At 67.2% G+C, this 225,587-nt stretch carries 215 protein-coding genes, 4 tRNA genes and 3 pseudogenes (1 of these 222 only partly in view); 124 read left to right on the forward strand and 98 right to left on the reverse strand.

Annotation, left to right across the window (positions count from 1 at the left end):
* A protein-coding gene (locus ACFTSF_RS01355) for a DUF5926 family protein (protein WP_380151929.1) crosses the window boundary here: on the forward strand, window positions 1-461 show its 3' end. 502 nt of this gene lie to the left of the window's left edge; 461 of the gene's 963 nt are visible here — the last part of the coding sequence; the start codon falls outside the window, past its left edge; it ends in the stop codon at window positions 459-461.
* Window positions 462-2,070: 1,609 nt separating this feature from the next.
* Here the strand turns inward: ACFTSF_RS01355 and ACFTSF_RS01360 are convergent.
* On the reverse strand, window positions 2,071-3,261 hold the full coding sequence (locus ACFTSF_RS01360) for an arginine deiminase (RefSeq protein ID WP_380151930.1): 1,191 nt from the start codon (window positions 3,259-3,261) through the stop codon (window positions 2,071-2,073).
* 212 nt (window positions 3,262-3,473) lie between these two features.
* Here ACFTSF_RS01360 and ACFTSF_RS01365 point away from each other — a divergent pair, with 212 nt between their 5' ends.
* From ACFTSF_RS01365 to ACFTSF_RS01375, 3 genes are read left to right on the forward strand one after another with little or no spacing between them, the layout of a single operon-like run.
* Window positions 3,474-4,262 (forward strand): glycosyltransferase, encoded by a 789-nt coding sequence (locus ACFTSF_RS01365; protein WP_344161304.1) that lies wholly within the window; start codon window positions 3,474-3,476, stop codon window positions 4,260-4,262.
* A complete protein-coding gene (locus ACFTSF_RS01370; RefSeq protein ID WP_380151931.1) occupies window positions 4,259-5,815 on the forward strand; it encodes a DUF2029 domain-containing protein in 1,557 nt (518 codons plus the stop codon). The genes ACFTSF_RS01365 and ACFTSF_RS01370 overlap by 4 nt, the downstream gene beginning before the upstream one ends.
* A gap of 9 nt (window positions 5,816-5,824) precedes the next feature.
* Window positions 5,825-6,142 (forward strand): cupin domain-containing protein, encoded by a 318-nt coding sequence (locus ACFTSF_RS01375; protein WP_380151932.1) that lies wholly within the window; start codon window positions 5,825-5,827, stop codon window positions 6,140-6,142.
* On the opposite strand, the gene larC is transcribed toward ACFTSF_RS01375, so the two are convergent.
* Together larC and larB are read right to left on the reverse strand one after the other, a co-directional pair.
* A complete protein-coding gene (gene larC, locus ACFTSF_RS01380; RefSeq protein ID WP_380151933.1) occupies window positions 6,139-7,434 on the reverse strand; it encodes a nickel pincer cofactor biosynthesis protein LarC in 1,296 nt (431 codons plus the stop codon). The two genes, ACFTSF_RS01375 and larC, sit on opposite strands and share 4 nt — an antisense overlap.
* A complete protein-coding gene (gene larB / locus ACFTSF_RS01385) occupies window positions 7,431-8,150 on the reverse strand; it encodes a nickel pincer cofactor biosynthesis protein LarB (protein ID WP_344161315.1) in 720 nt (239 codons plus the stop codon). The genes larC and larB overlap by 4 nt, the downstream gene beginning before the upstream one ends.
* Before the next feature lie 109 nt (window positions 8,151-8,259).
* On the opposite strand from larB, the gene ACFTSF_RS01390 reads away from it, so the two are divergent.
* On the forward strand, window positions 8,260-8,742 hold the full coding sequence (locus ACFTSF_RS01390; RefSeq protein ID WP_380151934.1) for a DUF4446 family protein: 483 nt from the start codon (window positions 8,260-8,262) through the stop codon (window positions 8,740-8,742).
* Here ACFTSF_RS01390 and ACFTSF_RS01395 read toward each other — a convergent pair.
* Window positions 8,739-10,331: a diacylglycerol kinase family protein gene (locus ACFTSF_RS01395; protein WP_380151935.1), complete on the reverse strand. Its 1,593-nt coding sequence runs from the start codon at window positions 10,329-10,331 to the stop codon at window positions 8,739-8,741. The two genes, ACFTSF_RS01390 and ACFTSF_RS01395, sit on opposite strands and share 4 nt — an antisense overlap.
* A gap of 94 nt (window positions 10,332-10,425) precedes the next feature.
* Between ACFTSF_RS01395 and serS the strand changes: the two genes are divergently transcribed.
* Both serS and ACFTSF_RS01405 read left to right on the forward strand, forming a co-directional pair.
* Window positions 10,426-11,697, forward strand: a complete 1,272-nt coding sequence (serS, locus tag ACFTSF_RS01400) for a serine--tRNA ligase (RefSeq protein WP_344161324.1) — start codon at window positions 10,426-10,428, stop codon at window positions 11,695-11,697.
* The gene (locus tag ACFTSF_RS01405) at window positions 11,694-12,500 is read left to right on the forward strand and encodes an HAD family hydrolase (protein ID WP_380151936.1); all 807 of its coding nucleotides are present in this window, start codon (window positions 11,694-11,696) and stop codon (window positions 12,498-12,500) included. The genes serS and ACFTSF_RS01405 overlap by 4 nt, the downstream gene beginning before the upstream one ends.
* Window positions 12,501-12,679: 179 nt before the next feature.
* On the opposite strand, the gene ACFTSF_RS01410 is transcribed toward ACFTSF_RS01405, so the two are convergent.
* The gene (locus ACFTSF_RS01410) at window positions 12,680-13,234 is read right to left on the reverse strand and encodes a WhiB family transcriptional regulator (RefSeq protein ID WP_380151937.1); all 555 of its coding nucleotides are present in this window, start codon (window positions 13,232-13,234) and stop codon (window positions 12,680-12,682) included.
* A gap of 554 nt (window positions 13,235-13,788) precedes the next feature.
* Here ACFTSF_RS01410 and ACFTSF_RS01415 point away from each other — a divergent pair.
* Window positions 13,789-14,601: an HAD family hydrolase gene (locus ACFTSF_RS01415; protein ID WP_344161333.1), complete on the forward strand. Its 813-nt coding sequence runs from the start codon at window positions 13,789-13,791 to the stop codon at window positions 14,599-14,601.
* 3 nt (window positions 14,602-14,604) lie between these two features.
* Here the strand turns inward: ACFTSF_RS01415 and ACFTSF_RS01420 are convergent, their stop codons facing one another.
* Window positions 14,605-15,210 carry a bacterial proteasome activator family protein gene (locus tag ACFTSF_RS01420; protein WP_344161336.1) on the reverse strand — a complete coding sequence of 202 codons (606 nt, stop codon included), beginning with the start codon at window positions 15,208-15,210 and terminating at the stop codon, window positions 14,605-14,607.
* A gap of 31 nt (window positions 15,211-15,241) precedes the next feature.
* Window positions 15,242-15,772, reverse strand: coding sequence for a CGNR zinc finger domain-containing protein (locus ACFTSF_RS01425; protein WP_344161339.1), 531 nt, complete (start codon window positions 15,770-15,772; stop codon window positions 15,242-15,244).
* 25 nt (window positions 15,773-15,797) lie between these two features.
* Between ACFTSF_RS01425 and ACFTSF_RS01430 the strand changes: the two genes are divergently transcribed.
* Entirely contained in the window at window positions 15,798-15,965 is a 168-nt protein-coding gene (locus ACFTSF_RS01430) for a hypothetical protein (protein WP_344161343.1), read from the forward strand.
* On the opposite strand, the gene ACFTSF_RS01435 is transcribed toward ACFTSF_RS01430, so the two are convergent.
* From ACFTSF_RS01435 to ACFTSF_RS01450, 4 genes are read right to left on the reverse strand one after another with little or no spacing between them, the layout of a single operon-like run.
* A complete protein-coding gene (locus ACFTSF_RS01435; RefSeq protein ID WP_380151939.1) occupies window positions 15,962-18,562 on the reverse strand; it encodes an FtsX-like permease family protein in 2,601 nt (866 codons plus the stop codon). The genes ACFTSF_RS01430 and ACFTSF_RS01435 overlap by 4 nt on opposite strands.
* Window positions 18,562-19,284, reverse strand: a complete 723-nt coding sequence (locus ACFTSF_RS01440) for an ABC transporter ATP-binding protein (RefSeq protein WP_380151940.1) — start codon at window positions 19,282-19,284, stop codon at window positions 18,562-18,564. The genes ACFTSF_RS01435 and ACFTSF_RS01440 overlap by 1 nt, the downstream gene beginning before the upstream one ends.
* Window positions 19,281-19,853, reverse strand: a complete 573-nt coding sequence (locus ACFTSF_RS01445; RefSeq protein WP_380151941.1) for a PadR family transcriptional regulator — start codon at window positions 19,851-19,853, stop codon at window positions 19,281-19,283. Before ACFTSF_RS01445 ends, ACFTSF_RS01440 begins: the two co-directional genes overlap by 4 nt.
* A 33-nt stretch (window positions 19,854-19,886) precedes the next feature.
* Window positions 19,887-20,453: a TetR/AcrR family transcriptional regulator gene (locus tag ACFTSF_RS01450; RefSeq protein ID WP_380151942.1), complete on the reverse strand. Its 567-nt coding sequence runs from the start codon at window positions 20,451-20,453 to the stop codon at window positions 19,887-19,889.
* Between the two features lie 73 nt (window positions 20,454-20,526).
* Here ACFTSF_RS01450 and ACFTSF_RS01455 point away from each other — a divergent pair, with 73 nt between their 5' ends.
* Window positions 20,527-20,940: a VOC family protein gene (locus ACFTSF_RS01455; RefSeq protein ID WP_380151943.1), complete on the forward strand. Its 414-nt coding sequence runs from the start codon at window positions 20,527-20,529 to the stop codon at window positions 20,938-20,940.
* Here the strand turns inward: ACFTSF_RS01455 and ACFTSF_RS01460 are convergent.
* Genes ACFTSF_RS01460 through ACFTSF_RS01475 form a run of 4 tightly spaced genes read right to left on the reverse strand, consistent with a single transcriptional unit; the run spans window position 20,937 to window position 23,945 of the window.
* Entirely contained in the window at window positions 20,937-21,914 is a 978-nt protein-coding gene (locus ACFTSF_RS01460; protein ID WP_380151944.1) for an NAD(P)H-quinone oxidoreductase, read from the reverse strand. The two genes, ACFTSF_RS01455 and ACFTSF_RS01460, sit on opposite strands and share 4 nt — an antisense overlap.
* A gap of 3 nt (window positions 21,915-21,917) precedes the next feature.
* Window positions 21,918-22,772 (reverse strand): phosphotransferase family protein, encoded by an 855-nt coding sequence (locus ACFTSF_RS01465; RefSeq protein WP_380151945.1) that lies wholly within the window; start codon window positions 22,770-22,772, stop codon window positions 21,918-21,920.
* A 33-nt stretch (window positions 22,773-22,805) separates the two neighbouring features.
* Window positions 22,806-23,345 carry a molybdenum cofactor guanylyltransferase gene (locus ACFTSF_RS01470; RefSeq protein WP_380151946.1) on the reverse strand — a complete coding sequence of 180 codons (540 nt, stop codon included), beginning with the start codon at window positions 23,343-23,345 and terminating at the stop codon, window positions 22,806-22,808.
* Window positions 23,346-23,357: 12 nt separating this feature from the next.
* A complete protein-coding gene (locus tag ACFTSF_RS01475) occupies window positions 23,358-23,945 on the reverse strand; it encodes a MerR family transcriptional regulator (RefSeq protein ID WP_380151947.1) in 588 nt (195 codons plus the stop codon).
* Window positions 23,946-24,009: 64 nt separating this feature from the next.
* Here ACFTSF_RS01475 and ACFTSF_RS01480 point away from each other — a divergent pair, with 64 nt between their 5' ends.
* From ACFTSF_RS01480 to ACFTSF_RS01505, 6 genes and pseudogenes are all read left to right on the forward strand, one after another.
* A complete protein-coding gene (locus ACFTSF_RS01480; protein ID WP_380151948.1) occupies window positions 24,010-24,798 on the forward strand; it encodes a carbon-nitrogen hydrolase family protein in 789 nt (262 codons plus the stop codon).
* A gap of 20 nt (window positions 24,799-24,818) precedes the next feature.
* Complete coding sequence (gene cobC / locus ACFTSF_RS01485; RefSeq protein WP_380151949.1) at window positions 24,819-25,844, forward strand: Rv2231c family pyridoxal phosphate-dependent protein CobC; 1,026 nt, start codon at window positions 24,819-24,821, stop codon at window positions 25,842-25,844.
* 71 nt (window positions 25,845-25,915) lie between these two features.
* Window positions 25,916-26,389, forward strand: coding sequence for a BatC protein (locus ACFTSF_RS01490; RefSeq protein ID WP_380151950.1), 474 nt, complete (start codon window positions 25,916-25,918; stop codon window positions 26,387-26,389).
* On the forward strand, window positions 26,386-27,648 hold the full coding sequence (locus ACFTSF_RS01495) for a cupin domain-containing protein (RefSeq protein WP_380151951.1): 1,263 nt from the start codon (window positions 26,386-26,388) through the stop codon (window positions 27,646-27,648). The genes ACFTSF_RS01490 and ACFTSF_RS01495 overlap by 4 nt, the downstream gene beginning before the upstream one ends.
* Window positions 27,649-27,770: 122 nt before the next feature.
* Window positions 27,771-28,283: pseudogene (locus ACFTSF_RS01500) on the forward strand (sucrase ferredoxin); the annotation flags it as partial.
* Window positions 28,284-28,629: 346 nt separating this feature from the next.
* Window positions 28,630-29,517, forward strand: a complete 888-nt coding sequence (locus ACFTSF_RS01505; protein WP_380151952.1) for an aminoglycoside phosphotransferase family protein — start codon at window positions 28,630-28,632, stop codon at window positions 29,515-29,517.
* Between the two features lie 9 nt (window positions 29,518-29,526).
* Here ACFTSF_RS01505 and ACFTSF_RS01510 read toward each other — a convergent pair whose 3' ends face one another.
* The 4 genes from ACFTSF_RS01510 to ACFTSF_RS01525 all read right to left on the reverse strand — a co-directional run bounded on the left by ACFTSF_RS01510 (window position 29,527) and on the right by ACFTSF_RS01525 (window position 33,503).
* Window positions 29,527-30,105, reverse strand: a complete 579-nt coding sequence (locus tag ACFTSF_RS01510; RefSeq protein ID WP_380151954.1) for a GNAT family N-acetyltransferase — start codon at window positions 30,103-30,105, stop codon at window positions 29,527-29,529.
* A gap of 69 nt (window positions 30,106-30,174) precedes the next feature.
* Window positions 30,175-30,798 carry a gamma carbonic anhydrase family protein gene (locus tag ACFTSF_RS01515; RefSeq protein WP_380151956.1) on the reverse strand — a complete coding sequence of 208 codons (624 nt, stop codon included), beginning with the start codon at window positions 30,796-30,798 and terminating at the stop codon, window positions 30,175-30,177.
* A gap of 207 nt (window positions 30,799-31,005) precedes the next feature.
* Window positions 31,006-32,223 (reverse strand): MFS transporter, encoded by a 1,218-nt coding sequence (locus ACFTSF_RS01520; RefSeq protein WP_380151957.1) that lies wholly within the window; start codon window positions 32,221-32,223, stop codon window positions 31,006-31,008.
* 41 nt (window positions 32,224-32,264) lie between these two features.
* Window positions 32,265-33,503 carry an MFS transporter gene (locus ACFTSF_RS01525; RefSeq protein ID WP_380151958.1) on the reverse strand — a complete coding sequence of 413 codons (1,239 nt, stop codon included), beginning with the start codon at window positions 33,501-33,503 and terminating at the stop codon, window positions 32,265-32,267.
* Between the two features lie 88 nt (window positions 33,504-33,591).
* On the opposite strand from ACFTSF_RS01525, the gene ACFTSF_RS01530 reads away from it, so the two are divergent.
* Window positions 33,592-33,680: transfer RNA gene (locus ACFTSF_RS01530), tRNA-Ser, on the forward strand.
* Between the two features lie 10 nt (window positions 33,681-33,690).
* On the opposite strand, the gene ACFTSF_RS01535 is transcribed toward ACFTSF_RS01530, so the two are convergent.
* Window positions 33,691-34,299 carry an aminoglycoside phosphotransferase family protein gene (locus tag ACFTSF_RS01535; RefSeq protein ID WP_380153066.1) on the reverse strand — a complete coding sequence of 203 codons (609 nt, stop codon included), beginning with the start codon at window positions 34,297-34,299 and terminating at the stop codon, window positions 33,691-33,693.
* A gap of 443 nt (window positions 34,300-34,742) precedes the next feature.
* Between ACFTSF_RS01535 and ACFTSF_RS01540 the strand changes: the two genes are divergently transcribed.
* The gene (locus ACFTSF_RS01540) at window positions 34,743-35,306 is read left to right on the forward strand and encodes a dihydrofolate reductase family protein (RefSeq protein ID WP_380151959.1); all 564 of its coding nucleotides are present in this window, start codon (window positions 34,743-34,745) and stop codon (window positions 35,304-35,306) included.
* A gap of 3 nt (window positions 35,307-35,309) precedes the next feature.
* Here ACFTSF_RS01540 and ACFTSF_RS01545 read toward each other — a convergent pair whose 3' ends face one another.
* Entirely contained in the window at window positions 35,310-36,074 is a 765-nt protein-coding gene (locus ACFTSF_RS01545; protein ID WP_380151960.1) for a VOC family protein, read from the reverse strand.
* A 668-nt stretch (window positions 36,075-36,742) separates the two neighbouring features.
* On the opposite strand from ACFTSF_RS01545, the gene ACFTSF_RS01550 reads away from it, so the two are divergent.
* Both ACFTSF_RS01550 and ACFTSF_RS01555 read left to right on the forward strand, forming a co-directional pair.
* A complete protein-coding gene (locus ACFTSF_RS01550) occupies window positions 36,743-37,165 on the forward strand; it encodes a DinB family protein (RefSeq protein WP_380151961.1) in 423 nt (140 codons plus the stop codon).
* A gap of 44 nt (window positions 37,166-37,209) precedes the next feature.
* A complete protein-coding gene (locus tag ACFTSF_RS01555; RefSeq protein WP_380151962.1) occupies window positions 37,210-38,124 on the forward strand; it encodes an aminoglycoside adenylyltransferase domain-containing protein in 915 nt (304 codons plus the stop codon).
* Between the two features lie 27 nt (window positions 38,125-38,151).
* On the opposite strand, the pseudogene ACFTSF_RS01560 reads toward ACFTSF_RS01555, so the two are convergent.
* From ACFTSF_RS01560 to ACFTSF_RS01580, 5 genes and pseudogenes are all read right to left on the reverse strand, one after another.
* Window positions 38,152-38,505 (reverse strand): annotated as a pseudogene (locus ACFTSF_RS01560) (GNAT family N-acetyltransferase); the annotation flags it as partial.
* A 9-nt stretch (window positions 38,506-38,514) separates the two neighbouring features.
* Window positions 38,515-38,916, reverse strand: a complete 402-nt coding sequence (locus ACFTSF_RS01565) for a YybH family protein (RefSeq protein WP_380151963.1) — start codon at window positions 38,914-38,916, stop codon at window positions 38,515-38,517.
* A 29-nt stretch (window positions 38,917-38,945) separates the two neighbouring features.
* Window positions 38,946-39,848, reverse strand: a complete 903-nt coding sequence (locus ACFTSF_RS01570; RefSeq protein WP_380151964.1) for a sigma-70 family RNA polymerase sigma factor — start codon at window positions 39,846-39,848, stop codon at window positions 38,946-38,948.
* A complete protein-coding gene (gene trpD, locus ACFTSF_RS01575) occupies window positions 39,848-40,888 on the reverse strand; it encodes an anthranilate phosphoribosyltransferase (protein WP_380151965.1) in 1,041 nt (346 codons plus the stop codon). Before trpD ends, ACFTSF_RS01570 begins: the two co-directional genes overlap by 1 nt.
* 145 nt (window positions 40,889-41,033) lie before the next feature.
* On the reverse strand, window positions 41,034-41,780 hold the full coding sequence (locus ACFTSF_RS01580; RefSeq protein WP_380151966.1) for a glycoside hydrolase family 16 protein: 747 nt from the start codon (window positions 41,778-41,780) through the stop codon (window positions 41,034-41,036).
* 88 nt (window positions 41,781-41,868) lie between these two features.
* Here ACFTSF_RS01580 and sigJ point away from each other — a divergent pair, with 88 nt between their 5' ends.
* Window positions 41,869-42,738, forward strand: coding sequence for an RNA polymerase sigma factor SigJ (sigJ, locus tag ACFTSF_RS01585; protein ID WP_344161435.1), 870 nt, complete (start codon window positions 41,869-41,871; stop codon window positions 42,736-42,738).
* Here sigJ and ACFTSF_RS01590 read toward each other — a convergent pair.
* A complete protein-coding gene (locus ACFTSF_RS01590) occupies window positions 42,722-43,453 on the reverse strand; it encodes a phosphotransferase family protein (protein WP_380151967.1) in 732 nt (243 codons plus the stop codon). The two genes, sigJ and ACFTSF_RS01590, sit on opposite strands and share 17 nt — an antisense overlap.
* Window positions 43,454-43,534: 81 nt before the next feature.
* Here ACFTSF_RS01590 and ACFTSF_RS01595 point away from each other — a divergent pair, with 81 nt between their 5' ends.
* The gene (locus ACFTSF_RS01595; RefSeq protein ID WP_380151968.1) at window positions 43,535-44,812 is read left to right on the forward strand and encodes an FAD-binding oxidoreductase; all 1,278 of its coding nucleotides are present in this window, start codon (window positions 43,535-43,537) and stop codon (window positions 44,810-44,812) included.
* 57 nt (window positions 44,813-44,869) lie between these two features.
* Here the strand turns inward: ACFTSF_RS01595 and ACFTSF_RS01600 are convergent, their stop codons facing one another.
* On the reverse strand, window positions 44,870-45,817 hold the full coding sequence (locus ACFTSF_RS01600) for an SH3 domain-containing protein (RefSeq protein WP_344161444.1): 948 nt from the start codon (window positions 45,815-45,817) through the stop codon (window positions 44,870-44,872).
* A 225-nt stretch (window positions 45,818-46,042) separates the two neighbouring features.
* Between ACFTSF_RS01600 and ACFTSF_RS01605 the strand changes: the two genes are divergently transcribed.
* Entirely contained in the window at window positions 46,043-46,825 is a 783-nt protein-coding gene (locus ACFTSF_RS01605; protein WP_380151969.1) for an enoyl-CoA hydratase/isomerase family protein, read from the forward strand.
* On the opposite strand, the gene ACFTSF_RS01610 is transcribed toward ACFTSF_RS01605, so the two are convergent.
* On the reverse strand, window positions 46,817-47,119 hold the full coding sequence (locus ACFTSF_RS01610) for a YciI family protein (RefSeq protein ID WP_380151970.1): 303 nt from the start codon (window positions 47,117-47,119) through the stop codon (window positions 46,817-46,819). The two genes, ACFTSF_RS01605 and ACFTSF_RS01610, sit on opposite strands and share 9 nt — an antisense overlap.
* Before the next feature lie 77 nt (window positions 47,120-47,196).
* Complete coding sequence (locus ACFTSF_RS01615) at window positions 47,197-47,352, reverse strand: DUF6131 family protein (RefSeq protein ID WP_344161454.1); 156 nt, start codon at window positions 47,350-47,352, stop codon at window positions 47,197-47,199.
* A gap of 167 nt (window positions 47,353-47,519) precedes the next feature.
* Between ACFTSF_RS01615 and ACFTSF_RS01620 the strand changes: the two genes are divergently transcribed.
* Genes ACFTSF_RS01620 through ACFTSF_RS01635 form a run of 4 tightly spaced genes read left to right on the forward strand, consistent with a single transcriptional unit; the run spans window position 47,520 to window position 50,245 of the window.
* Complete coding sequence (locus tag ACFTSF_RS01620) at window positions 47,520-47,873, forward strand: YciI family protein (RefSeq protein ID WP_380153067.1); 354 nt, start codon at window positions 47,520-47,522, stop codon at window positions 47,871-47,873.
* Window positions 47,870-49,102, forward strand: a complete 1,233-nt coding sequence (locus ACFTSF_RS01625; RefSeq protein WP_380151971.1) for an RNA polymerase sigma factor — start codon at window positions 47,870-47,872, stop codon at window positions 49,100-49,102. Before ACFTSF_RS01620 ends, ACFTSF_RS01625 begins: the two co-directional genes overlap by 4 nt.
* Window positions 49,103-49,131: 29 nt before the next feature.
* On the forward strand, window positions 49,132-49,818 hold the full coding sequence (locus ACFTSF_RS01630) for a hypothetical protein (protein WP_380151972.1): 687 nt from the start codon (window positions 49,132-49,134) through the stop codon (window positions 49,816-49,818).
* Between the two features lie 40 nt (window positions 49,819-49,858).
* The gene (locus ACFTSF_RS01635) at window positions 49,859-50,245 is read left to right on the forward strand and encodes a RidA family protein (protein WP_380151973.1); all 387 of its coding nucleotides are present in this window, start codon (window positions 49,859-49,861) and stop codon (window positions 50,243-50,245) included.
* Here the strand turns inward: ACFTSF_RS01635 and ACFTSF_RS01640 are convergent.
* The gene (locus ACFTSF_RS01640) at window positions 50,242-50,793 is read right to left on the reverse strand and encodes a DUF4240 domain-containing protein (RefSeq protein ID WP_344161466.1); all 552 of its coding nucleotides are present in this window, start codon (window positions 50,791-50,793) and stop codon (window positions 50,242-50,244) included. The genes ACFTSF_RS01635 and ACFTSF_RS01640 overlap by 4 nt on opposite strands.
* Before the next feature lie 40 nt (window positions 50,794-50,833).
* Window positions 50,834-51,631 (reverse strand): alpha/beta fold hydrolase, encoded by a 798-nt coding sequence (locus ACFTSF_RS01645; RefSeq protein ID WP_380151974.1) that lies wholly within the window; start codon window positions 51,629-51,631, stop codon window positions 50,834-50,836.
* An 81-nt stretch (window positions 51,632-51,712) separates the two neighbouring features.
* Here ACFTSF_RS01645 and ACFTSF_RS01650 point away from each other — a divergent pair, with 81 nt between their 5' ends.
* Window positions 51,713-52,363, forward strand: a complete 651-nt coding sequence (locus tag ACFTSF_RS01650) for a TetR/AcrR family transcriptional regulator (RefSeq protein ID WP_380151975.1) — start codon at window positions 51,713-51,715, stop codon at window positions 52,361-52,363.
* Here ACFTSF_RS01650 and ACFTSF_RS01655 read toward each other — a convergent pair.
* Window positions 52,343-53,383, reverse strand: coding sequence for a LacI family DNA-binding transcriptional regulator (locus tag ACFTSF_RS01655; protein ID WP_380151976.1), 1,041 nt, complete (start codon window positions 53,381-53,383; stop codon window positions 52,343-52,345). The two genes, ACFTSF_RS01650 and ACFTSF_RS01655, sit on opposite strands and share 21 nt — an antisense overlap.
* A 161-nt stretch (window positions 53,384-53,544) precedes the next feature.
* Between ACFTSF_RS01655 and ACFTSF_RS01660 the strand changes: the two genes are divergently transcribed.
* From ACFTSF_RS01660 to ACFTSF_RS01715, 12 genes are all read left to right on the forward strand, one after another.
* Window positions 53,545-55,041, forward strand: coding sequence for a sugar ABC transporter ATP-binding protein (locus ACFTSF_RS01660; RefSeq protein ID WP_380151977.1), 1,497 nt, complete (start codon window positions 53,545-53,547; stop codon window positions 55,039-55,041).
* Window positions 55,038-56,057 (forward strand): ABC transporter permease, encoded by a 1,020-nt coding sequence (locus ACFTSF_RS01665; protein ID WP_380151979.1) that lies wholly within the window; start codon window positions 55,038-55,040, stop codon window positions 56,055-56,057. The genes ACFTSF_RS01660 and ACFTSF_RS01665 overlap by 4 nt, the downstream gene beginning before the upstream one ends.
* Window positions 56,047-57,012 (forward strand): ABC transporter permease, encoded by a 966-nt coding sequence (locus ACFTSF_RS01670; RefSeq protein ID WP_344161484.1) that lies wholly within the window; start codon window positions 56,047-56,049, stop codon window positions 57,010-57,012. Before ACFTSF_RS01665 ends, ACFTSF_RS01670 begins: the two co-directional genes overlap by 11 nt.
* Before the next feature lie 11 nt (window positions 57,013-57,023).
* A complete protein-coding gene (rhaS, locus tag ACFTSF_RS01675) occupies window positions 57,024-58,082 on the forward strand; it encodes a rhamnose ABC transporter substrate-binding protein (protein WP_344161486.1) in 1,059 nt (352 codons plus the stop codon).
* Window positions 58,082-58,399 carry an L-rhamnose mutarotase gene (locus tag ACFTSF_RS01680; protein WP_380151980.1) on the forward strand — a complete coding sequence of 106 codons (318 nt, stop codon included), beginning with the start codon at window positions 58,082-58,084 and terminating at the stop codon, window positions 58,397-58,399. Before rhaS ends, ACFTSF_RS01680 begins: the two co-directional genes overlap by 1 nt.
* Before the next feature lie 3 nt (window positions 58,400-58,402).
* Window positions 58,403-59,560, forward strand: coding sequence for an L-rhamnose isomerase (gene rhaI, locus ACFTSF_RS01685; protein ID WP_380151981.1), 1,158 nt, complete (start codon window positions 58,403-58,405; stop codon window positions 59,558-59,560).
* The gene (locus tag ACFTSF_RS01690) at window positions 59,560-61,578 is read left to right on the forward strand and encodes a bifunctional aldolase/short-chain dehydrogenase (RefSeq protein ID WP_380151982.1); all 2,019 of its coding nucleotides are present in this window, start codon (window positions 59,560-59,562) and stop codon (window positions 61,576-61,578) included. The genes rhaI and ACFTSF_RS01690 overlap by 1 nt, the downstream gene beginning before the upstream one ends.
* 10 nt (window positions 61,579-61,588) lie before the next feature.
* Entirely contained in the window at window positions 61,589-63,025 is a 1,437-nt protein-coding gene (locus tag ACFTSF_RS01695) for an arabinose isomerase (RefSeq protein ID WP_380151983.1), read from the forward strand.
* On the forward strand, window positions 63,022-64,377 hold the full coding sequence (locus tag ACFTSF_RS01700; RefSeq protein WP_380151984.1) for a rhamnulokinase family protein: 1,356 nt from the start codon (window positions 63,022-63,024) through the stop codon (window positions 64,375-64,377). Before ACFTSF_RS01695 ends, ACFTSF_RS01700 begins: the two co-directional genes overlap by 4 nt.
* A 6-nt stretch (window positions 64,378-64,383) precedes the next feature.
* Window positions 64,384-64,620, forward strand: a complete 237-nt coding sequence (locus tag ACFTSF_RS01705; RefSeq protein WP_344161503.1) for a helix-turn-helix domain-containing protein — start codon at window positions 64,384-64,386, stop codon at window positions 64,618-64,620.
* A 129-nt stretch (window positions 64,621-64,749) separates the two neighbouring features.
* Window positions 64,750-67,734, forward strand: a complete 2,985-nt coding sequence (locus ACFTSF_RS01710; RefSeq protein WP_380151985.1) for a family 78 glycoside hydrolase catalytic domain — start codon at window positions 64,750-64,752, stop codon at window positions 67,732-67,734.
* A 50-nt stretch (window positions 67,735-67,784) separates the two neighbouring features.
* Window positions 67,785-68,270 (forward strand): hypothetical protein, encoded by a 486-nt coding sequence (locus ACFTSF_RS01715; protein ID WP_380151986.1) that lies wholly within the window; start codon window positions 67,785-67,787, stop codon window positions 68,268-68,270.
* Here ACFTSF_RS01715 and ilvA read toward each other — a convergent pair whose 3' ends face one another.
* Window positions 68,271-69,575 carry a threonine ammonia-lyase IlvA gene (gene ilvA / locus ACFTSF_RS01720; protein ID WP_380151987.1) on the reverse strand — a complete coding sequence of 435 codons (1,305 nt, stop codon included), beginning with the start codon at window positions 69,573-69,575 and terminating at the stop codon, window positions 68,271-68,273.
* A gap of 230 nt (window positions 69,576-69,805) precedes the next feature.
* On the opposite strand from ilvA, the gene ACFTSF_RS01725 reads away from it, so the two are divergent.
* Both ACFTSF_RS01725 and ACFTSF_RS01730 read left to right on the forward strand, forming a co-directional pair.
* On the forward strand, window positions 69,806-70,672 hold the full coding sequence (locus ACFTSF_RS01725; protein ID WP_344161513.1) for an HIRAN domain-containing protein: 867 nt from the start codon (window positions 69,806-69,808) through the stop codon (window positions 70,670-70,672).
* A 73-nt stretch (window positions 70,673-70,745) separates the two neighbouring features.
* Window positions 70,746-71,426 (forward strand): SGNH/GDSL hydrolase family protein, encoded by a 681-nt coding sequence (locus ACFTSF_RS01730; RefSeq protein ID WP_380151989.1) that lies wholly within the window; start codon window positions 70,746-70,748, stop codon window positions 71,424-71,426.
* Here ACFTSF_RS01730 and ACFTSF_RS01735 read toward each other — a convergent pair.
* Window positions 71,412-72,167, reverse strand: a complete 756-nt coding sequence (locus ACFTSF_RS01735) for a nucleotidyltransferase domain-containing protein (RefSeq protein ID WP_380151990.1) — start codon at window positions 72,165-72,167, stop codon at window positions 71,412-71,414. The two genes, ACFTSF_RS01730 and ACFTSF_RS01735, sit on opposite strands and share 15 nt — an antisense overlap.
* A 34-nt stretch (window positions 72,168-72,201) precedes the next feature.
* Between ACFTSF_RS01735 and ACFTSF_RS01740 the strand changes: the two genes are divergently transcribed.
* Window positions 72,202-72,438, forward strand: a complete 237-nt coding sequence (locus tag ACFTSF_RS01740; protein ID WP_344161520.1) for a hypothetical protein — start codon at window positions 72,202-72,204, stop codon at window positions 72,436-72,438.
* Here the strand turns inward: ACFTSF_RS01740 and ACFTSF_RS01745 are convergent, their stop codons facing one another.
* Window positions 72,439-73,317: an RNA polymerase sigma-70 factor gene (locus ACFTSF_RS01745; RefSeq protein WP_380153068.1), complete on the reverse strand. Its 879-nt coding sequence runs from the start codon at window positions 73,315-73,317 to the stop codon at window positions 72,439-72,441. It lies immediately after the preceding gene.
* Window positions 73,318-73,467: 150 nt separating this feature from the next.
* On the opposite strand from ACFTSF_RS01745, the gene ACFTSF_RS01750 reads away from it, so the two are divergent.
* The gene (locus ACFTSF_RS01750; protein WP_344161523.1) at window positions 73,468-73,950 is read left to right on the forward strand and encodes a carboxymuconolactone decarboxylase family protein; all 483 of its coding nucleotides are present in this window, start codon (window positions 73,468-73,470) and stop codon (window positions 73,948-73,950) included.
* Here ACFTSF_RS01750 and ACFTSF_RS01755 read toward each other — a convergent pair.
* Together ACFTSF_RS01755 and ACFTSF_RS01760 are read right to left on the reverse strand one after the other, a co-directional pair.
* On the reverse strand, window positions 73,940-74,929 hold the full coding sequence (locus tag ACFTSF_RS01755; RefSeq protein WP_380151991.1) for an alpha/beta fold hydrolase: 990 nt from the start codon (window positions 74,927-74,929) through the stop codon (window positions 73,940-73,942). The two genes, ACFTSF_RS01750 and ACFTSF_RS01755, sit on opposite strands and share 11 nt — an antisense overlap.
* A 231-nt stretch (window positions 74,930-75,160) precedes the next feature.
* Window positions 75,161-76,045 (reverse strand): aldo/keto reductase, encoded by an 885-nt coding sequence (locus ACFTSF_RS01760; RefSeq protein WP_380151992.1) that lies wholly within the window; start codon window positions 76,043-76,045, stop codon window positions 75,161-75,163.
* Between the two features lie 53 nt (window positions 76,046-76,098).
* Here ACFTSF_RS01760 and ACFTSF_RS01765 point away from each other — a divergent pair, with 53 nt between their 5' ends.
* A complete protein-coding gene (locus tag ACFTSF_RS01765) occupies window positions 76,099-76,446 on the forward strand; it encodes a MerR family transcriptional regulator (protein ID WP_380151993.1) in 348 nt (115 codons plus the stop codon).
* On the opposite strand, the gene ACFTSF_RS01770 is transcribed toward ACFTSF_RS01765, so the two are convergent.
* Window positions 76,443-77,015, reverse strand: coding sequence for a DinB family protein (locus tag ACFTSF_RS01770; RefSeq protein ID WP_380151994.1), 573 nt, complete (start codon window positions 77,013-77,015; stop codon window positions 76,443-76,445). The genes ACFTSF_RS01765 and ACFTSF_RS01770 overlap by 4 nt on opposite strands.
* Window positions 77,016-77,108: 93 nt before the next feature.
* Here ACFTSF_RS01770 and ACFTSF_RS01775 point away from each other — a divergent pair, with 93 nt between their 5' ends.
* Window positions 77,109-78,242 (forward strand): erythromycin esterase family protein, encoded by a 1,134-nt coding sequence (locus ACFTSF_RS01775; RefSeq protein WP_380151995.1) that lies wholly within the window; start codon window positions 77,109-77,111, stop codon window positions 78,240-78,242.
* Window positions 78,243-78,334: 92 nt separating this feature from the next.
* Entirely contained in the window at window positions 78,335-81,541 is a 3,207-nt protein-coding gene (locus tag ACFTSF_RS01780; protein ID WP_380151996.1) for a S8 family serine peptidase, read from the forward strand.
* Window positions 81,542-81,560: 19 nt separating this feature from the next.
* On the opposite strand, the gene ACFTSF_RS01785 is transcribed toward ACFTSF_RS01780, so the two are convergent.
* Window positions 81,561-82,082 carry a hypothetical protein gene (locus tag ACFTSF_RS01785; protein ID WP_380151997.1) on the reverse strand — a complete coding sequence of 174 codons (522 nt, stop codon included), beginning with the start codon at window positions 82,080-82,082 and terminating at the stop codon, window positions 81,561-81,563.
* 171 nt (window positions 82,083-82,253) lie between these two features.
* Between ACFTSF_RS01785 and ACFTSF_RS01790 the strand changes: the two genes are divergently transcribed.
* On the forward strand, window positions 82,254-82,442 hold the full coding sequence (locus tag ACFTSF_RS01790; RefSeq protein ID WP_380151998.1) for a hypothetical protein: 189 nt from the start codon (window positions 82,254-82,256) through the stop codon (window positions 82,440-82,442).
* Between the two features lie 51 nt (window positions 82,443-82,493).
* Here the strand turns inward: ACFTSF_RS01790 and ACFTSF_RS01795 are convergent, their stop codons facing one another.
* Together ACFTSF_RS01795 and ACFTSF_RS01800 are read right to left on the reverse strand one after the other, a co-directional pair.
* On the reverse strand, window positions 82,494-83,249 hold the full coding sequence (locus tag ACFTSF_RS01795; protein WP_380152000.1) for a phosphotransferase enzyme family protein: 756 nt from the start codon (window positions 83,247-83,249) through the stop codon (window positions 82,494-82,496).
* A gap of 44 nt (window positions 83,250-83,293) precedes the next feature.
* Window positions 83,294-84,664, reverse strand: a complete 1,371-nt coding sequence (locus ACFTSF_RS01800) for a hypothetical protein (RefSeq protein ID WP_380152001.1) — start codon at window positions 84,662-84,664, stop codon at window positions 83,294-83,296.
* A 236-nt stretch (window positions 84,665-84,900) separates the two neighbouring features.
* Between ACFTSF_RS01800 and ACFTSF_RS01805 the strand changes: the two genes are divergently transcribed.
* The gene (locus ACFTSF_RS01805) at window positions 84,901-85,224 is read left to right on the forward strand and encodes a nucleoside triphosphate pyrophosphohydrolase family protein (protein WP_380153069.1); all 324 of its coding nucleotides are present in this window, start codon (window positions 84,901-84,903) and stop codon (window positions 85,222-85,224) included.
* 7 nt (window positions 85,225-85,231) lie between these two features.
* On the opposite strand, the gene ACFTSF_RS01810 is transcribed toward ACFTSF_RS01805, so the two are convergent.
* Window positions 85,232-85,990, reverse strand: a complete 759-nt coding sequence (locus ACFTSF_RS01810) for an SAM-dependent methyltransferase (protein ID WP_380152003.1) — start codon at window positions 85,988-85,990, stop codon at window positions 85,232-85,234.
* Window positions 85,991-86,066: 76 nt separating this feature from the next.
* Between ACFTSF_RS01810 and ACFTSF_RS01815 the strand changes: the two genes are divergently transcribed.
* From ACFTSF_RS01815 to ACFTSF_RS01835, 5 genes are all read left to right on the forward strand, one after another.
* Window positions 86,067-86,633: a hypothetical protein gene (locus ACFTSF_RS01815; RefSeq protein WP_380152004.1), complete on the forward strand. Its 567-nt coding sequence runs from the start codon at window positions 86,067-86,069 to the stop codon at window positions 86,631-86,633.
* Between the two features lie 76 nt (window positions 86,634-86,709).
* Window positions 86,710-87,291, forward strand: a complete 582-nt coding sequence (locus tag ACFTSF_RS01820; protein ID WP_380152005.1) for a helix-turn-helix domain-containing protein — start codon at window positions 86,710-86,712, stop codon at window positions 87,289-87,291.
* Window positions 87,288-87,950 (forward strand): DUF6036 family nucleotidyltransferase, encoded by a 663-nt coding sequence (locus tag ACFTSF_RS01825; protein WP_380152006.1) that lies wholly within the window; start codon window positions 87,288-87,290, stop codon window positions 87,948-87,950. Before ACFTSF_RS01820 ends, ACFTSF_RS01825 begins: the two co-directional genes overlap by 4 nt.
* A gap of 13 nt (window positions 87,951-87,963) precedes the next feature.
* Window positions 87,964-88,968: a prolyl aminopeptidase gene (pip, locus tag ACFTSF_RS01830; protein ID WP_380152007.1), complete on the forward strand. Its 1,005-nt coding sequence runs from the start codon at window positions 87,964-87,966 to the stop codon at window positions 88,966-88,968.
* Between the two features lie 24 nt (window positions 88,969-88,992).
* Window positions 88,993-89,349 carry a hypothetical protein gene (locus tag ACFTSF_RS01835; RefSeq protein WP_380152008.1) on the forward strand — a complete coding sequence of 119 codons (357 nt, stop codon included), beginning with the start codon at window positions 88,993-88,995 and terminating at the stop codon, window positions 89,347-89,349.
* On the opposite strand, the gene ACFTSF_RS01840 is transcribed toward ACFTSF_RS01835, so the two are convergent.
* On the reverse strand, window positions 89,325-89,774 hold the full coding sequence (locus tag ACFTSF_RS01840) for an SRPBCC family protein (protein WP_380152010.1): 450 nt from the start codon (window positions 89,772-89,774) through the stop codon (window positions 89,325-89,327). The two genes, ACFTSF_RS01835 and ACFTSF_RS01840, sit on opposite strands and share 25 nt — an antisense overlap.
* Window positions 89,775-89,884: 110 nt before the next feature.
* Here ACFTSF_RS01840 and ACFTSF_RS01845 point away from each other — a divergent pair.
* The 3 genes and pseudogenes from ACFTSF_RS01845 to ACFTSF_RS01855 all read left to right on the forward strand — a co-directional run.
* Window positions 89,885-90,016, forward strand: a pseudogene (locus ACFTSF_RS01845) (ClpX C4-type zinc finger protein); the annotation flags it as partial.
* On the forward strand, window positions 89,980-90,468 hold the full coding sequence (locus tag ACFTSF_RS01850; protein ID WP_380152011.1) for a MafI family immunity protein: 489 nt from the start codon (window positions 89,980-89,982) through the stop codon (window positions 90,466-90,468). The pseudogene ACFTSF_RS01845 and the gene ACFTSF_RS01850, both read left to right, overlap by 37 nt.
* 62 nt (window positions 90,469-90,530) lie before the next feature.
* Window positions 90,531-91,160: a glyoxalase superfamily protein gene (locus ACFTSF_RS01855; protein WP_380152012.1), complete on the forward strand. Its 630-nt coding sequence runs from the start codon at window positions 90,531-90,533 to the stop codon at window positions 91,158-91,160.
* A 239-nt stretch (window positions 91,161-91,399) separates the two neighbouring features.
* Here ACFTSF_RS01855 and ACFTSF_RS01860 read toward each other — a convergent pair whose 3' ends face one another.
* Window positions 91,400-91,903, reverse strand: coding sequence for a DinB family protein (locus ACFTSF_RS01860; RefSeq protein WP_380152013.1), 504 nt, complete (start codon window positions 91,901-91,903; stop codon window positions 91,400-91,402).
* Window positions 91,904-92,291: 388 nt separating this feature from the next.
* On the opposite strand from ACFTSF_RS01860, the gene ACFTSF_RS01865 reads away from it, so the two are divergent.
* Complete coding sequence (locus ACFTSF_RS01865; protein WP_380152014.1) at window positions 92,292-92,843, forward strand: AbiV family abortive infection protein; 552 nt, start codon at window positions 92,292-92,294, stop codon at window positions 92,841-92,843.
* Between the two features lie 14 nt (window positions 92,844-92,857).
* Window positions 92,858-93,241 carry a hypothetical protein gene (locus tag ACFTSF_RS01870; protein WP_380152015.1) on the forward strand — a complete coding sequence of 128 codons (384 nt, stop codon included), beginning with the start codon at window positions 92,858-92,860 and terminating at the stop codon, window positions 93,239-93,241.
* Window positions 93,242-93,624: 383 nt separating this feature from the next.
* Here ACFTSF_RS01870 and ACFTSF_RS01875 read toward each other — a convergent pair whose 3' ends face one another.
* Both ACFTSF_RS01875 and ACFTSF_RS01880 read right to left on the reverse strand, forming a co-directional pair.
* Window positions 93,625-94,167, reverse strand: coding sequence for a hypothetical protein (locus ACFTSF_RS01875; RefSeq protein ID WP_380152016.1), 543 nt, complete (start codon window positions 94,165-94,167; stop codon window positions 93,625-93,627).
* Window positions 94,168-94,177: 10 nt separating this feature from the next.
* Entirely contained in the window at window positions 94,178-95,425 is a 1,248-nt protein-coding gene (locus ACFTSF_RS01880) for a helix-turn-helix domain-containing protein (RefSeq protein ID WP_380152017.1), read from the reverse strand.
* 137 nt (window positions 95,426-95,562) lie between these two features.
* On the opposite strand from ACFTSF_RS01880, the gene ACFTSF_RS01885 reads away from it, so the two are divergent.
* The 3 genes from ACFTSF_RS01885 to ACFTSF_RS01895 are packed head-to-tail and all read left to right on the forward strand — an operon-like array spanning window position 95,563 to window position 97,752.
* A complete protein-coding gene (locus tag ACFTSF_RS01885) occupies window positions 95,563-95,853 on the forward strand; it encodes a multiubiquitin domain-containing protein (protein ID WP_380152018.1) in 291 nt (96 codons plus the stop codon).
* A complete protein-coding gene (locus tag ACFTSF_RS01890; RefSeq protein ID WP_380152019.1) occupies window positions 95,840-96,256 on the forward strand; it encodes a hypothetical protein in 417 nt (138 codons plus the stop codon). The genes ACFTSF_RS01885 and ACFTSF_RS01890 overlap by 14 nt, the downstream gene beginning before the upstream one ends.
* Window positions 96,253-97,752 carry a HesA/MoeB/ThiF family protein gene (locus ACFTSF_RS01895; protein WP_380152020.1) on the forward strand — a complete coding sequence of 500 codons (1,500 nt, stop codon included), beginning with the start codon at window positions 96,253-96,255 and terminating at the stop codon, window positions 97,750-97,752. Before ACFTSF_RS01890 ends, ACFTSF_RS01895 begins: the two co-directional genes overlap by 4 nt.
* Here the strand turns inward: ACFTSF_RS01895 and ACFTSF_RS01900 are convergent.
* Window positions 97,730-98,260: a hypothetical protein gene (locus ACFTSF_RS01900; protein WP_380152021.1), complete on the reverse strand. Its 531-nt coding sequence runs from the start codon at window positions 98,258-98,260 to the stop codon at window positions 97,730-97,732. The two genes, ACFTSF_RS01895 and ACFTSF_RS01900, sit on opposite strands and share 23 nt — an antisense overlap.
* Window positions 98,261-98,320: 60 nt before the next feature.
* On the opposite strand from ACFTSF_RS01900, the gene ACFTSF_RS01905 reads away from it, so the two are divergent.
* Window positions 98,321-98,482 (forward strand): hypothetical protein, encoded by a 162-nt coding sequence (locus ACFTSF_RS01905; protein ID WP_380152022.1) that lies wholly within the window; start codon window positions 98,321-98,323, stop codon window positions 98,480-98,482.
* Window positions 98,483-98,574: 92 nt separating this feature from the next.
* Here the strand turns inward: ACFTSF_RS01905 and ACFTSF_RS01910 are convergent.
* Window positions 98,575-98,647, reverse strand: a tRNA-Arg gene (locus tag ACFTSF_RS01910).
* 80 nt (window positions 98,648-98,727) lie between these two features.
* Here ACFTSF_RS01910 and ACFTSF_RS01915 point away from each other — a divergent pair.
* The 5 genes from ACFTSF_RS01915 to ACFTSF_RS01935 all read left to right on the forward strand — a co-directional run bounded on the left by ACFTSF_RS01915 (window position 98,728) and on the right by ACFTSF_RS01935 (window position 104,412).
* Complete coding sequence (locus ACFTSF_RS01915; RefSeq protein ID WP_344161629.1) at window positions 98,728-99,282, forward strand: hypothetical protein; 555 nt, start codon at window positions 98,728-98,730, stop codon at window positions 99,280-99,282.
* 35 nt (window positions 99,283-99,317) lie between these two features.
* Window positions 99,318-99,899: a hypothetical protein gene (locus ACFTSF_RS01920; RefSeq protein WP_380152023.1), complete on the forward strand. Its 582-nt coding sequence runs from the start codon at window positions 99,318-99,320 to the stop codon at window positions 99,897-99,899.
* Window positions 99,896-101,065, forward strand: a complete 1,170-nt coding sequence (locus ACFTSF_RS01925) for a hypothetical protein (RefSeq protein ID WP_380152024.1) — start codon at window positions 99,896-99,898, stop codon at window positions 101,063-101,065. Before ACFTSF_RS01920 ends, ACFTSF_RS01925 begins: the two co-directional genes overlap by 4 nt.
* Before the next feature lie 327 nt (window positions 101,066-101,392).
* Window positions 101,393-103,270: a phosphoenolpyruvate carboxykinase (GTP) gene (locus tag ACFTSF_RS01930; protein ID WP_380152025.1), complete on the forward strand. Its 1,878-nt coding sequence runs from the start codon at window positions 101,393-101,395 to the stop codon at window positions 103,268-103,270.
* Window positions 103,271-103,530: 260 nt separating this feature from the next.
* Complete coding sequence (locus ACFTSF_RS01935; RefSeq protein ID WP_380152026.1) at window positions 103,531-104,412, forward strand: LLM class flavin-dependent oxidoreductase; 882 nt, start codon at window positions 103,531-103,533, stop codon at window positions 104,410-104,412.
* Between the two features lie 303 nt (window positions 104,413-104,715).
* Here ACFTSF_RS01935 and ACFTSF_RS01940 read toward each other — a convergent pair.
* Window positions 104,716-104,805, reverse strand: a tRNA-Ser gene (locus ACFTSF_RS01940).
* A 250-nt stretch (window positions 104,806-105,055) separates the two neighbouring features.
* Here ACFTSF_RS01940 and ACFTSF_RS01945 point away from each other — a divergent pair.
* The 4 genes from ACFTSF_RS01945 (at window position 105,056) to ACFTSF_RS01960 (ending at window position 109,153) form a co-directional block, all read left to right on the forward strand.
* Window positions 105,056-106,630, forward strand: coding sequence for an LCP family protein (locus ACFTSF_RS01945; RefSeq protein ID WP_380152027.1), 1,575 nt, complete (start codon window positions 105,056-105,058; stop codon window positions 106,628-106,630).
* 76 nt (window positions 106,631-106,706) lie between these two features.
* The gene (locus ACFTSF_RS01950; RefSeq protein WP_380152028.1) at window positions 106,707-107,684 is read left to right on the forward strand and encodes a hypothetical protein; all 978 of its coding nucleotides are present in this window, start codon (window positions 106,707-106,709) and stop codon (window positions 107,682-107,684) included.
* A 20-nt stretch (window positions 107,685-107,704) separates the two neighbouring features.
* Window positions 107,705-108,163: a hypothetical protein gene (locus ACFTSF_RS01955; protein WP_380152029.1), complete on the forward strand. Its 459-nt coding sequence runs from the start codon at window positions 107,705-107,707 to the stop codon at window positions 108,161-108,163.
* Between the two features lie 27 nt (window positions 108,164-108,190).
* The gene (locus ACFTSF_RS01960; protein WP_380152030.1) at window positions 108,191-109,153 is read left to right on the forward strand and encodes an acetylxylan esterase; all 963 of its coding nucleotides are present in this window, start codon (window positions 108,191-108,193) and stop codon (window positions 109,151-109,153) included.
* A 1-nt stretch (window position 109,154) separates the two neighbouring features.
* Here ACFTSF_RS01960 and ACFTSF_RS01965 read toward each other — a convergent pair whose 3' ends face one another.
* Together ACFTSF_RS01965 and ACFTSF_RS01970 are read right to left on the reverse strand one after the other, a co-directional pair.
* Window positions 109,155-109,529 carry a hypothetical protein gene (locus tag ACFTSF_RS01965; protein WP_344161656.1) on the reverse strand — a complete coding sequence of 125 codons (375 nt, stop codon included), beginning with the start codon at window positions 109,527-109,529 and terminating at the stop codon, window positions 109,155-109,157.
* Window positions 109,530-109,533: 4 nt separating this feature from the next.
* The gene (locus ACFTSF_RS01970) at window positions 109,534-110,427 is read right to left on the reverse strand and encodes a hypothetical protein (protein WP_380152031.1); all 894 of its coding nucleotides are present in this window, start codon (window positions 110,425-110,427) and stop codon (window positions 109,534-109,536) included.
* 20 nt (window positions 110,428-110,447) lie between these two features.
* Between ACFTSF_RS01970 and ACFTSF_RS01975 the strand changes: the two genes are divergently transcribed.
* Window positions 110,448-111,311, forward strand: coding sequence for a DUF72 domain-containing protein (locus ACFTSF_RS01975; protein WP_380152032.1), 864 nt, complete (start codon window positions 110,448-110,450; stop codon window positions 111,309-111,311).
* Here the strand turns inward: ACFTSF_RS01975 and ACFTSF_RS01980 are convergent.
* Together ACFTSF_RS01980 and ACFTSF_RS01985 are read right to left on the reverse strand one after the other, a co-directional pair.
* A complete protein-coding gene (locus ACFTSF_RS01980) occupies window positions 111,308-111,778 on the reverse strand; it encodes a methylated-DNA--[protein]-cysteine S-methyltransferase (RefSeq protein WP_380152033.1) in 471 nt (156 codons plus the stop codon). The genes ACFTSF_RS01975 and ACFTSF_RS01980 overlap by 4 nt on opposite strands.
* 48 nt (window positions 111,779-111,826) lie before the next feature.
* The gene (locus ACFTSF_RS01985) at window positions 111,827-112,660 is read right to left on the reverse strand and encodes a carbon-nitrogen hydrolase family protein (RefSeq protein WP_380152034.1); all 834 of its coding nucleotides are present in this window, start codon (window positions 112,658-112,660) and stop codon (window positions 111,827-111,829) included.
* Between the two features lie 381 nt (window positions 112,661-113,041).
* On the opposite strand from ACFTSF_RS01985, the gene fgd reads away from it, so the two are divergent.
* On the forward strand, window positions 113,042-114,049 hold the full coding sequence (gene fgd / locus ACFTSF_RS01990; RefSeq protein ID WP_380152035.1) for a glucose-6-phosphate dehydrogenase (coenzyme-F420): 1,008 nt from the start codon (window positions 113,042-113,044) through the stop codon (window positions 114,047-114,049).
* A 31-nt stretch (window positions 114,050-114,080) separates the two neighbouring features.
* Entirely contained in the window at window positions 114,081-114,656 is a 576-nt protein-coding gene (locus tag ACFTSF_RS01995) for a hypothetical protein (protein ID WP_380152036.1), read from the forward strand.
* Here the strand turns inward: ACFTSF_RS01995 and ACFTSF_RS02000 are convergent.
* A complete protein-coding gene (locus ACFTSF_RS02000; RefSeq protein ID WP_380152038.1) occupies window positions 114,653-115,192 on the reverse strand; it encodes a GNAT family N-acetyltransferase in 540 nt (179 codons plus the stop codon). The two genes, ACFTSF_RS01995 and ACFTSF_RS02000, sit on opposite strands and share 4 nt — an antisense overlap.
* Window positions 115,193-115,265: 73 nt before the next feature.
* Between ACFTSF_RS02000 and ACFTSF_RS02005 the strand changes: the two genes are divergently transcribed.
* Complete coding sequence (locus ACFTSF_RS02005; protein WP_380152039.1) at window positions 115,266-116,033, forward strand: SDR family NAD(P)-dependent oxidoreductase; 768 nt, start codon at window positions 115,266-115,268, stop codon at window positions 116,031-116,033.
* Between the two features lie 23 nt (window positions 116,034-116,056).
* On the opposite strand, the gene ACFTSF_RS02010 is transcribed toward ACFTSF_RS02005, so the two are convergent.
* Window positions 116,057-116,851, reverse strand: a complete 795-nt coding sequence (locus ACFTSF_RS02010) for an ABC transporter permease (RefSeq protein ID WP_380152040.1) — start codon at window positions 116,849-116,851, stop codon at window positions 116,057-116,059.
* Entirely contained in the window at window positions 116,848-117,795 is a 948-nt protein-coding gene (locus ACFTSF_RS02015) for an ATP-binding cassette domain-containing protein (protein ID WP_380152041.1), read from the reverse strand. The genes ACFTSF_RS02010 and ACFTSF_RS02015 overlap by 4 nt, the downstream gene beginning before the upstream one ends.
* A 96-nt stretch (window positions 117,796-117,891) precedes the next feature.
* On the opposite strand from ACFTSF_RS02015, the gene ACFTSF_RS02020 reads away from it, so the two are divergent.
* A complete protein-coding gene (locus ACFTSF_RS02020; protein WP_380152042.1) occupies window positions 117,892-118,689 on the forward strand; it encodes a TetR/AcrR family transcriptional regulator in 798 nt (265 codons plus the stop codon).
* 173 nt (window positions 118,690-118,862) lie between these two features.
* Here the strand turns inward: ACFTSF_RS02020 and ACFTSF_RS02025 are convergent, their stop codons facing one another.
* From ACFTSF_RS02025 to ACFTSF_RS02035, 3 genes are read right to left on the reverse strand one after another with little or no spacing between them, the layout of a single operon-like run.
* On the reverse strand, window positions 118,863-119,363 hold the full coding sequence (locus ACFTSF_RS02025; protein WP_380152043.1) for a hypothetical protein: 501 nt from the start codon (window positions 119,361-119,363) through the stop codon (window positions 118,863-118,865).
* A 10-nt stretch (window positions 119,364-119,373) separates the two neighbouring features.
* On the reverse strand, window positions 119,374-119,976 hold the full coding sequence (locus ACFTSF_RS02030; protein WP_344165401.1) for an FMN reductase: 603 nt from the start codon (window positions 119,974-119,976) through the stop codon (window positions 119,374-119,376).
* On the reverse strand, window positions 119,973-121,070 hold the full coding sequence (locus tag ACFTSF_RS02035) for an LLM class flavin-dependent oxidoreductase (RefSeq protein WP_380152044.1): 1,098 nt from the start codon (window positions 121,068-121,070) through the stop codon (window positions 119,973-119,975). Before ACFTSF_RS02035 ends, ACFTSF_RS02030 begins: the two co-directional genes overlap by 4 nt.
* Window positions 121,071-121,233: 163 nt before the next feature.
* On the opposite strand from ACFTSF_RS02035, the gene ACFTSF_RS02040 reads away from it, so the two are divergent.
* Entirely contained in the window at window positions 121,234-122,904 is a 1,671-nt protein-coding gene (locus tag ACFTSF_RS02040; protein ID WP_380152045.1) for a glycosyl hydrolase family 28-related protein, read from the forward strand.
* A 148-nt stretch (window positions 122,905-123,052) separates the two neighbouring features.
* On the opposite strand, the gene ACFTSF_RS02045 is transcribed toward ACFTSF_RS02040, so the two are convergent.
* From ACFTSF_RS02045 to ACFTSF_RS02090, 10 genes are all read right to left on the reverse strand, one after another.
* On the reverse strand, window positions 123,053-123,571 hold the full coding sequence (locus ACFTSF_RS02045; protein WP_380152046.1) for a hypothetical protein: 519 nt from the start codon (window positions 123,569-123,571) through the stop codon (window positions 123,053-123,055).
* A 25-nt stretch (window positions 123,572-123,596) separates the two neighbouring features.
* Window positions 123,597-124,259 carry a hypothetical protein gene (locus ACFTSF_RS02050; RefSeq protein ID WP_380152047.1) on the reverse strand — a complete coding sequence of 221 codons (663 nt, stop codon included), beginning with the start codon at window positions 124,257-124,259 and terminating at the stop codon, window positions 123,597-123,599.
* Window positions 124,259-125,215, reverse strand: coding sequence for a hypothetical protein (locus ACFTSF_RS02055; protein ID WP_380152048.1), 957 nt, complete (start codon window positions 125,213-125,215; stop codon window positions 124,259-124,261). Before ACFTSF_RS02055 ends, ACFTSF_RS02050 begins: the two co-directional genes overlap by 1 nt.
* On the reverse strand, window positions 125,215-125,598 hold the full coding sequence (locus ACFTSF_RS02060) for a hypothetical protein (protein WP_380152049.1): 384 nt from the start codon (window positions 125,596-125,598) through the stop codon (window positions 125,215-125,217). Before ACFTSF_RS02060 ends, ACFTSF_RS02055 begins: the two co-directional genes overlap by 1 nt.
* Window positions 125,599-125,600: 2 nt before the next feature.
* On the reverse strand, window positions 125,601-127,952 hold the full coding sequence (locus tag ACFTSF_RS02065; RefSeq protein ID WP_380152050.1) for a hypothetical protein: 2,352 nt from the start codon (window positions 127,950-127,952) through the stop codon (window positions 125,601-125,603).
* Entirely contained in the window at window positions 127,949-128,431 is a 483-nt protein-coding gene (locus tag ACFTSF_RS02070) for a hypothetical protein (protein ID WP_380152051.1), read from the reverse strand. The genes ACFTSF_RS02065 and ACFTSF_RS02070 overlap by 4 nt, the downstream gene beginning before the upstream one ends.
* Window positions 128,428-129,840: a type IV secretory system conjugative DNA transfer family protein gene (locus tag ACFTSF_RS02075; protein WP_380152053.1), complete on the reverse strand. Its 1,413-nt coding sequence runs from the start codon at window positions 129,838-129,840 to the stop codon at window positions 128,428-128,430. Before ACFTSF_RS02075 ends, ACFTSF_RS02070 begins: the two co-directional genes overlap by 4 nt.
* Window positions 129,840-130,943 carry a M48 family metalloprotease gene (locus ACFTSF_RS02080; RefSeq protein WP_380153070.1) on the reverse strand — a complete coding sequence of 368 codons (1,104 nt, stop codon included), beginning with the start codon at window positions 130,941-130,943 and terminating at the stop codon, window positions 129,840-129,842. The genes ACFTSF_RS02075 and ACFTSF_RS02080 overlap by 1 nt, the downstream gene beginning before the upstream one ends.
* A 393-nt stretch (window positions 130,944-131,336) precedes the next feature.
* Window positions 131,337-132,203: an aldo/keto reductase gene (locus ACFTSF_RS02085; RefSeq protein ID WP_380152054.1), complete on the reverse strand. Its 867-nt coding sequence runs from the start codon at window positions 132,201-132,203 to the stop codon at window positions 131,337-131,339.
* 76 nt (window positions 132,204-132,279) lie between these two features.
* Window positions 132,280-133,860 (reverse strand): alkaline phosphatase D family protein, encoded by a 1,581-nt coding sequence (locus tag ACFTSF_RS02090; protein WP_380152055.1) that lies wholly within the window; start codon window positions 133,858-133,860, stop codon window positions 132,280-132,282.
* A gap of 138 nt (window positions 133,861-133,998) precedes the next feature.
* Between ACFTSF_RS02090 and ACFTSF_RS02095 the strand changes: the two genes are divergently transcribed.
* The gene (locus ACFTSF_RS02095) at window positions 133,999-134,469 is read left to right on the forward strand and encodes a GNAT family N-acetyltransferase (protein ID WP_380152056.1); all 471 of its coding nucleotides are present in this window, start codon (window positions 133,999-134,001) and stop codon (window positions 134,467-134,469) included.
* A 1-nt stretch (window position 134,470) separates the two neighbouring features.
* On the opposite strand, the gene ACFTSF_RS02100 is transcribed toward ACFTSF_RS02095, so the two are convergent.
* Genes ACFTSF_RS02100 through ACFTSF_RS02125 form a run of 6 tightly spaced genes read right to left on the reverse strand, consistent with a single transcriptional unit; the run spans window position 134,471 to window position 140,934 of the window.
* Window positions 134,471-135,469, reverse strand: a complete 999-nt coding sequence (locus tag ACFTSF_RS02100) for a hypothetical protein (protein ID WP_380152057.1) — start codon at window positions 135,467-135,469, stop codon at window positions 134,471-134,473.
* Between the two features lie 60 nt (window positions 135,470-135,529).
* Window positions 135,530-136,969 (reverse strand): diguanylate cyclase domain-containing protein, encoded by a 1,440-nt coding sequence (locus tag ACFTSF_RS02105; RefSeq protein ID WP_380152059.1) that lies wholly within the window; start codon window positions 136,967-136,969, stop codon window positions 135,530-135,532.
* 56 nt (window positions 136,970-137,025) lie between these two features.
* A complete protein-coding gene (locus ACFTSF_RS02110) occupies window positions 137,026-137,766 on the reverse strand; it encodes a sugar phosphate isomerase/epimerase family protein (protein WP_380152060.1) in 741 nt (246 codons plus the stop codon).
* A 17-nt stretch (window positions 137,767-137,783) separates the two neighbouring features.
* A complete protein-coding gene (locus tag ACFTSF_RS02115; RefSeq protein WP_380152061.1) occupies window positions 137,784-138,599 on the reverse strand; it encodes a sugar phosphate isomerase/epimerase family protein in 816 nt (271 codons plus the stop codon).
* The gene (locus ACFTSF_RS02120; protein WP_380152062.1) at window positions 138,596-139,774 is read right to left on the reverse strand and encodes a dihydrodipicolinate synthase family protein; all 1,179 of its coding nucleotides are present in this window, start codon (window positions 139,772-139,774) and stop codon (window positions 138,596-138,598) included. The genes ACFTSF_RS02115 and ACFTSF_RS02120 overlap by 4 nt, the downstream gene beginning before the upstream one ends.
* Entirely contained in the window at window positions 139,774-140,934 is a 1,161-nt protein-coding gene (locus tag ACFTSF_RS02125; RefSeq protein WP_344165455.1) for a Gfo/Idh/MocA family oxidoreductase, read from the reverse strand. Before ACFTSF_RS02125 ends, ACFTSF_RS02120 begins: the two co-directional genes overlap by 1 nt.
* A gap of 1,099 nt (window positions 140,935-142,033) precedes the next feature.
* On the opposite strand from ACFTSF_RS02125, the gene ACFTSF_RS02130 reads away from it, so the two are divergent.
* Genes ACFTSF_RS02130 through ACFTSF_RS02140 form a run of 3 tightly spaced genes read left to right on the forward strand, consistent with a single transcriptional unit; the run spans window position 142,034 to window position 145,460 of the window.
* Window positions 142,034-142,762, forward strand: a complete 729-nt coding sequence (locus ACFTSF_RS02130) for a phosphotransferase (RefSeq protein ID WP_380152063.1) — start codon at window positions 142,034-142,036, stop codon at window positions 142,760-142,762.
* A gap of 12 nt (window positions 142,763-142,774) precedes the next feature.
* Window positions 142,775-144,133: a threonine/serine exporter family protein gene (locus ACFTSF_RS02135; RefSeq protein ID WP_344147868.1), complete on the forward strand. Its 1,359-nt coding sequence runs from the start codon at window positions 142,775-142,777 to the stop codon at window positions 144,131-144,133.
* 25 nt (window positions 144,134-144,158) lie between these two features.
* Window positions 144,159-145,460, forward strand: coding sequence for a winged helix DNA-binding domain-containing protein (locus tag ACFTSF_RS02140; RefSeq protein ID WP_380152064.1), 1,302 nt, complete (start codon window positions 144,159-144,161; stop codon window positions 145,458-145,460).
* On the opposite strand, the gene ACFTSF_RS02145 is transcribed toward ACFTSF_RS02140, so the two are convergent.
* Together ACFTSF_RS02145 and ACFTSF_RS02150 are read right to left on the reverse strand one after the other, a co-directional pair.
* Window positions 145,446-146,963, reverse strand: coding sequence for a DUF4185 domain-containing protein (locus tag ACFTSF_RS02145; RefSeq protein WP_380152065.1), 1,518 nt, complete (start codon window positions 146,961-146,963; stop codon window positions 145,446-145,448). The genes ACFTSF_RS02140 and ACFTSF_RS02145 overlap by 15 nt on opposite strands.
* Window positions 146,964-147,028: 65 nt before the next feature.
* Window positions 147,029-150,331, reverse strand: a complete 3,303-nt coding sequence (locus tag ACFTSF_RS02150) for a glycoside hydrolase domain-containing protein (RefSeq protein ID WP_380152066.1) — start codon at window positions 150,329-150,331, stop codon at window positions 147,029-147,031.
* A 181-nt stretch (window positions 150,332-150,512) separates the two neighbouring features.
* Here ACFTSF_RS02150 and ACFTSF_RS02155 point away from each other — a divergent pair, with 181 nt between their 5' ends.
* The 3 genes from ACFTSF_RS02155 to ACFTSF_RS02165 are packed head-to-tail and all read left to right on the forward strand — an operon-like array spanning window position 150,513 to window position 152,623.
* Entirely contained in the window at window positions 150,513-150,911 is a 399-nt protein-coding gene (locus tag ACFTSF_RS02155; protein WP_344147879.1) for a cyclic nucleotide-binding domain-containing protein, read from the forward strand.
* A complete protein-coding gene (locus ACFTSF_RS02160; protein WP_380152067.1) occupies window positions 150,901-151,902 on the forward strand; it encodes an adenylate/guanylate cyclase domain-containing protein in 1,002 nt (333 codons plus the stop codon). Before ACFTSF_RS02155 ends, ACFTSF_RS02160 begins: the two co-directional genes overlap by 11 nt.
* Before the next feature lie 4 nt (window positions 151,903-151,906).
* Window positions 151,907-152,623 (forward strand): GNAT family N-acetyltransferase, encoded by a 717-nt coding sequence (locus ACFTSF_RS02165; RefSeq protein ID WP_380152068.1) that lies wholly within the window; start codon window positions 151,907-151,909, stop codon window positions 152,621-152,623.
* Here ACFTSF_RS02165 and ACFTSF_RS02170 read toward each other — a convergent pair whose 3' ends face one another.
* The 3 genes from ACFTSF_RS02170 to ACFTSF_RS02180 all read right to left on the reverse strand — a co-directional run bounded on the left by ACFTSF_RS02170 (window position 152,624) and on the right by ACFTSF_RS02180 (window position 156,915).
* Window positions 152,624-153,880 carry a DUF1700 domain-containing protein gene (locus ACFTSF_RS02170; RefSeq protein ID WP_380152069.1) on the reverse strand — a complete coding sequence of 419 codons (1,257 nt, stop codon included), beginning with the start codon at window positions 153,878-153,880 and terminating at the stop codon, window positions 152,624-152,626. It lies immediately after the preceding gene.
* Entirely contained in the window at window positions 153,877-154,206 is a 330-nt protein-coding gene (locus tag ACFTSF_RS02175; protein ID WP_132175444.1) for a PadR family transcriptional regulator, read from the reverse strand. Before ACFTSF_RS02175 ends, ACFTSF_RS02170 begins: the two co-directional genes overlap by 4 nt.
* Window positions 154,207-154,980: 774 nt before the next feature.
* The gene (locus ACFTSF_RS02180; RefSeq protein WP_380152071.1) at window positions 154,981-156,915 is read right to left on the reverse strand and encodes a Xaa-Pro dipeptidyl-peptidase; all 1,935 of its coding nucleotides are present in this window, start codon (window positions 156,913-156,915) and stop codon (window positions 154,981-154,983) included.
* A 158-nt stretch (window positions 156,916-157,073) separates the two neighbouring features.
* Here ACFTSF_RS02180 and ACFTSF_RS02185 point away from each other — a divergent pair, with 158 nt between their 5' ends.
* Both ACFTSF_RS02185 and ACFTSF_RS02190 read left to right on the forward strand, forming a co-directional pair.
* A complete protein-coding gene (locus tag ACFTSF_RS02185) occupies window positions 157,074-158,087 on the forward strand; it encodes a LacI family DNA-binding transcriptional regulator (protein WP_380152072.1) in 1,014 nt (337 codons plus the stop codon).
* A gap of 15 nt (window positions 158,088-158,102) precedes the next feature.
* Window positions 158,103-159,005, forward strand: coding sequence for a 1,4-dihydroxy-2-naphthoyl-CoA synthase (locus tag ACFTSF_RS02190; protein ID WP_344147898.1), 903 nt, complete (start codon window positions 158,103-158,105; stop codon window positions 159,003-159,005).
* Here ACFTSF_RS02190 and ACFTSF_RS02195 read toward each other — a convergent pair.
* Window positions 159,002-159,934, reverse strand: coding sequence for a ricin-type beta-trefoil lectin domain protein (locus tag ACFTSF_RS02195; RefSeq protein WP_380152073.1), 933 nt, complete (start codon window positions 159,932-159,934; stop codon window positions 159,002-159,004). The two genes, ACFTSF_RS02190 and ACFTSF_RS02195, sit on opposite strands and share 4 nt — an antisense overlap.
* Window positions 159,935-160,287: 353 nt before the next feature.
* On the opposite strand from ACFTSF_RS02195, the gene ACFTSF_RS02200 reads away from it, so the two are divergent.
* From ACFTSF_RS02200 to ACFTSF_RS02210, 3 genes are read left to right on the forward strand one after another with little or no spacing between them, the layout of a single operon-like run.
* Entirely contained in the window at window positions 160,288-160,755 is a 468-nt protein-coding gene (locus ACFTSF_RS02200; protein WP_380153071.1) for a sigma-70 family RNA polymerase sigma factor, read from the forward strand.
* Entirely contained in the window at window positions 160,752-161,798 is a 1,047-nt protein-coding gene (locus ACFTSF_RS02205) for a hypothetical protein (protein WP_380152075.1), read from the forward strand. The genes ACFTSF_RS02200 and ACFTSF_RS02205 overlap by 4 nt, the downstream gene beginning before the upstream one ends.
* Complete coding sequence (locus ACFTSF_RS02210) at window positions 161,789-166,285, forward strand: FtsK/SpoIIIE domain-containing protein (protein ID WP_380152076.1); 4,497 nt, start codon at window positions 161,789-161,791, stop codon at window positions 166,283-166,285. Before ACFTSF_RS02205 ends, ACFTSF_RS02210 begins: the two co-directional genes overlap by 10 nt.
* Window positions 166,286-167,084: 799 nt before the next feature.
* Here ACFTSF_RS02210 and ACFTSF_RS02215 read toward each other — a convergent pair.
* Both ACFTSF_RS02215 and ACFTSF_RS02220 read right to left on the reverse strand, forming a co-directional pair.
* Window positions 167,085-167,393: a hypothetical protein gene (locus ACFTSF_RS02215; RefSeq protein ID WP_132409322.1), complete on the reverse strand. Its 309-nt coding sequence runs from the start codon at window positions 167,391-167,393 to the stop codon at window positions 167,085-167,087.
* Window positions 167,394-167,422: 29 nt separating this feature from the next.
* Entirely contained in the window at window positions 167,423-168,319 is an 897-nt protein-coding gene (locus ACFTSF_RS02220; protein ID WP_380152077.1) for a hypothetical protein, read from the reverse strand.
* A 136-nt stretch (window positions 168,320-168,455) separates the two neighbouring features.
* On the opposite strand from ACFTSF_RS02220, the gene ACFTSF_RS02225 reads away from it, so the two are divergent.
* From ACFTSF_RS02225 to ACFTSF_RS02235, 3 genes are read left to right on the forward strand one after another with little or no spacing between them, the layout of a single operon-like run.
* The gene (locus ACFTSF_RS02225) at window positions 168,456-181,223 is read left to right on the forward strand and encodes a hypothetical protein (protein WP_380152078.1); all 12,768 of its coding nucleotides are present in this window, start codon (window positions 168,456-168,458) and stop codon (window positions 181,221-181,223) included.
* Window positions 181,220-183,736 carry a right-handed parallel beta-helix repeat-containing protein gene (locus ACFTSF_RS02230; RefSeq protein WP_380152079.1) on the forward strand — a complete coding sequence of 839 codons (2,517 nt, stop codon included), beginning with the start codon at window positions 181,220-181,222 and terminating at the stop codon, window positions 183,734-183,736. The genes ACFTSF_RS02225 and ACFTSF_RS02230 overlap by 4 nt, the downstream gene beginning before the upstream one ends.
* A gap of 39 nt (window positions 183,737-183,775) precedes the next feature.
* The gene (locus ACFTSF_RS02235; RefSeq protein ID WP_380152080.1) at window positions 183,776-184,738 is read left to right on the forward strand and encodes a hypothetical protein; all 963 of its coding nucleotides are present in this window, start codon (window positions 183,776-183,778) and stop codon (window positions 184,736-184,738) included.
* Window positions 184,739-184,741: 3 nt separating this feature from the next.
* Here ACFTSF_RS02235 and upp read toward each other — a convergent pair whose 3' ends face one another.
* A complete protein-coding gene (gene upp / locus ACFTSF_RS02240) occupies window positions 184,742-185,383 on the reverse strand; it encodes a uracil phosphoribosyltransferase (protein WP_344147930.1) in 642 nt (213 codons plus the stop codon).
* Window positions 185,384-185,483: 100 nt separating this feature from the next.
* Here upp and ACFTSF_RS02245 point away from each other — a divergent pair, with 100 nt between their 5' ends.
* The 7 genes from ACFTSF_RS02245 to ACFTSF_RS02275 all read left to right on the forward strand — a co-directional run bounded on the left by ACFTSF_RS02245 (window position 185,484) and on the right by ACFTSF_RS02275 (window position 189,279).
* Window positions 185,484-185,684 (forward strand): hypothetical protein, encoded by a 201-nt coding sequence (locus tag ACFTSF_RS02245; protein WP_380152081.1) that lies wholly within the window; start codon window positions 185,484-185,486, stop codon window positions 185,682-185,684.
* A gap of 86 nt (window positions 185,685-185,770) precedes the next feature.
* Window positions 185,771-186,241, forward strand: coding sequence for a tRNA adenosine deaminase-associated protein (locus ACFTSF_RS02250; RefSeq protein ID WP_344147936.1), 471 nt, complete (start codon window positions 185,771-185,773; stop codon window positions 186,239-186,241).
* 31 nt (window positions 186,242-186,272) lie between these two features.
* Window positions 186,273-186,701: a nucleoside deaminase gene (locus tag ACFTSF_RS02255; protein WP_344148307.1), complete on the forward strand. Its 429-nt coding sequence runs from the start codon at window positions 186,273-186,275 to the stop codon at window positions 186,699-186,701.
* 13 nt (window positions 186,702-186,714) lie between these two features.
* Window positions 186,715-186,805, forward strand: a tRNA-Ser gene (locus ACFTSF_RS02260).
* A gap of 102 nt (window positions 186,806-186,907) precedes the next feature.
* Complete coding sequence (locus ACFTSF_RS02265; protein ID WP_380152082.1) at window positions 186,908-188,419, forward strand: potassium/proton antiporter; 1,512 nt, start codon at window positions 186,908-186,910, stop codon at window positions 188,417-188,419.
* A 36-nt stretch (window positions 188,420-188,455) separates the two neighbouring features.
* Window positions 188,456-188,938, forward strand: a complete 483-nt coding sequence (locus ACFTSF_RS02270; RefSeq protein WP_344147942.1) for a hypothetical protein — start codon at window positions 188,456-188,458, stop codon at window positions 188,936-188,938.
* A complete protein-coding gene (locus ACFTSF_RS02275) occupies window positions 188,935-189,279 on the forward strand; it encodes a hypothetical protein (protein WP_344147945.1) in 345 nt (114 codons plus the stop codon). Before ACFTSF_RS02270 ends, ACFTSF_RS02275 begins: the two co-directional genes overlap by 4 nt.
* On the opposite strand, the gene ACFTSF_RS02280 is transcribed toward ACFTSF_RS02275, so the two are convergent.
* On the reverse strand, window positions 189,280-189,843 hold the full coding sequence (locus tag ACFTSF_RS02280; protein WP_344147948.1) for a LytR C-terminal domain-containing protein: 564 nt from the start codon (window positions 189,841-189,843) through the stop codon (window positions 189,280-189,282). It abuts the gene before it with no gap.
* Window positions 189,844-189,848: 5 nt separating this feature from the next.
* On the reverse strand, window positions 189,849-190,142 hold the full coding sequence (locus ACFTSF_RS02285) for a type II toxin-antitoxin system VapB family antitoxin (protein WP_344147951.1): 294 nt from the start codon (window positions 190,140-190,142) through the stop codon (window positions 189,849-189,851).
* 138 nt (window positions 190,143-190,280) lie between these two features.
* On the opposite strand from ACFTSF_RS02285, the gene ACFTSF_RS02290 reads away from it, so the two are divergent.
* From ACFTSF_RS02290 to ACFTSF_RS02310, 5 genes are all read left to right on the forward strand, one after another.
* Complete coding sequence (locus tag ACFTSF_RS02290; protein ID WP_344147954.1) at window positions 190,281-191,831, forward strand: helicase HerA-like domain-containing protein; 1,551 nt, start codon at window positions 190,281-190,283, stop codon at window positions 191,829-191,831.
* Window positions 191,832-192,080: 249 nt separating this feature from the next.
* Window positions 192,081-193,412, forward strand: coding sequence for a diguanylate cyclase (locus ACFTSF_RS02295; protein WP_380152083.1), 1,332 nt, complete (start codon window positions 192,081-192,083; stop codon window positions 193,410-193,412).
* 294 nt (window positions 193,413-193,706) lie between these two features.
* Window positions 193,707-194,219, forward strand: coding sequence for a SigE family RNA polymerase sigma factor (locus ACFTSF_RS02300; protein ID WP_380152084.1), 513 nt, complete (start codon window positions 193,707-193,709; stop codon window positions 194,217-194,219).
* Window positions 194,216-194,653, forward strand: a complete 438-nt coding sequence (locus ACFTSF_RS02305; RefSeq protein WP_380152085.1) for a hypothetical protein — start codon at window positions 194,216-194,218, stop codon at window positions 194,651-194,653. Before ACFTSF_RS02300 ends, ACFTSF_RS02305 begins: the two co-directional genes overlap by 4 nt.
* Window positions 194,654-194,725: 72 nt before the next feature.
* Window positions 194,726-195,184 (forward strand): hypothetical protein, encoded by a 459-nt coding sequence (locus ACFTSF_RS02310; RefSeq protein ID WP_380152086.1) that lies wholly within the window; start codon window positions 194,726-194,728, stop codon window positions 195,182-195,184.
* A 58-nt stretch (window positions 195,185-195,242) separates the two neighbouring features.
* Here the strand turns inward: ACFTSF_RS02310 and ACFTSF_RS02315 are convergent, their stop codons facing one another.
* A complete protein-coding gene (locus tag ACFTSF_RS02315; RefSeq protein ID WP_380152087.1) occupies window positions 195,243-196,418 on the reverse strand; it encodes a hypothetical protein in 1,176 nt (391 codons plus the stop codon).
* 173 nt (window positions 196,419-196,591) lie between these two features.
* On the opposite strand from ACFTSF_RS02315, the gene ACFTSF_RS02320 reads away from it, so the two are divergent.
* Window positions 196,592-197,107: a SigE family RNA polymerase sigma factor gene (locus ACFTSF_RS02320; protein WP_344147968.1), complete on the forward strand. Its 516-nt coding sequence runs from the start codon at window positions 196,592-196,594 to the stop codon at window positions 197,105-197,107.
* Window positions 197,107-198,102 (forward strand): hypothetical protein, encoded by a 996-nt coding sequence (locus ACFTSF_RS02325; RefSeq protein WP_380152089.1) that lies wholly within the window; start codon window positions 197,107-197,109, stop codon window positions 198,100-198,102. Before ACFTSF_RS02320 ends, ACFTSF_RS02325 begins: the two co-directional genes overlap by 1 nt.
* A gap of 145 nt (window positions 198,103-198,247) precedes the next feature.
* Here ACFTSF_RS02325 and ACFTSF_RS02330 read toward each other — a convergent pair whose 3' ends face one another.
* Window positions 198,248-199,030 (reverse strand): helix-turn-helix domain-containing protein, encoded by a 783-nt coding sequence (locus tag ACFTSF_RS02330; RefSeq protein WP_380152090.1) that lies wholly within the window; start codon window positions 199,028-199,030, stop codon window positions 198,248-198,250.
* Window positions 199,031-199,140: 110 nt separating this feature from the next.
* Here ACFTSF_RS02330 and ACFTSF_RS02335 point away from each other — a divergent pair, with 110 nt between their 5' ends.
* Window positions 199,141-199,503 (forward strand): nuclear transport factor 2 family protein, encoded by a 363-nt coding sequence (locus tag ACFTSF_RS02335; RefSeq protein ID WP_380152091.1) that lies wholly within the window; start codon window positions 199,141-199,143, stop codon window positions 199,501-199,503.
* A gap of 25 nt (window positions 199,504-199,528) precedes the next feature.
* On the forward strand, window positions 199,529-200,947 hold the full coding sequence (locus ACFTSF_RS02340; protein WP_380152093.1) for an alpha/beta hydrolase: 1,419 nt from the start codon (window positions 199,529-199,531) through the stop codon (window positions 200,945-200,947).
* Here the strand turns inward: ACFTSF_RS02340 and ACFTSF_RS02345 are convergent, their stop codons facing one another.
* Window positions 200,948-201,805: an aminoglycoside phosphotransferase family protein gene (locus tag ACFTSF_RS02345; RefSeq protein ID WP_380152094.1), complete on the reverse strand. Its 858-nt coding sequence runs from the start codon at window positions 201,803-201,805 to the stop codon at window positions 200,948-200,950. It lies immediately after the preceding gene.
* Window positions 201,806-201,840: 35 nt separating this feature from the next.
* Here ACFTSF_RS02345 and ACFTSF_RS02350 point away from each other — a divergent pair, with 35 nt between their 5' ends.
* Window positions 201,841-202,623: a methyltransferase domain-containing protein gene (locus ACFTSF_RS02350; RefSeq protein ID WP_344147986.1), complete on the forward strand. Its 783-nt coding sequence runs from the start codon at window positions 201,841-201,843 to the stop codon at window positions 202,621-202,623.
* 367 nt (window positions 202,624-202,990) lie between these two features.
* Window positions 202,991-203,707: a hypothetical protein gene (locus ACFTSF_RS02355; protein WP_380152095.1), complete on the forward strand. Its 717-nt coding sequence runs from the start codon at window positions 202,991-202,993 to the stop codon at window positions 203,705-203,707.
* Window positions 203,708-203,867: 160 nt separating this feature from the next.
* Here ACFTSF_RS02355 and ACFTSF_RS02360 read toward each other — a convergent pair whose 3' ends face one another.
* From ACFTSF_RS02360 to ACFTSF_RS02370, 3 genes are all read right to left on the reverse strand, one after another.
* Window positions 203,868-204,185, reverse strand: coding sequence for a hypothetical protein (locus tag ACFTSF_RS02360; protein WP_380152096.1), 318 nt, complete (start codon window positions 204,183-204,185; stop codon window positions 203,868-203,870).
* Window positions 204,182-204,376: a hypothetical protein gene (locus ACFTSF_RS02365; RefSeq protein ID WP_344147995.1), complete on the reverse strand. Its 195-nt coding sequence runs from the start codon at window positions 204,374-204,376 to the stop codon at window positions 204,182-204,184. Before ACFTSF_RS02365 ends, ACFTSF_RS02360 begins: the two co-directional genes overlap by 4 nt.
* Window positions 204,377-204,657: 281 nt before the next feature.
* The gene (locus ACFTSF_RS02370; RefSeq protein ID WP_380152097.1) at window positions 204,658-206,034 is read right to left on the reverse strand and encodes an MFS transporter; all 1,377 of its coding nucleotides are present in this window, start codon (window positions 206,032-206,034) and stop codon (window positions 204,658-204,660) included.
* A gap of 67 nt (window positions 206,035-206,101) precedes the next feature.
* Here ACFTSF_RS02370 and ACFTSF_RS02375 point away from each other — a divergent pair, with 67 nt between their 5' ends.
* Window positions 206,102-206,524 (forward strand): winged helix-turn-helix transcriptional regulator, encoded by a 423-nt coding sequence (locus tag ACFTSF_RS02375; protein WP_380152098.1) that lies wholly within the window; start codon window positions 206,102-206,104, stop codon window positions 206,522-206,524.
* Here the strand turns inward: ACFTSF_RS02375 and ACFTSF_RS02380 are convergent.
* Window positions 206,475-207,674, reverse strand: coding sequence for an MFS transporter (locus ACFTSF_RS02380; RefSeq protein WP_380152099.1), 1,200 nt, complete (start codon window positions 207,672-207,674; stop codon window positions 206,475-206,477). The two genes, ACFTSF_RS02375 and ACFTSF_RS02380, sit on opposite strands and share 50 nt — an antisense overlap.
* Before the next feature lie 66 nt (window positions 207,675-207,740).
* Here ACFTSF_RS02380 and ACFTSF_RS02385 point away from each other — a divergent pair, with 66 nt between their 5' ends.
* The 6 genes from ACFTSF_RS02385 to ACFTSF_RS02410 all read left to right on the forward strand — a co-directional run bounded on the left by ACFTSF_RS02385 (window position 207,741) and on the right by ACFTSF_RS02410 (window position 212,876).
* Window positions 207,741-208,181 (forward strand): helix-turn-helix domain-containing protein, encoded by a 441-nt coding sequence (locus ACFTSF_RS02385; protein ID WP_380152100.1) that lies wholly within the window; start codon window positions 207,741-207,743, stop codon window positions 208,179-208,181.
* 10 nt (window positions 208,182-208,191) lie between these two features.
* Window positions 208,192-208,968, forward strand: a complete 777-nt coding sequence (locus ACFTSF_RS02390; protein WP_380152101.1) for a GNAT family N-acetyltransferase — start codon at window positions 208,192-208,194, stop codon at window positions 208,966-208,968.
* 61 nt (window positions 208,969-209,029) lie between these two features.
* A complete protein-coding gene (locus ACFTSF_RS02395) occupies window positions 209,030-209,542 on the forward strand; it encodes a SigE family RNA polymerase sigma factor (RefSeq protein WP_380152102.1) in 513 nt (170 codons plus the stop codon).
* Between the two features lie 11 nt (window positions 209,543-209,553).
* Window positions 209,554-210,573: a hypothetical protein gene (locus ACFTSF_RS02400; protein WP_380152103.1), complete on the forward strand. Its 1,020-nt coding sequence runs from the start codon at window positions 209,554-209,556 to the stop codon at window positions 210,571-210,573.
* A gap of 16 nt (window positions 210,574-210,589) precedes the next feature.
* Window positions 210,590-211,963 carry a purine-cytosine permease family protein gene (locus tag ACFTSF_RS02405; RefSeq protein ID WP_380152104.1) on the forward strand — a complete coding sequence of 458 codons (1,374 nt, stop codon included), beginning with the start codon at window positions 210,590-210,592 and terminating at the stop codon, window positions 211,961-211,963.
* Between the two features lie 196 nt (window positions 211,964-212,159).
* Complete coding sequence (locus ACFTSF_RS02410) at window positions 212,160-212,876, forward strand: phosphotransferase (RefSeq protein WP_380152105.1); 717 nt, start codon at window positions 212,160-212,162, stop codon at window positions 212,874-212,876.
* On the opposite strand, the gene ACFTSF_RS02415 is transcribed toward ACFTSF_RS02410, so the two are convergent.
* The 4 genes from ACFTSF_RS02415 to ACFTSF_RS02430 all read right to left on the reverse strand — a co-directional run bounded on the left by ACFTSF_RS02415 (window position 212,859) and on the right by ACFTSF_RS02430 (window position 219,450).
* On the reverse strand, window positions 212,859-213,374 hold the full coding sequence (locus tag ACFTSF_RS02415) for a carboxymuconolactone decarboxylase family protein (RefSeq protein WP_380152106.1): 516 nt from the start codon (window positions 213,372-213,374) through the stop codon (window positions 212,859-212,861). The two genes, ACFTSF_RS02410 and ACFTSF_RS02415, sit on opposite strands and share 18 nt — an antisense overlap.
* Before the next feature lie 1,383 nt (window positions 213,375-214,757).
* Entirely contained in the window at window positions 214,758-217,163 is a 2,406-nt protein-coding gene (locus ACFTSF_RS02420; protein WP_380152107.1) for a Tex family protein, read from the reverse strand.
* A gap of 161 nt (window positions 217,164-217,324) precedes the next feature.
* The gene (locus ACFTSF_RS02425; protein WP_380152108.1) at window positions 217,325-218,755 is read right to left on the reverse strand and encodes an MFS transporter; all 1,431 of its coding nucleotides are present in this window, start codon (window positions 218,753-218,755) and stop codon (window positions 217,325-217,327) included.
* 59 nt (window positions 218,756-218,814) lie between these two features.
* On the reverse strand, window positions 218,815-219,450 hold the full coding sequence (locus ACFTSF_RS02430; RefSeq protein ID WP_380152109.1) for a DUF624 domain-containing protein: 636 nt from the start codon (window positions 219,448-219,450) through the stop codon (window positions 218,815-218,817).
* A gap of 109 nt (window positions 219,451-219,559) precedes the next feature.
* On the opposite strand from ACFTSF_RS02430, the gene ACFTSF_RS02435 reads away from it, so the two are divergent.
* The 6 genes from ACFTSF_RS02435 to ACFTSF_RS02460 all read left to right on the forward strand — a co-directional run bounded on the left by ACFTSF_RS02435 (window position 219,560) and on the right by ACFTSF_RS02460 (window position 225,392).
* On the forward strand, window positions 219,560-220,648 hold the full coding sequence (locus tag ACFTSF_RS02435; RefSeq protein WP_380152110.1) for a substrate-binding domain-containing protein: 1,089 nt from the start codon (window positions 219,560-219,562) through the stop codon (window positions 220,646-220,648).
* Window positions 220,623-221,045, forward strand: a complete 423-nt coding sequence (locus tag ACFTSF_RS02440) for a hypothetical protein (protein ID WP_380152111.1) — start codon at window positions 220,623-220,625, stop codon at window positions 221,043-221,045. The genes ACFTSF_RS02435 and ACFTSF_RS02440 overlap by 26 nt, the downstream gene beginning before the upstream one ends.
* Window positions 221,042-222,142, forward strand: coding sequence for a hypothetical protein (locus tag ACFTSF_RS02445; protein WP_380152112.1), 1,101 nt, complete (start codon window positions 221,042-221,044; stop codon window positions 222,140-222,142). Before ACFTSF_RS02440 ends, ACFTSF_RS02445 begins: the two co-directional genes overlap by 4 nt.
* A gap of 133 nt (window positions 222,143-222,275) precedes the next feature.
* Window positions 222,276-223,556, forward strand: a complete 1,281-nt coding sequence (locus tag ACFTSF_RS02450) for an extracellular solute-binding protein (RefSeq protein WP_380152113.1) — start codon at window positions 222,276-222,278, stop codon at window positions 223,554-223,556.
* Window positions 223,553-224,491, forward strand: a complete 939-nt coding sequence (locus tag ACFTSF_RS02455) for a carbohydrate ABC transporter permease (protein WP_380152114.1) — start codon at window positions 223,553-223,555, stop codon at window positions 224,489-224,491. The genes ACFTSF_RS02450 and ACFTSF_RS02455 overlap by 4 nt, the downstream gene beginning before the upstream one ends.
* Window positions 224,484-225,392, forward strand: coding sequence for a carbohydrate ABC transporter permease (locus tag ACFTSF_RS02460; RefSeq protein ID WP_344148051.1), 909 nt, complete (start codon window positions 224,484-224,486; stop codon window positions 225,390-225,392). Before ACFTSF_RS02455 ends, ACFTSF_RS02460 begins: the two co-directional genes overlap by 8 nt.
* Window positions 225,393-225,587 lie beyond the last annotated feature (195 nt).

A 225,587-nucleotide genomic window follows, 5' to 3' on the forward strand; every position in this document is an offset into this window, starting at 1 on the left:
TCAAGGTCCACGAAGGCTTCGACTTCTGGGTCAGCGAAAACGTCGAAGACCCCACCGGCGAAGTAGCAGCCGGCCTCGAACGCGCCAACGCCGCCGCCGCCCCGACAGTCCGCCTCGAGTCCGTAGACGCGGCGTACTGGACCCAGATCGGCGACCGCATCTACCTGCGCTGGGTCCTCCCCCACACCGAAGACACCGTCCTGGACGCCCTCGCCCGCCTACACGCCGCCGGCCAGTCCCAGCTCGTAGCTGACAGCCGCCTGATCGGCTCCTTCCGCGCCCTGGGCGTCCTGGCCCCCGTCTGGGAACTCCCCACCGGCACCGAAGCCGCCGACGTAGAAAAACCAGCCGCCGACTTCGCCGCAGCCCTAGACAAGGCCCTAGCCACCACCACCCCCCTAACCACCGAAGAACGAGCCGCCCGAGCCGGCCTAGCCAGCCGCCAACTAACCATCCGCTAACCCCCACCCGTCGCCCCGCCAAAGGACACCGCCTCCGGCGGCGACACCCTTTCGACGCCTACGGCGCGACCGCCCCACCCGGTCGCGCCGTCACCATGCCCGGCAACGAACTGCGGTTGTCGGGCATGAGAGCGCCGCGTCCGCGACACCCGGCGCAGGTCGTCGCCGGGGCGGGCAGCCATGGACGGGATCCGCGGCCCGCAGACCCCAGGGCCATCACAACTGACGCAACCCGCCGCGCCCCCCGCGTGGCCATCGGCTGACAACCCATTTGTGATGGCTCTGCGGTCCGCCACCACCCAATAACCCACTCGGATGGCGGTCCGAGCGTGGCGCCGGACGCGTGGTGCGGGTTAGTGGGTGACTGAGATCCGGGTGGATCGCCGCCGAAAGGACACCGCCTTCGGCGGCGACAGTTCCTTTGGCGCCTTCGGCGCGCCTCACGCGGTCGCGCAACCACCAGGTTCGGCGACGAACTGTGGTGTTGGGATGACGAGCGAGCGGGTCGCCGGTCCCGCGCCTGTCCCGGACGAAGCGGATGGGACGGCGTGGAAGGCCGGGGTGTCACCAACTCGATTCGACAGCCCGCGGACCCCAGGCCCATCACAACTGACGCAAACCGCCGCGCCCCCGCGTGACCATCGCCTGACAACCCATTTGTGATGGCTCTGCGGTCCGCCACCACCCAATAACCCGCCCGGACGGCGGTCCGAGCATGGTGATCACGCGTGGCGCGGGTTAGTGGGTGACTGAGGTCGCCCGCGAAAGGACACCGCCTTCGGCGGCGACAGCTCCTTTGGCGCCTCCGGCGCGCCCTCACGCGGTCGCGCAACCACCAGGTTCGGCGACGGACTGTGGTGTTGGGATGACGAGCGCGGGAAGCCGGTCCCTCGTGTGTCCCGGAGATGAGGCGGTTGTGATGGCGTGGAAGGCGTCGTGTCGCGCCTCCACGGTCCAGCGACGAACCGTGGTTGTCGGGGCGGCATCGACCTTGAGCGCCCATCAACCATGCAGCCGGCGCGCCTACGGTTGATCGGTGCTCAAGGCGACGTCCGGAACCGACCTTGAGCGCCCATCAACCATGCAGCCGGCGCGCCAACGGTTGATCGGTGCTCAAGGCGATGGCCGACGCCGACCTTGAGCGCCTGTCGACCACGGGGAGTCCGCGGGAATGGGTGAGGGGTGCTCAAGGTGGTGAGCCACGACCTTGGGAGCCAATCATGTGGAGCCCGTGGACGCGGTCGAGGGGGCGTGCGACGTGGGGCCTGTGGGGGTAGTTCGTGGTCGTGGAGCGCGGCGTATGTTCCGCAGGGCCGGCCTAGAACGCGAGAGAAGGCCCGAAGTACTCGGGACGGCGGAGCCCTGGATTCGCACCTCTGCGTGATCACGCGGGCGCCAGAGAGGGCTGTCGCCCGCCGGGAGCGGTGTCCGATAAACGAGAAAGCCCCGGCGTATACCGGGGCTCTCGTACGTGGACGGCCCAAGTCCTGCTGACGGGGGAGCAACAGGGCCTGGGCCTAGGCATGAAGAGTACTCAGGTGCGGGTCACTGCACAAGCCCCGATTTCACTGCGCGTGTCGTCGGCCTTACTTGTGTCGTCAAGTAAGGGTCAGGCGGGGTCGCGGAGGATGGGGCAGGACATGCAGCGGGGGCCGCCGCGGCCGGAGCCTAGTTCGGAGCCGGAGATGCGGATGACGTCGACGCCGGATTCCTCGAGGCGCTGGTTCGTTTCGACCGTGCGCTCGTACGCGATGCAGACGCGGGGGGCGAGGGCGAGGGTGTTGTTGCCGTCGTCCCATTGTTCGCGTTCGGCGGTGACGGGGTCGAGGCCGGTGTCGATGCGGCGCAGGGTGTCGATGCCTAGGGCCTTGGCGGCGGCGACGAGGAAGGGCTCGGGTTCGGCGACGTGCAGCTGGTCGCCGTCGGTGGTGACGGCGAGTGCGCGCATCTCTTCGGCCATGTTCGGATACATCAGTACGGCGTCGACGTCGACCATCGTGCACACCGTGTCGAGGTGCATGGTGGCGCGCTGCTGTGCGATCGGTACGGCGAGGACCGTGTGCGCGAGGTCCTTCGCGAACACCCGCCGAGCCAGCCGCTCCACACCAGCCGGCGTGGTCCGTTCACCCACGCCAACCGCGAGCACCCCGGGCCCGAGCGCGAGCACATCCCCACCCTCGACGTGCTCCAAAGAGTGGTCGTACACCTTGCCCGCCCCCGCGAACCGCGGGTGGAACCCATAAATCAGCTCAGTCAGCTGCGTCTCCCGAACCCGCGCCGGCATCGCCAGCGAGGTCACAGCGACCGAGTTCCGGATCCACACACTCGAGTCCCGCGTGAAGAGCAGATTCGGCAGCGGGTCGATCAGGAAGTCCTCGTGCGCGAGCAGTGACGTGACCAGCCCACCCGCCCGGACCTCGTCGTTCCGCACGCCGGCCATCAACGCCTCAGCCAGCCCACCCGGGTCGAGAGCCGTCAGCGAAGCCGCCAGGTAGTCGCGCAGCGTGTCCCCGAGCCGCAGATCCGCAATCGCGCCCTCGACTGCCTGGGCCCGAGCCGTCGGGTCGCCCAGCGCCTCGATCAGCAGCTCGTGCAGATACAGCACCTCGACACTGCGATCCCGCAGCACCTGCGCGAACGCGTCGTGCTCGTCCTGGGCGCGGCCGACCCACGGGATGCCGTCGAAGAGGAGTTTGTCGTTGTTGCGCGGTGTCAGCCGGCGGAGCTCGTTCCCCGGCCGGTGCAGCATCACAGTCCGCAACGTGCCGACCTCGCTGTCGACGCCGTACCTCTCGGTCATCCGCCTGCCCTCTCGTCCGGTCGTGCCCACCACGCTACGGCAGTCACGCCGCCTCCGGTCTTGTGTCCGATTGTCCGACAATATCCTAGGAAGAGCCTGGCGGCCACGTGGCTGTCGTCACCCTCCCGCCCGGTCCTTCGAAAGAACGAATGTGTCCTGGCGGTACCCGCTGAGGCGGATGATCGGCTGGGAAGGAACTAGGCTGCGGTGCTGTGTCCGGTGCTGATTCATCCCCTGAGCCGTTCGAGCGTGCCGTCGCCTGTGTGATCCCGGCGAAGGACGAGGCGGCGCGGATCGCGGCGACGGTCGACGCGGTGCACAAGATCATCGGCGTCGATCTGGTGGTGGTCGTCGACGACGGCTCCTCCGACGGTACGGCGGAGGTCGCGCGACGCGCAGGCGCAGTCGTGGTCAGCCACGACCGGAACCGGGGCAAGGCCGCCGCGATGGAGACCGGCGCGGCTGCGGTCGCCGAGCGCGATGGCGCCCGGCCGCGGCACCTGCTCTTCCTCGACGCCGACCTCACCGACTCCGCCGCCGCTGCGGCGCCCCTGCTCGAGCCGGTCCAGGCCGGCCGCGCGGACATGACAATCGGTACGTTGCCGGCCCAGGTTCGGGCCGACGGTTCGAAGGCCGGCGGGCACGGGTTCGTGGTCAAGCTGGCTCGCGCCGGCATCCACGAGGCGACCGGTTGGTCGCCCGAGCAACCGCTCTCCGGCCAGCGCTGCCTAACTAGGGTCGCGTTCGAGGCCGCCGTACCGCTGGCGTCCGGGTTCGGTGTCGAGACCGCGCTGAGCATCGACCTCGGCCGCAAGGGTTTCCGCATCCTCGAGGTGCCGATCGACGTCCGGCACCGGGCTACCGGGACCGATCTGCGCGGGCAGCTGCACCGCGGCAAGCAGTACCTGCATGTACGGCGCGCGCTCGCGGCGCGGAGCGCGTTGCCGGCCGACGGTGGACCGTCGCTGCGCAGCCTGTTCCCGCGGAAGACCACGCCATGAACGCCGAGGTGACAACCGACCCGCGCCTGGCGGAGCGGTACGGCCGACGTGCCGTCGCGCTCTACCTCGCCTGTACGGTGTTGATCGTGGCGGTCGGCCTGCTCGGCCCGTCGGTGGTCGTGCTGACGCTGACGAACCGGCACCCCTGGCTCCCGTCGTACTGGTTCGATGCGAAGCCGAATGACTGGCTCGTGTCGGTGATGATCTACGTCGCGATCGCCCTCGGCGGGTACGGCGTTTGGATGGCCGTCAAGGCGCTCAAGCACGGCTGGGCTCCGCGAATCAAACGATTGGTTGCCCTAGGCATCGGTACGACGGCCGCCGTGACGCTGGTACCGCCGATGGCGTCCGGCGACGTACTGATCTACGCGGCGTACGGGCGGATCATGACGCTCGGCGGCAACCCGTACACGACGGCGCCGGCCGACACCATCCGGCTCGGCTACGACCCGGTCATCGCCGCGACCGAGCGGCCGTGGCAGGGCGCGCGCAGTGTCTACGGCCCGATCGCGACCTGGATCCAGTGGCTCTCGTCGCTGGTCGGTGGCGACTCGATGCAGCTGACGGTGTGGATGCTGCAGTTGTCGGTCGGGATCAGCCTGATCCTGACCAGCCTGCTGCTGCTCAAGCTCGTCGGCCCGAACCTCCCGAGCCGCCGCCGCGTGCTGATGCTCGGCATGGCGAATCCGCTGCTGCTGTGGTCGGTTCTGGCTGGTGGGCACAACGACTCGATCGCCGTGATGTTCGCCGTGGTCGCGCTGGTCGCGCTACGACGGCATGTGTTCCTGGCCGGGATCCTGATTGGGATGGCCGGCGCGACCAAGCTGTCGATCGGCCTGGTCGGGATCGCGATGTTGTGGTCGCTGCGCGGCGATCGGCGCAAGATGCTCTACCTCTGCGGCGGTGGCGCGCTCGCGATGGGCGGTCTGTACGGCGTCTTCGGGCTGCAGGCGTTCCAGCAGGCGCGGTCGCAGACGTCGTTCATCTCGACCGGTACGCCGCACAAGGTGCTGCTCAGTCTGTTCGACCTGTTCCTACCCGGCGGGCTGGTCCGGACCGTGCTCGCGATCCTGGCGTGGGGCGGGCTGGTCGTGGTCGCGATCCTGCTCTCGCAGGTGATGCCGAAGTCGCTCGTCCCGCAGACCTATCCGGACGACCCGGTGCCGACCGCGGTCCGCTCCACCGCGATCCTGGCGATCGCGTGGGTGCTGACGGCGATGTATTCACTGCCCTGGTACGACGTGATCGCCTGGCTGCCGTTGGCGGCCGTGGCCGCGTCGAAGGTCGACAAGTTCATGGTGATCCGTACGACGATGCTCGCGATCGCGTATGTGCCCGGGCGCGACCCGAACGCACGTCAGGTCGCGGCGACCCTGTCCGACTCGCTCGAGTTCTTCAGCGCGCGGCTGCGGGACACCATCTGCCCGGCGGTCGAGCTCGCCGTACTGGTCGGGTTGATTGTGTGGTCCCGCAAGAACGGGGCGCAGTGGTGGCCGTACGACTGGCCGCGCCGCAAGCAGAAGGCCGTTCCGGAGAAGGCCGCTGCGCGTTAACCTCGCCGGATGAAGAAGCTGGTGGGGGCGGGTGTCTTCGTACACCGCGAGCCGAACGACTACGTCGAACAACTGCGGACCGGGTCGATGTCCGTCGGGACCTACTCGATCCCGGCCGGCGGGGTGGACGACCAGGCGCCGCATCACGAGGAAGAGATCTACGTGGTGACGGGCGGGCGGGCCACGTTCGTCACGCCGTCCGGCGCGGAGGCGGTCGGGGCGGGCGATGTCCTCTTCGTTGAAGCCGAAGAGGAGCATCGCTTCGTCGACATACTTGAAGACCTGTCGCTGTTGGTCTTCTTTGCGCCGGCGTACTCCGGGCGTTAGTTCCAGAAGTCCGCGGCCGCTGCTACGGCTCGGGCCATGATGGCTTTCACCGGTTGCTTGAGCTCGGCGGCCGCGGCGACGACGTCCTCGTACTCCGGTTGCACGTTGACCACTTGGCCGTCGTACCGGGCGATCTTGATGCTGATGGATTGGCCGTCGACGTCGATTGAGGTGAACTCGCGATCGGCGGCGTGCTTGCGGATGTCGTACTCGCGGAGGCCGATCGCGGTGGTCTCGGTGAGGACCACGCGGCGTACGGCGGCTGCATTCGTGCTGCTGACCAGGACCGACAGGGTGTGTGCCGGTCGCCCCTTCTTCATCAAGATCGGGGTCAGCCACGCGTCGGACGCGCCCGCGTCGAGGAGCCGCTGCAGAACCGGCGGCCACAACCGCGGATCCAGGTCATCGATGTTGGTCTCGTAGACGAGCTGCGTGGCTTGCCGCTCGGTCGTCTCGCCGACGATCACGCGCAAGATGTTCGGCACCTCCACCGGGTCCCGCCCACCCGCACCCACGCCCGTCCGCCCGACCCGCATCGGCGGCATCATCCCGAACTCGTCGGCGAGCGTCGCCAGCAACGCAGCCCCAGTCGGCGTCGTCATCTCGTACGGCGCGGTGCCCCCAATCACCGGCGCCTCAGCCTCAGCCACCAAATGCAACACCGCAGGCCCCGGAATCGGAATCCCCCCGTGCTGCCCCTTCACCTGCCGACCGCCACCCAGCGCGATCGTCGAAACCACCACCCGCTCAATCCCGAGCGAAACGGACGCCGCCGCCACTCCCACGATGTCCGCAATCGCATCCAACGCCCCAACCTCGTGGAAGTGCACACCCTCCACATCCACCCCGTGAGCATTAGCCTCAGCCCGAGCCAGCCGCCCGAACGTATCCAACGCCCGCCCCCGCACAACCTCAGGCAGCTCAGCCTCCTCCAAAATCCGCCGAACCTCACTCCAAGGCCGAGTACCCCCATGACTGTGGTGAGTGGAGTCGTGCCCATGCCCATGCCCGTGTCCATGCCCAGCGCTCGCGGGAGCTGGCTCTTCGGCCGCGGGGCCCTCGACCAACTCCCCCGGAACGGTCTCCGGGTGGGGCGTGCCATCTACCTCGACTGTTGCCTTGAGGGCGGCTATTTGGTGGCGGGCGGTGCGGCTGACCTGGACTGAGAGGGTGGGGTCTACGGCGGCTACTGCTGCGTTGACGTAGGCGAGGTCGGCGCCGGCGTCCAACAAAGCTCCTAGGAGCATGTCGCCGGAGGCGCCGGCTGAGCAGTCGATCCAGGCGATCTTCACGACTCGTCCTTTGACTCTCGGGGGGCTGCTCGGCGGGCTACTCGGGCGGCGAAGACGCCGGCGCCGAAGCCGTTGTCGATGTTGACCACGGTTACGCCGGGGGCGCAGGAGTTGAGCATGCCTAGGAGGGCGGCCACTCCGCCGAAGGAGGCGCCGTACCCGACTGACGTGGGCACAGCGACCAGGGGGACGCCGACTAGGCCGCCGACGACGCTGGGGAGGGCACCCTCCATTCCGGCGACGACGATGAGGCAGTCTGCCGCGTCTAGGCGCTCACGGACGCCGAGGATGCGGTGCAGCCCGGCCACGCCTACATCGGTGATCATTTCGACCTGTGCGCCGAAGACGCGTGCAGTGGTCGCCGCCTCCAGTGCGACCGGCGCATCCGACGTACCGGCGGCCACTACGGCCACGGTCCCCCGCAAGACGGGCAGCTCGCCGAGGACCGCCGTACGGCCGACTGGGTCGACCACAGCGGCCGGTAGCGCCTCAGAAACGGCGGACTGGGCCTCCGGCGTCAGGCGGGTCGCCAGTACGGCGGTGTGCGGGTGGGTGGCGTGCAGGGTGCGCAGGAGTTCCACCACCTGCGACGGGGTCTTGCCGGCGCCGTACACCACCTCGGCGTCGCCGGTGCGCTCGAGGCGGTCGGTGTCGAGGCGGGCGTAGCCGAGGTCGTGAACCCCCGGCTGTGGTCCTTGGTCAGGCAAATGTGTCACGTCGTGAATCTACGTGCCTACCGACCCGGACACCTCTTCCGGCTGTCGTTCTGCACGCTCCGCAACCACCTGAGTACTCAGTAGACCCCGATGCCTTAGGCTCTCGTGCGTGTCTTCGACGTTAGCCGGTGCATTCGGGATCGCTGCCTTGTTCGTGGCGGTGCTCGCCCTCGTGTTCGCCATCCAGGCGGTCCGGGCCCAGACCGGTACGACGGCCGCCGCCGTACCGCCGCCTGCTCCGGAGCCCGAGCCGGAACCGCAGCCCGAGGCCAAGCCGGGCACCGTCAAGGCGGAACTGCGCAAACTCGGCAAGGACATCGAGGTGACCCGCGCCGAGCTGCGAGACACCGTGCAGCACCTGGCCATCGTCCGGTACGACGCGTTCGGCGACACCGGCGGCAAGTTGTCCTGGTCGCTGGCCCTGCTGGACGACAACGGCCACGGTGTCGTCCTGACCTCGATCAACAGCCGCGCCGACGCCCGCACCTACGCGAAGGAGATCCGCTCCTTCACCAGCGAGTCCAAACTCTCCCCGGAGGAAGAGGAAGCCCTCGAAACCCTCCGCAAAGACGCCGGCCCCACCGTCGCCTAGCGGCGGCGGGGGACTCGGGCGATGAGGGCGCCGGGTTCGATTTCGGCGGTCAGGGAGCGGCCGGGGCCGATGGGGTCGCCGTCGAGTTGGCGCTGGACGTCGACCGCGGCGTGGATCTCGACTTTGCGGCCGGTGAAGCGTTCGAGGTACATGTCGGCGCGGTTCGTGCGCGTCATCAGGCGCCAGACGACGATCGGCCACTGGGTGACCCGCCGCGGCGCGATCACCACCACGTCGAGCAGCCCGTCGTCCGGCCGCGCATCGGGTAGCAGCGGGATGTTGGCCTGCAGCATCCCGACATTGCCGACCACGACAGTCCGGACCCGGCGCTCGATCGTGAGCTCGTCGTCGAAGGTGATCTGCACCCGCACCGACGGGTGGTTGATGTTCCGAGCAGTCGACACCAGGTACGCCGGCCATCCGATCTGCGCCTTGAGCACCGGCGGCGCACCGGAGATGATCGCCGCGTCCAGCCCCAGCCCGGCCATCACCGCGAACCGGTCCGTGTCCAGCTCATCGCCGTACACGGACACCATGTCGATCCGCCGGTCGCGCCCCTCCAGGATCCGCTCCAGCGCGTCATCCAGGTCAAGCGGGATGTGCAGGTTCCGGGCCAGCAGGTTCCCCGTGCCAGCCGGGATCACCCCCACCGGGATCCCCGTGTGTGCCAGCGCCGCGCAGACCACCCGGACCGTCCCGTCGCCGCCGGCCACCAGCACCAGGTCCGACTCGTACTCGATCGCGCGCTTGGCCATCGCATTCCCGGAGTCGTCAGCACGCGTCTCCAGCCAGAGCGGGTCGTCGAATCCACGCAGTTCCAGCGACCGGGTCACCTTCCGCCGGAACGCCACGCCGTCCCCGACCTTGATCGGGTTCACGATCACCGCCGCCCGGGGCGGCCTGGCGGTCTCTAAAGGCGATGGCGGCGTACGGCGGCGCCTCCGGCGCAGTCCGGGGCGCAGGCCGAAGCCGATCGACGTCGCGGTCAGGATGGCCAGCCCGAGCGCCCAGCCGCCGAGCACATCGGACACGTAGTGCACGTTCAGCGCGAGGCGGTCCACGGACGCGATCCACACCACCACGATCACCGGCAGCAGCACCAGCAGCCGGAACCGCCGCCGCCAGCCGCGCACCGACGGCAGCACGACACCGAGCGCCCCGGCCATCACGAACGCCGCAGTGGCGTGGCCGGACACGTACGACCAGCCGTCAGCCTCAACCAGTTGCTGAGCGGGCCGGGAGCGCGTGAAGATGTACTGCGCCGCCTGGACCAGCCCCAGCTCCGCACCGGCCGACACCAGCAGCCAGACGGTCAGGAGCCGGGCCCGCCGGTGCCAGAGGTAGACGGCGACGATCACGATGACCGCCCGCGACGTCCACGGCAGCACGACCGCCCCGACCACCTGCCAGAAGTCGACCACGTTCGGGTGAGTGGCGCCGTACGTCGAGGCTCGGGCCGCTACCGAGGTGTCCCACTGCTGCAGCGGCGGCCAGCCTCCGAAGACCAGCAGGGTGATCACGGTGAACGGCACCGCACCCAGGACAACGGTGAGCGCACGGCCGACCGGACTGGGTGGATGATGGTTCATCGCCCGCTCAAATCCCCCTCTGTGAGCACTTCACTCCACCCCATCATCCCGAATTGACTTCGCCGGTTCTGACACGCCCCGATACCCTCAGGGTGTGATTGACGCGAAACTGCTCCGTGAGAACCCTGACGTCGTACGTGCCGCCCTGACCAAGCGCGGCGAGAGTACTGACCTGGTCGACCAGATTCTGGTCGCCGACAGTGAGCGTCGATCGTCCATTTCCGCCTTCGAGGCGCTCCGGGCCGAGCAGAAGACGCTCGGCAAGCAGGTCGCCCAGGCCAAGGGCGACGAGCGCGCCGCGCTGCTGGAGCGGACCAAGACGCTGGCCGCCGAGGTGAAGGCGAACGAGGCGAAGGCCAACGAGGCCGGCCGCCGGTACGACGAGTTGTCCGGCGCACTGCCGAACCTGGTCTCGGACGAGGCTCCGGTCGGCGGCGAGGCGGACTTCCGCGTGGTCGAGGAGATCGGCAAGCCGCGCGACTTCACCGCCGAGGGCTTCGAGCCGCGCGACCACCTCGAGCTGGGCGAGCTGCTCGGCGCGATCGACATGGAGCGCGGCGCCAAGGTCTCGGGTGCCCGGTTCTACTTCCTCAAGGGCGCCGGCATGCTGCTGCAGCTCGGCATGCTGCAGTTGGCCGTCCAGCAGGCGCTCGAGAACGGGTTCACCCCGATGATCACGCCGACCCTGGTCAAGCCCGAGGTGATGGGCGGCACCGGCTACCTGTCGGCGCACGACGACGTCTACCGCCTCGACGACCCGGAGCTGTACCTGACCGGTACGTCGGAGGTCGCGCTGGCCGGGTACCACATGGACGAGATCCTGGATCTGAGCAACGGCCCGATCCGGTACGCCGGCTGGTCGTCGTGTTACCGCAAGGAAGCCGGCTCGCACGGCAAGGACACCCGCGGGATCATTCGTGTCCACCAGTTCGACAAGGTCGAGATGTTCTCCTACTGCAGCCTCGAGGACGCTGCCGCGGAGCACCTGCGGCTGCTGGACTGGGAGAAGCAGATGCTCGACAAGATGGAGCTGAGCTACCGGGTGATCGACACCGCGACCGGTGATCTCGGCCAGTCGGCGTACCGGAAGTTCGACTGCGAGGCCTGGGTCCCGACCCAGGGCGCGTACCGCGAGCTCACCTCGACGTCGAACTGCACCGACTTCCAGGCCCGCCGGCTGAACATCCGGCACCGCGACGCCGACGGCAAGACGCAGCCGGTGGCGACGCTGAACGGGACCCTCGCCACCACGCGCTGGATCGTGGCGATCCTGGAGACGCACCAGTTGGCGGACGGATCGGTCCGGGTACCGACGGCCCTGCAGCCGTATGTCGGTGGCCGCGAAGTCCTCGAGCCGATCAAGTGACAGAACCGCAGGCGGCTCCCTTCCGACCGACAGCTGTTGCCCTCGACATCGATGGCACGCTGATCGACCACGACGAGATGTTGTCGCCTGCGGTCGTCGACGCCGTACGGCGGGCGGCCGCGCAGGTACCGGTGTTCCTGGCGACCGGCCGAGCCTGGTCGACCACCAAGCCGGTGGCCGACCGGTTCGGTCTGCCCGACGGCGGAATAGTTGTCGTGAGCAACGGTGCGCGCACGATGCGCTACCCGACCGGCGAGGTGCTGGACGAGCGCACGTTCGATCCGCGCACGGTGATCGCCTCTGTCCGCGAGCATGCGCCGAACGCCCGGATGGCGGTCGAGGAGTACGACGGCACCTACCTGGTGACCGCGCCGTTCCCGGACGGCGACCTGGGCAAGAACGCGAAGATCCGGGTGGTCGGCGACGACGAGCTCGCGCCGGAACCCGTGACCAGGTTGATCATTCGGGACCCGGAGCAGTCCGAGGCGGACTTCGTCCGGCTGGCCGAGCGGCTCGGTCTGCACGGGGTCGGGTACTTCGTCGGGTGGACGGCCTGGCTCGACATCGCGCCCGAGGGTGTGGACAAGTCGACAGGACTGAAGGTCGCACTGGCGCAGTACGACGTGGAAGCGTCGGGACTGCTCGCGATCGGGGACGGACGCAACGACATCGAGATGCTGACGTTCGCCGGCCACGGGGTCGCGATGGGCTCGGCACCCGACGAGGTGAAGTCGGCTGCCGATGAGGTGACCAAGTCGGTCACCGACGACGGTGTTGCCGCCGTTCTGAATCGCTACTTCTGAGACCGGACCATTCTGGATCCTGGCCGGCGGTCGGTGCCAACCTTTCGACCAGAACAAAATAGGTTGACAACCGAAGAGATTGCTGCAGGCAACCAAAAGGCCCGGAACCCCTGTCTACACAGGGATTCCGGGCCGATGCGTTGAGTGACCGACAGTCCGCTGGCGGGCCGAGTGTCGGGTCAGGCGACGCGGCTACCGCCCCGGCGGGGCTGGCACGGCTGGACGTCCACGACGGTCTCGAAGGCGTCCAGGACCGCGTTCACCTCGGGCCGCGGGCGCGGCGTCTTGGTGGCCGGGCTCTGGCCGCGGCGGGCCCGGCGCAGGTGCCTCTTGACAGTCGACAAGGAGCATCCGAGCCGCATAGCAAGGGATTCCAGGCTGTCGGAGGGGTACTGACTCCGCAGCCGCAGCACCTCTTCGTGGCTCACCGGGCGCCGCGTACCGCGGGCGCCGGCCAACTGGTCGAAGTCATCGGCCTGCACTTCGACGTCGAGCAGATTGCGCATCGAACGGCGTTGTGCGGCGGTGGTTCCGGCGACGAAGCCGCTCACATCGTGCTCGGCGACGGCGCTGTACAGGCAGTCGGTGAACAGCGGACACGAGGCACACAAGGCTTTTGCCTCCCGTACCAGCTGTTCGTACCGCTCCCTGGTCCGGCGGGTGGCCGAAGCGGGCGGCGGCTCTTCCATCAGGCGGTGCTGGAAAATATCCGACCGGGCGATACATCCGGTCATGGCCCCATCTGTGCCGGAAGATGTGTCGACAGCTCGATCGTGTCCCATGAGATTGGCGCTGCTGACGGTCATCAAAGCTCCCCAAGTATCCGGACTCATGTGAACGAACGGTGAACGTCGCCCGGTCACACAGATCCCTAGCCGATGGAACGGCGAACTGTTGCCGACCCACCACGTCGTCGTCCCGGTCTCGGGACATACCGATCCATAACTGTTGACGTCGCTGCTGAGGATTTGGTTGCAGCCAAATCCGCATCAATTTCGCGGACGTTACGTCTGCTGGTTCGCTGGCGGGCTGTCTCAGTCGTGCTGATCCAGAACAGGCATACGACGCGGTCGAATCGCTCCGGGTTCCCTGCCAGACCACCGCATGAAATCACGCGCTCTCCCTGCTGCGCAGGGGAACTAGCTGCCTTTGCAGCATGTTGCCGTAACGGTCTGGTGACGTTGTCAAAAGCTCAATCAGATTGATCAGAATCATCTGAAACCGATGTCCGATAACTTGCGCAGACAGCCGTTCCGGCGGTAGAGAGCAGGCCGGATACGGTGAGCCTGTGAAGGCCTCCGCACCGCATCGCCCACCCCGCCTGATTGCCACCGATCTCGACGGAACGCTGGTCCGCAGCGATCGATCGGTCTCCGATCGAACGCGCGCCGCGGTGGCTGCGGTGCAACGCGCGGGAAGTGTTTTCGTGATGGTCACCGCCCGTCCACCTCGGTGGTTGCACGAACTGGCAGATCTGGTCGGCGATCACGGAATCGCAATAGTTGCCAACGGCGCCATTCTGTACGACGTCGGCCGGCAGTCCGCGATTCGGACGCGGCTGATCGATCCGGCCGTTCTGCACGAAGTGGCAACGGCGATCCGGTCGGAGATTCCCGAAGTGGAGTTCGCGATTGAGCGATCGAACCGCTACGGACAGGAACCGCGGTACGTGAACCGCTGGCCGCAACCCGAGGACACGTTGATCGCCGAGCTCGAGGTCCTGCTGGCCGAGCCGGCCGCCAAACTGCTGGTCCGGCATCCCAGTTGGCACTCAGACGACTTGTTGGCGCGAGTCAGTGCGTTGGTGGGTGAGCGAGTGTCCGCAAGCCACAGTGGCGGCACAAGCCTCGTGGAGATCGGTGCGACCGGTGTCTCCAAAGCCGCGATGCTCGCGGACTTCGCAGCAGAGCTGGACATTCCGGCCGCCGACACGATCGCCTTCGGTGACTCGCTGAACGATCTGCCCATGCTGGCTTGGGCCGGTACGTCGTACGCGGTCGCGAATGCGCACACCGACGTACTCGCCGTTGTGGACAAGGTCTGTCCGTCAAACGACGAGGACGGCGTCGCCGCCGTCCTCGAAGAGTTATTTCAGCTCTAAGTTTTAGAGATACATCCCACCGCTGCCCGGGCCATCAGTAGCTTGTGGTGCACCGGGGAAGCCGGGTCCTTCTTCGCCCGCGGGCTGTTGACCGCCAGGCAATGCGCGCCGCATTCCCTCCAGTTGCTGGCGTGCGGCCATCTGCTGAGCGAACAAGGCGGTCTGAATGCCGTGGAACAAGCCCTCTAGCCAACCGACGAGCTGAGCCTGTGCAATCCGCAGCTCGGCCTCGGTCGGCGTGCTGTCCTCGGTGAAGTCGAGGCTGAGTCGCTCCAGCTCCTCAACGAGCTCGGGCGCGAGGCCGCTCTCCAGCTCCTTGATCGATGCTTCGTGGATCGACCGCAGTCGCTGCCGCGACGCCTCGTCGAGCGGTGCCGACTTCACCTCTTCGAGCAGCTGGCGAATCATGTTCGCCACCCGCATCACCTTGGCGGGCTGTTCGACGAGTTCGGTCACCGACCGTGGCTCATCGTGATCGTCATCGTCGTCCGAGCGCGGCGGTCCTTCGACAGCCATGCCGTCGGGGCCGACGATCAGCACTTTGCCGTCCTCGGTCCGTGCCCCGGCCATCGGCATCTCCTGGCCCTCGCCGCTGCTGCTCTCGCTCATCTGCCCATCCTAGGACCCGGGCGCCGCAGTACTAGGGGGTGCGGGCCCGATGCCGCCGTACGGCGTCCCGATTCGCGCAAGCGGGGCTGCAGTAGCGCTGGCGCCCGGTCCGCGACAGATCGGCGTACACGTTGTCGCAGCCCTCGGTGGCACAGCGCCCGAGCCGGCTGATGCCACGGCCGGCCAGGTGCAACGCCGTACCGGTGCTGATCAGTGTCGCGACCAGCCTGCCAACCGGCACGTGGTCAGGCCGGTAGTGCATGTGCCAGCCGTCGCCGGCGTGGTTGGTGAGCCGCGGATGCTCGGTGTACTTGGCGAGCATGGCGTTCATCAGATCGACGCGGCTCTGCTCGTCCTCGGCGTCAACGACTTCCAGCCACTCATCCAGAGCAACCTGTACGGCGGCCAGGTCCGCGCGGGTCACCTTCCGGTCGCGCACGAGGCGGCTCTCGACGCCGCTCTCCTCGCAGCGCTCGGCCAGTTCGTCGGGGGTCGAGGCCGGTCGCGTGACCAGGTTCACGGCCAGCAGCACCGCGTCGGCACCGTAAGGGTTGAGATGCATAATGCCATTACAGCACGATGGAGGTATGACAGCCCACACCGAGACTCATCGGCACCGCTGGAGCGTGGTGTCCGCCCATCAGGTCAGCGAAGGACTCGTCGTGTACCAGCGGTGTGCCTGTGGCGACTGGCGCGTCACAAGCACACCGCCGTACCCGGTGGCCTATCCCGAGGTGGCGCACATCGCGAGTTAGTTGATGCGGGCAACCATCGGCAACCGCGATCGTGTGAGGACCCACGCGACCAGCCCGGCGAAGAGCGGGACCACGACGACGATCGAGGCCAGCCCGGCCCACGGCACCGCGAAGTACGGTGAGCCGAAGGCGGCGTGTGACGTGTAGCCGTAGAGCGCGCCGACCCCCACACCCAGCACGCACCCCAACTGCCCGATCACCCACGCCTGTGCCGCCGCGAGACTGCGCCGCCGACGCGGCGGAGCGCCGATCGCGGCCAGCGTCGCCAGATCCGCCCGGCCCTCCGCCGCCGACAGTGACACGGAGATCGCCACGCCCAGCAACGTCACCACGGCCGCAGCGCCGATGACCCAGAGCAGGATGCGCCGGGACGGATCCTGAAAGCCTTGCTCGACGACCAGTATCCCGTCATGACCGAGGAGGCGGTCGACCGCGGCGATCTCGTCGTCGGTCGGCAGCCGCTTCAGGTCGTACTCGACGGCGAACGTGCCGGCTTTACCGAGCTTCGCCGCCGCCGCAGAACTGATCATGAGCTGGTCCCGCAGCAGTTCGAGCTTGGGGAAGTCGCCCGCGTACGTCGCCTTGAGCGTCGTGGTGGTCGCACCCTGGAGCTGAACTGTGCCCGTCTTGGTGAACTCGGCATGGGGCACCAGAACTTCCCCGGCCCGGAGGCGATCTGCGAGCTTCCGCCCTTCGGCGCCGATGGCATCCAGGTACGCCGGATCCACGACGACCAGAGCGCCGACGAACCCGTACTCCCGTCCGCTCTCGCCGCTGGTAGCCGTCATCCAGAGCGGGCCGGCACCAGGCGGGCTGTCGGGGTCCTGAATCATCCCGAAGCGGTAGACGCGTTCGGTCGGCAGCTGACCGGCGATGTGTTGCTCGATTGCGGTCGAGTAGGGCACCGATCCGGAGTCGTCGCCGAATCGCACCATCGCATTGCCCAACTGGGCTTGCGGGACGTACGACACCGCGTCCGCGGCGGTCGAGTTGGCCCCGGCGAAGGCCGCTGCGGCCGTGGCCGCGACCGCCATCATGATTGCGGCGGTGGCCGGTCCGGTGCGATGCCGGTGCCTGGCCGCATCCCGCAGCGCCAGCCGGCCGCTGAGCGGCAGATGCCGAGCTGGTCCGCCCAGCTTGCCCAGGAGACTCGGCAGGATCCAGACCACACCGATGAGAACAGCTGTGATCCCGACCAGGACCAGCACGACCGGACCCAGAGGCGTGGCGCTCGCCCGAGGCGCTCCGGCGACGCTCTGGGCAGTGCGGGCCGCAGCGAGAGCGGCCGCGAGCATCCCGGAACCGGCCACCACCAGGACAACGCCGGCGATGATCATCACAACCGCCGGTTTGCGGATCCTCGTCCGGGCGACCGTTGCCGCGAAGCGCCCGGACAACGCGGCCAACGGAGCCTGCCGGCTTGCGCTGATCGCCGGCACGGTGGCGGCCGCAACCCCGGCGGCCAGTCCGAGTGCCGCGATCAGGGCAATGCCGCCCCACGGGACCTGCCAGGCGATGAACAGCGAGCCGCTCACCTGCTCCCACAGTGGCCGGCCGGCCAGCAGGGTAATTGCCGCGAGCACCAATCCGCTCGTCACGCCGACCACTCCGGCGAACAGGCCTTGCAGGAGCACGATGCGCCGGACGTCGCGTGGAGTTCCGCCGGCGGACAGCACCAGCCCGAGTTCACGGGTCTGCCGTCGAGCGCCGACAGCGAACGCCGTACCGGCGAGCAGGACGATCTCGAGGATGCCGAAACCGACCACCAGCGTCATCGCGACGTACGGGGCGATGGCGTCACCGTTGAAGTCGACGGGCGGATCCACAATGTTTGCTCGCGGCAACAAATAGAATCCCTTGCCGGACAGGGCTGTCGCGAGCGCGAGCGGGTCGGCCGTCGGCGGCAGGTCGACCAGCCAGGAGATGTCGGTGCTCTCGGCAGGGGTCATCAGTCGGGTGCCGGGAGCGGCGAAGACCCACCAGTCGGTCGGCTGGGCGGTCGGACGCGCCAGGCCGACGACCTGGTACGACGTCCCCTTCGCGTCCTGCATGGTGCCGGCGACGGTGACTCCGAGATGCTTTGCGAACGACGGAGAGAGCGCCACCTCGGTCGGGGCTACGGGAAAGCGGCCCTGGTCCAGGTGACTGAGATCCTTCGCCAGCGGATTCTGCGGCTCGCCGACGATGAGTGCCACCCCGTTGGTGGTGGACGGGCCCTTGATGTCGACGCTGCCCATCTCGCTCGGTGCGCGGACAACAGTGCTGCCCGCCGGGAGCATTGGCCGGGGATCGAAGTTCGCCGGGACTCGCACCGGCGTCTCGTGGCCCTCGGCCGGCCCCGGCATTCCGTACAGGTTCGGCCCGGTTTCCACCGGCTGGAGCTTGCCGTACGGCGTCACCGAGAGCCGTGCATCCGCCTGACCGATGGTGATCCGGGCCAGCGTCTCACCGCTCGGGTCGCTGGTGCGACCGCTGACGCCGAGCACAGTGCCTGCAAAGACCGGCAACCCGATCAGTGCGGCGACCAGGAGGGTACGGCCGAAGTGTCTGCGGGTGGTTCGGCGCGCGATCCGCAGGGGTGGTCCCCAGCTGCCCATCAGTGGCTTCCCTGGAGGAGTTGGTCGGGGTCGGACAGCGGGCCGGCCTGGCCTACCAGGACACCATCGCGCAGGTAGACCACCCGATCGGCCCAGGCTGCGTGCCGGGCTTCGTGGGTGACGAGGACGCCAGCGATCCCGTGCTGGTCGCAGCGGTCGCGGAGGAGTTGGAGGACGGCTTCGCCGGTCTCGGAGTCGAGAGCTCCGGTGGGTTCGTCGGCGAGCAGCAGTCGTCGGTCGCCGACGATGGCGCGGGCGATGGCCACCCGCTGGCGCTGGCCTCCGGACATGTCGTCGGGGAAACGGTCGACGAGTTCACCGATACCTACCTCCTGCAGAGCTGCTTCGGCGTACTTGCGGGCGGTGCGGCTCCGGGTGCCGTCGAGCTCGAGCGGGAGTGCGACGTTCTCGGCTGCGGTGAGTGCGGGGATCAGGTTGAAGTCCTGGAAGACATAGCCGATCCGGCGGCGCCGCAGCGCGGCCACGCCGGCCGGGGCGAGGGTGGCCAGGTCGTTGCCGTCGACAAGTACTTCGCCACTGGTCGGGCGGTCGAGACCGCCGGCGCAGGTCAGCAGAGTGGACTTGCCCGAACCGGATGGGCCCATCACGGCCACGAGTTCGCCGGGTGCCACGCTCAGGTCGACGCCGCGCAATGCGTGCACGGCCTGCTCGCCCTGGCCGTGCGTCCTGGTCAGGCCGCGGATGTCGAGGATCGCGCTCATCGGGTCACCTCTGTGGTGTCGTCGGCCTCATGGATCTGCGGGGCTTTCGCCGGCCGGCCGCGATGCCTTAACAGGATGGACTCGCAGTGGTCGAGCCAGCGGATCTCGGCCTCGGCGGCGAAGATCATCGACTCCAGCACGAGCCGCCAGGAGATCTCGTCGTCCCGGTCGCCGCGCTTCAGCCGGGTCAGCTCCTGCAGCGACTGCATCGTCGCCGCGCGCTGCCGCTGGACGACGGCGCTGACGTCGACACCCGGAACCGCCAGCGCCAACGCGAGTTTGATCGCGAGCTCGTCCCGCGGCCGCGACTCCCGGGTCACCGGCGTCTGGAACCAGTTGTCCAGCTCGGTCCGGCCGGCCTCGGTGATCTCGTACGTCGATCGGCCGTCGGCCTCGGTCGACACGGCCATGACCAGGCCGTCACGCTCCAGGCGGGTCAGGGTCGTGTAGACCTGCCCGATGTTCAGCGGCCAGGTCGCGCCGGTGGCCGCCTCGAACTCTCCGCGCAGCTGATATCCGTACTTCGGCTCCTCGCGGAGCAACGCCAGTAGTCCGTGCTTGATCGACATAGATACTGAGTATGCATACCCGGTATGGCGCGGTCAACCCACCAGTCGCCGTACCAGGCGTTCGGTGCTGGCGGCGACGTCGTACGGATGGCCTGTTCCGGGCGTGAGTTGGTCGAGGACGAGGCCGTCGATCGCGAAGTGGAAGAGGCGGATCTCCTCGGCGCCGCCGGGCAGGCCGGCGTTCGCATTGAAGGAGACGTCGGCGTCGAAGCCCTGGCGGATCGTGCGTGAGAGGGTCTCGTGCAGCTCGGGACGGCGGGCCGCTTCGAGGCGGAGCTCCATCAGAGCGAGGGAGAGCTCGGGGCGGCCGAGGAGTCGCTCGACGATGTAGTGGACGTAGTCGACGACCAGGTCGAGGTCCGGTGTGCGGTGGGAGAGCGGTTCGAGGACGGCTGGATCCGGGGCGAGTCGCTCGAAGATCCGCTCGCCGAGAGCGCCGAGCAACGCATCCCGGGTCCGGAAGTAGTTGGACGCCGTACCGGCCGGGAGTCCGGCGGCGGCGTCGACCGCGCGGTGGGTCAGGCCGCGGGCGCCGGCTTCGGCGAGGACGGCGAGACCGGCGTCGGCGAGCTGGGTACGGCGTTCGGGGTTCCGGGGCATGTTGACAACTGTAGCAGTCATCAACTACAACTGTCGTGGTCAACAACAACACCTGTAGTAGTCAGGAGTGCGTATGCAACCCGCAGCCTTCGGCGCCACCGTGGTCACCGACCGTCCGGCGGAGGTCGCCGCCTTCTATCAGGAGCACTTCGATCTCCAGGTCACCGTCGATCTCGGCTGGTTCATCTGCGTCCGGCGCGGCGACGCCGATTGGGAGCTCGCGATCGTCGAGCGCGGGCACGAGTCGGTGCCGGCCGCGGTGAATGCGCTCCCGGACAGCACCAACGTGTTCGGTTTCATCGTCGACGACGCCGACAAGACCGCAGCCGCGCTGGTCGAGGGCGGTGTTCAGCTCGAGGGCGAGGTCGTCACCGAGGTGTGGGGTCAGCGGCACTTCTTCGTGCGTGACCCCGAGGGCAGCTGGATCGACGTGATCCAGCTGGTCGCCCCGGATCCTTCGTGGCTGGCCGAGAACATGCCCAGCTAGAGCGTGAGCAGGACCTTCCCGATCTGGCTGGACTCCTCGAGGTCGCGGTGTGCCTCGGCGACCTGGGCGAGCGGGTAGGTGGCGTGGACGATCGGGCGGACCTTCTTCGCGGTGACCAACGGCCAGACGTGGCCGACCACCTCGGCGATGATCCGTCCCTTGTCCACGACCGACCGGGCCCGCAGACCGGCCGCGGTCACCGACGCGCGCCGGCTGAGCAGGCGGCCGAGGTCCAGCTCGCCCTTCGCCCCGCCCTGCATGCCGATCACGACCAGGCGGCCGTCGTACGCGAGGGACTTCACGTTGTCGGTCAGGTACTTCGCACCGATGATGTCGAGGATGACGTCGGCCCCGGCGCCACCGGTCGCCTCCTGGACCACCGAGGCCCACTCGGCTTCCTTGTAGTTGATCGCGACATCGGCGCCGAGCCGGCTCGCGAACTCCATCTTGTCCTTGCTGCCGACGGTAGTCAGCACTCGCGCGCCATGCGCGACACCGAGCTGGATCGCCATCGTGCCGATCCCCGAAGCCCCGCCGTGCACCAGGAAGGTCTCGCCGGCCTTGAGGTGCGCGCCCATGAAGATGTTCGACCAGACGGTCGCGACGACCTCGGGCAACGCGGCCGCGCTGACCAGGTCGATCCCCTCGGGGATCGGCATCACCTGCGGCGCCGGTACGACGACCTTCTCGGCGTACCCGCCACCGGCGAGCAGCGCGCAGCACTCGTCGCCGACTGCCCAGTCCGTGACCTCGGCGCCGACCGCGGCGATCCGGCCGGAGACCTCGAGGCCGATCGTGCCGGGTGCGCCCGGGGGCGGTGGGTAGAACCCCTGCCGCTGGAGGAGGTCGGCCCGGTTCACGCCTGCCGCGACGACGTCGATGACGACCTCGTCCACGGCCGGGGTCGGATCCGGGATCTCTCCGACGGTCAGTACGTCGAGTCCGCCTGCACCCTCACACACCACAGCTCGCATGTCTCACACCGTACCGGCGATGTCCGCGGCAATCCCCTCCAGGTGAACGTCTTCGCCTATCGACTTGAACCAGTCCCATAGCTCGAGCGAGTGGTAGACCCGGTACAGCTCAATCCTTTGTGGGTCCACGACGCCGTACCCCTCCTCAAGGCCCTTGAGTTTGTCGGTGTTGTCGCGGATCGAGTACGAGATGGTCTTCGCGACGTCCATCAAGGGGTCGGCACCGATCGCGTTCTCCACGTCGATGAACCCGGTGACCCGCCAGGTCTGCGGATCGACCAGCACATTGCCTTCGTGGAAGTCGTTGTGGCACAGGACGGCGTGGTCGTTGGCCAGGTCGGTGTGGCGTGCGACGTACTCGGTGATCCGCTGGTGCAGTGCGGGGTCACCGCCGAGCTGCTCGAACTCGTTCAGCTTCTTGGCGAACTGCCGCCGGACGTACTGCTCGTTATCCGGCAACGGGTCGAGGATCTGATCGACCAGATACCCGTACGCCGGTTGTGGGATCCGGTGCATGCGTTTCAGCAACGCACCGAGCTGCTGGTAGATCGCGCGCCAGTCCGGTGGTTCGAGCTCGGACAACGGAACGCCGTCGAGTTTGGTCAGGACCGTGAACTCGTCCTGCTCGACGTACAGGACCCTCGGGATTTCGGTCGTGAACTCGGCGGCGAGCAGTCCGTAGACGTGGACCTCTTTGGCCTGCTTCCACGCCCACTCCGGCTTGTAGACCTTCACGATGAGTGGGCCCTCGTCAGTGCTCGCTTCGAAGACACTGCTGAGCTGTCCGCCGGTCCGCTCGGTGATGTTCGTGACTGTGACGCCGGGACGGGCTTTAGCGACCATGGCATTGACGTCCATGCCTTGGACCCTAGATGCGCTGTCGAACGGTTTTCAGCCGTCTAGGTCTGCCCAGGTGTCCACGTCGTCACCATTCTTGGTTGGCTCTGACCAAACCAGGTCGAGCTCGGCCATCAGCCGCCGTACCGACTTGTCCCGCGGATCGCCGAGTCGCTCCAGCGCCTGCTCGAGCGAGCTGCGCTTGTACGCCGCCGCGAGCCACTGGTCACGTCCGTCACTGTCCCGCAGCCCACTACCGTCGTGGCCTCCGAGGCTGTCGACCAGCCGGGTGACGTCAGCTGCCGTCACCCAGGGCAAGTCGCAACTCAGCACGACCACAACCGGCTGGTGGCCACCGGCCAGCCCTGCGGCCAACCCAGCTACCGGACCACTCCCCGGTGGCTCCTCCTGGGTCCACTCCACGTCCCGGTAGGTCTCCCGCACCGGTCCGACCACCACAGTCCGCGCGGCACCCTCAACCGCCCGCAGTACCCGATCGAGAAACGTCACCCCGTCGAGCACCACCAGCGCTTTGTCCACTCCGCCAAGCCGAGTAGACCCGCCCCCTGCGACGATCACCGCATCGAACTCCACCCCCTCAGTCTGCTACTCCTCAGGCATCAGTGCGGCACGGGCGCTGGTCATCTCCTCCAGTTGTTCCGGCGTCAGGTCGGCTGCCGCCTTTTGGCGGCGCTCGGTCATTGCCGCCAGCTCCTCGGGCGACAGCTGGGCTGCCGCGGTCTTCCTGCTCTCTGCGAGCGCTTCGAACTCCTGTCGTGTCAATGCACGGGTCATGGCAGTCATCACCTCAATCAACTCGATCAATGTCTGGGCCGACGGTTGCTCCGCCTGCTCCAGTCCGGTCAGCACACCGACCAGCTTCCGCTGCACCTTGGTCGCTGCAGCGACCTGCTCCTCGACGACTTCGAGCTGCGTGCGGATCAGCTCCCGCACGTCGCTTACGTCGCCGTCGAGCACCTGCGCCACCTCGGCGAGCGGTAGGCCGAATGCGCGCAGCGCGAGCACCCGGTGCAATCGCCGTACGTCGGCGGCGTCGTACTGCCGGTGTCCCGAAGCGGTCCGTCCGCGCGGGGCCAGCAGGCCGATCTCGTCGTAGTGGTGCAGTGTGCGGACGCTGAGGCCGGTGGCTTGTGCCAGCTCGCCGACCCGCCAGGTCCTGTCGTCGGTGTCCATGTCTTGACCGTAAGACCTGACGTCACGGGAGGTTCAAGTCCGATTTGTGCGGCACCATGGGGACATGAGGATTGCCGTGGTGCAGACCGCCAGTAGCTCCGACAAGGCGGCCAATCGCGACCTGGTCACCAGGCTGGTGGCCGAGGCGGCGCAGGACCGGCCTGACCTGGTCGTGCTGCCGGAGGCGATCATGGCCGATTTCAACCTCGACGGCGTGGCAGACGTCGCGGAGCCGCTGGACGGCGAGTTCGTGTCGACCCTGCGCAAGAGTGCGGTGGAGCACGGGGTGGCGATCGTCGCCGGCATGTTCGAACGCAGCTGCGACCAGGACCGCCCGTACAACACGCTGCTGGCGGTCGGCGCTGATGGTGCCCTGCTCGGCGCGTACCGCAAGATCCACCTGTACGACGCGTTCGGCTACAAGGAGTCCGACCAGCTGACCCCGGGTGACGTCGCACCGGTCGTGGTGAAGATCGCCGGCCGGACACTGGGCCTGATGACCTGCTACGACCTGCGGTTCCCCGAGCTGTCGCGCGCTCTGGTCGACAAGGGTGCCGACGTCCTCGTCGTACCGGCCGCTTGGGTGCGTGGCCCGCTCAAGCACCACCACTGGACCACTCTGCTCACGGCGCGCGCCATCGAGAACACCTGTTACGTGGCGGCCGCAGCACAGAACGGGAAGAAGTACTCCGGCCTCAGCCAGGTCATCGACCCGCAGGGCGTCGCAGTCGCTGCGGTCGGTGACGCAGACGGCTACGCGGTGGCCGAGCTGACCGATGAGACCCTCACCGACGTGCGCCACCGCAACCCCTCGCTGGCCAACCGCCGCTTCACTGTCACTCCCCGTTCCTAGTCTCGGGTTAGCCTCCTGGGGTGGCAGACGGCTTTGACTTATGGCACCACGGCGATCTCGAGGTCGGTGACGGCCTGGTAGACCTTGCCGTCAACGTGCGGACCGGTACGCCGCCACCCTGGCTGGTCGACGCGATCACCGCGAGCCTGCCGGACCTGGCGGCGTACCCGCGTCAGGAGGCTGCCGTGCGGGCGGTTGCTGCGCGGCACCGGATGGACCCGGAGCGTGTGCTTCTGACCGCCGGTGCGGCCGAGGCGTTCGTGTTGATCGCCCGTGCGTTCCGGCCACGACATGCGGTCGTCGTACACCCGCAGTTCACCGAACCCGAGGCAGCGCTGCGGTCCGCGGGTCACATGGTCGACCGGGTCATCCTGCGACCGGAGGACGGGTTCGTTCTCGATCCGGCGGCGATACCGGCGGACGCGGACCTCGTGGTGATCGGCAACCCCACCAACCCGACCTCGGTCCTGCACCGCGCCGACGACCTGCGCGAACTCGCCCGGCCCGACCGTATCCTCGTGGTCGACGAGGCATTCATGGACGCCGTACCGGGGGAGCCGGAGTCGCTGGCCGGTGCGTCGATTCCGGGGCTGGTGGTGATTCGCAGTCTCACGAAGACGTGGGGGCTGGCTGGGTTGCGGGTCGGGTATGTGCTCGCCGCTGCCGGGTTGATCGAGCAGTTGGCCGCAGTACAGCCGCACTGGCCGGTGTCCACGCCTGCACTGGCCGCAGCGATTGCTTGCAGCAACGAGCATGCAGTGGCTGAGGCGGCTGCGGCTGCGCTCGACACCGAGCGCCAGCGGTCCTATCTGCTCGACAACTTGGTTGCTGGGCGCACATACGGCGTACCGCGTGGGCCGTTCGTCCTGGTACAGGTCGCAGGGGGCGCCGTACTGCGAGAAGCCTTGCGTGCCAAGGGCTATGCGGTACGGCGCGGAGACACGTTCCCTGGTCTCGGACCGGATTGGTTGCGCATCGCAGTCCGGCCGGAGGACGTTGTTGACGGCTTCGTGAAGGTGTGGCGCGACACTGCCGTCGACCTGTAACCGGCGCGACGTTTAGGCAGCCCTCCCTTTGCGCACAGGATGGTCCCACCATCAGTGAAGGGAGCAGCATCATGGGTCTGAACGATGACGACATGAACACTTCGTCCGACAGCGGTGAGTACGGCGGTTCGACTGAGGGCAACGACACCCAGGCCGGTGGCAACACGCCATCTGGCTACGGGAGCTCGGAGGGTCCGGCTGACGGTGGCGCAGTAGGCGGCGGCACCGACGGTGGTGCCGACGGCGGCGCGGGCGGCGACTCTGGCGGGGACTCGGGCGGCTTCGGCGGCGGGGGATCCGAAGAGGGGCCTGCTGACGGCGGTGCGGTCGGAGGAGGCACCGACGGCGGTGCTGATGGCGGTGCCGACGGTGGCGGCGGCGATGGGTACGGCACTGGTTCCGGCTCCGGCTCCAGCGACTCGGATTCCGACTCTGACTCGGGTTCTGGCTCTGGTGGCGAGGGGCCGGCCGATGGTGGGGCCGATGCGAATGCGACCGACGGCGGTGCCGATGGAGGCGCGAGCGGCAACTCCGGAAGCTGGTGACGACAGTGCCGGGAGCCGGACCGCAACCAGATCCTGCCGAGACGGTTGACCGTCCGGCTCTTCGGCGCTGCGTGGCAGGCGACCTCGACGAGTTCGGCAGCACCTACTGGGGATCACGTGCGCTGTTGTCGCACGCCCCGGACCTGCCCGCGCCGTACGACGACCTCTTCACCCTGACCGCTGCCGACGAACTGCTGTCCCGCCGCGGTCTCCGCACACCGTTCCTGCGCATCGCCAAGAACGGATCGGTCGTCGGCGACAGTCAGTTCACCGGCTCGGGAGGTGTCGGCGCTGACATCTCCGACCAGGTCCGCGACGACAAGGTCGCAGCGCTGTTCGCCAGCGGCCACACCGTCGTACTGCAAGCCCTGCATCGCACCTGGCCCGCGCTGGTCGACTTCGCTACCCAGCTGTCGACGGATGCCGGGCACCCGGTGCAGATCAACGCCTACATCACCCCGCCCGAATCACAGGGGTTTTCGGCGCACTACGACGTACACGACGTCTTCGTACTTCAGGTGGCCGGGGAGAAGCACTGGACTGTCCACGAACCAGTTCACGTGGACCCGCTCCGCAATCAGCCGTGGACCGACCACTCCGCCGCGGTAGCCGCAGCGGCCCGCGACACGTCGCCGGTAGTCGACGAGGTGCTGCGGCCGGGTGACGCGCTGTATGTCCCCCGCGGTTTCCTCCACTCGGCCAAGGCTCTGGGCGGAGTCAGCGCCCACCTGACCGTGGGACTTCACACGCTGACCCGTTACCTGCTCGTCCAAGAGTTGGCCGCCCTGGCCGCTCGGGAGCCAGCCCTTCGAACCGCGCTACCGATCGGCTTCGACCCAGGTGACCCGGCTCAACTGGCCGAGGTCCTTCCGGAGGTGACCGAGCTGTTGGTCGCCCAGCTTCGCTCCACCTCGGTGGACGACCTGGCGCCACGCCTCCGTCGCCGTACCTGGTCCGCCAACCGCCCCGAACCCATCCCGCCCCTGGCCCACGCCGCCGCGCTCACCACTCTCGCGCCGGGGACCACGGTTCGCCTCCGCGCCGGACTCCGGCATCGGCTGGTTTTGGGCTCAGACCCGGTGACGCTTCAGCTCCCCGACCGAACCATCACGTTCCCTGCGGCGGTTGGCCAGGCTCTCAGTCAGCTGCTCGACGGTCAGGAACACAAGGTGGGCACACTGCCCGGGCTCCCGGTCGAAGACCAGTTGGTACTCGTCCGCCGCCTGCTAAGGGAAGCTGTGCTGGTCCCCACGTCATAAGCTGCGTTTTAGTGACAACTCCCCTGGATCCCACCTCTGCGGCGCCCTCGGCTCCGGCCGACCGCCGCTACCGGCCCGAGACTGGTTGTGCGGCGATGGCACTCCAGCGCGGCGATTCGCTCATGGCCACCGCTCCGCCCGCCGACCGGTGGCTCCTGATCGAGTCCCGCACGCCGTGGCCGCCTCAGGCCCTCACCGCCCTTCCAGACGTCGGCCCCGAAGTAGCCCGCCGCTGCGCCGACCTCGGCTACCGCCCAGTCCTCATCCGACGCCACGGTCGCGCGGACAGCGCCGTCGTACGACGTTATGCCTTGGTGGACTGCCGTCCCGGACACGAGTCCATCCGCTGGGGCGAATTCGAAGCCGACGCCGACCTGATCACCGTCCTGAAGGCAGTTGCCACCGGCAACCTCACCGACCTCCAACCGCCAACCCAGGAACCGATCTACCTCGTCTGCACCCACGGCCGCCACGACGCCTGCTGCGCAGTCCGCGGCCGCCCAGTAGCAGCCGCCCTCACCGCCGCCTACCCCGATCGAACCTGGGAATGCAGCCACATCGGCGGCGACCGCTTCGCCGGGAATGTGGTCGTCCTCCCCCAAGCCCTCTTCTATGGCCAAGTCACCCCCGACCGCGCACTAGAGGTCGCCAAACACCACGCCGAAGGCCGAGTAGTCCCCGACCTCCTCCGAGGCGCCGGCACCTTCCCCCCCACCAGTCCAAGCCGCCCAACACTACGCCCGCCAAGCCGGCCACTCCCTGAACTTCAATGCCCTCCACCCCACCCAAATCCACCCCCTCCCCAACCACCACTACAAAGTCACCCTCACCCACGTAGTCGTCGAACTATCAATCCACTTCGACACCCTCGACGCCCGCCTAACCTGCGCCGGCAAGTCCCCCACCCAAGTACGCCGCTTCGAACTACACAGCATCGAATCAGTCGATGGGTAGTTATGGCTGGACTTCTAGGCTGGCCGGGTGAGTCTTCACATTCCGGACCAAGTCCGCAGAACCGTGATAGCCAGCGGGAACGAGTCCTGGCTGGACGAGGTACCAGCCGTTGTCGACTCGCTGGCGCGGGAGTGGTCTCTGGTGATCGGGCCCAGCTTCTCGGGTGGTCTCGCTGCTCTGGTCGTCGAGGCGACGCTGGTTGACGGAACTGCGGCGGTTCTCAAGATCGGCGTACCAGGTCGGGATCTCGAGCCGGAGGCCATCGCGTTGCGCCTGGCGGACGGTGCGGGATGCGCCAGGCTGTTGCGTGAAGACGTGGGTCGACAAGCGCTTCTGCTGGAGCGCCTGGGAGCTCCAATGGCGGACGTCGTGTCCGACCCTGCAACCCAACACGACCTGCTGTGCGAAGCAGCAGTTCGCCTGTGGCGGCCGATCGGTCCCGACGTTGACCTACCAACGGGCGCGGACTTGGCTGAGCGGAACGCCGATTGGCTTCCACAACTCTGGGAGCAAGCGGGTCGACCGTGCTCGCCTGCCACCGTGGCGGACGCACTGGACTGCATGCACCGTCGCCGCCTCGCCCACGACGATCGCACCGCGGTTCTCGTTCATGGTGATATCCACGAGATGAACGCGCTGCAGGCGAAAGACGGCAGCTACAAGTTCATCGACCCCGCCGGACTACGCGCCGAACCGGCATGTGACCTCGGCACCATCGTGCGGTGCACCCCGGACCTCGGCGACGACCTCCGAGCGCGGACCGAGCACCTGGCTTCTCGCACCGGCGTGGATGCCAACGCCATCTGGGATTGGGGAACCATCCACCGAGTCGTCAGCGGTGTCTACTCGTGCAGCATCGGCTTCCAGCCCTTCGGCAACCTCCTCCTGGCCGAAGCGGATCGCCTCACCGCGTAGGCACAGTCGTCAGACTTCCGCGCGCATCACCCACCGCCACTTGGCGATCTGACGGTCCCGCACAAAGCCGAACTGCTCGTAGAGCTCCTCCGGCCCAGTGTGGAAGTACGCACCGCGCTGCGGCTTGCGGTCGACGGTCTGCTCCGGATACGCCTCCACCACTCCACCGCCGGCAGCCTGGATCGCGTCCAGAGCACCCCTGACAGCCGCACGGGCAACCCCACGGCCGCGATGGCGGCTTCCGGTGAAGATGCACCCGATCCGCCACGCAGGAAGCGCAGCACCGCCGGCCGCATACTTGGCCGGGTTCTTGATATTCGGCAGCTCCGCCGGGGTCCCGTACTGGCACCACCCCACACAAGTACCGTCCGAGTCGTAGACCAGGATCTGATGCACCGTGCCCTCATCCACATGAGCACGCTTCGCGGCGCGGTTGCGTTCAGCGCTATGAGGTGCCTCGCCGAACCCTTCGACATGAAAGCCCATGCACCAGCAGCCACCCCACACCCCGTTGTTGGCTTCCACCAACGCGGCGAAGTCGTCCCAGGTCTCCGGCGACAACGGCCGAGTCGTATAGGCGTCCGTCACCAGCGCACTCCCTTCCAAGCTCGTGCCCAGCCCGGTGTCACCACAGCGATTCGAGTAAACAGGATCGAATCAGTCGGCGGGTAGCTCCCGGTCCTCGTGATGGGCGCCGAAGAACGCGGATTGGCGCGCCATGATGTCGCGCATACCGGTTCCGCGCGGGACGCCGTACACAGTGCCGGGGAAGTCCAGCTCGCGTTGGACCTGCCAGAGCTCTTCGTGCCGGTCGGGCGAGAAGAGTTGAGCCGGGTCTCCGACTGCGATCCAGCCGATCGGGAGGACCGCGCCGGGTTCCAGGCGCGAGTTGACGTGCAGCACGCTGTTGATCCGGAGCTCCGCGCCCGCGCCGACGACAGAACCGGGGAACAACGCAGCGCCCGTGGCGATGAAGACTTCGTCCTCGACCGTGGCGCCGTTCACGTGTGCATGGGGACCTACCAGGACCGCGTCGCCGAGCACTGCGGGATGTTTCGCCCGGCCGCGGACCAGGGCGTTCTCCATCACCACACTGTTCGTGCCGAGCCGGACCTCACCGTTCTCCGCCGTCAGGACCGCACCATGCAGGACCCTGCTGCCTTCGCCAAGAACGACAGCGCCGCAGAGCACGGCCGATGGTGCGACATAAGCGGATTCGGGCACGACCGGTCGCCGGCCGCGATGTTCGAGCAGCATCGAGCTCATCCCTCCGTCGGGCATCACCTTTCCTTCAGTCGTACACGAATGTCTGTGGTTCATGGGCGGTTCTCCGTCGCCCGGGACCTCACACCCCGGGCGGCGGGTCCGTCTGCGGCCGTCCACATCGAAGGTGGGAGACTCGGCCGCCCGGACGTCCAGGTGGAGAAACCTCGAACTAGGGGCAACATTAGAACAGATGTTCGATCAAGCGCAACGAATCCTGACGCGTCAATCGACCGGATTCGCCCGCGCTCCGAGGGCCGGTGTGACGGCGGCGATGATGCCGGCCGCGATGAGCCCGATCACGGCTGTCACCAGCCATGGCAGCTCGTGTCGTACCTCGAAGAGCTGCGCGAAGAACGCGGGCGCGAGCACGCTGGCGAAGGTGAAGCTGTACTGCCAGTACGACAGGTACTTCCCGCGCCCGACGAGCGGTGCGACGCCGGCCGCCAGCGCGTTGTTCGTGGCCGAATGCACCAGGCTGGCAAACGCGTAGACGACGGTGGCGAGCACCAGAGCAACCGTCACCAACGCGGTCGGTAGCTGCGTGAGCGACGCCATCAGCAACGCCCAGACCGCCCACACCACTCCGGTGACGACCAGCGCCGTCGTACGGCGTCGCTTCTCGGTGCGGCGCACCACGACCGTCTGCAGCGTCGCCAGTACGACGGACACGCCGGCGAGGAGTGGGCCAAGCAGCCACTCCGGTGTCGGCAGCGCGTCGGCGATGTAGACCGGAAGGCCGACGCCGAGCATCATCATGCACAGCGCGAGCAGCGTGTTGGCAGCGATCAGGATCAGGAACGGCCTGTCCTTGCGGAGCAGCGGCGCGGGCCCGGAGTCCTCAGTCGACCGCAGGTGGTGCGACGGGTGTAGCCGCAGCAGGAGCAGGCCGGCCAGACAGAACGTCACCGCGTTCACCGCCATCGCCACTAGGAACGGTGTCGTCCCACCGATCGCCAGCAGCGCTCCGGCCGCCAGACCGCCGAGTGCGAACCCACCGGCCTGCATCATCCCGCCCAGTCCGAACCACCGGTCCCGGTCACCGTCGTCCGCCACATCTGCCAGCAGACTGAAGATCGAGGACCAGAACACCCGCTGGCCCATCGTCGTGACCAGCGCGGACAGGAACAGCAGCCAGATCGATCGGCCGAAGAAGAAGCCGACGAAGGCGAGCGCCTGCGCGAACTGCGCGCCCACCACGAGGCTGCGCGGCCCGATCCGGTCGATCACCACGCCGACCGCGGCCGGAGCCGCGATGGAGAACAGGGTGGCGACGGTCAGCAGCACACCCGCCGTACCGAGCGGGATGTCGGCGACACGAACGAAGTACAGGAGCAGCAGCGGCCCGGCGCAGCCGCCACCGAACGAGTCGATCGCCAGACCGATCAGCAGTGGTAACCGCCCGCGGACGTTGGGTAGGCCGAGGGAGGTCGCTGAGGGCATGCTCCATCCTTACCAGTCCCAGGCTGCGGTGCGACCCGATTTCAGTCCGGTACGGCGGCCGCCCGCCGTACCGAGACGTGTCGCAGCGGCCGCCACGCCACCGCAGTCATCAGCACCATGGCCGCGAAAGCCGCAGTGAACGGTGCAGTCAGACCGAACCGCTGCGCCAGCAGGCCGCCCAGCGCAGAACCGATCGCCGCACCGCCAACCGACGCCAGCAGGTAGACGCTGTTGACCCGACCCATCAGTGCATCAGGTGTCGCCAGTTGACGCGCTGTGGTCGACACAATGCCCCACACCACCGCGTGTACGCCGAACACCGCCATAGTCGCGCCGGCGACCCAGGGGCTCCGAGTCAGCGCCAGAACCAGGTGGACCACCGTCTCGATGACCAGACCGGCCCGCAACAGCGTCAGCGAGCCCACCCGCGGCTCGAGCAGGTGGTACACCGGCATCCCGACCACACCGCCAACAGCGCCGACCGCGATAAGCAGTCCGAACTGGGTGTCGCTCAGCCCGAGACGCTCCCGCGCATAGAGCACCCAGGTCGCAAAGGCCGCGCAGAACGTGATGTTCATGACCAGGATCGAGCAGGCCAACGTCCGGACACCCACGTGCCCCCACAGCCAGCTGACACCTGCGCGCACCTCGGTCCAGAGCGCCGTACCAGCGGACTCGACAGGTGCCGGCCGGACGGTCACTCGTGCGATGAGCACCGCAGCCGCCGCGAACGTGACCGCGTCGAACACCAGCGGCACACCCGCACCAACCGCGAACAGCAACGCCCCCAACGGCGGACCGCCGAGCTGCTGCACCAGGGTCCCCGTGGCGTAGAGCCGAGCATTCGCCTTACCCAGCTGGTCTTTCGGTACGGCGTTCACCAGCAGCGCGCCGGATGCGCTGTCAGCCAACGTCTCCGCCGTACCGAGAAGGAACAGCGCGACGTAGATCGCCCACAGTGGCGACGTACCGATCAGCACCGCAACACCCAGCGCAGCAAGGACAACCGCACGAAAGAGGTCAGCGGCAACAATCATCGTCCGCCGGTCGAGCCGATCGGCCAACGCGCCACTGAACAACGCAAACAACAACCAAGGCAACTGCTGCACAAAAGCCGCAGCCCCGACCGCAGCCGGCTCACTAGTGATCGAAGCCACCAGCAACGGCCCCGCCGCCAGCAACGCCCCGTCACCCAGATTCGAAATGATCGCCGCCGGCCAGATCCGCCGAAAGTCGGCCCCAAGCGCAGCCGGCAGCACGGTCTCACGAAGAGAAGGCATCAAGAAACTCCAGAGGGCCACTCTGCCATGCACCTCGCACCCTATAACCGCCTCTGCGCTATCCTCAACGCTCGGCGGCAAGCCGCCAGGAGGGCTCGCATAGTGGCCGAGTGCGCTGGTCTTGAAAACCGGTATGGCGGGTGACCGTCATCGTGGGTTCGAATCCCACGCCCTCCGCTCAAGGGTCTTATCCGAGGCGCCGGAGCGCGGTCTCGACGGCGACCTCGACCCGGGCGGTCATGCCGGGTACGTCGACGGGGCGGCGTCCGGCGACCTGATCGAGGATCCACTTCGACCCGCTGTCGTCATAGTGCAGCAGGGCGTACAGGTCCCACCACGGATCGAGAGTGACCCCGGCGGCCGACTCGTAGAGCGTCCGGAGCTGTTCCGCCCACTCGGGTGCGTAGAGCGCCGCCAGGTATCGGCGGCAGTGCCCGATGTCGATCGCGCGCGAGCCCCGATGGATGCCGTTCCAGTCGGTCAGTCCGGTGATCCTGCCGCGGGACCACAGGAGGTTGACGGGTAGGAGGTCGCAGTGCAGAAAGACAGCGGTGTCCTTTGGAGGCGGCGCGGCCATGGCACTGAAGGCTGCCTTCCACACGGCTGGCTTTTGGGCGCCGGCTGGGACCTGGAATCCGTCTAGCGGAGCGATCCAGGAGTCTGTCCAGGGTCGAAGCGTCTTGGCGGGGAGATCGAGGGAGTGCAGCATGACTGCCAGCTCTGCGATTCTCGTCAGCCACGACTGTGGCTCCGTCGGGTTGAGGTGAACGTGCCCGGGCAACCGTGTCATCAGCAGCGATGGCGAGCCACCGGTCGGTTGCCAGGATGGTCGGAACCGGGAGTCCGCTTCCGGCGACCACGCCTAGGTTGGCGATCTCCTGCTCCAAGGGTTCCTGCAGGCCGAGTCCGCTCGGGTACTGGCGCAGTACGACGTACGTCCGCACGCCACGTCGCTCGACGGTCAGCCGGTTCACGGCGGAGCAGACGCCACCGGTCATTCGGCGGTAGCCAACGACGCGACTGCCCCGACCCAGCGACGCCGCAACCCAGTCGAGAGACTCGTCGGAGGGCCGACGCTGCCGGAACCCGCCATCTCTCCAGTCGCCGTCGGTCACGACCGCGAGCCTATTCGCCAGGGCAGGTTTGCGTTGAGAATTTAATGCCACTGACCTGTCGGAACCGGGGTGAGGCGTTCGTTGCAGGGGTGACAGTCACCGGACTGAAGAAAGGCATGGCGCCATGCGGAAACTGATCTACGGCATGAACCGGTCCCTCGACGGCTACATCGCCGCGCCTGGCGACGACATCAGCTGGGGCGTGCCGAGCGACGAGCTGTTCCAGTTCTGGCTCGACGAGGAGCTGGCGATCGGGCTGCTGATGTACGGGCGCAAGTTGTGGGAGACGATGAGCTCCCACTGGCCAACCGGCGACCAACAGCCCGACGCGACCCCGGCGCAGATCGAATTCGCACGCAACTGGCGGGATACCCCGAAGGTGGTGTTCTCCTCCACCATCGACAAGGTCGACTGGAACACCCGCCTGTTCACGGGCGACGCCGTACCGGAGATCACCCGCCTCAAAGCCGAAGACGGCGCTCCCATGCGAGTCGGCGGCGCCACACTAGCCGCAGCAGCCATGCGAGCCGACCTGATCGACGAGTACGAGATCGTCACCCACCCCGTGCTGGTGGGCGCCGGTACGCCGTTCTTCACCGCACTCGACAGCTGGGTGAACCTGAACCTGATCGAGACGCGGACATTCTCCGGCGGCATCACCCTGGCCAGGTACGAGACGAGACGCTGAACCTCAGAAGCAGAACGGGTGCCCGGCCGGGTCGGCGTAGACCGCGTTCCGGAGGTGGATCGCGCCTAGCTCTTCCGCACGTGCCATGGCGGCCTTGGCTGCTGGGGTGAGGTAGTGGGGAGTCTCGTAGTCCACTGTGAACCGGTAGTCGACGTGGAGCTGCGCCGGGTAGGCGGGATCGGGCCACCGGGGAGCGGGGAACTCTGCGTGCTGGAACGCCGGGTTGGGCAGATCGTCGTCGCCGAGGTCGAGCACGACGCGTTCAGGTGAGTCTTCGAGTCGCTCCGGCGCACCGAGGAAGCCCTCGTAGAACCGCGCCAGCGAGCGCGGGCTGAAGCAGTCGTACACCAGCCGGGCGACAGTCGGAGCTGTCACCGCCTCGGAGGGGTAGAGGCAGATCGGGTGTCCGGTGGGATCGGCATAGACCCGGTGGTCGGCGTCGTCCCGCAGCAGCACCCCGCCGGCGGCGGTGACGCGGGTGCCGGCGGCGTCCAGATCCGGTACGGCGATGTCGAAGTGCAGCTGTTGTGGGTACTCCGGGTCGGGCCAGCGCGGTGGCCGCTGCTCCGACCAGCCGTCACCGTCGAACCCGATCCGGAACTTGGGGCTTCGCGACAGGAAGAACGTGCCGTATGCGTCGTACCGAGGCCAACCGAGCACCGCGAGGTAGAAGTCGGACAGCACCGTCCCGCCATCCTCACCACCGAGCAAACGAGGGCATCCGATGTAGACGGTCATCCCAGCGTCGTCCGCCAGAAGATGTGCCACAGCTACCTCCGCACGCTTCGAGGTCGAATCACCCACCATATGGGACTCTCCTGACTGATCCGTGGGGTAGCTCGGCGCATCTGTCGGACCGGCGGGTGCCGCGTGATCGCAGGTTTCGGCTGGTGTGGTCGGCGAGTGTGGGGAGTGGGTCGTCGACTGGGAGCACTGTGCTGCCGGATATCGATTTCTGGCAGCAGTCTCCTTCCACTCGACGGGCCGGCCGCTGCTACGGCACGGCGACCGAAGCCACCGTGCCCCGAGTAGAGGTGATGCGGGGCGGGGCGGACCGCCGGCTTTGTCCAACACGGTGCAGCTCGGGCTGCTCACGCTCAGCATGACCTGCGTGAGTGGCTGTACGGGAGGACAGTGGCACAGGGTCCGCCGTCGGAGTCCATAGGACGGATCCCGGGGGTGCGCACGCGGTGCGGGGGCCTTGAACAAGTTATGTCTTGTTCAAGGCCCCCATTTCCTGTTCACACCCGCGACAACTGCACGCCGTGCGACCCACGGATAGGTCAGAAGAGCCATATGGCGCGCGGTCGGTCGCGGGTGTTGCTAGTACGGCGAAAATTCTTGTTTTGGTGACAGGTGCTCAGCATGGTGGGCGGGTGACGAAGAAGAGTGATTTGGGGCCGCCGGGGACTGGTGGCAGTGAGAAGGAGACTCTGGTGGGGTTTCTTGACTACCTGCGGGAGGGGGTGGCTCGGAAGGCTGAGGGGGCGCCGGAGCCGGGGGTGCGGACGGCGGGGGTGTCGTCGGGGACGAGTGTGTTGGGGCTGGTTAAGCATCTGACTGCTGTGGAGCGGTACTACTTCCTGGGGGCGGATGTGCGGAGCTGGCCGGCCACGATGCGGCCGGGTGCGAAGGACACTGTGGCGTCGGTGGTGGCGGGCTACCGGGAGGCGGTCCGGGAGGCTAATGAGGTGATCGCGGGGTACGACGACCTGACGGCTGCTGCGCCTGCGATTGCGCGTAAGAGGAGTACGTCGAGCATGCGGTGGTTGCTGGTGCACATGATTGAGGAGACTGGGCGGCACGCCGGGCACGCGGACATCTTGCGGGAGCAGATCGACGGGGCTGTCGGGCGCTGAAAATCGCGGTGCAGCAGTGATGGGTGCGGGCTAGGGTCTCGGGCATGCACGTGAGTGGGCGGGCGCAGTCTTGGGCGGACTGTGACGAGGATGTTCGCGAGTATGTGTTGCGGGCGGCTGGTCTGGTGGATGGATGGGCCTACGTGCACGGGTCGTTGGCCATGGGGTGTTTCTACCGAGCCAAGAGTGACGTGGACCTGCTGGTGGTAGTGCCCGCGCCGCTGAGTGCGGCGGAGCGGGAGCGGATAGCCAGAGGGTTCGCCGGTACGGCGGCAGCGCGGCCGGTGCTCGGTGATCTTGAGATGTCGGTGCTCACGGTTGAGCAGGCCGCGACTCATGAGCACCCGCGCCCCTACGAGGTCCATTACTCCGCAGCCTGGACTGACGCGATTCTCGGCAACCAGGTGGACTACACAGGCTCAGGTGCTGATCCCGACTTGGCTGCGCACATCACTGTCACCAGGAAGCGTGGCGTGGCGCTGAGCGGTCCGCCGCCAGACGAGGTGTTCGCACCGGTCCCGTACGACGACTACCTGTCCGCCGTGCTCATGGACCTGCAGGACGTGATGGCAGGTGATGCGTTGCTCAAGTCGCCGTACTACGGCGTGCTGAACGCATGCCGTGTTCTGGCGACTCTGGAGCTGGGACCTGGGACTGTGCTCAGCAAGGAAGAGGGTGCGGTGTGGGCGCGTGAGCACTTGCCGCAAGCGCACCACGCGGTCGTGGAGCAGGCGCTGAGTTGCTACCGGAGCGCCACGCCGGTCTCCGCTGCGGAGCGAGAGACCGACGGGCACGACTGGGACGGTACGGCGCTACTTTCCTTCAGGGACTGGGTTCTGAAGCAGGTACGACTCGCGACTGATGCGGAAGCACCGAGTGGGCGTGGGAACGCCCAGGTAGGTGTCAACGCCGCGGGCGTCGGTCTCGGTCATCCCCAACCGCTGGAGAATGCGCACTGAGGCCTGGTTGGTCTCGGCCGCCTCAGCGTCGACCCAGTCGAGACTCAGCACGCTGAAGCCGTGCTCCAGACCCAGTCGGGCGATGGTCGTCCCCAGCCCCTCACCCCAGCGGGTCGAGGGGCCGACAACGTAACCGAGCTCCCGGTGATCCGAGTCGGTCCCGGCAAGGTCGACGTACCCGATCACCTCGTCGCCACGGACTGCCGCCAGGCGCAGCAGCTCGCCCTTCTCGAGCGTGCGCTGCCAATGAGCCTCGTGCGCCGGCCGCGGCAGATCGACAGTCCAACCCGCGTGTTCGCACAGGCGGCGGTCTGCACCCCAGTCCGCGTACGTCGCGATGTCAGCAAGCTCCAGCGGACGCAGGAACACCGAGGACTCCACCCCACCACCCTACGAGAGCTGCTGCAGCGGGAACGAGTGGTGCTCGTGAGTGACGGTCCACCGTCCGTTCTGACGGTGCAGGCCAATGGTCAGGCGGAGCCGGAGGTCAGGGTTGGTCTTGAACTCGTCTGGCGTGCCACATCGCAGGAGAGCGAAGGCGAACGCGACATCGGCGCCGGCTGTCACGTCGAGCGACTCCAGTTCGAAGCACGCTCCGGACTGCTGCCACTCGAAGAAGCCGGGCCACGTCTCCCGGTAGGCCTCTAGCCCGCGCACACCCTCGTACGGCGGCGGTACGTCGTACATGACGATGTCGGGGGCGTGGTCGGCGAGGACTGTGGCCAGGTCGCCGGTGTCGACTGCGGTGACCCAGCGCTCGATCAGGGTGCGGACTTGCTGTTCGTCTGTCATGCCCATAGAACCCGGCGACCGCCGGAAACTCATCGCGGCAGTTCGGTCGGCAATCCGAACGGAGCGAACTCCGCCTCCAGGAACGACACGACCTCTGCGATTTCACCGCCGCGAAGGACCAGCAGATCGAGTCCTGCGGGCACGTAGCGATCGCCCTCCAGGATGTACGTGCCCACTGCGAGCTGGCCGTTCGCACTGGCCGGCAGGAGGCGCCACTGGCTCTGCAGCGGCCCTTCCTCCAGGAACGTCCGGATCGCTGCCCGCCCGGCGAACCACTGCGGCAGCGGCGGCATCGAGTACTTCGCGTCGTCCGCCAGCATCGCCACGATCTCGTCGACGTCACCGGCTTCCCACGCGGCCATGTACCGCCGTACCAGGTGTCGCTGCGCAGGTTCGCCCAGTGCGCGCAGAGTGGTCTGCTGTGTCGGAACTGACCCGACTACCGCCCGCGCGCGTTGCAGTGCGCTGTTGACCGCAGCCACTGACGTATCGAGCAGCTCAGCGACCTCGCGCGCAGCAAACGCCAGTACGTCGCGCAGCAGCAGTACCGCGCGTTGCAGAGCCGACAGGTGTTGCAGGGTGGCGACAAATGCCAGTTCCACCGACTCCAGCGTCGCCACTCGAGTCTCGGGGGTGGTCCAGTCGAGGCGGTTGGTCGGATACGGCTCTAGCCACAGAGCAGCCTCCTCTGCATCGACCGGCAGCTCACGCCGACCGCGGCGCTCGATCAGCGTGAGGCAGCGGTTGGTGGCGATCTTGTAGAGCCAGGGCCGAATCGAGCCGCGGTCCTCGTACTCGTCCAGGCTCTTCCATGCCCGCAGCAACGTCTCCTGGACCGCATCCTCCGCGTCGGCGAACGAGCCGAGCATGCGGTAGCAGTGCGCGTGCAGTTCACCGCGCCACGGCTCGACGAGCTGCTCGAACGTGTCCATCACGCTGAGCGTACTGTCCAGCGCTCGAGTAGCGCAGCGGTCCGGCCACTGTCCAGTGCGGCCCGGCACACGTCGAGACATGCCGCCAGTTGGTCGAGGAAATTGTCGGGCTGCAAGTCCAGTGTGGTCAGGGCGGCCGCAGCATTGAGCAGTACGACGTCCCGGACCGGGCCGGGCGCGGAGCCGTTGACCAAGGCACGCAGTGTGCCGGCGTTCGTCGCCGCATCGCCACCGCGCAGGGCTGGCAACGTGGTCGGCCGCAGACCGACGCTACGCGGATCGAAGACCGTCTCGCGCGCACTGCCGTCAGCAACGAGCCATAGCCGGGAGAACGTGGTCGTCGTGAGCTTGTCCAACCCGTCATCGCCACGAGCGACCAGTGCCGTTTTCCCTTGTTGACAAAGGGTTTGAGCGATCACTGGCAGCAGCTGCGGATTCGCCACCCCGACCAGCTGGTGCTGTGGATCAGCCGGGTGCAGTAGTGGCGCCAGCACGTTGAACGCAGTCGGTACGCCGAGCTCCCGCCGTACGACGGCCACGTGGCGCAGCGCGGTGTTGAACCGCGGTGCGAACAGATAGGCGAGCCCAACGTCAGCGGCCGACTTGGCAGCCTCAGACGCAGACAGATCGAGCGGGACGCCCAACTGCTCGACCAAATCGGCAGAGCCACCTGCAGATGAGGAGGCGGCTCGGCCGCCGTGTTTGACCACGGTCACTCCGGTTGAGGCTGCTACGACCGCAGCCATGGTGGAGATGTTGACCGCACCGGTCCGATCGCCGCCAGTCCCGACGATGTCGACGAAGGGGCCGTCGATCCGCACAGGCGTCGCGTGCGATCGGAGCGCAGTGGCCATGCCGAGTAGCTCATCGGCTGTCTCGCGCTTGGCGCGTAGTGCGATCAGGAAGCCGGAGATCTGCGCCGGGGAGACATCGCCCAGCACCACCTGGTCCATGGCCCAGCTGGTGTCCGCCGAGGTCAGGTCGGAGCCGTTGAGCAGAGCGGAGATGAGGCCGGACCAGGTCCGGAGTGCGGTTGCCATGAGCAAGTCCTCGGAACAGGACCGCTCTCACGAGGAGACATGACAACGGCCGCCTCGGAAGAGACGGCCGGAGTGGTTACACGCGGAAGCAGCCGTCTAGTCGACGGCCCACCACATCCCCGCGCGCATGAACATGGCTGTGATCCTACGCAACGATGTGGTCGACGGTAAACGTCGGCACCAGGTGCTCGTCGTCACCGACGGACCGGTCCGGGAAGTCGAACACCGCCAGCATCAACTGCAGCGGGTACGTCGGCGCACCCGTGCACCGGCGGATCGGCGTACCGTCCACGCTGAACTCCGCCACGCCGTCGGACCACTCCACCGAGTAGGTGTGGAACTCGCGGATGTCGATCGGCAGCCGGACCGCCTCGAAGTCTTCGGCGGCCGACGGGTCACGGAAGCTGTGGAGTCCCATGCCGACCGCAGCGGACTCACCGGGCACCACAGCGTCGCCGAAGACCTCCATGATGCAGATCTCGGCGCACCGCTCGGGCTGATCCTCCAGTCCGACCATCCAGAGCGCAGCCATCGACCGGGGACTCAGATCGGCGCGAGCGCGCAGTTCGACGCGTCCACCAGAGGGAGTCCAGCCCCAGAACGGCGGCTGCTCCTCCTGAACGAGCAGTCCGTCGCGGTACGGCTGCTGACCGACAATGCTGCCGACAGGACCCGAGTAGCTACCGGACTGCAGGGCTGAGACGCGCAGGTCCGGCTTGTGGTCCCCAGCGCACCACAGTCCCTGGTCGGTGGGGATGCTGAGCGTCAGACAGGAATCACTCAGCGCATAGGTGGCCTCTGTCGCGGAGCGCGAGCTCCACTGCGGCAGGTAGTGCGGCGACCAGACGGACAGGTCGAGTGCTGGGCCGTCGAAGTCGTCAGAGAAGGTCATGTCTCAAGATCTTCGCACCGTGTCACATGATGTGGTCGCGATACGTCAAGGAAATGACCGGACGGGCAACAGGAGGGGAGCACGAGCAGTGGACGAGCTGGCGCGGAGTTTCGAGGAGCAGCGGGACCACCTGCGCGGGGTGGCGTACCGGATGCTCGGTTCGCGCAGCGAGGCCGAGGACGCCGTACAGGAGGCTTGGCTGCGGCTCAGTCGCTCTGACGTGAGTGAAGTGGCCAATCTGGCCGGCTGGCTGACCACTGTGGTGTCCCGGGTCTGCCTGGACATGCTGCGGAGCCGGAAGTCGCGGCGTGAGGATTCACTCGACACCTTCGTACCCGACCCGGTCTCGTTGAAGGCGGACACCAGGGCGCCCGAGGACGAGGCGGTTCAGGCAGATGCGGTGGGGCTCGCACTCCTCGTCGTACTGGAGACTCTGGCGCCGGCTGAGCGGTTGGCGTTCGTGCTGCACGACATGTTCGGGCTGAGCTTCGATGAGGTGGCGGAGGTCGTCGGGAAGTCGCCGGCCGCCGCACGCCAGCTCGCCAGCCGGGCTCGGCGGCGCGTCCAGGGCGCACCGGCCAACGACGGTGACCCCAGTCGTCAGCGCGCCATCGTGGACGCCTTCCTGGCCGCATCGCGTGATGGTGACTTCGAGGGGTTGCTGGTGCTGCTCGACCCGGACGTCGTACTGCGGGCCGATGCAGGCGATGGCGACAGCGGACCGGCGGTTTCGAAGGTCGTCCGCGGTGCGCTGGCGGTCGTGGAGCAGGCGCTGATGTTCACCCGCCTGGCGCCGTACACCGAGCTCGCGCTGATCAACGGCGTCCCTGGCAGTGTGACCGTCGTCAACGGTCGCATCCAGTCGGTCATGGCCTTCACCATCACCGACGGCAAGATCACAGAACTCAACATCCTCGCCGACCCCGACCGGCTCGCCGAACTCACTGTGGAGCGATGAGGTCCAGCAGCCGCTGAGCCTGGGCCTCTGCCGTACCGGGTGGGTTTCGTGAAGCGCTGGGGCCGCCGGGACCGATCAGCCCGAGCCAGAACGCGGCCCACAGCGTGCGGGCGGTCTGGAGACGTGCCGGGTCGACGGGCCAGCGGCTGAGCAGTGGGGTCCAGTCGGTACGGCGGCCGGCCAGGTGCTCGAGGAGGTTGGCGAGCTCCATGGTGCGGTCGCCGAGCCCTGCGTCCTCGAAATCGACGATGCGTAAGCACGTTCCGTCCCAGAGGTAGTTCGCCAGGTTCGGGTCGCCGTGCGCGACGACCGGGTCGTGGATCACCAACAGGCCGGACCAGTCGAGCCCGGCACTCGCAACGGCGGCCCGGCCGATGACGTCAGTGCGCTCGCGCAGCGGGACGAGCGCCGTGAGAGTTCTGTCGATCAGGGCGGTGTAGTCGAGCGGGGCGAGCACAGGCGCTGAGCGGCCGAGCGCGGGTATGCCGACTGACCAGAGCCGCTCCAGCGCGACGCTCACGGCTTCAACCTGCTGAGGTGTCGCTGGGTCGGTGAGGGGCTTGCCTGGGACGCGCGACATGGTCACCCACAGGGGTCCGCGGGACAGCGGTGTGGGCACCAGGTCTGGTACGGCGGCCGCCAGCAGGGTGAGGGCGGCCCACTCGCGGTCTGGTTCGCCGCGCGGCGCGGACGCGAACTGCTTGGTGAAGGTCATCGAGAAAAGTTTGCGCCGGGTGTCAATCTGGGCGGTTCTGCTTCGACGTGTGGGTGAGAGCAAACGGCGAAGGGGAACGAGATGTCTACGCAGGTTGTGGTGGCGACAGGGCGGGATCTGGTGGCCGGGCTGCTTGGGTCGGGGTTCAACGGCAAGGTGCGGTTGCCGGGTGAGGCCGAGTACGACGTGCAGCGGCGGGCGATCGTGCCTTCGGTGGACTCGCGGCCGGTGCTGGTGGCTGAGGCGTTCAGCCGGAGTGACGTGCAGGCGGTGGTTCGGGTCGGGCGCGAGTACGGCGTACCGGTGGCTGTGCAGGCGACCGGGCACGGGACGAAGCTGCCGGCCGATGGCGGCATCCTGCTGAAGACGACGCCGATGACGGCGGTCTTCGTGGATCCCGAGCGGCGGATCGCCAAGGTCGCGCCGGGTGCGCGGTGGGGTGCGGTGATCGATGCGGCGCGGCAGTTCGGGTTGGCGCCGTTGTCGGGATCGTCGCGGGACGTCGGTGTCACCGGGTACACGCTCGGTGGTGGGGTCGGTTGGCTGGCGCGGAAGTACGGGTTTGCGGCCGACAGCGTGATCCGGGCCGAGGTTGTGACCGCGGACGGCCGGGTGGTGACGGCGACCGCTGAGCAGCACCCGGACCTGTTCTGGGCGATCCGCGGCGGTACCGGCAACCTCGGCATCGTCACGTCGCTGGAGTTTCGCCTGTACCCGGTCCGTCAGGTGCACGCCGGCATCGTCTACTACGGCATCGATCGCGCCGCCGAGATCCTGCGCCGCTACCGCGACTGGACCGCCACGATCCCGAACGAGCTGAGCACCGCGGTCGTCCTGACTCGCGTCCCCGGTACCGAACAGCGCGCGGTCGCGATCAAGGTCCTGTACGCCGGAACGCGCGAGCTGGCCGATCACCTGCTGAAGCCGTTGTTCGCGGTGGCCGGTCCGCGGCTCGCCGGTGAGCTGACCACGATCGAGTACGCCGACGCCGCGATGGGCGGGACGCCGGCTCGCCACCTGGACTTCCTCGACGAACTTACCGACGACGTGATCGACGCACTGACCGGCATCGAGGATGAGCCGACCATCGAGGTCCGGCACTGGAGTGGCGCGATGGCTCACCCCGGTCCGGGCGCCGGCCCGGTCGGCCACCGCCAGGCGCAGTTCTCGCTGATCATCGACCGCGAACTGCCGGCCGGTCTGCTCCCGGACTCGGGCCGCACGTTCGTGAACTTCCTCGGCGACCACGGTCGCGCCGAGACGTCGTACAGCCCGGCCGATCTGCAGCGGCTGCGGGCGGTCAAGCGGGCCTACGACCCCACGAACTTCTTCCACCTGAACGCCAACATCAAGCCCTGAAACGGCACAGCAGCCCGGTCCTTAGGAGGGTAGGACCGGGCTGCTGCGGGGTGGAACTCAGACGGTGCCGGAGTTGCCGTAGACACTCACGTGCACGTGGTCGTAGTGGTTGGCCGTGGCGCCGCCACGGTCCTCCATCGCGCGCCAGCCTTCGCTGCTGCGCTGGACCGTCCAGATGTGCTGCTGCCAGATCAGCTGGCTGATGCCGAGCTTCTTGTAGTTCGCGCGCAGGTAGTCCGCGACCTCTTGGCCCGTGGCGCCGCTGACCATGATGTCCAGCGCGCGGCCCGAGGAGTGCTCGGAACCGCTGTCGCCCGAGCGGAGGCCGCCGTACGACGAGATACTCGGGAAGAGGTTGCAGATCGCGCGGTGGACCCGGACCACGTCCTGCGTGACACCGGACTCGACCGACGAACCCGACTTGCAGGCGGCCTGCGAAACGCTGCCGGCGACCTTCTCGACCGGCTTGGTGGCCGACAGGTACTGCGCCTTGACCCAGCGGGACTTGCCGTTGCTGACGATCTCGGCATACGAGCCGTCGACCTTGCCGGTCACGGAGACCTTGGTACCGCGCTTCAGGACGTCCAGCAGGACGCCGGTCAGCGGGATGGTCCACACGTTCAGATCGGTGGTGGTGAACTTCGAGCCGACGATCTTCGGCGGCAGGCTGGCCGCGGCGCGCGTCTTGGTCGCGCTCGCCTTCGGGATCGGCGCCTGCTTCTTCAGGTGCTTCGGCGTGGGCGCCGCGGAAGGCTTCGCTGAGTTGAGGTTCAGCGGGGGACGCAGTGCATCCCGGCTGGTGGCCGCATCGCGCGCGAGCTGCAGGGACGAGCTCGCGATCGGGGTGTCCACCTTGACGTCGTGCTGGCCAGGAAGTGCGGCGGCGGAACCGGTGGCCACCAGGGCCACTGCCGCTCCGGGAATCGCCACCTTCACGATGCCGGGGCTGATCAGCTTCGGGCGCGGTTGACGGTGCCGCGCCTGTCTATGCCGTCCTGCAGTCATTACGTTGAACCCAATCTGCCGAGACCAAAACGTTATCGACCGGAGGAGTCAAGCACAGATCCGCCAAAGGTTCGCAATCGACCGGCGTTTTTAACGCATTGCGAACATGCCGAAGGGGTGTTGAGCGTGATCTGCCCGCTATTCGGATGTAACCGATCCGAGATCAAACGCTTGGTGTGATCCAGCAGGCGGCGCGGCTACGGTCTGTGCTGGTTCACTGCGGGTATGGATGAGCTCGGGTTTCAGATCCAGGTCGGCGTGGTCGCTCGGCTGGTGATTGATCGGGTGGAGAAGCGCAACGCGTTGACGCGGGCGATGTGGGAGGCGCTGCCGGGTCTGCTGGCTGAGTTGGCCGCGAACGACGAGGTGAAGGTGCTCGTGGTGACCGGGGCCGGGCCGAGCTTCTCCGCCGGTGCGGATATCGGTGAACTGATCTCCGGTGCTGACCCGGTTGACCCGATGGCCGAGCTGCGGGCCTTCAACCTGCGGGCGCAGAAGGCGCTGCGCGAGTTCCCGAAGCCGACGATCGCGATGGTCCGCGGTCACTGCATCGGCGGTGGGCTGGAGATCGCGGTGAACTGCGACTTCCGGTTCGCGGCGCACGGTTCGACGTACGGCGTGACTCCGGCTCGGATCGGGGTCGTGTACCCGCCGGCGGCGATCAAGGTCTTGCTCGATCTGGTCGGTCCGGCGACGACGAAGTACTTGCTGTTCAGTGGTGAGCTGCTGACCGCGGAACAGGCCGAGCTCAAGGGCTTGGTCGATCGGGTGGTCGGCGAGCTCGATCTGGAGTCGGAGGTCGATGAGTTCGCGGCGACGTTGGTGTCGCGGTCGCAGCTGACGATTCGGTCGGCGAAGGAGACCGTGAACGCGCTGCTGGCCGAGACGGATGCGGACGCGGCCGCGTTGGCTCGCTACCAGGAGACGATCGCGAGCGGCGAGCTGGCGGAGGGGATCAAGGCCTTCGGGGAGCGCCGCTCGCCGCGCTTCCCCTGGCACTCACGCTGAGATCAACGTGCCTCGCAGCTCGACCCGATCGCCGACCGCTGTCGAAACCTGCGCGGCCACTGCCTGCGCCCGGGCCTCATCCGGTACGTCGATCAGCAGAAACCCGGCGAGTGACTTCTCGATGAGCGGCCCGGCCGTGACCACCTGAGTCCCGTTGCGGATCTGAACGATCCGGCCGTCGGTCGGTGGCATCAGCCCTTCGGACGCGACCAGCTCACCACTCGCCGTCAGCTCGGCCCGCACCGCATCCAGAGCGGGGGTGGTGGACGAGAAGATCATCACGACGTACCTCATGGCGACCACGGTAACCATCGGCTCCGACAGAAACCCCGCGGACCGGATCGGCCCGCGGGGTTGTGTTCTGCTGCGGCTTAGTACCAGTGTCGGCGTCCGCCGACCGCACGGCCGGTCGACCCGAGCAGGAACAACACCGCTCCGACCACGAGCAGCACGATGCCGATCGTCCACAGGATCGAGATCTTCAGCAAGAACCCGAGCAACAACAGAATCAAACCGAGGATGAGCATGGAGCCTCCTTACGAGAGCCGCCCGGCGGAATGAACGGCGGCCGCTCCTCCAGTGCCCACCGGATCGAACGGCAATCTCCAACGATCGTTTGTCGAAGTCGCTGCCGCGGTCTCGACGTACCTGGTGAGAGGCTCGGACGAGTTAGAGGATGGTGGCCGTGAAATACATGCTGATGATCTACAGCAGTCCGGAGAGCTGGGCCGGGCTGTCTGCCGAGCAACGCGACGGTCTGACGCGTGCGCACAGCGAGCTGACGCAAGAGTTGATTGACCACGGCCTACTGGTCAGTGCGGCCGGTCTGGCCGACCCCATCACCAGTCGGACGGTCTCGGTGCGTGATGACGCGACCACGACCACAGACGGACCTTATGCGGAGGCGAAGGAGCACCTGGCCGGGTTCTACGTGGTCGAGTGCGAGGACATCGACCAGGCGATCGGCTACGCCGCGCGGATGCCGGACGCGGAGTATCTCGCAGTGGAGGTGCGTCCTGTGATGGATCCGTCCGGGCTGGAGATGTGAAGGACTTCGAACTGCTCCTGCGTGAGCAGACACCACAGGTGCTGAGTGCTCTGGTTCGGCACTACGGTCACTTCGATCTGGCCGAGGAGGCTGTGCAGGAAGCGCTGTTGGCTGCTGCACAGCAGTGGCCGGACGAGGGAGTGCCTGACAACCCACGTGGATGGCTGATCCGCGTCGGGTCGCGTCGGCTGATGGATCTGCTGCGCGGCGAGTCGGCCCGGCGCAAGCGTGAGGAGAACGCCGCGCAGCTTGCCACTCCGGAAGAGTTCGTTGCCTCAGGCCCTGAAATCGACGATGCGGGCGGGCAGGACGACACACTGACGTTGCTGTTCCTGTGCTGTCATCCTGCACTCTCGCCGGCTTCGCAGATCGCGCTCACTCTGCGCGCTGTCGGCGGTCTGACCACCACACAGATCGCTGCGGCGTTTCTGGTGCCGGAGTCGACGATGGCGCAACGCATCAGCCGGGCGAAGCGTGGCATCAAGCAGGCAGGTAGCACGTTCGAGCTGCCGCCCGAGGCAGAGCGGTCCGAGCGGATGAGCGCCGTACTGCATGTCCTCTACCTGATCTTCAACGAGGGCTACACAGCCTCATCCGGTACGGCGTTGCACAGCACTGAGCTGACTGGTGAGGCGATCCGGCTGGTGCGCGCGGTGCGGAAGCTGCTGCCGGATGACGGTGAGGTGGCTGGGTTGCTGGCGCTGATGCTGCTCACCGACGCACGGCGGGCGGCTCGGACAACCACTGATGGTGCACTGGTCCCGCTGGGCGAGCAGGACCGGTCGCTGTGGAACAAGGAGGCGATCGTCGAGGGTGAAGCGCTCGTCTCCGATGCGCTCACTCACACGCAGATCGGGCCGTACCAGGTGCAGGCGGCGATCGCTGCGGTTCATGACACCGCCGAGCGCGCCGAGGACACGGACTGGCGGCAGATCGTCGCTCTGTACGACGTACTCGAGCAGCTCGTCGACAACCCGATGGTGAAGCTCAACCACGCAGTGGCAGTCGGTATGGCGGTCGGCCCGAAGGAGGGTCTCGCCGTACTCGAGCCGTTGGAGTCCGACGGCCGCGTGACCGAACACCACCGTTTGGAGGCTGTCCGCGCGCACCTGCTCGAGATGGCCGGTGATGCGGCGGCTGCGCGAGAGAGCTACCTACTGGCAGCCCGCCGTACGACGAGTGTGCCGGAGCGGGACTACTTGCAGTCCAAGGCGGACCGCTTGAGCTGAAGTCGCGTTAGCCCCGCAGGTGTGATCAAGTGGGAGCTGTGGACCTGACGAGGGCGTCGCTCCTGCGGGAGATGCTGACCGGGACCGAGCTGGGCACACAGACTCGGGATTTCGGCCACTCACTGCGGCGGTACACGACGCGCACCGGCGGGCTGATGCTGTTCGGCCCGGTCGACGAGGAGCCGTGGCACCTGACCGCGCACCTGGACGACGAACTGCACCGGGCCGGCGTTGAGAACATCCGCCCGTCCCTGGTCCGCTGGGCGCCACCACCGGACGCACCACCGCACCTCGCGATCGGACTGGATCGCCTGCGCGACGCAGGTCGTGGCGAGTCACTCCTGGTCGTGGCTGAGGAGGACCCCGCGGACACCCTGCTGGAGCGCATCAGCGACGTACGGCGTCGTGGTACGACGATCTTCAGCATCGGCAACGGTGACAAGGAGCTGTCGTCACTCAGCCATGAGGTGCTCACGCCGGAGCTGCTGGTACCGGACGGGTTCGGTTGGGCCAGCCGACCGATCAGCTTCGACCATGACGAGCCGGAGTACGAGCCACAGCCCGCAGTGACCGACCTGGACTCACAGGTCGCCGAGGGCTTCGAGATGGCGCAGCACCTGGTCAGCCTCGCCGCAGCCGACGAAGAAGCCGGCCAACCAGCCTGGCGCCGCCGCCTGCGCACCGCCATCGAACGCCTCGGTGGTGAACCCGGCTAACTGATACAACTCCCCCAAGAGGTTAGGGAGGAGTCTGATCATGGAGATCACCCAGCTGGATCCGCCGCTGTTGCCCGCGGCGACCGGGCAGTACACGCACGGCGTCCTGGTGACCGGCGGCGAGCGCACGGTCTACGTCAGCGGTCAGGTCCCCTGGGGTGACGAGGACGGCCGCGTCCCGGAGTCGTTCGACGACCAGTGCCGGATGGTCTGGCGCAACGTGCTCGCTGTCCTCGCCGAAACCGGCATGGGCGTCCAGAACATCGTCAAGGTGAACACATACCTGTCGGACCGCCAGTACCGCGCCGCGAACTCCGAGATCCGCCAAGAGGTCCTCGAGGGCCACGCGCCGGCGCTGACCATCATCATCTGCGACATCTACGCCGAGGAGTGGCTCCTCGAGATCGACGTCATCGCAGTCGGCTAAGCCTCGAGGTACAGCGTCGCCAGCCGCGGCAGGTGGTCGTGGAGGTCGTCCTCGTCGTCGAAGTCGATCTCCTCGCCCGCCGGCAGGTCCGGAGTGTCCGGGACCTGCGCCTCAACAGCCTTCCAGTACGCCGACTCGTCGCCGGTCACGTTCTTGTACGCGTGACTCCCGACGTGCAGCATCCCTTCGCCGTCGAACCCCTCGAACCCGTCCGGCCGGTCCTCGTCGACCACGTCGGCCAGCGAGTCCGGGTCGACCAGCGCGGCCTCCCAGGTCTCCCGCCCCTGCGCGACCAACCAGCCCCGGAACGAGTCGAACCCGTCCTCCGAAGCCCCCGAGTTGATCAGGTACGCGGCAGCCCACAGATCCCACCGGTACGACTCGACCTGCAGCAGCGCGAGTTCGATCCCGAACTCCGCAATCTCCTCGGCCGTCAGCCCACCCAGGTCCCGCGTCAGCGCGTCCGCAACCCCATCCGGATCCGCGACGGTGTCGTCCACCGTTTCGCGCGCACCCTCCACCGCTTTCCAGAACCCGTCCCTGTCCACCCTCAAAGCGTCTCAAAACCCCAGCTCATTGGGGAGGGGTTCATCCGGCGAATTCGCGCAGGGTGTTCGCCAGTACGTCGGGGGTGGTGCTGTGCTCGGCGCCGGGGACGGATTTGAGGGTGGCGGTGGGGACGTGGGCGGCGACTGCTTTGGCGCCGGGGATGAGGGTGGGCCAGGTCTGGTCGCCGTACAGGACGAGGACGGGGACGTCGAGGGTGGTCCAGCGGTCGGCGGGGAGGGGGTTGCCGGACATGGTGGTGCCCATGATGCGGCCGTCGTAGGAGATGGTGTGGGCTACGTCGACGACGGGCTGGAAGTACGGCGACTGGCGCATGCCGGCGACCATTTCGGGCGGGAGGCCGACGGCGGCGGTCATGAAGAGTTCGGCGGCCAGGTCGGGGTGGCCGGCGGCGATGTGGGCTTCGAGCTGCTCGACGTAGTCGGTGGGCAGCGGCGGGCGGCAGTCGTCGACGACGACCGGGGGCTCGAAGGCGACCACCTGGGAGATCGGGAGACCGGCGGCTGCGGCATCGAGCGCGAGGAGTGAACCGGAGGACCAGCCGAAGACGATCGCGGGCTGGCCGGCGTCCTCGATCAGGGCGGCGATGTCCTCGATCTCGCGCTGGATCGCGTACGGCGCGGTGTCGGTGCTCTGGCCGCGGCCGCGGCGGTCGTAGACATAGGTGCGGAACTGGTCGCTCAGCAGCTTGGCGGTCTCGGCGTTCAGCGGGTTCACCGCGCTGTGGGCGGTGGCGCCGTCGACGATGATCAGCGGCTGACCTTCGCCGTACACGTCGTAGCTGATGGTGGTGCCGTCGGCGGACTTCACGGTGCTCATGGTCTTCTCCTCAGCGGGTCGTTCGGAACTAGACCGTACAGTACTCGACGGAAAACTAGACTGTCTAGTATGATTTCGGGTATGGAGCTGAACCCGGAAGGCCGCACTGCCACCAAACGCCGCGCGATCCGCGGGGCGGCCACCGAGGTGTTCCTCCAGCACGGCTATCTCGGCGCGAGTATGGACGAGGTCGCGGCCAAGGCCGGTGTCTCCAAACAGACCGTCTACAAGCAGTTCGAGAACAAGGAACGCCTCTTCGCCGAGATCGTCCTCGGCACGAACGACGAGCTCGCGGTCAACCTCGCCAAGGCGTACGCCGAAACTCTCGACGGCGCGACCGATGCCCGCGAAGCCCTGCGTGCACTGGCGTTCCGGCTCCTCGAGAGCCTGACCGCCGACCACGTCCTGCAGCTCCGGCGCCTTGTCATCGCCGAGGCCGACCGCTTCCCCGAGGTCTGCGGCGCCTGGTTCACCAGCGGCTTCGAAAAGTCCCTGGAAACCCTCGGTCAAGCATTAACCGGTCTGACCGATCGCGGTCTCCTCCGTAAACTCGACGACCCCACCCTCGTCGCCTACCAGTTCGCCGGCCTCGTCATGTACAAACCCATGAACCGAGCCATGTTCGCCGGCACCCGAGAACGCCCCAAACCAGGCGAACTCACCACCCTCGCCGACCGAGCGGTGGACGTCTTCCTGGCCTCGTACGGCGTTTCAGGCGGTGCCGCGGGTTGAGGTTCGTACGACGAGTTCTGGGGTGAAGGTGACTCGTTGGTGTTCGTGGTCGGGGTTGGAGGACTCGTCGAGCAGCAACTCGGCGGCGGTTCGGCCGAGGAGTTGGCGGGGCTGGCGGACCGAGGTGAGGGGTACGGCGGCCGCCTCGGCGAACTCGATGTCGTCGTAGCCGACGATGGCGAGGTCTTCGGGGACGCGGAGGCCGAGGCTCACGCATTGCTGGAGTAATCCCAGTGCCAGTAGGTCGTTCGCGCAGAAGGCGGCGGTCGGGCGGCGGGAGGCGGGGAGGCCGGCAAGTCGTTGCCCTGCGCCCCTACCTTCGGCGACGGTGAGGGCGCCGGTGGTGATCTCGATCAGGTCGTCCTCGGACCGGCCGGCCTTGCGGAGGGCGGTGCGGCCGCCGTCGCGGCGGTCGACGACCTGGCCGATCGTGAGCGGGCCGCCGACGTACGCGATCCGCTCGTGGCCGAGCTCGAGCAGGTGGGCGATCGCGAGCTCACCGCCGAGGATGTCGTTCACCGCGACCGAGCAGTGTTCGCCGTCGTCGATCGCGCGGTCGACCACCACAACCGGCGTACCGCGCGCTGGCAGTGTGCGCAGCCGCGACGAGTGCTGGTCGATGGGGGTGATGAGCACGCCCTGAACGCGTTGCTGTTCGAGCAGGTCGAGGTAGTCGGCCTCGCGCTCGACGTCCTCGTTGCTGTTGCAGAGGAAGACCGACAGGCCGGCCGCGCGAGCCGCCTCCTCGACACCCTTCGCGACATCGGTGAAGAACGGGTTGCCGGCGTCGAGCATCAGGTACGCGAGGATCCGGCTGCTGCCCGCGCGGAGTTGCCGGGCGGACTCGTTGCGGACGAAGCCGAGGGACGCCATCGCGGCCTCGACCTTGGCCCGGGTCAGCGGGCTGACCATCTCCGGCCGGTTCAGCACGTTCGAGACCGTGCCGAGCGAGACGCCGGCCGCGGCGGCGACCGCCTTCACGCCGGCGGTGTGCCCGCGGCGCCGGGTGTCGTCGACCACGCAACCTCCCCGCCTCAGGTCAAACGTTGAAACGTCTTAGGTGCCGAAGCGTACCGCGAGATCTGCGCAATCCGCACTCCACCCCTTGACGCCCGCAAGCCGTCACCCGTACTTTCCTCCCAAGACTTTGAAACCTTTCAGAGGCGACCGGGAGGTGACCGATGGCGGCACTGCTGCGGGTCCGTGGCGTGTCGAAGTCGTTCGGCGCGGTCGCCGCGGTCCGGGACGTCTCCTTCGACCTGTACGGCGGGGAGGCGCACGCCCTGGTCGGCGAGAACGGCGCCGGGAAGTCCACGATCGTGAAGATGCTGGCCGGCGTCCACCGCCCGGACGCAGGCACGCTCGAGCTCGACGGTACGGCGCTCGCCCTGACCGGACCCGCGGATGCGAAGGCGGCCGGGATCGCGGTCATCTACCAGGAACCGACCCTGTTCCCGGACCTGTCGGTGGCCGAGAACATCGCGATGGGCCGTCAGCCACTGGGTCGTTTCAACACCATCGACCGGGCCGCGATGGTCGCCCAAGCGGCGCGCCTTTTCACGCGACTGGGCGTGAGCATCGACCCGAGTCGACCCGCCCGCGGTCTGTCGATCGCCGACCAGCAACTCGTCGAGATCGCGAAGGCACTCTCGGTCGACGCCCGCGTCGTCGTCATGGACGAGCCGACCGCCGCCCTCACCGGCGTCGAGGTCGAGCGGCTGTTCGCGGTCGCCCGCTCACTCCGCGACGACGGCGCCGCGCTGCTGTTCATCTCGCACCGGTTCGAGGAGATCACCGCACTCTGCGAGCGCGTCACGATCATGCGCGACGGCAAGCATGTGTCGACCGATCTCCTTGAAGACACCAGCGTCGACGAGATGGTTCGCCGGATGGTCGGCCGCGACCTCGACGCACTCTTCCCCAAGCAGGACGTCGAACCGGGCGCGACCGTCCTGCGCATACAAGGTTTGACCCGCGACCCGGTCTTCAAGGACATCTCGTTCGAAGTGAAAGCCGGTGAGATCGTCGCGCTCGCAGGTCTGGTCGGCTCCGGTCGCTCCGAGGTCGTGCAGTCGATCTTCGGCGTCGACCCGCGCGACGCCGGCACGGTCGAGGTGCTCGGCAAGACCCTCAAACCGAAGAACCCCAAGCAGGCCATGGCCGCTGGAGTCGCGCTCGTCCCGGAGGACCGCCGCCAGCAAGGCCTCGTGATGGAGCTGTCGATCGAGCGCAACGTGACGCTGCCGCGGTCCCGATCGCTGTCCCAGCTCGGCTTCCTCACCGGCAGCAGCGAACGCCGCTCGGCCAAGGAATGGACCGAGCGTCTCAAGACGAAGTACGGGCGACTCTCCGACGAGGTCGGCACGTTGTCGGGTGGCAACCAGCAGAAGGTCGTGCTCGCCAAATGGCTCGCGACCGGACCGCGGGTGCTGATCGTCGACGAGCCGACCCGCGGGATCGACGTCGGTACCAAGGCCGAGGTGCACCGGCTGATGTCCAGCCTCGCCGCGGAAGGAGTCGCCGTACTGATGGTGTCGTCGGAGTTGCCCGAGGTGCTCGGAATGGCCGATCGCGTGCTGGTGATGCGCGAGGGCCGCCTGGTCGCCGAGCTGACCCGCGCCGAGGCGACCGAGGAGTCGGTCATGTTCGCCGCGACCGGTCAGGAGGCGACGGCATGACGGCTGTGGAACTGCCAGCGCCGCGTCGCAACACCTTGGGCGTCGTACTGCGGGCTCGTGAGCTGGGCATCGTCATCGCGCTCGGACTGCTCGTCGCGGTCACCGCGATCTCCAACCCACGCTTCCTGTCCGGGCAGAGCATCCGCGACATCCTGCTCAACACCGCGATCCTGGCCGTTCTGGCGGTCGGCCAGGCGGTGGTGGTGATCACCCGCAACATCGATCTGTCGGTCGGCTCGGTCCTCGGCCTGAGCGCCTTCACTGTCGGCACGCTGCTCCAGAACAACCCCGGTACGCCGGTAGTTCTCGCGCTGCTCGTCGGTGCCGCGGTCGGCGGGGTGTGCGGTGTGCTCAACGGCGTCCTGGTCCGGTACGGCAGGATTCCCGCGCTGGTCGTGACGCTAGGGACGCTGTACGTCGTCCGCGGGGTCACGTACTTCTGGGCCGGCGGCAGTCAGATCAACGCGGACGAGCTCCCGCCGGGATTCCTGGACTTCGGCAACGCGACACTGCTCGGGGTTCCATACCTGGTGCTGATCGCACTCCTCGTCCTCGTCGTCACAGCCGTTGTCCTGCGCAACTACCGGACCGGGCGGGAGTTGTATGCGATGGGCTCCAGCCCGCAGGCCGCGCAACTCGCCGGCATTCCGGTTGGTCGCCGTACCGTCGGGGCCTTCCTGGTGAGCGGCGCGTTGGCCGGAGTGGCAGGAGTGTTGTTCGCCGCCCGGTTCGGCACGATCGATGCCGCAGCTGGCACCGGCCTCGAGTTGAACGTCGTCGCGGCAGTCGTAGTCGGCGGGGTCGCGGTGTTCGGCGGCAGCGGGACCGTCTGGGGCGCAGCGCTCGGCGCGTTGCTGCTGACCACGATCGGCAGCGCGCTCGCCGTCCTCGAGATCAACCAGTTCTGGCAGCAGGCGATTGTCGGCGGCCTGATCCTGCTCGCGATCGGCGCCGACCGGCTGGTCGCCGTACGGGTCGCGACCGGTCTGAAGAAGCGAGGCTCCCATGTCAGCTGAGCTCACCGAAACCACGAGGGCCGGCCGCCTGGCCAACTGGAACGTGGCGATCATCGCGATCACGGTGATCGTCCTGATCATCGCGGCCGCGAGTGTCGACAGCTTCGGGACCGGCCAGAACTTCGGCTTCCTGGTCCTAGACCTGCTGCCGATCGCCCTGGTCGCACTCCCGATGACCCTCGTCATCGTCACCGGCGAGATCGATCTGTCCGTCGCCAGCACCCTGGGCCTGTCCAGCGCGGTCATGGGCTACCTCTGGAACGCGAACCAGCCGATCGAGACGATCATCCCGATCTGTCTGCTCCTCGGCGCGGTGCTCGGTGCAGTCAACGGCTTCTTCGTCACCGTCCTCGGCCTACCGTCCCTCGCCGTCACCATCGGCACCCTCGCGCTCTACCGCGGTCTCGCCTTCGTCGTCCTCGGCGACGGCGCAGTCGCCGACTTCCCGGCCGTCTACACCGACTGGGTGACCGGAACCATCGGCAGTACGCCGATCCCGAACGTCCTGATCGTGATCGTCGTACTGGCCGCTGTCTTCGGTGTCGTCCTGCACGCCACCCCGATCGGCCGAGCGGTGTTCGCGGTCGGTGCCGGTGAGCAGGCGGCCCGGTTCGCCGGGATCCGGCCCGGTCGGCTGAAGTTCTGGCTGTACGTCGCCAGTGGCGTGATCGCGGGTCTTGCCGGGGTGCTGTGGACGCTGCGCTACTCCAGCGCGCGCGCCGACAACGGCGCCGGCCTCGAACTCGCGGTGGTCGCCGCCGTACTGCTCGGTGGTGTCTCGATCTTCGGTGGCAAGGGCGCCTTGCCCGGAGTCATCGCAGGTGTCGTCCTGCTCGGCTCGTTGCAGAACGCACTCCGCCTCTCCGATGTGTCCAACGAGGCGCTGAACGTCGTCACCGGCGTCCTGCTGATCGCCTCGGTGCTCGGTCCCAACCTGCTCAAACGTCGTACCTGAAAGGACGAACCATGCGTAAGCCTCTCACCGTTGCGGTAGCGCTCCTGGCGCTGACTGCCTGCGGCGGTACGACGAAGTCGAGTACCGAGGGTCAGCAAAGCAAGGCCCCGGAGAACACGGCAGGCAAGGCCGATCCGAACGCGCCGCTCAAGGAGGGGCTGAAGATCGCCTACCTCCCCAAGCAGCTGAACAACCCGTACACCGACGTCGAGGTCGGTGGCGGCAAGGTCGCGGTCGAGGAAATCAAGGGCACCTACAAGCTGGTCGGTCCAAACGACGCCAGCGCGTCCTCGCAGGTCAGCTACATCAACACGCTGATCCAGCAGCAGCAGAACGTGATCGTGGTCGCGGCCAACGACCCGAACGCCGTCTGCCCGTCCCTGAACCAGGCGCGCAAGGCCGGGATCAAGGTCGTCACCTTCGACTCCGACGCCTCCAAGACCTGCCGGGACGCCTTTATCAACCAGGCGACCACGCAGGGCATCGGCGAGAGCCTGGTCAAGATGGCGAGTGAGCTGGCCGGCGGTTCTGGTGAGATCGCCGTCCTGTCCGCGACGCCGAACGCGACGAACCAGAACTCCTGGATCGAGGTGATGAAGACCGAGCTGGCCAAGCCGGAGAACGCCAAGCTCAAGCTGGTCAAGATTGCCTACGGCAACGACGACGACCAGAAGTCGTTCACCGAGGCCCAGGGTCTGTTGCAGACCTACCCGAACCTGAAGGTGATCGTCTCCCCGACCACGGTCGGGATCGCGGCCGCCTCGCGGTACGTGAGCTCCTCCAGCTACAAGGGCAAGGTCGCGATCACCGGTCTCGGGCTGCCGAACCAGATGCGCCAGTACGTCAAGGACGGCACGGTGAAGAAGTTCGCGCTCTGGAACCCGGCCGACATCGGCTACCTGGCGGCGTACGCCGGTGCGGCGATGAGCTCGGGACAGATCACCGGAGCCGAGGGCGAGAAGTTCAAGGCCGGCAAGCTCGGTGAGTACACGGTCGGCGCGGACGGCGAGATCGTCCTCGGCCCGCCGACCGAATTCACCGCCGAGAACATCGACAAATTCGACTTCTGATGAATCGCTACTGCTTCTGTCTCCAGGTCCGGCCGGACCGATTGGACGAGTACGTCGACCGGCACCGCGACGTGTGGCCCGAGATGCAGGCGGCGTTGCGGGAGGCGGGCTGGCACAACTACTCGCTCTTCCTCCGCGCCGACGGACTGCTGATCGGGTACGTCGAGTCGCCGGACCTGGAGGCGGCCCAGCGGGCGATGGCGGCCACCGAGGTCAACGCGCGGTGGCAGGCCGAGATGACGGAGTTCTTCACCGCCGGGCAGCCGGACGAGACCTTCCAGCTGCTGCCGGAGATCTTCCACCTACCAGAGGACTGACTTATGACCAGCGTGCAGGACGCCCTCAAGCGCCAGGAGATCGAGCTGCCCTCGTGGGCGTTCGGAAACTCCGGCACTCGCTTCAAGGTGTTCGCCCAGCCCGGAGTACCGCGGTCGCCGGAGGAGAAGATCGCCGACGCGGCCGTCGTACACCGGTTCACCGGGGTGGCTCCGAGCGTCGCGCTGCACATCCCCTGGGACAAGGTGGACGACTACGCGGAACTGTCGGCGTACGCGAAGGAGCAGGGTGTCCGGCTCGGGGCGATCAACAGCAACGTCTTCCAGGACGACGACTACAAGCTCGGCAGCGTCACCAACCCTGATCCGCGAGTACGGCGGAAGGCCACCGACCACCTGCTCGAATGTGTCGACATCATGGATGCGACCGGATCTCGCGATCTGAAGCTGTGGTTCTCCGACGGCACGAACTACCCGGGCCAGGACGACATCCAGGACCGGCAGGATCGGCTCGCGACCGCGCTTCGTGAGGTGTACGACCGGCTCGGCGACGACCAGCGGATGCTGCTGGAATACAAGCTGTTCGAGCCGGCCTTCTACACGACCGACGTGCCGGACTGGGGAACATCGTACGCGCACTGTCTCGAACTGGGGCCCAAGGCAACGGTGTGTATCGACACCGGACACCACGCGCCGGGGACCAATATCGAGTTCATCGTGGCGTTCCTGCTGCGGGTGAAGAAGCTCGGTGCGTTCGACTTCAACAGCCGGTTCTACGCCGATGACGATCTGATGGTCGGGTCGGCCGATCCGTTCCAGCTGTTCCGGATCATGTCCGAGATCGTTCGCGGGGACGCGCTGGATCCGGACCGCGGGATCGCGTTCATGCTCGACCAGTGCCACAACATCGAGGTGAAGATCCCGGCGATCATCCGCTCGGTGATGAACGTCCAGGAGGCCACCGCGAAGGCGTTGCTGGTCGACCGGTCCGCCCTGAGGACGGCTCAGCTGGAAGGTGACGTGCTGGAGGCGAACGCCGTACTGATGGATGCCTACAACACCGATGTGCGGCCGCTGCTGGCCGAGTTGCGCGAGTCGCAGGGACTCGACGCTGATCCGATCGCGGCGTACAAGCGCAGCGGGTACTTCGAGCAGATCGTCAAGGACCGGGCCGACGGCCAGCAGGCCGGATGGGGAGCGTGATGGAACTCGTTGCCAGGAGCAACCGTCTGGGTGCGGATCCGCGGAACACCAACTACGCCGGCGGAAACACGTCGGCGAAGGGTTCTGCGGTCGATCCGGTGACTCAGCAGTCCGTTGATCTCTTGTGGGTGAAGGGTTCCGGAGGCGACCTCGGCACATTGACCGAGGCTGGCCTCGCCGTACTGCGTCTCGACCGGCTGAACGCACTCGTCGACTCCTACCCGGGTGTCGAGCGCGAGGACGAGATGGTGGCCGCGTTCGACTACTGCCTGCACGGCAAGGGCGGTGCGGCGCCGTCGATCGACACTGCGATGCACGGGCTGGTCGACGCCCCTCATGTCGACCACCTGCACCCGGATTCCGGGATCGCGCTGGCGACGGCGGCCGATGGTGAGAAGCTGACCGCCGAGTGTTTCGGGGATCGGGTGGTCTGGGTGCCGTGGCGGCGGCCCGGGTTCCAGCTCGGGCTCGACATCGCTGCGGTACATCGCGAGAACCCGCAGGCGATCGGATGCATCCTCGGCGGGCACGGCATCACCGCCTGGGGCGCCACCTCGGACGAATGCGAGGCTAACTCCCTCGAGATCATCCGTACGGCGGAACGTTTCCTCGCTGACCGCGGTATCGCGGAACCCTTCGGTGCCGTGGTCGCCGGATACGAACCGCTGCCCGTCGACGAGCGCCGGGCGCGCGCTGCCGCGTTGGCTCCGGTGATCCGCGGGCTCGCCTCGACCGACAAACCGCAGGTCGGGCACTACAACGACTCGGACGTCGTACTGGAGTTCACTGCGCGTGAGCGGTTGGCCGAGCTGGCTGCGTTGGGCACGTCCTGCCCGGACCACTTCCTCCGGACCAAGGTGCGGCCGCTCGTGCTCGACCTGCCGCCGAGTGCGCCGCTGGAGGACGCAATCGCCCGGCTGCGCGAGTTGCACGCGTCGTACCGGGATGAGTATTCGGCCTACTACCACCGGCACGCGGATGCGGACAGTCCGGCGATGCGGGGTGCGGATCCGGCGATCGTGCTGGTGCCAGGCGTCGGGATGTTCAGCTTCGGCAAGGACAAGCAGACCGCTCGAGTGGCCGGCGAGTTCTACGTGAACGCGATCAACGTGATGCGTGGTGCGGAGGCGGTGTCGTCGTACGCGCCGATCGACGAGCGGGAGAAGTTCCGCATCGAGTACTGGGCGCTGGAGGAGGCGAAGCTGCAGCGGATGCCGCGACCGAAGCCGCTTGCCACCCGGGTCGCGTTGGTGACCGGTGCTGGTTCCGGGATCGGCAAGGCGATCGCCCAGCGCCTCGCGGCCGAGGGCGCGTGTGTCGTGGTGGCCGACCTCGATCTGGCCGCGGCCGAAGCGGTCGCGAAGGAGATCGGCTCCACTGACGTCGCTGTCGCAGTGGGGGCTGATGTCTCTGATGCCGCGGCGGTCGCGCAGGCGCTCGATGAGGCCGTGCTCGCCTTCGGGGGTGTCGACCTGATCGTCAACAACGCCGGGTTGTCGATCTCGAAGTCGTTGCTGGAGACAACTGAACGCGACTGGGATCTGCAGCACGACGTGATGGCCAAGGGTTCGTTCCTGGTGTCGCGGGCGGCCGCGAAGGTGCTGATCGACCAGGGGATCGGCGGCGACATCGTCTACATCTCCAGCAAGAACGCCGTCTTCGCCGGACCGAACAACGTCGCGTACGGCGCGGCCAAGGCCGACCAGGCCCACCAGGTTCGGCTGCTCGCGGCCGAGCTCGGGGAGTACGGCGTCCGCGTCAACGGCGTGAACCCGGATGGCGTCGTACGGGGGTCGGGGATCTTCGCGAAGGGCTGGGGCGCGAAGCGCGCGGCCGTGTACGGCGTCCCTGAGTCGGAGCTGGGCGCGTACTACGCGCAGCGCACGCTGTTGAAGCGAGAGGTGTTGCCGGAGAACGTTGCGGCGGCGGTCTTCGCGTTGGTGGGTGGGGATCTTTCGCATACCACCGGTCTGCACGTGCCTGTCGACGCCGGCGTGGCTGCCGCGTTCCTGCGTTGAGGGGCTGATGATGCGATCGGACGACACAGCCGGCGACCTCCCGCGGGCAGTAGGGCGCCGGACGCGAATCGGTCTCGTCGCGGGCGGGCTCGGTGCTTACTGGCCGCAGTTCCCCTCCTTGCTACCGCAGTTGCAGGCGTCTGCTCGGCGGGTGTCCGAGCGGTTCGCTTCGATGGACTGCGAGGTGGTGGACGTCGGGTTCATCTCCGACGCGCAGGAGGGTGCTGCGGCTGCGGAGAAGCTGCGGGTGGCGGACTGCGATCTGATCGTGGGGTTTCTGACGACGTACATGACGGCGTCGATGCTGGTGCCGGTGGCGCAGCGGAGTGGTTCGCCGGTGCTGCTGCTGAACCTGCAGCCGACGGAGTCGATGGATCACGCGACGTTCGACACCGGTGCTTGGCTCGCGTACTGCGGTGCCTGTCCGCTGCCCGAGATGGCGAATGCGTTCGAGCGCTGCGGGATCGAGTTCCGGTCGGTTTCGGGGTACCTCGAGGACGAGCGGGCGTGGGCGCGAATCGGCCGGTGGATCCGGGCGGCCGGCGTACGGGCTGCTTTTCGGCATGGACGGCACGGTCTGCTCGGGCATCTGTACCCGGGCATGATGGACGTCGTCACCGACCCGACGCTGGTGTCCGCGCAGCTCGGTGGGCATGTGGAGATCCTGGAGATCGACGACCTGCGGGTCCGGGTCGAGAAGGTCACTCCCGCGGAGACCTCTGGGCGCATGGAGTTGGCACGGGAGGTGTTTGTCCTCGATGACTCGGTGGTCGAGGACGACTTCCGGTGGGGCGCGACGGTGTCCGTTGCGCTGGATCGGTTGGTGGAGGACTTCGACCTGACCACGCTTGCGTACTACCACCGTGGGTTGGACGGGGAGGCGCATGAGCGGGTCGCGGCGGGGATGATCCTCGGCGCATCGTTGCTCACGGCAAGGGGTATTCCGGCTGCGGGTGAGTACGAACTGCGGACGTCGCTGGCGATGCTGGTGATGGACAAACTCGGTGCGAGTGGTTCGTTCACCGAGCTGCAGGCGCTGAACTTCCACGACAACGTGGTGGAGATGGGGCACGACGGTCCGGCGCATCTCGCGATCAGCTCGGCCAAGCCGTTGCTGCGTGGATTAGGTGCTTATCACGGCAAGCGTGGGTGGGGTGTCTCTGTCGAGTTCGACGTTCGGCAGGGTCCGGTCACCTTGTGTGGGCTTGGCCAGCGGCGAGATGGCACGTTCCACCTGATCGCTTCGGAGGGAACCGTCGTACCAGGGCCGCTGCTGCAGATCGGGAACACGACGTCCCGGGTGGACTTCGGTCGGGACCCGGGTGAGTGGACCGATGACTGGTCCGCGTCGGGCGTCGCGCACCACTGGGCGCTCGGTACTGGGCACCGGGTGAAGGACCTGGAGGCTGTCGCCGGTCTCCTCCACCTCGACCTCACCGTCGTATGAAGCGCGTCGCGGCGGTCGACCTAGGAGCGTCCAGCGGTCGCGTCATGCTCGGCGAGGTCGGTCCCGACCTGCTGAACCTGACCGAGGTCAACCGCTTCTGGAACGGCCCGGTCGACCTCCGCGGCAGCCTGCACTGGGACATCCTCCACCTCTACCGCTCCATGCTCGACGGCCTCCACACCGCCGGTGCTGTCGACGCCCTCGGTATCGACTCCTGGGCCGTCGACTACGGCCTCCTGTCTGGTGGGCAGCTGCTGGGCAACCCGTTCCATTACCGCGACTCCCGTACCAACACCGCAGTACAAGGTGTGACATCTGAGGAGCTGTACCAAGTCACGGGTTTGCAGCAGCTGCCCATCAACACCCTGTACCAGCTGCTTGCCGAACGTCTGCTGGAGCAAGCCGACACCCTCCTCCTCATCCCCGACCTGCTTGCTTACTGGCTCACCGGCTCTGTCGGGGCGGAGCGCACCAACGCGTCCACCACGCAGCTGTACGACGTGCGGCGGCGTGAATGGGCTACCGGGCTGGCGGAGCGGGTCGGCGTACCGGCTCGGGTGCTGCCTCGGTTGGTTGATCCGGGGGATGTGATTGGCGACTACCGGGGGACTCCGGTGATTGCGGTGGGGTCTCATGACACGGCGTCGGCTGTGGTGAGTGTGCCGACGGAGACCGAGCGGTTCGCGTACATCTCGTCGGGGACGTGGTCCCTGGTGGGACTCGAGCTGGACGCACCTGTGCTCACCGAGGAGGCACGTCTCGCCAACTTCAGCAACGAAGGGGGAGTGGATGGGCGGATCCGCTTCCTGCGTAACGTCATGGGCCTCTGGATCCTCCAGGAGTGCCAACGCGTCTGGCAGGACGACGACCTGCCGCGACTGCTCAGCGAAGCAGCTGCTGCGACACCCTTCGACTTACTGATCGATCCAGATGCACCGGAGTTCCTAGCGCCGGGTGACATGCCGGCTCGGATCGGGAACGCATCGAAAGGTGCGATCGTGCGGTGTGTGTTGGAGAGTCTGGCGCTCGCCTACCGGCGGACGCTGCGGTCGGCGCAGGAGCTCGCGGACCGGCCGGTCGACGTACTGCATGTCATCGGAGGCGGCTCCCAGAACGAACTGCTCTGTCAGCTCACCGCAGATGCCTGCGGCCTGCCGGTACTCGCCGGTCCGGTCGAAGCGTCCGCACTGGGCAACGTCCTCGTCCAAGCTCGCGCACTGGGCGAGCCCCTGCCGGACCTGGCCGCCATGCGCGCCCTGGTCCGGTCCACCCATCGCCTGCGGCGCTACACCCCGCAGGGCAAACCGGCCGACTGGGACGCCGCCGAGTCCCGGGTGTTCGGAACCAGGTGATCCGTAATGACCGTCCTCCCCCAGGAACTGCGCCCGCAGCGGGTACCGCCGCGGGAGATCAGCCATGACGATCTGCAGCTGCTCCGCCTCCTCGCCACCGGCTTGCCGATGGATGCGGTGGCGCGCAGGTTGCAGTTGTCCGAACGGACTGTCCGCCGCCGGACCCGCTTGATCTGCGACCGGCTCGGCTTCAGTACCGCGATCGAAGCCATCGTCTGGGCCGCCCGCCGCGGCTTGGTCTAACTCCCTGCAGTACCGCCCCACTGACTGAGGAGTCTTGCTATGCCCCGACACCTTCGAGGGCTCTGCCTTGCCCTGGCAGCCCTCCTGGCCATGCCGATATCCACGGCCTCCGCCACACCAGCACCTCAGGTGCACAAGCTGAAGACCAACGCTCTCACCGAACCACTCGGCATCGCCGCCGGCACACCTCGCCTGAGCTGGCAGCTCGACAGCAGCAGTCGTGGGGTGACTCAGAGCCGCTACCAGGTCAGGGTCGCAACCAGTCCGTCGCGGCTGGCCCGTCCGGACGCGTGGGACAGCGGTGTGGTCCGCTCCGACCGTTCGGTCGACGTCGAGTACGCCGGTGCTGCGTTGAAGCCGTACACGCAGTACTTCTGGTCTGTGCGGGTCTGGGACGGCAACGGCCGCGCCACGCGCTGGTCCGACCCGGCGACGTTTGAGACCGCCCAGCTGAAGCCCTCGGACTGGAGTGGTCAGTGGATCGGCGCTGAGAGCCAGCCGGGTGCCGAGTGGACCGACTACACGGTCGACGCCGATGTCACGGTCGTCAAGGAAGCACTCGGTGTCTTCTTCCGGGGTCGCGCCGGTATCGGATACATGTGGCAGCTCAACTCCTTGGGCGGCGGTGCAAAGCTGCGGCCGCACGTCCGCCAGCCAGGCGGTGGGTACGTCGTACTCGCCGAGATCCCGCTCGGTGTCGACCTGAGCCAGCAGCACCACCTGCGCATCACCGTCGCCGGTCAGACCATCACCACCTGGATCGACGGCACCCAGGTCGACCAGCGCGAGCGGTCCGATCACAACGCGGCCGGGATCGTGGGTTTCCGCACCAACGGGGCCGAGAGCGGTGTCGTGCACAACCTGGTGGTGACCAATGCCGCCGGGAAGAAGCTGGTCGACACTGCGTTCGCAGCCGGTGACCAGACGTTTCCGGATGGGACGGTGCTCCCGGGCGGCGGCCTGCAGGTCAAGGGCAACACCGACCTGTGGCTCCCGGGTCCGCCGCTGCCAGTGTTCCGGCGTACCGTCACCATCCCGGCGGGGAAGAAGGTTGTCCGGGCACGGGTCTACGCGGCCGCGCAGGGTGTCTACGAGCTGAGCTTGAACGGGCGCAAGGTCGGCGATCAGGAGCTGGCACCGGGCTGGACGGACTACCGGCTGCGGATCCAGTCGCAGACGTACGACGTCACGCGGCAACTACGGCCGGGTCAGAACGTGCTGGGCGCCGAGCTCTCCACCGGCTGGTACGCCGGGAACCTGGCGATGTTCGGTTCGCAGAAGTACGGCAGTGAAACCGCTCTGACCGCGCAACTGCGCGTCACGTACTCAGATGGCTCCACCGACGTGATCGGTACCGATCAGAACTGGCAGACCGCGCCAGGCGCCGTACGGGTCGCTGATCTGCTCAACGGCGAGAGCTATGACGCACGTCGTAAGCCGACTGAGTGGTCACCAGCGTTGTTGCGGCCGAGTGCGACGGCTCAGCTGGTGCCGCAGAGCGACCAGCCTGTCCGGGTGACGCAGCACCTGGCCGCTAAGGCGATTCCGTCACCCACAGCTGGCAAGTACCTCTACGACCTCGGGCAGAACATGGTGGGTGTTGGCCGGTTCAAGCTGACCGGACAGCCGGGGCAAACCGTGACGATCCGGTACGGCGAGGTGCTGAACCCGGACGGGACGCTGTACACCGACAACCTGCGCGGTGCGAAGGCTACTGACCACTACACGTTCGCCACCGACCAGCCGGAGACCTACCAGCCGCGTTTCACCTTCCATGGCTTCCGGTACGTCGAACTGAGCGCGCCGGCCGATGTGGTCACCGGCGTGGTGATGGGCACAGATGGCGCTCAGACGACCAGCTTCCGCACCAACTCCGCACTGGTAAACCAGCTGCACAGCAACATCGTCTGGGGCCAGCGTGGCAACTTCTTGTCGATTCCGACCGACACTCCGGCCCGTGACGAGCGGATGGGCTGGACCGGCGATATCAACGTGTTCGCGCGGACTGCGGTCTACAACCTGGACTCACAGGCCTTCCTGACCAAGTGGTTGCAGGACCTGCGTGACAGCCAGGCGGCCGACGGCTCGTACCCGAGTGTCGCGCCGACTGTGCCCAACTCGTTCGACGGTGGACTCGGGAACGCTGGCTGGGCAGATGCCGGTGTCAACGTGCCGTGGACGCTCTGGCAGGCCTACGGCGACACCAACGTGATCCGCACGCACTACGCCTCCATGGCGCGGTACGTCGACTACCTGGCATCCCACTCGCCCGGTCTGATCCGTGGCGGCGGTGACTACGGCGACTGGCTGAACCTGGACGACCCGACACCCGGTGACCTGATCGGTACGGCGTTCATGGCCAAGGGTGCCCGCCAGCTCAGCCAGATGGCTGCGGCGATCGGGAACAGTGCGGACGAAACGAAGTACCGGAAGCTGTACGACGACGTACGGGCAGCGTGGATCGCGCGGTTCGTGGCAGCCGACGGGAAGGTCGGGTCGGACAGTCAGACGGGGTACATCCTCGGGTTCACCAACGACCTGATCCCCGATGTCACCAAGTCCGGCGAGCACTTCGTGAACACCATCCTGCGCCGGGACACGCACTTGTCCACCGGCTTCCTCGGGGTGGACGGGCTGCTGCCGGTGCTGACCAAGGTGGGTCGCTCGGATCTCGCCTACAAGCTGCTGCAGAACACGTCGTACCCGTCGTGGGGCTACGAGATCGGCAAGGGCGCGACCACGGTCTGGGAGCGCTGGAACTCGATCAACCCGGACGGCACCTTCAACGACGTCGGCATGAACTCCTTCAACCACTACGCGTACGGCGCGGTCGGCGAGTGGATGTACCGGACGCTGGCGGGCGTCTCGGCGGCCGAACCGGGGTACCGGCGGGTGCTGATCGCGCCGACGCCGGGTGCCGGGATCACCAAGGCCGACTTCGCGTTGGAGACGCCGTACGGCGAGGTGGTCAGTAACTGGAAGATCACTGCTCGTGGTTTCGAGCTGGAGGTGACGGTCCCGGCCAACACGACGGCAATCATTCGTTTGCCTGGTTCGGCGGAGGTCAAGAATGTTGCCTCGGGCACCTATCGGTTCGTGGCGCCGGCAGGTTAGCCGGGGAGGGCGGCGGGTACCGGAGCGGGAACCCCGACAGAGGAGGAACCATGGACGGAATGACCGTCCTCTGGATCGTCGTCGCCCTCGCAGTCCTGGTCATCCTGGTTGCGTTGATCGCCGGCGCATCCAAGACATCGTCGAAACGCCGCGCGGAACACGAGCGGCAGCAGGCCGAGCACGACCGGCAGGAGGCGTACGAGAAGGAGCAGGAGTCGCGGATCGCCGCGGCCCACGCCGAACGTCAGCACGCCACGGCCGATGAGGTCGACGCCCGCGCCAAGCGCGCCCAGGCCGAGTCCGAGGAGAAGGCTGCCGAGGCCCGCCGGCTCGCCGCCGGCGCCACCGAGCGTCGCGAGGCCGCCAAAACCGCCGACCGCGAGGCCGACGAGCACCGCACCGAGGCTGCCGACCTGTACCCGGACGCCGAGAAGCACGCCGACAACACCACAATGCCGCGCGCGAATGCCGACGAGCACTGGGCGGACGGGAATCACCCGCACGACCCGCGACATTCCAAACACACCGAGCACTGATCAGATCAAGTAGCGGAACTCGGGGGAGTTCGGGTTGATGCGTTCGATGTCGAGCGGCGCCGCGTCCATCCGCGCCAGCAGGCCCTCCAGGTCCGCGGCCCGCCCGATCTCGATCCCGACCAGCGCGACCCCGGTTTCCCGGTTGTTGCGCTTCACGTACTCGAACAGCGCGATGTCGTCGTCCGGGCCGAGCACCCCGTCCAGGAACTGGCGCAGTGCGCCCGGCTCCTGCGGGAACGTCACCAGGAAATAGTGCTTGAGGCCTTCGTAGACCAGCGATCGCTCGAGGATCTCGCTGTACCGGCTGACATCGTTGTTCCCGCCCGACAGCAGGCAGACCACCGTCTCACCCGGCTGCACGACCAGACCGTTGCCCAGGGCACTTGTCGACAAAGCGCCCGCGGGCTCGGCGATCAGACCGTCGACCTGGTACAGCTCGAGCATCTCGCTGCACACCAGTCCTTCCGGCACCGACATCAGCTCGACACCGGCGCTCGCCACCAATGGCAGCGTGACGTCGCCAACCCGCCGTACCGCTGCGCCGTCGACGAAGCTGTCCAGGTGCGGCAACGTAACCGGTTCACCGGCAGCAAGTGCAGCCGCCATACTCGCGGCACCGGCCGGCTCCACACCGACGATCCGCACGCCGGGATGCCGGGCCGACATCCAGCTCACGACACCGGCGATCAGCCCCCCACCGCCCACCGGAACCACCAGTACGTCGGGCGCATGGCCGAGCTGCTGGACGATCTCGACGGCGACCGTGCCTTGGCCGGCCACGGTGCGCGGGTCGTCGAAGGCAGGGACCATCGTCGCGCCGGTCGCTTCCGCATCAGCGAGCGCTGCGGCGGCCGCGTCGTCGTACGTGTCGCCGGTGACGATCACCTGGATCTGCTTGCCACCGAGAGCCGCGATCCGGTCCCGCTTCTGGCGCGGTGTGGTCCGCGGAACGAAAACTTTTCCGTGAACTCCGAGTGCGTGGCACGAATATGCCAACCCCTGCCCGTGGTTGCCCGCACTGGCACACACCACCCCGGCCGACTTGCTCTCGTCGTCGAGCTGGGCGATCAGGTTGTAGGCCCCGCGCAGCTTGTAGGAACGGCCGATCTGCAGGTCCTCGCGCTTCAGCAGAATCTGCGCCCCGGTGCGCTCGGACAGGCGCAGATTGCGCTCCAGCGGGGTCCGGACGACGACTCCGTCGAGCCGCGAGACGGCGGCCTCGACAGCGGCCGCGGCGGCCGTTTCTGAGACGATCGCTGAACCGGTTCTGCTCGTCGATCGAGCGACTGAACTCTTGCCCTGCATGACGTTCCTTCCCGTGCATCTGCACGATCTTCGCCGTTTCGCTCGCTACCCAAGACGATCTCCGTCCATAGTGCGGACAGACGGCTACCGTTGCACAACGGAGCCTGATTCCATGCGTGAAACGGCCCTTCCCGGGGCAGTCTAGTTTTCATACGCTCACTCGGTGTAACGGCCAGGGCTCTGGACGGGAAGAGCCGAGTCAACCGGTCAGCGGGGACTGGAGGGCACATATGGAACTGATTCCGTTCAGTCTGTGGGGCGACGCACTGTGGTGCGGTCAGGAGGTCGTGCGGGAGGCTCCGCACGAGCAGGCGATTCGCAGCCTGTTCCCTGATCCCATCCCGGCGCGTGGCGCAGATCTGGACACCGAGGCGGACCTCGTCCCGGAACCGCACAACAGATTCGACCCCCGATCGATCGCAGTCCGCGTTCAGGGGAAGGTTGTCGGCTACTTGCCGAGGGACGACGCACATCGCTACCACCCGGTGCTGTCGGAGCTGGTGGCCCAAGGACTGCAGCCCCAGGTGCCGTGCCACCTGTGGGTGAGTGAATGGGAGCCGGCCGACTGGGTCGGCAAGGCTGATGACGGCACGGAGTTCCACGCCAGTGTCGCGGTGGCCCTGGGCCAGCCGCACATGCTCGTCCCGGTGAACCTGCCACCGCCGGGGAGCTTCCACCTGCTGCCGCCCGGCAGCGGCATCGTCGTACCGGGCAGCGAGGTGCATCCAGAGGTCCTGACACCGTTCTTCCGGGCGGAGGGCGAGTGCTGGGCCTACGCCACCATGCATGCGATCGAGGAGGAGGACAGCATCCAGGACCGGCCGCGGAACGTGATCGAGATCCGTCTCGACGACGAACCGGTCGGACGGCTCAGCCCACGGCTGAGTGCGGAGTTCCTGCCTGCTGTGCACTACCTGGCCGACATGCGTGCCGAGACCGCCGCACGCGTCGCAGTCCGCGGGGACCGCAGCGCATCGGAGGTGACCTTGTACGCGGCACGGAGTCATGACCTGCCGGCCACGTGGCCGGACGGCCTGACCCGTTCCCCAGTCGCGTCCCCACAATGGCACTACTGGGCGACGAAAGAAGCCAACTAGGCGGCTGCGCTGTACTCACCCCGCCCACTGGGTGGGTACAGCGGAGCTACTTCCTTACCGCTACGTTTTCCAGGTGAAGCCTCGTCTGTTGCTCGCCGTGCCGCTGGTCGTCGCGGCGGTCCTACTGGTGGGACCGGCGGCTCCAGCTGTCCGTGGGGTGCCGCTGATGCCACTGGGCGACTCCATCACCTACGGCAACCCGGAGACCGGCGTCAGCTACCGCACGTCTCTGTGGCAACACCTCCAGAGCGACCCCGGACCCCGGCTGGACTTCGTGGGTTCAGTCCGCTGGGGCAACCTCCCGGACCGCGACAACGAGGGTCACCCGGGGATGCGGATCGACGAACTGCGTTCCTGGATCGACTACTGGCTTCTCCTGAACCGGCCGCGGTACGTGCTCCTCCACATCGGCACGAACGACGTCGTACAGGCTCATGATCTGGCCAACGCCCCGGCGCGCTTGCAGGACCTGGTGGAGCGCATCACGTCGCGGGTGCCCGGTGTGACGGTTCTGGTCGCGTCGATCGTGCCTTCGTCCGATCCTGGGCTGAACGAGCGCATCAACACCTACAACGCCGCTGTGCCCGGTGTAGTCGCATCGGTGCGCGCCACCGGTGCCGACGTCCGTTTCGTTGACCTGAACGCGCGGATGTCGTTGTCTGACATCTCGTCGGACAAGCTGCACCCCAGTGACGCGGGCTTCTTGAAGATGGGCGACATCTGGTACGACGCAGTGGCGTCAGTCGTGCCGTAGAGCGTCGTACTGTTCGGCGGACCAGTCGTCGAAGGTCTCCTGCACCAGTGGGAGTTCGGACCGCTGTACTCGTCGCAGGCTCTGTCTGATCGCCTCGGGGTTGCCGGCGAGGTACTGCTCGATCGTCTCCAGCAGTACGGCGGTCGGCCAACTGGCGAGGGGGTGATGGTGCAGCGACCAGGTGAGGTACTTGCTGTACGGCCGGACCTGTCCGTCCAGTGCGAACACCACATCCAGGAACGGGCTCATCGCCTCCACGGCGTCCATCCGTGCTGCGAGGGAGTTGCCGTCCCGGGCTGACTTCAGTGAGCGGTAGGCCAGGTTGATCCATGCGTCCAGCCGGTGCTGCAGGAGACTTAGCGACTCTTCGGGGCTCAGTCTGGTCTGCCGTTCTACCGCCTGCTGGATGCGGCCGCCGGTCTTGTCCAGGAGCGTCGGTGCCCACGCGTAGGACCAGCGGTAGCCCCATTGGTCGTCTCCGAAGGTGGAGAGCTTCTCCAGGTGCTGGAGCGTGACCGGGAGCAGTTCCAGTTCGGTGTTGCGCGTTAGCGGCTTGTCGACCAGCTCTGGTGACACCACGACCAGTACGTCGAGGTCGGAGCGCTCCGTCTCCAGGCCGCGTCCGGCTGAGCCTGACAGCACCATTCCGAGGAAGCCCTCGCCGTACTGGGTCTGCAGTTGGGCTGCCGCGGTCTCGATCAGTTCGCGGCGCTCGGGCGACAGCGTCTCGGGGAACTCCATGCTGTGACCGTAGTGGGCGACGTACTCTGGCCGCATGGGAGTTTCTGCGGCTCCAGCGTGCCCGGTCTGTGGTCAGGCGGGTGTGCCAATCCTCTACGGCCTTCCGACGCCTGCTGCGATGCGTGCGGCGTCCGCCGGGCGAGTGAGGCTGGCCGGGTGCGTGATCACCCCCGACCACGATCAGTGGGCCTGCCCGGCGAACCACGAGTGGCGCACTGGCGACGACGCTCAGCTGAGCGCCGCCATCAGCGCGGCCATCGCATCCGACTAGTTATCGGAGCAGGGTCGTCTCCTGCTCGAGGCGCTCGAGCTTCTCCGGGTTGCGGACGACGTACATGCCGGTGATGAGGCCCTCGTGCATGTGGAAGGCCATGACCTGTTCGATCTCACCGTCGAGGCGGAGCAGCAGTCCGGGTGCACCGTTGAGCTGGATGGGCTCGGCGGTGACGACACCGGTGAGGCGCGGGATACCGGCGCCCAGGATGCGTCCGACGCGGTCCGCGCCGACGATCGGGTTCAGGACTGCCTGCCTGATGCCACCGCCGTCGCCGATCAGCACCACGTCCGGAGCGAGCATGTCCAGGAAGCCCTGGATATCACCTGTCTCGACAGCTCGGCGGAACGCGTTCAGTGCGCCCTGCGCCTCGGTCGACGAGACCACGCCGCGCGGTCGGCGCGCTGCCACGTGGGACCGCGCCCGATGGGCGATCTGCCGAACCGCCTCAGGTGACTTGTCGACAGCCTGCGCGATCTCGTCGTACTCGAGCGCGAAGACATCACGCAGTACGAACACTGCGCGCTCTGTCGGTTTGAGCGTCTCCATGACCAGGAGCATCGCCATCGACACGCTGTCAGCCAGCTCGACGTCCTCAGCCACGTCGGGCGTGGTCAACAGCGGTTCGGGCAGCCACTGACCGACGTACGACTCGCGCTGTCTGCCGACCGTCCGCAGCCGGTTGAGGGCCTGGCGGCTGGTGATGCGGATCAGGTACGCGCGCGGTTCACGCACGGTGTCCAGGTCGACACCTACCCACCGCAACCACGTCTCCTGCAGCACGTCCTCGGCGTCAGCCGCCGAGCCGAGCAGCTCGTACGCGATCGTGAACAACAGGTTGCGATGGGCAACGAATGCCTCGGTCGCGGGATCCATGGCTTCCTCCGTCACAGTGGTCAAGTCTTCCACCAGACACCGGTCAGCACGATCTCGTGACAGTGGCCCTGATCACATTCGCAACCTGTCACGGATCCGGCCCGGCGCGCATCTTGTGGGCACAACCGACCACGAGATTGGACAAGCACTATGCGTATCAACCTGATGGAGACCGAGCTCGGCGGCAAGTTCGGCAAGCGGTTCGCCGGCCTCGCGATGGTGATCGACCAGTCGCCGCTGTCCGGCACGATCAAGGAACTGGTCAACATCCGCGCCAGCCAGATCAACGGCTGCGGCTTCTGCCTGGACATGCACACCAAGGACGCCACCGCCGCCGGCGAGGACCCCCAGCGCCTGCACCTGGTAGCGGCCTGGCGCGAAGCCACCGTCTTCACCCCCGCGGAACGGGCCGCCCTGGCCCTGACCGAGGAAGCCACTCGCCTCGCCGACCTGCACAAGGGTGTCTCCGACGCCACCTGGGCGGCCGCCCGCGAACACTTCGACGACGAGCAGATCACCGCGCTCATCATCCTGGTGGCCATGATCAACGCCGCCAACCGGATGAACGTGATCAGCCAGACCCCCGCCGGCTCCTACCAGCCCGGCATGTTCGACGCCCTCGTCAAGAACTGAGGAACTCGATCAGCAGTCCCAGATCCATCTCGTGCCGGAGGCCCGCGCTGACGTGCAACGCCACCTCATCGCGGGCACCGGCCGCGGCATAGATCGCCTGCAGTTCCGCAAATGCCTCCGGTGCTGCTGACCCAGCCGTATCCAGAGCCCCGTAATGCACAGCAAGCCGCCGCGGCGCATTCAACCCGGCGATATCCGCCCGGTCGAACCACTCCAGCACCCCAGGCACACAGTGCGCCGGCGCATTCCCGGCCTCGGCGAACACCGCCTCGAACGACCCCAGAGTCCCACTGGCGAAGATCGACCGCACGCGGTTGCTGAACACCGGATACGCGCACGCGAGATCCCCGCCCCACGAGATCCCGACGACATCGCACTCCACACCCAGCCAGTCCTCCCACCGCAACAGGTCTTCGATCGTGTCGCCCATCAACGTCCGCCCGCGCTGGAACGTGTCCGTGAGCAGGGTGTAGACCATGTGCTCACCCCACCGCCAATAGCTCAAACTCTCGCCATCTCGCTGCGCCGCAAGATCACTGAGCGCCCCGAACCCCCGCAACTCCGGCAGCAGAACCGTGTGCCCGGCCTTCGCGAGCTCAATCGCAAAGTTGTGGTGGTAGTCCTCATGCACCCCGCGGATCCGCAGGCACTCGTCCACCTGCCCATGCCCGTGCAACGCCATCACCACGCGCTCCCCGCCCGGATTCAGCAAATACGCCGGCACCGACAGCCCCTCCCCGACCGCCATCACCAACGCAACAACCTCGACCCCCTCGGTCGCCGTACGCCGAACCTCCGTCACCGCACCGGCCACAACCCCCGCATCAACCGCCAGCACCTCCCCAAGCCTGGCCGTCGCCACCTCCCGCCACTCCGCCCAAGGCAGCCCCGCGCGCCCAAACCCCAACCGCCTCGCGGGCTGCAGTCCCCGATACCGCAACTCCAACTCCTCCGCCTTCACCAGAAAGTCGTAATCCATCCCCCCACCCAACCTCCCCACCCCACTCCCCGCCTCCCCTTTTCCCCCGAGCGACAGGACGTATACCCCTACCGACCCCCGCCGCCCCGCTCACCGTTGCCGGCGCGCGACCACAACCGGCGTATACGTCCTGTTCTTCGGAAGATGCGTCGGGAAGGACACGTAGTAGTCGCCTCGCGGGACATGCCTGACGCCTGCGCGAGAGCGGTCGGCGCGGGTGAGTGGCCACCTCTACGTGTCCTTACCGACGTCGAGGCGGGCCAGCTGGTCGGGGGATAGGGAGAGGTTGGCGGCGGCGAGGTTCTCGGTGAGGTGGTTGAGGGAGGTTGTGCCGGGGATGGGCAGGACGTGCGGGGCTCGGTGGAGGAGCCAGGCGAGGGCGACCTGTGCTGGGGTTGCGCCTGTCTGGCGGGCCACGTCGGCCAGGGCTCCGGCCTGTTTGGTGTGCTCGCCGGCGCCGACGGGGAAGAAGGGGACAAAGGCGATGCCTTCAGCCCCGGTGTAGTCCAGGACGGGGTCGTGATCGCGGGTGCTGAAGTTGTAGAGGTTCTGTACGGCGGCGATCGGTGCGACCTGTTGCGCCTGCCGGATCTCGTCGACGCTGACCTCGGACAGTCCGATGTGACGGACCTTTCCCTCCTGCTGCAGTTGCGCGAGCGCGCCGACCTGGTCGGCCAGCGGAACAGCGGGGTCGACCCGGTGCAGATAGAGCAGATCCAACCGCTCGACACGCAGGCGTCGCAGACTCAGCTCGGCCTGTTGACGCAGGTACGCCGGGTGCCCGACCGGTACCCACTCGTCGGGGCCGGGCCGCGTGTTGCCGATCTTGGTGGCGATCACGAAATCATCGGCGTACGGGTGCAGGGCCTGCGCGATGAGCTCCTCGTTTGCTCCGAGGGCGTAGGAGTCGGCGGTGTCAATGTGCTGGACGCCGAGCTCGATCGCACGCCTCAGTACCGCAACGGCGGCCGCTGGGTCGTCGGGACCGCGCCAGATCCCGTCTCCGTCGGCGTTCGTCAACCGCATCGCGCCGAAGCCGAGCCGTCGTACCGGAAGGTCGCCTCCGATCCGGAAGGAACCGGCCGTGGGCAGTGTTTCGATCTCTGTCTGCGTCATGAATCCGACGCTAGGCCGTGACATCAGTGTCAGATTCAAGAGGAGATTTCATCGTGTTGCGGATCGGCGAACTCTCGGAAGCCACCGGCGTCAGCGTCCGGCTGCTGCGCTACTACGAACAGCAGCAGCTCCTGTCCGCCGACCGAACCACCAGCGGCCACCGCCGCTACACCCCGGACTCGGCCGACTCGGTTCGCCGTATCCGCCTCCTCCTCGACGCCGGCCTCCCGACAAGCACCATCCGCAAGGTCATCCCCTGCTTCGAAGGCTCAAGCCTGAACGCCTGCGTAGCCACCTACCTCGACGACCACCTAGTCGAACTGACCGACCGCCTCCAAACCCTGCAAACCAAACGCGAAGCCCTCACTGACCTCCTCGCCACCCTCACCCCCGCGCTCTAGAGCCCATCGCTTGCCGCTTGCGCGGCTTGTTCGACCTTGGTGTGGTGCGCGGACCAGTCGGTGGTGGTTGGAGTGGGATTGGAGCCGAGGGCGCCGTCCAGTTCTTCGCGGATGATGTCGGCGTGGCCGAGGTGGCGGTTGGTTTCGTTGAGGAGATGGACCAGGACGTTGAAGAGTTTGACGTCGGGGCTCGGCCACCACGGGACGTGGCCGGGGGCGTCGATCGGGAGGGTGGTGATGGTGTCGTCGGCGTACTGGCAAGCGCGGGTGTAGGCGTTGAGGATGTCGGCGCGGGATTGGTCGGGGCGGACCCAGAGGTAGTCGGTGCTGTCGAAGGTTGGGTCGGCGAAGCTGGGGACGGGGTCCGGGTACGGGCGGTCGAAGATCTCGCCGAAGTAGCGGGCCTCCGAGAGGGTGAGGTGCTTGACCAGGCCGAGCAGGTTGGTTCCGGTCAGCGTGCGGGGGCGGCGAACGTCGTACTCGGACAGGCCCTCGAGCTTTTGGATCAGGTCGGCGCGGGCCCAGCGGAGTGCGTCGTGCAGGTAGGCCTTGGCGAACTCGTCGATCATCTGGATCCCGTCGGTTGAAGGTTTAGGCAGGCCTGTAAGCCTGGCGGTTGTTCTCAAGGTTCAACGACGATGTTCAACGATAAAGTTGAAGATATGGACCTGCTGGGAATGCTTGCGAACAAGCCGCGACTGCTTGCGTTGGGTGAGCCGACGCATCTGGAGAACGACCTGCTCCGCCTGCGCAACAAGGTGTTTCGGCAGCTCGTCGAGGACGAGGGATATCGGACGATCACGCTGGAGTCCGACTGTCTGATGGGGCTGGTGGTGGACGACTACGTGACGTCGGGGATCGGGGATCTCGACGAGGTGATGGCGACCGGGATCAGCCATGAGTGGGGTGGGCTTGCGGGGAACCGTGAGTTGGTGCAGTGGATGCGGGAGTTCAACGAAGGGCGGGTGGACCCCGTGCGGTTCGCCGGGTTCGACGGTCCGCTGGAGACCGCGGGCCCGGCCAGTCCGCGACCGGTGCTCACCACACTCCACACGTACCTCGCCAACTGGCTCGACGCTGACCTGCTCCCTTGTACGTCGGACGCTCTCGACGACCTGCTTGGTTCGGACGAGCGCTGGATCAACCCGGCCACGATGATGGATCCAACCCAATCGATCGGGCAGACCGCCAACGCCGAACGCCTCCAACAGCTCGCGGGCGAACTCGCGGTCCTGGTCGACACTGAAACGCCGTACCTGATCGAAGCCTCCTCTCGCGAGGACTGGCAGCGCGCCCGCCTCTACGCGCGAACCGCCACCGGCCTCCTGCGCTACCACTACTGGATGGCCGATCAGTCCGACCGCCGCATCGCGCGCCTGCTCGCTCAGCGGGACTCGATGATGGCGGCCAACCTGCTCGACCTCGTCGACCGCGGCCCGACGCTGGTGTTCGCGCACAACTCCCATCTGCAGCGGGAGAAGAGCAGCATGAACATGGCCGGCGCCAACCACGAGTGGTGGAGTGCCGGTGCACTGGTCAACGCACACCTCGGTGAGCAGTACGCCTTCTTCGCAACCGCTCTCGGCACGATGCGGCACCGCGAAGTGGACACTCCGCCTGCAGGCACCATCGAAGGCGTCCTCTACGCACAGGACCGGCAACTGATCGACCCCCGCACCCTCACCGCGCCTCTGCAGCCCAGAGTCTCCCCCTGGTTCGGGTACGCCGCCCTGGACCCGGCACACCTGCCCAGCATCGACGGGATCGTGTTCGTCAAGGACATCAAACCTGCCTGAGTAGGCCGAATTCGCCCTTGCCTGTCAACTTTTCGCACCTCCCGGACATAACCCCTATGTCCACCCATCTGTGAGGACTCAGTGGAGGTGCTATGAGGAAGGGACGTAGTCGTCCCGCCGTGGCTGCCCTGGCGGTACTGATCGCCGGCAGCAGCATGTTCGGCGGTACGGCGGCAGCGGGCGAAACGCGGAGCGACAAGCCAACGGCGCAGCAGCGTGGTCCGCTTGGCGACATCACGTTGATCACCGGCGACCGGGTCACGCTGCTCGGCGACCAGCCGGCGAAGATACGGCCGGGCAAGGGCCGGGAGAACGTCAAGTTCATCCAGCGCAAGGAGGTCAACGGCGACCTCATCGTCATACCGCTGGACGCCCAGGCGGCGATCCGGTCCGGTGAGTTGGACGCGCGGCTGTTCAACGTCACGCGGCTGATCAAGCATGGGTACGGCGACAAGTCGCGATCCGATATCCCGTTGATCGTCAGCGGTCCGGTGGCACTGCGGTCCGGTGCGAGCAGCGCCCGCAGCCTGCCGAGCGTCGGCGGTACGGCGGTTCGGGTCGGCAAGGCAACGCCGTACTGGACTGGTGCCCGGACGGCGTTGCGTGCCAAGGGCAAGCAGTGGATCCGCCTGGACGGGCCGGTGCGGGCGTTCCTGGACAAGAGCGTGCCGCAGATCGGTGCGCCCGAGGCGTGGAAGGGCGGACTCACCGGCAAGGGCACCGAGGTCGCCGTACTGGACACCGGAATCGACACCACGCATGACGATCTGAAGGACGCGGTCGTTGCGGCCAAGGACTTCACCGAGAGTGCGACCGGTACGGCGGACAAGTTCGGCCATGGCACGCATGTCGCGTCGATCGTGACCGGGGAGGACGACATCTACCGCGGTGTCGCGCCGGACGCCAAGCTGCTCAACGGCAAGGTCCTCGACGACGATGGCGGCGGGTACGACTCGGGCATCATCGCCGGGATGGAGTGGGCCGCGCAGTCCGGTGCCGAAGTGATCAACCTGAGCCTCGGTTCCGATTGGCCGAGTGACGGCAGCGATGTCCTCTCACAGGCCGTGAACCGGATCACCGCCGAGAGTGGGGCGCTGTTCGTCATCTCCGCGGGAAACAGCGGCGGTACGCCGGGCGCTCCGGCCGCTGCCGATGCGGCGCTGACGGTCGGCGCGGTCGACCACAACGACAACCTGGCCGAGTTCTCCAGCCGCGGTCCGCGCTGGCTGGACGATGCGATCAAGCCGGACATCACGGCGCCTGGTGTCGACATCGTCGCGGCGAAAGCCAAGGACAGCTTGCTCGCGGACTACTACCCGAACATCGGTCCGGATCACCTGCAGCTGTCCGGTACGTCGATGGCCGCACCGCACACCGCTGGAGCCGCAGCGATCCTCGCTCAGCAGCACCCGGACTGGAAGGCCGGCGAGCTCAAGGCCGCACTCATGGGTACGGCGAAGGCGAACCCGAAGCTGAATGTCTTCGAGCAAGGGGCCGGCCGGGTCGACGTCGCCGCGGTGGTGAAGTCGACTGTCCGCGCTTCGGTCGGCAGCATCAGCAACGGCGTCGTCCGCTGGCCGCACAACGACGACAAGCCGATCGGTCGCGAGGTCACCTACTTCAACACCGGCGTGGCTCCGGTCACGCTGGATCTCACTGCAGCTGTGACAGGTCCGGACGGCAAGGCGGCTCCGGCCGGCATGTTCACCGTGTCGCCGGCATCGCTGACCATCCCGGCCGGCGGCAAGGCGACCGCGACGGTCACCACCAACACCGCCGTACCGGGGGCTGACGGTGTGTACAGCGGCGTGCTCTCGGCCGGTCCGGTGCGGACGCCGATCGCGGTCACCCGCGAGGTGGAGAGCTACGACATCAAGCTCAACTACGTCGATTTCGACGGTAAGCCGACGACGAACTACTTCTTCCGGTTCGTCGGCCTCGTGGACCCGACAGTCGCCGTACCGAAGGAGAGCGACGGCAGCACCGTGATCGCCCGAGTGGTCAAGGGCCAGCACTACTTCGAGACCTACGTCGCGAACGAGGACGGCGCCAAGTCGACCAACCTCGCCGAACCGACGTTCACGGTCGACGGGCCGAAGGAGATCACCATCGACGCGCGGTCCGGCGTACCGGTCGGCTTCCAGGTGGACAAGCCGGACGCGGTGTCCACGACCGCGGCGTACGGGTTCTATCGAGACACCGTCTGGGGCGGCGACGAGGCGACCGGCCTCACGGCGGTCGGGACCACGTTCGACGACATGTACGTGGTGCCGAGCCGGACTTCCGCCGCAGCGGCCGAGTTCCGCTACATGACGCTCGAGGTCAAGTCGGCACCGAAGAACTCGAGCTACATCTATCAGTTGGAGCGCAACGACCTCGGCAAGATTCCGAGCAAGCTGGTGCACCGGGTGCACGACAGGTCGCTGGCTCGCGTGCGGTCGGAGCACACCGGCAGCAAGCCTGGCACGTTCGGTATTCGCGACTACAGCGTCACCCGGCCGCTGCCGTTCACGCTGGACGAGCTCTACTCACCGGGGACCGAGTGGTACCCGTCGTTCATCGAGACCACGGATCCTGAGGACGATCGAGGCTTCGCTAACCAGTTCGTTAGTGCACCGAAGAAGTACGGGACCGGCCGGACGGCGACCGAGCGGTGGGGTCTCCCCGTGTTCGGCCCGGGTCTCCCGTCGTACCGGGACAGCAACGATGCCGCAGGACGCCTGGGCGACCGGATGGAGCTCAGCATCCCGCTGTACTCCGACCAGAACCCCGGCAACTTCGGCTACTCGATGGCCGAAGGCACCACCGTGCTGACGAAGGACGGCAAGGAGGTCGCGACGAGCGACTTCCCGGGGTACCTCGAGGAATCCACGGTTCCGTCCGGGCCGGCGACGTACCAGCTCCATACGGAGGGCACGCGGGACAACCCGCTGTCGTCGCGGATCGTTGCTGACTGGACGTTCCACTCCGACACCGTCGCGGGTAAAGAGGCGGCTGCGCTGCCGCTTGTGGCCGTCCGGTTCGCCCCACCGGCGAACGCCTCGGCCAAGGTGCCGACTCTGGTCCCGATCACGGTCGACAACAACGCCGGCCACCGGAGTCGCCTCGATTCCCTGTCCGTCTCCCACGACGGCGGCGCGACTTGGAAACCCGCCAAGTTCTACACCGCCGCCGGTAAGACCTTCGCCCTCATCAAGCATCCCGCTGGTGCGAAGGCCGTCTCCCTGAAAGCCACGGCATCCGATGCCCAAGGCAACAAGGTGGACCAGACCATCACCAACGCGTTCCTGCTGAAGTAGCAGTCGCTGGGGTACCGCCTTACCGCGGTACCCCAGCCGCTTGGAGCTTGTTGGGCCAGGGGAACGGAAGCGGGTCGCCGCTGGCCTGCCACTGGTTGCTCAGGTCGCGCAGCGTCTCGGTTGCCAGCGCAATGGCGGCGTCGTCGTACGGACAGGGCGCGGCCTCGGTGACGCCCCACATCTCCCGGACCCTGGCGTACGGCGTCGCCCAGTCGTGCTCGACCGCTTCGTGGATCGCGCTCGAGATCGACTCGCTGATGCCGATGCTGTTCCGCGCTTTCAAGATGCGAGTACTCCGAACCTTCGCATCGTGCCGTCGCTTCCCCGCCGTCTGCTCCATGCTGTCGAACACGACACCGGCCGCGATACAGCCGAAGATCCCATCGGGCATCCCGAGTTCGCGCTCGGTGACGGCATGCGCGAGATCGTGCGGCACCCGGTGCTTTCGCGAGTACGACCGCAAGGTGAACTCGACCCCATCCACCCGCCGGATCAACGTGAAGCACTCCCCGCGCGGATCATGAACGAATGTCAGCTCCATCGTCCCAGCGTGATCCCGCGGCACGCTCGGCGCCACCGGTTTTCCCAGCCGGTGGGCATCGTTGCTCCAGGCCCGGAAAATTCCTGGAACCGGCTTCTGAGAACGCGCGTCGTAGGCACATCAACCGCGAGGCCGAGCACGGCCTCACCTGGAATCGCATGGGAGCTGACGATGGGCAAGGCCGAGCGGGAAGCACGCCGGGACGAGCGGGCGGGAGACAAGGCGATCAGCCTCATGCAGGTGCACAACAAGGTCGTCCAGCGGCTCGAGAAGAACGGGCAGAACGCGGCTGCGGAGAACATCAAGGCGCACGGCGGCCGGTGGGACTCGCAGGACCTCCGGGCCGAACGCGATCGCTGACACCTTCTCGAAGGCCCAGGTAGCCACGGGGCTGCCTGGGCTTTCGGTTGCCTAGAGCAACGCTTCGATCCAGGTGTCGTGGTTCTGCTCGATGTAGGTGGCGGTCGGTCCCCAGTAGTTGCCGTGGCCTTCGGCATAGAGGCGGGACCACGGTTGCTCGCCGGTTTCGTGGCCGTGGACCAGCAGGTCGTACATCGCGCGGGTGTGTTGGGCGATCTGGGCAGGGAAGGCACGCCGCTGCTCGGCATCGAGTCCGTAGCCGTCCACCAGCGCGCGGAGTCGCGGTCCGTCGACCTGCGGGTCGCCATCTGGGGCGAACGGTAGGAAGCCGGTTGCGGCGTACCCGAGGTCCCACAGCCGTGTCGCCGGGCCGATGTTGTCCCAATCGATGAAGACCCAGCGGTCGCCGTCGCGAACCAGGTTCCACGGGGCCAGGTCACCGTGGCAGATCAGATCGCCGCCTGCCGGGTCGGTGATCACCGGCCGCCAATCCGCATCTGCCGGCGGCTCGAATGTGTCCATCGTGTCGTGCAGTTCGCGGATCAGTCGGCCGAGTCGCCGTAACTCCTCGTTGGAGAAGCGCGGCAAGGTGTCGGCCAGGGCGCCTGGGATGTATTCGAGGATGTGTCGCCCGCGGTCGTCGATCCCTAGCGTTCGCGGCGCGCTCTCGAAGCCCTTGTCTGCAAGGTGATTCAGGGCAGCCTCGACGCCTGCGGTCTGCGGCAGTGCGGGTTTGCGCACGGTCTCGCCGATCCGGATGACCTCCGCGGCGACGTTCCCTCCGGTCAGCACCTCTTCGAACTCCACCCCTAGATCATGCCTCGCCTCGGGCCTGGCCGTCGCTCCAATAATCAGCGGTGGGTGCTGGTCAGGATGTGAGCCGGGAGGTCGAGCCACCAGGTCGCTGCGGCCTGGGAGTCGTACGGCGTCCGCGGGTCTGCTCGTAGTTGTTCGAGCGCTGCCCGTTGGCCGGTGATGCCCGCGCTGTAGGCGAGCCCGCGGAAGATCTCGACATCCGTCGGCCTCGCGAGTCGCTGGGCGATGGTGGACCGCCACCAGTCAGGCGAGGTATCACGGCCGAGGTGGGCGAGGGCGAAGGCGGCGACGCGGACTGTCTCGTTTGGTACCCCGGCCGCAGTCACGATCCGTTCGGCGAGCCGTAGCTCCGGCTCGCCGCCGAGCGCCCGGAGCGCGGCGAGTACGGTCGTGCTCCACCCCGCCGGCCCCGCCAGGGACGCCCCGAGCTCCTGCCTCAGCGCCGCCGCGAGAGGCCGCCGGTACGGCGTCGCGGCGAGCGTGAACGAAGCCCCGAGCTGACTATCAGGTTCCCGGTGGAACAACAGACAATGCACCAGCTCGCCGAGTACGTCGTACTCGGCCGGATCCGGACCGTCGACCTGAGCGATCGCGCGACTCGTTACCCGGTCGACGACGTTCCGGCGCGCATCGTCCGGCGGCACCGGCTCCCGTCGTACCGGAGAGATCGCCGTCAACCGCTGCACGAGGTCGCTCGACGAGGCGTCGAACGTGTCGCCGGAACCAGCCAACGGCTGGAGCACAGCCAGCACCTGCCCGCGCTGCGCCGGTTTGAGCCGACCGCGCCAGACCGTCTCGGCCAGTCCGGCAACAGCCCCGGCCAGAGCGCGGTCGTTGGTGGGGTTGTGCACCTGCGACACCAGCGCCGCAATCGAGTCGCTGTGATCGCTCGCCCCGAGCGCAGCGACCGTGGAGGTCATCGCCTGATGATGCCGGAGCCCCGCAGCGGACGCGCACGCGTCGATGGCCGCCGTGCCACCCGTGGGGTGATTGAACAGCCGAGCGAGCGCCTCGTAACGCTGAGCCCACGCCGTCCCGTCAGCCACCAGCATCTCCGTCAACAGCCGCTGCGCCATCGACTCCCACATCCGCGGCGGCAGGAACGCCGCCGGCCACTGCGCGAGCAGTCCGGTCAGCTCATCCCACTGCGGCCCAGTCACGATCGCCGACGAGCACACCTGATCCAGCAGCACGCCGACCCTGCTGCCATGTGCTGTCAGTTGCTGGAGATCGCCTCCGGTCGCGGTCGCCAGGGGGCGCGAGTGGCGGGTCAGACCGGGCAGGAGGTCGAATACCGCAGTCAGGCGGCCGGTCGGCAGGTGCAGCAGTTCTTCGTAGCGTTTGATTGCATCGCGAGGTACGACGACCAGTCCGGCTTCCCAGCGTTGGATAGTGGAGACATGCACGGCCTGCACCCGCTCACCGTCCGGCCAAGCGCGCGCGAAGACAGACCGATTCCGGAAGCTCGTGTCGGTACCCAGAGTCCGGCAAGCACGCAGCATCCACCCCAGCCACTGTCGGACCCGCACGGCACCCCCACCCCCTCTCCACCAGCACAGCAGTCGTTCTGACCCCCGGCAACACCAATGGGCATGTTCCGAGTCCCTCCAACGCACCTGACCCCTAGAGTTGCCGTGTGGACATGGACGCGTACCAGCAAGCCGCGCTGCGCACCGCCGCCCCCAGGGACAAGAAGAACGAGCTGTTCCATCTCCTGCTCGGGCTCGTCGGCGAGACCGGGGAGATCGCCGAGAAGGCGAAGAAGATCGTCCGCGACCACGACAGCGACTTCGCGCAGTGGGATATCGAGGATCTGACGAAGGAACTCGGCGACGTCCTGTGGTACATCGCAGTGATAGCGGACCACTTCGACGTACCACTCGAAGATGTTGCCCAGCGCAACATCGCCAAACTAGCCGACCGGCAGCAGCGGGCCGTGCTCGGCGGCAGCGGTGACAACCGCTAGTTGCCGCTCAGTCTTTCCGACGCGCCACGACTCGTGTCAGACCAAGCGTTTGTCCGCCATCGGCCCGAAGCATCTGAGCCTCCTCCTGTGCCGGCAAACCGTTGTCCTGATCGCACGCCTCATTCCACTGCAACCAGTCCCGCCACCCCTCCGGCACCCGATCCGCGACCTCGACGGTGACCAACCCAGTCTTCTCCCAATGCCGCCGCCACCAATCGGCGCTATGCCAAGCGCAGAAGTCCCACTTCCAGTACGGCGCCAAATGCGGCGGCGGTAGCGCTTCGTACTCCTCCGCCAACCCAGGCTGCACAATCCCGATCTGCCCACCGGGCTTCACGAACCGTGAGTAATAGCCGAGATAAAGATCATCGGTCCCGAAGTAGTGATAGGCCCCGATACTCACGAGCGCATCAAAGAACCCCTCACCAAACGGCAACCCATGCGCCTCCGCATAAACCGGATGCACCAACTGTTCCACCCCGGCCTCACGCACCCGACGCAAATTCTCATCCGGCTTGACCCAAAGATCCGTCGCCCACACCTCAACCCCGAATTCCCTGGCCAGGAAGATCGAACTGAGCGCCGTACCGCACCCCATATCAAGCACCCGCATCCCAGCCCCAAGCGACATCACCTCACTCAAAGCCTCCGCCTGCCACACCGGATTCGGCCCCATCCCCCCATCAATCATCCACCGACCCGAATACCCCGCAGCCCGCGGATACCGCCCATTCCTCAACAGCTCCGCCAGCGCCGCGTCATCCATGCGCTCAACTCTCCCCACCCCAAGCAACCGATTATTCATCGCACACTCAGGGGTAGCGGGAACTATCCTGCTCGGCATGAGTGATTTCGTCCCGGTAGCTCGGCCTACGACCGTCTTCCTTTCCGGGTCTGCCGGCTCGGGCAAGACAACCGTTCTCCGGTTGAGCCACGACCTGAAACTCAGCACCTGGGGCCGGACCGCCGCGATCGACACCGACCAACTGTTTCTGATGGTCGACCCGCACTGGGATCTCCCGTACGACGATGCCCGCACCGCACTCGCACTGCGCCAAGCCGCGCAGCTCACGCAATCGTTCTTCAGCGCTGACTACGAGAACGTCCTTATCGCCGGCAACGCCATCCACGACGCCATCGACCTGAATCCGGTCATTCCAGACCTCCTGCAACTAGGCCGGGTCTTCCACCTCACCTTGGATCCCTCCGAAGAAGCAATTCTCCAGCGCACTGCCGCAGACGCGGACCGCTCACCGGCCCACCTCATCAGCGACCTCCAGCACCAACGAGTCAAGCGCTGCCCATGGTCCGCGCCCATTGACAACTCGACCCTCACACCGCTCGAAACGCTCCAGAAGATCGCCCACCTGGTCCAAGCGGGCGAGGGGGAGATCCACGGACTCGTCTAGGCGCTGAGCGGAATGGTTGGCTCGGCGGCGGAGCTAGACTATTATCTGATTAGATAACGCATCGGGAGAGCTTGAGATGGACAAGGACAGCCAGGCGGTCACTGAGTTGCTGAACCGCGCCCTCGCCGAGAGCGGGTTGTCTCAAGCTGCCTTTGCCACTGCTCTCGGCACCTCTGCCTCCCGCTTCTCCACCTATCGCTCCGGCAGGACCAAACCCACGGCGCAGTTCTTCTTGAGAGCCGGCCGGATTGCACGCGCTTTGCAGGCAGCGCATGAGTACCGGATCATGACCTCGATCGACACGGCGACAGCCATTCGCGAGGCAAGGGATGAGGACTGGGCCTGGCGAATGCTCCTGCAAGGCCGTGATCACCTGCGCTTGCTGCTGGGCCGTCGCGATGGCTCCGAAGCCGCGTGGGAGGCAGCGCCCACCACGACCGGTCGGGCCGGATTCGACACCTTGCTCGCCGTACTGACTGCCCGCGAGTTCCAGGCAGCCGGCGAAGATTCACCCCAATGGACCAAAGTCGAGGGTCTCGCCGATCCATGGGTCCCCGCGCATCCCTTCCTGGAGTACGACGAGATCATCGAGCAAACGCCGGACTACCTGGCAGATGCCAACATCTTCGTCCCTGCCCGTGACCTGGTGACCGCATGAGCAACACCCGCCACGAGTTCGCGGCCGCCGAGATCATCGACCTACTCGCGGACCTCGACAAGCGACTGAAATCGCGCGACATTGCAGCAGCCGTATTCGTGGTCGGCGGTGCCGCGATCGCCGTGACCTCGGACGGCAACCCCCGTCGTACTGAGGATATCGATGCCATCACACGCGACGATGCCGTCGTCGAGGAGGCGCTTGCGATGGCCATCCAGCGCAAGCTGCCCGAAGACTGGCTGAACACCCGGGCCAGCGCGTGGATGCCGCCGCTGCCGGAGGGCGCACTCCAGCACGCCGATGCACCCGGTCTGCACATCACCTACGCCACCGACGAGTTCCTGCTGGCGACCAAGCTGATTGCCCAACGCCGCAAGGACGCCGCCGACATAGTCACCCTCACGAAACGTCTGCACATGGAGAACGCGTCGGCAGCAGATCTCGAGCAGCTGATCTCCCGCTACTACACCGACAAGGATTCGCTCGAGTTCATTCTCGACGGCACGGACATCGATCGCGAGATACACCTCCTGGCAGTCAGAGCCGAGCGCCTGCTGGCAAATCAGCCACCCAGTTCGACGCCGACGATGCGACCTGACGGCGCCAAACCTCCCGTCGTACGTCGCCCTGATCGCGGCGCCTCCCCGGAGCACAGCTAGCCAGGCTGCATCCGTGCCATATCTCGTGGCAACCGGGCAGCGGCTCGGACAAGATGCCGGTATGGATCTCTACCCGCCGATCGAGCCCACCGAGTCCCGACATCTCGACGTCGGCGACGGGCACTCCGTCTACTGGGAGACGGTCGGTTCGCCCGACGGGACCCCGCTCGTGTGGCTGCACGGCGGGCCGGGAGCGCCAGCATCTGCCGGGACGCGCCGGTACTTCGACCCTGCGCAGTACAGGGCGGTCATCCTCGACCAACGCGGCTGCGGCCGCAGCCGACCGCTGGCGAGCGACCACCGGGCTGACCTGACGACCAACACCACCGACCACCTGATCCGCGACCTCGAGCAGTTGCGCGTCCACCTCGGCATCGACCGATGGGTCGTGGCCGGCGTCTCGTGGGGTGTGACCCTTGGCCTCGTCTACGCCGAGCGATATCCCGAACGAGTCCTCGGCCTGGTCCTCGCCGCCGTGACATCTGGCCGCCTACGCGAAACCCAGTGGATCACCCGCGACATGGGGCGAGTATTTCCCCGCGAATGGGATCGCTTCGTCGACCTGGTCCCCGAAGCCGACCGCGGCGGTGACCTGAGCGCGGCGTACGCCCGACTCCTAGCCAGCCCAGATGCGGACGTCCGCGACGAAGCAGCCCGACGCTGGTGCGAGTGGGAGGACACCCACGTCTCCCTAGCCCCCGATCACACCCCGCAACTCGTGCACGAAAGCCCAACCTGGCAACAAGTCTTCGCCCGCCTGGTAACCCACTACTTCGCCCACGGCTGCTTCCTCGCCGACAACGAGGTGCTAGCCAACCTCCACCGAATCGCCCATCTCCCCGCCACCCTCATCCACGGCCGCCACGACGTCTCCGGCCCCCTGGACACAGCCTGGCAACTCCACAAAGCCTGGCCCACCAGCCACCTAATAGTCGTAAACGACGCCGGCCACTTCACCGGCACCATGCTCGAAGAACTCCTCAAAGCCCTCAACGCCATAAAAGGCTGCGCGACCTGAGGCTCAACCGACGATGATGGTGCGATGCCTGAAAAACACTCACGCCGTGTATCTGGTGGCAGAGCCTTCTATCTGACCGAGCGTCTCTGGGAGTTGTCGGCGGACCTCCCCGTTGAGGCAGTACCGATCGACGCCATCGAAGCGTTCGACGAGGACTGCTGGTTCGGAGGCGCGCCGGTCACCTGCCGAATGGTCGCTCGCCACGCCGGCCTCATCCAGAATGCCGACCTCAGCTACCCAGTCATCCTGTCGGCCGACGGCCGCCTGATGGACGGCGGGCACAGAATCTCCAAGGCCTGGCTCAACGGCATGACGACGATCAACGCCGTACGGTTCACGGTTGACCCGGACCCCGACTACTTCGAGTGGGATTCCGCGTAACGGTTCAACGCGCTCGCCCAGAGGCGTGAGATCACATGGTTCATCGGGCCGTGGTGAAGCAGGAACAACATGATCTTGTCTCGGGTACGGCGGGGATCGTTGGAACTCCACTCGACCTCAAGCCGACTGCCGCCACCATCGCCCGGCGCGATCCGAACCGAACCCGACCCGTGGCCCCCGTAACTGCTCTCTTCCTCCGTCCACCGAACGACGGTGGGGTCGGACCAGTCGTACCGAGCGACAACCCAGAACGGCGAACCAGGCGTGCTCTCCCGAGCCACCGCCCACGAGTCACCGAGCCCGCGCACCTCGAACGTCTTCGGGTCGAGCGTCCGGCTCCAGATCTGAACCCGACGATCCGAGAAGTCGGTCAAAGCACGGAGTACCTGCTCAGGTGACGCCCGAGTGATCACGTTGAATCGCACCCGATCAGTTGAGCACTCCCGCCCGGTCGCGTCCAGCGGTTGACATCCCAATCGTGTCAGGCTTAGCCTGACAAATGCGTCAGGGAAACCCTGACAGAACTGGGGGCATCATGCCGGACGCAATCATGCGTTGCTCGTTCTGCGGAAAGGACAAGACCGAGGTGGAACGGCTCATAGCCGGCCCTGCGGTCTTCATCTGCGACGAATGCGTCGGCCTCTGCGAACAAATCCTGAAAGACCAGCCCACACAGCCGTTCCCCCCACTGGACGGCAAGACCGACGAGGAACTACTGGCCGACGTAGCGCGACTCCACCTGTCTCGCGGCCAACTAGAGAACGCCGTACAGGAACGAGTCCAGCACCTCCGCTCCCGCTCGGTGACCTGGGCCAGGATCGGCGAAACCCTAGGCATGAGCCGCCAATCCGCCTGGGAACGCTTCTCCGGCGAGGAGTGAACCTCCGGCTGGACGACCGACTGCCACGCCAGGACCAGGTCTGGATCACCGAGTTCATCGATGCAAACGAACTGGGCCTCGCGCTCGAACAGATGGCGGATGCCCTGTCCGAGGATGACTGCCCCATTTCGCCGGAAGAGCGCGCCGACATGCGGCCGAGCGTGTCAATTGAACCGCCACGAGCACAATTCGCTGTGGTAATCTCGATGTCGCAGGCGCGGGTTCAACCCCGGTCGTAGGGCGCAACGGCAGCAGCCGAAAGGGCAAGGCCCACCTACTTCAAGACCGAAGAGGGAGCGCCATGCCCAAGCTCGAAACCTACAAGAAGCAAGCGAAACTACTCGTTCGCTGGCACCGCGACCAGAACTTCTCAATCGGCGGCCGCATCCGACAGCTCGAGCGCTATCGCACGTTGTCCGACCGCGAAGCACTCGCGCTGAAGTTTCCCCTGACCGAAGCCCAAGAGATCATCGCCCTCGAAGCCGGCTGCGCCAGCTGGGCCGAACTCAAGGCAAGCACCGAAGCGGCCCCACCCACCAGCGAGCAGCCGGAGACTCCGGACGCGGCAGTCGCGAGCGCCAAACCGGTCCTGTACGTCGCCGACGTCAATGCCGCGGCCACGTTCTACCGGGACCAGCTCGGCTTCCGCATCGACTTCGTGCACGGCAATCCGCCGTTCTACGGATCGGTATCGCGCGACGGCGCAACCCTGCACCTGAAGCTCGTATATGAGCCGGTGTTCGCGGCCGGTGCCGCGAAACGACAAGAGCTCATCATGGCATTCATCGATACGCCGAACGTACGCGAGCTGTACGCGGAATACCTAGCCGCCGACGCCGAGATCGTCCAGAAACTGACCAAACAAGCGTGGGGCGGCACAGACTTCATCGTGCGCGACCCAGACGGCAACGCAATCGCCTTCGTCGGCTGAGGCCTGACCGGTTGCGGTCAACCACGACCTGAAGAACCCAACCGGTCAGAAACCAACGACACGCCTGACAGTTCGATACCACAGTTGCCCCGTCCCCCTGATAGCCGCCAGGTCAGCGCGGTAGGTGGCCTGCCGATCGAGCGGCCAGGGGGACGGAGCCAAGTCGTCGGGTGATGCGCGGCAGTCATCTGCCAGGTGATCTGCGCCAGCCAAAGGGTCGGATCGTGGCATGAGTTTCGTCAGGTCGTCGGCTCGTCGAGGACGAGGTGCTGTCCGCCGTCGACCAGCTCACGACAGATGTCAAGGTGTCCGGCATGAGTGGCCGTCTCGACGATCACGTGCAACAAGACCTCTCGCAGGGAGGAGTACGGCGGGTCGCCGCTGCCCTCGAACCACCAGACCGGCTCCGCGTTCAGCGGCAACTCGGCAACAGCCGCCGTGGCCAGCCTGCACTCGTCGGCGTACTGCTCGAGAAGCTCCTCGTCGCTTTGGAGGTCGGGCGCGGTCCAGCCGTCGTACCCCTGAGGAAGATCTACCTGCTCACCAGCCATGACTGCTCGAAACCACACACGCTCGACGTCCAGGGTCAGGTGCCTGATGACCCCTCGGGGTGTCCAGCCCGAGGGCACCTGAGAGCGGCGGCGAGCCTCGGCCGGCATCGCCATGACCTGTTCCACAACATGCGCCCGCTGCCCATCGAGCCACTCAAGCAGCTCGCGCTTCGTGGTCTGCTCTCTATTCATGTCCACGCCTACAGTCAACCTGCCGGACGAGGAGGCGACCGCACCTGCCTTGTGCCGAGTTAGCAAGAGCGTTAGCAAAGTCCGGCTCCGGACATGCAAAACCCAGGTCATCAAGTTCCTGATCTGGGGTTTCTTGCGCGCTCGGAGGGATTCGACCCCCAACCTCCTGGTCCGTAGGAGCCTGCATCATCTAGAAGCAAGCACACCACCCGGCGGGGCAATGAGCCCCCCGGAGCGCAGGCGGTCAGACTTTGAATGGTCGTTGGGGTACGAGTGGGGGACGAGCCTTTGCCTTGGACATCCCTCTGCGGTCGTCGCATACTCGTCGAGGGTTCGCCCGCTCGTCGTGGCACTCCATCGAGCTGGCTCAAAACCTTAGACTCCAGCCGTGTCCAGTCTTCCGGATAATCGCGTCCTCACTGAGATCATCGAGGCGTCGCTACGCAATGCCACACGCCTGTCTGACGATGCTGAGAAACTCCTCACGGCCGGCTCCGCCCCCACGGCTCACGCACTCGCTGTGCTCTCACTGGAGGAGACGGGCAAGGCGCTGCTCTGCCGGACGGTCTTGCAAGATCCGACCGCAGCGTCTGCCGAGAGCTTTGGCAAGCAGTTCGTGAGCCATCAAGCAAAGCTGGGCTACGTCCTGTCCGCCCTTGCCCTCCTCGCGACCTTCGCGGACCTCGTGAGTTCCACCCTCGCGGGGCGGCCGGGCCGCGAACCTCTGGGTGACGCTGAGTGGAAGGCATTCATCCGGGGCCAAGTCACCAGCCGTCACGCTCGGAAGATGACCGGACTGTATGTAGACACCGACCCGACCGCAGGGGTCGTTGAGCCAACCGTCGTCACGGAAGAGGAAGCAACCGAAGCGATCCAGGCCGCGGCGATGTCCCAGGCTCTTGTCGCCCTGTTGCCTCTGCCGTCTCCCACGACCAGCTGAGCACGGAGGACCCGATGACGTTCATGGACAAGACACGCTGTAGGGCTGTAGCCAATGTGTCGAGTGCGCTCGTCCCCTGGGCTCGCGCCCGACATGAGAAGTGGGGAAAGCAGGATGTGGTCGTCTTCGACTTCCTACCGGGCGTGCAGGTGGTGCTGATGCCCGTTCAGGGCGGCGCCTGGTTGCTAGGAGGTGCGACTGAGGCGGCAGATGTGATTGGAGAATGGCTTCCGGCGAGTCTCGGAGTGACGGCCCCGGATGGCGGACAGATCGTTGCAGGCACGGCATTGGCGAGCCTCATGGATCGATATCACGATATTGCGGTGGACGAGACGAACTCTGTGGAACTTCATGTGGAGGCGGCTGAGCGATTTACTGCGCTCCGAGCGATCGGTTGAAGTCACCGATGCTTGCCTCGTCCTCCTGATAGCTGCCCGGACAATCGAGCGACCAGGGGACGGGGCCGAGCCGCCAGCCTAATGCGGATGCTCGGGCCTGGATGGTCGGGTGAGCACTTCGGGATCGGGTGAACGCAGATGGTGCGCGTTGATCCTTAAGAGGTCAATCCGGCGGTACAGGGGCCGGAGGTTCGCTGAATAGCACGAGCCTGTCGGCGTGGGGGGGCGAGGACTGCTACCGCGCCAGCTCGCGGGGCAGAACCACCGCGGTCACTCAGCGGGCTGCGGCTCCGGCACCAGTCGGGACAATCGGCTGGGGGCCATCGCCCTGTAGAGCTAGGACTCAAGCCCTTCCATGGACGGGCAGCCTCACCAGCCGCGGATCATTCGAAGTAGCTACTGAGCAACGTCATCGGATGTATGCGCCGCAGATGTCGACCGGTGTTGCGAATGCCGTCGGCAACTTGCTTGGCCTCTGAGGCGTCGATTCGGCCTGCTCGGACGGAGGCCCGCAGTACATCAATCGTGTCCTGAGCCCTCTCCGGACCGAGCCGCCTACTGACAAGGTCGTAGGCAGCGTTGTCGTCAGTGATGACGCCGCAGTGCTCAACGTCGGCGAGCACGATGCACTCAGCCTCTCCCAAATGATCCAGCCCCGATACGCCACCGCCGCCAAGTGCGATCTGTGTTTGGAACACGGCAACAAGGTGTTCGGGTGGGATGTCGGCGGGGCTGGCTAGTGTCGAGCTGGCGAGGATGTCGCGGCATGCTTCGTTGCTTTCGTAGCCGGCGAGTACCTCGCTGTGCACGGCTCGGGTCCAATAGGGCGGATCGAAGGTGATCAAATAGTTGACTAGGACGCTCAGGCGGCCGGCGTGTGCGAAATGCTGAAGGGTGACTGTGTCGGCATACCAACGTTCCGCCACCGATGACACCTCAGAAGGGGATGCCCGAGAAGCGCTCCTCGGGGTCCTCGGCGTCGGCGTCGGCGGCTGGCGCGTAGTCGGCATCGATGATCTCGCGCGCCGCGACCAGATCGGGGTCGTCTTGCAGCTGCGCCAGCAGTTGCTGAGTGAGCAGTGGCTGAGTGTCGCGTCCGAGGAGGTCCGCAAGCGCCGGGGCCCCGATGGCGCCCTTCCGATAGCCGTTGGTTGCGCGCTGGATCAGCATCGCGGGGGGATTCGTGGGCGGCGGAGTCACCCACCTCGCTTGGAACCTTGCCGCCTCGTTCTTCTTCAGTCCGCCGAACCCGCTGGGCTCAGATATGGCGAGCACAATGCCTCGCCAATTGACGCGCTTTAGCTTGTCGCGGCCTCGGGCGTCGATCACGCCAAGGTTGTGGAGGCGGTAGATGAGTGACTCGAAACTCACGCCGAGGCGGTAGGCGAGCTGCACCAGGGTCGGGTACTGGCGGCCTTGTTGCTCGATCGTCTGCCTGACGATGGCTTCGGGCATGAGGAAGTCCGCGGCGAATGCGTTCGCCATCCTCTCGTCGTCCGTGCTGCCTGACAATTCGCGGTCGAGGGTGATCGTGGACCCGTTGTGACCGGCCAGGACGTGTCCGAGTTCGTGCGCGAGCGTGAAAAGCGATCGAGGCAAGGGGTGTGCCGCGTTGACGAATAGGAGGGGGAATGACTGATCGGTAATGGCTGCGCCAGTCAGTGGGTCACCGTCGAATGCCTCGACGACGACATCCAGTCCCAAGGTGGTCTCGATAGTCTCGACCAGGGCCGCGAACCGATCGTCTCCATCCGGTAAGGCCTGTAGGTTCTCCCGGGCCCACGCAGAGAGAGTCTCGGCTGCGTCGAGCCAGTACATGCCATCCACGGAGGGCACGGATGGCAGGTGCGGGGAGCTCGGGAAACCGTTGTCGGCGAGCACGACGTGAAGTTCTGAGAGCGACTCCAATCTCTCATAGGCAGCGCCCATAGCGATGGTCGAGCCGGCTTGCCTTGCGGCGACTGGAAGGCGCCCGATGAGTGAGTCGGGTTGGAGCAGGGCAAGCGGCGAGACACGCAGCGCGTGCGCGATCCGCGCCAACTCCACGGACTTGACGGCTCGCCGCCCATTCTCGATCTTCGAGAGCGCCGTGGGGTCCAGATCAACGCGTGTCGCGAGGTCGCTTGCGCGCAGCCCTAGTGCCTCTCGCAGGGTCTTGATCCGCGTACCGAGCTCTGCTTCCACAGCCGCAGATTACGCAGGTAAGGCAAGGCTGCCTAGCACCCAGTTGCGAAACAAGCAAGATTGTCACTTGCGATTTCCGCAACTATCTGCCATCGTAGGACTTGCGATAACCGCAACTACACCCACGAGGTGCCCCCATGAACACAGCATCGACGACCGCAGCGAACGATGACCCTCACGGTCACGGGTCGGAGTCTGAGCATGTCAGGATCACGGTAAACGCGCAGTACGTCGTCATGCCCGACAAGCACGCCACGGGGGCTGAGATCAAGCAAGCCGCCATCAGCGCCGGCGTGCCGATCCAGCCTGACTTCGTCCTGTCCGAGGTGCGTCCGAACGGCGAGCAGAAGATCGTCCCGGATGAGAAGAAGCTGAGCCTGAAGGACGGCGACGAGTTCTGGGCCATCCCTGGCGATGACAACTCCTGACACCGCCGCCAAAACAGCGGTATTGCGCGCCCTTCAGATCATCCAGACCGCCTTCCCTGACTGGACCGCCAACACATGTCCAGACGGGCAGGGCGGTCTATGGGTAGAGCTGACCGGCGTCCCTCTCGGCCTGCCGTACGCTCAAGACGACACCTTTTTGGTCTTCTTGCTTCCCTTCACCTTGCCGAGCAGCGACATCTACCCGATGTTCCTCCGCGCGGATCTGAGTCGGCTGGACGGCGCCTCGCTCGGAGAAGGGTTCGCGGTCACCCAGTTGTCGTGGCCTGCTGAGCAGGCACCCAGGCCGGTGGTGCAGGTCTCGCGGCGGACCAGAGGATCCTTCGCCTATCAAACGGCTGCTCAAAAGGTCAGCAAGGTCCTCGATTGGGTGATGACCAGATGACCGCTCACGACCTTCCCTCCGGTGCGACACCGGCCCATGTTCAACTTCGCTTCCGCTCACCCGATTGGGAGCGCCTCCAGCGGCACTTGTTTCCGGGCGACGGCGGCGAGCATGGTGCGGCTCTATTATGCGGTCAGGTCGTTGTTGAAGGGATGCTTCGCCTTCTCGTTCGAGAGGTAATCCCTGCGGCCGAGGGTGTCGACTATGTTCCCGGGATACGTGGCCACAGACACCTTGACGGCCGCTTCGTGACCCGCCACTTGCGTCGCGCCAAGGACGCCGGACTGGTCTATCTCGCCGTCCACAACCATGGTGGACGAGGAAAGGTCGCCTTCTCCAGACCGGACCTAGACTCCCACGAGCGGGCTTACCCGACGCTGCTGTCGGTGAGCGGGTCGCCGGTCGGTGGCCTCGTACTGGCAGACGGTGCGCTCGCTGGTGATGTCTGGATGCCAAACGGTTCTAGGGTACCCGTGCATGCGACCGTTGTTGTCGGAGAGAGTCTCGAAGCACTCGATGACGGACACGCACCCAGCGGCGATGGCACGAGAGCTCTCTCCGCGCCGCGGTACGCACGACAAGCTCTCGTCTTCGGAGACGCGGGCCAGGAACGGCTAGCCCAAATGCGGGTGGCAGTTGTGGGTGCTGGCGGAGTGGGCATGCTCATCGTCCAGGCTCTAGCGCGACTGGGTGTTGGTCAGTTTGTCGTCGTTGATCCGGATCGAGTCAGCGCATCGAACCTGTCCCGGCTTCCCGAGGCTTGCCCCAAGGACGCCACCGGTCGCATCGGCGACGGTCGCTTGGGCCAGCTCCTTCGGCGACTCGGTCGCAATCGCCCAACTACGAAGGTCGACCTAGCGGCGCGGATCATCCGAGGTGCGAACCCGCTGGCCCAGATCTCCGCCATCGCAGGTGACGTAGCGGACGACGCCGTCGCTCGTGAGTTGATCGGGTGTGACTTCGTCTTCTTAGCCGCGGACACGATGTTGGCGCGAGACGTGGTCAACCAGATCGCATACCAATATTTGATCCCGACCCTCCAAGTCGGCTCCAAGGTCGTGGTTGAACCGCGCAGTGGCAACGTGCAGGACGCCTACGGCGTCATTCGCTCGCTTGGTGTAGAGCCCGGATGCCTGAGATGCAACGAACTAGTCAACCTAACCAGACTCGCTGAGGAGGCTGTCGCGACTGCCGAGCAGCGACATAACCAGCGCTATGTCGATGAGCCTGGTATCGAGGCGCCGAGCGTCATCACCCTGAACTCAATGGCGGTTGGATGGGCAGTCAATGACTTCATGCACTTTGCGGCCGGTCTGGGTCGGCCTGCTGTCGGCTTCCGCATCCTAAGGAGTCGCCCGGTAGGCCCAAGGCACCCTCAACTGGTCGTCCAAGAGCCGCATGTCGACCCGGACTGCCATGTGTGCGGGCTCAGACCCTACTCGGTCCTAGCACTCGGAGACGGTTCAGACCTGCCTACGCGTATTGGAGGCGGCTGATGTGATGCGACCCCGGCTGTGAGGAGGTCAACTGTCGGTCGCGGACGTTCCGCTGCTTAGTCATCGAGCCACTCCGCGCCGGTGTTGACTCGCCACACCGCCCAGGTAAAAGTAGTTCGGGTCGGTCGATTCGGAGCCAATGGAGGCCGAGTCGCTGGGCTCGGTGGCATGCCCAGTCCATGACTGCGGCGCCTAGGCCTGCGTGCTTGCGGCGGATGATCAGGCGGTGCATGTACATGGCCGGGGCGGCCTGCTCTTCGGGGGTCCAGAGCTGGGGGTCGGAGGAGGTGTCGAGGGCGACGGTGCCCATGGTGGCTTCGTTTTGGTCGCGGATCATCCAGGTTTCGCCGGCCGCGATGCTGGTGAGGATTCGGTGGTTCTGTTCTTCGGGGTTGGGCCATGCGACTGCCCATTGGTTGATGCCTCGTTGGGCTAGCCAGTCGCTGGCTTCGGTGCGGAGGGCGAGGATGACGCCCAGGTCGTCGGCGTCGGCGCGTTCGATGATCATGCGTCGGCGTCCAACTGAGCTAGGTGCGCCTGCATGTCGTCCAGATCGTAGGTGATGCGGGTGATGGTCACGAGCGCCGGTCACGCCGGCCGCGAGACCGCGGTCGGTCTGCGGATCCACGCCGGGGTCGGGCGGGCGGTAGCCCGCTGGTTCGCGGCGGTAGCCGCGGGGTGGGAAGCGGCGGTAGCCGCGTCGGAGGGTGGGTGGGGCAGTCAGGCGTAGCACGCGACGTAGGAGCGCGCGTAGCGGGCTGCGGGGGTGTACTGGGCAGACAAAAGCCCAGGTCAGCGGGCTGATCCTGGGCTTTCACGAAGCGCGCTCGGAGGGATTCGAACCCCCAACCTTCTGATCCGTAGTCAGATGCTCTATCCGTTGAGCTACGAGCGCCGGGCAACGTCGAGTAACGATACAGGGAGAGGGTGTGTGGATGCTAATCGGGGTCGGGGGTGGGGATCTAGCATCCGGGGATGGGCATTGAAGAGCTGTTGGGTGGGCGGGATCTGGGGGATGTGAAGAAGGCGGTCGGGTTCGTGATGGAGAACTCGGACGACTTCCAGAAGGTGCTGGAGTTGGTGCGGGGGCTGCCGGATGGGGCGGTGGGGTTTATCGGGAAGTTGCCTGAGTTGCTGAAGACGATCGGGTCTGGGCTGGCTGAGGCGGGGGAGCAGGCTGGGAAGGCGGCGGGGGCCTTGGTGGGGGATGACGGGGAGGGCGGGGCTCGGCGGGCGCTCAGTGGGAGTGCTACGACGATGAACACGGCCAAGGACCGGTTGCATGATGCGGCGGGGATGTTGGCGGGGCTGGCGGGGGAGCTGGACAAGATTCCGGGGATCGGGGATGCGGCGGCGAAGAAGTTGAACGACGGGAGTGGGCAGATCGGCGGGGTGGCGACCGAGATCGAGAGCCTGGCGGGGAACCTGCAGGATCTGTCGGGGATTCTGGCGGATGTAGGTACGGCGCTGAAGGGGCTGGGGACGAAGTTGAGTGAGTCGGGCGGGTCGGTGCAGAAGCTGCTCGACTGACGGGTTGCGGCCCTGGGACTGACTAAGGTCGCGGTATGGCTAGTCGGGTGGTTCGGGGTACGGCGATCGCGGCCGGAGTGGCTGCGGTTGTGGGTGGTGGTGTGGGGTTTGCGCTGGGGAAGCCGGTGCAGGAAGACGATGTGGTGCCGGCGCGGAAGCTCGCCGCGGACTTGTGTGCGCGGATCGGGGACGTGTCGGCGCTGTTGCCTAAGGCATCGAGTGGGCGGTTGTTGCAGTCGGGGACGGGTGCGGTGACCTGTACGGCGGTCGCTGGGCGGCAGGCCGCGACCACGTTCTCGACGGCTTCGGTGAAGGTGACGATCACGCCGTACGGCGGGAAGCTCGCCGGGGCCGGTGAGGTGCCGTACACGCCGGAGGCGATGGCGAAGAAGGCGTTTGATCGGTCGCCGTTCGATTCGGTGCCGGATCGGCCTTATCCGACGAAGAGTGATCAGACGGCGGTCGGGTTGGCGGGTGAGTCGTTCACGACGCGAGTGCTCGTGCAGCGGGCGGATGTCGTCGTACTGGTGGAGTACACGGCCAATCCGGTGTTGGCGGAGACCGCGCGGCAGGCGGCGACTGTAGTGGCGGACCGGGCGATCTGGGAGACGAAGTGAACGCGCCGGAGATTGCTGGGTACCAGTTCGAGCAGTTGCTGCTGGAGCATCCGCTGGCGGAGGTGTGGCGCGGACGGGCCTTCACGGGCATGGAGGTTGTCGCGCTGGTGCTGACTGCGGAGGACCAGGTGGTGCAGGAGCGGCTGGTGCAGGCGGCACGGGAGGCGGCGCTTGAGCCGGGGCGGGCGGAGACGCCGTTGTGGGCGGCGAACTTCAGTGCCGCACGGCCGTATGCGATCACGCAGCTCGTGCCTGGGCAGTCGGGTGCGGAGCGGCTGATTGATCCGCTCGACGGAGTCATGGGGAACGACGACGCGTCGCTGCAGGCAGTGCGCTCGCTACTCAGCCAGTACGGCGGAGTCGCGCCGGCCGCCGTACCAGGAGTCGCTGGAGTGCACGGCGTACCGGGTGTCCCGGCAGACGAGGGTGCACCAGCTGGAGCGGAAGAGCGGGGCGCGCTCGGTGGAGTGGTTGCTCGGCTGGGTGGGTGGGTTTATGCGGTGGCCGTGCTCGTCGTACTGGTCGTCTTTACCGTGGTGTATTCGGCGGGGGCGACGGTGGGTAGTGCGGTGAAGGAAGTGCCTGACGCGGCTCCGCCGCCGGCGGCGGTTAGTCCGGGGGCGCTTCCGTCGACTGTGTTGTTGCCAGGGCTGCCGAAGATTACGACGGCGGCGTACAAGCGGCCGGACGGCAAGGCCGGGCTGATGGGGGCGACTTATCCGGCGGGGGCCGACCTGCAGGTGGTCACGAAGGCGGAGTTGCCGTTTGCGATCGGGTGGCCGCGGCCGCCGGCGGTGTCGTTGCTGGGTGAGTCGTCGACGATTGCGTATCGGCGGATCCAGACCGACGAGCAGTCGACCGGCCGGAAGGTGCCGCCGGACCTGCAGATCGCGCTCAGCGCCTGCGCGAACCTGGCGGACTGCGTCAAGGATCGGGCGGCGTTCGACCAGGCGTGGACGAAGAGCTTCCGGGTGCCGGTGCCGACGGTCGCGAAGGATGAGCGGACCTGGTTGGCGACTCAGGACAAGCCGTACGCGCTGATGATGACGCGGGCGTTCCAGAGTGGTGGTCAGTGGTGGCTGGTCGGGATGGCGGTGACCGGCCGGGAGGGTGAGGAGCCCGACGTCCAGCGGGTCCTGAACGACATCTGGCGGCAGACCAGCTGATTCGCCGAAAAATCTTCACCGAACGGCCCGCGTCTCGACGCGGGCCGTTCTCATTTTCACAAGGTCGACCGGAAAGCGGTTGTCGCCAAAACTTTGTGACCGGGTTCACGTTCGACGGGTTCACAGCACCTGCCCGCGTCGCGTACCGTTAGTACCACTTGCACACTGGTATGCGTCCACTGCAATCACTGGTATGCGACAGATCACACCGCCAGTCCGCTGGATCGAACCGCTGGAGACCCCGGCGGCCGGTGCCGTACCCGTCTCCTCAGCGTCGAGGGGCCGGAGCAGCAGCCGGGACGACAGCTGAGAGGGAATGAGCCGCCGATGACGACCACCGCCAGCCCGACCCACACCCCCGATCTCACCGAGACCCCGTCCGCCGCCGCGACCAGCGCGGCGTACGACCTGTCCGGCGCACCGACGAAGCACGCGGGCCTGCTGGCATGGGTGGCCGAGGTCGCCGAGCTGACGCAGCCGGACGCGATCCACTGGGTCACCGGCTCCGACGAGGAGTACGGCGTACTGACCCAGGGGCTGATCGACGCCGGCACGATGGTCCGCCTCAACGAGGCGAAGAAGCCGAACTCGTTCTGGGTGCGCACCGACCCCAGTGACGTCGCCCGCGTCGAGCAGCGCACGTTCATCTGCTCCGTGGACGAGAAGGACGCCGGTCCGACCAACAACTGGATGGACCCGGCCGAGATGAAGGTCCTGATGACGGACCTGTACCGCGGCTCGATGCGCGGCCGGACCATGTACGTCGTGCCGTTCTGCATGGGCCCGTTGACCGCCGAGAGCCCGATGTTCGGCGTCGAGATCACCGACTCGGCGTACGTCGTCGGCTCGATGCGGATCATGGCCCGCACCGGTTCCGAAGTACTGGCGAAGATGGGCACCGACGCGAAGTACGTGCCCTGTCTGCACTCCGTCGGCGCGCCGCTCGAGGCCGGCCAGAAGGACGTGCCGTGGCCGTGCAACGACGAGAAGTACATCGTGCAGTTCCCCGAAGAGCGGACGATCTGGTCCTACGGCTCCGGGTACGGCGGCAACTCGCTGCTCGGCAAGAAGTGCTACTCGCTGCGGATCGCCAGCGCGATGGCGCGTGACGAGGGCTGGCTGGCCGAGCACATGCTGATCCTGAAGCTGATCTCGCCGGAGAAGAAGGTCCACTACATCGCGGCTGCGTTCCCGAGTGCGTGCGGCAAGACGAACCTGGCGATGCTCGACCCGACGCTCGAGGGCTGGGAGGTCGAGACGCTCGGCGACGACATCGCCTGGATGCGGTTCGGCAAGGACGGCCGCCTGTACGCCGTCAACCCGGAGTTCGGTCTGTTCGGTGTGGCGCCCGGGACCGGGTGGAAGACGAACCCGAACGCGATGCGCACCATCGAGAAGGGCAACTCGGTCTTCACGAACGTCGCCCTTACCGACGACGGCGACGTCTGGTGGGAGGGCTACTCGCCGACCCCGCCGGACCACCTGACCGACTGGAAGGGCCGCGAGTGGACGCCGGCCTCGGGCGAGCTGTCCAGCCACCCGAACAGCCGGTTCTGCACCCCGATCGAGCAGTGCCCGATCCTCGCCGACGAGTACGACGACCCGAACGGCGTACCGATCTCGGCCATCATCTTCGGTGGTCGCCGGGCGACCACGGTTCCGCTGGTGACCGAGTCGCGCGACTGGGCGCACGGGGTGTTCATGGGCGCGACGCTGTCGTCCGAGACGACCGCGGCCGCGGTTGGGCAGGTGGGCGTCGTACGGCGTGACCCGATGGCGATGCTGCCGTTCCTCGGGTACGACGCGGGCCAGTACTTCGACCACTGGCTGACCGTCGGCAAGGAGAACGACGCGAGCAAGCTGCCGAAGATCTTCTACGTGAACTGGTTCCGCAAGGACGAGAAGGGCAAGTTCGTCTGGCCGGGATTCGGTGAGAACGGCCGCGTGCTCAAGTGGATGATCGAGCGGATCGAAGGCCAGGCGGCCGCGGTCGAGACGCCGGTCGGGTACGTGCCGACGGCTGATGGGCTGGATGTCAGTGGGCTGGAGCTGAGCGACGAGGAGCTGCGGATCGCGCTGACCGTCGACGCTGAAGAGTGGAAGGCCGAGATCCCCCTGATCGAGGAGTGGTTCGCCAAGCTTGGTGACACCGTTCCGGCGGAACTGAAGGTCGAGCTCGACCACCTGAAGGCCCGGCTGGGCTGAGACTCCGCCGCCGAGTCGGAAGCCGGCGGCGGGAAGCACGCGGCGCCCTGGTCCCACCATGACCAGGGCGCCGCGCTGTGTTGCGGGTGTCGTGGTTGTCGGTGTCGTTGTCGGGAAGGACACGTAGAGGTAGGTCGCTCGCCGGGTCGGCAGGCGTGGGATGGGGCGCCGAGGGTGGTCTGTGGGGACTACTACGTGTTCTTCGCTACGCAGAAGTTAAGTGGTCGCGGGTGGTACGGCGGGGTGCGTAGGTTGGCGATATGAAGATCGGGTTGATGTTGCCAGTGGGTGGGTCCGACGGACCGACCGGTGGGATGCCGCGGTGGGACGACGTGCGCGCGATGGCGGTGGCGGCGGAGAGCAGCGGGCTGGACTCGGTGTGGCTCGCGGACCATTTCGAGTACCACGCTCCGGACGGGGCTGTGCATGGGATGCACGAGTCCTGGACGCTGCTGAGTGCGGTCGCGGCGGTGACCGAGCGGGTGGAGCTCGGGAACATGGTGCTCTGCTCTACGTTCCGGGACCCCGGGTTGACGGCGAAGATGGCCGCGACCCTGGATGAGGTGTCGGGTGGCCGGTTGATTCTTGGGGTTGGGGCGGGCTGGCACGATCCGGAGTACGAGGCGTTCGGCCTGCCGACGGATCACCGCGGGGGTCGCTTCGAGGAGTGGCTGGAGATCGTCGCGCGAATGCTGCGCGGAGAGTCGGTCACCGCCGACGGAACGTACTACAAGACGCTCGAGGCGAGCCTCACGCCCGCACCGTCCCGCCAGATCCCCCTCCTGATCGCCGGCCGCCGCCCCCGCATGCTCCGCCTCACCGCCGAATGGGCCGACGCCTGGAACACCGCCTGGTACGGCGCCCCCAGCGAAACCCTCACCGAACGCCTAACCGACTTCCGAGCCGCCACCGAAAAGGCCGGCCGCAAGGTAACCCTCACCATCGGCCTAACCATCCGAGACCCCAACCAATCCCCGAACGAAGCCGACCCCACAGCCTTCGCCGGCACCGCAGAAGAACTAGCCACCCTCTTCACCACCTACCGCGACCTAGGCGCAGACCACCTGATCATCTCCGCCGACCCCATGACCCCAGCCTCCGTAGAACTCATCGCCCAAGCCAAAACCCTCCTCGAGAGCTAACCGGCCGCCGCCACAAATGCGGCCGACCCCGTCGCCGGTGGTGCTCGCCGGCCGTGGGTTGTGTTCTGGGGGCTGTGGTTGAGGCGGGTATGCGGACCTGGCGCTTGTGTGCGGTGAGTGGCGCGCCGCGCCTGCACTGTGGCGCTCAGGTGGTGCCCCGCGGCCGCGCTGCCTGGTGAGGGGGCGCGGGGTGGCGGGGGGTCCGGGGGCGGAGCCCGCCGGGGTGGGGTCTGGGGGCTCCGCCCCCAGAAAGCGCCGGAGCGCCCCGTCCACGCTTTCCGTGGACAGGGCGCTCCCTTGACGCGGAGGCGGCGAGATTTGAACTCGCGAGAGGGGATTACCCTCAACCCGCTTAGCAGGCGGGCGCCATCGACCGGACTAGGCGACGCCTCCTCCGACGTACCCACGCAAACGTCTGTGTGGGTCGACGACGACCAAGACTAACTGTTCAGTGGGGGTGGCGGCAAAGTGGGTGGGGGCGGGGGTTTGGGTGTGTCGGCTGACCCGTGTGTAACCTGGCGTGCACCGACGGGGGTCGCCAGCACACGTCAACCGAACGGCGGGCGTGGGCGTCATAGGTACCGTGGGTCGCTTGAGGCGATCCACGGAGGGCCGCCACGTCGTCGATCAGGGAAACGGAGCCATGTCGCGGAGTACTCGTGCCGCCGGACGGAGGTCCGCGCCTCGCGCCAGCCGGTCGAAGCACCGGTCGCAGCGTGCCCGGACGACGTCCAAGGCTATTGGTCTCACCCTGCTCAGTGCGTTGGTGCCGGGGCTCGGGCTGATCAAGGGCGGGCGGACCAAGCTCGGGGCGTTCGTGCTGACGATCGCCGGTGGGCTGCTGCTGGTCGCCGCGTACGTCGGTCTCACGCAGCGGAACTCGGTTCTCGAGCTGCTCGTGTCGCCGCGGCAGCTGCTGATCGCGACTGCGGCTGTGGTGGTGCTCGGGGTGCTGTGGATCTGGGTCGTGGTGGCCTCGCACAAGCTCCTGAGACCGGTGAGCATGACCTACACCGGGCGGCTCGCCGGGTCGATGTTCGTCGGGCTGCTCTGTTTTGCGATCGCGGTTCCGACGACGGTGGCGGCGCAGACGGTGATGGCGCAGCGGGACTTGGTCGGCAGCGTGTTCCAGTCCGAGGGCGACTCGAAGAGTGCTACCCGGCCGAAGGTGAACAAGTCGGACCCGTGGGCGAAGACGCCGCGGCTCAACCTGCTGCTCCTCGGTGCGGATGACGGCGCGGACCGGACAGGTGTCCGGACCGACACGGTGATGGTGGCCAGTATCGACACCAAGACCGGTGACACGGCCCTGATCTCGCTCAGCCGGAACTGGATGCGGATGCCCTTCCCGGAGGACTCGCCGCTGCACAAGATCTACCCCGACGGCTACTGGGACCCGAATCTCGGCAATGTCGAGCAGCCGGAGTACTACCTGGACTCGATGTACGACAACGTCCCGAAGCAGCACCCCGGTGCGCTCGGTGCGACGGACAACATGGGTGCGGACGTGGTCAAGCTGGCCGCGGGTGCCGCGCTCGGTCTCGACATCGACTACTACATGCAGATCAACCTGGCCGGGTTCCGCAAGATCATCGACGCGATCGGCGGCATCACGGTCAACGTCAACTACAAGGTGCCGATCGGTGGCGACTACGGCGCCGGCCCGGGCACGCGGGGTGCGAAGAAGCCGTCCGGCTACATCCAGCCCGGCCCGAACCAGAAGCTCGACGGCTACCACGCGCTGTGGTTCGCCCGCGGCCGCTACGGCCTGAGCGACCCGTCGCGGCAGGAGCGGCAGCGCTGCACGATCCACGCGCTGGTGAACAGTGTGAACCCGGCCACCTTGGTGACGAAGTACCAGCAGATCGCCTCGGCCAGCAAGGACCTGCTGCGGACAGACATCCCGCAGGAGATCCTGCCGGCGTTCATCGAGCTCGGTCTGAAGGTCAAGTCGGCGAAGGTGTCGAACGTGGACCTCGACAAGCGGAAGAACTTCCCGACCGGTAAGAACCCGGACTACTCGGCCATGCAGGAGCTCGTCGAGAAGGCGATCGCGCCGAAGACCAAGCCGATCGCCTCGACCCCGTCGACGACCGCGACGAAGAAGCCGACCACCGGGACGACGAAGAAGCCGATCAAGACGCCCACGACGCCGGGTGCGGCCCAGGACCTGAACGACGCCTGCGCCTACGACCCGACCCAGACCGGGACCAACTGACAACATCAGGTCAATCTGGACTGCCGCAGCCGCTTCGGGGAAGGATGGTTCGCACCGAAGAAGCTGGGGGCGACAGATGCGGCGATGGACGGCAGTAGTGCTCGGTACGGCGTTGGTGGCAGCCGGCTGCAGCAGTGAACCCGAGGGTGGCAAGCCGCTGCCCTCGACCACGCTCAGCGCACCGACCGATCAACCGACGACCGACGAAGCGCCGACCCCAACGCCGACACCGAAACCGACCCCGAAAGAAACCTCGCTGACGGCAGTCGGCTACAAGAAGGCTCTGGCGAACACCGAGACCAACCTGGTCCGCGGCGTACAGCGGGTCATGAACGCCCCGACATTGGCGGCCTTCGACCAGGCCCGGGCCGAGCTCGCCGGGTCGATCGCCCGGCAGCGGCAGGCGCTCGCCAAGATCAACGGCCCGCAATCGCTCGGTAGCGGGCACACCAAGGTCCTCGGCGCATTCGACGCGTACCCCGACCACGTCACCACGAACCTGGCCGCATCCGGCGAGACCAAGACCGGGTGCGGCCTGCCCAAGGCCGGCGCGGTCCGCCTGTACCAGGCGAAAACCGGCATCCGTACGTCGGTCGTCCAGCTGACGCAGGCGGTCAACAAGAGCGTCGGCAAGGGCACGAACTTCGGTCTCCGGATGACCCCGCCGGCCCTGAAGCCACCGCCGCAGATGACTGGTCGCGGTACGAACGGCCAGATCATCCAGCGGGCCGGATCCCGCGGCGCCGGGACGCTGCAGATCAAGAACAACGGTTCCGCGGACGTCGTGGTCGTCGTCGCGACCAGCGTGCCGCGCCAGCCGCAGGTGTCGATCTACGTCCGCCACGGTTCCGACGCCACCCTGCGCGGCGTCCGCGGCAGCTACTGGGTGTTCTTCAAGTCCGGCACCGCCTGGGACGGCGTCAGCCGGCAGTTCACCGAGGACTGCTCGTTCTCCAAGTACGACGACCGCTTCGACGGCAAGTTCGACTGGACGATCACGCTGTCCCCGGTGATCGGCGGTAACGCGTCCACCTCGGATGTCGATCCGTTCTAGAGCGATGGGATCATGGCCGGATGCGTACGACGTACCGGATGCGGTCAGGGCGGTTCCTCGGAGTACTGGCGACCGGTCTGATCATTCTCGGGGTGGCCGCGATCACCTGGGCCTTCCGAGCGTCCGGGGCGGTGATCGGGGTGTTCCTGGTGCTCGGCGGTCTGGTCGCGCTGGCCGGGCTGTGGATCGTCGCCCGGCCGCCCGTCGTACTGCGGCTACGGGACGACGCGATCGACGTACGCGGTGTGAAGACGGTGTGGACCGATGTCACCGAGGTCGGCCGGGTCGAGACGACGCATGGTGAGGCACTCGCGCTGCGGACCAAGCGGCCGGATAACACCGTCCTGCTGCCGCTGGCCTGGCTGTCGCCCAAGCAGGTGCCGGTGCTGGAGACCACGCTGCGCGACAAGCTGAACGCGGCCCACGGCTACACCATCTGGGACGGCACTGCCCCGGACCCGGCGCCTCCCGCAGAATAAGGACGACCCGACACCTGAGGAGCGTCTGTGCTGTCCTTCGATCTGTCGTACGACGAACTGCTGACCTACCAGGGCACGAATCCGCGGCCGGCCGACTTCGACCAGTTCTGGGAGAAGGCACTGCTCGAGCTGGACGGGACGGACCCGGAGACCGAGTTCGCCGACGCCACCGACTTCCCGTTGAGTACGGCGACCGCCCAGCACCTGTACTTCACCGGTACCGGCGGCTACCGCGTACACGCCAAGGTGATCCGGCCGAACGAGCCGACCGGGCCCGCCGTACTGGTGTTCCATGGGTACGGCGGTGAGCAGCCCAAGTGGGTCGACCTCCTGTCGTACGCCGCCCGCGGGTACACCGTGGCCGCGCTGGATGTCCGGGAGCAGGTCGGATTCCGGACCGCCTCCCAGACCGGGAACGACTTCAACCTGCACAACCACCTCGTGCACGGTCTGGACGCCGGACCGGACGGTCTGCTCTACAAGCACGTCTTCCTGGACACCCGCCGGCTCGCGGACATCATCGGCGCGCTGCCCGAGGTGGACGAGACCCGGATCGCGACGACCGGCTGGAGCCAGGGCGGTGGCCTCAGCCTGGTCGCGGCCGCGCTGACGCCGAGCATCAAGTACGTTGCCAGCGTGTTCCCGTTCCTGTGCGACTACCAGCGCACCTGGGACCTGAACCTGGACAAGGGCCCGTACGACGAGATCGTCACCTGGTTCAAGAAGCGGGACCCGCGGCACCTGCGGCAGGACGAGGTGTTCAACACCCTCGGGTACGTCGACGTGCAGCACCTAGCCCCGCGGATCCGTGCCGAGGTCACGCTGTTCGTCGGCCTCGAGGACCAGGTCTGCCCGCCGTCGACGCAGTTCGCGGCGTACAACCGGATCACCTCGACCAAGGAGCTCCGGGCGTACCCGGATTTCGGTCACGACGATCTGCCCGGCGCACACGACGACATCTACCAGCTCATCGGCGCCAAGCTGAGCTGACTCAGGTCGGGATCCAGACCGGCCAGAACGGCGGGACGTTGCCGGGGCAGGTGCCTGGGGAGGCGGCCGGCGTCCCCTGCCAGGAGTAGAGGGCCAGGTCGGCGATGGTGATCGCGACGGCGGCCATGATGAGACCCATGACGAGGGTCTTGCCGGCGTAGCGGTAGGCGACGGTGAAGAGGATCAGGTTCACGATCAGCGCGAGTGGGAGGCCCAGGAACAGCAGGGTGAGGCCGTTGGGCATCGGCCCGGCCACATCCACGTTGCAGGCCTTCCACGACCGCGAGGTGAGCACGACGAGACCGAACGCGGACCCGCCACCGACCACGATCGTCAGGAACGACTCGACCTTGCCACCCTTCGAGAACAACGCCATGTGATTACCGTAGGCGATCGAGGGCCTCGGCGATGCCGGCGTCGCCGATGGCGGTGTTCCCGGGGAACAGGCGGGTCCAGGACGTGGCGCGGTTGATGGCGCTGAGACGGATGGCGAGCTCCGCGGCACGGCGAAGCGTTCGGCGGTCGCCGGGCCAATGGTCGAGGTAGGCGTCGCGCAGGCGCGGGACCACCTCCGGGCCGAGTTGGTCGGCGGCGCGTTCGAGCGGGACGAGCAGGCTGCAGAACGGATGCGACACGGCCGCGTCACCCCAGTCGAAGAACCGGTACGGCGGTCCCGCGAACACCTGGTTCTCGTGCAGATCGGCGTGGTCGAGCGTGTCGGGGATGCCGAGGGTGGCGAGTTCGTCGCACCAGTCGACGAGCTCCGGCCGCCGCTTGCGGAGGCCTTCGTCGGCGAACTGGTCGAGGATCTCGGGCAGGCGGGCGAGCCGCCCATCCGGTACGCCGAGCCGGTCGAACTCGCCGGTGTGGTCAACCAGCGCGCGCTGGAACTCGGCGTACTGGCTCAGGAGCTCGGCCCAGTGCCGGGGCTCGCGGGGGATGTCGCGGAGGAGGGTGCCGCCGTCCGGGACGAGCGCCCAGCTGCGGTCGACGGCGTACGGCGTGAGCACGTGCTCGGGGACGAGTTCGGCGAGCCGTTGGGTGAGGGCGGGCTCGAAGGCGCTGCCGGGCGGATTCGCCTTGAACCACAGGGGTTTCGCGGCCTCGATCCGCACGATCACCGACCACGGGCGCAACCGCACCCGGGCCTCGCCGGTCTCCTCGATGCCGAGCCGGTCGAGTTGCTCCACCAGCCAGCCCATCGCCTCGCGGCGCCACGCCGCGTGATCCCACGGCGTGCGCGCGTCGGGATAGCTCCCACGATCGACCTGCATCGGGACAGATAATCAGAGTCGTGGTCTATCGCGTAGGGATTTCCGGCTGGCGATACGCGCCGTGGCGCTCGGTCTACTACCCCGAGGGCCTGCCGCAACGCGCTGAGCTGGAGTACGTCTCGCGGCGGCTCAACTCGATCGAACTGAACGGCTCGTTCTACTCGCTCCAGCGCCCGTCGTCGTACCAGCGCTGGCACGACGAGACCCCGGACGACTTCGTCTTCGCGGTCAAGGGCCCGCGATTCATCACCCACATGAAGCGGCTCGCGGACACCGACGCACCGCTGGCGAACTTCTTCGCTTCCGGACTGCTTGCGTTGGGCAACAAGCTCGGTCCGGTGCTGTGGCAGCTCCCGGGCAACTTCCGGTACGACGGGCCGCGGCTGGCCGCGTTCTTCGAATCGTTGCCGCGGACAACCGGTGCCGCGGTTGAGATCGCCAAGCAGCATGAGGATCGGATGAAGGACCGGGTTTTCCTGGAGGCGCGCGTCGACCAGCCGATGCGGTATGCGTTGGAGGTCCGGCACGACAGTTTCGAAAACGCCGAATTCATCGACCTGCTCCGGGAACACGACATCGCGCTGGTGTGCGCGGACACCGCCGGCAAGTGGCCGATGCTTGACGACGTGACCGCGGACTTCGTCTACGTGCGGCTGCACGGCGCCGACGAGCTCTACGTCAGCGGGTACGACTCCGCAGGGCTCGACCACTGGGCCGCTCGGGCGCGGACCTGGCACCAGGGTCGGACACCGAGTGGCGGCAAGACGGTGTCCCCGGACCGGCCGCCTCGGCGTCGGCGCGATGTCTACGTCTACTTCGACAACGACGCCAAGGTCCGCTCGCCGTTCGACGCCGAGGCCCTGGCCCAACGGCTTGGTCTTTAGAAGAGCCTGACCTCGGCCGGCTCCTCGAGGTCGAGGAGGAACTGCTTGCGCTTCAGGCCGCCCGCATACCCGGTCAACGAGCCGTTCTTGCCGACGACCCGGTGGCACGGGATGACGATCGAGAGCGGGTTCTGGCCGACCGCCTTGCCGACGCGCTGGGCGTGATCGCCGAGCTCGGCCGCAATCTCGCCGTACGACGTGGTGGTGCCGAAGGGGATGTCGTTGAGGCGGGACCAGACGCGTTGCTGGAATTCGTCGCCCGTGAGAGTGGTCTGGAGATCGAAGGTGGTGCGGTCGCCGCTCAGGTACTCGTCGAGCTGGCGGGCCGCCTCGGACAGCACGGGGTCGGACTCGACCCGCTCGCCGAGCGGCATCGGCTTCACCCAGTGATGGGGGAAGTAGACACCGGCCAACGCGTTGTCCGAGGCGACCAGCGTGAGGTCACCCAGCCGGGTGCTGACGATCATGTGCCTGTTCATGCCCATGGAACGCGCCAGCACCCAACCGTGTGAGTGCTAGCTGCTCACCCGCTCCCGAGTCCGCTGCCGGAACTCACGGCCGATCTGTGTGACGTCTTCATGCTGTACGTCGGTGGTGACGACCGCCGGCGAACCATCCACCGGCGCGTGGATCGCCCACTCCCCGCGCGGGTCGATCACGCCGGACTGGAGCCCGCCCTCCGGGTTGGCCGGAACTGCGAGGCTGATCCAGCAGGTGTTGTTCACCGCGGTCCCCCGTGCCTGCACCGCGATGTGCTCGTGGTGCGTCACACCCGCGGTCGAGTACGAGACCAGTACGCCGTCCGCGCCCAGCCGGTCGTACTCGGTGAATAGCTCGGGGAACAGCACATCCAGGCCGAGCGCTAGCCCGAACCGGAAACCGTCCACCTCGAAGGTCACCGGGTCCTTGCCAGGCGTGTACATCCAGGTGATCTTCGTCGTCGACATCGTGCGCTCGTCGTACCGGGCAACCACCTTCCCCTGGTCGGAGACGACGTACATGCTGTTGTGCGGTCGAGCGTCGGGAAGCTGGTGGATGCTCGGCAGCACCGTCCAGACGCCCAGCTCGGCCGAGAGCTTGGCGATGCTGTCGAACTCTTCCTGGAGGACCGTCCAGTCGGCCTTGGTCCAGTCGGACGGGCCGATCTCGTCCGGGCCGAGCGAGGACATGATCACCTTGCTCGGGAAGCTGAGCGCGCCCTCCGTGAAGTGGACCAGGCGGGCGCCGGCTGCGGCCGCCTGCTTCAGCATCGAGCGGACCTCGGCGCCGCTGGACCGCAGCAGCTCCGGGTCGGTGGGGTCTCGGTGCACCGTCGACTGGGCGACGGCGATCTTGAGTGTTTCCGGCATGCCTTCTTCTCCTGATGGAGTCGGGCGGAAGTGCCGGAGGGCAGACGTGTAGGACTCGCCGGTTTTGGCGGCGCGGGCGCGAACCCGTCGCTTGAGATTCCGATGCGCTGTCATCTGGCCTTCCGCATGCGCAGACATGATCCTCCGGCGATCCCGTCCGCAGCAGTTGACCAGGACGAGCGGCCCGAGACCAGAAGTCCCTTTGCCCCCTGCGACGAGACCGGGCCGGAGCCGGTCAACGGAGGTGAGGCGCGAGCCGCGCCGCCGCCAATCCTGTCCGATCCCGCAGTGCCGGGTCAAGCACCGCCCCGCGGCGGCATAAAGTCGGACCTGGACGTGGTTGGTGCTGGAGTACGGGTTGACGATGATTGGGAGCCAAGGGTGAGCATTCGGGTCGGGTACAAGGCGTCGGCGGAGCAGTTCGGGCCGCGGGATCTGGTGGAGTACGCCGTTCGGGCCGAGGAGCTCGGGCTCGACAGCGTCACGGTGTCGGACCACTTCCTGCCGTGGCGGCACGAGGGTGGGCACGCGCCGTTCGCGCTGGCTTGGCTGGCGGCGGTGGGTGAGCGGACGAACCGGGTGCTGCTCGGTACGTCGGTCCTGACGCCCACGTTCCGATACAACCCCGCGGTGATCGCGCAGGCGTTCGCGACGATGGGCGTGTTGTATCCGGGCCGGGTGATGCTCGGTGTCGGGACCGGCGAGGCGCTGAACGAGATCGCGGTATCGGGCCGGGAGTGGCCGGAGTTCAAGGAGCGGTACGCGCGGTTGCGGGAGGCCGTTCAGCTGATCCGCGACCTGTGGACGAAGGAGGGTGTCAGCTCCGAAGGGCCGTACTACAAGACCGTGGATGCGTTCATCTACGACCGCCCCGAGACCCCGCTCAAGGTGTACGTCGCCGCCGGTGGACCGCTGGTCGCCAAGTACACCGGCCGCGTGGGTGACGGGTTCATCGCGACCTCGGGTAAGGGCATGGAGCTGTACACCGAGAAGCTGATTCCGGCGGTCAAGGAAGGTGCTGAGGCGGCCGGGAAGAAGTTCGAGGACATCGACCGGATGCTCGAGGTGAAGGTCTCCTACGACCGGGACCCGGCTCAGGCGCTGGAGAACACCCGGTTCTGGGCGCCGCTGTCGCTGACTCCGGAGCAGAAGCACAGCGTGACGAGTGCGACCGAGATGGAGCGGCTGGCCGACGAGCTGCCGATCGAGCAGGTCGCGAAGCGCTGGATCGTCGCATCGGACCCGGAAGAGGTCGTGAAGCAGTTCCAGCCGTACCTCGAAGCAGGCTTCAACCACTTCGTCGTCCACGGTCCGGGGAACGACCAGGAGCGGTTCCTGACCCAGTTCACCGAGGACGTTCTGCCGCTGCTGCGCAAACTCGAGGGTTGAGGTCTGGAGTCGGGCACCACACAATCGAGCTGTGCCCGACACTCAGATCGTCCAGGAGACCGACCCGCGCTGCGCTGAACTCGAAGCGGCCGGGTACCAGGTCGTGGGCGAGTCCTGGGCCGCGCATCTGACCGATCCTGACCGCGATCTCCTCGAGACCGCGGTCAGCCGGGCGACCGCCTCCGGGCTGACGGTGCGTGAGCTCGGTGCCGAGTCGGCCGAGGCGCTGCACAAGCTCGAGAAGGCCAACGAGGCGGACTATCCGGTCACGCCGGCCACCCATCGCATTGTCGGTGAGCTCTCCGAGACCCGGGCGCTGTGGCCCGAGCACCGGGTCTTCGGGGTATTCGACCGCTCCCGGCTGGTCGGCGCCACGGTGATCCGTCGGCGCGAGGGCTGGGGTGACACCAGGTTCACGTCGGTGCTCGCGCCGTACCGGCGTCGTGGGGTCGGGCAGGCGGTCAAGGCCGCGTCCATCCTCGCCTTCCTGGACGTCGGGATCACCCGGTTCAGCACCGGCGGGGCCGCGATCAACGACGGCAGCCTGGGCGCGAACGAGGCCCTCGGGTACGTCGTCGACGAGCGCTGGCGGTCGTATCAGCTCTAAACGGTGACTGTGACCGGGCGGCTCGGCGGGTTCAGGGGGTCCGAGGCCAGGCGGGCGTGCCGCTCGACGTCGTACCGGGTGCCGTCGTAGGCGAGGCGGTGCCGCTCGACGCCCTCGGCGAGGAAGCCCGCGCTGCCGGCGACGCCGCAGGAGGCCGGGTTCTCGAGGCGATGGCCGAGTTCTAGCCGGTAGAGGCCGGCGTCGTGGTGGGCCCAGTTGGCGAGCGCGCGCAGGGCGTCCCGGGCGACGCCTTGGCCGCGGATCTCGGCGAGCGTCCAGTACCACGTCCAGCCGACCTGATGGCGGTCGATATTCGTCACGCCGACACAGCCGACCGGGTGGTCGTCGGCGTCGGCCACGGCGTACACATGCCCGTTGTCGAGGTCGGCGACCCGGCCGATCCAGTCCAGCGCGGTCGCCCGGTCCACGATCCCGCCCTGGTAGACCATGTCGGGATCGGAGTGCGCCTGAGCCAGGCGGAGCGCGTCCGCCGTCCGCCATCGCCGAAGATCGAGCCGACCCAGCGCGTATTCCATCCAAGAAATCTACCGCCGCCCTGCCCCCACGAAACCCCCACGCGGCGCGCCGTGGGTTTGGCAGGATGAGGGTATGGGATATCTCGATTTCACCGACCAGGTCGTGCTCGTGACGGGAGCCAGCAGTGGGATCGGGGCCGCGGTCGCCGTCGGCTTCGCCGAGACCGGCGCCACGGTGGCCGTGCACTACCACCGCAACGCCGAGGGTGCCGCACACACGGTGGCCGCGGTCCAAACAGCAGGCGGTACGGCGTCCCTGTTCCAGGCCGATCTCGCGGATCCGGCGTCAGCGAGGACCCTGGTCGACGAGGTCATCGCCAAGTACGGGCGGATCGACGTACTGGTGAACAACGCCGGTGATCTGGTCAACCGGTCGCCGATCGTCGACGTACCGGACGAGGAGTTCCAGCGGATCCTGGAGGTGAACCTGACCTCGGTGTTCGCACTCAGCCGCCGGGTGGTTCCGGTGTTCCGCGGCCAGGGCGGCGGGTCGATCGTCAACGTCACCTCGATCGCCGCCCGGACCGGCGGAGCCGGCGGATCGGTTGTCTACGCGACCAGCAAAGGCGCGGTCAGCACCTTCACCCGCGGCCTGGCCAAGGAGCTCGCCCCCGATAACATCCGCGTCAACGCCATCTCCCCAGGCGTCATCAGCACCCCCTTCCACGACCGCCACACCGCCTCAGAACAGATGCAGGCCATGGTCAGCACCATCCCCCTCGGCCGCACCGGCACCCCCCACGAATGCGTCGGCACCGTCCTCTACCTGGCCTCAGACCGCATGTCCTCCTACGTCACCGGCCAGATCATCGAAATCAACGGCGGCCAACTCGTGGGCTAGGGGGCCCGAAGACCCCCTAGCTGTCAGCGAGACAGGGTGCGGTAGCGGTGGGCGGAGAGGGGCATGAAGATTGCGGTGAGGATGAGTGGGGCGATGACTGCCATCAGGACGGAGTGACTGCCGATCCAGGTGGCGGTGGTTGAGGGGTCGGGGTTGCCGAAGAGGGTTCGGGACGCGGTGGCGGTGGCGGACAGGGGGCTCCACTGGGCGATGGTGCCCAGCCAGGCCGGCATCGTCGAGGTGGCGACGAAGGCGCTGGAAAGGAAGCCGACCGGCCAGACCAGGACCTGGATGGCGGTGATGCTCTGGGCGTTCTTCACGGACAGGCCGATGAAGATTCCGACCCACAGCAAGGCGAATCGCAACAACAGCAGGAGACCGAACGCCGCCAGTGCGGACGGTAGGCCGTCATGCCAGCGCCAGCCGAGGGCGAGCCCGGTCCCGGCCAGTACGGCGAGGGCCACGATCGTGTCGAGCATGTCGGCCATGCAGCGACCGAGGACCACCGCGGCCGAACTCATCGGCAGTGAGCGGAATCGATCCGTCACTCCCTTGTCCCGGTCTTGGATGACCGCGGTCATCGTGCCTTCGAGCCCGAAGAGCATGGTCAGCGCGAAGATCCCCGGGACCAGGAGTTCGTAGTACGACTCGCCTTCGGGGAACTCCATCGCACCGCCGAGCAGGCCGCCGAACATCAGCAGCATCAGCACCGGGAAGAACCAGGCGAACAACATCAACCCTGGTTGCATCCGCCAGTGCGTCAGGGCGCGGCGGGTGATCGTCCACCCGTCCGCGATGGCCCAGCCGAGGGCGGTCATGCGCCCGCTCCGGTCAGGTGCAGGAACACTTCGTCCAACGTCGGTCTGCGTAACGTGATGTCCTCCGGTTCGATTCTTGCCTCATGCAACGAGTTCGCCATCACGGTGAGGGCTTTGGTGCGGTCCTTCACCGGAACGCTGATCCGGGTGCCCTCGACGCGGATCTCGCCGTCCGCGAGCGGCCGGGCCAAGCTCAACACCTGCTCGACCTGAGCGGGGTCGACGAGCACCAGGTCGAGCCAGTCCGAACCGAGCTGGGTCTTCAGCTGATCCGGCGTACCCTCCGCGACCACCTTGCCGTCCTTGAGCATCGAGATCCGGTTCGCCAGCTGATCCGCCTCCTCCAGGTACTGTGTGGTGAGCAGCACGGTCGTGCCGTTGTCGACGAGTTGCCGGATGGCCGTCCACACCTCAATCCGGCCGGCCGGGTCCAGCCCGGTGGTCGGTTCGTCGACGAACAGGACGGCCGGCGCCACGATCAGGCTGGCCGCCAGATCGAGCCGCCGGCGCATACCGCCGGAGTACTTGCTGACCGCCTGCCCGGCCGCCGCGGTCAGGCTGAACTGGTCGAGCAGCTCGTCGGCCCGCCGTACCGCCTTCGCGTGGCCGAGATGGTTGAGCCGGCCGAACATGACCAGGTTCTGCCGACCGGTCAGCACCTCGTCGATCGCCGCGTACTGCCCGACGAGCCCGATCCGGCGCCGAACCTCGGCTCCTTGGCGGCGAACGTCGTACCCGGCGACGGACGCCGTACCGGAATCCAGCTGCAGCAGTGTGGACAGGATCCGCACCGCAGTGGTCTTGCCGGCGCCGTTGGGGCCGAGCAGGCCCGTCACGGTTCCGGCGGTGACTTCGAGATCGAAGCCGTTCAGGCCTGCCCCCTCGGTGCCGCCGCGATAGTTCTTCCGCACATCGGCAGCCTCGATCACCTGTTGCTTCGTCACTTCCCACCTCTCGCTAGGGTTGAATCGTAGAGTGTACCGTACACCGTACGACTCAGGTACGATCGGTGCAACGACGAGCGCTGGGAGTTTGTTCCGTTGGCTGGAAAAAAAGTGGTGGCCGCCGATCCGGCGCGCAGTCTGGCGCTGTTGTGGGGTAGTCACACCAAACCCGGCCGCTCCGGCCTGACCGTGCGCGCGATCGTCGACGCCGCCATCGAGGTGGCCGACGCGGAGGGCCTCGACGCCGTCTCGATGCGCGTCGTCGCCGAGCGGCTCAAAGCCGGCACGATGTCGCTCTACACGCACGTCCCCGGCAAGGCCGAGCTCACCGACCTGATGTTCGACCACGTGTACGGCGATCTGTACGCCGACGTCGACGAACCGGCTCGTCAGCCCGACTGGCGGGCGGCCCTGGAATTCGTCGCGCACCGGAACTTCGACGTACTGGCCCGGCATCCGTGGATCCACGAGGTCCCCACGACCCGGACCGCGCTGGGGCCGAACATCACCCTCAAGTACGAGGCGGAGCTACGCCCACTGGACGGCCTCGGCCTGACCGACGTCGAGATGGACTCGGCCCTCACCCTCGTCATCACCCACGTCACCGGCACCGCCCGCGCCGGCGCCGAACAACTCCGCACCCAACGCGACTCCGGCCTGTCCGACGAGGAGTGGTGGCGCCAGATCGCGCCCACCCTCACCCACGTCATGTCCGGCTCCAGCATCGCCTTCCCCACCGCCGGCCGCGTCGGCACCTCAGTAGGCGAACACTTCCAGTCGGCCCTCGACGCCGACCACGTCCTAGCCTTTGGGCTGGACCGGATTCTTGACGGTATTGCTCTCCTGATCGCCGCGCGTCCGCAAAAGCAACAAAACCAGCCCAATCAGAGCTGAAGCCCCAGCCGCAATCAACGACCCCCACCCATCCCCCGACTTACCCCCGCCCTCCCGCACCAGCAGGTCCACACCCGCCACCGACGCCGGCGACGCATGCCCCAGATCCCCCGTGACAAACCCAGTCACCAGCGCAACAGCACTCAACACAAAGAAAAACCCCGCCCACCGCCTCATTTCCCCACCACCGCCAGCGTCGCGATCGTCCACGGCACCTCGTACGGCGGATCCTCGCGGATCAGGTCGAGAACCCGGAGAGCGTCACCGTGGTCGGCGAGCAGGCCGTTCGGCGCGAGTGTGACGCCAAGGGTGCGGCGTTCGGCGGCGTACGGAAAGCAGTGCCACGAGTGGAACGTGAAGTCAGTCTCGAGGCCGACCGGTTCGTAGCCGAGGATCTCCGCATCACCCGGGAGCGGGAGTTGTTGGTCGAACAAGTGGAAGAACTCATCCGTTCCAGGCTTGTCCCCCACGGCTGCGCGGAAGTCCTCCTCGATGCCCACGGCGAGCAGGTCCGCGTCGACGGTCGTCACCTCGGCGTGCGTTCGGTCGGTGAACCAATCGGCGTGCGGGACATCTGGGAGCAGGCAAGGGCTGATCGTCCACAGGGGTTGTGGAAGATCAGCCGGGCCGAGCTTGGTCGGGGTTGCGATCACGTAGCCCCCGAGGATCTGCATCCTCCAAGTATCAGCTGTTGAGTAGGTCCTCGAAGGGGGTGGGGTCGGCGTAGGGGTCGGGCTTTGCTGGGGTTTCTTGGTGGAGGGTGGCTACCAACTCGGTGGCGGCTTGGGTGATTCGGGGGCGGAGGGTGGCGGCGTTGGGGCCCCAGTCGGTGGAGGCGGCGTAGACGCCGGTGGGGACGGGGAGGGCTTTGAGGTAGGCGAAGAGGGGGCGGAGGGCGTAGTCGAGCACGAGGGAGTGGCGCTCGGTGCCGCCGGTTGCGGCTAGGAGGACTGGTTTGCCGGCCAGGGCTTGGTCGTCCAGGACGTCGAAGAACATCTTGAAGAGACCGCTGTACGACGCGGAGAAGGTCGGTGAGACCACGATCAGTGCGTCGGCCGTGGTGACCGTGGTGAGGACCTTCTCGAGGTCGGCTGAGGGGAAGCCGGTGAGGAGGTTGTTGGTCAGGTCGTGGGCGTGGTCGCGGACCTCGATCACCTCGGTCCGCGAGGTTTGCCCGCGCTCCGACAACTCATCCTGTACGGCGGCCGCCAGCTGATCCGCGAGTAGTCGCGACGACGACGGTGTCGTGAGACCTGCGGTTACTACTGCGATGACGCGCTCGCTCATAGCGTCTCCAGATCACGTGCGCGCTCGGCTGCGGTCTTCAGGGACTCGTGGGTCGGCGCGTTCGGTACGTGTGCGGGCTTCAGGGCGGCGAACTCCTTGCGCAGTACGGGAACGACCTCCTCGCCGAGGATGTCCAGCTGCTCCAGCACGGTCTTCAACGGCAGTCCGGCGTGGTCGATAAGGAACAGCTGCCGCTGGTAATCACCGAAGTGCTCCCGGAACGTCAGCGTGCGCTCGATGACCTCCTGCGGGCTCCCGACCGTCAACGGCGTCTCGCGGGTGAAGTCCTCCAGCGAGGGCCCGTGTCCGTAGACCGGTGCGTTGTCGAAGTACGGCCGGAACTCGCGGACCGCGTCCTGCGAGTTCTTCCGCATGAAGACCTGTCCGCCGAGCCCGACGATCGCCTGGTCCGCGGCGCCGTGCCCGTAGTGCTCGAATCGCCGACGGTACAGATCGATCATCTGCTTGGTGTGCGAGGCCGGCCAGAAGATGTTGTTGTGGAAGAACCCGTCCCCGTAGTACGCCGCCTGCTCCGCGATCTCTGGTGAGCGAATCGAACCGTGCCACACGAACGGCGGTACGTCGTCCAGCGGGCGCGGCGTCGCGGTGAACCCCTGCAACGGCGTCCGGAACTTGCCTTCCCAGTCGACCACGTCTTCGCGCCAGAGCCGGCGCAGCAGCGCGTAGTTCTCGACCGCGAGCGCGATCCCGTTGCGAATGTCCTGCCCGAACCACGGATAGACCGGACCGGTGTTGCCGCGCCCCATCATCAGGTCGACGCGACCGCCGGACAGATGCTGCAGCATCGCGTAGTCCTCGGCGATCTTCACCGGGTCGTTCGTCGTGATCAGCGTGGTCGCGGTCGACAGCACGAGCTTCGACGTCTGCGCCGCGATGAACCCGAGCATGGTCGTCGGCGACGAGGCCACGAACGGCGGGTTGTGGTGCTCCCCGGTCGCGAACACGTCCAGCCCGACCTCTTCGGCCTTCAGCGCGATCGCCACCATCGCCTTGATCCGCTCACCCTCACTCACCGTCTTTCCGGTGGTCGGGTCCTCGGTCACGTCGCTGACGCTGAACACCCCGAACTGCATCGGGTCCTCCTTCGATTCGAGTAGTTCACTATTTAACTACTTCACAGACCACAACGCCAGTCCGGTGTCCACGATTCCGGAACCGCCAACCCCTTGTCAGCCAGGGTCCACCTGACGAAACTAGGTCCCGCCCCACGAAACCTCCGCCCCGAGGAGCCCGCCCATGCCCCCATCCCCTGCCCGGACGCAACTCAGTCGCCGTCTACTACTCGGCACTGTCGCGGCAGCACCTGCTGCCGGTCTGCTGAGCGCGTCCAGCCAACCGGCCTCCGCCTCGACTGCTCGCCGTGACCTCTCCACCCAACTGCTCGATGAGTGGGCGGCGGCGCCTGGGGCGCATCCGCTGGTTCCGGATGTCTCGTACGCCGGTTATCGGGGTGGCGAGCGGCCGCGGCGTCCGCGGGTGGTTGCGAACGTGAAGGACTTTGGGGCTCAACCTGGCGTTGACTCGGCTGCGGCGTTCACGGCCGCGGTCCGGTACGCCGGGGAGCGGGGTGGCGGGACTGTCGTCGTACCGGCTGGGACTTATCGCCTCGACTCCCCGCTGTGGATCCACTGGTCGAATGTGGTCCTGCGTGGTGCTGGGCGGGACCGGACGATCCTGCACTTCACGAAGCCACTCGAGGAGTCGTACCGGCCGAATCTCCAGCCCAGTCTGCAGAGTCGGTGGTCGTGGACGGGCGGTCAGATCTGGGTGATGTCCGCCGAGCGCAAGGCCAAGTCCGAGGCCGAGGGCTACGCCACCTCCGAAGGCTGGTTGCTCGGCGACACCCTGGCCGAGGTGGGTGCCGCGTCACGCGGTCAGCGCACGCTGCTCGTCTCCTCGACCGAACACCTCGCGGCCGGCGACCTCGTCGTACTGGAAACGGACAACCCAGCAGATGCAGGCGTGCTCAAGCATCTGACCGGCGACGTGGCCGGGGCTTCCGGCTACGACTGGCCCACGCGTGCTCCGCAACTGACTACCGGTTCAGGCGGTCAGTACATCCAGTACGCGAGTTTGCAGTGGCCGGTGCGGATCGAGGCTGTGCTGGGTGAGCGGCTGGTGCGGTTGGCGCAGCCGTTGCGGTACGACCTGCGGCCGAGTTGGCCGTCGCGGTTGCGGGAGATCGGGCCGACTGTGCACGACGTCGGCATCGAAGGCCTCACGATCCGCAACGAGTTGCGCCCGATGACGATCCACAACCGGCACCCAGGTTCGAACGGACTGTGCTTCCAAGCGGTCCACGACTGCTGGGCCGACGACGTCCGGGTCGAGAACTGCGATCTCGGCTTCGGCTTCACCACCACGAAGGCGGTGACGTTGACGAATGTCGCGGTCGGCGGGCGCTCGGCGCATCACAGCTTCGCGTGCCGCATGCAGGCGCACGACAACCTGGTCGACGGCTTCGAGATCGAGCAGTTCACCGTGCCGCTGCCCACCGGCGCGCTGCATCACGGTCTCAACCTCGAAGGCCTGTCGGCCGGGAACGTCTGGCGCCGCGGCCGGATGGCCGAAGGTACCTTCGACACCCACCGCGCGATGCCGTTCGAGAACGTCCGCACCGACATCACTCTGGTGAACAACGGCCGAGTCGGCGGTTCCGCAGCCTCCGGGCCGCTGTTCGGTGCTCGCATCGCGCACTGGAATGTCCGCATCACCGGCGGCGCGCCGTACGCGATCCACTTGGCCGACGTGGCTCCGCGCAGCATCTCCGTCGCCCTCCAAGGCCTCACCTCGGCCGGCAGCGGCCTGCCGCGCGACTTCCAAGGCGACCTGGAGAACGCCACCTACCTCTTAGGCGAGACTCCCGCCGTCCCTGACCTGTACGCCGCCCAACGAACATGCTCCTAACAACAGGACGTATACCCCGGTCGGCGGGGTTCGCGGCCGCGTCGTGAGCGTGCGGGCAGGGTGTAGTAGGCGTATACGTCCTGTCGTTCGGGTGCTGAAGGCAGGCGGCGGCGGGCGGAGACCTCAGATTCCGGTGTAGCGGGTGGGCTCAGATTCCGGTGTATTGGATTACCGGGGCGGCGGCTCGGGCGGCGATCTGCCAGGTTTGGCGGCGGAAGGCCAGCACGATGCCTGCTAGGGCTGTGCTGCTGAGGAGGCCAGCGACGATCACCAGTACGACGTCGCCGGTGAGGCCGCCGGTGACGACGAGGGCGAGGCCGACGACGATCGCGCAGACGGCCAGCGTGATCGCGGTCGGCCGGCTCTGCCACACCCACTGCCCACCGCTCTCGACCTCGGCCGCCAGGCCGTTCGCGAAGGTCCGCAGCTCGTCGTCCCAGGGCGCCAGTTCCAGGATCCGCGCGGCCGCCTCCCGGCACATCGCGCGCTGCTGTTCACTGGCGATCAGCCGAACCTCGTAGATCGTGACAGCGAGGGATGCCTCGGTCATCCGCCGGATCGCCCACGCCAACTGGAACCGCAACTCGTTGTTGTCCGGCTGAGCGAGCAGCTCTTGATGCAACCGCTCGACGGCAGCGGCGGGGTCCTCGTCGGGGTGAAGAGTCACTGGTCAAGTCCTGCCTGGTACGACGTCACGGCTGGGCCGCGTCGTGGGCGGTCGTGTAGATCTCCTGCATGGCCGGCCAGTTCTTGGCCAGCGCAGACGCGTAGAGCACGTAGTCGTTCTGCCCGGCGCGCCAGTACACCGAGTCCACATGCTTGCGGCCATCGGCGGTGTCGAACTCGAACGTCCACGTCACCGACTCGTGCTCCCGCCAGGTCTCCGGCCGCAACGCGATCAGCTTGTACCCCGGGTACTGCGTGCTGAAGTTCCGCTCGGCGTTCCGCATTACGTCGATCAGCGGCTGACTCGGCGACGGCGAACCGCCGTACCGGAGGAAGCTCGTCGGTTCCGCCGGATCGGTCGCCTGCGTGTCGGTCTTGCCCGCGCGGACCTTCGCCTGCCACCCACGCGGGATCTTCGTGACGACACCACCGGGGCCGGACACGCCCTGATAGTTGTCGGTCGGCGTCGGCTCGCTGGTCGGTTTGCTTTGCGTCGGTGTGGTCGGCGCCGGCTCGCTCTCGGTCGGGGTCGACGCGGTGGGGGTGCTCGGTGACGGCGTCGGTACGGCGGTGTTCGCCGTACCGCTGGGTGCGCGGATCAGGAGCAGGCTGGTACCGATCAGCGCGCACACCACGAGATTGGCGCCGAACGCGATGACCGCCACCTTGCGGGAGGTCGGCTGGCTCATCATCCCTCCGGCTGGTACTTGAGCTTGCCCTGCTCGACGACGACCGAGCCGGAGATGTCGAACGACATACTGTCGTCGACCGGATAGCCGCCGTACCCGGTGCCGGTGACGGTCGCCTTGCCGTCCTCCGTGGTCTCGAGCTGCACCGAGCCGCTCTCGTCGAGATGCAGTTCGACCGTCGGGTAGGTGTCGATTCGCCAGACAGGCTTGGTGATCGACGACGTGAACGGGCAGGTGTCCACGTTCTTGGTCACGCAACCCTTCAGGTACTCCTTGATCTGCGCGTCCACCGCGGCCTGGGCGCCGGCTTTGATGTGCGGTTCCAGGGTCGCCTCGCTCTCGCCCGAACCGGCGTTGATAGTGACCGGTGCACTCTCGACGAGCGGGTTGTCGGCGACACTGACGACGTACCGGCCCGGGAACACCTGGAGGTTTCGCGTCTCCTGGGATTCTGGAGGGAGTGGCTTGCCGTTGACCTGGATCTCGACCGGGGCCGACGTACTGATCTGGATCGAGGGCTGACCGCCGTCGATTCCCCAGCCGCGGAACAGGCCGAGGGTCAGTTCTTTCTTGCGGTGCAGGGGAATCTCGGCGTTCACCTGTTGATCGCCGAGGAAGAAGCTGACCTTCGCGGTCTTCTCGTCGTCGCCGTCGATCGAGTTGATCTTCAGCTTGGTCGGCGGGATGTACTTGTCTGAGGCAACGATATCGGCGGTCGAGGTGCTGCTGTCCTTGATGTACGACGCCGCCTTCGTGACGTCGCGGTCGGCGAGCGCACCGAAGTAGCCCTCGACCGTGGACTCCGGGGTGATCCAGATCCGTTGGATCACGTAGGTTGCGGCGCACAGCACCACGAGGACCGCGGTCACCACCGCGATAATCGTCTTGGCGCGCGGCGTTGGCTGCCACGGTTCGACGAACGGGCTGACCGGCGGACTGGGCTGGGTCTGCACCATCATGTCTCCTCAGTACGACGTGCTTGGGCGAGGTACTCGTCGCGTTTCGCCAACCGGGCCGCCATGATCTGCCCGTGATGAGCCACCGGCGGCTCATGCCGGCAGGTCGCCAGCTCCCGCCAGGCGGTGGCCGATCGCCGGATCTCGTTGTGCCATCGGACGCCGTCGATCGGGTTGACCGCGGCCGACATAACCCAGCGATGCCAGTACCAGTACATGGTCAGCTCGGTCCGAAGCCCTTCGTGCACCGGCCAGCACGGCGGGAGCAACACCCAAGGCGCATAAGCCTCCTCAAGCCAAGCAACCCACCCGGCCAACTCGTCCCAGGACCTGGATTGCACCTCCGGCGCAACCTCATCCCAAACCCAAGGCGGCTTAGCCATCCTCACTCCCTACCCATGTCATCACCGGCCGAGTAGTCGTCCCCACCCGAATACTCCTCATCCCCACCAGAACTCTCCATGGACTCCGCCACCCGAGCATCGTCACTCCCCGCCTGCTCCTCATACCCACCCGCCCCCTCAGCCTGCGCCTGAGGCTCGGCCTCGGTTTCAGCCTGCGCTTGGGGCTCGGCCTCGCTCTCAGCCTGTGCCTGAGATTCGTCCTCAGCCTCGGGCGTGGACGCGGCCTCGCCCTGCGCTTGCGGTTCGTCCTCAACCTCAGTCCCAGCCTGGGGCTCGGCCTCAGCCTCGGCTTGCACATCGGCCTCGGCTTCGGCTTCGGCCTGCGCTTGCGGTTCGGCGTCAGCTTCGGACTCAACCTGAGCCTGGGGCTCGGCGTCGGTTTCAGCCTGCGCCTGCGGCTCTGCCCCAGCTTCGGTTTCAGCTTCGGCTTCAGTCTCACCCTCGCGAGCGGACTCCTGCTCCGCCTGAGCTTCCGTCTCTTGCTCGGACTCCGTTTGCGTGCGTTCCGTGTCCTGCTCGGACTGGGTTTCCGTGTCGGCGCGATCTGTTTGCTGCTCGGTCTGTTGGTCGACTTGGGTGTCGTCTACTTGGTCGCGAGCGTGCTCGTCGTCCTCGCGCTGAGCGTCGGCCTCCGCTTGTGCGTCAGCTTCGGCCTGATCCGCTTGCTGCTCGGACTCCGCTTGCGTGCGTTCGGTCTCCTGCTCGGACTTGGTTTCCGTCTCGGCACGATCCGCCTGCTGCTCGGTCTGTTGATCGACCTGCCCGTCGTGTGCCTGGTCGCGAGCCTGCTCGTCGTCCTCCCGCTGCGCGTCGGCCTCGGCCTGGGCGTCGGCCTCCTGCTGTGCGTCGGCCTCGGCGTGAGCGTCGGCCTCCTGCTGAGTGTCGGCGTCCGCCTGGGCGTTGGCTTCGTCTTCGGTTTCGGATTCGGTTAGGGGCTGCTGATCAGGGTCGTCCCCGGTTCGATCGTTGTCGCGTCCTCGCGGTGGATCCTCAACGTCAGCTTGTTCGTCCCCGCGGTCGCCGGCGTCTGGAACTCCACGCCCAGGATCCGCACCGGCAAGTTCGTCGTCTCGGTCACCAAGGTCGTCCCGCCCTGGATCTCCCCTGTCTCCAGCGTCCCCGGTACCAGGATCCCGTCCCGGTTCGGCAGGTCGAACGTGGTCTCCACCGTGAACCTGATCGCGGTCATATTCCTTCAGCCTTTCCAGTGCGGGGGCTTCACTTGCGTACGCCTCGGCTTCGAGGTCCTTGATCTTCTCCGAGTCCACCTCGGTGCCGGCACGCAACTGCTCCACGTGCGTCTTCTCATGTGCCAGTGTCGCCACCAGCGTCTCCCGGTCCGCGAAACTCGCCGGTCCGAGCCGAATCTCGTCTCCGCCACGCTCAGGCGGCGTACAAGCGCATGCCTCCTGGTAGTCGAGGTACCGGATCTCGTCCGCCTCCTCGACGAGCACCACGTCGACATCGCTCAGATCGACCCCACCTGCCTCGGCCGCCTCATCCACGGTCTCAGAAGTCCGCGGCAGCCCATCCCCGCTGTCGACGATCTCCTGATTACTCCGCGACCCACCCCGCGAAAACAACTGCTGCGCCTCAGCAGCCTTGCGGTCCTTCAGTTCCTGCTCATCAGCAAGTACCTGATCGATCGCCTCTTGGCTCGCGGGCGGAAGGCGCTTGGCCTTCACCGGCGTGCAGATGTTTTCGTGACCGGGCGGCGGCTGCATGTCGCCGTACCGCTCAGCCTGCAGTTGGCTGATCGCAGCCTGCCGGTCGCGGTCGCCCGACTGATCGGCGCGGTTCAGTTCATACAGCAGGTGGTTGTCTTCGTCCTTGACCTTGAAGCTCTCCGGGGTGTGGAACTGCACCTCGAACTTGTGTTGCGCGCGACCATCCGGTCCGACCGCCGCCCAGGTCGTATTGATCCCCCGATAATCCGGAGTGTCCCAGCTGTTCCGTTCCTTGACCGGCCGGTACCCGTTGTCTTTCAGATGCTGGTACGACGCCAGCACGCCCGCGGTGTATTGCTCCCGCGGAAACGTCACCGTGTACCGATTGAGGTCGTTCGTGGAGTTGGCGGCCTCATAACCGGTGGTGTCCTGCCCGCGCCGGGCGACCTTGCTCCGGAACGATTCGAGCGACTTGAGCGAATAGTCCAGCCCCACCAACCTGCTGTCGTGCCGGGCCGTGGCCTTCCGAGTGTCCTCAAGTGCGTCATCGAGCTCCTGCCGCCGTCGCGCGGCGCGTGCGTGAGCGACCTCGACGGCCTCGTTCTCTTCGGCGTCGAGTCGGAGCTCGGCTTCGTGTCCCCTACCTCGCCAGGGTCCTGGGCTCACAGCGCAGTGGCTCCCGAGATGCCGCGGGTCTCCTGGATCAGTCGGTCCGCGGTCGCGGTGTCGATGGGCTCCAGATCCGGTACGTCGTGCGGTCCGGCGGCCTGGAAGTCTCGGATGGTCCGGGTGGAGATCCACGCGTTGTCGCGACCGAAGACCTCGTCCACGACCCCACCCGGGTTCGGGAGCTGCCGATAGACGCGGATCTCGTCGCTCAGATCCCCCTTCGCCACACTCAGCCGCTGGACCCAATAGCTGACGAACCGCTCATGGTCGCCCAGCAGTGTCTCCACCTGCTCGACCGAAATCGGGACCAGGAGATCCGGGTGCGGCGGAGCTACCGCATCGCGCGGATGCCAGGTCCAGTCGACGAGCGACAGGTACTCGAGCTCCTCGTCACCCTGGCGACGCCACAGCCCACTGGGACGGTCCACGGAATCGCCGTCCGGCTCCCAGACGCGGGCGAAGTACTCGTAGGTCATGCGGTGGATCCCTTCAGGTCGTTCGTGAAGCCTTTGAGGTTGGCGAACTCGGGGATGGCGCCGGCGGGGCGGGATTCCACTTGGAAGGGTGGGTCGCTGCGCCAGAAGAGCCAGGCGTGGAACGGCGGGAGCATCTGGATGGCGTTGATGGGCAGGGCGGGGCGGAAGATCGTGCCCACGGTGGTGTTCTGGGTGGGGTTGCCGCCGGTGACGCCGGTCGGGTTGGGGCCGAAGCCCGTCATCGGTGGGCCGCCTTGCGGGCCCAGCTGGGTGCTGGTGTTCGACTGACGTTCTTCGCCGGCCCACGACGAGATGTTGTGCAGGTCCTCGCCGTTCGACATACCGCCGAAGATCAGCTTCGCAGTGGTGGCGGCGAGGATGGCGGCTTGTTGTTCGACGCCGTAGCGATTCCTCAACTGGGCAAGGGATTGCGTGGCCCAGAGGGTGATGATGCCGCGGCCGCCGCCTTCGCTGACGAGGGACGGGAGGCTTTGCAGCGGGGCGATGTTGGCGATCTCGTCAAGAGCCAGCAGCAGCGGCGGGTCGAGTCGGCCACCGCGAGCAGCAGCCAGCTCGGACGCGCGTTGCGCGATGCTGTCGACCAGGCCGGCCATCAGCGGCGCGATCGCCTGCTGCTGGTGTGACGGGCCGATGATGAACAGCGACGACCTGCTCTCCAGGAACTCGTCGATGTCCAGGTCATTCGACGAACAGGACGCCAGTACGGTCGGTTCGGACGTCGCCTCCAACGTGTTCCGGGCGACCGAGTAGAAGCTGCCGCGTTCGCGATCGCCGAGCAGCTTGACGGCATCGAGGTCGTCGGCCCACATCGCGCCGGGACTCGACGACAGTCGCAGGATCGCCGTTGGATCGCGCGTCTCCTGTGCCGTGAGCCAACGCCGTACGACGGAGATCGGCAGACCCTCCAACGCAGCCGCATGGAAATACGCGCGCAGGATTGCCGCGGCACCGCCTCGCCAGTGGTCACCGTCCGAAACGCCTTGCCCGGCAACGGCGGTCATCGCGGCGACGCGGCGATAGCAGACCGACGGACTCTCACAGTCGGCGAGCGGAGACCAGCGCATCGACAGTTCGGGGAACTCGCTGCCGAACGGGTCATACACCCGGACAGTTCCGCCGTACGGCGCCGCCAGCGCTCGCCGGCGGTCTCCGGTGAACCCGAGGATGTCGCCGCGGGTCGACGTACAGACGACTGGTCCTTCCCACCACATCACCGACGGGATGATCAGGCCGGAGGTCTTGCCGTACCGCGGTGGGCCGACGATGCCGACCGAGTCCTCGGGCGCACTCCAGCAACGCTTGTAGCCGCCACGGGCGTCCCAGCCGAGGAACACCTGCCGGCGCGGCTCGAGACTGAACGGCGGAATGGCAGGCCAGGAGGCGTTCATCAATCCCTCGCCAGCGAGCCGGTGATGAGCACCGGCGTCGGAGCGATCGGGCCGTCCGCATCCGGCAGCGTGTATTCGACGCCCGGCTCCTCGAGCCTATCGAGCCGTAGCTCACTGGCCGGGTGGGTGGCCAAGATGGCCAGGTCCCAGCCGGTGGCGGCGCCGTCAAAGGTGTCCTGGATCTTGATGAGCACCTGGCGGATGCCCTCGCGATGGCCGGCGAACACCGCGCCCTGATCGGCGCGGTACTCCGCGGCGCGACAGCCCGCCGCCTGCAGCGGCATCAGGACGTAGCGGATGCTGACGATGATCGGCCAGGTGATGAACAGGATGATGAACGCGATGGTGCCGCGAGTCATCTGCAGCAGCCAGGAACAGACGGTGTAGGAGAGGTAGAGCGGGAGCGCGACGCCACGGATGAAGAAGCTCGAGATGGCGTCCGCGTTGCGCCAGTGAGTGAGCTCATGGCAGAGAACGCCGGCCAGCGGTTCAGTCTCGTACTGGAACTGCTCGAGGAAGCCCCGGTTCACGATGATGTGCCGGGAACCCGCTGCGGCGTTGATGCTGCGGTCGTCGGACATCATGAGTTTTGGCACCGACGCGAGGCCCATCCGGCGGGCGCAGTCCTCGAGGATCGGCTCGATCAGGGCGCGTTCCCGGCGACTGGGTGGCCGCGCACCTTCGAGGATCCGGAGCCGCCAGCCCTCGGCGGCGATGCCGTAGATCGTGTAGAGGACACCGCACAGGCCGGCAACCAGAAGCTGGCCGAGGAAACGGCCGATCCCCTCGGCCGGGCTCGCTGCGGCGAGAAAGAGCCACGGGAGCAACAGGCCCACCAGGAATCCGCCGATCGCACCGGCCGCGATACCCACCAGCATGCCGAGGATGCCGCCGCCCTGGAGAAGTGCGCTGCCGAACAGCGTGCTCAGCAACGGGATGTTCTCGGCCAGCGACTGCGCTTGGTTATGACCGCCGAAGGCACCGCCGGCAAACCCAGCGATGCCGCCGACCACCATGCCGACGCCGCCGAGCATGACGGCCGCCGGCAGGTTGAACCAGGTGGTGAGCAGCGCGGCGATCAGGCCACGCGGGTTGCGCAGCATGCCGGTCACCAGCCAGACGAAGACGTTCTGGTAGCCGGGCGGCCGGGTGAAAAGCTGCCGGAGCTTTACCCCGACCGAACTCTGTGGCTTCGGGCCCGGGACCTGCGACGCACTGACCGGCGGCGGCCACGATGCCGGTGAATTCGTCGGCGGTCCTGGCGTCTCCACGAACGGCACTACCGCCAGCGGCGGCGGGGCCGGCTGCGCGGATCCGGCACCACAATGCGGGCAGCTCTGACTGGCCGGGTCTCGCTGATTCCCGCAGCGGACGCAGATCCCCACTTGATCCTCCCGAGAGTCGACCGCCAGAGGTTATCGGTCGCAATGGGTGACGGGAGCATGGTTATGGGGATCCGTGGCCAAGTTGCCACTTGTTGCAAGTGGTTCGGTGTATCAGGCGGCGTCGAGGGTCGCAACCTGGTCGGGGGTGAGGGTGAGCTCGATGGCGGAGTAGGAGTCGCGGATGGTCTCCGGGCGGCTCGATCCGGGGATCGGGATGACGACCGGGGACTTGGCGAGCATCCAGGCCAGGGTCAGCTTCTGCGGGCTGACGCCGAGCTCGGAGGCGAGGGTGTGGAAGGCCGGGTGCTTGTCGCCGAGGTCGCCGGCGCTGGAGATACCGCCGAGCGGGGACCAGGGCAGGAAGGCGATGCCGAGCTCGTCGCAGAGCTCGAGCTCCGGCTCGCTGGAGCGGAACCTCGGTGAGAACTGGTTCTGCACCGAGACCAGGCGGCCGCCGAGGATCTCGTTGGCCTGGCGGATCTGGTCGGGGTTGGCGTTCGAGATACCCGCCTGGCGGATCTTGCCCGCGTCGAGCAGGTCGCGGATGGCGCCGACGGAGTCCTCGTACGGCGTCTTCGGGTCGGGACGGTGGAACTGGTACAGGCCGATCGCCTCGACGCCGAGTCGCTTGATCGAGGCCTCGACCGCCTGCTTGAGGTACGCCGGGGAACCGTCCTGCGTCCAGCTCCCGTCGCCCGGGCGGAGGTGACCGCCCTTGGTGGCGACGACGACGTTCGACGTGTCACCGCCGTACGACGCGAGGGCCTTGGCGATCAGGGTCTCGTTGTGACCGACGTCGGTCGCGGTCAGGTGGTACGCGTCGGCGGTGTCGATCAGCGTGATGCCGGCGTCGAGTGCGGCGTGGATGGTCGCGATCGACCGGGCCTCGTCGGGCCGGCCCTCGATCGACATCGGCATCCCGCCGAGGCCGATCGGGCTGACCTGGACATCACCGAGGGTGCGGGTGGGGTTCGTCATACCTTCCAAGTTCCCGCACGGGAACCTGGAAGGCCAACAGGAATATCCGAATACATCCAGTACTGCGGCTACTGAATCAGGCGCTGTGGACGTGCGGGTTGCGGTCCTCCACGACGTACGTCGCGCGCGTGCTGATCGTCGCGCCCGGCGTCTGCACGTACGGGAGGACGCGGAAGTCGGAGCGCCACTGCTTCTGGTCGACGGTGACCCGGACGTAGCCGCGCTGGCTGTTGAAGAACTTGAGGTGCGCGTTGGCGGCCAGGAACTGCTTGCCCTGATCCGTCATGTCGGCGCCATCGCCGCCGCTGGTGATCGACGTACCGACGAACTCGGTGCCGACCGCCGCGGACTCCGGGGCGTCGTAGTCGCGCTTGAGTTCGAGGGCGTAGTTCTGGTGCCGGTCGCCGGTGATGACCACCAGGTTGCGGACGCCGCTGTCCTGCGCGGCGCCGAGCAACTTGTTGCGCTCGGCAACATAACCGTCCCAGGGATCGGTCCAGACATGGGTCTCCGGGCCGGGCGTCCAGTCGGTCTGACCCATCGGGGTCTGGTTGCCGAGCACCTGCCAGCGGGCGTGCGACTGCTTGAAGCCATCCAGCAGCCACGTGCGCTGCTTGCCGCCGAGCATGGTGTTGTCGGGGTTGTAGCGGTCGCCGCAGGTGGACGAGTCGGTGTCGCCGCAGACCTGGTCGGAACGGTACTGGCGGGTGTCGAGGATGGTGAAGTCGGCAAGTCGCCCGTACGGAAGACGGCGGTGGTACCGGATGTCGGGCCCGGCCGGCATCTGCTCGTGCCGCAGCGGCATGTTCTCGTAGAGCGCCTGGAAGGCCTGCGCGCGCCGGGCGCGGAAGACCGCCCGGTCCTGGTCGGGCTCGGTGTCGATCTGGGAGATGTCGCCGGCCCAGTTGTTCTCGACCTCGTGGTCGTCGAAGGTGTGGATCCACGGATGCGCGGCGTGCGCAGCCTGCAGCGGCGCCTCGGACTTGTAGAGCGAGTACTGCAGCCGGTACCGCGCGAGGTCGAACGTCTCGGTGTGGAATCGTGGATCCGTCGTGACGCCGCGCTTGTTGGTCTTCACGCCGGACTCGTACAGGTAGTCGCCGAGGTGGACGACCAGGTCGAGGTCCTCGTTGGCCATGTGGTCGTACGCCGTGAAGTACCCGTCCTGCCAGGCATTGCAGGACGCGAAGGCGAACTTCAGCTCTCGCGGGCTCGCGAACGGATGCGGCGTGGTCCGCGTGCGGCCGACCGCCGAGATCTGGTGGCCGGTGCGGAACCGGTAGTAGTAGACGTGATCCGGCAGCAGGCCGTGGATCTCCGGGTGCACCGAGTGGCCGAGTTCGGGGGTGGCGACGACGCTAGAACGGCGAACGACATGCCGGAACTGTTCGTCGCGGGCGACCTCGTACTCGACGCGGACCGAGCGGTCGGGCATCCCGCCCTTGCCGTCGACGGCGAACGGGTCGGTGGCGAGCCGGGTCCACAGCACGACGCTGTCGTACTTCGGGTCGCCCGAAGCAACGCCGAGCGTGAACGGATTACCGGCCGCCGCAGGCGCGGCGTACGTGGTCGAAGCGTCCCAGGCGCCGGTGCCGAGCAGTACGGCGGCCGAGCCCGCACCACCCGCGGCAAGGAAGCGGCGGCGTGAAACGGTCATGAAAAATACCTCCTGGACGAGGCGGGTTCAGGGTGGGAAAGCGCCTGCCACTGTTATCTCGCCAGGTGTCGGAGGCCTGTCGTGGAGGTGAAGTTAACGCGATCTGTTGATAGATCGACCATGGTGCAGGATGTCGCCATGACCGTACGCCGTGCCCGCCCGGAAGACGTCCCCGCCATCGTCGAACTCGTCTACGCCCTAGCCGACTACGAACGAGCCCCCTCCGAATGCCACCTGACCGAGGCTCAGCTGCAGACGGCTCTCTTCGGCGAGACCCCCGCCGTCTTCGCCCACGTGGCGTTGCTGGACGACCGCATCGTCGGCTGCGCCATCTGGTTCCTCAGCTTCTCCACCTGGCGCGGCGTCCACGGCATCTACCTGGAAGACCTCTTCGTCCGCCCCGAAGCCCGCGGCACCGGCCTAGGCAAAGCCCTCCTGACCGCCCTCGCCCAAGAATGCGTCCGCAACAACTACGAACGCCTCGAATGGTCAGTCCTCAACTGGAACACCCCCGCCATCGACTTCTACGAATCCCTGGGCGCCAAACCCCAAGACGAATGGACCGTCTACCGCCTCACCGACAAACCCCTTACTGCACTGGGTTCCTGAGCTACAGCTTGAGCAGTGCCATCACGATGATGACCGCGATGGTCACGACCAGGCCGAGCCCCAGCACGAGGATCCAGAAGTCGCCCGACACCAGGGTGTGGAACACGGTGGTGAGGACTCTCAGGACCTGGCGCCGCTTCGGAACGGGAGCCGGCGCCGGTGCCGACGCGAGTGGAGCTCTGGGTGGAGGGGGCTGGTATTCGGGGAGTGCATCCGACGTCAGGGCGGCCCAGGAGGCTGGGGTGGCAGGGAGCAGTTGGTTGCCGCGGCGGAGCTGGGCGACGCCGTCCCCGTTGACGGTGAGGGTGATCTCGACGGGTTCGCGGCGCCCGGTGTCGGCGGCCGCCCGGTCCATCCACCAGTGGTATCCAGGGGTCACCCACGTCGTGCGGCCGGACATGAGTTGCTCGATCCGTTCCAGCGCCTCCGGATTGCCCTTCAGGTAGCGATAGAGATCGGGGGCTTCGATCCCTCCGATCAGGACTGTTTTGGTGGCCAGGTAGGTGTAGCGCGGACTGGCGTTCAGTGGCAGCAACATGTCCGTCGGTTCGGCGGCCGACGGGTCGGCCAGGTCGCGGCGTACACGTGGGCCCAGCTTGTCGACCTCGGCCCGGATGCCGTGGTACGCGGCGGTGGCGCGCTGCGATGCGATGTGCCAAGGACCCTTGTACTGCGTGGCTCCCGGGCTGTAGGCGGGGTGGACGAGCTTCTCGAGCGGCGGGAGGTGGTCGTAGTTGGGCGGTTTGTAGCTCTCATGCGGCCGCCAGTACTCGAGCTCCGCGAGTACGGCGTTGAGCTCCGCGAGCCACTCAGCAGGGTTGGAGCGAGGTCGTCGTCGCAGGAGGTCCTCGACCCTCGCACTCAGCTCCCGGGCGCTGGCGGGAGGCGGAGTCGGTGGGGTCGGCGCGGGCGCAGGAGGGTCTACCGGGTAGGCGGGTGGCTGGTGAGGCCGCTGGCCGGACCCGGTGTGCTTCTTCTTGCGGCGCCGTGACTGGGGCATAGACCCGCAACGTACGGCGGATCACCGGCCGCGAACGGCGGTTGGCAGCTCCCGGCCAGCTCAGTCGCGGTGGTGTTTGGTGGCGTACATGGCCTGGTCGGCGGTGTGGAGGAGGGTGTCGAGGTCGGGGCTGGTGGGGGTGATGGGGGTGGTGCCGATGGCGGTGGTTACCTGGGTGGTGATGCCTTCGAGGGGGCGGCTGACGGCGGACTCGAGGCGGGTGATGAGGGCTTTGAGGGCGTCGTCGGCGATGTCTTCGGCGAGGATGGCGAACTCGTCGCCGCCCAAGCGGGCGACGGTGTCGCCGTGACGGACTGCGGTGGTGAGGCGGGCGGCGATTTCGCGAAGGGCTCGGTCGCCGGCTTCGTGGCCGTAGCCGTCGTTGACCAGTTTGAAGTGGTTGAGGTCGCAGAAGAGCAGGGCGCCGGGGCGGCCGGAGTTGCGGGTGCGTTCGAGGACCGAGTCGAAGCGGTGCTGGAGGAGGCGGCGGTTCGGGAGGCCGGTGAGGGGGTCGTGGGCGGCGTGGTGGCGGAGTTCGCGTTCGGCGTCCTTGCGGGCGGTGACGTCGTCGATCTGGACGAGCAGGATCCGCGGCTGACCGATGCTCTCGGCGACGATGGCCGCCGTACCGCCGAGCCAGATCTCGTTGCCGCTGGGCTGTAGGAAGAGCCGCTCGAACCGGTACGGCGTGCCGCTGCCGGCGAGGCGGGCGAGCTCACGCCGGGTCTGTTCCGGCTCCTCGTCACGCAGGAACGTGCTCGCGGCGGCACCCACCAGCTGCCCCGCGTCGTACCCGGTGATCTGGCAGAAGGCGTCGTTCACGCGGAGGATCCGGCCGGCTTCGGGGCCGTCGAGCGCGACCGTGGCCATCCCGTTTCCCGCGCCTTCGAAGACCATCCGGAACGTCGCCTCACTCGCCTCCAGGCGGGACTTCTCGGCGAGCAGTTGGTCGGTCAGGCGGGCCTTGTCGATCGCCAGGCCGGCCTGGGTGGCGAAGATCTCCAGCAGCTCGCGGTGGATCGGCCCGGGCCGGCGCTGGTCCTCCGGAAGGTCGACCGAAAGCATCCCGACCAGCTCGTTCTCGGACGAGTACAGCGGGGCGAACAGTGCATCGAGCGGGTGCCACGCATCCGGCCCGCTAGCCATCGGTACGTCGGGAACCCAGCCGACCACGTCACCTTCGGGCAGCCGCTCGTGAGGGACGAACCGCAGCCCGCCCCACTCGTCGGCGAGCGCGAACTCGGCGTCGAAGATGTCCGCCGCGCTGACCGTGCCGAGCAGGGCCTCGCGGGCCTCCGGGGACCCGGAGACCGCGATGACCTCGAACTTCCCGTCCGGCTGGCGGAGGTTGAGCACGGCGATACCGAAGCCCAGACCGTCCACCACACCGTCGACCACGGCCTGCAGGGTTTCGGCCAGGCTGCGCCCGGCGCCCATCCGCGCACTCACCTCGTAGAGCCGACGGACCGCCGTCAGTGGCACCGAAGGTTCGTTAAGCACAGATCGAGAATAGGCGGAAAGTACTAACAGTGAGCGGCTGTATCCACAGAGGTGCGCTAAATCTCGGTCAGACCGCGGTAGCTGCGCTCAGCGGAAGCCCAGGAGTCGGTCGGCTTGTCGTGCTCCACCAGGTACTGCTCGACACCGCCTGACGCCGCGTGCTCGAACATCGCGCCGAAGTCCAGCTTGCCGGCGCCCACGTCCTCCCACGACCCGTCCGCGGCCATGTCCTTCACGTGCAGTGCGGGGAACCGCCCCGGGTGCTCCTGGAACAGCTTCGCCGGGTCGTGACCGCCGTCGACCGCCCAGTACAGGTCCAGCTCGAACCCGAGCAGCTCCGGATCCACGTCGAGCAGGATGTCGTACAGAACAGTCCCGTCGATCTCGTTGAAGTCGTGACCATGGTTGTGGAACAACAACTTCAGCCCGGCATCACGCGCAGCCTTCCCAGCCTCGGTGAACGCGGCGGCCGCCGTACGGAAGCCTTCGATCGACCGCTGCTCGACCGGAATGCTCGGTACGACGATCCACTGCGCCCCGAGCGTCTGTACGTCGGCCAGCGCGCCGGCCCAGTTGTCCGCCATCCGCGCATATCCGACGTGCTCCAGCACGACCTTCAGCCCGGCGTCGTCCGCGAACCCACGGATCTCCTCGGCACTGTGGTCGAACCGTCCGCTCACTCCCACCGTGCGATAGCCGATGTCGGCCAGTCGCTTCAGTGTTCCCGGATAGTCCTCTGCCAGCACGTCCCGCATGGTGTACAGGTGCATCCCGATACCGTCGGCGGGAATGGTCATTCTCAGCTCCTAGGGCGTTAGATGACGTGCTCCTGATAGCGGGCGTACGCCAGGTCGAAGACTTCCTGGCCCGGCGCGTCCCACAGTTCCTGGTTGAAGATCTCGACCTCGATCGGACCGTCGTACCCGGCCGCGTCACAGGCTTCCCGGAGTCGGCGCAGTTCAATCACACCGTCGCCCATCATCCCGCGACCGAGCAGGTTGTCGGCGGGGAGCGGCACGGTCCAGTCGCTGACCTGGTACGAGACGATCCGCTCACCGGCCCGCTCGATCTGCCGGTAGACATCGGCGTCCCACCACAGGTGATAGGCGTCGACGATCACCCCGACCTGGTTCGCCGGGAAATGTTCGGCAATGTCGAGTGCACCGCTGAGCGACGAGACCACACAGCGATCTGAGGCGAACATGGGATGCAGGGCCTCGATCGCGAGGACCACACCGCGTTCTTCCGCGTACGGCGCCAGTTCGGCGAGGCCGTCGCGGATCATCGCCCGCGCGCCGTCGATGTCGCGGGATCCAGGCGGCAAACCGCCGCTGACCAGGACGAGAACCGACGTACCGAGTGTTGCCGACTCGTCGATCGCGCGACGGTTGTCGTCGATCTTCGCTTGCCGCTCTTGCGGGTCGGTGGCGGTGAAGAAGCCGCCACGGCAGAGCGACGACACCTTCAGCCCGGCGTCCGCAACCAGCTTGGCGGCCCGCTCCGCGCCGTACTCCTGGATTGGCTCGCGCCACAGGCCGATCCACTCCAGGCCGGCGTTGGCACTGGCTTTGACGACATCTTCGAGCGGCCAGTACTTCGTCGTTGCCTGGTTGAGGCTGTAGCGGTTCACGCGTCGACCCCGCCGACCTTGAGCAACTGCCGGAACCGCTCGACGGCAAGCTCCGGATCAGTCAGTACGCCGGCCTGATCCGCCAACCGGAACGTGTCCGCGAGATGCGGAAGCGACCGCCCGGTCTGCAATCCACCGACCATCGTGAAGCCAGGCTGGTAACCGTTCAGCCAAGCCAGGAAGGCGATTCCGGTCTTGTAGTAGTAAGTCGGCGCGGAGAAGATCTGCCGCGCGAGCGGAACTGTCGGCGCGAAGACGCGCTCGTACGTGTCGAGATCGTTGTCGTCGAGCGCCTTCAGGGCGGCCGCGGCGGCGGGGGCGATGGCGGCGAAGATCCCCAGCAGCGCGTCGCTGTAACGGTCGCCGTCGCCCTGGATCAACTCGGGGTAGTTGAAGTCGTCCCCGGTGTAGAGCCGCACGCCCTGGGGAAGACGCTTGCGCAGGGCAACTTCCTTGTCGGCATCCAGCAACGAGACCTTGATCCCGTCCACCTTCTGAAGGTTGTCGTTGATCAGCTCAACCACGGTGTCCGCCGCGTCATCCACCGACGCGCTGCCCCAGTACCCCTCGAGCGCCGGATCGAACATCGACCCCAGCCAATGCAAAATCACCGGCCGCGAAGACTGCGAGAGGAGCCGGTCATAAACCTTCCGGTAATCCTCCGGCCCACCAGCAGCCGCACACAAAGCCCGACTAGCCATCAAAATCGGCTGCGCCGCCACATCCTCAGCAACCGCCAACTGCTCCTCGTAAGCCGCGATGACCGCATCAAGCGAGTGAGCTCCGCCTGTTCCGTTGGAGCCGGCGGCGGGTTGTGGCGTGGCGGGTAGCTGGTCTGTGCCTACGCCCACCGCGATCCGGCCGTCGGGGGCTTCCGCGGCTGAGCGGCGGATGAGCTCTTGGGTGGCTGCCCAGTCGAGGCCCATTCCGCGTTGTGCTGTGTCCATTGCTTCGGCGACCGACAGGCCCAGCGACCACAGGTGGCGGCGGAAACCTAGCGTGTGTTCCCAGTCGATCACGGCGGGTGCGCCGGGCGAATTGTCGCCGAGTGGGTCGGCGACCACGTGAGCTGCTGCGAAGGCCAACCGCGATCTGGCGGGAGAATAGGTGCCCTGGGCAACCGGCGTACCGACGAGCTGGTAGTCGACCAGCTCACCGTTCAGCGGCAGCTTCATCACTTCGCTCCGAGGTCGAGCGCCGGCACCTCGAGCTTGCGTCCCTCGCGCCACGACTGCAGTCCGAGCTCAGCGAGCTGCACACCCTTGACACCCTCGACGAAGTCCCACGACCACGGCGCGTCGTCGACGATGTGGCGCAGGAACATCTCCCACTGCACCTTGAACCCGTTGTCGAACGTCTCGTTGTCCGGAACCGTCGCCCACTGCTCGCGGAAGTTCTCCGTGGCCGGGATGTCCGGGTTCCAGACCGGCTTCGGAGTCGCGGACCGGTGCTGCACGCGACAGTTCCGCAGCCCGGCAACCGCCGAACCCTCGGTCCCGTCCACCTGGAACTCGACCAGCTCGTCCCGGAACACCCGAGTCGTCCACGACGAGTTCAGCTGCGCGACGATCCCGCCCTCGAGCTCGAACACGCCGTACGCCGCGTCGTCGGCCGTGGCCGCGTATTCCTTGCCCTGCTCGTCCCAGCGGGCCGGAAGATGGGTCGCGCCCTGGCAGTAGACGGACTTGACCTCACCGAAGATCTGGTCGAGCACGTACCGCCAGTGGCAGAACATGTCGACGATGATCCCGCCGCCCTCTTCGGACTTGTAGTTCCACGACGGCCGCTGCGCTTCCTGCCAGTCGCCTTCGAACACCCAGTATCCGAACTCGCCGCGCACCGACAGGATCTTCCCGAAGAACCCACCGTCGACCAACCGCTTCAGCTTCCGCAGCCCCGGCAGTGACAGCTTGTCCTGGACGACACCGTTCTTCAGCCCCGAATCCCGCACCAGCCGAGCCAGGTCGACCGCCGCGTCGAGACTGTCGGCGATCGGCTTCTCGCAGTAGATCGCCTTCCCGGCCTCCACCGCCGCGCGGACCCCCTTCTCCCGCAACTGCGTGAGCTGCGAGTCGAAGTAGATCTCCACATCCGGCTCCGCGAGCGCCTCGGCGACATCGGTCGTCCACCGGCTCAGCCCGTACGTCTCCGCGATCCGCCGCAACTTCAACTCGTTCCGCCCGACCAGAATCGGGTCCGGAATGATCATCGTCCCGTCAGCAGCCTGGATCCCGCCCTGCTCCCGGATCGCCACGATCGAGCGCTCCAGATGCTGCCGCAGCCCCATCCGGCCGGTGACCCCGTTCATCACGATCCCGATACGTCGCTCGCTCACAGTTCCCCGCGCCTCCCTCGAACCCTTGGAAAGGGCTTTCCAAGGCGTGTTCCGCAACCATAAGAGAGCTGAAACGACGAGTCAACCCGAAACCGGAAAGCGATATCCCCAACCCGCCCCGACTGGCCGCCGTAGCGAAGAACACGTACTAGTCCCTCGCACTGACTCCCGCCCACCCCGATCCACGCTCACCGGCCCTCCGACCGACTACCCACTACGTGTCCGTACCGACGCCCAAGCCGCTCGTCGGAGGATTTTCGGCGCCACCACCCGCTTTATTTCCGACCAACGCCCGAATCAAGTCCCGCACGACGTGATCCCGCCCCGAAACCCCTCCCGTACGACGTGGTCCGCCTCGAAACGCTTCCCGTGCGACGTGGTCGGGCTCAAGCCGCCTCCCGTGCGGCTTGATCACGCTCCGAGCGTCTCTCATGCGGCGTCACCAGGTGTCCTCGGGCCCCTTGCCGTAGCATCAGCCAAAGCCCGTCAGCCCCAGGCGACGGAGAGTGCGGTAGCCGGCCTCGCCATCCCCCTCAGCCCGCGCGTCGCCCAGCCACCCCTTCTTTTAGTCGGCCGTCGCGGCGAGCAACCACCCACGTACGTCTCCGGCCGAGCCCGGCGCGAACTCGACCGCTAAAGCGGCCGACAAAACAAGAGGGCGGGCCAGGGCGCGTGGCTGAGGGGATGGCGAGGCCGGCTACCGCGTCTCCGTTGCTTGTGCTGGCCGGGCTGTGGCTGGGGGAGTGAGTTGCCGTCGCCCGCGGGTGACCGTTGCGGAAGGCGTGGGGTGGATATCCGCCCCGACCGGCCCAACTTCCTCCCCAAACCGGTTTGGGGGACTGCGCGCTGGCCGTGGGGGAGTGCGGGGAGGATCCACCGCCCGAATCCGGCCTGGAGCCTCCCCGAAGCGGTCTGGGGAGGATGAACGCGAGGGAAGGCGGCGGTGGTTCGCCCGAGGGCGGGGTGGTTGTTGGTTACCCGGGGGTGTGGCATGGTCGGACGGTGCGGGAAGGGTAGGAGCGCAGGCGGCGGGATGCCGGCCGAGCGGGTGTTGGGGTGGGTCGCTGGGTGTGTTGGCGACGGGGCGATGGTCGTGTCTGTGCGGCCGTTGCATGGGGTGCAGGGGCCTTGGCTGGTGACGGTTGAGGTTGGCGGGCGGCGCGAAGGCGTTGTGCTGCGGGCGGTGACTCCTCGGGTTGATGCGGGGATGGTTGCTACCGGGGCTGCGGCGTTGGCGGTTGCGGAGGAGTTCGGGGTGCCGGCGCCTCGGTTGTTGGGGGTGGATCTCGACGTGCCGGCGACTGTGGAGAGGGTGATCGGGAGTACGACGTGGCCGGACAGACCTGACATCGCGCGGGTGCACGCCGCGTTGGACCGCGTGCATGTGCCGTTGGAGGCTCGGCCGGGGTTGCCGGTGCGGACTCGGCCTATTGCGGTGGATGACTTTGCTCGGGATCGGCGGGTCGGCGCAATGCGTACGACACGACTGCTGCGGTTGGCGGATGACGTCGTACGGGGGATGGAGGTGCCGCAGGGGCCGACGGTGTTTTTGCATGGGGATGTTTGGCCGGGGAACGTGGCTTGGGCTGGGGGTGAGTGTGTGTTGATCGACTGGAAGACGGCGGGCGTCGGGAATCCGGGGGTGGATTTCGGGGAGCTGCGGAAGCAGATGGCGATCACTTATGGGCTGCGGGCAACCGGCGGGAGTGCGTACTGGGATCTGGTGGCGGCGCTCAACACGCCGACGGTGCTGGATTGGGCCCAAGCGACTGAGCGGCGCGATGTGTTCGTCAGGGATGCGCTCGGGCGGATGGGGGTGGCGGTGTGATGTGCTGGTGGGGTGACGGATCTGGACGAGCAGCGGGAGGTTTACCGGACGCTGGATCTGGCGTTGCGGGTCGGCGAGGTGTTGCTGTCCAGCGGGGCCGGTACGGCGGATGCCACGGCGACCATTCTTGGTGTGACAGCGGCTGGTGGGTTGCGGGGTTGTGAGGTCGACATCACGTTCACGTCGATCGCGATCTCGTACCAGGCGTCGCCGGATACCGCGCCCGAGACGCATATGCGCGTCGTGCGTTACCGGTCGCAGGACTTCTCCCGTCTGACCGAGGTCGATCACCTGGTACGCCGGTACTCACGCGGCGAAGTCACCCGCGACGAGGCGAGCCGCGAACTCGCCCGCCTGACGTCGGCCGGACCGCCGTACCCGCGGTGGACTGCCGTCGTCGCCTGGGGTGTGATGGCGGGTGGTGCGACGTTGCTGCTTGGCGGTGGTTGGTTGATCACGTTGGTTGCGGTCGTTACGGCGATCGTGATCGATTTGAGCAACCGATGGTTCAACCGGCAGCGGTTGCCCGCGTTCTATCAGCAAGTCGCCGGAGCGTTTGTCGCGACCGCGGTCGCGCTGGTTCTGTACGCCGTTCATGCGCCGGTGAAACCGTCGTTGGTCGTTGCCGCGGGCATCATCATGCTGTTGGCCGGGATCGCGTTGACCGGTGCTGTTCAGGATGCGATCACCGGGTACTACGTGACCGCGGCCGCTCGCAGTCTCGAGGCGATGCTGCTCACCGGCGGCATCATCGCGGGTGTCAGCCTCGGTCTCGCGATCGGTATCAAACTCGGCTTCCATGTCGGTATCGAGGCGCAGACGATCCAGCTTTCGAACTTGCCGATCATGGTCGGTTCCGGCGCGCTGATGGCGGTCGCGTTCGCCTACGCGTCGTACGCGCCGCTGCGGGCGTTGTTGCCGGTTGCGGTGATCGGTGGGGCGGGGTCGCTGGTGTTCACGTTGATGACGCGGGCGGAGTTCGGGCCGGCGTGGTCGACCGCGGCCGCGGCGTTCACGGTCGGGTTCGGGAGCTATTCGCTCGGCCGGAGATCCGGCGTACCGCCGTTGGTGGTGGTCGTGTCCGGCACGGTACCGCTGCTGCCGGGACTCACCATCTACAAAGGCCTGTACGAACTGACCGGCCTCGGCAACCTGATCGGCATCGTCAGCCTCGCCACGGCGGTCGCGATCGCCATCGCCATCGCGTCCGGAGTGATCCTGGGTGAGTACGTCGCCCAGCCGATCCGCCGCGAGGCCCGCCGACTCGAGGACCGCCTGGCCGGTCCCCGCTTGATCGGTCCCCGCCGCCCGGTACGCCGTCGTACCAGCTCTCGCCGGAGTCGCCGCACCCGATCAGCGGCCACAGACTGACCGCTACTCCTGTCAGGATTGCGGCATGCTGCACATCACCGATGACGACCGCCGGCGGCGGCTTGCGATCCGCCACGGGCTGGTACGGCGCTTCGGCGCGATCGAGGATGCGGTGCGCGGGATGACGGTGCTGCACGCGACCGAGGCGGCCACCGTGCACCTGTCGTTGTGGGCGCGCGTTGCCGGGGTGACGGTGGCTGAGGTGGACAGCGCCTTGTACGACGAACGCAGCGTGGTGAAGCAGTTGGCGATGCGGCGCACGTTGTTCGTGTTCCCGCGGGACCTGCTGCCGGCCGCGTTAGGGAGCGCCGCGGCGCGCGTTGCGCGTCAGCAGGTGACGGACGCGACGAAGCGGTTGGCCGATGGCGGGGTTGTGAGTGGCGACGCGATTCGGCCGTGGCTGGACGAGGCGACCGCGGCGGTGCGCGACCTGCTGGCGGACGGCGTTGCTCGCACAACCCGCGAGATCCGCGACCAGGTCCCGGCGCTCGACGTACGGATAAGCACTGGCGGCGGTCCGGACAAGAAGTGGGGCGGTGACCTGCCGATCGCGCCGGTGGTGATGGCGCTGCTGTCCGCGCAGGGTGACGTGATGCGTGCCGTCAACGCCGGCCACTGGCGCTTCAACAAGCCCGCGTGGACGACCACCAAACACTGGCTCGGCGAGGTCCCGACGCCGCTCGAGGAGCACGAGGGGTACGCCGAGCTGGTCCGCCGCTGGCTCGCGACCTTCGGACCGGGCACCGAGGCCGACATCGTCTGGTGGCTCGGCGGCACCAAGACCGCCGTACGACGAGCGCTGGCCGACGTCGAGGCGGTCGAAGTGAGCCTGGATGGAGGCGCCACCGGCTGGGTCCTGCCGGACGACACGGAGCCCGCAGGTCCAGCGCCCGCGAGCGGTGCGGGTGCGGCGGCGATGGCGCCCGCAGGTCGGGGGCCCGCGGACGAGGTGGGCGCGGGCGGAGCCGGTCGCCGGGCTCCAGAAGGCGGCGAGCCCTGGGCTGCGTTGCTTCCTTCGCTTGATCCGACGGTGATGGGGTGGAAGGAGCGCGACTTCTACCTGGATCCGGCGGACAAGCCGTACCTGTTCGACACCAACGGCAATGCCGGCAACACCGCGTGGTGGAACGGCCGGATTGTCGGCTGTTGGGTCCAGGACCCCGACGACTCGGCCGCGCCTGTGCGCCTGGTCATTCACGACGACGTCGGCAAGCAGGCGCACAAGGCACTAGAGGCTGAAGCGGAACGGCTCACCGACTGGCTGGACGGCGTCCGCATCACCAACGTGTACGCCTCGCCGCAGATGCGTGGATTACGTCTCCCGTAGCTCCACGTCATCCACCTGCAGCCAGACATCCTGCCCATGCCCGAAGAACCCGGCGTACAGCTGAACCAGCGACTCCCGCCCAGAATCGAAGTCGACGGACACCTTCGTGTACGCCGGATGCGCGCCACCCGTCCGCTCAACCACCGTCCGCCCGCGCAGCGTGCGGACTCCGATCATCGTCTCGGAGTTGTTCTCCGCAGTCCGGATCCAAGCGGACAACCGATACCGGTGATAGGGGCGCACGGCAACGGTCTGCTGCAACTGATGTGATCCGATGGAAGCCCGGACGAACGCGTTGTTGACCCCCGAATGCCCCAGGTTGGACCGGTCGATCCCGCCCTGACCATTCAACTGCCAAGGCGCCGAAGGTGTACTACCGGTCTGCGCCTCGAAGCCAGGATCCGTGACCAGGTTGGCAATCTGACCGTCATCAGTCAGCTTGGTGTGCATCAGGAACACGTTGTACGGATCCCACTGCGACATCGTGAAATACAGATCCGACCCAGTCGACCAAGGATGCATGTACGTCCCGTACAGCCCCGGGAAGTCGGTGCCGCGGACAACGACCTGCTCACCACTCCACGGCCCGGTCAACGACGCGGAAGTCCGCAGTACGACGGATGCCCGCTGCTCGTCGAGATACATCATCAGCCACTTGCCGAGATGCGCGTTCCACTGCACCGACACCTCGGACACCGGCCCCGCCGCAATCGGTACGGCGGACCGCTCCGACCGCGTCCACGTCCGCCCATCCCAGTATCGCCACGCGTCCTTGTCGAGAACCCGAGATTCCGAAACCCGAGCCAGATAAGCGTTTCCGAACCGACCGTTCGGCGTACCGATCATGTACACATAGCCGGCTGACCGCACCAACGCGACCATCTGGAAGTTCGAATCCCACGACGCCGTGTTCTGCCAGCGCGCGGTCGGCGACTTCGTCCAGTTCTCGCCGTTGTCGTCGGAGTAGGCGAAACCGGAGTAGTTCGTGAACCACGAGCCGGCCGGACCCCAGTAGTTGACCGACATGTACTGCACGTACTGGCGTTTCCCGACCGAGATGCCCCCGGTCGGGATGACGGTGTGCTCGTCGCGGTCGATCTTCTTGCAGCCCAGGAACTCCTTCGCGTGCCCGGGCCGGTCCTCGGCCGCAGAATCCAGCGTCATCCCGTCGGCCAGGTTCCGGTCCTTGCTCCGCAGCAGCAGGTTGCACCGCCAGTCGATGGTCGCCGGATCGCCGGCCCCGCCACCCGGCCCGGTCCACCCCGCGCCGTAGCTGTCGCCGAACGCGGTCAGGATCTCGCCGGATCCGTTGTCCCACAGGATTCCGAGGTCGGTCGCCTTCAGCGCGAACCGGGCCTCGGTGTCGTTGATCGACTGCGGCCCGGTCAGCTTGGCGACTCGCTCGGCCGGTGACGGCACCGGAGTCGCCAACGCAGCGGGGCCGGCCGGTACCAGCGCGGCCCCGATCACCACAGGGAGGACGAACAACCATCGGTTCCGCATGCGGATCTCCTCAGGCGGGGGAAGAAATCGATTTCCCGTCACCGTAGACCCGCATGCGACCGAGGTCAATGCGCCGTGAGCTCGTCGATGAAGAGCCAGTCCGCGTTCGTCCCCGTGGTCTTGCGGAGCGTCACCCGGACATACCGTGCGTCCACCGCGCTGAACGGCAGCTCGAACCAACGCGCGGCCGCCGTCGATGTCCGAGTGCGTTCCGTGTACGACGTACCGTCCGTGCTGGTCGCGACGACCACCTCCGACGGCGCATAGTCGTGCTCCCCGTCGGCATAGGCCCGCACCCGGACCAACGACACCGGTGCCACCGATCCCAGATCCAGTACGACGTCCGCCGTACGAGGTGCCGGATAGCCGTACGAGCGCCCGTCGCGGTAGTGCCCAGCCAGTACGCCGTCCGCCGACTCCGACCCACCATCGGGGTACTGAGCGGCCGGTGCCGAATACGACCGGACCAGATCAGGCCCGATCGCACCCTGTACGACGATCTCGTCCACGAACAGGTAGTCCGCGAAGTGGTGCTCGGTCTTGGTCAGCCGCACGACCACCCCGTCATGGCTGACCGCAGGGAAGCTCAGGTCGTACCACCCGCCAACCGGTACGACGGCCTCTGCCACCACCGCACCGGCAACCACCACCTGCACCTTGTCGGGCGCATAGTCGTGCAGATCGTCGTCGTACGCCGCCACCCGAACGCGGTCGACCACCTTCGACCCGCCGAGATCGACCTCGACCTCCACGCTCTTGGTCTCACCGGCCGCCAACGGATAGCCGTAGCCCAGTCCGTCACCGAATCCACCACCGCGAATGCCATCGGTCGATTCCTGCCCGGAGTCCGGGTAAGCCGCGGCCGGCTCGACGTTCCGATACACCGGCCGACCCCACGCCAGGTTCGCCGGCTCCGAGGCGCCGTACACCTCGACGTCGTCCACGAACATCTTGTCGCCCGTCGCCGACCCGGTCTTCGGGAACTCGAACCGCACGTACCGCGCCGGCGCGGCCGCGAACGTGAGGTCGTACCAAACCCCAGCCGTGCCCCGCGGCGCCGGCTGCGCAGCGCGCGACGTGAAGCGCTCCCCATCAACGCTCGTCAACACCCGAACCTCATCCGGCCGATACGCCGGGTACTCCTCGTACGCATGTGTCCGGGCCCGGCCAACCCGCTGGACCGTGCCAAGGTCCATCGTCAGCGACACAGTCCGCCGAGCGCCCGGCGCAAAGGTGAAACCAACCGACCGGCCGTCGTCCTGAGCATCAGCCAGTACGCCGTCCGTCGCCTCCCCGCCGCTGTCCGGCCGCTCGCCCCACGGTGTCTCCGACCAGCGATACTCGCGCCCACCCGCCAGATTCGGACTCGCGAGGACAGCGCCGGTCACGTCGACCGATGACAGCGCCGATGCCGTCTCGATCCGGACATACCGCGCCTTGGCATTAGGAGTGCTGACACCCGTGCTCGCGGAGATCGGCGTCCACCGGCTCCCGTCGTACGAGATGCTCAGCTTCACCGAAGCCGGTACGCCGCCGGTCCAGCGCAGCCGCACGGTGTCGAGCTGCACCTGCTTGCCGAAGTCGAGCTGACGCCACCCGCTGCCGCTGGTCGTCGTGGCAGGCAGAGCCGGCACCGGTCGACCGGCCGCGAGGTCGAGCATCGTGCGACGGATCCGAATCATGTACGACGTGTCTGGCGTGTACTTGTCACCAAGGGGCACCAGGCCGGCGGCGAGATCGCGCGCGGCGACCGGGTCGGTCTTGCCAAGCAGGTTGAGGACCTCCCAGTCCTCGATGCCGTCGCGCAGCGATTCGTAGCGGACGGTCGACTTGATCGTCTGGCGAGCCCGGTCAGGCAGGACGATGTAGCCGTCGCCCTTCTCGTTGTGCTGGTCGACCGGGTACCACCACTTGTCCATCGCCCAGTGCAGGTAGCCGGAGGCGCCGCGGGAGTACGCGAACCACATCGTCTGCCGCTGGTGCCACTGCGGCTGGTCGACGAAACGGTTGAGGTAGTTGGCGACCGGGATGCTGCAGTTGTACAGCCACAACTCCTTGCCCTGCTCGGTGCGCAGCCGGTCGTACGCCGCGGGGGTCGTGCTGTAGTTGCCCAGGTTCGGGATCATGATGTCGGCGCGCTCGGCCAGCCGGCTCGCCGCCGGCTCCTCGTATGCGGCGTCGCCGAGCTTGATGTCCGGCCAGGCTGCCCGCATCCGGTTCGCGATGCCGGTCCAGGAACTCTCGCCGTTCTTACCAGTGGGCTCGTCGCCGACGTGCGTCCAGAACTTCGACGCCCAGCCCTTCGCTTCCAGGTGAGCGCGCAGAGCCGTCGTGTACTGGTCGAGCCAGCGCGTAGCGGTCGGGCTGTTCCACGCCCGCCGGACCGGAGTGTTGGTCACCGGATCGATCATCTCGACCGACCAGTCCGGGTTCCCGTGGTCGTAGCTCTGCAGGAAGCCCTCGATGCGCTTGACGCCACCGCGGGCCAGGAAGAACTCGACGATCTCGTCGAAGCGCTGCCACTGAAAGACGTACTTGCCGGTGGCCGCGTCGAAGGACGTGTGCGCATCGGTGAGCACCCGCATCATCGGGACGCTGAGGTTGTTGGTCCGATGCGCCTTCCACTCCTTGGCCAGGTTCTCCATCAGGGCCCACCAGCCGTCGGTGTACTTGACCTGACCGAACGCGTCCTCCACCGGCTCCCTACCGCCGAGCTCCGGATCCCCGGTGTCGAGGGCCCCGAACATCAACGACCACAGGGCATTCGTGAACCCGCCATCACTTGCCTCTGGCAACGTCACCGCCCGTACGTCGACCTGGATCGGGACCGCCTGGTCGCCGGCAGTCGTCCGGACGGTCGCCGTACCGGTGTAAAGACCGCCTGGCGTGGTCGCGGGGACGAAGACGCGGATCCAGATCGGCTGGGTGGTCCGAGCCGGTACGTCGCGGGCCGGATCGTTCGACAAGCCGTCGGGGTACTGGCCGGCGCCGGTGCGGGTCAGCGGATACACCGGGTTGGGCGTGCCCGAGTTCCGGTTCAGGTACGTCGTCTCGACGAACTTGTACTCGAGATTCGCGGCCGGGAGCCGGTTCGCGCCGCTGACCAGATCGGTGAAGGCGACCTGGTCGACCCGGAAGGCGTCCGGGCGCCGTACGACGAGCTGGGCCGCCTCGTACTCGTTGCGGGCGGTGTCGAGGCGCAAGACGTCGCCGGAATCGGCGGATGGACGGGAGTCGGGGAATACACTGGTATATACCGATTCGGTCCAGGCCCAGGATCCGGCCAGCGAGCCGGTGGCGCGGGCCTGGGTGAGTGGAGCGAGTGCGATCAGGGTGATGAGGGCAAGAAAACAACGGAAAAGTCGCATGATCCGTCCTCGGGGCGGCCGGGGTTGATACGGCTCAGCGTCGGGCCGCGTGCCGCTTCCGGCAAGAAACTCCACTAGACCATTAGCGTGTGATTTCACCAGGCCGGGGATGCTGATGACCGGCACGGGTGCAGCGGGATAGAGTTACCGACGGGGAACATCGGCGATTCGGAGGATCGACGTGGCATTGGGTAGAACGTCCCCGCGGGACCTTCCGCTGTTCGCGGACCTGTCCGGGAAGGACATCCGGGACATCTTCCGGGCCGGCGAAGAGGTGTCCGTGCCGGCCGGGTGGTCGCTGATCCTCGAGCAGACTCCACCGGATGCGGCGTACCTGATCCTGAGCGGTACGGCGGCGGTCCGGGTCAAAGGCGAGGAGATCGCCGAGCTCGGCCCGGGTGATATCGCCGGCGAGGTCGGGGTCCGGAAGAACACGTTGCGGACGGCAACCGTGACGGCGAAGTCGCGGCTGCAGCTGCTGCACTTCACCCGGGAGAAGTTCGACGACCTGACCAAGCGGCTGCCCGACTTCCGCGAGGCCATCGACGCCACCATCGCCGAGCGTCGCGGTGGAGCCTGACGCCGGAGCTGCCGCTGCTGCCGGGCAGCCGGACCTAGCGGCCCTGCAGGCCGAGTTCGAACGCACTCTGCTCGGCGGCGATCGGAAGTTCACCCGGATCGAGGTATCGCAGCGCGCCGGGATCTCGATCGCCCGCGCCGAGCGGATGTGGCATGCGCTCGGGTTCGCGACGGTGCCGGACGACGAGGTCGCATTCACCGACGGCGACGTCGAGGCGCTGCGGCTGGTCGCGGCACTCGAGGACGACAACTTCATCGATCCCGAGATGGAGTCCTCGCTGGCTCGCAAGCTCGGGCAGACGCAGTCGCGACTGGCCTCGTGGCAGTCGGCGATGTTCCTGGACTTCCTGGCCACGGCTCCGCTGGAGGCCGACGAGGCGCTTGAGGTGGCCGGGCTGCTCCTGCCCGCGATGGAGAAGCTGCAGACCTACGTCTGGCGACGTCACCTGGCCGCCGCGGCCGGGCGGGCGGTGGCGGGTTCCTCTGAGCTGGCGCGGGGGATTCGTGCGGTCGGGTTCGCGGACATTGTCAGCTACACGCGGCTGACCCGCAGGCTGAGTGAGGTCGAGCTTGGGCAGCTGATCGAGCGGTTCGAAGGTATGGCCGCGGATGTCGTGGCGCTGAACGGCGGTCGGGTGATCAAGTCGATCGGCGATGAGGTGCTGTTCGTGACTGATACCGCGGCTCAGGCCGCGGCCGTCGCGCTCGCCCTCCAGGACGCGGTCGCCGCGGCCGGTGATCTTCCTGAGCTGCGGATCGGGCTCTGCTACGGCAGCATCCTGATCCGGTTGGGCGACGTGTATGGCGAGGTGGTGAACATCGCCGCCCGCCTCACTTCCGAGTGCAAACCCGGCCGCGTTCTCGTCGACCGCGAATTGGCGGCCGCCCTCGACGGGCATCCGTCGTACCGGCTTCGCAAACTCCGCCGCGTCTCGGTCCGTGGCTATCACCACCTCGTCCCGTTCGCGCTTCAGCGGGCTGAGACAGAATGAGCTTGTGCAGGAGATCCACACCACCGCTGACCTGATTCGCGCCGCTTCCGGGGATCCGCTGATTGTTTGGGCTGGGCAGGGGTTCGCGCCTGGTGTTCGAGCCTGGTACGACGGGAGCGCGGTCGCTGTTGCGTCGCCGGAGCTCTCGCAACGTGATCGGCTGGCCGTGGCGGGACCGCCTGCGGAGGTGGCTCGGTTGGTGACCGCGGTCGCGGGCGAAGTTGGTCCGTCGTACCGGCCGTTTGGGGATGAGGATCTGCTGCGCGAGCTGGCGGATCGGGTGCCGGGGCTGGAGTTCTCGGCTGCGTTTGGGTGGATGGATACCGCGGAGGTTCCGGTGGTCACGACGACCACGGGATGGCTGGAAGGTGACGACGGGGTGGAGGAACTGCTGGCCGTGGCGTCACCTTCGTCGTACGCGTGGCCCGGGCGTCCTGGGGTACGGCGGTGGGCGGCGATCTCCGGTGGTGACGGGGAGCTGCTGAGTATCGCGGCCGATGCGTGGAGTGCGCCCGAGGTCGGATTCCTGGCCGGGGTGGCGACGCAGGTGGTTGCCCGAGGCAAGGGATTGTCGCGGCAGGTCTGCGGGTTCGTCACCGCTGAGCTGGTCAAACGTCATGGCCGTGCCGGGCTGATGGTCGACCGCGACAACCCCGCCGCGATCGCGGTCTACCACCGCCTCGGCTACACCTACCGCCGCGTCGCCGCGGCGCACTTCTGACTAACGGGTCGGCTGAACCGTCAACGTCGCTCCCGGCGTCGGCTTCGCGCTCGGCTTCACGGCCGGCGGTGTCACCTTGTTCGACGGCGTCGGGTTCGGGGTCGGCGTCGGGTTCGTCGTCGGGCCTGCGGTCGGGAACTGCGGTGGGGTGAACGGCGCCTTCGATTCGTCCTTGCAGACCGGCGACTCGTTCGGGTCGCTTTCGGTGGGGGTGTTCTCGCTCGGGACGTAGGTGGCGACGGCATGCGGGACGATGTTGCTGTTCGCCTGGCCCGAGACGCCGTTGCCGTTGCCGTCCCGCGCACAGTCCTGCGGCGGCAAGGTGATGGCCTCACCGTCCTGCGTGTACAGCGCCACCGAGGTCTGCTTGCCCTGGGCATCGAACGGGTACACGTTCGTCACCTCGGAACCGTTCCACCGCAGGCCTTCGCTCGGCGGGTTGTACGAGCTGGCGCCCTGGTAGTTGTCCCGGTCGAAGACACCGCTGTACGCGCCGAGGAAGGCAGCCGACAGGAAGGCCGGTACGGCGACTGCGGCGACCACGTTGAGCGGGACGACGTACCAGAGCCAGCGGTGGTCCTGCTGGGTGCGGCGGGCGACCCAGACCGACACCACGGCGCCGACGATCGAGCCGACGACGGCGACCGCACCGGCACCGAAGAGCAGGAAGAACCCGCCGCCACCGACCGCACCGCGGAGGACCCACCAGACCGGCTGGCCGATGGTGACGAGCTCCTTGCGCACGTTCGGCGGGATCTGCTCGATGAGGTCGCGGATCGCGCGTTCGCCGCGCTGACCGCGCGGGGTGTCGAGGACGACTCGCGGGTCGTTGTCGCGGAGGGCGCGGACACCGAGGTAGGCCGCGCCGAACAGGATCACGAATCCGATGAACCCGAAGAACGCACTCGCTCCCTGACCACCCGCGAAGACCGCAATGGCGACGAAGAACGGGCCGACGAGGGTGGCGATGATGCCCCAGCGGAGTGCGCGGTTGCCCGGGTTCTGGTCGGTGACCGGCTGGGTCCGCGGCGGATAGCCGGCCGCGGTCCGCAGCTCGGCGGCGTACTCGCGCGGAGTCCCGAGGCGTTCCTGGAGGGCGATACCCGTCGGCTCACCCTCGAACTCCGCCGCGACCTCGGTGAGGTGACCGGTGACGTCGTCGAGCACATCCGCCAGCTCGCCGGGCGGCAAGTCGCTCAGCTCCGCCCGCACCTGGGCGAGATAACTCGCGACCGCTCCGGTCAGAGTGCTGTTCACGCGGCCTCCTTGGTCAGCAGCAGAACCGACATGATGTCGGCGAAATGGGTCCAGGTCCGGGTGGACTGGTCGAGCAGGTCGTGGCCGGTCTTGTTCAGCCCGTAGTACTTCCGATGCGGGCCTTCCTCACTGGGCTGCACGTACGACGTCAACGCTCCGGCTGCGAACAACCGCCGCAACGTCCCATACACCGAGGCGTCCGCCACGTCATGAAGCCCAGCAGCCCTCAGCCGCCGCAACACGTCGTACCCATAACCGTCGGCATCCCGCAAAACCGCAAGCACCGCGAGATCAAGCACCCCTTTGAGCAACTGGCTCGTATCCATCCCCAACCTCCTCATCCACACCACACACTACTACACACTGCGGAGTACTCCACAAACCACCGCCGCAACGACACCGCCTCCGGCGGCGACTCATCCTTTGGCGCCTACGGCGCTGGCTCTCCCGTGATTCCGCTCAAGGTGGTCCCGCGAAGGCAACCAAGGTGGAGCGTGCAAGCGGAGCCGACACCACGAGTTGCCGCCACGCGAGCGACCACCACGACTGAGTCGTGCGACATTCACGCCCGCACGCATGGGCTCTAGTCGCGGAAGGTGATTCGGGGGTGGTGCTCAGTGGGAGGCGAGGGCGAATCGGGGTGATGGGTCAGCCTGGGGCATCCGCCGGCGGACTGGGGTGTCCGCTGTTGGGCTGGGTTGATACGCGCCCATCACCCTGTAGTCGGGCTGTGGGGCGTCCGTCCGTGGGTGGTTGGCGGACGTGCATCACCCGGCAGTCGTGGGGTGTCCGCCGCTGGTGGTGGGCGGACGTGCATCGCCTAGTAAGCGTGCTGTGGGGTGGTCGCGTGGGGTGTGGTGAGCGTGAGCCGGGCCCGGCGCGGGTGGTTGGTGGGTGGTGGCGGTTCGTCGCGAGACGGTGCGGGATGCTGCGATGAGCACGCCAGCCGCGGCGGACGTGGTGACGTGGCGGGTGGGTGCGGACGTGCGCCACTCACTAACCCTGCGAGGAGGTGCTTGGGCAGGGGGTGGTGAGCGTGGAGTGGACCTGGCGGGGGGAGTTGGTGAGTGGGGGCGGTCCGCTGCCACTCACCAACGAGGTTAGTTCTTGGGGTCGCGGAGGTCTGGGCGTTCGGTGGGGGTGGTGATGGCGACGTCCAGGGGGGTGAGCTTGGTGGGGGCGGTTAGTTTGCCGGTGGTCAGGGGGAGGTTCAGGCGGCTGCCGGCTAGGTCTATGTCGATGGAGGCGCCGGTGTCGTTCGGGCTGGTCCATTCGGTGTCGGAGAGGGTGACCGCCAGGCCTAGGACTCGGCCCTTGGGGATGATTTCGTCTTGGGCGCGGAGGGGGACGGTGACGGTGGTCCACTTGCCGGGGGTCAGCGGCTTCGGCTTGGCGAGGGAGTCGCTGTGGGCGGCGTCGATCCAGCCTCGGCTGACGATGCCGTGGTCGGACTGGGCCGTCTGCTTCTCGACCTCGAAGTAGCAGCCGTCGTCGTAGCTGGTCTTCTCGCCGTAGCAGCTCTCGGTGCCGGTACGACGGATGCCCGAGTACCGCGCTGCGTCGCCGTACTCGATGAGTCGGGCGGTGATGGGCGTGGTGGTCGAGTCGGCCTTGATTCGCAACGTCACGGTCGGGGTGCCGCTGACGCGGATTGCGGCCGGCAGTGGCGCGGAGACGAACATCTGGCGGCCGGCGATCACCTCGGACGGCGTGGCGACGATGTCGTCTTCGGTGAGATCGGGGTCGTCGGTGACGGTGACGGTTCCCTTGCCTGGGGCACCTAGTTTGCCGGCGGCGAGCGGGATCGGCATTGCGTGCTTCGCGGCCGGCCAGGTCTTGTAGTCGGCCCACTTGTCGGGCGCGGTTTCGACGGACGCCATCGGTTCGCGCATGACGCCGTTCGGCAGACCCTGCAGCCAGTAGTCGAACCACTTGTGCAGCTCGTCCACCCACTTGTCGCGGCGGAACTCGAACGGGTCCACGTGGTCCTCGAGACCCAGCCACAGTTTGCGGGGCACGTTGTTCTTGGCGAGTGCCGTCCACCACTGGGAGAAGTGGTTGGTCTGCACGTTGTAGTCGCTCAGGCCGTGGGTCATGAAGACCGACGCCTTCACCTTGCGGGCGTCCTTCAGGTAGTCGCGCTCGGCCCAGAACTTCGTGTAGTCGCCGGTCTCGTCGTCGTCGTTGTCACCGAGGTCGGCGCGGACCGCTTCACAGGCCGGCGTGTCGTGGCCGACGTAGCCCGCGAGCCACGGCATGTAGTCGTCGGAGTACGGCACCCCGCCGGAGCGGGTGTAGTCGTACCACGAAGAGATCGCCGAAATCGGCACGATCGTCTTCAGCCCACGGACTCCGGTCGCCGCGACCCCGTTGGCCAGCGTTCCGTCGTACGACTTGCCGATCATGCCGACCGCGCCGGTCGTCCAAGTCGCCGTCACAGGCGTCCCGTCGGACGTGTGCGCGCTGTTGCGGCCGTTCAGCCAGTCGATCACCGCGACCACGGAGTCGATCTCGTCCTTGCCGCCGACGTCACCGCAGCCGGTGGAGCGGTTGGTGCCGACGATGTCGACGCCGACCATCGCGTAGCCGCGAGGGACGAAGTAGTTGTCGTAGAACAGCGGCATCTTCTGGATGACGCCGTTCTCGTCGTAGGTCTTCTTCTCGCTCTCGTTGCCGCGTCCGCAGCAGGAGTAGTACGGCGAGGCGTCCATGATCACCGGGATCTTGCGGCCGGTCAGCGCGGTCTCGCTGGGCCGGACGATGTCGACCGCGATCACGTCGTTCGTGCCGTCGGAATCCGAGTCCATCGCAGTGTCGACGTACACGGACTCGCGGATCGCGTTCGCGTAGTCGTAGACCGGCTTGGTGCTGTTCGTGCTCTGGTCGATGTTCGACGGGGTCTCGGCCGGGGCCGGCGCCCCGCCGCGGTCGGGCCCGTCCGGAAGCGGTGCGGCCGTGGCAGAACCGATGGCAGCACCGAAACAGAGCGCAGTGGACGAGACCAGGATCGTCACCCTGGTGCGGACGGTCGTCATGGCTGGGAAGGCTAGTCACTCGCGGGCCGCAAAGCCAGGTTCTGGGGAGATTGCCCGCGACTTGCCAGGTACTCACGGTGACGGGGACCGGCGCGGGGAACGGCTTTCCGATAAGGTGACCGCCACCGCCCCGGGGGAAGGCACGGAAGGGTAGCCCAGTGAATCTGCGAGCACCGGTGACATTGCTGGACGTGGCACAGCGCGCGGGCGTGTCCGTCGCCACTGCGTCACGCGTACTGAACGGCGGCGACCGCGTACCGCGCCCGGAGCTGCAGGAACGGGTCAAAGCGGCCGCCGACGAGCTCGGCTACACGCCGAACGCGCAGGCCCAGGCCTTGGCGAAGTCGTCGACGAACGTGGTCGGCATCCTGGTCCACGACATCGAGGACCCGTACTTCGCCGCGATCGCGAACGGCGTGATGCGGGCCGCCGACGAGCGCAACCTGCTGGTGATGATGGCCAGCACGTTCCGCGACGCCGAGCGTGAGATTGCTTACCTGGCCTCCTTGCGTGCCCAGCGCGCCCGGGCCGCGGTGATGATCGGTAGCCGGCGGACCGACGAGGAGAGCCTGGCCCGTACGGCGAGCGAGGTGTCGTCGTTCCTGAACTCCGGTGCGGGGCTGGCGCTGGTCAGCCAGTCCGGTATGCCGGCGCACACGATCGAGCCCGACAACCGGGCCGGCGCGGCCGAGCTGGCGCGGTCGCTGGCCGGGCAGGGCTGGCGGAAGTTCGGCATTCTCGGTGGGCCCGATGCACTCGCGACGGCACGGGATCGGCGCGACGGCTTCGTCGCCGGTTTGGCCGATTCCGGACTCGAGCCGGTCGCGATCCAGGCCGGCGACTTCACGCGGGACGGCGGGCATGCGGCGGTCGAGCAACTGCTGGATCGCGGCGTCGACCTGGACTGCCTGTTCGCGGTGAACGACGTGATGGCGGTCGGCGCGATGTCCGCGCTGCGGGCGCGTGGGGTCGACGTACCGGGTCAGCTCGGTGTGGCCGGGTTCGACGACATCGCGACGCTGCGGGATGTCTGGCCGGGGCTGACCACTGTGCGGCTGCCGCTGGAGCAGATGGGCCGGCGTGCGCTCGAGCTGGCCATCGAGGGTGGCGAGGCGACGACCGAGACGTTCAAGGCCGAGGTCGTCCTGCGCGAAAGCACCGCACGCAGCTGAACTAGGCTCGGCAACGTGACCGTTTCCGAGATCTTCGACCCGTCGGCCTGGAAGCAGGTCGACGGCTTCGAGCTGACCGATATCACCTATCACCGCGCGGTCGACGCAGGCGTCGTACGGATCGCGTTCAACCGGCCCGAGGTGCGCAACGCGTTCCGCCCGCACACCGTCGACGAGTTGTACCGCGTGCTCGACCACGCGCGGATGTCGTCCGACGTGGGGTGCGTGCTGCTGACCGGCAACGGCCCGTCGCCGCGGGACGGCGGTTGGGCGTTCTGCTCCGGTGGCGACCAGCGGATCCGTGGCAAGGACGGCTACAAGTACGCCGAGGGCACGACCGCGGAGACCATCGATCCGGCCAAGGCCGGGCGGCTGCACATCCTCGAGGTCCAGCGGCTGATCCGGTTCATGTCGAAGGTCGTGATCTGCGTGGTCCCGGGCTGGGCCGCCGGTGGTGGGCACAGCCTGCACGTTGTGGCGGACCTGACGATCGCGTCGGCCGAGCACGCGCGGTTCAAGCAGACCGATGCGGATGTGGCGTCGTTCGACGGTGGGTTCGGGTCGGCATACCTGGCGCGACAGGTGGGGCAGAAGTTCGCCCGGGAGATCTTCTTCCTCGGTGACGAGTACTCCGCCGAGGACGCGTACCGGATGGGCATGGTGAACAAGGTCGTGCCGCATGCCGAGCTCGAGGCGGTCGCGCTCGAGTGGGGCAAGAAGATCTGCGCGAAGTCGCCGACTGCTCAGCGAATGCTCAAGTACTCCTTCAACCTGATCGACGACGGCCTGGTCGGGCAGCAGATCTTCGCCGGCGAGGCGACCCGACTGGCCTACGGCACCGACGAAGCAGCCGAAGGACGCGACTCGTTCCTGGAGAAGCGCCCCGCCGACTGGTCGCCGTACCCGTACGCGTTCTAGCGGTTGTGCCACTTCTGCACCGGGGCGCCGGTGCAGGAGCGGAGGACGAGGCCGGCGCCGTTGTCGCCGGAGCCGGCGGTGACGCACTTGTGGGTGTTGGGGTTGATCAGCTCACGCTTGTCGGTGAGCTCGAACTTCTGCGCCCACCCGCCGTTGCAGTTGGCGAGCTGGATCCGGGTGCCGTCGGCGCTCTGAGCGTTCGCCAGGTCCATGCACAGACCCATCGAGCGGATCGTGCCATCCGGCTGGAATCCCCAGCTCTGGTTGGCGTTTCCGGTGCAGTCCCAGGCGATCAAGGGCGTGCCGTCGCGGCCGACACCGTTGCCGGAGTCCTTGACGTCGATACAGCGGTTGGACTCGTCGCTCTTCAACGCCATCGGCTGCTGCCCGCCGCTGATGTTCTCCGCGGTCTTGTCGCCGGCCGGGACCTTGACCGTCGTGGTCGTGTTGGTGGTCTTGGTTGCCGTCGTCGTCGCGGTCGCCGTGGTGGTGGCGGTCGTGGTTGTGGTCGCGGTCGTGTTGTTCGGCGGCAGCGTCACGGTCGCGGTCAGGTTCTTGCCCGGGACGGTGACGACCATGGTGGTGTTCTTGCCCGGGACCGTCACTGTTGCCGGAGGCAACGTCACCGTCACGCCGGGCTTGAGCACGGTGGTGATGGACTTGCCCGGCGTCGGGACCGGGGTGGTTCGCTGGTCAAGCATTGGCACATCTGCTGCCTGTGCTGGTGAACTTCCACCGCCGGAGTGCATCAGTGCCGGTACGGCGAACGCGACGCCGGCCACGAATCCCGTCACCAGCAGCGTGGCCGACCAGGCGCGCCGATCCGGCATCCGGCTGACCCGCGGCAGGTCGGGGCGCTGGGCGAAGGTGTCCGCGAAGCGTGACGACGAGGTTTTCGCCGTCTTGCCGGGGATCCGAGGTGACCTCACGTCAGCTCCTGTGCTCTGGGGCGGTCGGGGCGGGCCGCTCATATGAGCGGCAGAGCTCATACCCACAAGGGTTTTCGGGCACTGTCACCCGGCAGGATCACCCCACCAGAGCCGTCCCGTCAAACGCTGGCGAGTCTGTGATACCGGTCACCGCGCAGAACCGACCGGTCGTCGCATGAGACCTCTTTGTTGCGAGCTGTTTACGCAGAGTTGTTGCGATGAGAGCGTTCTCAGTCTACTTTGGCGACTGATCTGGGGGTCCTCCACCGAAGCCGCCACGAGGGAGATCCATCATCGACGAGTGCGCGCGCCGGACCATCGTCATCGACCTGTGTCTGGCCGAACGAGACAGCCTGCGCAGGTATGTGACGAGCATCCTGGGCCGTGACAGTCATGCGGTCGAGGACGTGGTTCAGGAAACCTTGTTACGAGCCTGGCAACTGGCCGAGCGGATCGAGTGGCACGACCGTCCGGTCCGGATGTGGTTGTTCCGGGTCGCCCGCAACCTGGTCATCGACCTGCACCGCCGCGACGGCCGCGCCGTACCGGTCGGATTGGACGCTCCGGATTTCGAGACCGACCGCCAGCCCGACGAGGTACAGCAGGTGATCGACCGCCGGGTGCTGGTCGAGGTGCTGCGCCGGTTGTCGCCCGCGCACCGCGAGGTCGTGGCCCGGATCCACCTGCTCGGGCATCCCGGCGAAGAGGTCGCGGCCGTGCTCGGCGTCCCGCTCGGGACGGTGAAATCAAGGGCCCACAACGCTGTTCGGCAGATCCGCGCCGAGCTCAGCCGCGGAGATTGGGCCGGAGCTGCTGCATGACAGGGTTCGGTAGCAGTGGCGTGCGCGCCTTCCTCGGGTACGTCGGGGTGGCGCTGCTCGTCATCATTCTGGTCAACCTGCTGGTCCGGAAGCTGGGTGGCTGGAAGCGGTTGGGGCGCTGGATCTCGCGCGAGACCCGCCGGACCGTCCACGCGTTCACCGAACCGATCGCAGCCCGCCGTCGCTACCGCCGTCGGCTCAGCCTGCTGACGCAGGTACTGCGGGACCAGACCGCCTGGGATGCGGCGGAGCAGGTGATTGTTGCCGCGGCCAACCTTGTTCCCGGAACGGCGCCGTACGCCGTCGCAATCACCCGCAAGCGAGTCGGCGTACTGGTCGCCGGCCCGGAGGCGGATGTCGACCTGCCCGCGCCGTGGCAGCACGACGACCAGGACCCGCGGTTGTGGTGGATCGACCGCGACAGCCTGCCGGAGCCGACCGCCCGTCTGACCGAGACGCCGCTGCTGGTTTGCCTCGGCACCGACAGCAGCGGCAGCGCCGTACTGATGATCGACGTCCTGTCCGGACCACGCACTCTGTCCGTGTACGGCGTGGATCGGATCGCCCGCCCGGTCGTCCAGGCGATCGCCGCCCAGCTCGACGTCCGGCTGCCGGTCGGGGCGATCGAAGTTGCCGACGGCATCCATTCGCGTCATGACGGTCTGCCGCTCGCCGAGGCGTTGATCCGGCTCGGTGCCTGGTTCGTGGTCGGTGCCGAACCGCTCCAAGGGCCGCTCCCGGCCGGTCGCCGACTGCTCAGTCTCGGCCCGGCGCGCGGCAGCTGCCGGTTGGTCGAAGCGCTGCCCGACCAGACTCTGCGACTGCATGGCGCGGCCGAGTGGCTCCGGATCGATCCGTTGCCGTTGGCAAGGGCTGTCGCGCGCTCGATCCGTCGACTGCCACCGCACGACTTCGGGACCGAGACCGCCGCGCTGGCGAACGAGCCGCTCGATGATCTCGACGACCTGAGCCTGCCGGAGGGCCCGATCGGAGTCTCGGCCACCGCTGGCGAGCCCGCTCGGAAGGCTGCCTCATGGAGCTGAACCTCACCACCGTCGAAGCCCGCTCCGGTGAGCGCTCCGATCGAATCGTCCGCGTCCCACGTGGCCTGTCGGTCGCCGGGTTGGCCGAGGGACTCGGCAAACCCGGTACGCCGCTCTTTCTCGGACGCAGACTGCTTGACCCGACGGCCCCGCTGGCCGGTTCCGGCGTTCGGACCGGTGGTGTCCTCGGGCTTGGCGGGCCGATCGACGTACCGGATCTGCTGCAGGGTCGCCCGACCGGTCCGGCGCCGGTCGTGGTCGAGTTGCACGCGGTCTCCGGTCCGGAGGCGGGTCGGGTCTGGCGGGTCGGACCGGGCAGCCATGAAATCGGTGCGGATCCGCTCTGCACGATCCAGTTGACCGGGAACGACGTACCGCAGGGTGGTCTGTGGGTGACCGTCGGGCCGGCCGGTGAGGCGTTCTGGCATCGCACCGACGACCTGACCGGAGCGGTGGCGAGCCGGCAGATCGGGCCGCCGGAGGACGACGCCGCGACCACGGCGATCCGGGTCGAGGACGACGAGCACGCCGGTGATCCGGCCAAGTCGCAGCGGGTGGTCGATCCCGGCCACGCCGCCGTCGGCGAGGTGCGTGCGTGGCAACCGGACGAGGATCTCGCGGCCGGCACGGTGCTGCTGCGGTGCAGTGGCGCGCTCGAGCCGCAGGCCGCGGTTCGGCTGGCCGACGACGGCTACACCTTGGACTACAACCGGCCGCCGCGACTGGCACCGCACCTGGACGACGAGAAGATCCGGCTGCCAACGCCGCCGGCACCGCCGCAGAAGCGGCCGTTCCCGTGGCCGGTCGTGATGGCCCCGGTGGTGCTCGGCCTCGTGATGGTCGGGCTGTTCAACTCGTACTACTTCCTCGTCTTCACGATGCTCAGCCCAATGATGATGGGCATGAACTTCTTCAGCGCCCGGAAGACCAACCGCGCTGATCACATCGAAGCCCGGCGCCGGTACTTCGCCCGGATGGCGGCTCTCGAGGAGGAGATCGAGGCCGCGGTCACGCGGGAGCGGTTGATCCGCAACCTGACCGCGCCCGACCCGGTCCGGATCGCGCAGCTCGCGACTCGACCGGGCAGCCGGTTGTGGGAGCGTCGCCGTACCGATCCGGACTATCTGCTGCTTCGGCTTGGTACTGCTGACCAGGCGTCGCTGAAAGAGGTCGACGACCAGGGCCGCGAGGAGAACCACCGGACGATCCGCTGGACGATCCCCGACGCACCGATCGCGTTGCCGATGCGTCAGCACGGTGTGCTGGGGATCGCCGGCCCCGAAGCCACGATCCGTGGGGTTGCGCGCTGGCTGGCGATCCAGGCCGCCGTACTGCATTCGCCGCAGGCGCTGAAGATCGTCGTACTGGCTGATGAAGAGACCGTCGACGAATGGAACTGGGTGCGCTGGTTGCCGCAGTTGCAACCGGACAAGGCCGCAGCGGCCGTGCTCATCGCGAACGACGAATCGACGACGTACGCGCGGATCAGTGAGCTGGTCGCGCAGGTCCAGGGCCGGCACCGCCGGACCGCGGCCGAAGGACAGTCGGCGCAGAACCGCCTGCCCGAGACCGAGATCGTGGTGATCGCCGACGGCTCGCGCCGGTTGCGCGACGTACCGGGGTTCATCCAGGTGCTGACCGAGGGGCCGGCGGTCGGCGTGTACTCGGTCTGCCTGGACCGCGACGAGCGGCTGCTGCCGGAGGAGTGCGGCGCGGTGATCGCGGCCGAGGAAGAGACACTGACGATCCGCCGGCCGGGGATCCCCGATCAGGAGGACGTCCGCGCCGACCTGGTCACGCCGCAGTGGTGCGAGCAGATCGCGCGGGCGCTCGCGGCGGTGCGCGACATCAGCCCGGACCACGACGCGGGCCTGCCGAAGCTGGTCAAGCTGCTCGACGAGTTGGAGCTCGAACCGCCGTCGGCCGCGCCGATCGTCGAGCGCTGGCGCCGTCGCCCGGCCAGTACGTCGTTCATCCTGGGCACCGACTTTGACGGCCGGTTCTCGGTCGACCTGGTGGCCGACGGACCGCACGGCCTGATCGCCGGTACGACGGGATCCGGCAAGTCCGAGTTGTTGCAGACGATGGTCGCGTCGCTCGCGGTTGCGAACCGGCCGGATGAGCTGACGTTCGTCCTGGTCGACTACAAGGGCGGCAGTGCGTTCAAGGAATGCGCGGGGTTGCCGCACACGCTCGGCATGGTCACTGACCTCGACTCGCACCTGGTCGAGCGGGTGCTGGTGTCGCTGGACGCCGAGCTGCGCCGCCGGGAGCGGATCCTGGCCGCGGCCGACGCCAAGGACTTGATCGACTACCAGATGAAGCGGGCCGCCGATCCGTCGATCGCGCGGTTGCCACGACTGCTGCTGGTGATCGACGAGTTCGCTGCGATGGTTGCCGAGATCCCCGACTTCGTCCCGGGCCTGATCAGCCTCGCGCAGCGCGGTCGATCGCTCGGGATCCACCTGATCCTGGCCACGCAGCGACCGGCTGGTGTGGTGACCGGTGACATCCGGGCGAACACCAACCTGCGGATCGCGCTGCGCGTCACCGACCAGTCCGAGAGCCAGGACGTCGTCGACGTGAACGAGGCGGCCTCGATCAGCACGGGGATTCCGGGCCGGGCGCTGATTCGCCGCGGGCCGCGACTTGCGGATCTGTTCCAGACTGCATGGGTCGGCGGGGAGCGCAAGGAGGGCGTGGAGCCCACCGGGCCGGTCGATCCGGCTGGCGTTTCGGTGACTGAGCTGCCGTGGGAATCGCTTGGGCGACCGATCGAGCGGGACGATGAGGCGGAGGTCGAGGAGGCTGCTCCGACGGTTCCGCTGACCGATCTGCATGTGCTGGTCGAGGCGGTGCGGGATGCGGCGGCCGAGTTGCCGGACTTCGCCGTACAGCCGAAGCCGTGGCAGCCCGCTTTGGGTGCCCAGCTGTTGCTGGAGGATCTGCCGGATACCAGCGAGACCGAGATGTTCGTGCCGTATGCGCTGGAGGACATCCCGGCGCTGCAGCAGCAGCGGGTTGCGGGGATCGACTTCGACAGCTTTGGTCATCTGTATGTGATCGGTGCGCCGCGGTCCGGGCGTACGCAGGTGCTGCGGACGATGGCGGCCTCGGCGGCGAAGACCCTGAGCGTTGCGGATGTGCACATCTACGGCATCGACGCGGCTGGTGGTGCGCTTGCTCCGCTCGAGACGCTGCCGCACTGTGGGGCGGTCGTTTCGCGGCACGATATGGAGCGGCTGACCCGGTTGTTGCGCCGACTGAATCAGGAGCTGACTGAGCGCCAGGAGTTGGCCGGCCAGCACAACGCGACCGGGCTGAACGAGCTGCGCAAGGCGCTGCCGAAGGCGAAGCGGCCGGCGCACATCATGGTTCTCATCGACGGTTGGGATGCGTTGTCGACGATGCTCGACGACCACGACGGCGGCAACCTCTTCGGTGAGGTACTGCGCCTCCTCCGCGAAGGTGGTGGTCTGGGGATCCACCTGATCGCCACGTCGGAGCGGTCGCTGCTCGGTGGCCGGCTCTCGTCGCACAACGACCACAAACTCTTGCTCCGGCAGGCCGATCGGACCGATTATCAGGCGGCCGGTCTGCGGCTGGCGAAGGTACCGGCGATGATCGGGCCGGGGCGCGGCTGGCACGTGTTGACCGGCACGGAGACACAGGTCGCCGTACTGGCTGAGGGTGGTGGGTCGGCTCAGGTGGAGGCGATCCGGTCGATCGCGGCTGAGGCGAAGAAGCGCGACTTCAAGGTCGCGGACGCGCGGCGGCCGTTCACGATCGCCGAGTTGCCGACGTCGGTCGAGTTCGCCGAGGCGTACGAGAAGGTCGACGCGGCCGACCGGCGACCGCAGTGGGGTCTGATCGGCCTCGGCGGCGATGAGGGCGGTGCGATCGGCGTCGACCTGGGCGGCGTCAGTTCGTCGTACGCCGTCCTTGGTTCACCGGGCTCGGGCCGCAGCAATGCGCTGTCGTGTCTGGCGGTTTCCCTGCTCGCCGCGGGGACCTCGCTGATCGTCATCACCCCACGCGAGTCGCCACTGCGGATGCTTCAACGACACCCGCAGGTCGTGCTGATGCAGTCCGACCCCGCCGAGGACGTCCTACGCGCCGCCCTCGAAGGGCTGCCCGGTCAGAAGGTCGTCGTGATCGACGACGCCGACCTGCTGATGACCGCCGCCGCCGACAAGATCCTGAAGGACATCGTCGTCTCCGGCCGCGACCAAGGCATCGGCCTGATCTTCGCCGCCACCACCGACGGCTTCCAGTCCGGCCTCAGCGGCTGGTCCTCCGCCGCCCGCCGAGCCCGCCGCGGATTGTTGCTCGAGGCCCGTTCCATGAGCGACGGCGAACTCATCGGCGTCCGCGTCGGCTCCAACATCACCCGAGCCACCCCCCGCCTAGGCCGAGGCTGGACCACCGGCCCCGCCTCCCAACCCCTCACCATCCAAGTCCCCCTAACCGTCCTCCGCCCCCAATAACCCCGCCCCGCCCCAGCCGCCGCCGGCTTCGGTCTTGTCCAGTTGGTACGACGTTGTGCGCGGCGCAGTTTGCTGAGCCACAAGGTGGTCCAGCTACCGCAGTCCCCTTTCCCGCACGCCAACCACAGCCCGCCAACCCCAAGCAACCTGCAGCCGCGATCACCCGGCCTCGCCGGCCCTCTTTCCTGCACGGCAACCGCAGCCCGGCAACCCCAGGCGACGGGGAGCCGCGGTCACCGGGCCTCGCCGTCCACCTCAGCCACCGCGGCGCCCAGCCACGCTTTCTTTTTGGTCGGCCGGAGGCGGCGATCAGCCACAGTGAACGTCCCCGGCCGAGTCCTTTCGCGCCTGCACCCCGACTCGACCACCAAAGGCGGCCGACAAAGCAAGAGGGTGCGCCGCGCGGGTGGCTGGGCTGGTTGGCGAGGCCGGCGACCGGGGCTGCGCGTCGTTTGGGGCTGACGGGCTGTGGCTGAGGTGCGTGATGCTCGAGTCTTGCGTTAGTCGGAGGATTTTCGGGTCCACGCGCCGAAAATGCTCCGACCAACGCGCCAGACACCCCCGCGGACCCGAGATCGCGGGCCGGCGATCACCTTGAGCACCCACCAACCATCCGGCACCCGCCGAAACGGTCGAACCGTGCTCAACGTCGACCCGACCAGCGCACCTTGAGCACCCGTCAACCACCTTCCGATCGCGCAGATGGTTGATCCGTGCCCAACGTCGTACGGGGGTAAGGTGGCGCAGGGAAAAGGGGCTCCGGGCGGTGGGTGCCGGGAGCCCCTTGGGGGTGTGGGGGTTACTTGGCCTGGTTGAGGGAGTTGCTGATGCCCTGGTCGAAGTCTTCGGCGTTCTTCTTGATGCTGTTGAACATCTCGCGGAAGTCCTCGATGCCCTTGACCGCGGCCTTCAGGCTGGTGTCGAAGTTGTTGTAGGTGTTGCGAATGACCTCGCTGGACTGCTTGAACACCATGCCGTCGTCGACGAGTGTGTTGACCCGGGTCCGCAGGTTCTCCACCAGCGGGACGATCTGGTCGTGGGCGTTCTTCATCAGGTTGGTGACATCGACGATCTTGCCGTAGTCGAGGTTGATGCCGTCGTACGCCATTGCTGGTGGTCCTTTCGGGGGTGGGCGTGCTAGAAGATCGGTGCGTAGTAGAGCGGGTCGTCCTCGACCGGTTTGGGCTTCTCGACCCAGTCGGCCGAGGTGCCGTCCTCGTTGTCCGGGCCGCGGGTGTACTCGGTCACGGTGCCGTCGGACTTGGTGGTGGTCTTGGTGCCACTGCCGTCACCGCCGAGGTTCGTCACGGTGGTGTCCTTCTTGCCGTCGGCGTCCGTGCTGGTCGCGGTCGACGTACTGCTCCCGTCGGTGTTGATCTTGGTCTCGTCGTGGACCTTCGACCCGTCGGGGTAGTCGCTGTCGGTGATCATCGTGTGCTTGTCGTCGCTGTACGTCGTCACCGAGTGGTACGTCTTACCGTCGTACGTGACCGTGGTTTCTTCCTTGATCACATTGCCCTTGTCGTCCAGGGTCAGATGCGTCTGGATGTTGCCGCGGTCGGTGGTGATGGTCTGGTCGAGCGGCGGGTGGTCACCGGGGTTGGTGGCGCTGCAGAAGTCGGGCTTCTTCTGGCCGGCCGGGAGGTTCTCGCACTCGCTCTTGTGGGCCTGGTAGTAGTCCCACTGCGACTTGTCCCGGTAGTAGTTCGACAGCGCCAGGTTGCTGTTGGTGACGTTCATGCCCTGGGCGATCTCGGCGTCGAACTGGAGGAACGCCTCGCCGACCGAGCCGAACGAACCGGCCAGCTTCTTCAGGCCGTCCTCGGCCTTGGTCATCGTGCCCTGGGCGTTCGTGTGCAGCGCGGTGATCGCGGTGTCGATCTCGCTGCTGCCGAGGATGCTCGAACTGTCCTGCCCGGCCAGCGTGCTGAACAGGCTGTCGTTCAGCGTCGGCTTGATGTTGCCCGCCAGGTCCTCGAGGTCCTTCTTGGCATCGTTGAGCAGGTTGTAGTTCATCTTGAGTTTGTCCGGCACGACCCCTCCTGACTTCTCGCTTCGTACTGACCACGCTGGAGTAGGCCTGCAGGTTCATTCAGATCCTGAATGAACTCATCAGCCCGCTCGTGCGTGGTCTGTACGGAGGCACAGCACGAGCGTGAGGAGGGGTTGAATGCCACGGCCGGGCGACTGGGACGCGATCGGGCTGGGCGGGGACCCCACTCCCGGGGAGCCGGAGACCATCGGTCAGCTGGCCGACGTACTGCAGAAGGTCGGCGGCAAGGCCCGCGAGATCATGACCGCGGTCGACTCGGTGATGAACAAGAACGACGACAGTGTCTTCGTCGGCGCTACCGCGGATGCCCTGCGCGGCAAGGTCGACGGCCGGTTGCGCGGCCACGTCGAGGACGTGGCGAACGCCTTCGAGACCGCCGCCACCGCCCTGCGCGAGTGGCGGACCGCGGTCGAGGGCTATCAGCGTACGGCGGATGCCGCGCTCGCGGCGGGTCGTGGCCTGGCCGAGGACGACCCCGAGCGGGATCGCCAGAAGGGTGTTGCCGAGCAAGCCGGACGGGACCAGTCGAGTGCCGCCGGTGGGTATGCCGGCCGGATCAACGGTGTCTCCAACATCCAGCTGCCGATCTCCGAGTGCGAGGCGTTCTGGGAAGCGTTCAAGTGGCTGGCGATCATCCTGATCATCCCGGCGCTGATCTTCGGCGGGCCGATCGCGTTGATCGCGCTCGGGGTGAACCTGGCGCTGTTCATCAAGACGATCGTCGACGTCGCCAAGGGTGATGCCAGCTTCCTCGACCTGTTCCTGGCCGGGCTGGGCCTGATCGCGCCGACCACCAAGGCGCTGCCGATCTTCAGCATCATCAAGGGCGTGGCCAGCGGTATCGCCGCGGGTGTGAAGGGGATCGCGAACACCTTCCGGAACATCTTCAGCAAGAACTTCCTGATGTCGGGGCTGACCGGTCTGCGAGGGCTGGGCAGTCTGGTCAACCTGACGATCCGCGAGACCGGGCTGTTCGTGGTGAAGAACCTCCGGAACTTCCCGGTCAACGCGGCCAGCTTCGTGAACAACTTCGGGACCATCTCGCTGAATGCGTTCAACAAGCTGTCGCTGACGTTCTCGGCGGGGCTGTCGGCGGTTGGCAAGGGGATTGGGGCGATCGGTAAGGGGATCGGCGCGCTGTGGACCGGGACTGGGAAGTTCATCTCGGCGCACTTCGGGAATCTGCAGTGGACCCGGATCTTCCTGCCGGTTGCGGCTGACGACATCCGCGCGTTCCAGGCGTTGGGGATGAGCAACTGGGCGTCGTTCACGCAGGCGCTGAAGGTTGGCGTGGTTGGGCGTGGGGTGTTCGCGCAGAACGTGTTCGGGATGCCGACGATGGCGGCGATCGGTCGCGGGATCAGCGCGGCGCCGATCCCGACCGGCAACCTGGGATTCGTCGACAATCTGAAGACCTTCTTCAACCAGGCGATGGAACCGCCGAAGCTGGTTCCCGCCGTACACATCAACAACTTCGGTCTCGCCACCGACTCCGGGTTCGGGGCCGGCAAGGCGTTCACCGCGATCGACGAGATCCACCTGACGCCGATGAACACCACTCCGCCGACCAACGTCGGTGTCAGCGTGGTGAACCCGCCGACGGTGACGACGTCCAGCGGCCTGCACATCCCGGTCACGTCGAACGTCGGCAACGTGTCGACCAACGTCTCGTCCCTGCACGTCGGTACGCCGTCGATGGGGAACGTCGGCAGTGTGTCCACGAACATCCCCGCGATGCACGCCGGTACGCCGTCCGTCGGTGGCGTCGGCAATTTGTCGACGAACATCCCGGCTATGCATGCTGGTACGCCGTCGGTGAACGGGGTGAACGGCATCGAGGGACTCGTCCAGGGGATGCCGAACGCGAACCACGTCGCGCTGCCCGCGTTGCCGACGAACGGGGTGGCGCACGGTACGCAAGGCACTGGGACGTTCGGTCATTTGACCGGGAACGCGAGTGTCGCTCAGCCGAATGTGAACGTCAGTTCGTTGCATGTGTCGTCGCCGCAGTCGAGTGGCATCGGCGACCTGGTCAACTCCGGTATTCGCAACAACACCCCAACTGTCTCCCCGAACTTCGCTACGACGATTGGTGATGGGGCCGGACAAGGTTTCCAGGCTGCGCACATCCGCACGTCGATCGACGAGATCCTGCACTCGCCAGGAGCCACGAACAGCAACCTGACGTCGGTCGCCCCACCGACCGTCGACCGCGTGAACAGCGCCCTCAACTTGTTGCACGGTGGAGACCTCAAAGTCGGCACCCCAGGCGCACCCGTCAAGGTAGACAACCCCGGCCTGGCCGGCACCCAAAACCTCGCCTCCCCGCCGGCAACAGCCCACGTCCAGCCGGTGAACCTCACCCGCACCGACGTCCCACTCCAGACCTCGCTCGTCCCAACCACCCCCGGCCATGTGGGGGCGCCAGGAGTAGGAAGCACCCCCGGGGTGGGAGGGCCGGGGCATATCGGAGCCCCGGGAGTGAGTGGCACGCCGGGAGTGGGCGGGCCAGGACATGTCGCGACCCCCGGCGTGGGTGGGCCCGGGCACGTCGCGGCGCCGGGCAATGTCGGTACGCCGGGTGGTGGGCATTCGTTCTCGCCTGGGAAGTCGGAGATTCCGCTCAGCGGGTTGCCGGATCATCCGGGGGCGGTGATCAAGGTGGAGCGGTTCGAGGGCGGGATGACTCAGTTCAACCTGCATGGGGGTGGGGCGAACGGGCGGCTCGATGTGCTTAGCGGTGGGCATGTTCGGTTCACCGACACGTCGACTGGGGCGACTACGCGGTTCGGTAGTGATGGCCTGGTCATCGATCAGGGGATTCGGCTGACGAAGACTGACGGCGTACTGCGTCCTACTGACCAGATTCTGGTGAAGGGGGCCGACGGCAACTTCCAGGTGACTGGGTTGGACGGGAAGCTGGTGCCGGACGGGTTGAAGGTTCGGGCGCTCGACACCGGCGGCGTACAGGTGCTTGGCAAGGATGGGGCTTCCTGGAACTACAGTGCGACCGGCAAGCTCGAGGGGCAGAACGTCACCGCGCACTGGCAGAACGACCTGGCCGCCAAGGCCGGTGTGTTCCACAAGGCCGGCGACACCGACCTCGCGGTCACGCAGAAGATGGACGACTTCCGGTCGGTTCAGAATGCGCAGAAGAACTTCGACATCGCGAACGACAACGTCGAGATCCATGGACAGCGGGCGGATGGGCCGTCGTCCGGACCGTCGGTCGGCGAGCAGGTGCATCTCGACCTGCATGGTGCGCAGCGGGACCTCGACAACGCCAAGGCTGCGTTCCAGGACAAGCACCACCTCAACGCCGACGGACTCACGCAGCAACTGGACGACATCACCCGGCAGTCGCTGAACGAACGACCGCGCCTCCTCGGCGGCGGTCGCACGCAGACCTTCGACCTGCCCGGCAACACCGGCGTCAAGTTCGATGTTGCCGACGGCAAGAAGATCACCCTGTACGGCGACGGCTACAGCTCCGAGGTCGCCGGCACCACGCTGAAGATCACCCAGGACTCGACCGGCCACTCCTGGACGTACAACCTCGGCTTCGGTAACCGCGCCAACCTCGTCGGTGAATCCTTCCCGCTGAACGGCGGCCACTTCAACGGTCAGCCGGTCGCGCTGGAAGGCAAGCTCGGCCAGTTCGACCGCGGCTTGCTGACCAGCGACGGCAAGACCTTCCCGGTCAAGGTCACCGACGACACGATCGTGGTCGGCTCGCCGCACGGCCCGCTCACCTACGACCGGAACGGCGCCTTCACCGGCGCCGGCCCGAACGAGGCCGGCCACCTCCCGAAGCCCGTCCCGCCGCCGCACCTCCTCGACGACCCAGCGGCCCTCGCGCGCTGGGAGTCGCAGGTCGACCTGTCCCGCACCCACCTGACCGTGGCCGCGGCGGACAAGGGTGTCGAGAAGCTGATGAAGGACGTCATGGGCGGCTCCTTCACCTCCAAACGCGGGTACGGCGGTTACGTCAACCCGACCGCACTGGCCGACAACACCCTGGTCGCCAAGGCGCGAGCGTTCAACACGATCACCGACGACCTGTTGTTCAAGGGCCCGGCCGACAACATCACCGTCTATCGCGGTGTCTCGATGGACCCGCATGCGGTCGGCGCCAACAGCTTCACCGAGCGACTGCCGATCTCGACGTCCACGTCGATGAAGTTCCAGGACGAGTGGGCGAAGAACGGCGTACTGTCCAACCGCGCGGTGTTCGAGATCGACGTACCGCCGAGTCACGGCAAGCTCGCGATGTCGTACCCCGACCACTACACCCCCGGCGGTGGCGAGGCGCGGGCCTGGAACCAGGACCAGTCCGAGTTCACCCTCGCGCCAACGACCCTGGTCCGAACCGGCAAGCCGGATCGCTTCGAGAACGGGATGCGGATCATCTCGGTCAAGGCCGAGCAGATCCCGGCCGGCCGGCTCGATTCGCTGATCACCGAGCAGTGGAGGGGCCTCGACTCCGCGACTGCGTTCGACGACTTCGCGAAGTCCTTCAACCAGACGAACCTGCGCAACTTCGAGGGTTTCGACGACGCGATCACCCGGTCGACGACGAGCACCGACAACCTGATGCACACGATCCACGTGCAGCGGCCGGGGTTCAAGGACGAGCTCACCATTACGGTGATGCGCAACGAGCAGGCCGACTCGGTCCGCGTCACGATGGTGACCGACGGCAAGACGGTCTTCAACGACACCTGGTCGGGGACCGATTTCCGCAACCTGGCCACGGATCTGCGCGGCAACGTGCTGCACAACAACGAGCAGTTCACGAACCTCGCCAAGCCGGCCGAGTGGACCAAGTCGCGACCGACCGGCCAGCAGTTGTCCGACGCCTGGGACGCCGACAGCCTGGCCCGCACGAACGTGTTCCGCTCACCGGGTGACGCGGACAACCTCGTCGTACAGAAGGCCAACGACTTCACCGCGGTCCAGAAGGCGCAGAACGACCTCGGCAAGGCCCTGGACAACTTCACCATCAACGGCAACCGCATCGAGGGCCCGTCGTCCGGACCTTCGCTCGGCGACCTGGCTCGCGTGGACCTGCAGAACGCGCAGGGTGAGTTCGTCAAGGTCAAGGAGATGTTCGAGTCGAAGTACCCGGGCATGAACGTCGAGAGCGTCCAGCACCAGCTCGACGAACTGCTCGTCGACTCGCTCCGGGGCCGCCCGCGCCTCGTTGCCGGAGGCACCCAACCGCGCCCCGCGGAGATCCCGAACGGTAACGCCTACTTCAAGGTGGACGACGGTGTCGTCACCTTTACCGGCCCGAACGCGAACGCGTTCACCGGTTCCTTCGACGGCCCGGTGCTGAAGGTCACCGAGACCTCCTTCGACGGCACCGTGATGCGCCAGCTCGAGTACTCGATCAACCGGCGTACCCAGATGCCGTTCCTGAACCGCGACGAGTTCACGCTGAGCGGCGGACCGTTCGAGGGCAGACGCATCGGCGCCGAGATCGAGGGCGGCCTGCCAGGGCAGTCACACCTGTACGACGATGCCGGCGGCAACGTCCCGGTCCAGTACTTGTCGGGTGAGTTCCGCGTCCCGTCAACGCAAGGACCGGCGAGGTACACCCGAGAAGGCGACTTCGTCGGGATCGGCGCGACCCGGACCGACCACCTGCCGCCGGTGAACCCGCCGGAGAACCTGATCGGCGACGACCTCGCCCGCTGGACCGCCCAGGCGGAGATCTCCCGCACGCACCTGACCGCGGCCCGCGACCTCGACGATGTCGGCAAGATGATGGACTCGATCTCGCAGGCAGCCTTCACCTCCAAGCGTGGGTACGGCGGTTACATCGACTCGGCGTTCCGCAACGGGGACCTCGAGGAGAAGGTCCTGGAGTTCAACACGATCGCGAACTCGTTGATGGTCGACGGCAAGATCGGCCGGACCACGGTCTATCGCGGTGTCGCGATGGACAAGGCCGCTGCGCAGGCGGACACCTTCATCGAGCGACTGCCGGTGTCGACGTCGAGCGAGTGGAAGTTCCAGCCGCAATGGGCCAAGGACACCGATCTGAGCAAGCGGGTCGTGTTCAAGATCGACGTACCGGAGACGCACGGCAAGCTCGCGATGGCCTACCCGGACGACTACGCCCGGGGTGTCGGCGAGGCGGCGCCGAAGAACCAGGGTCAGTTCGAGGTGACGCTGTCCCCGACGATCCTGGAGCGGACCAGCGAGCCCATCTTCGAGCGTGACGGCCTGACCGTCATCCCGGTCCGGGCCAAGCAGATGAACGACGACCAGATCAGCCACTACCTCAACGAGCGCTGGGGTGGGCTCGACTCGGCGGATGCGTTCGACGATTTCACCAAGTCATTCGGTACGGCGTCGGTGCAGAAGTTCCCGGGGATGGACGGGGTCACCGCGACCTCGAAGACCACCGACAACCTGATCCACGAGGTCACTGTCAGCAAGGCCGGGTTCCCGGGCAACGACCTGAAGATCACCGTCACCCGCAACGTGGACGCGGACTCGGTCCGGGTGACCGCGACCGCGGACGGACGGCCGGCGTTCAACCAGACCTGGAGCCGCGAGGAGTTCGCGAGTATCGCGACCGACCTCAAGGCCGGGACGCTGCATGACAACGATCTGTTCGTGTCGATGTCGAAGCCGGCGGCCTGGAGCTCGAAGGGCAAGGGCGCGGAGACGTTCCACCCGCAGTGGGATGCCGATCTGGCCGCGAAGACCAACGTCTTCAAGCGGGCCGGCGACACCGATGCGATGGTCGACGTCCGGATGGAGGACTTCTCCCGGCTCCGCCAGTCGCAGCACAACGTGCACGAGGCCGATCTCAACTTCAACCTGCACGGCGATCGGCTGGACGGGCACTCCACGGATGTCTCGGTCGGTCAGCAGGTCAAGATGGACCTCGACTCCGCGAAGGCCGACTTCGACAGCGGTCGCGCGGCGTTCAAGCGCAAGCACTCGATGGACTTCGACGACGTCCAGGCCGATGTCCAGGCGACGAACAAGCGGCCGCGCGGCGACGGCGCCGGCAAGTTGTTCGACGTACCGGGTGGCAACGTCTCGTTCCAGGTCGAGAACGGTGTCGTCAGCTTCGCGGGCAACCAGGCTGGAGTCTTCCATGGCGTGGTGAACGGCCGCGAGGTCGTAGTCACCCGCGCCGGTGCAGGTGGTGCGCAGGTTGCGGGGGACACCTGGACGTTCCGGCTGGGCTTCGGAGGCCGCCCGAACCTGATCGGCCGGACCATGACGCTGACCGACGGGCCGCTGGCCGGCGAGGTCGTGAACCTGCGCGGTATGGCGGGTCAGCTCGACGGCTCGCTCGGAGATGCCGGGGTCTGGCCGCGGCACCTGTCGGGCGACGACCTGTTCGTCGCGACGCCGACCGGCCCACTGCACTACACGCGAGACGGCAACTTCATCGGCCCGGTCCAGACGGTGACCCGAAACCTCGGGCCGGCGACCCCGCCGCCGCACCTCGTCAACGACCCGGACGGTCTGGCGCGCTGGACGTCGCAGGTCGACTCGTCGCGGACGCACCTGTCCGCAGCGGTGGACAACAAGGCTGTCGAGAACCTGATGAAGGACGTGATGGGCGGTTCGTTCACGTCCAAGCGCGGCTACGAGGGTTTCGTGAAGCCGTCCGCGCTGGCCGACGGCACGCTGGCCGCCAAGGTGAACGACTTCAACAACGTCACCCGCGACCTGCTGTTCAAGGGGCCGGACGACCGGATGACCTTGTACCGCGGGGTGTCGATGGACCCGCATGCCGCGCAGGCCAACGAGTTCGTGGACCGGCTGCCGAGTTCGACCTCGAACCACATCGGCTTCCAGGAGGAGTGGGCCAAGAACGGTGCTGCAAGCAACCGGTTCGTGTTCGAGATCGACGTACCGGCGGGGCATGGCAAGCTTTCGATGGCCTACCCGCCGGGTTACCAGGCCGGTGACGACGCGGCCAAGGCCTGGAACCAGAGTCAATGGGAGGTCACGCTCGCGCCGACCACGCTGACCCGGACCGGGCCGGACCGGATCGAGGACGGGATGCGGATCATCCCGGTCAAGGCCGAGCAGATCCCGTCGGGCAGGATCGCCGACCTGCTGAACGAGAAGTGGCCGGGGATGAACCTGGACACGGCGTACGACGACTTCGTGCGTGCCTTCGACAACGGTTCGGTGAACCGCTGGGACGGCTTCGGTGATGTCACCGTGACGACGACGAAGAGTGCCGACGGCAACCTCACCACACACACGCTGAGCAAGCCGGGGTACGGCGACAAGCTGGATGTCCTGATCAGCAAGGACGGCGGCGCGGTCTCGGTCAAGATCGAGGGTGGCGAGACCGCCTTCAGCAAGGGGCCGTGGAAGGGCACTGACCTCACCGATCTGGCCGCGCAGTTGCGTGGAAACGTCTTGCACGACAGCGATCTGTTCATGCGGTTGCCGCAGCCGGGCGCATGGGCGCAGGAGCCGGTCGTCGTCAACATGATGCGCATGCCGCAGGTGCAGCAGCACCCGCTCGGCGGTGCGTTCAACGGTCACCAGGTGGTCCTGCCGCACGGTGGTCAGCCGCATGTCACCGGTCCGCAGGCGAACCAGTTCGCCGTCCACGACTTCGGCGACGACGGCTTCCGCGTGATCGGCCCGAACGGACAGACCCAGCGGTACGGCGCGGACGGCGTACAGATCGCCGACCGGCTACAGCTGAACGGACAGTTCGGTGATCGGTGGGTTGTCCGGCCGGTTCAGGGTCATCCGCATGTGGCGGGGACGGACGGTCCGCTCTTCAGTGTGTTCAACACGAACGACGGCGGCTTCCGCGTGCTCGGGCCGCGGGGCGAGACCTACCGGTACGGCGCGGATGGCGCCCTCCACGGTGGTGGTTGGGCGCTGGCCGACAACATGTATCCGCGCGGATCGGTGTTCACCGAGGCCGATGGCGCTGGCGGGCTGCGGGCGGTCGACGTGCACGGTACGCCGGTTGTGCATCACCGGGTGGAGTTGCTGGGGAACGGGCAGTTCCGGATGTTCGACGACTCGACGCAGACCGTGCGCTGGTTCGGCGACGACGGGCTCGGCCGGGCGCACGGCATTCGGGTGCAGGACCCGCCGTACACGGGTAGCAACACGTATCTGTATCGCACGCCGGACGGTGGGGCCCGGTTCGTCGACGACGCCGTGGCTCCGCGGCCGGGCGTGGTGCACCTGTCGCAGGACGGTACGAACACCTTCCACATCGTTGAGGCGAACGGGGTCAGCCGGCACTTCGACAATGCCGGGGGCTACCTCGAGCGGCATGTGCCCCTCGCTGGCACCCAGCGGGTCGTCGTACATGACGTCAACAACGGCCTAGTCCTGCGCGGTCCGAACGGCGACACCGCGACGGTCACGCATGTGCAGGGCGGCTACCGGGTCGTCGACAACGCGCGGTTCGATCAGTTTGGCGCGGATGGTGCGTTCCAGGCCTTTGGGCGTCAGATCCAGCTGCCGGGCGAGACCGCGTGGCTGGAGATCGGCGGAGGCGGCGCACGTTGGCTGGACAACACCTTGGCTGTGGTCCCAGGCCGGAACGCCGTGATCAACGGCACCGAGATCCATGTCGCGCGGACCAACGGTCATGATGTCTTCGACCTGCAAGGTGGGTTGGTTCGCGAGGTCACCGACCTGCCGGGGAACGGCGTGGCGCTCGGCGGCAGCCGGATCACGCGGGACAACAACGGTGTCGTGCACTGGACCGACAACGCCGGTACGGCGATGCCGACGCCGCATCACCCGCCGACGATCGACAACGCCGGCAACATCCGCATCGAGCTCAACCTGCCGGGCCGGCCGCGGAACGGCGAACACCACGTGTTCAACCGGGACGGGGCAGTCACTGAGCAGGGTTTCCGGGTGGTCCGGGACAACCAGCCGACCGAGTTCAAGTACGTCGTCAACCGGTCCGACAACACCTGGCAGCGGGTCCGCGACAACGGCACGGTCGGCGACCTCGGGTTCCAGAAGGGCAAGGTCGACATCGTCGGCCTGGACAACGGCCGGATCCGGTTGCAGAGTTCGACCGCCAAGGAGGTCGAGGTCTTCGAACGGCGGTGGTTGCCGGGTGGCGAGATCCTGGACAGCTTCCGGAAGACCGACACACTCGGGTTCGGTTCGTTCAACCGGCGGACGACGTGGGCGACGTACGACGGCAATGGCACCCTGACGAACTGGGGTAAGCGGCATCACGCGACCGCCGGCAACGCGTGGCAGGACATCGACCACAACTGGCGGACGGTCCGCGATTACCAGCAGGGCCTGCAGAAGTACGACAACCCGATCGCCGATCAGATGGGTCCGCTGGCCAAGGCCGAGGAGAAGATCACCGGCCACGTGCTGGCGATCCGGAACGGCGACAACTGGACCTGGCACCGGTACCAGGCCGACTTCGTTCATGTTGCCCAGGGCAACCGTACGTTCGAGCGGATCGGCGAGGGATGGACCGACACGGTCCGCGTGATGGAGGGCGGCAACGAGGTCGGCCGGGTCGCGCAGCAGAAGTTCGGCACCTGGCATGGGCCCGACACCGCCCGGCAGTACAAGGAATTCACGCTCGAGCCTGGTGCGGCGCATCCGACCCGAGACGGGTCGTTCGAACTCCTCTCACCGCAGCTGAAGCCGGTCGGGAAAGGCGAGCTGCTGCCCGACGGGACGCTGCTGTCCGCAGTCCGGCAGGGCGACCAGCGGCCGCCGATCTGGATCCGGAAGAACTTCCTCGACAACCCGCCGACCACCGGCAGCGTCGCGCACATCGCCACCGACAACCGCTTCCAGATCTTCCGCTGGGAGACCAGCACAGGCGGCCGCGGCGTCCGGTACGTCGGTGCTGACGAGGCGATCGTCGATGTCGACATGAACGGCGCGTTCGTCCGGTCGAAGGGGAAGCTGCACGACGGTACCGACCTCAAGGTCGGCGACCACGCGACTCCGCCCGCTAACGCCTACCCGCACGCGCAGACCGACGTACCGTGGACGAACGGTGACGTGAACGGCTGGCGGGTGAACAACGGCAACACCTGGCAGGACTTCGCCGAGGTCGACGGCCAGGGCTGGCGGATGTTCCGCGAGAGCCAGCCGGGCGGCATCGTGCGCGAGTACCCGGAGCCGGGCAACGCGCACATCTGGGTGAACCGCGATGCCCACGGCAACCTTGTCGGGATGTCGCACCGTGTCCCCGACCCGGCGCTTCCCGGCCAGAACCGGTACGTCGTTGCCACCGGCAACGCGGACTCGTCGAGCTGGCGGTGGCATGAGCTGGACCAGAACGGCGTACAGATCGCTGGTCGTGAAGGCGATCGGTTCCACTTCAAGGGATCGCGCGACGAGAGCATCAGCTTCGACAACTCGTTCCGGGACTTCGACAATGCCGGCAACCTGGTGCGCGATCGCCGGATGCTCGACGAGCGGCGCTTCATCGAGTCGTGGAACGACGGCGGCCAGTGGGTGGTCAAGGAGTTCGACAAGGCTGGTGCCGAGGTGGTCGGGACCGCGCAACTCAACCGCACCTGGCTGCAGGCCGACGGGACCTGGGGGAACAACTGGACGACCGGCTCCAGCCACTTCCGCGACAGCACACCGGGGACTCCGGGAACCCCGGCACAGGTCGTCCGCGAGACGCCGACCCACATCGGCGACGGCCGCCCGGCCCGCGTCCGCGAGTACACGATGGACGGCAACGGGCACACGGACTTCCGGCAGTGGAAGGAGTTCGACCTCGACAAGGTCGTCCGGGAGCGGACGCTGTCGGGGAACAACTACCTTGAGACCGACAAGATCCACGGCCAGTGGAAGCTGTACGACAACACCGGCCGGGTGGTCGGTGAGCGGTCCGACAACGGCCTGGTCTTCGAGTTCCGCGACGGGCAGTTGCGGCTGACCGGCAACGAGTTCGACTTCCGCGGGCAGATGACCGAGTTCCGCGGCTGGAACACGCGGGTCGGCGACGTCCAGCGGCAGCCGTGGCTGATGCAGTCCGAGTGGACGATCGCCGACAAGACGCTGATGCCGGGTGGGAGCGCCGTACTGCGGGAGGCGAACTACGCGCCGTTCTCGCGGCTGCTGACCCAGAAGCTCGCGATCACGATGACGTTCGACTTCCTGCTCGACTACGCGGCGGCGCTGATGATCGCCGGGATCGTCGCCGAGGCGCAGAACAAACCGTTCACCGGGAACGACGCACTCAAGGCCCTGATGAACGCCGCGGTCGGCACGGTGATCAAGGGCGTGGCCGGTGCGGCGCTGACCGACACCAAGATGCTGGGTGCCTTCCGGAACCTGAAGCAGAACATGAGCAACCTCGACGGCGGCAAGCTGATCACGAACCGGCCGATCAACCACACCTCCACCTGGGGTGCGGAGTGGGCCGCCAACACCGGTGCGGTGAAGTGGCGGGCGGGCGTCTTCGACTACGGCTTCGGCATGATGCTGCTGCCGTTCACCGCGTTCGTGAACGGCGCGATGAACGCCGCGATCTTCGGCGTACCGGGCTCGGACGGTAAGAGCCACAAGGTGTACGGCTGGCAGGCCGTGGCCGAGGGTGGCATCACGGCCGTGGCCAGCCTCGTGTCGGCGAACAGCATCGGCCTGCTCCGGACCGGCATCGGTCAGTACTCGATTGGCCGGTTCGTCCAGAAGGGCGGCATCGGCGAGATGGCGCTGAACATGCCGCTGCGGCTCTGGGAGAAGGGCATGGGCTCGCTGCTGACGCCGGCGATCCGCGGCGCGATCGACCCGCCCTGGTCGCACATCCCGCCGACGCCACCGCCGGCGCCCCCGGCCGCGCAGCCTACGATCACTTCCGGCGGCGTCATCCTGCCGCCTGGCGTCACCTCCGTACCGGCTCAAGGAGCACCGTGACCACTCGCTACGTGGGCCCGAAGGGGCGTGGAAGTTTCCGTCGGATCGGCGACGCCCTGCGGGCCGCCGGTCCCGGCGACGTGATCGTGGTGGCCGGTGGCGAGTACGCCGAACAGCTCCGCCTCGACCGCTCGATCGCAGTCGTGGCCGAGCCCGGTGGCGGGCAGGTGACGGTGACCGGCGTACCGGGTGGTGAGCCGACGGTCGTTGCCGAGGGCCTCGAATGCACGGTGCGCGGGATGACGATCAAGGCGCCTTCCGACGATGCCGGTGCGCCGGCGGTCGGCGTGGCCGGTGGTGCCGGATTGATGATCGAGGACTGCACGGTTTCCGGTGGACGGATCCATGCTCGTGGCAACGAAAACACGGGACAGGGATCAGACCTGACCGGGTACGGCGTTACTACGTTGATGATCCGTGGTTCTCGGCTGGAGCAAGGGCGGTTGGCCGCGATCCACTTGTCCGGGCGGGTCCAGGCCAAGATTGAAGACTCCGTGATCGACACGGTCGACGGGATCGGCGTCGTACTGTCCGGACCGGCGTACCTGGATGCGTCGCGGCTGCGGCTGAACCAGACGTCGGGGTACGGGTTCCGGTTGCGCGGGACCAGCAAGCTGGTGTCGACCGACGGGACGATCCGGCAGACGGGGATGGCCGGCGTACTGCTGGAGGACGGTTCGGCGGCGACGCTGAGCGATATCCGGATCGAGAAGGCCGGTGGGCCGGGTGTGCATGCGACCGGGTCGGCGCGGAGTGAGTTGACCGACTGCCGGGTTCGCGACGCGCGGGCCAGTGGGCTGGTCGCTCAGGACAGTGCGGAGCTGATTGCGACCGACTGTGCGGTGACCGACGCGGGTGCGAATGGCTTGCTGGTCTCGGATTCCGCGACGGCGACGGTGACCGCGACGCGGTTCGACAGGCCGGCGTACAGCGCGGTGCATTTGACCGGTACGGCGAATGTGAAGCTGACCGACTGTCAGGTCCGCGAGGGTGTCGAGCACGGCGTGCATGTCACGGCGTCGGCGCGAGTTGAGCTCATCCGATGTGGGATCCAGGACGTCGGGCTGACTGGGCTGTCGGCTGTGGACGCTGGGCTTGCCGATGCCGAGGACTGTCGAATCGTCGGTGGTGGGACGGGTATCCGGTTGGAGTCCACGACTGCGACGAGTGTGCGGACGTCGTCGGTGACCGGGACTGTCGGCACGGGTGTTGAGTTGGCGGGTGCCGGGTTGGCGACGCTGGATGCGGTGCGGGTCAGTGGGACCAAGGCGGCCGGCATCGTGGTCGGTACGGGCGCGGCGGCGGCGATCGACGCGAGCACGATCGAGAACTGCGCGGGGTCCGGGCTGGTGATCTGGTCGGAGGCGACTCCGACGGTGAACGGGCTGCGCGTGAGCACGGTGGCGAAGAACGGGATCTACGTGGCCGAGAAGGCCGGTGGGACCTACACGGACTGCGATGTGGTTGGGACGAAGTACCCGGCACTGCACTTGGCGAAGACGGCGGCTCCTACGTTTAAGCACCTGCGGATTCGGGACTGTTCCGAGGCGGTCGGTCAGGAGGACGGCGCCGTACCGGTCTTTGAGGACTGCACTGTTGACGGCGTTGCGATGATCCGCGAGACACCGGTCGCGGCGACCGCGGGGAAGGCTCCCGAGGTTCATGTGGCGGGGGCGCTCGACGAGAGCATGCCGCCGGATGACGAGACGCTTGAGGACGTGCTGGCCGAGCTCGAGGAGCAGGTCGGGCTGGACCGGGTGAAGCGTGATGTCCAGTCGATGGTGAAGCTGATGCAGACGGTTCGGATGCGCGAGGAGGCCGGTCTGCCGGCACCGCCGCTCAGCCGGCATCTGGTCTTCGCGGGCAACCCGGGTACCGGCAAGACGACGGTCGCGCGGCTGTACGGGCGGATCCTGAAGGCACTCGGCCTCCTGCGGAAGGGCCACCTGGTCGAGGTCGACCGTACGGCGTTGGTCGGCGAGTACGTCGGTCATACCGGACCGAAGACGCAGGCCGCGGTCACGCAGGCGCTGGGCGGCGTGCTGTTCATCGACGAGGCCTACTCGCTGGCACCGATCGGGATCGGTAACGACTTCGGCGCTGAGGCGATCGCCACGCTGGTGAAGCTGATGGAGGACCACCGCAACGACCTGGTCGTCATCGTGGCCGGGTACGTCAACGACATGTCTCGCTTCATCGGCTCGAACCCGGGGCTGTCCTCGCGGTTCACCCGGACGCTGCAGTTCGAGGACTACACCGCGGCCGAGTTGGTCGCGATCGTCGAGCACCAGGCGCGCGGTCACCAGTACGAGCTGACCGTTGATGCGCGGTCGGCGTTGAGCACCTTGTTCGAGCAACTGCCACGCGGCGAGGGCTTCGGCAACGGGCGGTCGGCGCGGCAGATCTTCCAGGCGATGACCGAGCGCCAGGCGCACCGGATGTCGGAGATCTCGACGCCGACGCCGGCACAGCTGGTCTCGCTCGAGGTTCCTGATCTCCCGGAGACTTTCTAACACCTGTGCGTGAGTAGTTCACAGAAGTTATCGTTCGGCATGGACAACATTTCCCGCCGTGGACTGCTCACGGGGGCCGGCGCGCTGCTGGCCGCCGGTTCCCTGGGTCTGCCCACCGCCTCCGCCCGGAGCCTTGCCCTGCCCGCCTCCAAGCGCTTCAAGATGAGCGCGACGACCAACGAGTTCTTCCGCCACAAACCGCTGTGGGGACCGCGGGTGATGCAGTCGTTCGCCTTCGACACCCCGAACAACCGGCTCTTCACCGGTCAGCTGCGGTCCGAGACGCCCGAGAACAGCGGTGATCTGACACTCAGTCAGCTGGACTTCGCCGGCAATGTGCTCGGGCACATGTACCTGACCGGTTTCGGGCACGCTGTGTCGATCGGCGCCGAGGCGGTCGGAAGTACGTCGTACATCTGGACCGAGACCGATGCGGACACCACGAACGGGCGCGGTCGGCAGATCACCCGGTTCCCGTGGCAGAACGGGAAGACGCTGACGTCGGCCTCGGTGACCAAGTGGAAGCCGGTGTCCGGGGCGAGTGTCTACACGCCTGCGGTCGACCAGCGGTTCGGTCGGTTGGGTGTGCGGCATTCGCGGTCGGACGGGATGTACATCAACGTGTACTCGCTGGCGGCTGCGCGGACCGGGGACTTCTCGACGGTGCTGGCGTCGTTCAAGCAGCCGGCGTTGACGGCCGGGATCGACTTCCAGGGCTGGGCGCTCTATGGCTCGTACTGCTATTTCTGGGAGGGTGAGGCCTACCCGGGCGACCCGGACGAGACCAAGGCGACCTCGAAGCTGTGGTGCTACGACATCAATGCCGGCGTGCTCGTCGACTCGTTCCTCACGCTGGCCGGGAAGAGCCTCACCTACCGTGAGCCCGAAGGCATGGCGGTCTACGGCTCCACCGACGGCACGGCTCGCCTGTACTTCGGCTTCGCGTCCGGCGAACCCGGCGATCGCCGAGCCAACCTCTTCTACCGCAACACGCTCGTCTAGCGATTACTGGGCGACGCCGTACAAGCGGTCACCGGCGTCGCCCAGGCCGGGGACGATGTAGCCCTTCTCGTTGAGGTGGCTGTCCATCGCGGCGACTACGAGGGTGCAGGGGATATTGAGGTCGGTCAGCTCGCGCTCGATGCGCTCTACGCCTTCGGGGGCCGCGAGCAAGCAAATGGCGGTGATGTGGTCGGCGCCGCGGTCGACCAGGAACTGGATCGCCGCGGCCAGCGTGCCGCCGGTCGCCAGCATCGGGTCGAGGACATAGCACTGGCGGCCGGACAGGTCCTCCGGCAGACGCTCGGCGTACGTCGAGGCGTCCAGCGTCTCCTCGTTGCGGATCATCCCGAGGAACCCGACCTCGGCGGTCGGCAGCAGCCGCGTCATCCCCTCGAGCATGCCCAGCCCGGCCCGCAGGATCGGGACCACCAGCGGCTTCGGCGAAGTCAGCTTCACACCCTCGGCGTCGGCCACCGGGGTCGGCACCGTGACCGGACCGGTCCGCACGTCCCGGGTCGCCTCGTAGGCGAGCAGCGTGACCAGCTCCTCGGTCAACCGGCGGAACGTGGGCGAGTCCGTGGCCTCGTCCCGCAGCGTGGTCAGCTTGTGAGCGACGAGCGGGTGGTCCACGACAAGGATCTGCATAACCCGGAACGCTACCGTCGGCGATTCCTCCCGCGAAACTTCTCACCCCCTTACGATCGAAAGTGCATTGGTTTGTGCCCTTCGCCCCAGGGGAGTGCCGATGACCGAGAGTGCTGAATCGTCCGAGCCGCCCCGGCCGCGGCTGGTGGTGCCGCGCCGTGATCTGGACCGGCTGCATCGCCGGGCCGAGTTCCTGCGGGAGCTCGAGGAAGCGAAGGCCCTGCGGGACCGGATCGCGCCCCGGCGCGCCCGCGTCCGGCGACTCCGCGAGGCGATGCGGAGAGCGACGTACCACCACTGAAGTGGGCGTGTTCCCCGATATTTCTCCCGCTGACCGCTGGAGTCTGTCACCATGACAGCGTGTCCGACGCCACAGCAGGACCAATCATGACCGATCTCGACTTCGCTGTTGCTGCCTACACCGAGGACGGCGCGTGGACCGTCACCCCGCTGGTGCTGCGCGGGGAGCCCGACCTGTCCGCGGTGGTGTCCGGACTGCGCCGGTACCCCGGTGAGGCCGGCGTACTGGGGATGATCTCGGTCGACGAGGACTTCTTCATCCTGCTCCGGCTGGTCGGTGGCCGGGCCCGGCTGCTGATCTCCGACGTCACCGCGGCCACCGAATGGCCGCTGGCCCGGCAGGTCGTCGACGAACTGGACATCCCGCTCGCCGATGACGACGACGAGCAGGTCCCGGCCGGTGACCTGGCGATCATCGCCGATCTCGGGATGAGCGCGATGGACCTCGGCGCGCTCTGCGACGACGTCGACCTCTACCCCGAGGAAATGCTCGAGGAGATCGCCGAGACGCTGGGATTCGGCAACCAGTTCCACGAGGCGATCGAAGCTCTTGGTTAGCCCGGCACTGCAGCGCGAGTGGTCCCGGCTGATGGCGGTGGCCCTCGACGAGGCCGAGCTCGCGCTGCCCGACGTACCGATCGGTGCTGTCGTGGTTGACGCCTCAGGTGAGGTGATCGGCCGCGGGCACAACGAGCGCGAGACCACCGGGGACCCGACCGCGCATGCCGAGGTGCTGGCGCTGCGCGCGGCCGCCCGGCACGTCGGTGAGTGGCGGCTGACCGGGTGCACGCTGGTGGTCACTCTTGAGCCCTGCACGATGTGCGCGGGCGCGATCGTGCTGTCCCGGGTCGAGCGGCTGATCTTCGCCGCGTACGACGAGAAGGCGGGTGCCGTGGGGTCGTTGTGGGACGTGGTCCGGGACCGCAGGCTGAACCATCGGCCCGAGGTGTTCGGCGGCGTGATGGCCGATGTGGCCGGTGCACGGCTCCGCGATTTCTTTTCCGGGCACAGGTCTTGATAGCCTCTGCGGCGGTGGCGTGTCCGAGCGGCCGAAGGAGCGCGCCTCGAAAGCGCGTGACGGGTACCCCCCGTCCGAGGGTTCAAATCCCTCCGCCACCGCCAACCGCCCTCCGGGGCGGAAGAAGGACCGAAGACCCTGATGCCGTGTGATGCGTCAGGGTTTTCGTTCTCTCGGGACCTGAGTTCGGCGGAAAGGCCCCCAGCGTGAACGTGGCAGAGCTCGACCAGATCTTGTTGGCCGGAGCCGTGGTGCTGCTGGTCGCGGTGGTCGCTGTGCGCCTGTCCGGGCGGCTGGGCCTCCCCTCGCTGCTCATCTACCTCGGGATGGGCCTGCTGCTCGGCGAGTCCGGGCCGGGGCACATCCACTTCGAGGACGCTCAGATCGCGCATGCGCTGGGGTTCGCGGCGCTGGTGATCATCTTGACCGAGGGCGGTCTGACGACTCGGTGGAACGAAGTCCGCCCAGTGATGCCACTCGGGCTCGTGCTCGCCACAGTCGGGGTCGCGATCAGCGTCGGCGTCGTGGCCTGCATCGCGCACTACATCCTCGGGCTGGACTGGCAGATCGCCGTACTGATCGGTGCTGTGACGTCGCCGACCGATGCGGCGGCAGTGTTCTCGGTACTGCGGCGGGTTCCGATCAGACCGCGGTTGCGCGGCGCTCTGGAGGCCGAGTCCGGCCTGAATGACGCCCCGACCGTCCTGCTCGTCACCCTGGTCAGCACGGGCGCAACGAGTGAGCACGGCTGGCTGTACTTCACCGGCTTGGTCTTCTACGAGCTGGTGGTCGGCGCGCTGTTCGGGTTCGTCATCGGCTGGATCAGCGTCGGCCTGATCCGCCGTGTCGCCCTCGGCTCCGCCGGTCTGTACCCGCTGGCGGTCGTCTCGCTCGCGATCATCTCGTACGCCGGTGGCACCGTCCTGCTCCACGTGTCGGGGTTCGCCGCCGTCTACGTGACCTCGCTGGTCCTCGGCAAAGCCGAACTCCCGCACCGGATGGCCACCCGCTCGTTCGTCGACGGCCTGGCCTGGCTGGCCCAGATCGGCCTGTTCGTCATGCTCGGCCTCCTCGCCTCGCCCGGTCGCATCAGCCTGAACGACGTCCTGGTCGCCCTCGTGATCGGAATCGCCGTCACGGTCATCGGCCGCCTGCTAGCGGTCGTCGTCTCGGCCACCCCGTTCAAAGTGCCCTGGCAGGAACAAGCCTTCATCTCCTGGGCCGGCCTCCGCGGCGCGGTCCCCATCGTCCTGGCCACCATCCCCCTGGCCGAACAGGTCCCCCAGGCCACCAGGATCTTCGACATCGTCTTCGTCCTGGTCCTCCTCTTCACCCTCCTCCAAGGCCCCTCCCTGCCCTGGCTCGCCCGCAAACTGGGCGTCCTCGACGAGAACGCAGCCTTCGAGGTAGAGATCGACGTAGCCCCCCTCGAATCCCTCAACGCCGACATGCTCCAGGTCCACGTCCCCAGCGAATCCCGCCTGGCCGGCGTAGAGATCGGCGAACTCCGCCTCCCCGCCGGCGTCTCGGTCTCCCTCATCATCCGCCGCGACGAAGCCTTCGTCCCCGACCGCCGAACCGTCCTCCGAGCCGGCGACGCCCTCCTCGTCGTAGCCCCCAGCCCGCTCCGAGACCAAACCGCCCGCCGCCTCCGAGCCATCTCCCGAGCCGGCCGCCTAGCCGGCTGGTTCGGCGAACGAGGCCGCGAAAACCACTGAGTTGTGTGGGTCCTAGTTCTGAACTACCTTTGAACTATGTCCGATCTCCAAGAGGTCACCTTCTCCGAACTCCTCCAACGCCCGAACGAAACCGTCGAGAAGCTGAAGAACACCCGTCGCCGAGCCCTGCGCGTCCACCGCCGCGGCTCCGAGGACGACCTTGCGCTGACCACCATCGCAAAGGTGGACGAGGACCACGAGATCCTCGTGCTGACGGTTCGGGTGCTCCGGGCAGTGATGGGCGACCCGATGACTCGGTCGCGATTCCTGCTGGACCTGCTGCCGCAGGTCTTTCCGTGGATCGCGTTCCTTCCTGCGGAGGCGCGGGTGTCCTTCGCGCAGGAGCTCGTCGACATCATGGATGCCAGCGCCGATCTCCGGGTCAACGCGCCCGTGCTCCAATTGATCCTCGAGTGGCGCAACACCGCCGAGATCTACGCCGATCCGGAGCTGCTCGCGATCCTGACTTCGACCGATCGAGGCGACTTCGGTCCGGTGCCCCGCCCGGCGGCCGAGTGACCCCGGCGAAGCGTGGCGACCGCGTTGCGCCGCCGGCCGGGCGGGATCAATGGGAGGTCAGGTTCCACACCTCGCAGGCGGCGAAGGGCTGGGAGGAGCTCTGTCGTCAGGTGCCCGGCAATACGGCGAGGGCCTGGGAAGAGATTCGGCGTGAACCGCAACCGGCCGTCCGCACGAGTCGCCGGCTGCGATTGAAGGGGCCGCTTGCGTACGACGATGGCCTCGAGCAGTGGCAGTACGAGGTGACCGGAGGTGGGCGTATCTGGTACTTGGTCGACACCGACAAGAACACCGTGTGGATCACGTATGCCGGGACCGGGCACCCGAAGGCGACCGACTGATCAGTTCGGGTTTTGGCCCTTGGGGATGGGTTGGGGGGTGTAGATGACGGGGAGGCAGACGGAGGTGCCGGCGGGGACGGTGATGGAGGCCGGGCCCTTGGCGTTGAGTTTGGTGTACTTGGTGCCTACGACGAGGTCCACGGTGTGGCTGTCGCGGCCGTCGGCTACGGGGACCGGCTTCTGGGCCAGTTGGCCGGCTACTAGTTGGAGCTCGGGGGAGTTGGCGGCGTTACCGCGGATCTCGACGGTGTCGACCTTGTCGCCCTTGGGCTCGTTGGCGATCTTGGCTACGTGGAAGCCGCGCTTCTTGAGCAGGTCGGCGACCTTGGCGGCGGTGCCGGCTTTGGCGCCGCCGTTGTAGACGTTGACCGAGACCTGCTTGGGGACCAGGCGGTTGTTCTCGAGCTTCTGGTCCACGCAGGTCGGGCCGGCGCTGGTGTTGATCAGCGAGTTCCAGCCCCACCAGGCGCCGCCGACCAGGATGGACAGCAGGATGACCATGGTGATGGGCGTGCGCCAGTGGATGCGCAGCGAGGGGCGCGGCTGGGGGTGGAGGGCGGTCATCGTGATCAGTCCACGACCAGAACCCGGGCGTGCAGAACCAGCCGCTGCTGCAGTGCCGCTCGCAGCGCGCGGTGCAAACCGTCCTCGAGGAACATCTCACCCCTCCATTCGACGACGTGGGCGAACAGGTCGCCGTAGAACGTCGAGTCCTCGTCGAGCAGTGCATTGAGGTCGAGCGTGCCTTTGGTCGTCACCAGCTGGTCCAGCCGCACCTGCCGTGGTGGCAGCGACGACCAGTCCTTCGGCTTGAGCCCGTGGTCCGGGTACGGCCTTTCCTCCCCGACACGCTTGAAGATCACCCCCCGAAGTCTAGCGTTGTCAGAGGTCGCGTGAGAGGTCATAAACGTCACCGGAACAGTCCGGAACCAAGGATCAACCTTTTGGATGAGTTGTACGTCATACCCAGGTTGTAGATCGTGAGGTAATAGCATGCGGCCATGACCGAGACAGCCGACGTCGTCGAGACCGTCAAGCAGGGATACGCGTTCGAGGGGGCGGCGATCGAGCTCGGTGCGCTGCTGGCCGACGGGGAGCCGAAACCGGAGGCGGCGGTCCGGATCCCGTTGTCGATGGTGAACCGGCACGGGCTGGTGGCCGGGGCGACCGGTACCGGCAAGACGAAGACGCTGCAGCTGATGGCCGAGCAGTTGTCGGCGGCCGGGGTGGCGGTGTTCGCCGCGGACATCAAGGGTGACCTGTCCGGGATCTCGCAGCCGGGTGTGAGCAACGAGAAGTTGCTGGCCCGGACCAAGACGATCGGTCAGGAGTGGACCGCGACCGGTTTCCCGACCGAGTTCTACGCGCTCGGCGGGCAGGGCACCGGGATCCCGATCCGGGCGACCGTGACGTCGTTCGGGCCGGTGTTGCTGTCGAAGGTGCTCGGGCTGAACGACGTCCAGGAGTCGTCGCTCGGGCTGATCTTCCACTACGCCGACAAGCAGGGTCTGACGCTGCTCGACCTGAAGGACCTGCGTGCGGTCATCACGCACCTGGCCAGTGACGAGGGCAAGGCCGACCTGAAGGACCTGGGTGGGCTGTCCGCCGCGACCGCCGGCGTGATCCTGCGGGCGCTGATCGGATTCGCCGACCAGGGCGCCGAGGCGTTCTTCGGGGAGCCCGAGTTCGACACCGCCGACCTGCTGCAGCAGCGGGACGGCAAGGGCGTCATCTCGCTGCTCGAGCTGCCGAACCTGCAGGACCGGCCGGCGCTGTTCTCGACGTTCCTGATGTGGCTGCTGGCCGACCTCTTCCACGACCTGCCCGAGGTCGGCGACGTGGACAAGCCGAAGCTGGTCTTCTTCTTCGACGAGGCGCACCTGCTGTTCAACGACGCCTCGAAGGCGTTCCTGGACTCGATCGCGCAGACCGTCCGGCTGATCCGGTCGAAGGGTGTCGGCGTCTTCTTCGTCACCCAGACCCCGAAGGACGTGCCGGACGACGTTCTCGCCCAGCTCGGTTCGCGGGTCCAGCACCAACTGCGCGCCCACACGCCGAACGACGCCAAGGCGCTCAAGGCGACCGTGTCCACGTTCCCGAACTCGGCGTACGACCTCGGTGAGGTGCTCACCCAACTCGGCATCGGCGAGGCGATCGTGACGGTGATGAACGAGAAGGGTGCACCGACCCCGGTCGCCTGGACCCGGTTGCGCGCACCGCTGTCGCTGATGGCCCCGGCTGCCGCCGACCAGATGACCGCGGCGGTCCAGGGCTCCCCGAACAACGCGAAGTACTCGCAGGTCCTCGACCGGGAGTCGGCGTACGAGATCCTCGCCAAGAAGGTGCAGGCGGGCGCCGAGCAGGCTCAGGCCGAGGAGCAGGCGAAGCAGCAGGAGCAGCACGAGCAGCCGGTACCCCGCGGCCGGGCGCCGAAGCCGGAGAAGTCGATGGTCGAGCAGGTCATCGGTTCGTCGGCGTTCAAGCAGTTCGCCCGTACGGCGGGTCGCGAAATCGTCCGCGGTCTGTTCGGCGCTGCCCGTCGCCGGCGGTAATCACTCGGGGATGCGCTCCGGGTCCGCTCAGCGGACCCGGCCGCCGATTCTGCGGTACGGACCAGAGCAGCCGGGAAACCTTTTCGAGACCGTCCGGTCTGCCGAAAACCTAGTGATATCAAGGTCTTTCCGTTTGATGATTGATCAAACGACTGAATCCGCCGGCACTGATCATCGTTTCCACATTGTCATCCAGGCCGCTCCGTCGCGGATTGGGACGAGACGCTCACTCGTCGTACCGTGGGAGTAATGGTTGCGCAGAGTAGGCGATCGGTACGGAAATGGGCGCTGTGGACCCTGACGGTCCCGGCGTTCGTTGTCGTCGTGCTCGTCGACTTCGCCGCCCTCGGGTACGGCGTGCAGACGTTCACCGAATTGCCGAGCTGGCGTGGGCTGGACGTGGTGGCCGCGTTGACGGTCTCGGCCCTGATCGCGGTCGAGGGCGCGCGCCGGGTGGAGAACCGCCGCCGGCGCGGTGGCGCCTTGCACAAGGACCTCGCCCCGGCGTGGATGATCGCGGCCGCGATCATCCTGCATCCGGCGCTGGCGATCCTGGTCGTGGTGCTGCTGCGGATCTGGTGGCGGATCCGGGCCGGCAAATGCATCCCGTACCGGTGGGCATTCTCGACCTCGGTGCATGTGCTCGCCGTCGGGGCCGCGCACGAGGTGTTCGTTTCGGCGCGCGAGCTGTTCGGCGGTAGTGAGCTGGCGCTGGTCGCCTCGATGGTGCTGACCGCAGTCACCTTCGTCGCGACCGACGCGCTGCTCTGCGGCCTGGCCATCTCGCTGATCCTGCCGGGCAGCAGCCGCCAGGAGACGGTCGGTGGGCTCGACGACCTCTGTATCGACGCGACCGCTGCGATGTTCGGCTGTCTGCTGGCCGGAGCCTGTCTGATCAGCCCGTGGTTCGCCTTCGTGGCGATCCCGATCACGTTGACTGCTCAGCGCGCGCTGCTGCTCGGCCAACTGGAGTCCGAGGCGCAGACCGATCCGAAGACCAGCCTGACCCGCGTCGACTGGTGGCGCCGGCAGACCGAGGAGATGCTGCGCGGGGCACGCACCCAGCGCGAGCAGATGGCTGTGCTGCTGATCGACATCGACCACTTCAAGCAGGTCAACGACCGGCACGGTCACCTGGTCGGCGACGAGGCGCTGCGGGCGGTCGCCACGATCCTGCGCAGTGCGATCCGGGCCAAGGACGTGATCGGCCGGTTCGGCGGCGAGGAGTTCGTGATCGCCCTGCCCGACACCGGGATCGACGAGGCCACGGTGACCGCGGACCGGCTGCGCAACGCGGTGGCCGCGAGTCCGCTGGCCGCGATGTGCGCCGGCGTCCTCGACGACCCTGACCTGGATCCGGACACCTTCCATCTGACCGTGTCGGTCGGGGTCTCGGTTTACCCGGCCGACGGCATCAGTGTCGACGACCTGCTGCTGCGCGCCGACCGAGCCATGTACGCCGCCAAAGCAGCCGGCCGTAATCGGGTCCGCCTCGCCGCCGACCTCTCGGTCATCACCACCCCCAAGCCCCACCCCCGCCCGGTCGCAACCGGCGCCGCCGCCCCCACCGACCGCGCCTGACCCAACCCCATCCCATCCCGTCCCACCCCATCCCACCCCTTGGCGCCCCTTCGCGCCCAAAGGTGGGTCCGCTGCTCTTTGTGCACGAACCTCCACTTTGAGAACCCACCGACCATTTCGGCGGGCTCCGCGTGGTTGGTGGGTGCACAAAGATGCGATCCGTGCACAAGGGTGGGGCGGCTGCTCTTTGGGGGGATGGGGGGTGGGGTGGGCGGGATCGGGGGTTTGAGAGTCGGCAGAACCTTTTCGTGTGCGACTGCGTCCTTAGGAGTGATTACTGTGGACGGAGAGCGAATGAGTCGTGACGACGACTTCACTGCGTTTGTGCTGGCCAGGTCCGGTCGGTTGGTGCACTTCGCCCGGATGCTGTGTGGCGATGCCACGCTGGCCGAGGACCTGGTGCAGAACGCGCTGGAGAAGGCCTACCTGCGCTGGGACCGGATCGAGCTCGCCGATCCGTTCGCGTACGTCCGGCAGGCCGTGGTCAATCAACATCTGTCCTGGGTACGGCGTCGCCCGTGGCGCGAGCGGCCGAGTGGAGCCACGGCCGAGCTCGACCTGCTGTTCGTCGACACACCGGTTTCCGATCAGTCCGGGGCGGTCGATCGGCGGGTGACGGTCGGGGCCGCGCTGGCCACGTTGAGCCGTCGGGAGCGAACGATCGTCGTACTGCGTTATGTCGAGGATCTGACCGAGCGCGAGACGGCTGCGGTGCTCGGGATCGCGCTCGGCACGGTGAAGAGTGCGAATGCCCGGGCGCTCGACAAACTGCGAGCTGCGCCGGAACTAAGTGGGGTGACGCGATGAACGAGGATGAGCTCCGGACCGTGCTGGCTCCGGACGGCAGTGTCGCGCCGCTGGATCCGATGCGGGTGATCGCGGGGGCGCGGCGACGACGGACAGTTCGCGGTATGGCGGCCGGCGTGGCTGCGGTTGGTGTCGCCGGGCTTGCCACGGCTGGGATCCTCATCGGGCTGGCGCCTGGTGCCGCGCCGGAGCCTGCGGGACCGCCCGCGCCGCCGGTGGTCACGCCGAGCCCTAAGCCGAAGGCCACGCCGACGCCGTCAACACCGGCTACGCCGACACCGTATGCGCCGACGCCTACCCCGACGCAGACGCCAGGTGACGAACCGACGCCGAACACTCCGCCGCCGAAACCCCAAAAGACGCCCAGCAATACCCCGGTCGGTACCCCGAGCAAGTTCCCGACCCCGCCGTCGACATCGGGAAGTCCTGCCTGAGCAGAACCTTTTCGGCACCCGGTCGCGTCCTTCAGCCCGACCGAACGACGAATAGGTGGTGGAGGGCAACTAATGGACGAAGCAGGCCGGAAGCGGCGGACGACTCGGATCGTGCTGGGCGGAGTGAGCGCCGCAGTGGTGGTGCTGCTGGCAGTCGGCGGGACGGCGATGGCACGCAGCGGCGGTGGAGATCCCCCGCCCACCCCGACGCCGAGCTACGCGCCGACCCCGCCGACCACCGCGACGCCACTGCCGAGCGACCCGGCAACCCCGCCCCCGACGGCGACGCCGAGCCCGAGCAAGCCGACGCCGCCCCCGACGGCAACCCCGAGCGGTGCGCCGACTCCGACCCCGGCCGAGCCGCCGAGCGAGCCGACGAAGCGGCCGGCCAACCCGTCGACCCCGACCCCGACGGCAACCCCGAGCGACGCGCCGACCCCGAGCCCTCTCGAGCCGCCGCGCAAGCCGACAAAGCAGCCGACGCCGTCCAAGGCGCCGTGGCCGACCCCAACCCAGTCCCCGGGCAAATAGTTCAGAACGAAGAAGCGCCGTACGAACCGATTGCGGATCGTACGGCGCTTCGTCGTACTCAGCAGGCGCCGAAGGTGCCGGCGGAGACCCACGCCTTGGCGACATACATCCCGGGGTGGACGCGGAGCCAGACGTTGCTGGTGCCTTGCGAACCGGAGACGCTCTGGCCCGTGGTCTGGCACTCGACCGTGACCTGCGCCGACTTGCCGGCCATGCCGACGACCGCGCCGGTGGAGCTGGAGGTGCTGCGGAGGTTCAGGTAGCCGGACGTGATCGACACCGTGCCGCGGCCGCCGTCACCGGTCCACAGGTAGGTGACGTCGACGAAGCCGTTGTTCGACATCCCGAGCGCGTCCCAGAAGGTGCCGTCCGCGAGGTCGATCCCGGCCGGGTTCGCGACCGTGCGGCCGAACTGGTCCTTCCCGCCGTTGTACCCGTTCTGGTATGCCGCCTGCGCCTCAGGCTTGCCCTGCGGCAGGTCTTTCCACATCTCGCGGGTGGCGCTCGGGTTCCAGTAGTCGTCCTTGGTGTTCCACGGGCCGACGTCCCACACCGGCTCGAAGGCGCACCGCGTCGCCGTACAGACCTTCACCGAGTAGTTGCCCGAGCCGTTGCCGGCCAGGCCGCGTCGGGACGGCAGGGCGACGAAGTGGTCGCGGCTGACGATCACGTGCCCGTTGGCCGTCGTACCGCCGACGAGTCCTTCGCGAGTGGCGAAGACGCGCGACTTGAGCGGCGCGGCCTGCACGGTCATCCGGCCGGGTGCCACCTTGTCGGTCGGCAGGACGGTGACGTCGCCAACCCACGGCTGCGCACCGGTCGGCGGCGCGCTGACGATGATGCGCAGCTGCACCTGGTCACTCGCGCCAGGCAGCGCAGTCGGCGTACCGGCGCTTGCCGGCGTCCACTCCGACCAGCGGTCATTGACCCAAGCCCGTACGTCGACCTCTGCCGACGAACCGTCCGGCGTACCGGTGCTGTAGTTGGCGACGACCGCTGATGTCGGTGCGTCGAATCGGACCGGGGTGAGCTCGGCGAGGCCCGAGCGCTGCTTGATTTCGGCCGAACCCATCGCGGCCGGCGCATCGCCGAGGATGATCCGATTGCCGTCGTACCGGACGTTGCTGGCGCCGCTGATGGGCTGTGGGGCGGCCGAGCTCGGCAGACCGATCGTCAAGAGTGTGAGAGCTATCGCGAGACAGGCTGCGAGCTTCGTAGGTCGAGTGATACGCATGACGCGGAACCTCCGGGGCGGTGAAGGTACAGCTCGAAGGAACCAATGTGACAAAGAAACCTCTCTTCTGTACAGCCTGTGAATAAATTTCTTCGAAGGAGTTGGTGACAGAACAGAACCTAGTCGGTCACCCAGGGGGTTTGGACCGGTGTGACAGAGGCAGAGGAGATTCGATGACCCGGACCGCGGACGCCGATTTCGAGCGCTTCGTGCAGACCCAGTCAACCCCGCTGCTCCGCTTTGCGGAGATGCTCTGCGGCGATCGGCACAACGCCGAGGACCTGGTGCAACAGGCGTTGATGCGGTCGTATCCGAAATGGCACCGATTGGACGGCGATCAAGTGCGCTATGTCCGACGCGTGCTGGTCAACCGGTTCCTCACCCAGGCCCGCCGGCGCTGGAACAACGAAGTACCCAGCGATCCGGTTGAGAACGATTGGGACCAGCGAGCGGTAGCGGACTTCGCCCAGCAGGTGCAGACCAGAGAGGCCGTGCTCTCGGCCTTGGCCGGTCTGACTGTTCGGGAGAGAGCCGTCGTCGCGCTGCGCTACTCGCAGGATCTCTCCGAGGCCGAGACTGCCGAGCTCCTCGGTATGGCTCCCGGGACCGTCAAGTCGACGTCCTCCCGGGCGCTGGCCAAGTTGCGCCTGGCACCCGACCTGATCGACAGCGTAGTTGGAGGAAACTGATGAGTGACGAGCAGCGGGTACGCAGCGCTCTCGAGTACGACCTGGAGCCGTTCACCCCGAACGCGGGTGAGCTGATGCGGCGCGGCAAGCGCCTCGCGTGGGTCCGGCGCGGTCTGGCCGCGGCGGGCGTCACCGCCCTGGCCGGAACCGTGGCAACGGTGTCGGCCGCGGTCGGGGGACCTGCCCCGGTCAAGAACCTGTTCGCCGGTGGCCCGAAGCCGCCGCCCGTGACGGTGCCGAACGACGTCCCGAAGCCGTCGGTCGACCCGACCTGCCTGCCCGGCAAGCCCGACGTACCGTCGAAGCCGGACGTGCCGGCCAAGCCGACGCTGCCGGTGGTGACGGTCAGCAAGACGATCGACCCGAACCAGCAGCCCACGCTGCCGACGACGAAGCCGAACCTGCCGGGCAAGCCCACCGTCCCGACGGCCAAGCCGTCGCTGCCGGGTAAGCCGTCGCTCCCGACGACGAAGCCGACGGTTCCGGGCGGTACGCCGTCCTTCCCGACGACGAAGCCGTCGCTGCCGGGTAAGCCGACCCTGCCGACGACGAAGCCGTCGCTCCCGGGCAAGCCGACCCTGCCGACGACCAAGCCGTCGCTCCCGGGCAAGCCCACGCTCCCGACGAGCAAGCCGTCGCTGCCGAGCAAGCCGAACCTGCCGGGCAAGCCCAGCGTCCCGACCGCGAAGCCGTCCCTGCCGGGTAAGCCGACCCTGCCGAACTGCGTGCACGGCGTCCCGACCACGGCTCCGTCGCTGCCGTCGAAGCCGGGCAAGCCGTCGGTGCCCGCGCCGAAGCCGGACGTGCCGAAGCCGGCCGCCCCGACCGTCAAGGTCTCCGGTGGCGTCAAGATCACGATCGACCCGGGCAAGCAGCCGCAGAGCAAGCCGTCGATCCCGACCACCAAGCCGACCTTCCCGACCACGAAGCCCAGCGTCCCGACGCCGAGCTTCCCGACCACCTTCCCGACCGGCCACCCCTCCTCAGGCCGGTAGGGCGAATCGGTCACCGGCGAGCGGGTGGTGGGCGGAACCACCTACCTCGCCGGTGACCAGCAATCCGTCGGCCTGCTCACGGTCGGCTCCACCGAGCGGCCCCGTTCCGGCACCCTCCCCCCTGCTGCCGGAGCGGGGCCGTCGGTTATGCCAGCTTCCGCAGTAGTTCGGCGGTCGCGTCGTCGGCGGGATAGAACGACTCGATCATCAGCTCGGAGACGGTGACGTCGAGCGGCGTCCCGAAGGTCGCGATCATGGTCAGCAGCGAGAGCCGCTCGCCTTGATAGGTCAGCTCGAACGGTACGACGACCTCGGCCGGCCCGGGATTCGCCGGCTGATCGTCGGCCGCGTAGCCGCGAAGTTCGTCGTACAGGTCCTGGAGTTCGGGGTCGGCGGTGCTGACGACCTGGCGTTGCAGACTGGCCAGTGCGGCGGCACGAACGTCGGCCAGGTTGGTGATCCGGCTCGCCAGTCCGTCCGGGTGCAGGGTCAGCCGGAGTGCGTTGATTGGTGCCTTGAGCAACTTTTCGTCGACATTCGCGGTGAAGATCTTGATACCGGCATTGGCCTCGACGATGTTCCACCAGCGGTCAACCACGAGGGCCGGGTAGGGCTGATGCGCCTCCAGTAACCGGCGCAACGTGGTCCGGATCGCCAGCATGGCCGGCGAATGCAGCGACGACTCGCTGTAGATCGGCGCGTACCCACCGGCCAGCAGGAGCTGGTTGCGATCCCGCAGCGGTACGTCGAGATGTTCCGCGAGACGCAGCACCATGTCGCGGCTCGGTTGCGACCGCCCGGTCTCGACGAAGCTGACGTGTCGCGTGGACACCTCGACCCGGTTCGCGAGATCGAGCTGACTCAGCCGCCGATGCTCGCGCCAGCCGCGCAGCAACTCACCGACCGGGCGCTGGAACGTCTCTGTCATACCCCGACAGTAGCCATCGGTGTAGCGACCGCCATTACCTCTGACGTCATCGACCGTACGCCGTCCGTCGCGGCAAGGTTCTGGTCATCCGAACCAACCAGGAGGAAACGATGACCACGCAGACTCTCGCCGACCAGTACTTCGCGACCTGGAACGAGCCCGACGCCGACCGCCGGGCCGAACTGATCGCGGCGACCTGGACCGAGACCTCGACCTTCGTCGACCCGAGCTTCGAGACGCACGGCCACGACGAACTCAACAAGCTGATCGGTGCCGCCCAGCAGATGTTCCCCGGGCTGTCCTTCGTCCGCATCGGCGAGATCGATGACCACCACATCTACCGCCGCTGGACCTGGCACCTGCAGGCGGAGGGTCAGGAGCCGGTCGCAGGCGGTACCGACATCGTCCATGTCGATGCCGACGGCCGCATCACGCACCTGATCGGCTTCCACGACTTCGCTCCGGAGCACTGAACCGGAGGCGTCGTAGGTTGCGGGCATGTGGAAAAAGCTGAGTGGGGTGCTTGGTGCAGGGGTGCTGCTCGCCGGGTTGATTCCGGCGGGTACGGCGGCCGCGGTGGGGCTGCAGTGGAAGGAGTGCAAGCCGGGCGCGGTCGAGCAGTGCGCGACGCTGAAGGTGCCGCTGAACTGGTCGAAGCCGTCCGGGCCGACGACGAACGTCTTCGTCGTGAAGGTGCCGGCCAAGGACCAGGCGCACAAGCGCGGGTCGCTCGTCTTCAATCCGGGCGGCCCGGGCGGTGCCGGTGGGTCGATCTTCGAGGCCGGGCTGGCCGACGCGTTCCTCGGTCCGCTGCGGGACAACTACGACCTGGTCAGCTTCGACCCCCGCGGTACCGGGCAGAGCAGTCAGCTGAACTGCGGCCCGGTACTGCGCCCCGGCGTACCGGTGTTCCCGAAGAACCAGGCGCAGTACGACGCGATGGTCGCGGCCAGCCGCGCTACCGGTGAGCAGTGCCTCAAGCAGCACGGCGACCTGATGCGGAACCTGGACACCCGGACCGTGGCGCGCGACATCGACGCGATCCGGGCTGCGCTGGGGGAGCGCAAACTCAGCTTCTTCGGGATGTCGTACGGGTCGTTCCTCGGCACGATGTACGCGCAGATGTTCCCGCACCGGGTCGACCGGATGCTGCTCGACGGAATCATCGATCACTCGCAGGGCTCGCGGCGGTTCATGCTCGAGGAAGCCAAGTCGATGGAGAGCGAGTTCAACGGGTTCATCGACTGGTGCGCCACGGACGCCGCCTGTGAGCTGCACGGGCAGGACGTCGGTGTGCTCTGGGACAAGACGGTCGCGAAGGCCGACAAGACCCCGCTGACCAGTTCGTTCGGGCCGGTCACCGGTGACGTGATGCGGATGTCGCTGCCCGCACTGCTGCCGAAGCTCGGGATGTTCGGCGCGGACTGGACCGGACTCGCAGGTGCCCTCGCCAAGGCAGCCAAGGGCGACGGGTCCGGCTTCGCCACCAGCTACCTGAACAACTACGAGACCGCCTACGCAGCCGTCTCCTGCATGGACCTGCCCGGCGAACTCAAGGGGTACGCCGACGCCCGCGCCCGGATGGCTCTCGCCAAAGCCGTCGCCCCGCGCGTCGGTGCCGCCGTCGAGGGCTGGGTCATGGCCGCCGCCTGCTCCGGCTGGCCGATCCCGCCGAGCAACCCGTGGCAGCGCACCCCGGTCCACGGCGCACCGCCGATCCTGATCGCCTCGTCGACCAACGACCCGTCCACTCCGGTCTCAGGCGCCCGAGGTCTGGCCCGTCAGATCGACAACAGCCACCTGTTCATCGCCGAGGCCCACGGCCACACCGCCTACCTCAACTCCGAATGCGCCCGCACCAACATCACGACGTACTTCCTGAAGGGCACGCTGCCGGCCAACAAAGCCTGCCGGTGATCAGAGCGCTCTGAGTAGCCGCTCGCAGCGCACTGGGTCTTCGGTGAGGCCGTCGCCTAGGCCCCAGAGCCAGTAGTCGACCGCACGGAACACCGTCCAGTGGCGGGCCCGGTCCCGGACCAGGCCCGCCTCCTGGACGACAAGGTCGAAGTACGGCGGGATCTCGGCCATCTCGTCGAGTTGCATCCACAGCACCCGGCCGAGGTCGAACTCGATGTCGCCGCGATAGAGCAGCGGATCGACCGTCACCCAGGCCTCACGCTCGCCCGCCAACACCTGATGAACATGCAGGTCCCCGTTGACCGAGAGGTCCACCGCCGGCTCAGTCAGCTCCGGTGCGATCTCCAACGCCGTACGGAGGAAGCCGACATCGAACGGGCGCCCGAGCTCCTCCCACTGCTTCTCCAGCTCAGCTGGCCGCTCTCGCACGATCTCGCCGGTGGAGAGTGCCCCAGGCCGCGGCGGTACGGCGAGTCGCCGCATCATCCGGCCGAGTACGGCCATGGCCTCGTCCAGCGGTCGAGTCGCGAGCGGCGTCGACAGTCGCTCCAGCAACATCGCGCCGGCGGCCGGATCGGCGTCGTACAGGAGGACCATCCCGCGACCGTCCCACCAGCGCAGCGCCTGCACGTGCTCATCGGTCCCGGGCCCGGGCGGTGTCATCCGGAGGACGAACTCGTCGGCGCCGCGGCGGACGGGGATGACGAGCGCGTTCGAACCCCAGGCGAGCGGGCCGTCCGGTTCCAGGTTCCAGGCGGTGCACTGGGCTTTCACGAGATTTGGGAGCGCGTCCAGCCAGGATGTGCCGTCATGCCACCACCGTGGCATCTGCCGAAAGCCGTCCGGGACGTCGATCATGGGTGCAGAGTAGGGGGCAGGCCTCGGTAGGGGGAGTGAGTTTTTTGCAGTTCGATCTGGGAGTCTCGCAGCAGGTGGAGGCGGTCTATACCTCTGCGGATGTGGTGGAGCAGCGCCGAGTCGTGCGCGCGGCGCTGGCGTTGCGGCCGGGGGACCGCGTGCTGGACATCGGGGTCGGGCCGGGCCTCCTGGCGGCGGAGATGGCCGCCGAGGTCGGGCCGGACGGGCGGATCTGCGGGATCGACATCAGCGAGAGCATGCTGGCGATCGCCGCGACCCGGGCCGAGGTCGCGGGCGGGCCGACGATCGAGCTCGAGCTCGCGTCGGCCGGGCGGATCCCGCATGCGGCCGAGAGTTTCGACGTGGTGGTGTCCACCCAGGTCTTCGAGTACATCGAGGACGTGGCCGGCGCACTCGAGGAGGTACGGCGGGTGCTCCGCCCGGGCGGGCGTGTCGTGCTGCTCGACACCGACTGGGATTCGCTGGTCTGGCGGTCGAGTGACGACGAGCGGATGCGGCGGGTGCTGACCGCGTTCGAGCAGCACCTCGCGGATCCGCATCTGCCGCGCACGTTCGACGACGTACTGACGAAGGCCGGGTTCACGGTGACCCACCTGCAGGCGGTGCCGCTGCTCAACGCCCGGTACGACGAACGGTCGTACAGCGCGGGGCTGATCGACATCGTCGCCGGGTTCGTGCCCGGTCGGGACAAGGTCACCGACGTGGAGGCGAAGGCGTGGGCGGACGACCTGCGTGGTCTCGGCTCCGGCTACTTCTTCAGCCTGAACCGGTATCTGTTCGTGGCGTCTGCCCTGTAGTTCTTCAAGCCCAGATCCGAGCTCGGCGGGCGCACCTGGGATGCGCCCGCCGGGGCCGGTCGTTCTCCCGCCCCTCAGTGGGAGAACTCGCGGCTCGGTGAGTCTCACCCATGCCCGAATGACACTGACTGAACCGCGGGACGCCCCTAGTGGTACCCCACTCCGGCCGCGAGCACACCTCGACGCACGCGGGAAGCTCAGAAAACTTGACGTGCATCGAACCTTTTCCTGCTCGGACAGCCATTGAGGGTGCTCCGTCCGACGCTTACGCTGACGGCGATTCCGCCGCCCAGGGGAGGTTGCGGGACGCCCTGGGGAAGGAACAGGCATGTCCCACGAGGTCCGGGTGACCTGGCGAGGCAAGTCCATGAATAAGCGAACGGTGGCGATGGTCGAGGCCGCCGAGAAACTGCTGCACTCGAGGATGGCGATCCTGCAGGGGTCGTACAACAAGGGCGGTGTCGGGGCTTCGGCCGGCACCCATGACGGCGGCGGCGCGGTCGATATCGACGTACGGCGATTGGCTCCCGCCTCGCGGGTCGCGGTCGTGAAGGCACTCCGGCAGGTCGGATTCGCAGCCTGGCTGCGGACGCCGTCCCAAGGCAGTTGGCCGTTCCACGTGCACGCGATCGCGGTCGCCGACAAAGACCTGTCGGCGAGCGCGGCGCGGCAAGTCGCGGACTACCACCAGAAGCGGAACGGTCTGAAGAACCGCGGCAAGGATGATGGTCCGCCCGGGTACTACTGGATGACCTGGGAGCTGTACCAGAAGTCGCGGACGCCTCCGCTGCCCGAGCCCGACTCGATCATCTCGCTGGCCGCGATGCGCTACGCCGCGACGCACGACGTGATGACCGGCGCGTGGGGCGCGGACCGGCTCAAGGTGCTGGCGTGGGCGGCGCATCCGAAGGTGGGCGCGCTGGTCAAGGCCGAGCTGGCGCCGCCGCGGGGAGTGCCGTGGCATGTGCACTTCCGGCGGATGATGCGCAAGATCGAGGCGCACTACCAGCTCCGGAACACGGGTCAATTCGATCCGGGGGTGGCGGCGCAGATGAAGCGGTTCGGGTACAAAATCGTTGCCTAGAGCATCGAACCTTTAAATCGACAAGGCCCCACCGGTAGCAGCCGGTGGGGCCTTGGTGGTCCACTACCGCCCGGGCATTCCCGGTGCAGCTGTGGAGGTGGAGAGCGGAACCGACGCCGATGCAGGGGTCAAGACGTCAGCTCCGCTTGTCTGTGTTGAGTTATTTCGCCGAGTTCACAGCCCAGACCTGCGCCTGGTGGAACTCGAGGTGCTGCCGTAAGGCAGCCGGGGTGCCGACCGATCCGAGGTGGTTCATCGCGGGCACGACAACTGCCCGAACGTCGGACCGCTTCACCTCCTCGAGCAGTGCGTGGAATGCCGCGGATTCGGCCGTGTCGCGCTCGGTGTAGACCGTCCCGAGGGTGAATCCCTCGGCGCTGGCGAAGGCGGCGAGGGAATCCGTCGCCGCGGCCAGCTCCTCCGCGCAACTCAGCGCGTCGGCCCGCACATATCCGAGCAGCGTCGGCCGGGTCGTCATTGACCCGGCCCTGCCACAACGTCCGCCGGCACCGGCTCGCTCGTCACCCGAAGGGAGGCGAAGCGCCGCTGCATGGCTTCCTCGTACTGCGCTGCCTGCTCCGCTGTGGCGGTGTGGTCCGCGATCGGGTGAGCGCCGAACCAAACCCGCACCCGGAAGTGCGCGGTGGGGGTTTCCAGCGTCTCGGTCATCAGCGGTCCTTCGGCAGTCTCGGTCGGCGCCCCGGACGGCTTTGTCCGGTGCTGAGAAAAGAACACCTCATCGCTGCCTCCGCAGGAACACTTTCGCAGGGACCTTTACAGAGCCTTGACGCAGAGTAGGGAAACCCTACGAATCCCCTGGTCAGAGCGGTCTCACCGGATGCTTATCCGCCCTTGGTAATGACCTGTCAAGAATGTTTGCACGGATTTACCAATAACGATTCGGGCGCTCGGCCGACGTTTCGAAGCAGCTGGAAATGTCGTACTTCCTGCTAACCCTGTGCGGCCATTCGATTACGCACTGCTGGCTGCAATCCGCCGAGCGCGATCAGCGCCCCGAGCCCGGCCGCGATCAGCGGTACCAGCAGACCGTTGCGGAAGGCATCGATCGTCAACTCGTCCGCCGAAGCCAGTACGGCGGCCACCACCGCGAGCCCGAGTGCGGCCCCGAACTGGAACGAGGTGGTCAGCACGCCACTGGCCAGCCCTTGCTCGTCTTCGGCGACCCGGTCGGTGGCTGCGATCGTCAACGGCCCGTACGCCAGCGCGAACCCGAGACCGAGCAGCAGGAACGTCGGCAGCATGGCGGCGAACGTCGTACCGAGGGGCAGGAAGGCGGCGTAACCGAGGATGGCGAGCGCGAAGCCGCCGAACACCACCTTGCCGTTGCCGAAGCGGTTCACAAGCCAGGGCGTCAGGGTCGGCGCCAGTACGGCGTCGATGCCGATCACCATCAGCGCCAGTCCGGTCTTCCACTCCGACCAGCCGCGCAGCTCCTGCAGGTACAGCACCGCGACGAACTGGAATCCGACGAACGCCCCGACCAGCAGGATCGCGCCGAGGTTTGCCCGGATCAGCGCGGGGTTCCGCAGCAGGCCGAGCCGGATCAGCGGGCTGGCCACTCGCTTCTCGACCGCGACGAAGGCGGCGAGCAACGCCGTACCGGCTGCTGCGGTCACCAGGGACTGCGAGAGGGACACGTCGGGTGCGCGGACGACAGTGGCGACGAGGAGCAGCATTGCGCCGGTGAGGGTGAAGGCGCCGAGCAGGTCGAATCCGCCGCGCTGGTCAGGCCGTTCGGCGTCCCGAGGGATCAGGGCGATCGCCGCGGCCAGGATCACGGCCGACACTAGGACCGGCGCGAAGAAGACCCAGCGCCAGTCGATGGTGGTGAGCAGTCCGCCGGTGACCATGCCGAGCGAGAAGCCGCCGGCCGCCGTACCGGCGTACACGAGCAGGGCCTTGTTGCGTTGCGGGCCCTCCGGGTAGGTGGTCGTGATGATCGACAGGCCGGCCGGTGTCATGAAGGCCGCCGCGACGCCAGTGGCGAACCGGGCCAGGATCAGCACCCAGCCTTCGGTCGCGAACCCGCCGAGACCGCTGAACAGCAGGAACACGACGAGCCAGCCGACGAACATCCGGCGGCGTCCGAGCAGGTCCGCGGCGCGGCCGCCGAGGAGGACGAAGCCGCCGTAGCTGAGCGCGTAGGCGCTGACGACCCACTGCAGTTCGCCGGTGCTGAGGCCGAGTTCGGCGCGGATCGAGGGCAGCGCGACGCCCATCATCGAGACGTCGATGCCCTCCAGGAAGATCGCGCCGCAGAGCACGAACAGGACAGCCCACGAACGGGCGGTCAGGGTTGTTGACACGAAAACTCCCAGGTCGTTGATGGTTCTCTCTTGTAACTGACCCCATCTTCAGGAACCATCGGCAACTATGGAAGAAGGCACTTCAAAGGAACCGAGTCACTCCTGCTGCACCGAGGAGGCCTTCCAGTGGGACACCCGGGAGGACTGTGACGTCCGGCAGATCCTGGACCGGATCGGCGACAAGTGGTCGTTGCTGGTGATCGCACTGCTCGACGACGGGTCGATGCGGTTCACCGAACTGAAGAAGACGATCGACGGGATCAGCCAGCGGATGCTGACGGTCACCCTGCGCCAGTTGGAGCGGGACGGCCTGGTCAAGCGGACCGTCTACCCGGTCGTGCCGCCGCGCGTCGACTACGAGCTCACGCCGCTCGGTGTCACCCTGCACGCGACCATCCAGTCGCTGGTCACCTGGACCGAGACGCATCAGATGGAGATCGCTAGCTCCCGAGCTCGGTACGACGCGGCTGCGGCTGTGGCTTCCGAGTGAATGCTGCCGGATGACTCGGTACGGCGAGCAGCGTCAACGCGCCTGCGATCACGGCGAACCCCGCTAGCGCGTTGAGCGTTGTCGGCAGGCCGATGAGCAGTGTCGCGGCCGGTGCGGCGAGGGCGCCGATGATGAGGGCGAGTGAGTCGGCGGCGAAGAAGAGGGCGCCGATGCGGGCGAGCATGTCCGGTGGAGCGGTTCGCTGGATGGCGGTCTCGGCGGTGATCAGCAGGATGCTGCCGGGGAGCCCGATCAGGACCGCGGCGCCGATCGCTGTGGCTACGTTCGGTGCGTTGACGAGGAAGAAGAAGGCGGCGGCGGTGGCGAGTTGGGTTGTGGCCAGGAGTTCGCGGATTCCCAGCCAGGACTGGGCTTTCGAGCTGAGGGCGGCGCCGAGCAGGTAGCCCGCGCCGAGGCCCGAGATGAGGTAGCCGATCGTCGCGCCGGGTGCGTGCAGGCGCTCGACGGTGAAGGGGACGAGGAGTGCGGTCAGGCCGGCGTTCGCGGTCAGGAAGAGCGTTTGGCCGAGTAGTACTCCGCGCAGGGCTCGGTGGCGAACGACGTACTGGATGCCTGGGCGGACGCCGCCGCTGGCGGTGCGTGGGTAGGCGCGGATCGTCGAGATGATTGCCGCTGACAACAAATAGCTGGCGATGTCGATGATCAGGACTGTCGTCATGCCGGGGCCGGCCAGGAGGAGGGCGCCGAGGGGCGGGGCGGCCAGGCGGATCGCGCTGGCGGTGGTGGCGGTGATCGCGTTGGCTTTGGCCAGTTCTGGGCCGGTGCCGACGACTGCGGGGATCAGTGCGCGCGAGGCTGGTCGGAAGACCGTGGTGGCTGCGTTCTCGACCAGGACGGCAAGGAAGATCAGCCAGATGCAGTGTCCGGCAAACAGGATCGCTGCGACTGCGGCTGCGCTGACCAGGTCGGCGATCCAGAGGGCGCGCGAGAGGTCCCATCGGTCCAGCAGGGCACCGGCCCAGGGGCCGAGCAGTAGTGGGGGCAGGGCTTCTAGGGCCAGCGTCAGCCCGGTGGCGGCCGCTGAACCGGTCAGTGTGAACACCTGGACCGGCAGGGCGACGACGAGCAGCCAGGAGCCGATACCGGAGACTCCGCTGCTGATCCACAACCGCCGGAAATCGCTGTTCACAGGGCGAGAAGCTATCTTGATGGGATAGCTCTTTGCAAGAGTGTTCTGTGGGAATAGAGTGCTCGGATGGAGTTGGGCGAAGTACTGCGTGATCGCCGGAAGGCGGCCGGGCGCACGATCGCGTCGGTCGCGATGGACGCCGGGCTGTCGGTGCCCTATATCGCGAACCTGGAGAACGGTCGCGGCAATCCGACCGTCGCCGCGCTGGACCGGCTGGCCGAGGCGCTCGGGGCGCGGCTCGAGGTGCGGATCAGCGGGGAGGCCGTGGCGGAGGTGCCGTCGGTGGCTGCGGGACTGGTCGACGGCTCGCCGCGTGCGGCCGAGCTGGTGCAGGCGGTCGCTCGCCGGGGGCGGACGCGGGCAGCGATTCGGGACGAGCTCGTCCGGACCCTCGACGTACTGGGAAACCTGCTCGGGCAGCCGGTTGAGGCAGCGGATCTCGACCGGTTGCTCGACTTGGTTCTACTGGCCGAAATGCGGTCGAGCGGGCCTAGGCGCACGCATTAGGGTCGGAGGTATGCAGATCGGGGCGCGGATCGCGCGAGCACAGTTGAGCGGCTTGGGCAGGTCGCGCCGGCAGATCGTCGTCGGGCCGTTGGTGGGCCTCCTGCACGACGACGACGCGTGGTACCTGTCGACGATGGTCGCGGCCGAGCCCGGTACGCCGTTCGATCCGGACGAGGTCCGCGAATCGGTGACGATCCTGCGGAAGGCCTTCGCGGCCGAGGGACGCTGGTTGAGTGCCGAGCTGATCGAGGAGGCAAACCCGGGCCTGGCCGAGGAGCTGGAGACTCACGGGATGACGATCGTCTCGCGTCCGCCGCTGCTCGTCGTCTCGGATGACGATCTGGTGCAGCCGGACCTGCCTGCTGGGGTGACCGTTCAGTTGGTGGGCTCGGATGCGGATCAGGCCGACGCGAACGCGGTCTCCGCGGATGCTTACTCGATTGAGACCGCCGGCTTCACCTATCAGCCGGTGCTCGGGGACGGCGGTGCGGTGCTCGTCCGGGTGGACGGCGTCCCGGCTGCGACTGCCGCGTGGACTGCGGTCGCCGATGGTGTCACCGAGGTGGCCGGGGTCGGCACGATCCACAGTCATCGCCGACAGGGGCTCGCCGGGATCGCGACGGCGTACGCGACTCAGTTCGCCTTCGAGCAGGCCGGCGCCACGCTCGCCTGGCTCACCCCGGGTGACGACGGCGCCGACCGCGTCTACCGCCGGGTCGGCTACACGCCGCAGGCGACCGCCGTACACCTGGGTGATCCAGGCGGTCATCTCAACGACCTGCGCTGACTGTGCAACCCCGCTCTCCTGACTTCTCGTATTGAGGGGGACAGAGGAGAGTGGAGGGCCGATGGTGGACCGGGATCAGGAGTACGTCGAGTTCGTCGCGGCGGCGAGTTCGTCGCTGCGGCGGACCGCGTTCCTGGTGTGTGGCGATTGGCATCGCGCCGACGACGTCGTACAGGACGCTTTGTGCAGGCTGTACCGGTCGTGGGCGAAGGTCGATCGCGACGGGAACCCGCTCGCCTACGCCCGCCGTACGGTCGTCAACGCGGCCCTGGACAGCGGCCGGCGCCCCTGGCGCCGGGAAGTGCCGACCGCAGACCTGCCCGCGGACCGGGTCACGCACGCCGACCCGGCCGCCGGCCACGCCGACCGGGACGAGGTCCTGACCGCCCTTGCGACCCTTGCTCCGCGGCAGCGGGCCTGTGTCGTGCTGCGGTACTACGAGGACCTGTCCGTCGAGCAGACCGCCCGGATCCTCGGGTGCTCGGAAGGCACGGTGAAGAGCCAGGCCGCTCGTGGTCTCGACACTCTCCGAACCGCCATCGACGAGGCCCGCCGGATCGGTAGGCCGGCATGAAGGAGAACCCCATGGACGACGAACGCGTCGTCGGCGCCGAACTCGAACGACTCGCCGCCAACGATCCACTGGCCCCGATCGACCCCCAAGCCATGCTCACCCGCGGCCGCCGCAGCCGCCGTACCCGCCGTCTTCTCAGTGGCGGCGGTGGGATCGCAGCGGTCGCCGTGATCGCCCTCGGCGCCAGCGCGCTGAACGGCCAGACCGCGGCCACGCCGGAGCCCCAGATCGCGAGCCCGCGGACCACGACGGCAGACCCGGACTTCACTGCGGTCCCGGGCGTTCCGCGCGGCGAGGACGGCGCCGGCGCCACGCTGGCACTGGCGGAGGTCAACCGTCGCTGCAGCCTGCGGAATCCTGCGGTCGAGCGTCCGGTCCGGCCGGCCGCGCCCAACCTGCAGTCGGGGACGACGGTTCAGTACGACCTGCGGCGGGGCGATCACGCGGCGAACTGCACAATCCCCGGCGGCGACCGGCCGTCGGCCGCACTCGCCGAGGCCGCCCGCAAGGACCCGGTCCCGAAGACCGTGGCCGACCAGCTGCGCAACTGTTCGGTCCACTTCTGGACCGATCTGCGGAACTGGAAGGTGCTGACCTCCGACCTCCAACCCGGCCTCGCGTCCGCCTTGGTCGCCAAGTCGCCGTCCGGCCGGAGCATCGTCACCTGCATCCTCGAGATCACGCCGTACGAAGGGCCGCAGCTCAGCGCCGACTCGCGGATCCTCCGGACCGCCAACACCGGACGCAACACCTTCAGCCAGGTCTTCACCACCATCCCGGGTGGTCAGCACGGCTGCTCGCCCACCACCCACGACAAGTGCAAGGGCTGGCTCTACACCCAGACCGGCCGGATGCCGTCGAACGTGGCCCGAGTCCGCATCGAGCCGATCGCCGGTGGCAAGCACGACATCACGGTCACCGACGGTTGGTTCGCCCTGGCCTGGCTGAGCAGTGATTCCCAGGCACGGCCGGACGCGAAGGCGACGGCGTACGACAAGAACGGAAAGGTCGTGCAGGTCCTCGGCGGTTAGTGGCACCATCTCGGGCATGAGCGGAGTCGTCGAGCAGCGGAGTATCGATGTTGTCCCGGCCGACGAGCGGCACGGTACGCCGCTCAGCCAGTTCACCTTGTGGTTCGGCGCGAACATGCAGGTCACAGCGGTTGTCGACGGTGCGTTGGCGGTGGTCTTCGGCGCCGACGCACTGTGGGCGATCATCGGGCTGCTGCTCGGCAACATCTTCGGCGGCATCGTGATGGCCCTCCACTCCGCGCAGGGTCCGCGACTCGGCTTGCCGCAGATGATCTCCAGTCGCGCGCAATTCGGGGTGTACGGCGCCGTCGTACCGCTCGTGCTCGTCGTCGTCATGTACCTCGGCTTCGCCGCCACCGGGACGGTGCTTGCGGGGCAGGCGATCAACAAGATCCTGCACGTCGGGCCGACCGCCGTCGGGATCGTGGTCTTCGGCGTACTGACCGCGGTCGTCGCCACGCTCGGCTATCGCTGGATCCATCTGCTCGGTCGTCTGGCAACGGTCTGCGGCGTACTCGGGTTCACCTACCTGGGCATCCGCCTGCTGGTGACTTCGGACGTAGGTGCTCTGTTCGGCGCCAAGCCCTTCGACTGGGTGTCGTTCCTGCTCGCCATCTCACTCGGCGCCGGCTGGCAACTCACCTTCGGCCCCTACGTCGCCGACTACTCGCGCTACCTGCCCGCGGACACTCCCGAGCGTCACACCTTCCTTGCCACCTTCCTGGGCAGCGTCATCGGCTCCCAGTGGTCGATGACCCTAGGCGCCCTCGTCGCAGCCGGCGGCGCCGGCTTCCTCGCCAACCAGGTCGGCTACCTAGGCTCCCTGGCCGGCCCCATCGCCATCCTCATCTACCTGGTCATCGTCATCGGCAAACTAGCCGTCAACTGCCTCAACGCCTACGGCGGCTCAATGACCCTCCTCACCACAGTCACCGCCTTCAACCGATCAACCCGCATCGGCCCAGCGGCACGCGCGGCGTACACGATCGCGTTCCTGGCCGTCTCAGTCCTGATCGCCCTCTTCGCCTCAAAAGACTTCCTCGACAACTTCAAGAACTTCGTCCTGGTTCTCCTGATGGTCTTCACCCCCTGGAGCGCCATCAACCTGACCGACTACTACCTGATCTCCCGAGAACGTGTAGACATCCCAGCCTTGTACGACCCTGCCGGCCGCTACGGCACCTGGAACGTGACAGCCCTCGTCTCCTACTTCGTCGGCATAGCCGCCCAAATCCCCTTCCTAGCCCAAAAGCTCTACACCGGCCCAGTCACAGAGTTGCTAGGCGGCGCCGACATCTCCTGGCTCATAGGCCTCCTGGTAACCACCGCCCTCTACCTCCCCTGGTCCCGCCAAACCGCCAACCCACCACCGCAAACCATCGGGGGATAGGCCCACCCCCGCGCCACTGTGCTTGCTCGTCATGCCCGCGTGGCTGATCTGCACAACGACAGGAGGTATCGGCTGAAGCATGCCCGAGCTCCATCCCGCCGAGCGTGCGCGGGCACATGCGTAGACACCTACTTCCTGTCGTTCGGCCGATGATGGTGGCCGCAGAATGGTTCGGTGAGATCACTGGTGGCTGCCGATGGATGAGCAAGCGTTGACCGGAGGCCGATCCCGGTCGGGTGTCGCGCTCGTGGCCGGGACGGTACGCCGTCCTCTGACAAGTCGTTCGCCCTTTGTGCACAAGGTATTAGAGCGACTCGAGGCAGCCGGCGTAACGGGAGTGCCCCGCCTCCACGGCACAGATGAACAGGGCCGGGAGATCCTCGACTATCTCCCCGGCAACACCGCAAGCGGGAGATCGCACTGGTCGGGCGACCAACTAGCCGACGTGATGCAAATCGTCCGCCGGATGCACGACGCACTCGCAGGCACCCCGGAGGCGGACGGCCACGAAACGGTTTGCCACAACGACCTCGCCCCGTGGAACACCATCGTCGCGGACGACCACATCGTCGGCATCATCGACTTCGACCTAGTTGCTCCAGGCGCCCGCACTGACGATCTGGGCTATCTCCTGTGGACCTTCCTAGACCTCGGATCGCCCCTCCACACACCTGAACACAGCGCCCGCCAGATGCGCGCCGCGCTGACCGCCTACCTAGAGCCCGCACCCCTGAATTCCGAGACTCTGACGGCCGATCTCCTCCCCGCCATCCGCCGGCAACAAGAACGCGTCCTCGCCTTCCGAGCCAGCCAAGACGACGCCTTCTCCAGCACCCAAGCGGCAGCAATCCGCCAGTCGATCGACTGGCTCACCCGACACCAACGCGAACTCGAGTCAGTCCTCCAGCCCTGAGCCGATCCGCAGCGCGCCGTCGAGAGTGGCCAGCATCGAGTAGTACCCGTGGGCCTGGATAAGCTCCACCAACTCTCGATCGGACAACTCGAGCTGCACATCGGCAAACGTGGCGTCGTCGATCCGCGGACTGTCGACCAGCGCCCGCGCAAACCGGTACACAGCCTGATCCCGGTCGTCAAAGGACTCAATCTCGTCCGCCCCCGACAACAACGCCCCCTGCTCCGCAGCACTCAACACCCGCACATGCGGAAAGTGCCGCTCCACCAGGTACGTCGACCCCGCGGCGCGCGTGACCACAGCCGCGGCAATCTCCACCAACCGCTCGTCCAACTCCAAGCTGTCATGGATCGCCTGCCCGAGCTTCATCACCAACTCAGCAGTCCCCTCGGCCAACGCCAACGTCAGAAACATCCGCGGATCCGGCGGCAACCGCTCATGCCAGTCCTTCAACACACCAGTCAGCTGCTCAGGGTCGGCGTACACAATCCGTGCCATCCACCGACCCTAACCACCCCGCCACCTTACCGCCCGCCTTTCCACCCACACGCAACCCGCCAACGCCCACGCCTTCAGCCGTGATGGCCGCGTCCCTTCGCGAACCCCAACGCCATCACAACCACACGTCGGCACCCACCTCCAGGCGTACGCCGCTCCACAGCTCCCAGTTGTGATGGCCCGTGCGTCCGCAACCACCCGGGCACTGACCGCCACACGCGTGCATCGCCCTTCGCGCTCAGGTGGTTAGCCCTGCGGCTCGTGTCTGCAAAGCCGAGCCGACTGGTACGTCGCCAAGGACATGAGGAGGTGGGTGATTCGCGAGTGGATTAGGTGTTGCCGACGCTCACGGGTTGAGGCAGCGGGCGACTACTACGTGTCCTTAGCGACGCTGTGGGAGCAGCGCCGCACGGTGTTCGTCCTGCGAGTGTCTACAGAGCTCAGCTCCACCCTGGCGTTTCGAGCCAGCCTGGCATTCGCACTCTGCGCCGCCACCCACCGCTGATTCGACTCGTAACGCATGAGCAGAACTGGCCGCTCGTCATTGCCCGGCGCTGAGTGGGGCGGACGCGCCCCACTCACCAACCTGCTGTGCGCCTTGTTGCGGAGGTTCCGCTGAGCGTGAACCGCTTGGTGTTCCGAGAGTTGGTGAGTGGGGGCGGTCCGCCTCCACGCCGGACCGCAGACACCAGACGTCCGCGGTCTCCGCTACCTGACCTCAGTACTGCAGATCCACGGAGCCCGCTGCCCCCAGCGGCAGTGGTCATCCGTGAACCGGCATTGGCGGGCTGACGCACGAAATGGTGGGTTGGCTAACGGCGTGCGAGGGCCCACCCACCACGAGATGGGCTGACCCACGAGCTGCGATCTCCTACTCCAGGAATCTGGCGGGCAGCGACCACCTGATGGGCTGCCCCACCAACTTGTGCAGGCTCGCGTGAGCACGAAGACCGTGCCCGAAGGTGGTGAGCGGGAACGGTTTGACGGATCACCTGTGCACGAACACCCTGCACAGGCTGGGCGATCACCCGTGCACGAAGGCCGTGTGGGGTCGGCGGATCGGCGACCCACGAAGATCAGCACGGTGGGGTTCACAAGTGATGAAGATCGTGCGCGGGCTGGCGGGGTCGGCGCCCCTTGAGGGCCGTGCACGAGTTGGAGATTCACCTGTGCACCAAGACCATGCACGGGGCGGCGGGATCGGCGAGGCATGAAGATCGTGCGGGCCGACAGGATCGGCGACTCACGAAGATCGTGCACAGGTTGGGGATCAGTTGTGTACAACTCGAGCAGGGGTGGGGTGATCGCTGGGCCACGGGTGTTGGTGCGCGGGTGGCGTGGACGAGGTGAGTGTGAAAGGCCCCGGCGTACCGGGGCCTTTGGTCAGCGGACGGTGAAGCCGGCTTTGCGGAAGGCGTCGGCTAGGGAGCCTTCGTCCATGGGGGTGTCGGCTTTGGGGGTGGTCTTGGGGCGTGCGCCCTGGCCGCCGCGGCCGCCACCGCCGGGACCACGGCCGCCACCGCCTGGTCCGCGACCGCCCTGGCCGCCACCGCTGCGGCCGCCACCGCCTCCACCACCGCCGCGGTTCTGGTTGCTGGTCGATGGGCGGGCGCCGCCTACCTCGTCGTCCAGGCGGAGGGTGAGGGAGATGCGCTGGCGGGGGATGTCGACCTCGAGGACCTTGACGGTGACGATGTCGCCGACCTTGACGACCTCGCTGGGGTCCTTGACGAAGTTCTTCGACAGGGCCGACACGTGCGCCAGCCCGTCCTGGTGGACGCCGACGTCGATGAAGGCACCGAAGGCGGCGACGTTGGTGACCTGGCCTTCCAGCTTCATCCCGGGCTTCAGGTCGGCGATCTTGTCGACGCCCTCGGCGAAGACTGCGGTCTTGAAGGCCGGCCGCGGGTCCCGGCCGGGCTTCTCCAGCTCAGCCAGGATGTCGGTGACGGTCGGCAGACCGAACATGTCGTCGACGAAGTCCGCAGCCTTGAGCCGCTTCAACTCGGCCGACCCGATCAGCGACTTCACGTCGGAACCGGTCGCGTCCAGGATCCGCCGTACGACGGGGTAGGCCTCGGGGTGCACGCTGGAGGAGTCGAGCGGGTCGTCGCCACCGGGGATCCGGAGGAACCCGGCCGCCTGCTCGAAGGCCTTCGGTCCGAGCCGCGCCACGTCCTTCAACGCCGAGCGCGAAGCGAACGGACCGTTGACGTCGCGGTGCTGCACGATGTTGTCGGCCAGGCCCTGCGTGATCCCGGAAACTCGGGTCAGCAGCGGCGCGGAGGCCGTGTTGAGGTCGACGCCGACTGCGTTCACACAGTCCTCGACGACCGCGTCCAGCGAACGGGACAACAAGTTCTCGGCGAGGTCGTGCTGGTACTGCCCGACGCCGATCGACTTCGGGTCGATCTTCACCAGCTCGGCCAGCGGGTCCTGCAGGCGGCGCGCGATCGAGACCGCGCCACGCAGCGACACGTCCATCCCGGGCAGCTCCGCCGAGGCGAACGCCGACGCCGAGTAGACCGAAGCGCCGGCCTCGGAGACGACGGCCTTGGTGAGCTTGAGCTCCGGGTGCTTGGCGATCAGCTCCGCGGCCAGCTTGTCTGTCTCACGCGACGCCGTACCGTTGCCGATGGCAATCAATTCGACGTTGTGCGCGGCGGCCAGTGCGGCCAGGGTGGCGATCGACTTGTCCCACTGGTTCTGCGGGACGTGCGGGTAGATGACGCCGGTGTTGACGACCTTGCCGGTCGCGTCGACGACGGCGACCTTCACGCCGGTCCGGAAGCCCGGGTCGAGGCCCATCGTCGCGCGGGTGCCGGCCGGAGCGGCGAGCAGCAGGTCGCGCAGGTTGGACGCGAAGACGCGGATCGCCTCTTCCTCGGCGAGCTGGCGCAGCCGCATCCGTAGGTCGATGCCGAGGTGGACGAGGATCTTCGTCCGCCAAGCCCAGCGAACCGTGTCGACCAGCCACTTGTCGGCCGCGCGGCCCGCGTTCTCCACGCCGACCTTGCGGGCGATGGTGGTTTCGTACTCGGTCGGGCCGTCGGCCTCGACACCGGCCGGCAGCGGCTCGATGTTCAGCGTCAGCACGTCCTCCTTCTCACCACGGAACATGGCGAGAATCCGGTGCGACGGCATCTTCGTGAACGGCTCGTCGAACTCGAAGTAGTCCGAGAACTTCGCCCCGTCGGTCTCTTTACCCTCGCGGACGACCGAGGCCAGCCGGCCTTGCGTCCACAGTCGCTCGCGCAGCGCGCCGATCAGGTCCGCGTCCTCCGCGAACCGCTCGACCAGGATCGCCCGCGCGCCGTCGAGGGCGGCCTGCGCATCCGGTACTTCGGCGTTCACGAACACCGCCGCGGCCGCCAGCGGCTCCACGGTCGGGTCGGCCATCAGCCCGTCGGCGAGCGGCTCGAGGCCGTTCTCCCGGGCGATCATTGCCTTGGTACGGCGTTTCGGCTTGAACGGCAGGTAGATGTCCTCGAGCCGCGACTTCGTGTCCGCCGCCAGGATCGACGCCTTCAGCGCGTCGTCCAGCTTGCCCTGGCTCTCGATCGACTCCAGCACGGTCTGCCGGCGCTCCTCCAGCTCCCGCAGATACCGCAGGCGCTCCTCGAGCGTGCGCAGCTGCGCATCGTCGAGCTCTCCGGTGACCTCCTTGCGGTACCGCGCGATGAACGGGACCGTCGAGCCCTCGTCCAGCAGCGCCACCGCTGCCCGCACCTGGTTCTCGCGGACCTCCAGCTCTTCGGCGATCCGCTGCTCGATCGACTGCACCACCACGTTGCTTCCCCTTCACCGACAACCGAACCAGCGAGCCCAAGACCCGCACCCCCATATCCTTCCCCATCCCACCCCCCACCCCGAAACCCGCCACCCCACCCTGTGGACAACCCGGACGCAGAACTCCCCGTGACCGTGGTGGGTCACGGGGAGTGTCGTACTCAGTTGGTCTTGGCGGGGCGCATGAAGAAGTAGGCGATCAGGACCGAGACGGCGACGATGCCAGCGGCTACGGCGAAGGAGAAGTGGTAGCCGTTGGTGAGGGCCTGGAGGGGGGTGCTGCCGGTCGTGTTGGTGGCGGCGAGGGTGGCGAGGACGGCGAGGCCGAGGGCGGCGCCTACCTCGCCCATGGTGCCGATCAGGCCGGAGGCGAGGCCGGCGTCCTCGGGCTGTACGTCGGCCATCGACAGACCCATCAGGGCGGGGAAGGCGATGCCGCCGCCCAGGCCGAGCAGGGTGAGTACGGGCAGGACGTGTACGACGTAGCTGCCGCCGACCGGGGCTTGGGTGAAGAGGACGAGTCCGGCGGTTACGAGCAGCAGTCCGGCGATTAGGGGGCGGCGGGGGCCGAAGCGGGTGACCAGCTTCTCGGAGTACCGGACCGAGAGGAGGCCCATGACCACAGTGGTCGGCAGGAACGCCAGTCCGATCTCCAGAGCGTCGTACCCGAGCACTCGCTGCAGGTAGAGCGAGCCGAGGAAGAAGATGCCGAACATGCCCGAGGCGGACAGTGCCTGCACCAGGTTGGCGCCGGACAGGTTGCGTGAGCGGAAGATGCGCAGCGGCACCAGCGGGTTGGCTGCGGTTGCCTCGCGAACCACGAAGCAGATCAGCAGAGTGATCGTCAGGAGTGCCAGTGCGACGGTCCGCCCGGCAGTCCAGCCCAGCTCCGCGGCCGGCTTCACGATGGTGAACACTCCGAGCATCAGCGCCGCAGTGATCAGTACTGCGCCCGGTACGTCGGTTCCGCGGCCCATCCCGAGGCCCTTGTCCTTGTCGATCAGCTTCACGGCCAGTGCGACGGTCAGGATGCCGATAGGCAGGTTCACGAAGAAGATCCAGTGCCAGCTGATCGCCTGGGTCAGTACGCCACCCGCGAGCAGACCGATCGAGCCACCGGCCGAGGCGACGAAGGCGTACATGCCGATCGCCTTGGCCTGCTCACGCGGCTCGGGGAACAGGGTGACGATCATGCCGAGGATCACTGCCGAGGTGAGCGCGCCACCGATGCCCTGAATGAACCGTGCGATCACCAGCACCTCCTGTGAGGACGCCAGCCCGCACAGCACCGAGGCGGCGGTGAAAACGACCAGTCCGGCGATGAAGATGTTCCGGCGGCCGAGCAGGTCGCCGAGTCGCCCGGCCAGCAGCAGGAGGCCGCCGAACGCGATCAGGTAGGAGTTCACCACCCACGCCAGCGAGGAGCTGGTGAAGCCGAGGTCGTCCTGGATGGCCGGCAGCGCCACGTTCACCACGGTGACGTCGAGCACGATCATCAACATGCCCGCGCACAGCGTGTAGAGAGCGAGCCAACGCGAGCGGCCGCCCTGCGTGGCCGGCGTGGTCGCCAGGGTGTCGGTCGTCGCGTACATCTGAGTCTCCTTGAGTCCTTCGAGAGGGCCTTTACACCCTTACGTCGAACCAGAGGGGCTCAGATTGACACGTCGCCCGAATCTTTTTCTGCAGACTCCGTACGGCGCTGTCCGCCGCTCAGCCAGTAGGCGATGAGTGCCGGGACCAGTCCGGACCCGATCACGAGCAGTGTCGGCACTGTCGCCGCCAGCGCGAACCAGGTGAGCAGACCGATCACGCCGCCCGCCACAGCCAGTGACCGCCGGAGGAGGAACAGATTGGCCTGCCGGAACAGGAGCTTCATCGTCGCGTCGGTACCCGCATCCCGCAGTACCGCGAGTCCGCTCAGATACAGCCCGACGATCATTCCGGTCAGCGGAATGAGGATCGCGAGCGCGAAGATCCGCGCCGGGCCGCTAGCATTTGCCCAGAACGCGAGTCCGAAGGCGAGCATCACACCGCCGACGTACAGGGCGAACCCGGACATCCAGAACCGCTTGAACGCCCAGCCGAACTCGCGGAAGTACAGCCGCATCATCCCGGTCCGCTCCTGGCTGATCGCCTCAGGGAGCACCCGCTGCAGCGCGAACGCGGCCGGGAACAGGGTGATGATTCCGGCACTGAGCACCAGGAAGGTCAACTGCAGCAGGAGCAGATCGCCGACCACTGTCAGTTTCGCCAACACTGCGTTGGTCCGGCCGCCGGCCTGTTCCACGGGTTCGCCTCCTCGTTGTTCACGCGCATTACGGATAAGCCCGGGATGATCGTATGATCACAAACAATCATTCGAAACCACAGAGCGACCAAAGAATCGGGAACCGCACATGCTTGCACCGGAGCGCCACGAGCTGATCCTGCGGAGCCTGCGCCGCCACGGCCGGCTCCGGGTGGGCGAACTGGTCGCCGAGCTGGGCGTTTCCGCGATCACAGTACGCCGCGATCTCGCCGAGCTCGATGCTGCCGGGCTGCTCCGCCGCGTGCACGGCGGCGCGATCGGTACCAGCCCGACCGGCCAGAACACCGCCAGTGATCGGTTGACCATCGGCATCATCGTCCCGAGCGCCTCGACGTACTACACCGACGTGATCCGCGGCGCCGAGGCGACCGCAGCCCGGTACGGCGCCCGCCTCGTCCTCGGCGTCTCCGGCTACGACGCCGACATCGAGCTCGAACGGATCGAGAAGGTGCTGGGCGTCGGCGTCGCCGGCCTGCTGATCAGCACCGCGTACGGCGACCGTGACGGGCACCTTCTCGGTACCCGCCTCGACGACATCGACGTACCGGTGGTCCTGATGGAACGCGCCTTCGGATTCCCCGACGTCGCCCGCGAGTACGACCACGTCCGCACCGATCACGCGTACGGCGCCATGCTTGCCCTGCGCCATTTCGCCGACCTCGGCCACCGCCGGATCGCCGTCAGCATGCAGCCGACCGTCACGGCGTACTGGCTCCGCCGCGGCCTCGAACAAGCCGTCGACACGCTCGGCATCGACATCTACGTGTCGGATCTGGAGCTCCCGCAAACCGGTGACGACCCCGCCTCCCTGGCCCAGCTCGACAAGTTCCTCATCGAATGCGAAGCCTTCGGCTCCCGGGCCGCCCTGATCCACTCCGACGAGCACGCCGCCCGCCTGGTCGAACGCGCCATGGAACGCGGCCTCCGCATCCCCGAAGACCTGGCCGTCGTCGTCTACAACGACGTCACCGCAGCCCTGGCGGTCGTCCCCCTGACCGCCGTCTGCCCACCCAAATTCGCCCTCGGCGAGACGGCGTGCGACCTCCTGCTCCGCAAACTCCAGTCCACACCGGGCCCGGTGCAGCATTTGTCACTGCTCCCGACGCTCAATCTCCGGTCCTCCTGCGGTGCCCAGAAGGTAAATTCAGCCCATGGACTACGCGCAGTTCAGAGTTGAGAGCGACAAGGTCTGGGACGTCCTCGATGCGAAGGTTCTCCCGCCGACGCTCCAGGACGACATCGCCCGGCTGAAAGAGCTCGCCGCCACCATCGAGGACCCCAAGGAGCGCTGGCGCGCCGAAGGTCGCATCGAGAGCATCGAGGGCATCCTGCGCGAAGGTGAGGCCGGCAACCAGAAGCCCTGGTCGGACGCGATGAACAAGGCCATCCAGGTTCACAGCGCGGCCACGGACGACAGCGGTACCCCGGCCGAGCGGATCGCCCGCGCCGAGGCGGGGATGGAGGCCATCGGCCGGATCGCGGACAGTGCGCCCGAGGACGAGCAGTACGCCATCATCGAGCTGAACGAGTCGCTTCTGATGCTGGCTGAGGCGCTGAAGCCCGACTCCGAGTGAAGGTCACCACTCACTCGGAGCTGATGGCGGAGCAGGCCCGGGCCGCCGTCAAAACCTCCGGTGCCCACCACTCCTCGTGGAACGGCAAGGTCGGCGCCACAGCTCCTGAGCGCAAGGTCCACGGCAGCGTGGACTGGGATCACACGATCAACTACTCCGATCGCACGGTCACCGCTCCGCTCAAGGAGATGTTCGAGAACGCCGGGGTCCATCACCAGACTCCGGAGGCACTGCGGTCGTACCGTTCGGCAGTCAAGACTGTTCACCACGAGAACACCCATCTGCTCGCTGAGGAAGGTACTGAGCACAGCGACGGGAAAGCGGCGTTCCAGAACCTCCCGGAACAGGCGCTCGAAGAGGGCATCACCGAGGTCCACAGTTACGACACGCTGAACGACTACATCGACGAACTCGGGCTCGAGGAGATCGCACCCGGGATCAAGTCGGTGGAGGCGCGGACGTCGTACGACCACTACACCCCTGCCGCGCGGCGCTTCAGCGAAGGTATCGGGCGCGAGGCCGGCGTAGAGCCGTCCGAGGTGGTGCGGCGGCTGGCTGTCGTCAACGCGGACCAGAAGTTCCGGGTGGCGGCGGAGATGCTCTACGAGAGCAGTGATCTGCCCGGGAAGGTGCCGGAGCAGGAGCGCGACGCGGCGATCCGGCGGATCGAGGAGTCGATGAAGCCGTCGATGTCCGGCTTGAAGGCGTTGAAGGACGAGAACGATCCGGACCGGAAGCGCCGGATGTCGGCCAAGGCGGGTGCGACGTCGGTCGAGGCCGGTCTGGACGAGGTCGACAAGCTGAGCAAGGAGTGGGGACAGCCGGCGCCCGAGGCGCGGGTCGAGCGTGGAGTCGCGGCCGAGCAGGACCGATCCACCGGACAGGTCCAAGCGACCGGGCAGGCTCAGGCGACCGGGCAGGGTCCGCAGCAGCAGAGCGGCCAGCCGGAACTCCCCGCCGACCTGGCGGCCGCCGTACATGCGAGTCGGTCTGGGACTGAGCCGCTCAGTTCGGCGAGTCGGCTTGGCGAGGATCGGATGGGATCGCGCCGCTCGGGGAGCCAATCGGCGGAGCGCGGGCCTGAAATCGAGCGGTGATCGGGTTCATCGCGCGGAACTGTGATCGGTCTGGTTCCGGAACTGATCGAAAGTGATCATTCGAAGCCTGAGGTCTTGACGAGGAAAGCCCTTTCCCATACTTTCGCTGCACTTGACGCGAAGGAGTTCCCCTGTGAGACGTTCCGTGGGACTGACGTTGCTGGCTGCGGCCCTTGCCGTCGTGGTCAGCAGTTGTGGCAGCGGGGTGATCGACAAGAGCACGGACGGCGTTGCGCCGGCCGAGGCCACCGGGACATTGCGGGTGCTGCTCCCGTCGTTCCCGCCCAGCAACGAGGGGCGGCAACAGTTCCAGAAGGTCGTCGACGACTTCCACAAGGCCTATCCGAAGATGAAGGTCGAGCCGGACTTCGCGACGTACAACAACCTGAACGAGAAGATGTCGACCTCGATCGCGGCGGGCTACCCGTACGACGTGATGGTGACCGGCGTCGGCTGGATCCAGCCGTTCGCGTCCAAGCGGATCTTCGCCGACCTCGGCGATTTCGGCCTGACTCCGGACGTGATCCGGGAGAAGAGCCTGGCGGCGCTGATCCCGGCGGTCACCTACGACGGCCGGATGTACGGCTATCCGCTGCTGGCGGACACTCGTGCGGTCGCGCTGCGCAAGAGCGCGTTCATCGAGGCGGGCCTGGACCCGGAGAAGCCGCCGACGTCGCTGGCCGATATCAAGGTCGCGGCCGAGAAGCTGACCAAGCGGGACAAGAACGGCAACATCACCCGGAGCGGGTTCGACCTCGCGTCGGCCAGTGGGTTCCGGCAGTCGTTCACGACGTTCCTGGCTTCGACCGGTACGACGCTCTACGAGAACGGCGAACCGAACTTCGACAACCAGGCCGGGCTCGACACCCTGCTGTGGATCAAGTCGATGATCAACAATGTTCAGCCGTACGGTCAGGTGAACGCCGCGCAGCAGCCGCTGGTCTACTCCGGCGAGGCCGCGATGGGGATCGTCGGCGGTGCGGTCGACTGCAGCACCGGCGGTAAGGGCATCGGTCAGAAGAACTGCGACGACCTGAAGTTCTTCCGCTTCAACAGCGGCAAGGAGATCGAGTACATGGGTGGCGACCTCGCCTCCATCGGTTCCCGCAGCCGGCACAAGCAGGCGGCCTGGTCGTTCATTCAGTCGCTGACCAAACCGGACACGCTGGACGCGATGGCCAAGCTGAACCGGAAGCTGCCGGCGTACAAGGACGCGGCCAACTCCCCGCAGGCGAAGTCCAACCCGCTGAGCAAGTTCGTCGCCGAGGGGCTGGACAAAGCCGCGAACGAGAACGAGGTCCCGCCGAACTGGCTCGAGATGCGGGGCAACTTCGACATCCAGCTCACCCAGGCGGTCCTCGGACAGAAGGATCCCGCGAAGGTGCTGCACAACCTGGCAGGACAAAGCCGATGAGCACAACACTCGAGCGCCCGGCGCTCGCCACCTCGGGCAAGCCCGCGGTCGCCAAGGACAAGGGCACGCTGACCCGCAGCCAGGTCCGGACCGGCTGGGCCCTGCTGGCGCCGGCCATGCTGCACTCCGGCATCTTCATCGTGATCCCGGTGATCGCCGTACTGGTGCTGAGCCTGACCGACTACAGCTTCGGTGACACCTGGGCCTGGGTCGGCCTCGGCAACTACACCGAGCTGTTCCGCGACGTCGACTTCCTGGCATCGCTGTGGCACACCGTGCTGTACGCGCTGGTCGTGATCCCTATCTCGATGGCGATCTCGCTCGCGGTCGCGATCGGCCTGAACCAGAAGATCCGCGGGATCGGCTTCTTCCGGACCGCGTTCTACATCCCGACCGTGACCGCGACGGTTGCGGTGGCGACGATCTGGCTGTGGATCTACAACCCGGGCTCCGGTTTGGCGAACGGCTTCCTCAGTCTGTTCGGGTTCGCGCCGAACCGCTGGCTGGCCGACCCCGGTACGGCGCTGGGCTCGCTGATGGTCGTCGGTGTCTGGCAGGGTCTCGGCACCAAGATCATCATCTACCTGGCCGCGTTGCAGGGGGTGTCTCGCGACCTGCTCGAATCGGCGGACATCGACGGCGCTTCGCGGTGGCAGAAGTTCCGCAACGTGACGCTGCCGGCGCTCGGTCCGGTGCAGTTCTTCGTGCTGATCACGTCGATCGTCGGCACCTTCCAGGTCTTCGACCTGGTCTACGTGATGACGCGCGGTGGACCCGGTAGTGAGACGCGCGTGCTGGTGCTGGACATCTACCAGAACGCGTTCCAGGACCTCAAACTCGGCTACGCGTCCGCCGAGACCGTGATCATGATGATCGTGATCGCGCTCTTCATCGGCGTCGGACGCCTGCTCCAGAAGGCGGACACCAATGACTAGCGCCACGTTGCCGGCGGTCGCACCGGCCTCGACGAAGCCGTCGGCGCTCCGGCCGGGCCGGATCCTGCTGTACGTCGTACTGATCATCGGTGCGCTGTTGATGATCACACCGTTCCTGTGGATGGTGCTGACGGCGTTCAAGAGTGAGCTCGAGATTCTCAAGTTCTCGTGGTTGCCTGGTGAGCTGCGCTGGAGCAACTTCAGCGAGGCGATGCAGACCGCGCCGTTCCTGCGCTACTTCCGCAACAGCGCGCTGATCGCGCTCGGGGAGACGGCGTTCACCTTGGTCGTCTGTACGACGGCCGGGTACGCGCTGGCGAAGTTGCCGCTGAAGGGCGGCAAGTTCATGCTCGGCTATTTCATCGTGCTGCTGCTGGTTCCGTTCCAGATCATCCTGGTACCGCTGTTCATGATCGTGAAGTCGATCCCGCTGTTCGGCGGCAACAACATCATCGGCCAGGGCGGTATCGGCTGGCTGAACTCCTGGTGGGGACTCATCATCCCGCTCGGCGCGGCGCCGTTCTTCACCTTCCTGGCCCGGCAGTTCTTCGTCTCGCTGCCGGACGAGCTCGCCCAGGCGGCCCGCGTCGACGGCCTCGGTGAGTTCGGCATCTTCTGGCGGATCATGACCCCGCTGATCAAGCCGGCCCTGATCACCATCGCGGTCTTCCAGATCGAAGCCGCCTGGAACGGTTTCCTCTGGCCGCTGATGATCACCACCTCGGATGAGATGCGTCCACTCCAGCTGGGGCTGGCGATCTTCTCCCAGAACCCGGCCGAGATCCAGTGGCCGTACCTGATGGCCGGTACCGCGCTCGCGACCCTGCCGATGATCGTTCTGTTCGTTTTCGCTCAGAAGCGATTCATCGAAGGCATGGCGAACGTCGGCATCAAGGGCTAGAAACTCAAACAGGTGCTCACCCCGCCCCGGGTGAGCACCTGCGAGTCCCCCCAACATCCGGCGATCCGAAGAAGCACCGAAGCGCCCCGCTGGCCCCCCACCGGCACGCTCACCCGTTTATCGTCACAGTCCGCCGACCGTTACAGGTCCGTACGGTTTTTTCGCCATTTCCCCGAACGATTTCCCCTCACCCCC

The sequence above is a fragment of the Kribbella sp. NPDC056951 genome, from assembly GCF_042674205.1.
GTDB lineage: Bacteria > Actinomycetota > Actinomycetes > Propionibacteriales > Kribbellaceae > Kribbella > Kribbella yunnanensis.

Coding starts and splice junctions, on each gene's coding strand:
- ACFTSF_RS01780 (WP_380151996.1), top strand. CDS start 78,335: ATGAGGAAGGGACGTAGTCGTCCCGCCGTGGCTGCCCTGGCGGTACTG.
- ACFTSF_RS02005 (WP_380152039.1), top strand. CDS start 115,266: ATGGGATATCTCGATTTCACCGACCAGGTCGTGCTCGTGACGGGAGCC.
- ACFTSF_RS01690 (WP_380151982.1), top strand. CDS start 59,560: ATGGAACTCGTTGCCAGGAGCAACCGTCTGGGTGCGGATCCGCGGAAC.
- ACFTSF_RS01450 (WP_380151942.1), bottom strand. CDS start 20,453: ATGCCCCGGAACCCCGAACGCCGTACCCAGCTCGCCGACGCCGGTCTC.
- ACFTSF_RS02455 (WP_380152114.1), top strand. CDS start 223,553: ATGAGCACAACACTCGAGCGCCCGGCGCTCGCCACCTCGGGCAAGCCC.
- ACFTSF_RS01860 (WP_380152013.1), bottom strand. CDS start 91,903: ATGAATAGAGAGCAGACCACGAAGCGCGAGCTGCTTGAGTGGCTCGAT.
- ACFTSF_RS02355 (WP_380152095.1), top strand. CDS start 202,991: ATGAATAAGCGAACGGTGGCGATGGTCGAGGCCGCCGAGAAACTGCTG.
- ACFTSF_RS02280 (WP_344147948.1), bottom strand. CDS start 189,843: ATGACCGCCCTCCACCCCCAGCCGCGCCCCTCGCTGCGCATCCACTGG.
- ACFTSF_RS01855 (WP_380152012.1), top strand. CDS start 90,531: ATGCCCAAGCTCGAAACCTACAAGAAGCAAGCGAAACTACTCGTTCGC.
- ACFTSF_RS01985 (WP_380152034.1), bottom strand. CDS start 112,660: ATGCCGGAAACACTCAAGATCGCCGTCGCCCAGTCGACGGTGCACCGA.
- ACFTSF_RS01785 (WP_380151997.1), bottom strand. CDS start 82,082: ATGGAGCTGACATTCGTTCATGATCCGCGCGGGGAGTGCTTCACGTTG.
- ACFTSF_RS01775 (WP_380151995.1), top strand. CDS start 77,109: ATGGACCTGCTGGGAATGCTTGCGAACAAGCCGCGACTGCTTGCGTTG.
- ACFTSF_RS01435 (WP_380151939.1), bottom strand. CDS start 18,562: ATGGGCAGCTGGGGACCACCCCTGCGGATCGCGCGCCGAACCACCCGC.
- ACFTSF_RS01900 (WP_380152021.1), bottom strand. CDS start 98,260: ATGATCATCGAACGCGCCGACGCCGACGACCTGGGCGTCATCCTCGCC.
- ACFTSF_RS02055 (WP_380152048.1), bottom strand. CDS start 125,215: ATGGTGCAGACCCAGCCCAGTCCGCCGGTCAGCCCGTTCGTCGAACCG.
- ACFTSF_RS02385 (WP_380152100.1), top strand. CDS start 207,741: ATGGAGTTGGGCGAAGTACTGCGTGATCGCCGGAAGGCGGCCGGGCGC.
- ACFTSF_RS02175 (WP_132175444.1), bottom strand. CDS start 154,206: ATGGATACGAGCCAGTTGCTCAAAGGGGTGCTTGATCTCGCGGTGCTT.
- ACFTSF_RS02235 (WP_380152080.1), top strand. CDS start 183,776: ATGGACAACATTTCCCGCCGTGGACTGCTCACGGGGGCCGGCGCGCTG.
- ACFTSF_RS01570 (WP_380151964.1), bottom strand. CDS start 39,848: ATGGACACGTTCGAGCAGCTCGTCGAGCCGTGGCGCGGTGAACTGCAC.
- ilvA (WP_380151987.1), bottom strand. CDS start 69,575: ATGCAGGGCAAGAGTTCAGTCGCTCGATCGACGAGCAGAACCGGTTCA.
- ACFTSF_RS01620 (WP_380153067.1), top strand. CDS start 47,520: ATGCTGATGATCTACAGCAGTCCGGAGAGCTGGGCCGGGCTGTCTGCC.
- ACFTSF_RS02140 (WP_380152064.1), top strand. CDS start 144,159: ATGCTGCACATCACCGATGACGACCGCCGGCGGCGGCTTGCGATCCGC.
- ACFTSF_RS01490 (WP_380151950.1), top strand. CDS start 25,916: ATGGGTCTGAACGATGACGACATGAACACTTCGTCCGACAGCGGTGAG.
- ACFTSF_RS01810 (WP_380152003.1), bottom strand. CDS start 85,990: ATGGATGACGCGGCGCTGGCGGAGCTGTTGAGGAATGGGCGGTATCCG.
- ACFTSF_RS02000 (WP_380152038.1), bottom strand. CDS start 115,192: ATGGAATACGCGCTGGGTCGGCTCGATCTTCGGCGATGGCGGACGGCG.
- ACFTSF_RS01420 (WP_344161336.1), bottom strand. CDS start 15,210: ATGAGCGAGAGCAGCAGCGGCGAGGGCCAGGAGATGCCGATGGCCGGG.
- ACFTSF_RS01475 (WP_380151947.1), bottom strand. CDS start 23,945: ATGGACACCGACGACAGGACCTGGCGGGTCGGCGAGCTGGCACAAGCC.
- ACFTSF_RS01945 (WP_380152027.1), top strand. CDS start 105,056: ATGTCGCGGAGTACTCGTGCCGCCGGACGGAGGTCCGCGCCTCGCGCC.
- rhaS (WP_344161486.1), top strand. CDS start 57,024: ATGCGTAAGCCTCTCACCGTTGCGGTAGCGCTCCTGGCGCTGACTGCC.
- ACFTSF_RS02215 (WP_132409322.1), bottom strand. CDS start 167,393: ATGGCGTACGACGGCATCAACCTCGACTACGGCAAGATCGTCGATGTC.
- ACFTSF_RS01375 (WP_380151932.1), top strand. CDS start 5,825: ATGAAGAAGCTGGTGGGGGCGGGTGTCTTCGTACACCGCGAGCCGAAC.
- ACFTSF_RS01740 (WP_344161520.1), top strand. CDS start 72,202: ATGGGAGTTTCTGCGGCTCCAGCGTGCCCGGTCTGTGGTCAGGCGGGT.
- ACFTSF_RS02060 (WP_380152049.1), bottom strand. CDS start 125,598: ATGGCTAAGCCGCCTTGGGTTTGGGATGAGGTTGCGCCGGAGGTGCAA.
- ACFTSF_RS01850 (WP_380152011.1), top strand. CDS start 89,980: ATGCGTCGGCCTCTGCGAACAAATCCTGAAAGACCAGCCCACACAGCC.
- ACFTSF_RS02375 (WP_380152098.1), top strand. CDS start 206,102: ATGGAAGAAGGCACTTCAAAGGAACCGAGTCACTCCTGCTGCACCGAG.
- ACFTSF_RS02120 (WP_380152062.1), bottom strand. CDS start 139,774: ATGAAGCTGCCGCTGAACGGTGAGCTGGTCGACTACCAGCTCGTCGGT.
- trpD (WP_380151965.1), bottom strand. CDS start 40,888: ATGGCAACCGCACTCCGGACCTGGTCCGGCCTCATCTCCGCTCTGCTC.
- ACFTSF_RS01555 (WP_380151962.1), top strand. CDS start 37,210: ATGCACGTGAGTGGGCGGGCGCAGTCTTGGGCGGACTGTGACGAGGAT.
- ACFTSF_RS01660 (WP_380151977.1), top strand. CDS start 53,545: ATGGCGGCACTGCTGCGGGTCCGTGGCGTGTCGAAGTCGTTCGGCGCG.
- ACFTSF_RS01410 (WP_380151937.1), bottom strand. CDS start 13,234: ATGACCGGATGTATCGCCCGGTCGGATATTTTCCAGCACCGCCTGATG.
- ACFTSF_RS01895 (WP_380152020.1), top strand. CDS start 96,253: ATGACCGCTCACGACCTTCCCTCCGGTGCGACACCGGCCCATGTTCAA.
- ACFTSF_RS01760 (WP_380151992.1), bottom strand. CDS start 76,045: ATGACGCAGACAGAGATCGAAACACTGCCCACGGCCGGTTCCTTCCGG.
- ACFTSF_RS01955 (WP_380152029.1), top strand. CDS start 107,705: ATGCGTACGACGTACCGGATGCGGTCAGGGCGGTTCCTCGGAGTACTG.
- ACFTSF_RS02040 (WP_380152045.1), top strand. CDS start 121,234: ATGCCCCCATCCCCTGCCCGGACGCAACTCAGTCGCCGTCTACTACTC.
- ACFTSF_RS01890 (WP_380152019.1), top strand. CDS start 95,840: ATGACAACTCCTGACACCGCCGCCAAAACAGCGGTATTGCGCGCCCTT.
- ACFTSF_RS01605 (WP_380151969.1), top strand. CDS start 46,043: ATGGATGAGCTCGGGTTTCAGATCCAGGTCGGCGTGGTCGCTCGGCTG.
- ACFTSF_RS01770 (WP_380151994.1), bottom strand. CDS start 77,015: ATGATCGACGAGTTCGCCAAGGCCTACCTGCACGACGCACTCCGCTGG.
- ACFTSF_RS02070 (WP_380152051.1), bottom strand. CDS start 128,431: ATGACCTACGAGTACTTCGCCCGCGTCTGGGAGCCGGACGGCGATTCC.
- ACFTSF_RS01930 (WP_380152025.1), top strand. CDS start 101,393: ATGACGACCACCGCCAGCCCGACCCACACCCCCGATCTCACCGAGACC.
- upp (WP_344147930.1), bottom strand. CDS start 185,383: ATGCAGATCCTTGTCGTGGACCACCCGCTCGTCGCTCACAAGCTGACC.
- ACFTSF_RS01515 (WP_380151956.1), bottom strand. CDS start 30,798: ATGCCCGACGGAGGGATGAGCTCGATGCTGCTCGAACATCGCGGCCGG.
- ACFTSF_RS02360 (WP_380152096.1), bottom strand. CDS start 204,185: ATGACGACCCGGCCGACGCTGCTCGGATATGTGCGGGCCGACGCGCTG.
- ACFTSF_RS02295 (WP_380152083.1), top strand. CDS start 192,081: ATGGTTGCGCAGAGTAGGCGATCGGTACGGAAATGGGCGCTGTGGACC.
- ACFTSF_RS02435 (WP_380152110.1), top strand. CDS start 219,560: ATGCTTGCACCGGAGCGCCACGAGCTGATCCTGCGGAGCCTGCGCCGC.
- ACFTSF_RS01600 (WP_344161444.1), bottom strand. CDS start 45,817: ATGACTGCAGGACGGCATAGACAGGCGCGGCACCGTCAACCGCGCCCG.
- ACFTSF_RS02300 (WP_380152084.1), top strand. CDS start 193,707: ATGAGTCGTGACGACGACTTCACTGCGTTTGTGCTGGCCAGGTCCGGT.
- ACFTSF_RS01965 (WP_344161656.1), bottom strand. CDS start 109,529: ATGGCGTTGTTCTCGAAGGGTGGCAAGGTCGAGTCGTTCCTGACGATC.
- ACFTSF_RS01915 (WP_344161629.1), top strand. CDS start 98,728: ATGGGCATTGAAGAGCTGTTGGGTGGGCGGGATCTGGGGGATGTGAAG.
- ACFTSF_RS01680 (WP_380151980.1), top strand. CDS start 58,082: ATGAATCGCTACTGCTTCTGTCTCCAGGTCCGGCCGGACCGATTGGAC.
- ACFTSF_RS02210 (WP_380152076.1), top strand. CDS start 161,789: ATGGAGCTGAACCTCACCACCGTCGAAGCCCGCTCCGGTGAGCGCTCC.
- rhaI (WP_380151981.1), top strand. CDS start 58,403: ATGACCAGCGTGCAGGACGCCCTCAAGCGCCAGGAGATCGAGCTGCCC.
- ACFTSF_RS02325 (WP_380152089.1), top strand. CDS start 197,107: ATGAGTGACGAGCAGCGGGTACGCAGCGCTCTCGAGTACGACCTGGAG.
- ACFTSF_RS02225 (WP_380152078.1), top strand. CDS start 168,456: ATGCCACGGCCGGGCGACTGGGACGCGATCGGGCTGGGCGGGGACCCC.
- ACFTSF_RS02085 (WP_380152054.1), bottom strand. CDS start 132,203: ATGACGAACCCCACCCGCACCCTCGGTGATGTCCAGGTCAGCCCGATC.
- ACFTSF_RS02150 (WP_380152066.1), bottom strand. CDS start 150,331: ATGCGACTTTTCCGTTGTTTTCTTGCCCTCATCACCCTGATCGCACTC.
- ACFTSF_RS01580 (WP_380151966.1), bottom strand. CDS start 41,780: ATGACCTTCTCTGACGACTTCGACGGCCCAGCACTCGACCTGTCCGTC.
- ACFTSF_RS01935 (WP_380152026.1), top strand. CDS start 103,531: ATGAAGATCGGGTTGATGTTGCCAGTGGGTGGGTCCGACGGACCGACC.
- ACFTSF_RS02205 (WP_380152075.1), top strand. CDS start 160,752: ATGACAGGGTTCGGTAGCAGTGGCGTGCGCGCCTTCCTCGGGTACGTC.
- ACFTSF_RS02390 (WP_380152101.1), top strand. CDS start 208,192: ATGCAGATCGGGGCGCGGATCGCGCGAGCACAGTTGAGCGGCTTGGGC.
- ACFTSF_RS01970 (WP_380152031.1), bottom strand. CDS start 110,427: ATGCAGGTCGATCGTGGGAGCTATCCCGACGCGCGCACGCCGTGGGAT.
- ACFTSF_RS02075 (WP_380152053.1), bottom strand. CDS start 129,840: ATGAACGCCTCCTGGCCTGCCATTCCGCCGTTCAGTCTCGAGCCGCGC.
- ACFTSF_RS01540 (WP_380151959.1), top strand. CDS start 34,743: ATGCGGAAACTGATCTACGGCATGAACCGGTCCCTCGACGGCTACATC.
- ACFTSF_RS02425 (WP_380152108.1), bottom strand. CDS start 218,755: ATGTACGCGACGACCGACACCCTGGCGACCACGCCGGCCACGCAGGGC.
- ACFTSF_RS02100 (WP_380152057.1), bottom strand. CDS start 135,469: ATGCCCCAGTCACGGCGCCGCAAGAAGAAGCACACCGGGTCCGGCCAG.
- ACFTSF_RS02330 (WP_380152090.1), bottom strand. CDS start 199,030: ATGACAGAGACGTTCCAGCGCCCGGTCGGTGAGTTGCTGCGCGGCTGG.
- ACFTSF_RS01610 (WP_380151970.1), bottom strand. CDS start 47,119: ATGAGGTACGTCGTGATGATCTTCTCGTCCACCACCCCCGCTCTGGAT.
- ACFTSF_RS01595 (WP_380151968.1), top strand. CDS start 43,535: ATGTCTACGCAGGTTGTGGTGGCGACAGGGCGGGATCTGGTGGCCGGG.
- ACFTSF_RS01465 (WP_380151945.1), bottom strand. CDS start 22,772: ATGGACGTCAATGCCATGGTCGCTAAAGCCCGTCCCGGCGTCACAGTC.
- ACFTSF_RS02440 (WP_380152111.1), top strand. CDS start 220,623: ATGGACTACGCGCAGTTCAGAGTTGAGAGCGACAAGGTCTGGGACGTC.
- ACFTSF_RS01670 (WP_344161484.1), top strand. CDS start 56,047: ATGTCAGCTGAGCTCACCGAAACCACGAGGGCCGGCCGCCTGGCCAAC.
- ACFTSF_RS02405 (WP_380152104.1), top strand. CDS start 210,590: ATGAGCGGAGTCGTCGAGCAGCGGAGTATCGATGTTGTCCCGGCCGAC.
- ACFTSF_RS01395 (WP_380151935.1), bottom strand. CDS start 10,331: ATGAACCATCATCCACCCAGTCCGGTCGGCCGTGCGCTCACCGTTGTC.
- ACFTSF_RS01815 (WP_380152004.1), top strand. CDS start 86,067: ATGAGTGATTTCGTCCCGGTAGCTCGGCCTACGACCGTCTTCCTTTCC.
- ACFTSF_RS01425 (WP_344161339.1), bottom strand. CDS start 15,772: ATGCATCTCAACCCTTACGGTGCCGACGCGGTGCTGCTGGCCGTGAAC.
- ACFTSF_RS02335 (WP_380152091.1), top strand. CDS start 199,141: ATGACCACGCAGACTCTCGCCGACCAGTACTTCGCGACCTGGAACGAG.
- ACFTSF_RS01590 (WP_380151967.1), bottom strand. CDS start 43,453: ATGACCTTCACCAAGCAGTTCGCGTCCGCGCCGCGCGGCGAACCAGAC.
- ACFTSF_RS01820 (WP_380152005.1), top strand. CDS start 86,710: ATGGACAAGGACAGCCAGGCGGTCACTGAGTTGCTGAACCGCGCCCTC.
- ACFTSF_RS02080 (WP_380153070.1), bottom strand. CDS start 130,943: ATGCTGCGCAACCCGCGTGGCCTGATCGCCGCGCTGCTCACCACCTGG.
- ACFTSF_RS01705 (WP_344161503.1), top strand. CDS start 64,384: ATGACCGTCCTCCCCCAGGAACTGCGCCCGCAGCGGGTACCGCCGCGG.
- ACFTSF_RS02180 (WP_380152071.1), bottom strand. CDS start 156,915: ATGACGACCGTCCGCACCAGGGTGACGATCCTGGTCTCGTCCACTGCG.
- ACFTSF_RS02245 (WP_380152081.1), top strand. CDS start 185,484: ATGACCGAGAGTGCTGAATCGTCCGAGCCGCCCCGGCCGCGGCTGGTG.
- ACFTSF_RS02025 (WP_380152043.1), bottom strand. CDS start 119,363: ATGCAGATCCTCGGGGGCTACGTGATCGCAACCCCGACCAAGCTCGGC.
- ACFTSF_RS02090 (WP_380152055.1), bottom strand. CDS start 133,860: ATGACCGTTTCACGCCGCCGCTTCCTTGCCGCGGGTGGTGCGGGCTCG.
- ACFTSF_RS01870 (WP_380152015.1), top strand. CDS start 92,858: ATGACGTTCATGGACAAGACACGCTGTAGGGCTGTAGCCAATGTGTCG.
- ACFTSF_RS01885 (WP_380152018.1), top strand. CDS start 95,563: ATGAACACAGCATCGACGACCGCAGCGAACGATGACCCTCACGGTCAC.
- ACFTSF_RS02415 (WP_380152106.1), bottom strand. CDS start 213,374: ATGGCACGGATTGTGTACGCCGACCCTGAGCAGCTGACTGGTGTGTTG.
- ACFTSF_RS01645 (WP_380151974.1), bottom strand. CDS start 51,631: ATGAGCACCGTGAAGTCCGCCGACGGCACCACCATCAGCTACGACGTG.
- ACFTSF_RS01480 (WP_380151948.1), top strand. CDS start 24,010: ATGAGGATTGCCGTGGTGCAGACCGCCAGTAGCTCCGACAAGGCGGCC.
- ACFTSF_RS02030 (WP_344165401.1), bottom strand. CDS start 119,976: ATGAGCGAGCGCGTCATCGCAGTAGTAACCGCAGGTCTCACGACACCG.
- ACFTSF_RS01565 (WP_380151963.1), bottom strand. CDS start 38,916: ATGACAGACGAACAGCAAGTCCGCACCCTGATCGAGCGCTGGGTCACC.
- ACFTSF_RS02035 (WP_380152044.1), bottom strand. CDS start 121,070: ATGCAGTTCGGGGTGTTCAGCGTCAGCGACGTGACCGAGGACCCGACC.
- ACFTSF_RS01745 (WP_380153068.1), bottom strand. CDS start 73,317: ATGGATCCCGCGACCGAGGCATTCGTTGCCCATCGCAACCTGTTGTTC.
- ACFTSF_RS01805 (WP_380153069.1), top strand. CDS start 84,901: ATGGACGCGTACCAGCAAGCCGCGCTGCGCACCGCCGCCCCCAGGGAC.
- ACFTSF_RS02345 (WP_380152094.1), bottom strand. CDS start 201,805: ATGATCGACGTCCCGGACGGCTTTCGGCAGATGCCACGGTGGTGGCAT.
- ACFTSF_RS01920 (WP_380152023.1), top strand. CDS start 99,318: ATGGCTAGTCGGGTGGTTCGGGGTACGGCGATCGCGGCCGGAGTGGCT.
- ACFTSF_RS02410 (WP_380152105.1), top strand. CDS start 212,160: ATGGATGAGCAAGCGTTGACCGGAGGCCGATCCCGGTCGGGTGTCGCG.
- ACFTSF_RS01525 (WP_380151958.1), bottom strand. CDS start 33,503: ATGCCTTCTCTTCGTGAGACCGTGCTGCCGGCTGCGCTTGGGGCCGAC.
- ACFTSF_RS02290 (WP_344147954.1), top strand. CDS start 190,281: ATGACCGAGACAGCCGACGTCGTCGAGACCGTCAAGCAGGGATACGCG.
- ACFTSF_RS02050 (WP_380152047.1), bottom strand. CDS start 124,259: ATGAGCCAGCCGACCTCCCGCAAGGTGGCGGTCATCGCGTTCGGCGCC.
- ACFTSF_RS01835 (WP_380152008.1), top strand. CDS start 88,993: ATGCCTGAAAAACACTCACGCCGTGTATCTGGTGGCAGAGCCTTCTAT.
- ACFTSF_RS01735 (WP_380151990.1), bottom strand. CDS start 72,167: ATGGAGTTCCCCGAGACGCTGTCGCCCGAGCGCCGCGAACTGATCGAG.
- ACFTSF_RS02320 (WP_344147968.1), top strand. CDS start 196,592: ATGACCCGGACCGCGGACGCCGATTTCGAGCGCTTCGTGCAGACCCAG.
- ACFTSF_RS01430 (WP_344161343.1), top strand. CDS start 15,798: ATGACAGCCCACACCGAGACTCATCGGCACCGCTGGAGCGTGGTGTCC.
- ACFTSF_RS02095 (WP_380152056.1), top strand. CDS start 133,999: ATGACCGTACGCCGTGCCCGCCCGGAAGACGTCCCCGCCATCGTCGAA.
- ACFTSF_RS01750 (WP_344161523.1), top strand. CDS start 73,468: ATGCGTATCAACCTGATGGAGACCGAGCTCGGCGGCAAGTTCGGCAAG.
- ACFTSF_RS02145 (WP_380152065.1), bottom strand. CDS start 146,963: ATGCGGAACCGATGGTTGTTCGTCCTCCCTGTGGTGATCGGGGCCGCG.
- ACFTSF_RS02305 (WP_380152085.1), top strand. CDS start 194,216: ATGAACGAGGATGAGCTCCGGACCGTGCTGGCTCCGGACGGCAGTGTC.
- ACFTSF_RS01635 (WP_380151973.1), top strand. CDS start 49,859: ATGGAGATCACCCAGCTGGATCCGCCGCTGTTGCCCGCGGCGACCGGG.
- ACFTSF_RS01715 (WP_380151986.1), top strand. CDS start 67,785: ATGGACGGAATGACCGTCCTCTGGATCGTCGTCGCCCTCGCAGTCCTG.
- ACFTSF_RS01665 (WP_380151979.1), top strand. CDS start 55,038: ATGACGGCTGTGGAACTGCCAGCGCCGCGTCGCAACACCTTGGGCGTC.
- ACFTSF_RS02315 (WP_380152087.1), bottom strand. CDS start 196,418: ATGCGTATCACTCGACCTACGAAGCTCGCAGCCTGTCTCGCGATAGCT.
- ACFTSF_RS01520 (WP_380151957.1), bottom strand. CDS start 32,223: ATGCCCTCAGCGACCTCCCTCGGCCTACCCAACGTCCGCGGGCGGTTA.
- ACFTSF_RS02010 (WP_380152040.1), bottom strand. CDS start 116,851: ATGACCGCCCTCGGCTGGGCCATCGCGGACGGGTGGACGATCACCCGC.
- ACFTSF_RS02310 (WP_380152086.1), top strand. CDS start 194,726: ATGGACGAAGCAGGCCGGAAGCGGCGGACGACTCGGATCGTGCTGGGC.
- ACFTSF_RS01700 (WP_380151984.1), top strand. CDS start 63,022: ATGAAGCGCGTCGCGGCGGTCGACCTAGGAGCGTCCAGCGGTCGCGTC.
- ACFTSF_RS01695 (WP_380151983.1), top strand. CDS start 61,589: ATGCGATCGGACGACACAGCCGGCGACCTCCCGCGGGCAGTAGGGCGC.
- ACFTSF_RS01790 (WP_380151998.1), top strand. CDS start 82,254: ATGGGCAAGGCCGAGCGGGAAGCACGCCGGGACGAGCGGGCGGGAGAC.
- ACFTSF_RS01980 (WP_380152033.1), bottom strand. CDS start 111,778: ATGATCGTCAGCACCCGGCTGGGTGACCTCACGCTGGTCGCCTCGGAC.
- ACFTSF_RS01725 (WP_344161513.1), top strand. CDS start 69,806: ATGGAACTGATTCCGTTCAGTCTGTGGGGCGACGCACTGTGGTGCGGT.
- ACFTSF_RS02250 (WP_344147936.1), top strand. CDS start 185,771: ATGACCGATCTCGACTTCGCTGTTGCTGCCTACACCGAGGACGGCGCG.
- ACFTSF_RS02400 (WP_380152103.1), top strand. CDS start 209,554: ATGGACGACGAACGCGTCGTCGGCGCCGAACTCGAACGACTCGCCGCC.
- ACFTSF_RS02340 (WP_380152093.1), top strand. CDS start 199,529: ATGTGGAAAAAGCTGAGTGGGGTGCTTGGTGCAGGGGTGCTGCTCGCC.
- ACFTSF_RS01440 (WP_380151940.1), bottom strand. CDS start 19,284: ATGAGCGCGATCCTCGACATCCGCGGCCTGACCAGGACGCACGGCCAG.
- ACFTSF_RS01650 (WP_380151975.1), top strand. CDS start 51,713: ATGGAGCTGAACCCGGAAGGCCGCACTGCCACCAAACGCCGCGCGATC.
- ACFTSF_RS01445 (WP_380151941.1), bottom strand. CDS start 19,853: ATGTCGATCAAGCACGGACTACTGGCGTTGCTCCGCGAGGAGCCGAAG.
- ACFTSF_RS01755 (WP_380151991.1), bottom strand. CDS start 74,929: ATGGATTACGACTTTCTGGTGAAGGCGGAGGAGTTGGAGTTGCGGTAT.
- ACFTSF_RS02110 (WP_380152060.1), bottom strand. CDS start 137,766: ATGACCATTCCCGCCGACGGTATCGGGATGCACCTGTACACCATGCGG.
- ACFTSF_RS02395 (WP_380152102.1), top strand. CDS start 209,030: ATGGTGGACCGGGATCAGGAGTACGTCGAGTTCGTCGCGGCGGCGAGT.
- ACFTSF_RS01615 (WP_344161454.1), bottom strand. CDS start 47,352: ATGCTCATCCTCGGTTTGATTCTGTTGTTGCTCGGGTTCTTGCTGAAG.
- ACFTSF_RS01360 (WP_380151930.1), bottom strand. CDS start 3,261: ATGACCGAGAGGTACGGCGTCGACAGCGAGGTCGGCACGTTGCGGACT.
- ACFTSF_RS02255 (WP_344148307.1), top strand. CDS start 186,273: ATGGCGGTGGCCCTCGACGAGGCCGAGCTCGCGCTGCCCGACGTACCG.
- ACFTSF_RS01370 (WP_380151931.1), top strand. CDS start 4,259: ATGAACGCCGAGGTGACAACCGACCCGCGCCTGGCGGAGCGGTACGGC.
- ACFTSF_RS01825 (WP_380152006.1), top strand. CDS start 87,288: ATGAGCAACACCCGCCACGAGTTCGCGGCCGCCGAGATCATCGACCTA.
- ACFTSF_RS02270 (WP_344147942.1), top strand. CDS start 188,456: ATGTCCGATCTCCAAGAGGTCACCTTCTCCGAACTCCTCCAACGCCCG.
- ACFTSF_RS02365 (WP_344147995.1), bottom strand. CDS start 204,376: ATGACCGAGACGCTGGAAACCCCCACCGCGCACTTCCGGGTGCGGGTT.
- ACFTSF_RS01455 (WP_380151943.1), top strand. CDS start 20,527: ATGCAACCCGCAGCCTTCGGCGCCACCGTGGTCACCGACCGTCCGGCG.
- ACFTSF_RS01950 (WP_380152028.1), top strand. CDS start 106,707: ATGCGGCGATGGACGGCAGTAGTGCTCGGTACGGCGTTGGTGGCAGCC.
- ACFTSF_RS02460 (WP_344148051.1), top strand. CDS start 224,484: ATGACTAGCGCCACGTTGCCGGCGGTCGCACCGGCCTCGACGAAGCCG.
- ACFTSF_RS01460 (WP_380151944.1), bottom strand. CDS start 21,914: ATGCGAGCTGTGGTGTGTGAGGGTGCAGGCGGACTCGACGTACTGACC.